The sequence below is a fragment of the Nonomuraea sp. ZG12 genome, assembly GCF_052068115.1.
Lineage (GTDB): Bacteria > Actinomycetota > Actinomycetes > Streptosporangiales > Streptosporangiaceae > Nonomuraea.
Genome location: NZ_JBQHCW010000009.1, coordinates 1 through 227969 on the forward strand (window position 1 = coordinate 1; position 227969 = coordinate 227969).

The following is a 227969-nucleotide window of genomic DNA, read 5'->3' on the forward strand; positions in this document are numbered from 1 at the left end:
TCGCCGCTGTCGCCGCAGGGGCCCCCGCTGGGGGTGCGGCCCTGGCGGATCGCCGCCGGGATCTGCCTCGGCGCGGCCTGTGCGGTGAAATGGTCGGGGATCTTCTTCCTGATCGCCTTCGCGGTCATGAGCCTGATGTGGGACATGGGCGCCCGCCGTGCCATCGGCCTGCGCGAGCCGTACAAGGCGACGTTCGCGCGGGACGTGCCCTCCTGGCTGGCCGCGGTCGCCGCCGTGCCCGCCATCGCCTACGTGCTGACCTGGACCGGCTGGTTCGTCACCGCCAACGGCTGGGGGCGCAACTGGGACCAGGCCACCTCCTCGGGGCCGGCCTTCTTCGTGGTCGACTCGGTGCGGTCGTGGCTGAAGTACCACTTCGAGGTGCTGGGCTTCCACAGCGGACTGGACGACTACCACCAGAACATGTCCGACCCGTGGACGTGGCCGGTCCTGTTCCGGCCGGTGTCGTTCCACTACCCGGCCGGGCTCCCGCCGTCGGCGTGCGGGGCCGACAGCTGCTCACAGGCCGTGCTGGGGGTCGGCACCCCGGCGCTCTGGTACGGCGCCCTCCTGGCTCTGCTGGGCCTCGTCGTCTGGTACGTCGCCCGCCGGGACTGGCGGGCAGGGGCCGTGCTGCTCACCTACGCCGCGGGCTGGCTGCCCTGGGTCTACTACGCGACCGCGCAGAACCGGACGATGTACCTGTTCTACATGATCCCTCTGGTGCCGTTCATGGTGCTGGCCCTCACCCTGGTCGCCGGTCTGGCGCTGGGCAAGGCCGACGCCGAGCCGGCCAGGCGGGCGGCCGGGGCCGCCGCCGTGGGGGCGTTCGCGCTGATCGTACTGATCAACTTCTGGTGGTTGTATCCGGTTCTGTCGGCCGAGACGATCCCGCACCCGGACTGGTGGGCACGGATGCTGATGGACTCGTGGGTAGCGCCCGCACCGAAGTGACGCCCCTGCGCAGCGTGATCGCGGCCGCGATGCAGGCCAGCGGCACGGCCGGCAGCACGTAGCGGTAGTCGAACTCCGCCGTCGCGGCCGGCGCGAGCAGCAGCCCGAACGCGCCCAGCCACGGCAGCAGCACCGGGCCGCCGAACGAGCGCCAGCGCACCACGATCCCGTACAGGCCGACCAGCATGATGCCGCCCAGCATGATGCCGCGCAGGTAGAACACCTTCTGGTAGCCGGACATGATGTCCGCCCACGGCGAGACGATCCTGGTCTCCGGCGGGCCGGCCTCGTAGGCGAACGCGTCGGTGTCGGTCCGGCCCTGGTAGGAGGGCCAGTTGGGCAGCCGCTTGGGATTGCCGGTGCTGTCCAGCTCGTAGTACGGCTTGAACTCGTACATGTTGTACGTCGCGGCGTCGGGGAAGCGCGGCCGGCCCCAGTGGAAGGCGCGCAGGAAGTCGCGGGCCACGACCTGCAGATAGTCGCCGGGCTGCGACACGATCGCGCGGATGGCGAACGCGCTGGCCGCGTCGTTGGTGATGTCGGTGAACTTCTTGCCGCTGCCCCACCGGTGCAGCACCTCGCCGGTGCCCTGGCCGTCGCCGCTGCCCTGGCCCCACAGGTACCACTGGGCATAGTCCTTGCGCTGGTGCACCGGGTCGTTGATGCACAGCAGGACGAGCTCGACCTCTTTGTACTTGTCGATGTCCATCTTGTCGCAGTCGGCGAAGATGGCCGTGCGCATGTAGAGGATGAGCCCGTCGCTGTTGGTCATCGCGAACTTGCCGAAGCTCGCCGCGAACCAGCTCATGTACGCCACCACCGGGATCGCGCACGCGGTCACCACGGCCACCACCGGCTTCCACCCGGTCCGCTTGATGAGCAGGTAGACCACCACGAGCGCGAGAATCGGCAGGCCGATCGAGCGGGTGAGCCAGGTGAGCGCCAGCAGCAGGCCGACGACCGCGCCGACCTTCCACGACATCCGCCGGTGCCACAGCACCAGCGTGATCACGCCCACGACCAGCAGCGTGAACATGGCGTCGGACATGATCAGCTGTTCGAGCTGGATCTGGTAGGCGTCGAACAGCACCGGCGCGGCGGCCAGCGTGGCGCCCCACTTCGGCAGCGCGAACTTGCGGCGCAGCAGAGCGTAGATCAGCACCGCCGTGGCCAGCCCCATCAGATGCTGCGTCAATGTGACCAGAGTGAGACTGTGGAACGGCTTGAGCAGCAGCAGCCAGAACCCGTAACCGTCGGGCCGGATCGGGTGTGGCCTGGGGTGCAACGCCACCGAGATGTACTCGTAGGAGTCGTTGAACCACATCGCCGGGCCGTAGCCGAGCATGGTGACGATCCGCAGCAGTCCGCCCAGGGCGAAGGCTGCGGCGAACACCCGATGCCGGCGCAGGAAAGACCGTGCACGAGCTATCCGACCAGGGGCGGAGTAGTCCACAGGGGTAATCTCCGCGACGCTCACCATGCTGTAAAGAATGCCAGTCGTTTCCTGGACTTGCCCCGACCATTCCTGGGCACAGGGCATGATGGTGTGCTGGAAGAGCCTTAAATGAAGGGTTGAGACGTGGAACTGACGGTGGTCATGCCCTGCCTCAACGAGGCGGAGACCGTGGAAGTCTGTGTGCGCAAGGCACTGGCGTGCATGGCGGAGCACGGTATCGAGGGCGAAGTCCTGATCGCCGACAACGGCAGCACGGACGGCTCGCAGCAGCTCGCCCGTGAGGCGGGGGCCCGCGTGGTCCACGTCGACGAAAAGGGCTACGGCAATGCTCTGATGGGTGGCATCCGGGCCGCTCGCGGCACCTACGTCATCATGGGCGACGCCGACGACTCCTACGATTTCACCTCGTTGATGCCTTTTGTGGAGCAGCTCCGTGATGGAGCCGACCTGGTGATGGGCAATCGGTTCAAGGGCGGCATCGCGCCCGGCGCCATGCCCCCGCTCCACCGCTATCTCGGAAACCCGGTGCTGTCGTTCGTCGGCCGGCTGTTCTTCCCGTCGGCCATCGGCGACTTCCACTGCGGACTGCGCGGGTTCCGCCGCGACTCGATCCTCAACTTGCAGCTCCAGACGGGCGGCATGGAGTTCGCGAGCGAGATGGTGGTCCGTTCCACGCTGTCCGGCCTGGACGTGCGCGAGGTGCCGACCACGCTCTCGCCCGACGGCCGCTCCCGCCCGCCGCACCTGCGCTCCTGGCGTGACGGCTGGCGTCACCTGCGCTTCCTGCTTCTCTACAGCCCCAAGTGGCTCTTCTTCATCCCGGGTGTCCTGCTGATGGTGGTGGGCCTGGTCGCGGGCACCGCCCTGACCTTCGGCCCGGTCGAGATCGGCGAGCTGGCCTTCGACGTCGACACGCTGGTCGGCGCGTCGGCCGCGGTGGTGATCGGCTTCCAGGCCGCACTGTTCGCGCTGTTCACGAAGGTGTACGCGGCCGAGGAGGGCTTTCTGCCCGAGTCGCCACGGGTGCGCAAGCTCATCGACATCGTCTCGCTGGAGAAGGGCCTGGTGGTGGGCGGCCTGCTGGCGCTGGCCGGCCTGGTCGGCCTGGTGATGTCGCTCGTGCACTGGCAGGTCCGCAGCTTCGGCGCGCTGGACCCGCGCGAGTCGCTGCGCCTGGTCGTGCCGTCGGCCACGGCGCTCATCATGAGCTTCCAGACGATCTTCGCGTCGCTGTTCATCAGCATCCTGGGCATCCGGCGCACCCGCGAGTCCTCCATCGACGTGGCGGCCAAGGCGGCGGAGGAGGCGGCCGAGGCCATCTCCCGCGAGGAAACCTCGGCGGGCTCGCGCTAGCGGTTCCGTTCGAGACGTGGGGCGGCGGCCCGTAGGCTTGGACTCATGTCCCAGCACATTCTGACCGCCGTCGCGTGGCCCTACGCCAACGGCCCCCGCCACATCGGGCACGTCTCCGGGTTCGGCGTGCCCTCTGACATCTTCAGCCGCTACCAGCGGATGGCGGGTAACAAGGTGCTGATGGTCTCCGGCACCGACGAGCACGGCACACCCATCCAGGTGCAGGCCGACAACGAAGGCGTCACAGCCAAGGAGCTGGCCGACCGCTACAACCGGGTGATCGCCGAAGATCTCACCGGGCTGGGGCTGTCCTACGACCTGTTCACCCGCACCACCACCAAGAACCACTACGCGATCGCGCAGGAGATCTTCAAGGGTCTCTACGACAACGGCTATATCTTCCCCAAGATCACCATGGGCGCCATCTCCCCGTCCAACGGGCGGACCCTGCCCGACCGCTACATCGAGGGCACCTGCCCCATCTGCGGCTACGACGGGGCGCGCGGCGACCAGTGCGACAACTGCGGCAACCAGCTCGACCCGATCCAGCTGATCAACCCGGTGAGCCGGGTCAACGGCGAGACGCCGATCTTCGCGGAGACCGAGCACTTCATGCTCGATCTGCCCGCCTTCGCCGAGGTGCTGGGCTCCTACCTGCAGTCCAAGCAGGGCGAGTGGCGGCCCAACGTGCTCAAGTTCGCCCTCAACCTGCTGGGCGACCTGCAGCCGCGGGCGATCAGCCGCGACCTCGACTGGGGCGTGCCGATCCCGCTCGACGGCTGGCGCGACCAGCCCAACAAGCGGCTGTACGTGTGGTTCGACGCCGTGGTGGGCTACCTGTCGGCCTCCATCGAGTGGGCCAGGCGCTCCGGCGACCCCGAGGCCTGGCGTCAGTGGTGGCAGAATCCCGACGCCCGCGGCTACTACTTCATGGGCAAGGACAACATCGTCTTCCACGCCGAGATCTGGCCGGCGATGCTGTCCGGCTACAACGGCGTGGGCGCCAGGGGCGGCTCACCCGGCTCCCTGGGCGCGCTCGACCTGCCGTCCGAGGTGGTCTCCAGCGAGTTCCTGACGATGGAGGGCAAGAAGTTCTCCTCCTCCCGCCAGGTCGTCATCTACGTGCGCGACTTCCTGGCCCGCTACGACGCCGACGCGCTGCGCTACTACATCGCCGTGGCCGGCCCTGAAAACCAGGACACCGACTTCACCTGGCAGGAGTTCGTCAACCGCAACAACGGCGAGCTCGTCGCCGCCTGGGGCAACCTGGTCAACCGGTCGGTCTCCATGGCGGCCAAGAACTTCGGCTCGATCCCCGAGGCGGGCGAGCTCTCCGACGCCGACCGGGCGCTGCTGGAGCGCTCGCGCAACGCCTTCGGCCCCGTCGGCGCGGAGCTGCGCCGCTCCCGGTTCAAGAACGCCATCACCGAGGCGCTCGACGTGGTCCGCGAGGCCAACAAGTATCTGGCCGAGCAGGAGCCGTGGAAGCTCAAGGACGACACGGCCCGGCAGAAGTCCATCCTGCACGTCGCCCTCCAGGTGGTGGACGACGCCAAGACCATGCTGACGCCGTTCCTGCCGGGCTCCTCCAACAAGGTCTACGCCATGCTCGGCGGCCAGGGCGTCTGGTCCGGCATGCCGGAGATGCGTGACGTGGACGAGGACGGTGGCGAGCCGTACCCGGTGATCACCGGCGACTACGACGGGGCGGCCCGCTGGGAGCACCAGCCGATCAAGCCGGGCACCCCGCTCGCGCCGCCCGTGCCGCTGTTCAAGAAGCTCGACCCCAAGGTCGTCAACGAGGAGCTCTCCCGCCTGGGCGAGTGAAGTCGTAGTCGGTGAGGGAGACGGCCTCGGCCGTCTTCCGCACCGACCTGGCCATCATCTTCTTCCACGGCAGGTACGGCAGGACCTTGTAGTTCTTGTCCATGACCCAGGCCATGAACCGGCTCTCCGGCACCATCCACTTGCTCGCCCCCTGCCCCATCTTCTGGCAGCCGTCGGCGTAGTCGCGCATCACCCGCTCGTAGCGGGCGAACGCCGCCCGATGGTCGCCGCCGGCGGCCGCGAGCTCGCCAGCCAGCACGTACGCTCCGACGATCGCCAGCCCGGTGCCCATGCCCGACAGCGGCGACGGGCACCAGGCGGCGTCGCCGAGCAGCGCCACCCGCCCGCGTGACCAGCGGTCCATGCGGATCTGGCTGATGGAGTCGAAGTAGAAGTCCGGTGCCCGCCCCATCTCGCCGAGCAGCCGCGGCGCCTCCCAGCCGACGCCCGCGAACGCCTCGCTCAGCAGTCGCCGCTGCTGGGCGACGTCGCGCCGGTCGTAGTCCAGCGGCGGCGAGGCGAACCAGAACACGGCCCTGGCCTCGGCGTTGTCCCTGGCGCTGTAGGAGCTGACCATCTTGCCGGGCGTGCTGTACGTCAGGCCGCTGTGGTCGAGCCCGAGGTGGTTGGCCGTGGTGAAGACGGCGCAGTACAGGCCCAGATGGTGGTTGTAGTCCTCCTCCGGGCCGAAGGCCAGCGCGCGCACGTTGGAGTGCACCCCGTCGGCGCCGATCACCAGGTCGAAGTGGCGCGTCGGGGCCTGTTCGAAGGTGACCTCCACCTTGTCGCCCTCCTCGGTGAGCGAGGTGATGCAGTCGCCGAAGACGTAGGTGACGCCGTCACCGGTGGCCTCGTACAGGATGCGGGCCAGATCGCCGCGCAGGATCTCCACATCCCCGGCGAACAGGTCCTCGGGCATGGCCGTCAGCTTCTTGCCCGCCTCGTTGACGCTCCACAGGGCGCCCATGTGGGTCTGCTCGCGCTCGACGTCGGCCAGGACGCCCATCCTGCGCAGCACGGTCAGGTGCGCCTCGCCGCGGAAGTCGACGGCGTAGCCTCCGTCACGCAGCTCGGGCGCCCGCTCGACGATCGTGATGGTGTGGCCGGACTGACGCAGCCAGTGGGCCAGGGCCGGGCCGGCGACGCTCGCGCCGGAAATCAGGATGTCCATGCCCGAGAGCGTGCTCGGCCCCGCTCACCGTGACCTCACCTACCGCTCACCGGTGAGCATCTCCATCGAGCGCCGCGGTGAGGCGTCGACGACCGCGGCGGAGACGCCGACCAGCCGGCAGACCTCCTCGTACTCCAGCTGCGCCCCCTCCTCCCGGGCCCGCGCGAACCCCTGCTCCCCGAGCACTTCCCGCGCCGCCGCACCCGTCCGCGTGTTCTCGGGCACGTCCACGCCGCGCATGGCGGCCGCCGCCCCGAGCAGGCGGGCAGCCCGCTGCGCGGCGGCGTGACCGGCGGCGCGGAGCTCCAGGGCGGCCAGGGCCTCGATCGCGCCGGCGCAGTCCGGTAGCGCGCCTATGGCGACCGCCACCTCCACCGCATGCACGTAGGCCGTCCGGGCGGCGTCGACGTCGCCGTCGGCCTCGGCCAGCCCGCCCATCCCCACCAGCAGCCGGGTCCTGCTGCCCACGCTCTTCAGCCAGTGCGGGTCCGTCAGCCGCAACGCCTGCTCGTACAGCCCGCGCGCCCCCGTCAGGTCGCCCTCCCTGAACGCCGCGTCACCGAGCCCGCGCAGCGCCGAGGCCACGTACGTCGGCAGGCCCGCCCGCCGGGCCAGCTCCGCCGCGCGCTCGTAGTCGGCTCTGGCCCTGGCCAGATCGTGGTCGATGCGCTGATCGCCCCGGTTGCAGAGCAGATCGGCCAGTGCCTCGGTCGCGCCGAGCTGCTCGGCGAGCGCCAGCGCCTCCTCGGTGTGGGCCAGCGCGGTCCTCTCGTCGCCCCGGATGCCCGCGAGCCAGGCGAGCGCGTCGAAGACGTTCGCCGCCCCCCAACGGTCGCCCAGCCCCCGGAACCCGTCCAGCGCCGCCACCAGCCCCTCCTCGGCGGCGGCGAAGTCACCGGCGGCCATCTGCGGGTAGGCCCAGATCAGGCCGGAGACCGCCCGCTCCCACGGGTCCGGGCTGCCGGCCGCTCGCCCGATCACCGTCAGAGCGGCTCGGGCGTCGCTCGACCCGGCCGTGATCATCGGCCACAGGAACGTGATCAGCGGCCGCCGCCGCGAACCCGATCCGCTCACGACCATCGCCCGTGCGGCGGAAAGGTAGCGCTCCCACGAGAGAGCCTCGCCGGTGCCGCCGGCCGCCGCAGCCAGCAGGCAGAGCACGTAGTCGTCGCCGAGCGCCGGGTCGGGCTCGGGACCGGCCGCCTCCAGCAGGGCGAGCGCGGGGGCGGCGCCGATGCCACGCATGCCGCGCATCCACAGGTAGGACGACTGGGCCGCGAGCAGTCGCATGCCGAGCTCGACGGCGCCGGATTCGGCGGACCAGCGCAGTGCGGCCTGCAGATTGTCATGCTCGGCCGTCAGCTTCTCCAGCCAGTCGAGCTGCTCGGACCGGCGCAGGTGCGGGTCGGCCTCCTCGGCCAGGGCCAGGAAAAGCTCCGCGTGGGCACGCCGGACGGCGGGAGCCTCGGCGCCGAGCCGTTCGGCGCAGAATGCGCGGATGGTGTCGAGCATCCGGTAGCGGCCACCGGCCGCCTCGACGAATGACTTGTCGGCGAGCGAGTCGAGCACATCCTCGGCATCGTGCGGCGACCGCGCGCACACCTGGGCCACGGCCGCGGCGGTCGCTCCGCCGGAGAAGACCGTCAGGCGCTCGGCCATCTCCTGCTCGGCCTCCGTCAGCAGGTCCCAGCTCCAGGCCACCACGGCGCGCAGCGTCTGGTGGCGGGCGTCGGCCGTGCGGCTGCCACGCGCCAGCAACCGGAAGCGGTCTTGGCCGGCGAGGCGTTCGGCGATCTGCGCCGCCTCGTGGGTGCGCGTCCGGGCGGCGGCCAGTTCGATCGCCAGCGGCAACCCGTCGAGCGCGCCGCAGATCCGTTCGACGGCCTCGTCCGGGGTGAACCCCGGCCGGACCGCCGCCGCCCGCTCGCTGAAGAGCCGTACGGCGTCCTCGGGGGCGAGCGGACGTACGGGCCACAGGTGTTCGGCCGTGACGCCCAGAGGCTCCCGGCTCGTCGCCAGGATCCGCATCCCGGGGCAGGCGGTGAGCAGCCGCTCGGCCAGCACCGCCGCATCGGTCACGAGATGTTCGCAGTTGTCCAGGACGAGCAGCAGCGGGCGCTCTCCCACGGCGGCGATCAATCGCGCCATCGTGGCGGGCTCGCCGCCGGGCGGAACCGCGCCCGCCGTGCCCGTGCCCGCGACCGTGCCCGCGCCGGTGCCGGTGCCTGTGCCTGTGCCCGCGACCGTGCCTGTGCCCGCGACCGCCGGGCCGCTCAGGAGGCCGCTCTCGCGTACGCCGAGCGCGGCGAGCACGATCCGAGGGATGCCGGCGCCGTCCGGGAGCGCGGACAGCTCGGCCAGGCAGGCGTCCGGATGCGACCGGGCGGCCTCCACCGCCAGCCTGGTCTTGCCCGCGCCACCCGGCCCCAGCAGCGTCACCAGTCGCGCCGAGCCGAGCAGCCCGCGTACGCCCGCCACGTCCGCGTCCCGGCCCACGAAGCTGGTCAGCCTGGCGGGCAGGCCGGGGCCCGGGGTGTCACCGCGGAGCAGGTCGCGGTGCAGCTCCGCCAGCTCGGGTGCGGGGTCGGCGCCGAGCTCCTCGGCCAGCAGCCGCCTGGTCCGTTCGAACACCACCAGCGCCTCGGCCTGCCTGCCGTCGGCGTGCAGCGCCCGCATGAGCTGGCCGCGCGGCCGTTCGCGCAGCGGGTGGTGCTCGATCAGCTCCCTCAGCTCGGGGATGGCCGCGCGGTGCGCGCCCCGACGCAGGTCGGCCTCGATCCGGTCCTCGATCGCGGCCAGGCGCCGCTCCTCGAAAGGCACGGCGTGCGCGGGGCCGAGGTCGGCGACCGCCCGGCCATGCCACAGCGACAGCGACTCGCGCAGCAGCGCGGCGGCTCCGGCCGGGTCGCCGCCGGCGAGCGCCTGCCGACCGGCCTCGGCCAGCCGCAGGAACCGGTGCGCGTCCACGTCGTCGGGCTCCACGGCCAGCCGGTAGCCCGAAGCGGCCAGTTCGACCCGGACGCCGTCGCGGCGCAGCCTGGACACCTGAGACTGCAGGGCATGACGGGCGTCGCTGGGCGGCTGCTCGCCGTACAGGATGTCGATCAGCCGGTCGCGGCCGACGATCTCGCCGGGGCTGAGGAGCAGGCACGCCACGAGCGCTCGCCTGGCCTGGCCGCCGAGGGGCACTTCGGAGCCGTCCGCGCGCCAGGCGCGGGTGCTGCCCAGGATGGCGAAGCGCATGGACGCTACTTTAGATCGCGTGAGTACGATTCCCGCCGCGCCGGAGCCGCTGTCCGCGCAGGTGTTCGACAGTCACTGCCATCTCGACATCATGGTGGGCGACCGGCAGGCGTCCTCCGGCGATCCGGTGGCGCAGGCCGCCCAGGCCGCCTCGGCAAGTGTGCGGAGCATCCTGGACGACGCGCGGGCCGTGGGGGTGACGGGCCTGGTGACGATCGGCTACGACCTGCCGTCCTCGCGCTGGAACGCCGCCGTGGCGGCCGGGCACGAGGACGTGCACGCGGGGGTGGCCGTTCATCCGAACGAGTCGCACGCCGCCACACCGGAGGCGCTGGCCGAGATCGAGGCGCTGGCCGGGCGGCCCGAGGTGCGGGCGGTGGGGGAGACCGGGCTCGACTACTTCCGCGACTGGGCGACCAGGGACGAGCAGCACGCGAGCTTCCGGGCGCACATCGAGATCGCCAAGCGCACCGGCAGGGCGCTGGTCATCCACGACCGCGACGCGCATGACGACGTGCTGAAGGTGCTCGCGTCCGAGGGGGCGCCGCCGGTGGTGGTGTTCCACAGCTTCTCCGGCGACGCCGAAATGGCCAAAAAGTGTGTCGAGGCCGGATATTTCATGTCATTTTCCGGGCCGGTGACGTACAAGAACGCCGGTTATCTGCGTGATGCCGCGCGCGTCGCGCCCGTGGAGCTGATGCTGGTCGAGACCGACGCCCCCTACCTGCCGCCGGTGCCGCACCGCGGCAAGCCCAACGCGCCCTACCTCATCCCGCTCACCCTGCGCTGCCTGGCCGAGGTCAAGAATGTTCAACCGGATGAGCTGTGCGAGGCCATCAGCGCCAACGGAGTCACCGTCTTCGGCGAGTGGTGACCATCTTTCGGTGAAGTGACGCGGGCGGCCGGACGGCCGTCACTAGCGTCGGGCGCCTCATGTATTCCGGAGGTCGCCCGTGCGAGGAAAACGGCGTGCGCCGCGTCCCAAGATCCCCTGGCGTTCGCCGTGGACGCCGGTGATCTGCGTGGCGGGTCTGCTGTCCGTGACCGCCATCGCGGTCATCGGCAGCCTGGCCAAGGACGTGCTGCTGGTGGTCGACGGCAAGCCGATGGCGGTCCGCAGCTTCGCCGCGTCCGTGAGCGAGCTGCTCGGCGACCAGGGCGTGCCGGTCGGCGACCGCGATCTCGTCCGGCCGGCCGCGCAGGCGAGGATCGTCGACGGCGCCCGCATCGAGGTGCGCCACGCCCGCCCCATCAGGCTGACCGTCGACGGCCGCACCACCAACCGGCTGGTCACCGCCACCACCGTGCGCGACGCGCTGGCCGAGCTCGACCTCGCCCGGGCCGGCAAGCTGTCCGCGCCCAGGCACCGGCACGTACCGCTGTCGGGCATGTCGCTCACCGTCTACACCAGACGCACCGTGTACGTCTTCGCCGACGGCACCCGGCGCCGGACCACCACGACCGGCCGCACGGTTCGTCAGGTGCTCAAGCAGAGCGGCATCCCCCTCGAACCCGGCCATCTCGTACGCCCCGCGCCGGACACCTTCCCCGCCGAGGGCACCCTCATCACCGTCCTGCCTCCGCGCACCGAGCCGATCGAGCCGGCCGTCATGCAGCTGAACTGGGCGGCCCTGGCCCGGTGCGAGTCCGGCGGCGACCCGGTCGCCTACAACCCGAGCGGGCCCTACTACGGGCTCTACCAGTTCAGCCTGCCGATGTGGCAGCTCGTGGGCGGCACCGGCATGCCCCAGGCCTGGCCCGTGGAGGAGCAGACGTACCGGGCGCAACTCCTCTATCAGCGGGTCGACGGCAAGTGGAAGGGGCAGTGGCCCAACTGCGGCGCGCACCTGTTCGGCTCGTCAACCGGCCAGTGACACGCCGAAGTCGACCCCCTTCGTCGGCTGCACCGCCTCCAGCCCGTCGGAGTTGCGCGCCGCCACCGACACCTTGCCGTACGGGAGCCCGTCCGGCTGGCCCACGAACAGCTTGTTGCCGCTGAAGGCCAGCGCATGGCCGAACAGCCCGTCGGCAGGGGCGAACCGCCTGGAGTCCTTGCCGTCCGCGGCCGTGATGATCCGTACGCTGCCGCCGTAGGGTGCGCCGATGGCCAGCCTGCCGTCCGCCGAGGCCGCCAGCGAGAAGCCGAACGCCTCCTGGCCCGGTTGCCGCACCCGCGTGGTCGGGGCCAGCTTGTCGTCGTAGAGCTGGACGTACCCGGGGCCCGGAGCGCCCACCGCGGGGCCCACGCCGTCCACCCAGGCCACCGCGTAGCCGTACCTGTCGTCGGAGGCGTCCGTAGGCGAGTCCAGCTTGACGCTCACCAGCTCCTCCGCCAGCACGTCCGCCACGACCACCACCGAGCCCGAGTCCACCTTGCCGGAGTCCACCTGCTGACCCGCGCCGTCGTCGTTCTCGTACGGCACGCCGACGACCAGGCCGTTGCCCTGCCCGATGGCCAGCGACCAGCCGAACTGGTCGCCCACCTCGCTGTTGCCCCGCACGTCCGTGGACCCCTGGCTGATCCTGATCAGCTCGCCGCTGCCCCGGCGCACATAGACCGCGCCCGCGTCGGCGATCTGCCCGTCATCCTCATACGGTGCGCTGATCGCCACCAGGTCCCCCCGAGCGGCCATCGACCAGCCCAGGCGCGCGCCGCGCTGAGGATCGGGAGCGACGATCCGCTGCGTCGGCGGCGGCGCCGCGCCGCCGAAGATCACGTACGCCGCCCCGGCGTCCTCGCGTCCGTCCACATCGGTGTACGGCGCGCCCACGACCAGGTCGGCGCAGACGTCGCCGTTGACCTTCGCCAGCCGCACCGACCAGCCGAAGCCGTCGCCCTCCGAGAGCTCGGGCGCGGGCACCGGGACCACCTTCCCGCCGGACAGCACATGCACGGCACCCCGCTGCCCCTCCGCGAACGGGTCGCCCACGGCCACGTCGTCCACGCCATCGCCGTCGAAGTCGCTCGCCCCGGCGCAGGCCGCGCCGCTGGCGGTGGCGGTGGCAGTGGCGGCGGCCTGCGGGGCGAGCCAGGCGGCGGCCACGAGTAAGAGCACCGACAGTACCTTCACAGCTTGACCTCGATCTGCTTGCCGTCATTCAGCATGGTCGCCGACAGCTGCACGGGCCGGCGGTAGAGCGGCACGTCGAACACGAAGACCCCGTCGATCCGGTCACCCGGCGCGATCGCCGCGACCGGCTGCGGGCCGTCCAGCGGGTCGTGACGGGCGCCCCGGTCGTCGAGCAGGCTGACGACGGGGTCGCCGATCTCCCGGAGCTTGCCGCCCGGGTTGACCATGCTCCAGCGCACGACGCAGAGCTGGCCCTGGGTCTGGGTCTTGTCCTGGAACTGCTTGAGCCCGCACTCGGGGGCGCCCGGCACGATCACCATCGGGTCGTCGAAGGCCGCGCCGAGCGCGAACCGGCGGCCGACGTCGTTCGGCCGGCCGTCCGCGGCCTGGGAGGCGGTCGCGGTGACGCCCGAGCCGCCGACGTTGCGGCTGGACGTCACGATCAGGATCGCTCCCGTCACGGTGATGGCCAGCAGCGCCGCCGCGGCCGCGATCAGCCAGCGGGTGCCGCGCGGGCGCTGATAGGCGGGATCGGTGCTCGTGTCCGAGCCCGCGTCGGGCGGCGGGATCGTGGGCGTGGGCCGTAACTCCTGCGGGGTGACGCTCGCCTGCCAGCTCGCCAGCTCCTCGCGGGCCGCCGCCTCCTCCCGCCGGGCCAGCTCCGCCACCGACACCTGCTGCTGCTCTTCCTTCTGGGGTCGCTCCTCGGGTTGCTCCGGGCTCTGCTGCTCGATCCGGGTGGCGTCACGCGGTGGCGGCGTCGCGAACGTGGCCGTGATGTCCGGCTTGTCGACGACGTTCTGTGGCGGCTCCCAGTCGGTGAGCAGCTCGTCGGCCACCAGGGTCGGGGGATTATCCGTCACGGGCACGGGCTTCACGCCGCCGCCGACCAGCGCCAGCAGCAACTCCTGCGCCGTGGGCCGCTCGCCCGGCTCCATCGCGGTCGCGCGCCGTACCAGCTCGTCGAGAGGCGCGGGCAGCGCGCCCAGCTCCGGCGGCGTGTGCAGCACCCGGGTGGCCAGCGTGATGGGGTCGCCACGGCCGAAAGGGTGCCGGCCGTTGCCCGCGTAGGCGATCAGGCAGCCCCAGGCGAAGATGTCGGCCGCCGGGGTGACCATCTCGCCGCGTACCTGCTCGGGGGCCCACCAGCCGGGACTGCCGAGCAGCTCACCCGACAGCGTGAAGCCCGTCTCCCTGTCGAGTGCCCTGGCGATGCCGAAGTCGATCACGCGCGGCCCGGACAGCGACAGGATGACGTTGGCCGGCTTGAGATCGCGGTGCACCAGCTCGGCGACGTGGATCGCGGCCAGCGCGGCCGCCACGCCCAGCGCCACTCCGTGCAGCGGCCCCGGATCCAGCGAGCCGTACTTCGTGATCTGGTCCGACAGCGGCGTGCCGGCGATGTACTCGGTGACCATGTACGGCCGGCCGTCGCCGGTGTTGCCGTTGTCCAGCACCTGCGCCGTGCAGAATGACGCCACGCGGCGCGCGTTCTCCACCTCGGCGTGAAACCTGACCGCGAACCCCTCCTGATTCGCGAACTCCGCCTTGACCACCTTGACCGCGACGAATCTCCCCGTCGGCGCCCGAGCGAGGAACACAGTGCCCATACCGCCCTCGCCCAGCCGCCCGAGCAGCCGGTACGGGCCGATCTCGCGTAAGTCCGTCGGGCGTAGCGGGGCAGCGCCCGTTGGCTCCATGAGGGTCGTCCCTTCTTCGTCCACCCATCCTCCCCTCATCCCGTCCCCGTCCGCCATCACAGGTTGTTCGATGCGGGAGACTGGTTGGATGATGAGGCTTCTGGGCCCTGCAGAAATACGTATTTTGGCGGACAAGCTAGATCTGCGCCCGACTAAAAAGCTAGGCCAGAATTTCGTGATCGACGCGGGGACCGTCCGGCGCATCGTCCGCGTGGCCGGGGTGGAGCCCGACGACGTGGTCATCGAAGTGGGGCCGGGCCTGGGCTCCCTCACGCTCGCGCTGCTGCCGGAGGCCCGGCATGTGGTGGCCGTCGAGATCGATCCGGTGCTCGCCGGGCAGCTTCCCCTGACCGTCGCCGAGCGTGGCCTCGCCGAGAAGCTCACCGTCGTGGCCGCCGACGCGATGAAGATCACCGCCGCCGACCTCAGGGGGTTCGCGCCCACCGCCCTGGTGGCCAACCTGCCCTACAACGTCGCGGTGCCCGTGGTGTTGCACGTGCTGGAGGTGCTGCCGTCGCTGCGCAAGGGGCTGATCATGGTGCAGGCCGAGGTGGCCGACCGGCTGGCCGCCGCGCCCGGGTCCAAGGTGTACGGCATCCCGTCGGTCAAGGCCGCCTGGTACGCCGACGTACGCCGGGCCGGCCCGGTCGGGCGCACGGTCTTCTGGCCGGCGCCGAACGTCGACTCGGGCCTGGTCTCCCTCACCCGCCGGGAGCCGCCGTCGACCACGGCCAGTCGCGAGGAGGTGTTCGCGGTGGTGGACGGGGCCTTCGCGCAGCGGCGCAAGACGCTGCGGGCCGCGCTGGCCGGCTGGGCGGGGAGCCCGGCGCAGGCCGAGACGGCGCTGAGGGCGGCGGGGGTGGATCCGTCGGCCCGGGGTGAGCAGCTCGACGTGCACGCCTTCGCCAGGATCGCCGAACAGAAGCCGTAGTCCTTCTGTCCACAGGTGTGCGCGGGTGTGGGGCGTTCATCCCCAGAACCGCGTTCGGCCCGATGGCGGCTCGAACATGTGAGCGATCCTGGGGCCTCCTTACAACGCAGGAGGCTGACCATGACCGCACACATCTGCTTCAGGTGGCTCGCGCTCAGTGGCGGGCTCGCCGTCATCCTCGGCACCCTCACGGGCACGGCCATCGCCACCGTGTCGGAGGACCCGGGCGCTTCATGCTCCACACTCGTTCCGGACTGCTCGCCTGTCGTCAAGATCGAGCGTGACGCCCGCACCAGGGGCGGCATCGCGGCCGCCGCCGCCCTCAAACAGCTGGGCACCCGGTTCTCCTGGGGTGGCGGCTCCTCCTCAGGGCCCACCAGAGGCATCGGCGTGGGGGCGCTGACCATCGGCTTCGACTGCAGTGGCCTGACCATGTACGCCTGGTCCCGAGCGGGCGTCCGGCTCGGCCACTACACCGGGGCCCAGTTCCGTCAGGGCCGCCGGGTGCCGCTGGGCGACCTGCGCACCGGTGACCTGCTCTTCTTCGGTGGCGGCTCCGGCGACCCGACCCACGTGGGCCTCTACCTCCAGGGCGGGCTGATGATCCACGCCCCCAAGACCGGCGACGTGGTCAGGACCACCCAGTTCCTCGGCTCCCCGTACTATCGCGTCGTCTTCCGTGGCGCGGTCCGTCCGGGCTGACGTGCCGGGCTGACCTGCCTTCTACTTTGTCGCGCGCCCGTCCTTGGCACAGACCTCGACCAGCGCCGCGACCAGGGGCGCCAGCAGCTCCTGGTCCTCAGGCCTGGACGGCTCATACTCCGTGATCCCGAGCCCGGCCACCCCGAACCGCTCGGTCACGGCCGTGACCAGGGTGAGGAGCTGGTCAGGGTGCAACCCGTCAGGACTAGGCGACCCCACGGAGGCGAAGACCCCCGGATCCAGCACGTCAAGATCGATGTGTACGTACACGACCGGGTCATCCGTCCCCCCGGCCGCGGCGATCGCGTCGGTCAGCGCGACCGGATCGGCCGCCCGCACGTGCCGCACACCCGCGCTCCCCATGAACGCCGCCTCGGCCGGGTCCAGGTCACGGACCCCGGCGAGCACGACGCGCCGCGGATCCACCGCCGGCGCGGCCACCAGGCCACGCGGCCCTTCACCGGTCAGCGCACGCAGCACCATCCCGTGAAACGCCCCCGAAGGAGAGGACTCAGGAGTGTTGAGGTCCCCATGAGCGTCGAACCAGACCACCACCAGCCGATCCCCATACCGCCGCCGCGCAGCGGCCACCGGCTCCAACTCGACCCCGCAGTCACCGCCGACGACCACCAGAAACCCACCGTCACCCCCGGCCGCCACCTGGTGTCCGCCGTTGATTTGGGCAACGGCCTCGCGAACCCGCACGGCCGTGCTCACCAGGTCGTCCTCGACCTCCACGAGCACCCGCTCATCGGCGGGCACCATGGCGGCCAGCAGCCGCGCCCCTTCCCGCAGCCGCTCGGCCGTCGGCGCACCCGACCCCCGCCACTGCGGCACCTGTACAACCGTCACCCTGGTCAACGCATCTCCCTCACAGGCAGCCTGCCAAATCTCCATGCTGTCCTGCCGACCGGTCCAGCGTCCAACCGATTCCCTCGGTCAAGGCCGACGCGCAAGCTCTCGGTGGCCGGCGAGGTGTCGGCGCGAGGCGCATGGGGCCCGACCGTGCCCCGCTAGGATTGACTGTCCTTACCCGCGCCGGCGACGAGAGTGGCAGAAGATCGATGAGTTCGGTGACCGTACGGGTGCCCGCGAAGGTCAACGTGCAGCTGTCCGTAGGCCCTCTCAGGGAGGACGGCTACCACGACCTGGTCAACGTCTTCCACGCCGTGTCGATCTTCGATGACGTGGTGGCGCGGAAGTCCGACTCCATCACCGTGGCCGTGACGGGCGAGTGGACCGACCAGGTGCCCGTGGACGACACCAACCTGGCGATCCAGGCGGCCCGTGCCCTCGCCAAGCACGCCGACGTCGGCTACGGCGCCGACCTGGTCATCCACAAGTCGATCCCGGTGGCGGGAGGCATGGCGGGAGGCAGCGCCGACGCCGCGGCCGCTCTGGTGGCCTGCAACGAGCTCTGGGGCCTCGGCCTGCCCATCGACCCCCTCATGCGCATCGCCGCCGACCTGGGCAGCGACGTGCCGTTCCTCCTGATGGGCGGCACCGCCCTGGGCACCGGCAGAGGCGAGCTGCTCACCGAGCTCCCCACCACAGGCGCCTTCCACTGGACCTTCGCCACCGCCGACGGCGGCCTCTCCACCCCCAGCGTCTACGCCGAATGCGACCGCCTCCGCGCAGCCGCCCCCTCTACCGGAGGGGCTGGCACCAGCGGGGCCGGCTTCTCGGTCGGTGGGTTCTTCTCGGCTGAGCCTGACCCCGGTCTGCTGGCCGCTTTGCGCGCCGGTGATCCTCACGCCCTGGGCCGGCACCTGTCCAACGACCTTCAGCCCGCCGCTCTGTCCCTTCGCCCCGGGTTGGCCGCCACCCTGGAGGCGGGTCGCCGTCTGGGTGCTCTGGGCGCGCTCGTCTCGGGCTCCGGCCCCACCTGCGCCTTCCTGGCCGAAGACGCCGCCCACGCCGCTCGCCTGGCCCAGGCACTCCCCGGGCGGGCCCCCATCCGCAGCACGATCACGGCCCACGGCCCGACTCCCGGCACCACCGTCCTCTGACCTCCGCCGTGCGCATGGCCGCGGCACGCGAACCGCCGCGGCGGTCGTCTTGCCGACGCCGCCTTCGCGGAGGATGCGCTCACCGTGAGCCGATACCCTGGGGACACAATGAACCTGGTCAATCTCGAGTCCGTCTCCCATGCCTACGGCCCCAAGCCCCTCCTCAGCGACCTGTCCCTCGGGGTCGAGGCCGGGGAGCGCATCGGCGTCGTCGGCCGCAACGGCGGAGGTAAGAGCACGCTGCTGAGCGTGATCGCCGGTGACGTGCGGCCCGACAGCGGCAGGGTGACGCACACGCGGGGCCTGCGGGTCGGCGTGCTGGCGCAGCGGGACCTGCTCGACCCCTCGCAGACCGTGCGCGAGATCGTGCTGGGCGAGCTGGCGGAGCACGAGTGGGCGGGGGATCAGCGGGTTCGGGAGATCCTCGGCAACCTGATCGGCGATCTGGAGCTCGACGCCAAGGCCGGCGAGCTGTCCGGTGGCGAGCGCAGGCGGACGGCGCTGGCTCAGCTGCTGATCGCCGAGCATGACCTGATCATGCTGGACGAGCCCACGAACCACCTCGACATCGAGGCCATCGCCTGGCTGGCCGCCCACCTGGCCGGTCGCAGGAGCGCGCTGGTGGTGGTGACGCACGACCGGTGGTTCCTGGACGCGGTCTCCACGCGGACGTGGGAGGTCGTGGACGGCCGGGTCGAGCGGTATGAGGGCGGATATGCCGCCTATGTGCTCGCCAAGGCCGAGCGGGCGCGCATCGCCCAGTCCGCCGAGGAACGCCGCCAGAACCTCATGCGCAAGGAGATCGCCTGGCTCCGCCGTGGCCCGCCGGCCCGCACGTCGAAGCCCAAGTTCCGGGTGGACGCCGCCCAGGCGCTGATCGCGAACGAGCCGCCGCCGCGCGAGAGCGTCGAGCTGCTCAAGTTCGCCGCCGCACGGCTCGGCAAGACCGTGTACGACCTCGAAGACGTCACGCTCCACGCCGGGGGCCCCGATGCCGGGCCGCTGGTGCTCGACGACTGCACCTGGCAGTTCGGGCCGGGCGACCGGGTCGGGCTCATCGGCGTCAACGGGTCCGGCAAGTCGTCGGTGCTGCGGCTGCTCGCCGACACGGTCAAGCCCGACTCCGGGCGGGTCGTCCGAGGCAAGACCGTACGGCTCGCGCACCTGTCGCAGGAGCTCACCGAGCTCGACCCGGCCCGCAGGGTGCTGGAGACCGTCGAAGAGGTCCGCAAGTACATCCAGGTCGGCAAGAAGGAGTGGACGGCCTCCCAGCTCCTCGAACGGCTCGGCTTCAAGGGCGAGGCGCAGTGGAAGGTCGTCGGCGACCTGTCCGGCGGCGAGCGGCGGCGGCTGCAGTTGCTCAAGCTGCTCATGGACGACCCGAATGTGCTGCTACTCGACGAGCCGACCAACGACCTCGACATCGAGACGCTGAACGAGCTGGAGGACCTGCTCGACGCCTGGCCCGGCACGCTCATCCTGGTCACCCACGACCGCTACTTCCTGGAGCGCGTCACCGACCGCTGCGTGGCGCTGCTGGGTGACGGCAAGCTGTCGTTCCTGCCCGGCGGGGTCGACGAATACCTTGAGCGCCGGGCCTCGGGCTCGGCCCTCACGGCCCGCGTGGCCGAAGCCGCCGCCACCCCCGCCACCCGGTCCGCCCCCACGGTTCCCGATGCTGACCAGGGGCTCTCCGCCAAGGAGGAGCGCGAGCTGCGTAAGGAACTCAACCGCCTGGAGCGTCAGCTGGACAAGCTCGGCGACCAGGAGGCCAAGCTGCACGCGCAGATGGCGGAGGCGGCCAGCGACTACGCCAAGCTCGGCTCCCTGGACGACCGGCTGCGCGACATCCTCGCCCAGAAGGAGACCGTCGAGGCCGAGTGGCTGGAGCTGGCAGACCGCCTCGGCGACTGATCTCGACTCCTGACTCCGCCGGATGCCGGATCAGGCAAGGTGCGCACCACATCGGTGTGCGCGCCGGGGGCAGGAGCACTCATCGGCGCATGCCTTCTGTCCTGTCTGGGGGCGGGTCGCCCTGGGAAGTGCCAGTATGGCCGTTGTGGCGATCTTCGTGGATGAGGCAGGGCCTCTGGATGCCCCGGCGGTGGTGCTGCTCCACGGGGTGGGCACCAGTGGCTGGATGTGGACCAAGCAGGTGCGCGTGCTGGCCGAGAGCTTACGCGTGCTCGTGCCGGACCTGCCCGGTCATGGGCGGAGCAACGCCCTGGACTGGGTCTCGATCGCCGACACCGCGGAGCAGGTGGCCGAGGTCATCGCCTCTCGTGCGACCGGCGGCAGGGCGCACGTCGTGGGCTTGTCACTCGGCGGCTACGTGGCCGTGCACCTGGCCGCGAGCGCCGGGCACGTGGTGACGACCGCCACGGTGAGCGGGGTGAACGTGCTGCCGTTCCCGCATCCGGGCAGGCTGCGGCTCATGGGCGCGCTGATGGCTCCGGTGATGAGATGGGGGCCGGTGCTGCGCGCCAACGCCCGCGCGCTGAACATCCCCGCCGAAGACGTGGGCGGCTATCAGGAGGCGGCGCGGGCGACCAGCCGCCAGGCCTTCCGCCGGGTCAACGAGGAGGCTCTCGCCTTCCGACTTCCGTCCGAGGCGGGCACCAGCCGATGCCCGGTGCTGGCGGTGGCCGGGGGAAATGAGCACGACCTCACCAAACGCTCACTGCCGGAGCTGGCCGCGGGCTTCCCGGAGGGGGAGGCGCGTCTGGTGCCCGGGGTGGGGCATGCCTGGAACGGGGAGAATCCCGACCTTTTCACGGCCATGATCATGGCCAGGGTCATGGGCACCCCGCTCCCTGCGGGCCTGTCAGGTGTCGAAGGGGGCCAGCAGGGTTCGTAGCAGGGCGGCGAGGGTGTGCTGGTCGTCGGGGGTCAGGCTGCCGAGCAGGTCGTGTTCGCGCCTGAGCAGGTCGGAGAAGGCAGAGTCGACGCGGGTCAGCCCGGTCTCGGTCAGGGTGACGAGCACGCCGCGGCGGTCCTCGGGGTCGGGGCGGCGGCGGACGAGTCCGGCCTGGGCGAGGCGGTCGATGCGGTTGGTCATGGTGCCGGAGGTGACGAGCGTGGCACGAAGCAGCGCTCCGGGGCTCAGTTCGTACGGCTTGCCGGCCCGGCGCAGGGCGGTCAGCACGTCGAACTCCCAGGGCTCCAGGTCGTGCTCGGCGAAGGCGGCCCGTCTGGCGCGGTCGAGGTGCTTGGCCAGCCTGGAGACCCGCGAGAGCACCTGGAGCGGCTCGACGTCGAGGTCGGGGCGCTCCGCCCGCCATGCGGCGACGAGCCGGTCGACCTCGTCCTGCGGATCGTGCGTCATGCGAACGAGTGTACTGTCTTGACATCGAGATAAATATCTCGATACGAATTATCTTTATGTCAAGAGATATCTGGGACCCCGAGACGTACGGCAGGTATGCCGGCGAGCGGTCACGGCCGTTCTTCGAGCTGATGGCCAGAGTGGCGGCGGATGATCCTGATTATGTCGTGGACGCGGGCTGCGGGAACGGCCAACTCACCAGTGAGTTGGCCCGGCGCTGGCCCAGGGCCACCGTGGAGGGGTTCGACTCGTCGCCGGCCATGATCACCAAGGCGCGTGAGCTGGACGGCGCGCCCAGGTTCACCGTCGCCGACGTCATGACCTGGCATCCCGACCGGCCCGTCGACGTGATCGTCTCCAACGCCGTCCTGCAGTGGGTGCCCGAGCACCGCCACGTCATCGAGCGCTGGATCACCGCGCTGAGCCCGCAGGGCTGGCTGGCCTTCCAGGTGCCGGGCAATCACGCCGCCCCCAGCCACGCGATCATCCGCGAGCTGTGCGCCTCGCCGGCCTGGTCCGACAGGCTCGGCGACTACGACAGGGGAGATCCCGTCGGCACCGCCGTCGATTATCTGGACCTGCTGAGCGGCTGCCCCCGGGTGGACACCTGGGAGACGACGTACGTCCACGTCCTCCACGCGCCCAAGGGCGAGAACCCGGTGCTCAACTGGGTCTCCGGCACCGCCCTGCGGCCCATCCTGGACCGCCTGCGGCCGGACGAGGCCAAGCGGTTCACCGCCGAGCTGGCCGAACGGTTCGAGGAGGCCTATCCGGCACGGGACTTCGGCACCCCCTTCCCGTTCCGGCGGATCTTCGTGGTGGTGCAGAAATGATCATCGGGCTGCACCACGTCCAGCTTGCCGCGCCGGCCGGCAGCGAGCCGGAGCTCAGGGCGTTCTACGCGGGCGTGCTCGGCCTGGAGGAGGTGGCCAAGCCGGCGGAGCTTGCCAAGCGCGGCGGCGCCTGGTTCCGGGGGCAGGGGGTGGAGGTGCATCTCGGCATCGAGGACGACTTCCGGCCGGCGGCGAAGGCGCACCCGGCGTTCCTGGTCGACGACCTGGACGCGCTGGTCGCCAAGCTGCCCGGCGCGGTGCCGGGCGCGGCGTTCGGGGGGTTTCGCCGGGTCCACGTCTCGGATCCGGTCGGGAACAGGATCGAGCTGATGCAGCGCGCGTGATGTTCACCTTCGGGTGACATCATGGTCGAAAGCGGACTTTCTTATGAGGTGTCGTGGGCATTGAGATCGAGGACAAGTTCGACGTTCCGCCTGACTTCGAGGTGCCGGATCTGACCGGTCTCGCCGAGGCCACCGGTCCGAAGTCCTTCCAGCTCGTCGCCCTTTACTACGACACACCGGATCTCAGGCTGGCGGCCAGGGGCGTGACGCTCAGGCGCAGGCGCGGCGGCTCCGACCCCGGCTGGCACCTGAAGCTGCCCCAGGCCAGGGGCGTTCGGCAGGAGATCACGCATCCGCTCACCCGTACCAAAGCCGTGCCGGACGAACTGGCGGAGCTGGTCCGCGCCTACACGCGCGGCGCGGAGCTGGGGGTGGTCGCCGAGCTCGCCACCCGGCGCAGCGTGACCGTCCTGAGCGACGGCGACAAGCGGCTCGTCGAGATCGCCGACGACCGGGTCAAGGGCACGTCCTTCCTCGGCGACGAGCCGTTGGTGGTCCGCTGGCGCGAGGTCGAGGCGGAGCTGCTCGACGGCGACGAGCGGCTGCTGGCGAAGGTCGGCAAGCGGCTCAGGAAGGCCGGCGCGACGCCGTCCGCGGCGGCCAGCAAGCTCGCCAAGCTCCTGGAGCCGCCCGCCACCCCCCGCGCGGCCCTGGACGCGGACACCGCCGGCCACACCGTGCTCGGCTACCTGTCCGGGCAGGTGACCGCCCTGCTCTCGCAGGACCCCCGGGTACGGCGGGCCGAAGAGGGCGGCGTGCACCGGATGCGGGTCGCCGCGCGCAGGCTGCGCAGCGCGCTCAAGGCGTTCAAGTCCGTCGTGCCCGACACCGGCGAGCTCCAGGAGGAGCTCCAGTGGTTCGGCACCGTGCTCGGCGAGGTGCGCGACCTGGAGGTCATCAGGGCCAGGTACGGCGACGAACTGGCCGCGCTGCCACCCGAGCTCGTGATCGGGCCCATCCGGACCCGGCTCTGCGACGACCTGGCCGAACGCGAGCGGGAAGGCTACGACCGGATCAGGGACGAGCTCAGCGGCGACCGCTACTACGCCCTGCTGCACGCCCTCGACGCGCTGGTGGCCGAGCCGAAGCTGGGCAAGGCGGCTGCCGGGCCGGCCGCGGACACGCTCAGGGACGTCGCGGCGGCCAACTGGGCGCGCGTCACCAAGGCCTACGACACCGCCCAGGCCATCGCCGACCCCGAGCAGCGCGAGATCGCCATGCACGACGTGCGTAAGGCGGCCAAGCGCGCCCGCTACACCGCGGAAGCGCTCAAACCGACCCTGGGCAAGCCCATGTCCAGGCTCGCCAAGCTGGCGGAGGCCGTACAGGAAGTGCTGGGGACGCACCAGGACGGGGTGGTCGCGCAGGAGCGGCTGCTCGCGGAGGCCGGCAGAGCCCGTGAGGCGGGCGAGGACACGTTCACGTACGGGGTGCTCGTCGGTCTTGAGCGCGCGACGGCGGAGCGCGCGCACGAGGAGTTCCCCGGGGTCTGGGCGGAGACCTGTGAGGCGGTCCGGAGCCTCCTCTGAGCGTCCCCGGAACGCCTCACGCGTCGTGACGCCTCACGCGTCGTGCCGCTCGGCGCCGATCACCTGCCCGTCCAGCCGGTGCAGGACGGTGAAGCCGCCCTTGGGCAGGTGCTCCTCCTCGCCGCCGAGCGCGGCGAGGAGGGACGGCAGCACCTTGCCGTGGCTGCACACCACGGCGGGCGCGGTGAGCTCGCCGACCAGGGCGGACGTCTTGGGCGGATCCCAGGTCTCCTCGCTGAGCAGCGGCTCCGGTGTGATGTCCGCGCTGTACGGTTCCAGCGTCTGAACGCATCGGAGGCTGGGGGAGCTCAGCAGGATCTCGGGCCCGTAGGCGGGGAGCACCGTGGCCAGGACCGCCGCCTGGGCCTGCCCCTCCGGATCGAGCGGGCGCCGGGCGTCCTCGCCCTGCCAGGTCTGCCGGGAGCCGGCCGAGCCATGCCGGACCAGGACGAGCGGGACGGTGGACAGAGGCGCGGCGGTGAGCGTGCCGAGCAGGTCCACGTCCCAGGCATAGCTGAGCAGCTCCCGTGCCCGGTCGAGAGACACCCAGCGCAGCTCGTCCACCTCGTCGCCGGGCACGAACCCGCCGTCGCCGGTCACCCGAGCCGCCCAGTAGTCGACCCTCTTGAGCAGGCCCTGGAGCGGGTAATGGACGGTCGGCAGGGGGCGGCCGAGCACGACGGTGAGCCCGGTCTCCTCGCGCACCTCGCGGAGCGCGGCGGCGATCACGTGCTCACCGGCTTCGAGCTTGCCCTTGGGGAAGGTCCAGTCGTCGTAGCGGGGGCGGTGGATGACGGCCACCTCCGGCCCGCTCTCCTCACCCCGCCACACCACGGCTCCTGCGGCGCGTAGCGGGTCAGTCGTCAACGGTCCTCCAGCGGCGGGTCGCGATGAAGTGGCTCTGCAGGTCATCGCCCTGACTGCGGCTCCAGGTGCCGTCCGAGTCCAGCGACCAGGCGGTCGTGGTGTCGGCCATGGCGTGGTCCATCAGGTCGATCAGGTACGCCTTGTGCTGCGTGCTGGTCACCTTGACCAGGGCCTCCACCCGGCGGTCGAGGTTGCGGCGCATCAGGTCCGCGCTGCCGATCCACACCTCGGGCCGCCTGCCCAGGCCGAACTCGTACACCCGCGAGTGCTCCAGGAAACGGCCGAGGACGGACCGCACCCGGATGGTCTCCGACAGGCCCGGGATGCCGGGGCGCAGCGTGCACACGCCCCGCACCCACAGGTCGACCGGCACGCCCGCCTGGGACGCCCGGTAGAGGGCGTCGATGAGCGGCTCGTCCACCAGCGAGTTCGTCTTGATCCGGATGCGGGCCGGGCGTCCCGCCAGCTGGTGGGTGATCTCCCGGTCGATCCGGGCCAGCAGCCCGCCGCGCAGCGAGTGCGGCGCGACCAGCAGCCTGCGGTAGGCCGAGTGGTTGGAGTAGCCGGTCAGGTGGATGAACAGGTCCGTGACGTCCTCGCCGACCAGCGGGTCCGCGGTGAGCAGGCCGAAGTCCTCGTACTGCCTGGCCGTCTTGGGGTTGTAGTTGCCGGTGCCGATGTGGCAGTAGCGGCGCAGCTCGCCGGAGGACTCCTGGCGGACGACCAGGGCGAGCTTGCAGTGGGTCTTGAGGCCGACCACGCCGTAGACGACGTGGCAGCCGGCCCGCTCCAGCTTGCGGGCCCAGGAGATGTTCGCGTGCTCGTCGAAGCGGGCCTTGATCTCCACGACGACCACGACCTGCTTGCCCGCCTCGGCCGCGTCGATGAGCGCGTCCACGATGGGGGAGTCGCCGCTGGTGCGGTAGAGGGTCTGCTTGATCGCCAGCACCTTCGGGTCGGCGGAGGCCACCTCGATAAAGCGCTGCACGCTGGTGGAGAAGGAGTCGTAGGGGTGGTGCAGCAGCACGTCACGCTCGCGCAGCATGGCGAACAGGTCGTCCTCGGCGCTGATGGCCTCGGCGGGGACGAACGGGCGGTAGCTGAGCTCGCCGCGGTCGAGGTCGGCGATGGCGTGCAGCCCGGTCAGGTCCAGCGGGCCGGTGATGCGGTAGATCTCGTGCGGGGCCAGCTCCAGCTCTTCCACCAGCAGGTCGAGCACCTCGCGGGAGATGGTGTCCTCCACCTCCAGCCGGACGGGCGGCCCGAACCGGCGCCGCCGCAGCTCCTTCTCCAGGGCCTGCATGAGGTTCTCGGTGACGTCCTCGTCGACTTCGAGATCCTCGTTCCTGGTCACCCGGAAGACATGGTGCTGAACGATCTCCATGCCCTTGAAGAGCTGGCCCAGATGGGCCGCGATGACGTCCTCCAGCGGTACGAACCGGTCCTGGGAGGCGGCCACGAAGCGGGGCAGCTGGGAGGGCACCTTGACCCTGGCGAAAACCGTGTGATCGTTGGCCGGGTTACGCACCACGACCGCCAGATTCAAACTCAATCCAGATATGTACGGAAACGGGTGGGCGGGGTCGACGGCCAACGGTGTCAGGACGGGCCTGATCCGCTCCCTGAACAGCTTGCGCAGCACCGTGCGCTCCTCGCGCCCCAGCTCGTCCCAGCGGACGACCTCGATGCCCTCAGCCGCGAGCTTGGGCCTGATCTGCTCGTGGAAGGCAGAGGCGTGCCGTTTGGCCAGCTTGTCGGCGACGGTGGCGATCCTGGCGAGCTCCTCGCTCGGCTTCAGCCCGCTCTTGGTCCGGAGCAGCAGGCCGGTCGCCATCCGGCGTTTGAGGCCGGCGACCCGGACCCGGAAGAACTCGTCCAGATTGCTGGCGAAGATGGCGAGGAAACGCACTCGCTCCAGCAGCGGCAGTGCGGGGTCTTCGGCCAGTTCCAGCACCCGCTCGTTGAACTGCAGCCAGCTCTCTTCGCGGTTGAGGAATCTGTCCTGAGGCAAGGCTAGATCGTTACCGGTTTGCAGCGGCTCAGCGGACATAAAGGAAATATGCCCCATTTGGTTGAACAGAACGTTAACAGGACCGCAACGACTTATTCCGGCTGATCCGGTTGCGCGAGCAGAGCGGCTCTCTCGACCAGCCGAGCCTCCCGCTGGCGCAGCTTCTCCTCGCGCTCGCGAGCCTTCTCGGCCTCCTTCAAGAGCCTCTCACGCTCCTTCTCGGCCTCCTTCAGCAGTCTCTCCCGCTCCTTCAGCTCGCGCACCCTGGCCTTCTCCGCCTCGCGCAGCTCCCGCTGGCGGACCTTCTCGGCCTCCTTGAGCTCCCGCTCGCGCGCCTTGTCCAGCTCGCGCAGCTCCTTGTCGCTGGCGCGCGGTCCGGGCACCTTGGCCGCGACCTGGTCGCGCGTCGCCGCGGTCATCGCCGGCTGCGGGTTGAGGCCGGTCAAGCCGTTCCAGGCCAGGTTCACCACGTGCGCCGCCACCTCCTCGCGGCCCGGTTTGCGCACGTCCAGCCACCACTGACCGGTCAGGGCCACCATGCCGACCAGCATCTGGGCGTACATGGGCGCGAGGTCGGGAGAGTAGCCGCGGGCCGCGAACTCGTCGGCCAGCACGTCCTCCACCTGGCTGGCGATCTCGCTGATCAGGCTCGCGAACGTGCCGGTGCCCGAGGCGGCGTGCGAGTCGCGGACCAGGATGCGGAAGCCCTCGCTGCTCTCCTCGATGTACCGCAGCAGGGCCAGCGCGGCGCGTTCGAGCTTGACCAGCGAGTGGCTCGCGGTCAGCGCCTCGGTGATCATGCCGAGCAGCTTCTGCATCTCACGGTCGACGACGACGGCGTACACGCCTTCTTTTCCGCCGAAGTGCTCGTACACCACCGGCTTGGAGACGTGCGCGGTGGCCGCGATCTCCTCGATCGAGGTCCCGTCGAACCCCTTCTGCGCGAAAAGCGTCCGGCTGATCAGTATCAGCTGCTCTCTTCGTTCTTTTCCGGTCATACGCCTGCGAGATCGGGATTCGGTCACGGTTTCCATAATGGCGGTGCCTGACGAACCGCCGGGCCCCGATGGAGCGGTGTCAGGCAATCCGCTTCGCCGCCAGCCGCTCGGGATTCGGCCAGCGTACGTTGTACACCCAGCCCAGCCTCTCGAAGATCCGGATCAGGCCGGCGCTCAGGTCGATCTGGCCCTTGAGCACGCCGTGCCTGGCGCAGCTGGGGTCGGAGTGGTGCAGGTTGTGCCAGGACTCGCCGAAGGACGGGATCGCCAGCCACCACACGTTGCGGGACTTGTCACGTACCTGGAAGGCCTCGTCGCCGAACACGTGGCAGATCGAGTTGATCGACCAGGTGACGTGGTGCAGCAGCCCGATGCGGACCAGCGTGCCCCAGAACAGCGCGGTCAGCGCGCCCTGCCAGGACCAGGTGAGGAGCCCGCCGAGGATGCCGGGCAGCAGGAGGGAGACGAGGGCCAGCGCGCCGAAAGCCTTGTGCAGCTTCATCACGTCGGGGTCGCGGCACAGGTCCGGGGCGTACTTCTCGCGGTTGGTGCGCTCGGCGTCGAACAGCCAGCCCATGTGCGCGTAGAGCAGGCCCTTGGTCATCGACTTGAAGCCGGGGCCGAAGCGCCACGGCGAGTGCGGGTCGCCCTCCTTGTCGGAGAACTTGTGGTGCTTGCGGTGGGTGGCGACCCAGTCGAGCACGGACATCTCCAGCGAGAGGCTGCCCGCGATGCCCAGGGCGATCTTCAGGGGCCGCTTGGCCTTGAACGAGCCGTGGGTGAAGTAGCGGTGCAGGCCGACGGTGACGCCGAGGCCGGACACCACGTAGAAGACACCGGCGATGACGACGTCCGTCCAGCCGAGCAGTCCCCACCCCCAGGCCATCGGGACGGCGGCCAGGATCGCGACGATGGGCAGCCCGACGACCAGGGCGAAGGAGACGAGCTCGGCCTTGGTGCGTGGTTCTGGTTCGACATCGGGCTTCGGTCCGGGTGTCGGACGGTCGGCGATAACGGTCATGGGCTGCCTCTCACGAGCTGTCTGGGAACTATGTCCGTCCTACGTCACCGTAACTTACGCCATCGTAGGTAAGGAAGACCTAAGACGTGACGGAGTCCCGACGGGTATGCGTTGATTCCATGCCTTGCGGCGTTTCGGGCGGTCTGTTATAAGCGCCCACCGCTCCAACGTGCCCGTCAACCGGCGATCTAGTCCGCCCGAGTGAGATCGGAGGGCGATATTCGGGCGCGCACGCCTGTGCGGGGTCGGTATCGTAGGACCGTGTCGGATGCCACGGTGTCCGCCTGATTCCCGGATCGTCTAATCGGCAGGACAAGTGGTTTTGGTCCACTTTGTAGGGGTTCGAGTCCTCTTCCGGGAGCTTTTCGGCTCGCCCTCCCGAAAGCCCCCCTGGAAGAGAGCTCAGGGCGGCCAGGTATCCTCACGGTGTCGGGAGGGTTGCGGTGCGATAGCCCGCATATGACCCTGAGACCGTCCAGCCACAGGGAGCCTCAGTCCGTGAGTGTGCCGCGCCCGGCCGCCGTCATCGTCCTCGCCGCCGGCGAGGGCACCCGGATGAAGAGCCAGACCCCGAAAGTCCTGCATGAGTTGTGCGGCCGAGCCTTGGTCGACCACATGCTCTCCGCCGCCAGGGACCTCGGTCCCGAGCGGCTCATCGTCGTCATCGGCCACGCGCTGGAGCGAGTCGGTGCCCACCTGGCCGAGACCAGCCCGGACGCGCGCGCCGTCGTCCAGCACGAGCAGCGCGGCACCGGTCACGCGGTCCGCACCGTGCTGGAGGAGACCGGCACCATCACCGGCACCGTCCTGGTCACCTACGGAGACGTGCCGCTGCTGCGCACCGAGACCATGGCCGAGCTGCTCCAGCGGCACGAGTCCGACGGCAACGCGGTCACCGTGCTCACGGCCGAGGTGCCCGACCCCACCGGCTACGGGCGCATCATCCGCGACGACGGCGGAGCCGTGCTGGAGATCGTCGAGGACAAGGACGCCAGCCCCGGCCAGCGGGCCGTCAAGGAGATGAACTCCGGCATCTACGCCTTCGACGGCGAACTCCTGGCCGACGCCGTCAAGCGCGTCTCCAGCGACAACGCCCAGGGCGAGGAGTACCTCACCGACGTGCTGTCGATCCTGCGCGGCGACGGCCACCGCGTCGGCGCGCACGTCGCCGGCGACTACGCCGAGGTCGAGGGCGTCAACGACCGGGTCCAGCTGGCCTTCGCCCGCAAGGTGCTCAACCAGCGGCTGCTGGAGCGGCACATGCGCGGCGGGGTCACCGTCGTCGACCCCGGCAGCACCTGGATCGACGTGGGCGTGCGGATCGAGCCCGACGCCGTCATCCACCCCGGCACGCAGCTGCACGGCCGCACCGTGGTCGAGGCCGGCGCCGAGATCGGCCCCGCCACCACGCTGACCGACACCCTCGTCGGCGCGGGCGCCGTGGTGCGCAACGCCGTCGCCGACGGCGCCGAGATCGGCCCGCAGGCCAGCGTCGGCCCGTACGCCTACCTGCGCCCCGGCACCGTCCTCGGCCGCAGCGCCAAGGCCGGCACCTTCGTCGAGATGAAGAACTCCCAGGTCGGCGAGCGCTCCAAGGTGCCCCACCTGACCTACGCGGGAGACGCCACGATCGGCGACGACGTCAACATCGGCGCCGCCGTGGTCTTCGTCAACTACGACGGAGTCACCAAGAGTCGCACCACGGTCGGCGACGGCGCGTTCGTCGGCTGCGACACCATGCTCATCGCCCCGGTGACGATCGGAGACGGCGCCTACACGGCCGCCGGCTCCGTCATCGACGGCGATGTGCCGCCCGGCGCCATCGGGGTGGCCAGAGCGCGTCAGCGCAACATCGAAAAGTGGGTCTTGCGCAGGCGCGCGGGCACCAAATCAGCCGCGGCCGCCGAGCGGGCGCTGGCTGAGCAAGAACAGCGGGAGAGTGGCACATGACCGAGCTTGCCGAGGTCATCGGTACAGACAGCGGGTCCGTGGAGGACGTCTCATGACAAGCCTCAAGCAACCGGGTGAGAAAGCTCTCATGCTCTTCTCCGGCCGGGCCTATCCCGAGCTGGCCGAGGAGGTCGCCGAGCACCTCGGCGTCTCCCTGACCCCCACCAAACTGATCGACTTCGCCAACGGCGAGATCTACGCCCGCTACCTCGAATCCGTCCGCGGTTGCGACGCCTTCGTGCTCCAGAGCCACACCGGTCCGATCAACCAGTGGATCATGGAACAGCTCATCATGGTCGACGCGCTCAAGCGGGCCTCCGCCAAGCGCATCACCGTGGTCATGCCGTTCTTCGGCTACGCCAGGCAGGACAAGAAGGGCCGCGGCCGCGAGCCGATCACGGCCAGGCTGATGGCCGACCTGTTCAAGACCGCGGGCGCCGACCGGCTCATGTCGATCGACCTGCACACCTCGCAGATCCAGGGTTTCTTCGACGGACCGGTCGACCACCTGTTCGCCATGCCGGTGCTGGAGAACTATCTGAAGAACCGGCTCGACCTGGCCAACACCACCATCGTCTCGCCCGACACCGGCCGGGTGCGCCTGTCGGAGCGCTGGGCCGACACGCTCGGCACCCCGCTGGCCTTCATCCACAAGAGGCGCGACCTCGACGTGGCCAACTCCGTGAAGGTCAACGAGGTCGTCGGCAAGGTACGCGGCCGCACCTGCGTGCTGATCGACGACATGATCGACACGGCCGGCACCATCTGCAAGGCCGCCGACGCCCTCTACGACCAGGGCGCCACCAACGTGATCACGGCCGCCACGCACGCGGTGTTCTCCGACCCGGCGGTCGACCGGCTGAAGAACTCCCGGATCTCCGAGGTCATCGTCACCAACACGCTGCCGTTGCCGGAGGAGAGCCGCTTCGACAAGCTGACCGTGCTGTCGATCGCGCCGCTCATCGCCCGGGCCATCACCGAGGTGTTCACCGACGGCTCCGTCACCAGCATGTTCGAGGGTGACACCTGAGCTGCGCCGGCGCTGTAGACTGGCACGGTTGCGCTCGTAACGCCTTCCGCTAGGGCGGGTGAGGGGGAGCGCAAAATCCGATCTTCCGCATCCCTAGGAGATGTCGTGTCCGAAGTACGTATCACCGCTGAGTCGCGCACCGTGTTCGGCAAGGGCGCAGCCCGCAAGATCCGCCGCTCCGACAAGGTGCCCGCCGTCCTCTACGGGCACGGCACCGACACCAAGCACCTGACCCTGCCGGGTCACGAGGTCCTCCTCGCGCTGCGCACGCCCAACGTGCTGATCCGCCTGGCCGGTGACGGCATCGACGAGCTGGCGCTGCCCAAGGGCGTCCAGCGCGACCCGATCAGGGGCTTCATCGAGCACGTCGACCTGCTCCTGGTCCGGCGCGGCGAGAAGGTCACCGTCGAGATCCCGGTCACCACGGTCGGCGACGTCAACTCCGAGGGCCTGCTCGACCAGCAGCTCGTGTCCGTCTCCGTGGAGACCGAGGCCACGCACATCCCGACCGGCATCGAGGTCGACGTCGACGGGCTGACCGTCGGCACCGTCATCACCGCCGCCCAGCTTCCCCTCCCGGAGGGCACCACCCTCGCCGCCGACGCGGAGGCCGTGATCCTCCAGGTCATCGGCAAGCCGACCGAGGCTCCGGCCGAGGGCGAAGAGGGCGCCGAGAACGGCGCCGCCGAGGCCGCCGAGTAAATCGTCGCGATCACGGGACAGCCGGCGCCGTCGGCTGTCCCGTTCCGCGCTTGAGGGGAGCACATGGACCGCTGGCTGATCGCCGGGCTCGGCAACCCGGGGCCCGATTACGCGGGTAACAGGCACAATGCGGGCTTCATGGTGCTCGACGAGCTGGCCGCCAGGGCGAGCGGGCGGTTCAAGGCGCACCGCAGCCGCTCGGAGGTGCTCGAGACCCGGGCCGCCGTGCTCGCCAAGCCGCTGACGTTCATGAACCTGTCCGGCGGGCCGGTCAAGGCCCTCGCCGACTTCTACAAGATCGGCCCCGAGCGGCTGATCGTGGTCCACGACGAGCTCGACGTCCCCTACGGCGCGCTGCGCGCCAAGCTGGGCGGCGGCGACAACGGCCACAACGGGCTCAAGTCGATCACCAAGGTGCTCGGCACCCGCGACTACCTGCGCGTCCGCTTCGGCATCGGCAGGCCGCCCGGCCGGATGGATCCCGCCTCCTTCGTCCTGAAGGACTTCGCCACCGCCGAGCGTAAAGACCTGGCGTTCCTGGTCGACCGGGCCGCCGACGTGGTCGAATCGCTGATGGAACGCGGCCTCGAAGCCACTCAGAACGACTTCCATCGCGCCGATCTGAACATTTCCGGCCCTCCACGCTGACCTCCGCATAGGGCCGTTCGCGGGTTCCCTGTCGTCGCCGACCGCTACGATTTGGTGACTGTCTGTTCGCGATCGGTCACTCGGAGGCGTGTGTGCACGACGGACCTCACGGTGAGGCGCTGCTGGCCCTCGTCGGATCCGGTCCCGAGGTGGCCTGGCGCGTCGGCCCGCGCGTGCCCTGCTGGGTGCGCGCCTACAAGATCCAGGCCCTGGCGGCCGACCTGCTCGCCGCGAGCGCGGGCTCGGCCGCCGCGTTCGTGTTCAGGTTCGGCGAGGTCACCGCACACGCCGCCCCCTATCTGGTGGCGAGCGCGGTGCTGCCCCTGGTGTGGATCTGCGCGGTCGCGCTCAACAGGGCCTACGAGCCCCGGCTGATCGGCGTCGGTTCGGAGGAGTTCCGCCGGATCGTGCAGTGCGGCGTCGCGCTGACCGCCGCGCTCGCCATCGGCTCCTACGTGACCAAGACCGACATCGCCCGCGGCTACGTGGTGCTCGCCCTGCCGCAGGTCACGCTCCTCACCCTGGTGCTCAGACACTGCCTGCGCCGCTCGTTGCACCGGCGCCGGGCGCGCGGCGCGTGCATGCGCAAGGTCGTGGCGGTCGGCCACGCCGCCTCGGTGGATGAGCTCGTCCGGCTCTTCCGCAGGGAGCGCCATCACGGCATGGAGGTCGTGGCGGCCTGCCTGCCCGACGAGGCTCCCCAGGGCAGCGTGGCCGGGGTGCCCGTCTTCGGCCACTTCAGCGACGTGCCCCTGGTCGTCGACCAGGTCCGGGCCGACACCGTGGCCGTGCTCGCCTGCCCAGAGATGGACGGCCTGGCGCTGCGCCGGCTGGCCTGGCGGCTGGAGGCCACGCATACCGAGCTGGTGGTGGCGCCCGCGCTGATGGACGTCGCCGGGCCGCGCACCACCATCAGGCCTGCCGCCGGGCTGCCGCTGCTGCATGTCGAGCACCCCGAGCTGACGGGCGCCCGCCAGCTCGTCAAGAACGTCTTCGACCGGCTGGTCGCGCTCTCCTTGCTGGTGCTGCTGTCCCCGCTGCTGACCGCGCTGGCCATCGCCGTCCGCGCGACCAGCCCGGGGCCCGCGCTGTTCAGGCAGACCAGGGTCGGCAGAGACGGCGAGCTTTTCACCATTGTGAAATTCCGCACTATGCGGCGCGGCTCCGAACGCCAGAAGATCACCCTCGTCAGCGACCGCGACGGGCCCCTGTTCAAGATCCGCAACGACCCGCGTGTGACCCCGCTCGGCGCGTTCATGCGCCGTCACTCACTCGACGAGCTGCCTCAGCTCATCAACGTCACCCTCGGCCACATGTCGCTGGTCGGGCCGCGCCCGCCGCTGCCCGAAGAGGTCGCCCGCTACGGCGACGACGTGCGCCGGCGGCTCCTCGTCCGGCCCGGCCTGACCGGTCTGTGGCAGGTGAACGGCAGGTCGGATCTGTCCTGGGAGGAATCCGTCCGGCTGGACCTGCGTTACGTGGAGAACTGGACCCTCATGCTGGACCTGCAGATCCTGTGGAAGACTTGGTCGGCCGTCGCCCGCGGGCAAGGAGCTTATTGATGACGATTCGTGACGACCACGCCCTGGCTGCCGACCTGGCCACCGAGGCGGGGGAGCACCTGCTGCAGGTCCGCCGGCGGGAGGGTTTCGCCGACCCGGCCGTCCTGCGATCCGCCGGCGACCGTGCCGCGCACGTACTGCTGATGGAGTCGCTCGCCAGGCTGAGGCCCTCCGACAGCGTGCTGTCGGAGGAGGCCACCCGCGAGGAGCGGATGGATCCGCGCCGGCAGAGCGCGGATCGGGTGTGGATCGTCGACCCGCTCGACGGCACCCGTGAGTTCTCCGAGGAGGGCAGGTCCGACTGGGCCGTCCACGTGGCGCTGTGGGAGCGGGGAGTGCTCGCCGCCGGGGCCGTGGCGCTGCCCGCGCAGGGGCGCACGCTGACCACCGCCGAGCCGCCCAAGCTGCCCGCCTACGACGGAGGCAGGTTCCGCATCGCGGTGAGCCGCACCCGGCCGCCGGAGTTCGTGCAGAAGCTCGCCTATCTGGTCGGCGCCGATCTGGTGCCGATCGGATCGGCGGGCGCCAAGATCTCCGCGGTGCTGACCGGAGAGGTCGAGGCGTACGTGCACGCAGGCGGTCAGTACGAGTGGGATTCGGCCGCACCGGTCGCCGTGGCCCTCGCCGCGGGCGCCCACGCCAGCCGGATCGACGGCGCGAAGCTGGCCTACAACCAAGTCGACCCCTCACTACCAGATATTCTGGTTTCCCTACCGGACTTGGCGTCAACTCTGCTCGCCGGGATCCGGGACCTGCATCGATAACCGCCGGAGGAGAGCCCTCATGCTCCAGCGCGACTACACCACGTCGCAGCTCGACGTCCTCGAAGCCGAGGCCATCCACATCATGCGCGAGGTGGCGGCCGAGTTCGAGCGTCCCTGTCTGCTCTTCTCCGGCGGTAAGGATTCCATCGTCATGCTCCGCATCGCGGAGAAGGCGTTCTGGCCCGCCGCCATCCCGTTCCCGCTCATGCACGTCGACACCGGGCACAACTTCGACGAGGTCATCGAGTTCCGCGACCGCCGCAGCACCGAGCTCGGCGCCCGCCTGATCGTGGCCAGCGTACAGAGCTCCATCGACGCCGGCCGCGTGGTGGAGCAGACCGGCCGCCGGGCCTCACGCAACCGCCTGCAGACGACCACGCTGCTCGACGCCATCGAGGAGCACGAGTTCGACGCGGTCTTCGGCGGCGCCAGGCGTGACGAGGAGAAGGCCAGGGCGAAGGAGCGGGTGTTCTCCTTCCGCGACGACTTCGGCCAGTGGGACCCGAAGAACCAGCGCCCCGAGCTGTGGAACCTCTACAACGCGCGGATCAGCAAGGGCGAGCACATCCGGGTCTTCCCGCTGTCCAACTGGACCGAGCTGGACATCTGGGACTACATCCGGCGGGAGGGCATCGAGATCCCCTCCATCTACTTCGCCCACACCCGCAAGGTCTTCGAGCGTGACGGCATGCTGCTGCCCGACGCCGACATCGTGCAGCGGGGCGACGACGAGCCGCTGTTCGAGTCCGTGGTGCGTTATCGCACGGTGGGTGACATGACCTGCACCGGAGCCGTGCAGTCCAATGCCGCGACGGTCGAGGAGATCATCGAGGAGATCGCGGCGACCCGGATCACCGAGCGCGGGGCCACCAGGGCCGACGACCGCGCCTCGGAGGCCGCCATGGAGGATCGCAAGCGGGAAGGCTACTTCTAAACCGATGGACATTCTGCGTTTCGCCACGGCGGGAAGCGTCGACGACGGCAAGTCCACCCTCATCGGGCGGCTCCTGTTCGACTCCAAGGCGATCTTCGAAGACCAGCTGGAGGCCGTCGAGCGCACCTCGCGCGACCGCGGCACCGAGTACACCGACCTGTCGCTGCTCACCGACGGCCTGCGGGCCGAGCGGGAGCAGGGCATCACCATCGACGTCGCCTACCGCTACTTCGCGACGCCGCGCCGCAAGTTCATCATCGCGGACACCCCCGGGCACATCCAGTACACCCGCAACATGGTCACCGGCGCCTCCACCGCCGACCTGGCCATCATCCTCATCGACGCGCGCAAGGGCGTGCTGGAGCAGTCACGCCGGCACGCCTTCCTCACCTCACTCCTGCGCGTCCCCCACCTGGTGCTGGCCGTCAACAAGATGGACCTGGTGGACTACTCCGAGGAGCGCTTCGACGAGATCCGCGAGGAGTTCACCGCTTTCGCGTCCAAGCTGAACGTGTCCGACCTCACGTTCATCCCCATCTCCGCGCTCAACGGCGACAACGTGGTGTCCCGCTCCGAGAACACCCCCTGGTACCAAGGCACCTCGCTGCTCCACCACCTGGAGAACGTGCACATCGCCTCCGACCGCAACCTGGTCGACGTGCGCTTCCCCGTCCAGTACGTCATCCGCCCCCAGCGGGCCACCGACCACGCCTTCCACGACTACCGCGGCTATGCCGGCCAGGTCGCGGGCGGGGTGCTCAAGCCGGGTGACGAGGTGGTGCACCTCCCGTCCGGGCTGACGACCAGGATCGCCTCCATCGACACCTTCGACGGGCCGGTGGAGGAGGCGTTCCCGCCCATGTCGGTGACGCTCCGGTTCGAGGACGACCTCGACATCTCCCGGGGCGACATGATCGCCCGGCCCAACAACCAGCCGCAGGTCGTCCAGGATGTGGAGGCGATGGTCTGCTGGATGGCCGACGGCGTGAAGCTCACGCCCCGCTCCAAGCTGACCATCAAGCACACCACCCGCACGGCCCGGGCCCTGGTCCGCGACCTGCAGTACCGCCTCGACGTCAACACCCTGCACCGGGACGAGGAGGCGACCTCGCTCGGCCTCAACGAGATCGGCCGCGTCACGCTCCGGATCACCCAGCCGCTGTTCGTGGACGACTACGGGCGTAACCGGATGACGGGCGGCTTCATCCTGGTGGACGAGTCCACCAACGGGACCGTGGGCGCCGGCATGATCATGGACGTCCGCTGACCTTCCGGTGCCGGGTGCGTGGGCCGGGCCCGACGGGCTTTGGCCGGGTGGGCCGGGCCTGACGGGTTCGTGGCTGCGGATTCGTACCGAACGTCTGTGCTGGTCGGTCCGGCCGATGTGCTCTGATGAGCACGTCGGCCGGACCTTTTTCGATTCCCGCGCCCGGCCTTCCTCCGCCGCGGAGGCAGTACGGGCGGGTGCGGTTTCCCGGCACGTGGCGTAACGCGGGTCTGAAGGTAGATCTCTTGGCGGTTCGGTGACCATGTTATTACTCTCCGCGCTAGCATCTCCACGTTCCGTGTTCGCGACGTGAGGGTTCACGCTTGTGACCGATCGTTCGACCGCTCCCCGTGTGATCTTCCTGGGCGGCCTCGGCCGTAGCGGCACCACTCTGCTCGAACGGCTTCTCGGCCAGTTGCCCGAGGTCGCACCCCTCGGTGAGGTGGTGCACCTGTGGGAGCGCGGCGTCCTGGCCGACGAGCCGTGCGGCTGCGGCCGGCCGTTCACGACGTGCCCGTTCTGGCGCGGCGTCGGTGAGCGCGCCTTCGGCGGGTGGACGTCCATGCTGGCCGAGCGTGTCATGGCGCTACGCCATCGGGTCGACCGCACGCGCCGGTTGGCGCGCATCGCCCACGAGGACCTGCCGGAGTACGTACGCGCCTACCGCCGTGTCTACCAGGCGGCGGCCGACGCGGCCCAGGCCCGGACGGTGATCGACTCCAGCAAGCACGCCTCGCTCGCCTACTGCCTGCTGGAGGCGGGGGTGAACGTGCACATCGTGCAGGTGGTCCGCGAGCCCCGGGCCGTCGCCCACTCCTGGCGCAGGACCGTGGCCCGCCCCGAGGACGGCAGGCCGATGACCCGCTGGGGCCCCGCCCGCACCGCCGTGCACTGGACGGCCCAGAACCTGGCCCTGGAGCTGCTGGCCGTCCGCGGCGCCCCCGTCACCCGCGTCCGCTACGAGGACCTGCTGACCACGCCGCACGACACGCTGACGAACCTGGCTCAGGACCTCGGCTTCACGGCCCCGCGCCTGCCGTTCCTGCAGGGCACGACGGCCTACCTGACCACGGCGCACACCGCCTCGGGCAACCCGATGCGCTTCACCGCCGGGGCCGTCGAGCTGGCCAGGGACGACTCCTGGCTGCGCGGCCTGCCCCGGCACCACCGCGGCCTGGTGGCGGCCCTCACCTGGCCGCTCAGAGCCCGGTACGGCTACGGAAGGGACACCGCGTGACGCCTGCCTCGGTGGGCGTGGTGATCCCCACCCGCGGCGACCGCCCCACCCACCTGCGCGCAGCCGTCGAAGCGGTCCTCACCCAGGACTACGCAGGCACCGTGACCGTAGCGGTGGTCGTCGACGGCGGTGACCACCGTGCCGTCGCCGACAGCCTTCACCCCATCCCTGTCGGCGCCGTTCCCCGGCCGTCGGCTGACGGTGGGGACCGGCGTGTGGTCGCCGACCGTGCGCCGGGTGTGCGCGTGCTGTCCAATCGGCTCACGCCGGGGTTGCCGGGGGCCCGTAACACCGGTATCGCCGCCTGTGACACCGACCTGGTCGCCTTCTGTGACGACGATGACGTGTGGCTGCCCGGCAAGCTCGCCGCTCAGACGCGGCTGCTCGCCGACGGGGACGCCGAGTTCGCCAGCTGCGGCATCGAGGTCGAGTACGGGGGGCGGCGGGTGCCGAGGCTGGCCGGGACCCGACGGGTCACCGCCGCTGACCTGGTGCGCTCGCGCATGGTGATGGTGCACTCGTCGACGTTCCTGTTCAGACGTGGCACGGTCTGGGTGGACGAGAGCGCCCCCAGCGGCCAGAACGAGGACTGGGACCTCGCGCTCCGCGCCGCCAAGCGACACCCGATCGCCAACGCCGACGAGCCGTTCGTCCGGGTCCGGTGGGGCGCGTCCCACTACGTCGCCCGATGGGCGGACCGTATCGCCGGGCTTGAGTGGATGCTCGCCCGGCACCCCGAACTGGCCGTGGATCCGCGCGGCGCGGCACGGATCTACGGTCAGCTCGCCTTCGGCCACGCCGCCCTGGGGCACCGCCGTGACGCGGGCCGCTGGGCCGCCCGCACCTTCGCCGCCCGCCTCGGCGAGCCCCGCGCGCCCATTGCCCTGGCCGTGGCGGCGGGCCTGATCCCCGCCTCCACCGTCCTGGCCCTGCTCCACCAGCGCGGGCACGGCATCTGATGACCGTGGCTCGCACGAACACCCTCACCGAACACCCGTCCGGCGAGGCGGACGGCGAGGGCGACTGCAGGGCGGACGGTGGGGTGGGTTGTAGGGCGGCGCGGGTGGTGGTCGGGGGGGTCGGGTTTGATCCGGTGACTGAGGGTGAGGTGGCCGGGTGGGTGGAGGGCGAGCTGGCCGCCGGTAGGGGTGGGCACATCGTGACCCCGAACGTGGACATCTGCCGGGCCGTGGCCGGTGACGCCGCGCTGCGGGAGCTGGTGAACGGGGCTGAGGTGGTGGTCGCTGACGGGATGCCGCTGGTGTGGGCGTCACGGCTGCTGGGGACGCCGGTGCCCGAGCGGGTCACGGGGGCGGACCTGATCTGGTCGCTGAGTGATCGGGCCGCTCGGTGCGGGTGGCCCGTCTATCTGCTCGGCGGCCCGCCCGGTGTCGCGGCGGCGGCCGCCGCCGAGCTGGCGAGCCGCCATCCAGGGCTGCGGGTCTGCGGGGTGGACGCGCCGCCGTACGGGTTCGACGCGACCGCGCGAGGCAGGCGGCGGGCGCGGCGGAAGGTCGTGGAGGCGCGGCCTAGCCTGGTGTTCGTGGGGCTCGGGTTCCCCCGGCAGGATCTGCTCATCGGCGAGCTGCGCCGGGAGCTGCCCGGCGCCTGGTTCGTGGGGTGCGGGGCGGCGATCGGGTTCGCCGCCGGCACGGTGTCACGGGCGCCCGGGTGGATGCGCGGGGCGGGGCTGGAGTGGCTGTTCCGGCTGGCCTGTGAGCCCTGCCGGCTGGCCAGACGCTATCTGGTGGACGGCGTGCCCTTCGCGCTGCGCCTGCTGCTCTCCTCGGCGGTCACCCGCCTGCGCCTCAGCGGGGCGGCGGGTCGGCGGTCAGCGCTCTGATCCTGTCGATCTCGTCCTGGGTGAGGCCCCTGGCGCCCGCTTGCAGGGCCGCCCGCGAGTTCATCGGCCGGTAGCCGGTGCGTGACAGTCCTGACCAGGCGAATCCCCGGTCCCGGCCGCCGGGGGCGGTGCACGCCTCCATGACGCGCTCCTCGGCGGCCGGGGTCCAGGTCAGACCGGCGTACTCGTACAGGCGCTTGAAGCCCGTCCGGGGGTCGGCGGCGAGGTCGTCGTAGGACGTGACCAGGATGCCGGCGGTGCGGGCGAGGATCTCCCGCGTCACCCGCCACAGCGCCGCCGCCTTGGCGACCCGGTCCTGGGAGCCGACCAGGACGCGCAGCCGCAGCACCTGAGGATGGTCGCGGACGAGCAGGGGCTGTTCGAGGAGCTCGTGGAAGTAGACCGTCCAGCCGAGGCGCTGCCAGCTCGCCACGAACGACACCGGGTCGCGGACGAGGGCGATCACCCTGCATCCCAGCCGCTCGGCGAACCAGCCCGCCGACAGCACCGCGAACGGGTCGTCCAGCAGCGCCCGCCGCCCCGCGAGGCGGCCCAGCGTGAAGGCCCCGCCGTAACGGAGCATCCGCGCCAGGTCGTACGGGGAGCGGTTGGCCCGCAGCTCGGCCGCCCAGCGGTAGCGCAGCGCGACGGTGTCGCGGAAGGCGGGCAGCCAGGTGGGGGAGTTGTCGTCGCAGATGTACTGGAAGCGGTGGCGTACCTGGGCGCGCAGGACGCCGGGGCAGCGGCCGGGCGGGTGCTGCGGGTTGAGCGGCTCGTTGACGTAGACGAGCTCGCCACCGGCGGCCAGCATCTTGCCCACCCAGCTCGTGCCGCTCCTCGGCAGCCCGGTCACCAGCACCGGGGGACGGCCGTTCATGCCGTTCATGCTGTGGCCCAGGTGCGCAGGCGCAGCGCCGACAGGCTGTGGCGGCCGAAGGGGCGCAGGCCGTAGCGGCGGTGGAGCTGCCAGAGCGGCAGCGCGTTCTTGACCAGCACGCCGGCGGACCAGCCGAGCGCCGCGCCCAGCGCGCCGTGGGCCGGGACCAGCGCCAAGTCCAGCAGGACCGTGCAGGTGCAGGCCGCGACGAGGTTGCGCAGGCTGGCCGTGGTGTGGCCGGCGGCGGTCAGCACGACGTCGACCATGCCGGACGCGGTGGCCGCCATCATCGTGGCTGCCAGGACCAGCGCCACGGGCACCGCCGCGCCGTAGTCGTCGCCGAAGAGCCGCAGCAGCCAGGGGGCGGTCAGCGCGTAGGCGAGCCAGACGGGCCAGGTCAGCAGCACCAGCCACATGGTGGTCGCCTGATAGAGCTCCCTGGCCCCGGCCAGGTCGCCGTCGGCGAGCGTTCTGACCAGGCGTGGTTGTACGGCCTGCGCCAGGCCCTGGTTGGCGAGCTGGCCCACGATCTTGAAGCGGGTGGCGGCGGTGTAGACGGCCGCCTGCACCGGGCCGGCGAGCAGGGCGACGATCACGATGTCGAACCGCTGGAACACCGCCTGGATCGCCGCCGCCACCGACCTCGGGGCGGTGTGCCGCCACAGGTCCCGGCCGGCGCCGGGCAGGCAGGGCGTGCGGGGCGCGCGACCGCGCAGGGCCAGCGCCGCCAGCACGAGCACGGGCAGGTACGGCAGCGCCCACGCGACAGGCAGCGCCCACGCGGCGGCGACGGCCGGACCCGGGAGCCAGGGCGACGTGCCCGCCAGCGCCACGGCGCCCACCAGGACGAGCTGGCCGACCGGGAGCAGCACCCCGTCGAGCAGCACCGTGGGCCGCAGGGCGCCGAAGCCCCGGCCGGCGGCGAGCAGCACGTCGGCCACGGCCATGACCGGCAGGGCCAGGGCCACGGGGCCGAGCCATGGGTACAGCAGCACGCCGACGATCGTCGCGGCCCCCGTGACCGGCACCAGCGCCGCACGGATATATCCCGAAATGCCGTGATATTCGTGGGCGCTGGCTCGGGCGATGAAGTACACCAGCCCGTTGCCCGCGTCCAGCTTCACGATCCCGGCGGCCATCAGCACCAGCGCGGTCACCGTGAAGAACGCGCCCGCCTGCCCGGCAGGGAAGGCCCTGGTGACGACCACGACGAGAGCGAACTGGGCCAGCGCGGCCACCACCGCCCCCGTCAGCCCGGCGACCCCACCCCGAGCCACCCGCCCGAGCGCCACCCGCCGCTGGGTCAGCTCCGCCATGAGGGCTCACCGCCCAGCCAGCCCACCAGGCGGGTGTCGTACGCCTCGAAGTGGTCGCGCAGACTCCGACGGAGAGAGTCCGGCAGGGGCCTGGGCAGCGGCCGGCCGTTGTGCCGTTCGAACGCCGGCTCGCCCAGCGGGGGCACCCCCAGGAAGTCCAGCACCCGGTCGTAGGCCTGCCGGGGCTCGGCGAAGAAGCGGTGACTGTCGAGGACCAGGATCCGCTCCCGCCCGAACAGCGGCTCCAGCCGGTCGAGCTGCTCGGCGTAGCGCCCGCGCGCCAGGTAGCCGTGGTGCCGGTGGGAGTGGTGCGCGGCGTGCGCCCGGGCCCGCAGGCTCTCCTCGGCCCCCGCGAGCCGTCCGGCCTCCAGCTCCAGCGCGTGCTCGAAGTCGGACTCCGTCTCGAAGCCTCTGGCCAGCTCGTGGGCGTGCGCGGAGCGGGCCCGCTCGACCGGGTCGCGCACCAGCACGATCAGCTTCACCCCCGGCAGGTCGGTGGCGATCCGCTCCCCGGCCAGCGGATGGAACAGGTAGTACGGCGCGGACTCGAACGCCTGTGGCGCGCTGCCGTGCCGCCGGGCGAGCAGCGCCGCGCCCACCCGGAGCGGGAAGTGCGCCCGGTACCAGGCGGGCCCTCGCCAGTAGGCGGCGTCGAAGTAGTGGACCCCCTTGTGCAGCACCGGTTTGAGCAGCAGGGGGTGCTGCGCGAGCGCCCGGTAGAGCGAGGTGGTGCCGCACCGCTGTGCCCCGGCGATCAGGAACGACGGCAGGATCCGCGCCCCGGAGGTGATCCGCCCGGTGGTGCGCGACACGGACAGCGCCGATCGCTTCATGGCCTTCACGTCAGCGACTCCTGGTGGTCGACGACCGGGCTGAGCCAGCGGCTCGGCGGGCCGAGGGGTTCGTGGCCGTCGGCGGCGTGCCGGTCGGCCAGCGCGATGAGGTAGTGCAGCGCGGTCTGCCTGGCCTGCGCGGCCGACAGCCCGAGCGGCGCGAGGGTCCGCACGGCCTGGGCGAGGCAGGCGCGCGCGGCGGTCGGCGGGTCCATGCGGCGCAGCGCCCGCTGGAAGAAGTGGTGCACCGCGTCGAACCCGTAGGGGACGCCGGTCGCGTAGCGTTCCCAGTCCCATACGAACAGCCGCCCGTCGGCGGACGGCGAGACGTTCCACGGGGACAGGTCGCCGTGCCAGGCCGCGCCGTCGGGGCCGCCCGTGGCCGCGATCTCCTTGACTGCCCTGACCAGCAGCGGGCCGGGCACCCGGCGGCGGCGGACGGGCAGCGGCGACAGTGCGAGCAGGCCGAGGCCGCGCCAGTCGCCGTGGTGGAGCACGGTGGGTGTGACGACGGTCTTGAGCGGTCGTCCGGCCAGTTCGCGCAGCGCGGCGGCCTCGTTGTCGATCAGCGTGCGGGCCCGGTCGGTGTCGCCCACCTTGACGAAGGCCAGGCGGGCGCCGTCGCTGTGCACCTCCAGGACGGGCTTGCGGTTGGCCCGGCGCGCCGGGCGCACGCGCACGACGGTCTCCACCGGCACGCCGAAGACCTCGCCCAGATGGGCCGAGATCGACCCGTCGATGGGCAGCAGGATGCGCGGCCCGGCCAGCCGATGCCACCAGCGGCGCGGCGCCAGCCGGCGAGGCAGCCGCGCGTGCGGGAGCAGCGTGTGGGCGCGTGGATCGCCCTGGCCGGGATAGAGGAGCCGGAGCGTGTCGCCGAGGTAGCTGAGCCTGATGTCGGTGTCGGTCATGCGGGATTTCTCCACAGGAGCGCGAAGGAGATGAAGTAGAGGCTGAGCGGCGTGACCAGGCCGTCGTAGACGAACATGTAGAGCAGCACCAGGCCCATCACCAGCACTCCGGCGAGCCCGATCGGGGTCCTGTCGGTCCAGTGGCGGCGGATCGCGCCGACGAAGAAGGCCACGTAGAGCGCCGCCCCCACGAAGCCCTGCGTGATGAGCATCAGCCAGAGCTGGCCGTCGCCGCCCAGCGGAGGATGGCCGCAGCCGGGGCACCAGCCGGTCTTGCCGGTGGTGATCGTGCGGTGGTTGCCCGTGGCGTTGCGGGTGTTGCCGAAGCCGATGACGGGCGAGTGGGTCGCGGCCTCGATCGTGGCCGACACGGTGAAGGCCCGGATGCCGTTGGAGTGGGGGCTGTCCAGCCGCTGCACGACGAGCGGGGCGAGCGGGCTGAGCGCGAACACCAGCGCCCCCGTCGCCGCCGCCGCGCAGAGGGTGATCCTGGTCCTGCCGCCCACCCGGACGATCAGGTAGCCGACGGCCAGCCCGAGGCCGATCCACAGGCCCCGGTTGAGCGAGTAGGCGATCGGGACGGCCGCGAGGGCGATCACCACCACGGCCAGCGCCTTACGGCCGCGAGAGCCGTACACCCACCAGCCGACCACGAACCAGACGAGCAGCACCGACACGTTGCTGCCCCACGCGTTGGCCCACTCGAACGGCGCCTCCGGCCGGGGCGAGGCGTAGCCGAGCACCTTCTGGGTCTGCGCGGCGGTGGGGTGGATCAGGTTCTGGACGAACGAGTTGTCGGCCAGCCAGCCGGGCAGGACCAGCTCCACCGGCGAGGTGAAGGAGAAGCCGGGAGCCAGCACGCCGAGCAGCCCGCCCGCCACGGTGGTGATGAACAGCACGCCGAGCATCCGTACGAGCCGGAGCTGCGGCAACTCGCGCTCGGTGAGGTTGCCGAGATAGAGGACCATGATCAGCAGCGACAGGTAGAGCGTCAGGCGCATGGAGTAGCCGACGAGCCGGCCCAGGCCGAGCTCGCCGTAGGTGCCGGGCGGCATCTCCCCCAGCATCAGCCCGCTCACCAGGTAGCCGGCGAGCAGCAGCAGCCACAGCCCGAACCCGCGCGGCACCCGGACCGGCCGGCGCCGCCACAGGATGATCCCCATGGGCACGGCCAGCACGACCACCGACAGTCCGCCGAAACCGAGCGCCCACCAGACGGGATAACCGAGCAGCAGCGCGGCGATGGGCCACGCGGGCCCTGTCACGCCTGCTTGCCCGGCGGCTGCTGGAGCGCGTGCAGGGGCGTGGTCTCGGCACCCGCGGGCGGCTCGGGCTCGCCGCCGGCGACCAGCTTGCCCAGCGACGTGTGCTGGGGGGCGTACGGGGCGGGCGTCAGGTCCGTGGTGATCACCGCGCCGATGATCGGCACGTTGTGCCGGCTGAGATGCCGTACGGTGGCCGCGACCTGGACGGAGGTCGCCCGGCCCAGCCCGATCAGCAGCAGGGCCGCGTCGGCCCTGGCCAGGTCGCTCACGTCCGCGCCGCTCAGCACCGACAACGGCGCGCTGGTGGCCAGCGGGGCGGCCACCCGGGAGGAGCCGAGCTCGGCCGGGACGGACCTGACCAGCAGTCGCTTGCCCGGGCAGGCGGCGAGCACGGCGGAGGCCAGGTCGTGCAGCGCGGCGGGGTCGCGCGGGTGTGACAGGTCGGCCAGGGCGGGCAGCCCGGTGAGCCGCTCGACGTCGGCGGCGCTGCGCAGCCGGGTGTCGAGCCGGTCGCGCAGCGCCGCGGCGGCGGCCCCCAGCAGCAGGCCCGCCATGAGCCCGGAGCCGAGGCACAGCGGCAGGGTGGGGGAGCTCGGCGTGGGCGGCGCGACGGCCGGGCTGATGACCGATCCGGGTGTCACGGCGAGAGTCCTGAGCGCGTCGTACTTGAGCGTGAGGCTGTTGGCCTGCCGGTTGAGCACGCCCTGCCGGTGGGTGGCGAGCGTGTGCGCGGCGGTGCCCCTGGTCAGCCCGCCGAGCTGTTTGATCACCGCGCTGAGCGAGGTGTTGACGTGCTTGAGCTTGGCCAGCAGGAGCTTCTGCTGGGCGAGGATGGCGGCCTGCGCGCTCTCGGTGCGGTGGGCGAGGTAGGCCTCGGCGTAGGCCCGCGAGCCGGCGGCGGCGGCGGCCGGGTCGGCGGCGCTGTAGGAGATCGACAGGACGGACGAGTTGGGCGGGACCGTCACCTGGGCGGGCTCCAGGGCGGTGGCGCGCACCGCCTGGGCGGCCTTGGCCGCCACGACGGAGGACAGGGCGATCTGCGCCTCGGTGTCGAGGTTGAGGGGCTCGCGCTGGCGGGTGGTCACCTGGTTGACCTGCTCGGTGGTGCCCACGGGCGTGACGAGGACCTGGGTGGTCGCGGTGTAGGCGGGAGGGACGATCCGCAGCAGGGCCAGCCCCGTCGTTCCCCCGGCCAGCACGCAGCCGAGCAGGAGCAGCCAGCGCCTGCGGAGCAGCGAGAGATGCTCTCCCAGGTCGGTGCCGGAGCGGTGGGCCGGGCGATCCGGCGACAGGCTCATGGAGGCGGGTCTCCCTGCAGTGAGTTGCGCGTTGTCGCCCTTCGGCGACTCTGCGTAACGTGCCGAGGTGTGCGCCCACTATAGGCGGGCCAGATATTACCCAGCCAGATTACCCAAGATTTTCTCTTGTACGACCAGCGAATCGTACCGCTATAAAGCGAGAAATCGGGATTTATCGGTGAGCCAGATACCCCTCTGGCCTGCCCTGACTGCTACTCCGGCTGAAGTTCCCGCAAGGGCGTGGCATGGTTCAGGTTGATAGGGCGGGGGTCGCCCAATGAGAGGGTTGAAAGTTATGGCGCGCTGGAATTATTCGTATAGAGCGGTAAATGGTAATTTGAAGGCTAATGTCGCCAAAGGTGTGGTCGGCAAGAGTGTCATCCCGGCCTTGGTCGTCCTGCTGGCCGCGTGCTCGGGCGCCGAGCCGCGCGTGCCGGACGCCGGCGCTCGGAGCGCGACGGCGGGGAGTGGCAGTCCGGCGGCGGCGAGCGCGCCCGCCTGCGCCGTCACCGGCAAGCTCATCCCCTCGTGCGGCGCGTGGTGGGGCATCGCCCCGGAGATCTTCACGGGCGCCCGCCTGGAGGAGGCGCTGCACAGCGCCGAGTCGCGCATGGGAGCGACGGCCGACCTGGTCCACGTCTACCACCGGGGCAAGGAGCTGTTCCCGACCGAGCAGGAGATCCGGCTCGCCCGGGACCCCGCCAGGCCCCGCCTGCTGCTGATCAACTGGAAGCCGTCGCTCGGTCACACCTGGGCCGAGATCGCCGAGGGGGCCATCGACGCCAGGATCGACCGCCTGGCCAACCATCTCCGGCGGACCTTCCCTGAGGAGTTCTTCCTCACCATCCACCACGAGCCGGAGAACGACGTGGACACGGCGGCGGCGTCCGGCATGGGAGCCGATGACTACGCGGCCATGTTCCGGCACGTCGTGCTGCGGCTGCGCGACCGGGGCGTGAAGAACGCGGTGACCGTGATGACCTACATGGGCGCGCCCAACTGGGCCGCCAAGTCCTGGTTCGAGGAGCTCTACCCGGGCGACGACGTGGTCGACTGGGTGGCGATGGACCCCTACGCCGACAGCCGGGTGCACGACTTCGGCAGCCTGGTCAACAAGACTCGCGAGGACTTCGACGAGTGGCCCGGGTTCTATCGCTGGATGCAGTGGCGCTTTCCCGGCAAACCGGTCATGGTCGCGGAGTGGGGGGTGTTCGAGCGGGCGGACGACCCGGCGTTCAAGCGCGCGTTCTTCGAGTCCGTACGCAGCCAGGTCCGGCGCTATCCGCAGATCAAGGCGCTGGTCTACTTCGACTCACCGAGCGCGCCGAGGGGCGACACCCGCTTCGACACCGACCCCACGGCGGACCGGGCGTTCACCGAGCTCGCGCGAGATCAGCACTTTCGAGCGACGCGCGTGCCCCGGCCCTGACCCGCAGGCGCCAGCCGACGACCATGGCCAGCGCGGTCGCCGCCACTACGGCCAGGGTGACCAGGTCGGCCACGCCGAGCAGCTTGAGCGCCGAGGCCAGCAGCACGACGGCGAGCATCGCCCTGATGAGGCCGCCGGGAGCCCGGGAGGAGACACGGGCGCCCAGATAGACGCCGGGGATCGAGCCGATCAGCAGTGAGAGCGTGAGATCGAACCGGAAGTCGCCGAACAGCAGGTGCCCCACCGCCGCCGAGACCACCAGCGGCACGGCCTGGACCAGGTCGGTGCCGACGAGCTGGTTGGCCTTGAGCGCCGGATAGAGGGCGATCAGGGCCACGATGATCAGAGAACCCGAGCCCACGGAGGACACGCCCACCACCAGACCGCCTACCGTACCGACCAGTAGGGTCGGGATTGGGCGTACGACGATCTCCCGTGCCTCCGCCGAGCCGCCCCTGTCGCCCAGCCACGCCTTGATCCCCAGGCCCGCGACGGCCAGCAGCAGCGCGACGCCGAGCGCGTACTTCACCCCGTCGCCGACCGCGAACGCGCGCGCCAGGAACACCCCGCAGAACGCCGCCGGGACCGACCCCGCGCAGAGCCAGCCGACCAGGCGCATGTTCACGGTGCCCCGGCGCAGGTGGACCATGCCGCCCACCGGCTTCATCACGGCCGAGGCCACCAGGTCGCTGGAGACGGCGGCCAGCGGCGGCACGTTGAAGAACAGCATCATCATCGGCGTCATCAGCGCGCCGCCGCCCATGCCGGTGAGCCCGACGACGATGGCCACCAGGAACGAGCCGAGGATCAGGGGGAGATCGATCACCGGATCCACCGTCCGTTGCGCAGGGTGCCCAGCACCTGTTCGACCGCCGCCTCGACGGAGATGTGCGTGGTGTCGACGACCAGGTCGGCGTCGTCCGGCTCCTCGTAGGGATCGGAGATGCCGGTGAACTCGGGGATGAGGCCCGCGCGGGCCTTGGCGTACAGGCCCTTGCGGTCGCGGCGCTCGCACTCCTCCAGCGGGGTGGCGACGTGCACGAGCAGGAAGTCGGCGCCGACCGACTCGACCATCTCGCGCACCTCCTCGCGGGTGGCGGCATAGGGGGCGATGGGGGCGCAGATGGCCAGGCCCCCGTGGCGGGCGGCCTCGGCGGCGACGAAGCCGATGCGGCGGATGTTGAGGTCGCGGTCGGCCTTGGAGAACGTCAGGCCCTTGGAGAGCAGGTGGCGCACCACGTCGCCGTCGAGGTAGGTGACCGTGCGGGTGCCGAGCTCCAGCAGGGCGTCACGCAGGCCGCGGGCGATCGTGGACTTGCCCGATCCGGACAGCCCGGTGAAGAACACCACCAGGCCGCGGCGGTGCGGCGGGCCGGGGATCTTCACCGGCTCGGGCCCGGCCAGGTGCTCGGTGGCGCCGTAGGAGAAGGCGATGTGCTCGCGCAGCTCCAGGTCGATCTCCGGCTCCTCGCGCGGCGCGAGCGGCACCGGGACGACGATCGTGGTCTCGGGCAGCTGGTCCCTGGCCTTCAGCGCGGCCCTGACCACGGCCGGACCGGCCTCGCCGTACGACAGCGGGAGCAGCAGGATCACCGCGTCGAGCTCCTTGGCGGTGGCGAGGATCTCGCTCAGGTCGTCGAGCGGGCCCCGCATGGTGACCGCGAGGGCCGGACGCCCGCCGAGCTCCACGCGGACCTCGTCAGGGGTGCGGCGCAGCCGGGCGAACGGGCCGTGCTCGGCCGCGCCCAGCCCGCGCACCGGCCCGGCGGCCGGGCCGTCCGCCGGATGCTCGGTCACGGTGAGCACGGCGAGCGGGACGCCCTCGGGGTCGAGCAGCGTGACCTCGTCGCCGGGAGCGACGTCGCCGGGCAGGTGGATGGTGATGGGGGCCGGCCATGGAGTGCCGTCGGCGAGTGTGCCGCGCTCGTGCACCAGATGGACGTCGTCGTGGCCGAGGAACCCGGTCAACGGCTGGAACGCCCCGGAGAGCAGCAGCTCCAGGTCGGCCAGCTCACGCGCGTCGGGGGTCCACTCCACGTCATTCATCCCAACTATTCCGATTACATTGGTAGGAAACAATCCTAGCCACTGTGACCGGCGTGTCGCTAGATGAGCCGGGCGAAGTGGTATTGCGGTTTTCTGATGACCATGGTGATCTCATCGTGCGTGGCAGGGTAGCGCCCCCGGCTCAGCTTGGCAGCCAGGCTCACGACCGCGCTGCCCACCCGGCCCATGGCGGGCCCGCTCGTCGCCGTCTCCTCGTCCATGACCAGCAGGCCACGGGTCAGGCAGAAGGCGTGCATGTCGTCGGCCGAGGTCAGCGGCTCGTAGACGGCGGGCAGCGGCCCCGGGGTCCCCGCCGCCACCAGGCGCCGCCAGACCAGCCGGCGCGCCCATGACGGGATCATCCTGTCCAGGACTCCGTAGGCGGAGTCGCGGTCGCGCATCCGCAGCAGCACCAGGCCTCCGGGCCGCAGTGACTGCAGGAGCCGGTCCAGCACCAGCTCCGCGTGCTCGATCCGCTCCAGCAGGAAGGACAGCTGGATCACGTCGAACGACCTGGGCGGCAGCGGCGCGGAGCGCAGGTCGCCCAGCGCCCAGGTGACCAGGTCGGCCCGCTCCTCCACCACTCTCCTGATCGCCGGCCGATCCTCATCGACCCCCGACGCCCGCGTCTCGATCCGCTCCAGGGTCAGTGGCTCGTCGTGCGCACACCCGGCGACCAGCACATCCAGCCGCCGGCCGAGCTGCCCCGCCCACTGCTCCCGGATGCGCTGATCGAACAGATCGCCCCTTGGGACTACCGATCGCACCTCAGACATGTGACCCACAGTAATCAATAAATGGCCGAGAGTGATGCACATCCCCCCTGGTAGCGTCCGGAACCGTGATGCGGGTGTACGTGGGGAACGCGGTCACGGACGGGGCCGGCGACGACGGATGGCTGCTGGGCCACTTCAAACCCGGCGGCGACGTCCGGCACAGCGACGACGTCGAGATCAAGTGGGGGACGCACGCGGCGGGCGAGGAGCGGGCGCGCTGGGTGAGCGGTGAGCGGCGCACCGCGTAGGGGGCGCGGGGGCATGGCGGCGGGCAAGTAGGCTGGTACGCAACACCCCCGCGCTGGCTTGGCCGGGGGTCGTCGTGTTGCCATCTGGGGCCTATCTGATGAGTCTTTCCGGACTGCTCGACCTTCTCACCGCTGATCCGAAGCTGACCGCAGCCCTGGAGCAGGGCGGCGACGTCTCCCTGGTCGCGCCCGCCTCCCTGAGGCCGTTCGGCGTGGCCGCGCTGGCCGGACACGACCAGCGGACCGTGCTGGCCGTCACCGCGACGGGCCGGGAGGCCGAAGACCTGGCCGCCGCGTTGACGAGCCTCATGGAGCCGAGTTCGGTGGCCGTCTTCCCGGCCTGGGAGACGCTGCCGCACGAGCGGCTCTCGCCCCGTTCCGACACGGTGGGGCAGCGGCTGGCCGTGCTGCGGCGGCTCGCGCACCCGGTCAAGGGTGACACCGCCGCCGGCCCGCTCAACGTGATCGTCACGCCGGTCAGGGCCCTGCTGCAGCCGATCGTGCGAGGGCTGGGCGACCTGGAGCCGATGCGGCTCAAGGCCGGCGACGACGCCGATCTGGACGAGGTGGTCGCCAACCTCGTCGGCAACGGCTACCACCGGGTCGACATGGTGGAGAAGCGCGGCGAGGTCGCGGTGCGCGGCGGGCTGCTCGACGTGTTCCCGCCGACCGAGGAGCACCCGCTGCGGCTGGAGTTCTGGGGCGACACGGTCGAGGAGATCCGCTGGTTCAAGGTGGCCGACCAGCGCTCGCTGGAGGCGGCGGAGGACGGCCTGTTCGCGCCGCCCTGCCGTGAGCTGCTGCTGACCGAGGAGGTCCAGGGCCGGGCCCGGGAGCTGGCCGAGCGCCACCCCGCGCTGGCCGAGGTGCTCGACCGGCTCGCCGAAGGCATCCCGGTCGAGGGCATGGAGGCGTTCGCGCCGGTCCTGTGCGGTGAGATGGACCTGCTGATCGACCACCTGCCCGCGAGGGCGGCCGTGTTCGTCTGCGACCCCGAGCGGATCAGGGGCCGGGCCGAGGAGCTGGTGCGCACCTCGCAGGAGTTCCTGGAGGCGTCCTGGATCACCGCCGCGGCCGGCGGCGAGGCGCCGATCGACCTGGGCGCGGCCGCGTTCCGCACGCTGGAGGAGATCCGCGACCACGCGGACTCGCTGGGGCAGCCGTGGTGGTCGATGGCCCCGTTCGGCAGCGGGATCGAGCTGGCCGCGCACGACTCCGAGGCCTACCGGGGAGACACCCGGAAGGCGCTCGACGACATCAAGGGCTGGCTCGCCGAGGACAAGGCGGTCGTGCTGCTCAGCGAGGGGCACGGCCCGGCCGAGCGGATGGTCGAGCTGCTCAAGGGCGTCGACGTTCCCGCACGTCTAGAGAAATATCTGGACAAGGCGCCCGAGCCGAAGGTCGTGCACGTCACCACCGGGCTCATCGAGCACGGCTTCATCACCCCCGGCCTGGCTGTGCTCACCCACCTCGACCTGGTCGGCCAGAAGGCGTCCACCAAGGACATGCGCCGCCTGCCGTCGCGCCGCCGCAACATGGTCGACCCGCTGCAGCTCAAGGTCGGCGACAACGTCGTGCACGAGCAGCACGGCGTCGGCCGCTACATCGAGATGGTGCAGCGCACCGTCCAGGGCGCCACCCGCGAGTACCTGGTCATCGAGTACGCCAAGGGCGACCGGCTGTACGTGCCCACCGACCAGCTCGACGAGGTCACCCGCTACGTCGGCGGCGAGGCGCCCACGCTCAACCGGATGGGCGGCGGCGACTGGGCCAAGGCCAAGTCGCGGGCCAAGAAGGCGGTCAAGGAGATCGCCGGCGAGCTCATCCGCCTCTACTCCGCGCGCATGGCCTCACCCGGCCACGCCTTCGCCCCCGACTCGCCGTGGCAGCGCGAGATGGAGGACGCCTTCCCCTACGCCGAGACGGGCGACCAGCTGGAGGCCATCGACGAGGTCAAGCGCGACATGGAGCGCGGCATCCCGATGGACCGGCTGATCTGCGGCGACGTCGGCTACGGCAAGACCGAGATCGCGGTACGGGCGGCGTTCAAGGCCGTGCAGGACGGCAAGCAGGTGGCCGTGCTGGTGCCGACCACGCTGCTGGTGCAGCAGCACCTGTCCACCTTCGCCGAGCGGTTCTCCAGCTTCCCCGTCTCGGTCCACCCGGTGTCGCGCTTCCAGACCGACGGCGAGATCAAGGGCACCCTCGAAGGGCTCCGCACCGGCGCCGTGGACCTGGTGATCGGCACCCACCGGCTGCTCAGCCCCGAGGTCAGGTTCAAGGACCTGGGCCTGATCATCATCGACGAGGAGCAGCGCTTCGGCGTCGAGCACAAAGAGGCCATGAAGCACCTGCGCACCCAGGTCGACGTGCTGGCCATGTCCGCCACGCCGATCCCGCGCACGCTGGAGATGGGGCTCACCGGCATCCGTGAGATGTCGACGATCCTCACCCCACCGGAGGAACGCCACCCCATCCTCACCTTCGTCGGGCCGTACGACGAGAAGCAGATCGCGGCCGCCATCAGGCGCGAGCTGATGCGCGACGGCCAGACCTTCTTCGTGCACAACCGGGTGGCCTCGATCAACCGGGTCGCCGCCCGGCTGCGGGAGCTCGTCCCGGAGGCCCGGGTGGCGGTCGCGCACGGGCAGATGAACGAGCACCAGCTCGAAAAGATCATGGTCGGGTTCTGGGAGCGCGAGTACGACCTGCTGGTCTGCACCACGATCGTGGAGTCGGGCCTCGACGTGCCCAACGCCAACACGCTGATCGTCGACCGGGCCGACAGCTACGGCCTGTCGCAGCTCCACCAGATCAGAGGCCGGGTCGGGCGGGGCAGGGAGCGGGGCTACGCCTACTTCCTCTACCCACCGGAGAAGCCGCTCACCGAGACCGCGCACGAGCGGCTGGCCACGATCGCCCAGCACACCGAGATGGGCGCGGGCATGTACGTCGCGATGAAGGACCTGGAGATCCGCGGCGCCGGCAACGTGCTGGGCGCCGAGCAGTCGGGCTTCATCGCGGGCGTCGGCTTCGACCTGTACGTGCGGCTCATGTCCGAGGCGGTCCAGGAGCAGAAGGCCAAGCTGTCGGGCGAGCCCGTGCAGGCGGAGCAGCACGACGTCAAGGTCGAGCTGCCGATCAACGCGCACATCCCGCACGACTACGTGACGTCCGAGCGGCTGCGGCTGGAGGCGTACAAACGCATCGCCGCGATCTCCACCGACGGCCACATCGGCGAGGTCCGCGACGAGCTGACCGACCGCTACGGCAAGCCGCCCGTCGAGGTGGAGAATCTGCTGGAGGTGGCCCGGTTCCGGATCATGGCCAGGCGGGCCGGGTTGACGGACGTCACCCTGCAGGGACAGAACATCAAGTTCGGTCCCGCGAGCCTGCGGGAGTCGCAGCAGGTCCGGCTGGACCGGCTCTACAAGAAGGCCATCTACAAGCAGGCGGCGCAGACGCTGCTGGTGCCGGTGCCCAAGACCAAGCCCCTGGGCGGCCGGCCTCTGCGGGACCTGGAGTTGCTCAAATGGTGCGGTGATCTGGTTGAGGCGATGTTCCTCGAGCCCGCACGGGTAAGCTAGCGGCGGTTTTTGGCGGAAAGGGAAGCATGTGAAGTCGATTCGAGTGGCTCTGGCCGCTACAGCGGCGGGGGCCAGCCTCTTCGCGCTGACGGCCTGCGGGACGACGGTCGAGGCCGGTGCCGCGGCGGTCGTCGGGGACCAGCGGATCTCCTCCCAGGATCTCAAGCGCAACGTTCAGGAGTTCGAGGCCGCACTGAGGAAGGCCCAGATCGACCCGGGCCAGCTCGGCGTGCCGATCTCCCAGTTCGTCCTGTTCCGGATGACGAACCAGCTCCGCTACCAGCAGATCGCCGACAAGCACGGCGTCACGGTCAGCGAGACGGAGATCGACCAGGCGCTGAAGCAGCCGGGCCAGCAGCAGACGCCCGAGATGAACCTGCTGACCAAGGGCGTCTCGCCGGCCAACCCGCGCGCCTACCTGCGTGCCGAGCTCGGCGCCGCCAAGGTGATCGAGAAGTGGGGCGGCACCCAGAGCCAGGACGCCGCGGCGAAGTGGAACGAGGAGTACAACGCGGTCAAGCCCGTCTTCAGCCCCCGCTACGGCTCCTTCACGCCGGATCAGGGCTTCGTCGACCCGGGCCGGTTCGGCACGCCCGCGCAGCCGCCGCAGCAACAGCAACAGCAACAGCAACAGCAGTAGGGCCGGGCATGCCGCTCGTCGTCGTCACCACCTCGCCGCGCATCGCGCCGGGCCTGCTGAGCCACCAGGCCTGGCAGGCGTTGCGGTCCGGCCAGGTGCTGACCGGCTCACCGGCCCACCCGCAGCTGCCCTACCTGGCGGAGGCGGGCGTCGAGGTCGCCGTCGTGACCCCGGACGCGGCGGAGCTGGCCGGGCGGGCGGTGCGCGAGACCGTGGTCTGGCTCGCCGACGGCGACGACGAGGACTTCATGCGCGCGCTCGGCCACGCCGCGGTCGCGCTGGAGGAGCCGCCGCTGATCGAGGTGGTGCCCGGCTCCTACGACCTGCCGGGCGCCCGGGTGCTGGACCTGGTCGCTGTCATGGACCGGCTGCGCACCGAATGCCCCTGGGACCGCAAGCAGACGCATGAGTCGCTCGTGCCGTACCTGCTCGAAGAGGCCTACGAGGTGCTGGAGACCATCGAGGACGGCGACTATCCGGCGCTCCGCGAGGAGCTCGGTGACCTGCTGCTCCAGGTGGTGTTCCACGCCCGGGTGGCCGACGGCTTCGACATGGACGACGTGGCCGCCGGGATCGTCGAGAAGCTGGTGCGCCGCCACCCCCACGTGTTCGGCTCGGTCCGGGCGGAGACGGCCGACGAGGTGAACGACAACTGGGAGACGATCAAGGCGGCCGAGCGGGCGTCCAAGGGCAGCCGGTCGCTGCTCGACGGCGTGCCGATGGGACAGCCGGCGCTGTCGCTGGCCGCCCAGCTCGTACGACGCGCCGAACGGGCGGGCGTGCCCGCCGGGCTCGCGTCAGCGGTCGGCCAGGGGATCGCCCGAGAGCTGTTCGACCTGGTCCGCCGCGCCCAGGAGGCAGGGCTGGACGCCGAGGCGGAGCTGCGCGCGGCCGCCCGCTCCTACCGCGATCGGGTACACGCCTGGGAGTCCCGGCAGTCTCCTCAGTAGCGCCACGCATCCCGAAATGCCAGGATTTACCCGTTACGGGGGAGGTCTCTGATGTCTCGGTTACGCCAGCTGCAGCACGGCGAGCTGCGCGAGGTCGCGGGCTACCGCCTCCTGCGTGGCCTGGGAGACGGCGGGCAGGGATCGGTCTACCTCGGCGAGGACCACGGCGGCCGGCAGGTCGCGATCAAGATCCTGCACGCCAGGCTGCTCGGCGACCGGCGGGCGACGCGCAGGTTCCTCCAGGAATGCGAGCTGGCCGAGAAGGTCGCCGCCTTCTGCACGGCCAGGGTGATCGGCTCCGGCCTCGTGGCCGGCCGGCCGTACATCGTGAGCGAGTACGTCCCCGGGCCCTCGCTGCAGGAGTCGGTGGTCAGGGAAGGCGCCAGGACGGGCGGCGCGCTGGAACGGCTGGCCGTCGGCACCGCAGCCGCGCTGAACGCCATCCACCGCGCGGGCATCGTGCACCGCGACTTCAAGCCGGCCAACATCCTGCTGGGCCCCGACGGGCCGAGGGTGATCGACTTCGGCATCGCCAAGGCCATGGAGGCGGGCACCACCGCCAGCAGCGTGGTGGGCACCCCCGGCTACATGTCGCCCGAGCAGATCGCCGGTGAGCCGGCCAGCGCGGCCTCCGACATGTTCAGCTGGGCCTCCACCGTGGCGTACGCGGCCACGGGCCGGGCCCTGTTCGCGGGCGAGTCGATTCCGGCGGTCATGCACCGCATCCTGACCGAGGAGCCGGACCTGCCGGACGTGGCCGAGCCGCTCCGCTCGTTGCTGGCCGGCTGCTTGGACAAGCGGCCCGCCGCCCGGCCGACGGCCTCCGACGTCCTGCACGCGCTCATGGAGGGCGACGAGGGCCTGCGCCGGTACGGCGGCGGGTCCACCGGCGCGGCGAGCCGGCGTCCCGGCCGGGCGGTCACCGGAACCCGCCGGACGGCGACGGGCGGCCGAGCCGAGGCCCGGCCGATGAGAGCACGCCCGTCCGTACGGCGTCGGCCCGCGACCGGCGACGAGCCCGAATCCCCGCGGCGTCGGCCCGTGACGGGTGACGTGCCCGAGTCCCCGCGACGTCGGCCCGTGACCGGCGACGTGCCCGGGTCCGTGCGGGCGCAGGTCGAGCACGACGGCCGGCACAGCGGGGAGCTGCGCCGGGGCGTCGCCAGGCCCGCTTCCCCGGTGCGCCGGAGGCGGGCCAAGGCGGCGGGGGCCGTGGCCGTCACGCTGGTCGGCGGCATCACGCTGGGCCTGCTGTGGCGCGGCTCGGACAGTCCGCCCGCCGGCACTTCCGTGACGAGCGAGCCCGCCGTGGCCGAGCAGCTCGGCAGGCCCTTCGGGCTCGGCAAGCTCGTCGACGCGCTGGCGGTCGGCGTGCTTGACGGCAGGACCGTGGTGGCCGCCGCCGCTCCGCAGGCGCGTAACGTCCAGCTCTGGGACCCCGCCACGGGCGAGCGGCTGGCCGTCTCCCCGTCGTCGGACGCCGCCTCGGGCGTCACAGCGCTGGAGTTCGTCCAGGTCGACGGGGTGCCCTCGGTCGCCTGGTCCAGCAAGAACGGATTCGTTTCGCACTGGGCGCCCGGCTCTCCGGTCGTGACGGCCAAGGTGTGCGGCAGCGACGCCGTGATGGCCGCCGTGCCGCGCAAGGAGGATCCGGTCGTCGCCGTCGGCTGCCCCAACGGCCGCCTCCAAGGCTGGGACCTGCGTACCGGAAAGAAGACCGGTCCGTTCCACGCCTCGAAGGAGCCTGTCTCCCAGCTCGCCTGGACCGGGGAGGACGGCCTGGTGGCCTTCAGCTCTCGGTGGAACGGGCTGCGGCTGGCCAACCTGTGGGGCGGCGCTCAAGGCATGTCGCCCCAGGCGGCGGGCGAGGTGACTGGCGGGGAGATGGGCGAGGTGCTGGCGATCGCCGCCGCACCGGGGCAGCCGGTGGCCGTCGGCGTCCGTGGCCGGGGCGCCGACCTCCACGACCACCGCACCGGCCGGCGCAGGTGCGCCGTCGCCGCGCCGGACGGCGCGGAGCTGACCAGGCTGGCCATCACCGGGGCGGGCGGCCGTGGCCTGCTGTACGGAAGCGGCGGCGCCGTGCTGCACGTGTGGGAGACGGGCTCCTGCGCGCGGCTGGCCTCCGTGCCCGTGCCGGACCAGGTCACCGCCCTGGCCGTAGGGGAGATCGGCGGTCGCCAGGCGGTGGTGGCGGCCACCGGGGGCATGATGCGCGTGTGGACCGTGCGGGGTGGACGGTGAGCGTACCGATAGGCTCTGAACGCATATTGCCTTTCGAATTAGGAGCGCATCCCGTGGCTACCATCGAGGTCGTTTACGCTCGCGAGATCCTCGACTCCCGGGGCAACCCCACGGTTGAGGTCGAGGTGATTCTCGACGACGGCAGCACCGGCCGTGCGGCGGTGCCCAGTGGCGCGTCCACCGGCCAGTTCGAGGCCGTCGAACTGCGTGACGGCGACGCGCGCTACGGCGGCAAGGGCGTGCAGAAGGCCGTGCTGGCCGTCACCGACGAGATCTTCGACGAGGTGCACGGCGTCGAGGCCGAGGACCAGCGCATCGTCGACCAGATCATGATCGACCTGGACCGGACGCCCAACAAGGCCAAGCTCGGCGCCAACGCCATCCTGGGCGTCTCGCTGGCCGTGGCCAAGGCCGCCGCCGACAGCGCCGACCTGCCGCTCTTCCGTTACGTCGGCGGTCCCAACGCCCACGTGCTGCCCGTGCCGATGATGAACATCCTCAACGGCGGCGCGCACGCCGACACCAACGTCGACATCCAGGAGTTCATGATCGCGCCGATCGGGGCGGAGACGTTCCGCGAGGCCGTGCGCATGGGCACCGAGGTCTACCACGCGCTCAAGGGCGTGCTGAAGGAGAAGGGCTACGCCACCGGCCTGGGCGACGAGGGCGGCTTCGCCCCCAACCTGCCCTCCAACCGCGACGCGCTCGACCTGATCCTGGTCGCCATCGAGCGGGCCGGCTACACCCCCGGCACCGACATCGGCCTGGCGCTGGACGTGGCCGCCTCCGAGTTCCACAAGGACGGCGTCTACACCATCGACGGCAAGGGCCTGTCGGCCCAGGAGCTCATCGCCTTCTACGCCGACCTCGTCGACAACTACCCGCTGGTCTCCATCGAGGACCCGCTGGACGAGAACGACTGGGAGGGCTGGCACGCGATCACCGAGGCGCTGGGCAGCAAGGTCCAGCTCGTCGGCGACGACCTGTTCGTGACCAACCCGGAGCGGCTGGCGCGCGGCATCAAGGAGGGCACCGCCAACTCCCTGCTGGTCAAGGTCAACCAGATCGGCACGCTGTCGGAGACGCTCGACGCGGTCGCCCTGGCCCACCGCAGCGGCTACACCTGCATGATGAGCCACCGCTCCGGCGAGACCGAGGACACGACGATCGCCGACCTGGCCGTCGCGGTCAACTGCGGTCAGATCAAGACCGGCGCCCCGGCCCGGTCCGACCGGGTGGCGAAGTACAACCAGCTGCTGCGCATCGAGGAAATCCTCGACGACGCCGCACGCTACGCGGGTCGCGGGGCTTTCCCGCGTTTCCAGCGCTAGTTTCGGGTACGGCTCGCGGCGGGGCGACATGCCCGGCCGCGAGCCGCGCCGGAGCCGTACGACGGATTGGGGGTGCTCAGCATGGCGAAGAGACCGCAGCTGACCGGCAGGGCCGCCATCCTCGCGATCGTGGTGTGCGCGATCGCGATGAGTCTCGCCTACCCCGTGCGCGAGTACATCGCCCAGCGCCGCAACATCGCCGAGCTCCGCGAGGAGAAGGCCAGGGTTCAGGCGGAGCGGCAGAAGCTGGTCGCCGAGAGCGAGCAGATCCGCGATCCCAACTGGATCAAGCGCACGGCCAAGGAGCGGCTCCACTACTGCGGGCCGGGCGAGAAGTGCTACGTGGTGATGGACGCCGCGCCGGGCAAGGATCAGACGGCCGTGAAGCAGGCCGCCGCGCTCCCGCCGTGGTATCAGACGCTGTGGGAGTCGGTCGAGGCGGCCGACACCGGCAAGGGACGCAGAGCGGGAGCAGGGGAGAAGGCAGGCGTTGGAGAGCAGTGACGTGGAGGCGGTCCAGCGGCAGCTCGGGCGGCCGCCGAGAGGGCTACGCGGTGTGGCCCACCGCTGTCCGTGCGGCAATCCGGACGTGGTGGAGACCGCGCCGCGGCTGGCGGACGGCTCGCCCTTCCCGACCCTCTACTACCTGACCTGCCCCAAGGCGGCCTCCGCGATCGGCACCCTGGAGGGCTCGGGGCTGATGCGGGAGATGCAGGCCAGGCTGGCCACCGATGCCGAGCTGGCGGCGGCCTACGACGCCGCGCACCACGACTACGTCGCCAGGCGCGACAAGATCGCGGAGGAGGAGGGCCTGGAGCCGCTCCCGCGTGACATGCAGAGCACCGGCGGCATGCCGAAGCGGGTCAAGTGCCTGCACGCGCTCGTCGCGCACGAGCTGGCGGTGCCGGGCGCCAATCCGTTCGGCAGGGAGGCGCTGGACGCCCTCCCGGACTGGTGGAGTGACGGACCATGCGCGTAGCGGCCATCGACTGCGGCACCAATTCGGTGCGCCTGCTCGTCGCCGACGTCGACGACGACACGCTGACCGAGGTCGAGCGGCGGATGGAGATCGTCCGGTTGGGCCAGGGGGTCGACGAGACCGGCCGGCTGGCGCCTGAGGCGCTGGCGCGGACGTTCGGCGCGATGCGCGGCTACCGCAAGCTGATCGACCAGCACGGCGTGACGGCCACCCGGGTGGTCGCCACCAGCGCCACCCGCGACGCGGCCAACCGGCAGGAGTTCGCCGACGGGGTGCGGGAGATCTTCGGGGTCGAGCCGGAGGTGGTCTCGGGAGCGGAGGAGGCCGAGCTGTCGTTCACCGGCGCGACCAGGGGGCTGGTGCGGTTGTCGCCGGAGACGGAGGTGCCGCAGGGGCCGCTGCCCCCCTACCTCGTGGTGGACATCGGCGGCGGCTCGACCGAGTTCGTGGTCGGCTCCGCGCACGCCGAGGCGGCCGTCTCGGTCGACATCGGGTGTGTCCGGCTGACCGAGCGGCATCTGCGCGCGGCCGGGGATCCGCCTTCGGCGGTGGCGCTGGAGGCCGTGGTGGCCGACATCGAGGCGGCGCTCGACCGGGTGGAGGCGGAGGTTCCGGTACGGCGGGCGCGTACGCTGGTGGGGCTGGCCGGTTCGGTGACGACGGTCGCGGGCATCGCGCTCGACCTTCCCGCGTACGATCCGGAGCGCATTCATCACTCTCGGATATCCGCCGGGCAGGTGCATGAGGTGACGCGCAGGCTGCTGTCGATGACCCATGGTGAGCGCGCGGCCGTTCCGGTGATGCATCCCGGACGAATTGACGTGATCGGAGTCGGTTCCCTGATTCTGGACCGTCTTGTGCGGCGCTTCGGGTTTCCGCAGGTCGTCGTCAGCGAGCACGACATTCTTGATGGAATTGCCTGGTCCATAACTTAACGTTGCGACCAGATTGGGACATATCCCCATTGGGTGTCCTGTTGAGCGCGCAATCCTTTTTGTGCTTTAGTGATCGCGTGCATTGCGGGGGCTTTGCCATATTGTCGGACACGGGTGCTGTCGACGTGGCAACCGTTCCCGGGTGCGTCCTCCCCTCACGGAATGGAGCACTCCTGTCATGAAGTCCTCTGCGTTAGCGCGGAAGGCGGCGGCGTTCGGCGCCTCCACCGCCATGATGGCCGGTCTGGTGGCCGGGCTGGCGGCCAGTCCCGCCCAGGCGGCCACCTCCGGCTCGGCGGCCACGGCCGCCGCCGCCAAGGCCAAGGTGTCGGTCTCGAAGCCCAAGGTGTCGACCGGCGACTACCAGGGCTCCTGCCCGGTCGACGTGAAGTTCTCGTCGACGGTCAAGGTCAAGCCCGGCAAGAAGCGGACCACGCTCGCTTACCGCTGGCTCCACGCCGACGGGTCCAAGAGCAAGGTCAAGACCGTCACCGTCAAGGGCACCCGTACCAAGTCCGTCACGGTGAGCGAGAAGGCCACCTTCAAGGGCGACCTCAAGGGCTGGCAGGCCCTGCAGGTGCTGAGCCCGCGCAAGGTGACCTCCCAGAAGAGCTACTTCTCGGTGTCCTGTCTCAAGCTGGACGCCAAGAAGCCCGAGGCGCGGGTCTCGGTCCGGGCCTGGGCGAGCCCGTCTCGCTACGTGGGCGCCTGCACGCCCGGCACCAAGATCGACATTGTTGGCAAGATCAGGGTCGACCGTCCGTCGTGGGTCCGCTACCGCTGGGTCGTCAACGGCGACGTCGTGGACTACGGCAAGGTCAGGGTGTGGGACTCCCGCACCGTCAGCGTCGGCGTCTCGCCCCGCCACAGCCAGCACGGCTCGGCGGTCCTCGAGGTGCTCAGCCCCGACCGCACCACCTCCAACCGGGCCCACTACAAGGTCTGGTGCAAGGACTACACCCCGCGTCCCGTCCCGTCCGTGAAGGTCTTCGCCACTGGCATGTCGGCCTCGACGGACAAGGACTGCAAGGTCAGCGCGAGCGCTTCGATCCGCTCCACCGGCTCCGCCCGCGTCCAGTGGACCTGGTCGCTGAACGGCCGGACCGTCTCCAGCGGTCAGGGCTACTTCCACGGCCGTGACTCCAAGAGCGTCTCACTGCCTGCCCAGGCGCTGAGTGGCTCGGCGAAGGACGGTGGCAGAGTCGTGCTGTCGGTCCAGGGCCCGAACAACAGCGACTCGACCGGGGCGGTCTACGCCGCGTGCGCCAAGCCGGAGCCGGCCGTCACGGCGACTCCGGTTCCCACGGTGAAGCCGACTGCCACGGCGACCCCGGTCCCGTCGGCGAGCCCGGTTCCTTCCGAGGTTCCCAGCAACAAGTAGCCGAGACGGGGCTGATCGACGGCTAGGCCGGCGTCGGTCCGCCTCGGTGAGGTGAGCGGTTTCTCGACCGGGTGGCGCCCTCATGCGCCACCCGGTCTTCCGTGTCCGGCCTTCGCCCGGGAGAGCACCCGCGGTTCATGAGCGGGACTGCGGTTCACGGGTGGGCTCGGTGGTCGGGCACCATCGGTGTCATGAGTTTCGTACCGCCCGGCACCGGCTGGCCCGACGATCCGGCGACCGCCGACACCCCGGTCGCGCACGACCCCGCCGACGTGCGCGGGCTCGCGGCCACGAGTGACACCCTCGCGGAGCTCACCGCCAGGCAGTCGGTCTGCCGGGCCTGCCCGCGCCTGGTGACCTGGCGCGAGGACGTGGCGGCGGCCAAGCGGCGGGCGTTCGCCGGGGAGACCTACTGGGGGCGGCCCGTCGCCGGGTGGGGCGACGAGCGTCCAAGGGTCCTGATCGTGGGGCTGGCCCCGGCCGCGCACGGCGGCAACAGGACCGGCCGGATCTTCACCGGCGACCGCAGCGGTGACTGGCTGTTCGCCTCGCTGTACCGCACCGGTCTGGCCACGCAGGAGACCAGCACGCACGCCGGTGACGGGCAGCGTCTGATCGGCGCCCGGATGCTGGCGTCGGTGCGCTGCGCGCCGCCCGAGAACAAACCGCTCCCGCAGGAGAAGGCGGCCTGCCTGCCGTGGATGGCGCGGGAGATCGCGCTGGTCGCGCCGACCGTCCGGGTGATCGTGGCGCTGGGCGGCTACGCCTGGCAGGCGATGTGGCCGGCGCTCAAGGACGCCGGTTACGTCCTGCCGCGTAGCCGGCCGCCGTTCGGGCACGGGGTAGAGGTCCCGGTGCGGCACGGTGACGCGGGTGACGCGGTGGTCACGCTGCTGAGCTGCTATCACCCCAGCCAGCAGAACACCTTCACCGGCAGGGTCACCGGCGCGATGCTTGACGATGTCTTCACCAGAGCGGGGGAGCTGGCAGTGTGACGCGTTGCACCATCCGGGCATTGGCCTTTTGCGCGACGGAGACGTACGCTGCTTGTGAAAGCTTTCACAAAGTCTTTCCACGAGGGATGGGGCCTCAGGATGAGTAAGCACGTTCTGATCGTCGGCGGCGGTTACGTCGGCCTCTACACAGCACTGCGCCTGCAGCGGAAGCTCGCCAGCGAGCTGCGCGGCGGCGAGGTGCGGATCACGATCATCGATCCCCAGTCCTACATGACCTACCAGCCGTTCCTGCCGGAGGCCGCCGCGGGCAACCTCTCGCCCCGGCACCTGGTCGCGCCGCTACGGCGGATCCTGCCCAAGGTGCGGATTCTGAACGGCCGGGTCACCAAGGTGAACCACTCGGGGCACACCGTCACCTTCCAGCCCGCCGAGGGCGCGCCGCGTGACGTCTCCTACGACGTGATCGTCATGGCGGCCGGCTCGATCTCGCGCACCCTGCCGATCCCCGGTCTCACCGACATCGGCATCGGCTTCAAGACCGTGGGCGAGGCCATCGCGCTGCGCAACCGCGTGCTGCACCTGCTGGACGTGGCCGAGTCGACCGACGACCTGGAGCTGCGCCGCAGGGCGCTGACCTTCGTCGTGGTCGGCGCGGGCTTCGCCGGGGTGGAGGCGCTGGCCGAGCTGGAGGACATGGCCAAGCACTCCACGCGCTACTACCGCAACCTCACGCCGGCCGACATCCGCTGGGTGCTGGTCGAGGCCACCGACCGGGTGCTGCCCGAGGTCGGGCCGGAAATGGGCAAGTGGACGCTGGAGCAGCTGCGCGAGCGCGGCATCGACGTGAAGCTGGAGACCCGGCTGGAGTCCTGCGAGGGCGGCCACGTGGTGCTCTCCGACGGCTCGAAGTTCGAGGCCGAGACGCTGGTGTGGACCGCGGGCGTCAAGCCCAGCCCGGTCGTCGCCGAAAGCGACCTGCCGCTCGACGAGCGCGGCCGGCTCAAGGCCACGACGAAGCTCACTCTCGCAGGCACCCGGGACGCCTTCGCCGCCGGTGACGCGGCCGGGGTGCCCGACGTGACCAACCCGGGCCAGTACTGCGCGCCCAACGCCCAGCACGCGGTCCGCCAGGCCAAGGTGCTGGCCGACAACATCGTCCGGTACCTGCGCGGGCAGGAATTGGTCGATTACCGGCACAAGTATGTCGGATCGGTCGCCGGTCTCGGCCTGCACCAAGGCGTCGCCAACGTCTACGGCGTCAAGCTTCGCGGATTCCCTGCGTGGTTCATGCACCGCACCTACCATCTGTCGCGGGTGCCGACGCTGAACCGCAAGGTCCGCGTCGTCGTCGACTGGACCCTGGCCCTGTTCTTCAAGCGGGAGACGATCTCGCTCGGAGAGATGGAGCATCCACGCGAGGGATTCAGGGCCGCGGTCAAGACGATGCGCCGCTAGCCCTTCGCGCGCAGCGCCCCGGCGATCACTCGCGCCGGGGCGCTTTCGGCACCCACCGAACTGATCGGAAGGGGATTCACGGGTGGGGCTATCAGCGGTGACCGTGCTAGGCGTGGACAGGCCAGGCGTGATCGCCGCGGTCACCGGTTCGCTCGCCGACTGCGGGGCCAACATCCAGGACTCGACGATGACGTTGCTCGGCGGCCATGTGGCGATGATGCTGCTGGTCTCGGGCGACCTGAGCCCCGATGAGCTGATGAAACAGCTCTCCGTGCCCGATCTGGTGGTGACGGCCTCCGCCGTGGAGGCGTACCGCTACTTCCGCGGCCAGAGCGACGGCCTCGGCTACGTGCTGACCGTCCACGGCCCCGACCGGCCCGGCATCATCTCCGGGATCAGCGCCGTGCTCGCCGCCGACGGCGGCAACATCACGGGGATGAGCACCCGGCTCACCGGCCGCCTGTACGTCCTCATCGCCGACGTCGAGCTGCCCGAGAACGTGGACGTGGCCGCGCTCATGCGCAGGCTGGCGGCCGTCGGCGCCGGGCTCGACTCCGAGATCACCTTCCGCCCGGTCGAGCCCGACCTGCTCTGAGCCCCCTGGCGGACCCTGCCGGCCGCCTTCGAAACCGTCCAGGAGATCAACGTCAGGAGATCGACGTGCCCGAACGCTCAAGCCCCCGCCCGGTGAACGGGCCGCGAGGGAAGGCGCGTCAGGTGCTCGGCGCGCCCGACCCCATCCTGTCCTCCCCGGCCGAGCAGGTGGACCCGACGGCCCCCGAGGTGGTGGCCGCGGCGGCCGACCTGCTGGCCACCCTCCGCGAGGAGCCCGCCAGAACCGGCCTGGCGGCCCCCCAGATCGGGCTGAGCTGGCGTCTGATCGCCTTTGACGCCGGTCGCCACCCCAGGAGTCGGTCCTGGGCCGGAGAGCTCGTGGTGGTCAATCCTCGCCTCACGGAGGCCTCGCGCTGGGACTGCGGGCGCGAGGGGTGCACGTCCGTGGCGGGCCTCATGGGCGATGTACGCCGAGCGTCCCGTATCACGGTAGATGGGCGTTTGCCAGGAACCGGGAAGCCCGTCACCATCGAAGCCGATGCTTTCGAAGCTCGGTGCATTCAGCACCAACTGGACCATCTGGACGGCGTACTCTTCCTGGACAGAGTGTCAGGAGCCCTCTCACTTCATCGCAGACTTCACACTTGTGACGCCTGATACGAAGTTGTGCTCCTCGGAAGCATGGTCCGTTTCGTATGATTGCGGCGCCCCCGTAGCCCAATGGCAGAGGCAAACCCCTTAAAAGGGTTGCGGTGCGGGTTCGAATCCCGCCGGGGGCACCGACCATCTACCATCGGAAATGCTTCCGAATTCGCTCCGTTGACCTTGGGAACTTCCCGGCGGGCGCGTTCGTTGACCACCTGCTTGGAGTCTCGAAACCACATAGATCATGAGTGCGAGTTGACCTAGGTGCCGTCCGGTCCCATAGGCTCGGCGCACAGGAGGCAGCGATGCAGAGTAGAAACCCCGTTTTCAGTAGGTCACGGCAGTCGGCGGGCTGGGGCGCCCCGGCTCCGAGCCCCGACCAGCTGCAGAACATGTACGACGCCCCTTCCTACGCCCCGCCGACCCAGCCCGCCTTCCGGGCCATGACGCTGGACGACGTCGTCGTCCGCAGCTTCATGACGCTGGGCACCCTGGTCGTGGCGGCGGCCGCGGCCTGGTATCTCGACGTGTCCCCCGGAGTGGCCATCGGCGCCGCCATCGTGGCGCTGGTCCTCGGCCTGATCGTGTCGTTCACGCAGAGCAGCAACCCGGCGCTCATCCTGGGTTACGCCGCCTTCGAGGGCGTCTTCCTGGGCACCATCAGCAGCCTGTTCGAGGGACAGATCAGCGGCATCGTGATCCAGGCGGTCCTCGGCACCGCCATGGCGTTCGGCGGCGTGCTGGCCGTCTACACACTACGGATCGTCCGGGTCACCCCGAAGATGGTCAGGTACGTCATCGCGGCGGCCGTCGCGGCGCTCGGCCTGATCCTCGTCAACCTGGTGGCCGGCTTCTTCGTCCCCGGTGGGCTCGGCCTGCGCGACGGGGGCACGCTCGCCATCGTGTTCAGCGCCGCCATGATCCTGCTCGGCTGCTTCTTCCTGCTCCTCGACTTCGACTCGATCGAGCAGGGCGTCAAGCAGGGCGCTCCGGCCAAGTTCGCCTGGCAGTGCGCCTTCGGGCTCACGCTGAGCCTGGTCTGGATCTACCTTGAGGTGCTCCGCCTGCTCAGCTACTTCTCCAGTAGCGACTGATCCCGCGTCTCGACGAGAGGGCCCCGCCACCGTTGGCGGGGCCCTCTCTTTGTGCTATAGGAAATCTACCCGCATAACGAAACGATCACAGGTTGGGGTCTTGCCATTCGGCAAGCGGTGTTGCAGGGTCAAGCAAAGGACCTTAATCCGTGGAGGTGCCCATGTCCTTGAACCACTCACCGGAGACGCAGACGAAGCTCATCGCAAGGGTCCCGACCATAACGGGACGCGAACTCCCCGAGTGGTTCCTAGCCATCGACAACGGCCCATCCTTCCTGAGGTGCGACGAGCGGGCCAACTGGCTCGCCGACGAGCATGGGCTGACCCACGGCTACGCCGCCGCGATCGTGCACGAACACGAGCGGTTCCGCCGTAACCGCATGGGCTTCATCTAAGCCCATCGCTGACCCGCGCCCGTGCCGTCCGGCACGGGCGCGCAGCCATGACCGCAGCCATGACCGCAGCCATGACCGCTCCCACGGCGCGCGTACCCGCGCACACGGATCCGTACGCGCGATCATAGGCTCATGGACCTAGACAAGGCGCGGGACTTCCTCGCCCGCCACCATCGCGCCATCCTGCTGACCGAGCACCCCGACGGCCGTCCCCAGATGTCGCCGGTGCTGGTGGGCGTCGACGACGAGGGCCGCATCATCGTCAGCACCAGGGAGACGGCGACCAAGACCCACAACGCCCGCGGCAACCCCCAGGTGGCCGTCTGCGCCTTCACCGACGGCTTCTTCGGCGAGTGGATCCAGGTGGAGGGCACCGCGGAGGTCGTCTCGCTGCCGGACGCCATGGACGACCTGATCGAGTACTACCGCAGGATCTCCGGCGAGCATCCGGACTGGGACGACTACCGGGCCGCGATGGTCCGCGAGCGCCGCGTCGTCCTCCGCATCACGCCACACCGCGCCGGCCCCGACCGCCACGGCTGACCGGTCGCTGCCCACGGCCGGCCGGTCGCCCACGGTCAGGGGCACGGTCGCGGCGGCGGAGCCGGCCGGGCCCATCGTGCGGCCCGGCCGGTGCGCCGGTCAGCTCAGGCGCTCCAGGATCATCGCCATGCCCTGGCCACCGCCCACGCACATCGTCTCCAGGCCGATGCTCTTGTCGTGGTGGCGCAGGCTGTTGATCAGGGTCGAGGTGATGCGGGCGCCCGTCATGCCGAACGGGTGGCCGACCGCGATGGCGCCGCCGTTGACGTTCAGCCGGTCGAGGTCGATGCCGAGGTCCTGGTAGGACGGGATGACCTGGGCGGCGAACGCCTCGTTGATCTCCACCAGGTCGATGTCCTCGATCGCCATCCCGGCGCGGGACAGCGCCTGCCTGGTCGCGCCGACCGGGCCGAGGCCCATGATCTCGGGCGACAGGCCGGTGACGCCGGTCGAGACGATCCGGGCCAGCGGGGTGATGCCCAGCTCCGCGGCCTTGACGTCGCTCATGATGACCACCGCGGCGGCGCCGTCGTTGAGCGGGCAGCAGTTGCCCGCCGTCACGGTGCCGTCGGGGCGGAAGACCGGCTTGAGCGTGGACACCTTCTCGTAGGTGGTGCCGGCGCGCGGCCCGTCGTCCTTGCTGACCACGGTGCCGTCGGGCAGCGTGACGGGCGTGATGTCCTTCTGCCAGAAGCCGTCGGCCAGCGCCTTCTCGGCCAGGTTCTGCGAGCGTACGCCGAACTCGTCCTGCTCCTCGCGGCTGACGCCCTTGATCTGGGCGAGGTTCTCGGCCGTCTGGCCCATCGCGATGTAGATGTCGGGCACCACGTCGTCCTCGCGCGGGTCGTGCCAGCTCTGACCGCCCTGCCCGGCCGCCTTGGTCCTGCCCCGGGCCTCGTCGAAGATCGGGTTCATGGTGTCGGGCCAGCTGTCGGAGCTGCCCTTGGCCAGCCGGGACACCGTCTCCACCCCGGCCGACACGAACACGTCGCCCTCGCCCGCCTTGATCGCGTGGAACGCCATCCTGGTGGTCTGCAGCGACGAGGAGCAGTAGCGGGTGATCGTGGTGCCGGGCACGTCGTCCAGGCCCAGCATCACCGCCACCACGCGGGCCATGTTGAAGCCCTGCTCACCGCCGGGCAGGCCGCAGCCCAGCATGAGATCGTCGATCGTGTGCGGATCGAGCTGGGGCACCTTGGCCAGCGCCGCCTGGATCATCTGCACGGTCAGGTCGTCGGGGCGGATCTCCTTGAGCGATCCCTTGCCTGCCCGCCCGATGGGCGAGCGGGCGGTTGCGACGATGACTGCCTCGGGCATGGCCCCTCCTTTGTCAGCACAGGACTAGAACTATATTCCAATATCCCTTCTGTCATCACGCCCGCCCCCCACTGTTTTCCGGTACGGCGACGCTAGCCGTACATGCCCGGAGCGGTGGCGGTGCGGTCGTTGGTGGCGTGCACCGCGCCCTTCTCGTCGCGCCACAGCCGCCAGCCGTGCTGGCTGCCGGTGAACCAGGACGGCGGGGTGGCGGCCTCGGCGATCCGCTTGCCGGTGGCGAGGTCGTACTCGCACAGGGCGGCGGTGGAGTAGAAGCCGGGGGCCTGGCCCCGGAGCGGGAGAGGCTTGGGGTCGGTCACGCAGAAGGACCAGCCCCGCTGCTCCTCGACCGGCACCGGCTTGCCGGTGACGAGGTCGAAGGCGCTGCCCTTGTGGTCGTGCTTGAGGAAGCCGAGCTTGTCCATGCGGTTGGGGAAGGCGAGCCACCAGCCGGAGCCGGGGACGTCGGCGGCGGTGATCTGGCCGACGACGCGGCCGGTCTCGGAGTCGAGCCTGGCGAAGCCGCCGTAGGCGCCCTGCTGGTCGACCGGGCGGACGACGGGGGCGAAGCCGGGGCTGCCGCTGGGGTAGACGCGGACCACGGAAGGGCGCATCCAGTTGATCGTGCCGTCGCCGATCTTGACGGAGAACAGGCCGAAGGTGGAGACGTTCTTGGTCTTCGGGTTGGTGTAGGGGGCGACGTAGCCGATGAGGTTGTCGCCGGTGGCGCCGAAGGCCCAGCCGCCGGACATGTCGATCCCGGGGCCGAGCGCCTGCTCGATGGGCTGCTGCCACTGGAGCTTGCCGGTCTTGAGGTCGTAGGACTCGATCATCGGGTTCTTGGCCAGGCGCAGCATCAGGACCCGGTCGCGGTCGGACCACTCGACCTCGGCGATGCCGGGCAGCTTCCACTTGAGCTTGCCGGTGTCGGGGTCGAGCACGACGACGCGGGCGCCCGCCGTGGCGGTGTGCTCCGACAGGCAGACGTACGGGCCGCAGCGTTGCGGGCCGAAGGTCGAGTGGATCGGCCTGGTCCACTTCTGCTTGCCGGTGCGGGCCTCGCGGGCGACGAGGGTGGCGTTCCAGCGGCCCTTCTTGGCCGGGTCGAGGGCGACGATCGTCGCTCCCTTGGCCGTCTCCACCAGGGCGGGGGCCGAGACGCCCATCCCGGGGAGGCGGCCGGCCATGGTGGCGGGGTGGGCCCAGAGCTTCTTGCCGTCGGCAAGGTCGAGCGAGACGGTCTCCAGCGCGCCGTCGGGCTTCATGGCGGTGGTGGTCACCACCCCGCCGGCCGCAGCCATCCGGCTGACGGCGTTGATCTCGGTGTTGTGCCAGGTCGGATAGGTGGCGGTGGCTGCATCGCTGTTGGAACAGCCGGCCAGGGCCAAGGTCCCGGCGAGTGCGAGAGCCGGTTTCGCGAGAGGCCGGAGCACGGGCAATTCACTCCAAACTGGGGAACACGAGTGACGGCTCCAGCGCGGAGGGTGACCGGTTTCAGGCGTCGTTGAGCCCCTCCCCAAGACGCCGGCGGAACAGCGCCGCCCACTTGCCGTGGGTGCCGCTGGTCCGCCCGGCGACCCGGGTCGCGGACACCTCGGTGCCGGGCTCCTCCGCGGCCGTGGCCGCCGCAAGGTAGATCGGTTGCAGTCCTTCGCCGCGCGCGGGTCGCGGCTCGGGCCACAACCCCAACGCAGCGCACACCGAAGGTAGCACCGCGTAAGCGGCCTGTGCGTAACCTCGGTCAGATGGATGGAAACGATCCGGTCCGAACATTTCGCCCGGGTTTGTGTGGAATTCCGGTCCCAGGAGGTTGGCGAACGCCACCGTACGGCCACCCGCGTCCACCACCGCGACCGTCTGCGCGGCGGCGATCTGGCGGCTCCAGCGCCGGGCCACCCAGCGCAGCGGCTGGGCGAGCGGCCGGACCGTGCCGAGGTCGGGGCAGGTGCCGACGATCACCTCGGCGCCCACGTCACGCAGCCGCCGCACCGCCTTGATCAGGTGCCGCACGGAGGTGGCGGGCGAGGTCGCGGTGATCACGTCGTTGGCGCCGACGAAGAGCACCGCCACATCCGGCTCCATCGCCAGAGCGGCGTCCACCTGCTCGTCCAGTTCGGCGGAGGCCGCCCCCGACTTGCCCACGACGCACAGCAGCACAGGGCGCTCGGCGACCGAGGCCAGCCCGTTGGCGAGCATGACCGCCGGTGTCTTGACGGGATCTGTCATGCCGAGCCCTATAGAGGTGGAATCGCCCAGCATGGCCAGTTTGATCGGCGGGCCGGGGTAGTCGCCGTAGACCCCGTCGGCGGGTGGGCCGTCCATGCCGTGCGGGCGTCCGATGGTCTTCCTCGCCAGCAGGCTCTCGGCGATCAGGAGTCCGTAGGCGGTGGCGCCGAGCGCCGTCAGGCCACCGCCTCCCAGCGCGGCGGCCGTGGCGATGCGTCGTGCCGCGCGTGCCGTGCCCGCTGCCCAGACCACGTGTGCCTCCCTGGCCGAACTCGGCGGTAGCGTTTGCATGAAACTAGCCGAGGGCCTGCCACCTGCACGGGATCTCGGCCTCGGACCTGCTGACCAAGCTTTGGCAAAGAAGGTGACACCTCGGTGCGCGTTTATGATTCCCTGGTCGAGCTGATGGGCAACACCCCACTCGTCCGGTTGCACAAGGTTTCGGCGGGAATGCCGGCCCAGGTGCTCGCCAAAGTCGAGTACTTCAACCCCGGTGGGTCGGTCAAGGACCGCATCGCCGTCCGCATGATCGACGCCGCCGAGGCCTCGGGCGAGCTGCGGCCCGGCGGCGTCATCGTCGAGCCGACGTCCGGCAACACCGGCGTCGGCCTGGCCATCGTGGCCCAGCAGAGGGGCTACCGGTGCCTGTTCGTGGTGCCGGACAAGGTCGCCCAGGACAAGATCTCGGTGCTGCGCGCGTACGGCGCGGAGGTCGTGGTCTGCCCCAGCGCCGTCGCGCCCGAGCATCCGGAGTCCTACTACTCGGTCTCCGACCGGCTGGCCCGCGAGATCCCCGACGCCTGGAAGCCGGACCAGTACTCCAACGTCAACAACCCCGACTCCCACTACCACTCCACCGGCCCGGAGATCTGGGAGCAGACCGAGGGCAGGATCACCCACTTCGTCGCGGGCATCGGCACCGGGGGCACGATCAGCGGCACCGGCCGCTACCTCAAGGAGGTCTCCGGCGGCAGCGTGAAGATCATCGGCGCTGACCCGGTAGGGTCCGTCTACTCCGGCGGCTCCGGCAGGCCGTACCTGGTGGAAGGGGTGGGCGAGGACATCTGGCCGGCCACCTACGACACCAAGATCTGCGACGAGATCATCGCGGTGTCCGACAAGGACTCCTTCAACATGACCCGCAAGCTGGCCCGTGAGGAGGCGCTGCTGGTCGGCGGCTCCTGCGGGATGGCCGTGGTCGCGGCGCTCCAGGTGGCGGCCACGGCGGGGCCGGACGACGTGGTCGTGGTGCTGCTGCCCGACGGCGGCCGCGGCTACCTGTCCAAGATCTTCAACGACGACTGGATGGCCGACTATGGCTTCCTGACCACCACCTCGGAGGAGGGCCTGGTGCGCGACGTGCTGGCCCGCAAGGGGGCGAGCCTGCCCAACTTCGTGCACGCGCACCCGCACGAGTCGGTGGGCACGGCCATCGCCACCATGCGCGAATACTCCGTGTCCCAGCTTCCGGTGATGAACGAGGAGCCGCCGGTGATGGCGGCCGAGGTGGTCGGCTCGATCGTCGAGCGCGACCTCCTCGACGCGCTCTACCACGGCAAGCTGACCTCCGACGACCTGGTCTCGCAGCACATGTCCGCGCCGCTGCCCATGATCGGCAGTGGCGAGCCGGTGTCGATGGCGGTCGAGGCGCTGAAGTCGGCGGACGCCGCGGTGGTGCTCGAAGAGGGCAAGCCCGCCGGCCTCCTCACCCGCCAGGACCTGCTCACCTTCCTGGCCAACCACTGATTCGGAGCGGCGCGCCGCTGCTCGACCGGCGTCCCCTTCGGTGCAGAGGTCACCGTGCCGACATCAGGTCCGCGGTGATGGGCACCTCGGGCAGGCCGGTGTTGGTGACCAAGGCGAGCTCTTGCCCGCGGCTGGTCGGCTGCCATTGGCCGCCGACCAGGGGGACGAGCGCGATGTTGGGGGTGGGGCCGCTCGTCCAGTCCAGCGACCCCGCCATGGTGGCGATGCGGGTGCTGCTGATCGCCTGGGCGATGGCGCAGCGGTCGGTGGGGTCGGCAGCGCGGGTCAGGGCATGGTGGGCGACCTCGATGAGGGCGTGGGCCAGGCCCAGGGGCTGCAGCCACGGGTTGCCCGTGACTTGCTGGTATGCCGTGGCCAGGTCGGCGGCCGTGGTGCCGTCCAGGCTGGAGCGGTAGGGGTGGTGCGGCGTCCAGTAGACCAGGGTGCCCACTCGCGCCTGAGCCAGTTCCTCGCTCCCGGCAGCACCCGTGTGGGGGTAGGCCAGCCACCGCGAGCAGGTGATCAGGCGCGGGTGCAGCCCGGAACGGTGGGCCTGGCGGTGGAACAGCGTCAGGTCAGCGGCGGTGGCGGCGCTGGTGACGATGTCGGCGCCGTGCCGGCGCAGCTGGTCGACATGGTCACTCAGATCGATGGCGGGCTCCCGGTAGCCGCCGGGGTCGATCAAAGTGTGGCCGCGCTTCCTGGCCACGGGCGCGAAACCGTCACGGTCGTGGCGCAGCAGACGGCCTTGTAGGTCGTCGTTCCACAGGCATCCCACCGTCTGCGTCGCACCCAGGCGCTCCCACATCTCGGCGAACACGGTGGCGATGTCGTCCAGGCCCCAGGCGAAGTGGTAGGTCCATGCGAATCGTTGGTGCTCCTCGGCGCCGGGCCGGTGGACGTAGGCCTGCCAGGGGAAGGTGGTCGACACGCAAGGCACCTGGAGCTCCTCGCAAGCGTCGACCACTGCGGGCAGCACCTGGGTGCCCGCCATGGTGATCACGATGTGCGCCTGTTCGTCGGTGGCCAGTTCCCGTACGGCCTGGCGGGCGCGGACGGGGTCCGATCGGCTGTCGCGGATCGCGATGCGCAAGGGGTGGCGGCGGCTCCCGTTGCGCAGGTGGGTCAGTCGTGGCGCCAGCCATGGGAGCAGAAATGACAGCGGATCTCCGAGCCGGGCCAGTCGCCCGGTCAGGGGGATCACGGCGCCTATGCACAACTGCGGATCTGCCATCATCACCTCGGTCTGCGGTCGTCGGGGCAGGGGTGTGGGGGCCTGGGCGGGCAGGCCCCCGGGCGGATGCCCGGTCGTTACCCGTGCACGGTCACGCAGGTGGTGCGGCTCATGATGGAGATCGTCTCGTTCCCGCAGTTGTTGCTGTGGCCGGAGGCGTTGCGGGCGAACAGGAGGTTGGACAGGATGCCGCCGCTGGGGCCGGCGACGTCGCCGCCCTTGCCGGGGTTGTGGTGGTCCTTGGCGATACAGGTGCGCTCTTTGAGCAGGGAGAGCTTGCCCGTGCCGCAGAGGTTCGCGTGGCCGGAGGAGTTCCGTCCGGAGATGTTGGACAGCAGGCCGCCCGGGCCTGCGTCGCGGTCGCCCGTGGCGGCGCCGGCGGCGCCGATCCCGGCCGGCGCGGCCATGATGCCCGCCACGGCTGCTGCCACTACGAAGATTTTCCGTACTGTCTGCATGGTTCCCGTCTCACTTGTGCGGAAGGTTGTGCTGCCTGGTCGCATCCTGCGATCGGGCAGCACTGAGAGTAATGGAATCATCGCGTTCGGTTATAGAAATCTTCAAACGCCATGGTTCTGAGCGGCTGCGCCGGCCGGGCGGGGGTCAGTGGAGAGGGAACTCGGCGCGGATCTCCCAGGCGCCCTCGGGGGTGAGGCCGGCGTCGAGGTGGCCGCCGAGCGCCTCGACCCGCTCCGCCATGCCCACGAGACCGAAGCCGCCGCCGAGACGGGAGACCCTGGGGTCCGAGGCCGAGTCGTAGTTGCGCACCCGCAGCACCACGACGGCGTCGTACCGCCGCAGGTCGGCCTCGACCCAGGCGGCCCGCGGCGCGTGCTTGCGGACGTTGGTGAGCGCCTCCAGCAGCACCCGGTGCAGGGTCGTCAGCACCTCGGGGGCCAGCGTGCGATCGTCGATGCCCTGGCCGATCTCGAACGCCACCTTCGGACCCTCCGCCGAGAAGCGGTCGGTGAGCAGCCGCAGGTCCGCGAGCGAGGTGCCGGGACTACGGGACGCCTCGTCGGCTCTCAGCACGGTGACCATCCGGCGCATCGAGGTGAGCGCCTCGCCGCCGGCCGTGGCGATGGCGTCGAGGGCCGGCACCACGGCCGCCGGGCTGGTCTCGGCGACCGTACGGGCGGCCTGGGCCTGTACGACGATGCCGGTGATGTGGTGGGCGACCAAGTCGTGCAGCTCCCTGGCCAGCTCCAGCCGTTCGGCGCGTCGTACGGAATGGACGGCCTCTTTACGGCGCTCCTGCTGGAAGCGCAGGTAGCCGCCGACGCCGGCGACCGTCGACCAGGCGGCGAACAGCAGGAACGCGAAGGCGAGGGCCTCGACGCTCGAGCTGCGGCCGAAGGCCTCGGTCATGAGCACGATCAGGCCGGCGCCGGTCAGGATCGCCGCCGTGCGGACCGGCTCCACGTGCCTGATCACGCCGAGGGAGAGGACGAGCAGCGCCCCCGTCTCCGCCGCGCCGGGCATGCCTGTGGTGCCCGAGAATCCCATGATCAACGAGGTGAGCATGGAGAGGCCGAACATGATGCCCAAGGTCTCCACCCGGAAGCGGCGGCGCAGGGCCACGGCCGCGATCCCGGCGACTCCGCAGCAGAACACCAGGATCTGGAGCCCCGCGGAGGTGATGGCGACGGCCAGGTCGGCCAGGAGCATGAGGCCGAGCCAGCCGAACATGGCGATCTCGCTCAGCCGGCGGATCCAGTAGACGACGCGTTTGGATTCCCGCACGGTCCGAGCCTAGGCCGCAAGTCGTAGAGGTCGTATCGACCATTCGGCCGAGCACGGGGGACAGGGACCGGCTCTTCAGCCGAGGCGGGGACAGGGGGTGGGGAGCGATTCTGGATGAGCCGGAAGGGGGCGACCATGGTGGTCATCGGATTCGTACTACTGGGTGTCGGGCTGGTCATCGGGGTGCTGCTGGCACTGACCGACCCGGTGCTGCTGTCGCGCATCAACGGGGAGCCCGCTGAGGGGGCCAGCGGGCGGCACATCAGGGTGCGCGAGGCGGAGATCGTACGGCTGCCGCGCAGCAGGGCCGATGACCGCCGGGAGCCCACGGCCGCCTGAGACCGGCTCGCGCGGTATGGCGCGCGAGCCGCAGGGCATCGCGGGGGTGATGCCCCGGCGCGGCCCGCGCTCTGTTGGGGAACGGAGCGCGGGCCGCGTCCGTTACGGTGGCGGTATGACCAACGGTTTCGAAACCCTGGCGATCCACGCAGGTCAGGAGCCTGATCCTGTGACCGGCGCGGTCGTGCCGCCGATATACGCGACCTCCACCTACAAGCAGGACGGTGTGGGCGGCCTGCGTTCCGGATACGAATACAGCCGCTCGGCCAATCCCACGAGGACGGCGCTCGAAGAGGCGCTGGCGGCGGTGGAGGGCGGGGCGCGCGGGCTGGCGTTCGCCTCCGGGCTCGCCGCCGAGGACACCCTGCTCCGCACGGTGTGCAAGCCACAAGACCACGTCGTCATCCCGAACGACGCCTACGGCGGCACCTATCGGCTGTTCGCCAAGGTGCACGAGCGCTGGGGCCTGCACTACGATCCGGTGCCGCTCGGCGACCTGGACGCGGTGGCGTCGGCGCTGACGCAGAAGACGAAGGTCATCTGGGTGGAGACGCCCACCAACCCGCTGCTCGGCATCGCCGACATCGCGGCGCTGGCCCGGCTCGCCCATGACAACGGCTCGCTGCTCGTCGTCGACAACACCTTCGCCTCGCCGTACCTCCAGCAGCCGCTGGCGCTCGGTGCGGACGTCGTCGTGCACTCGACCACCAAGTACGTCGGCGGCCACTCCGACGTGGTCGGCGGCGCTCTCGTCGCGGCCGACCGGGGGCTCGGCGACGAGCTCGCCTACCACCAGAACGCGATGGGCGCGGTCGCGGGGCCGTTCGACGCGTGGCTGACGCTGCGCGGGCTCAAGACGCTCGGCGTGCGCATGGACCGCCACTGCGACAACGCCGAGCGAGTCGTCGACCTGCTGCTCGCGCACCCGAAGGTGACCCAGGTGCTCTACCCGGGGCTCGGCGAGCACCCCGGTCACGAGGTGGCCGCCAAGCAGATGAAGAGGTTCGGCGGCATGGTGTCGTTCCGGGTGGCCGGCGGCGAGGCCGAGGCGGTCGAGGTGTGCAACCGCACCGAGCTGTTCACGCTCGGCGAGTCGCTCGGCGGCGTCGAGTCGCTCATCGAGCATCCGGGCAGGATGACGCACGCCTCCGTGGCCGGCTCGCCGCTGGAGGTTCCCGGCGACCTGGTGCGCCTGTCGGTCGGCATCGAGACGATCGACGACCTGCTCGCCGACCTGACACGGGCGCTCGGCTAGCCGGGCACCACCATCAGGAAGAGGATCACCAGCCAGATCACCGCGAGCAGGCCGCTGATGGCGGCGATCCGGCCGTTCTGCACCTTCGCGTCGTCGTCCTTCTCCTCGCTCTGGAGGGCCTGGACGGCGCCGCGCAGGTCGCGGTCGATGATGAAGAGCAGCACGATGCCGACGATGAACAGCGTCATCGACGCCGTCATGTACCACTCGCCGAGCACCCCGCCGCCCAGCACCACGCCGAGCACCACCCCGAACACGAAGACGCCCAGCGCCGCGACGCTGTAGATCCGGGTCGTGCGCTGGATGTTGCGGAGCACGGGCAGGTTGTTGTCGCGGATGGCGCGCGGCGCTGCCATGGTGGCGGCGGTCAGCGGCCCGATGGTGAAGACCGCGAAGCCGATGTGCAGCCAGAGAAACAGGGACGACATGCGGGAGAGACTAGTCCCCGGCGATCTCGGCCGGGGACTCGACACTCTCTTTGCTTTCGGCGGAGCAGCGCATGATCAGTTCGTTGCTGACGATGGCGATGATCATCAGCGTGATGAGAATGACGGCGATCATTAGCACCCCCTCTTTCCCCGTAGCGGGCGGAAATACCGCCCGTAATGACTAGACGCTTGGGCGTCGGCACGAGTTCGGCCCAGGTATCGTTGTGCACCGCTGGATTTTCCTTACCTTCTGGGCACAAGGGGGTGCCGTCCGTGACCATCAGGCACGTCGAGCCGTATTCCGATGAGTGGCTGCAGCAGCCGGTCTGCTATGTGCGGCTAGTCGTCGAGCTGCTCGGAGCCGAGGTCGCCGACTGGTGGGAGGGCCCCTGCGATCCGCGCGAGGCGACCGTTCGCCTGGCGGACGGGGCCGCGCTGGTGTGGGACGAGGAGAGCGGCTGGCGGCTGGGCCGCTTCGTCTCCGGCGGTCCCGGCGAGCGCACCGAGCTGACCGGGTCCCGCTATCTGGGCGGCGGGCTGCTGCCCAGGCCGGAGCGGGTGCCCGCGGCGCTGGCCGACGCCCGCGCGGGCATCGGCGCCTGCAGCGCGTGGCGTCCCTGCTACCGCTCCCACCGCAACTGCCACGACGGCTTCGACCTCGCGCTCGATTTCTACACGCGCCTCATCGACGCCTGACCGCGCGGGCCGGGCCGTCAGCGTGCCCGGCGCACGCGCAGGAAGTCGCTCACCACGTATTCGCCCAGCCGGTCGGCGTCGGGCGAGAAGACGCGCCCGCCGTTGCGCCGGGCGACCTCGTCGACGAACTCCTTGAGCCGGTCGTCGCCCGCCAGCATGAAGACGTTGAGCGTGGCGCGGCGGCGGGTCATCTTGTCCACCTCGGCCAGCGTCAGCTCCAGCGTCTCCGACGACGGCGGCCACTCGAAGGCCGAGCGGCCGTTGCGCATCAGGTGGGCGGTGGGCTCGCCGTCGGTGACGACGAGGACCACCGGCTCGAAGTCGGGGTGGCGATCCAGGTGACGTCCCGCGATCAGCAGCGCGTGGTGCAGGTTGGTGCCCTGCACCATGTCCCAGTCGAGGCCGGCGAGCTCGTCCGGCTGCAGGACCCGCGCGTAGTTGGAGAAGCCGATGATCTGTACGGCGTCCTGCGGGAATTTGGCGGCCACCAGCGCCTGCAGGGCCAGCGCCGTCTGCTTGGCCGCGGCCCAGGTGCCCCGCAGGGCCATCGAGTAGGACAGGTCGACCAGCAGGCAGATGGCCGCGGCGCTGCGCCGCTCGGTCTCGGCCACCTCGAAGTCGTCGACGGACAGACGCACGGACGTGCCGGCACCGGAACCGGTGCGCAGGCCGCCGCCGCGCACGCCGTTGACCAGGGTGCGGACCACGTCGATCGGCTGCTCGTCGCCGAACCGCCAGGGGCGTGACGAGCCGGTGAGCTCGCCCGCCGAGCCCGCGTCGTGCTGGTCGTGGTCGCCCCGCCGCCCGGCGTCGAGCGAGGAGAACACCCGGCGCAGCGCGGTCTCGCCGAGCCGCCGCACGGCCTTGGGGGTGAGCTCCAGCTTGCCGCGGCGGCGCAGGAGGTAGCCCTGCTCCTCCAGCTCCCGCTCGATCCGCTTCAGGCCTTCGAGGTCGTCGACGGCCGAGCGGCCGAGGGCACGGCGGACCGCGGCCTCGTCGATGTCGTCCAGCCTGGCCCCAGGGTAGTCCTGGCGCAGGGCGGTCTCCAGCTGGGCGAGGTCGGCCAGCTCCTCCAGGGCGGTGACGGCGTCGCCCATACCGAGCGGCTCCTCGCCGGTCATCCGCTCGCCGGCGTCCCAGGCGAGGTCGGGGCGGCGGGCGGCGAGGGCCTCGCCGAGGCGGCGCATCTGGTCCGACAGCCCGGACTGGTCGAGGGTCTCGTCGATCAGGTTGCCGAGCTCCTCGCGCTGGCGCGGGGTCATCGAGGCGAGCATGCGCTGGGTGGCGGCGGCGCGGCGGGCGAGGGCGTCGACGAGCTCGTCGAGGTTCCGGGGCTTCTCCGGGAACATGTCGCCATATTTCGCCATGAAGTCGTCGAAGTCGGCCTGCTGGTGCTCGCCTCGGGCGTCCTTGTCCAGCATGTCGTTCAAGTCCGACATCATCTGGCGGACCCGCTCCATCGCCTCCGGGTCAGGATTCGCCAGCGCGTCGCGCAGCCCCTTGAACTGGCTGTCGAGCACCTCCCGCCGCAGCAGGTCGCGCAGCTCCTGGAAGGTCTGCCTGGCGGCGGCAGAGCGCCACTCGTAGGGCGTCAGTGCCTGGATGGCGCCGGCGGTGTCGTCGGGCAGGGTGTCGAGCTCGGCCTCACGCAGCCGGGCGTCGTCGGAGGGGTCAGGGAACAGCTCGGCGCGCTCCTGCCCGATCGCCTTGTCCAGCAGCGCCCGTGCGCGCTCCAGGGTGCCGTCGAGCCGGCCGCTCTCCCGCAGCTCCCGGCGGCGTCGGCGTACCTCTCTGAGCATGTCGTCGAGGCCCCGGCGGTCCCGCGCGCCCGGCAGCCCGCGCTTGAGCAGGTCGCGCAGGGCGTGCACGGGCGTGGAGCCGGACAGGATGGCGTCGCCCATCTCGTCGAGAGCCGCACGCACGTCGTACGGCGGGGCGAGGGGGTCAGGGCCGTCGTGGAACTCGCCATAGCGGTAGGCCGTCACGGACCCACGCTAACCCCAGATGCTCCCCTTTGCGGACCATGAGCCCGTACGTGTGGGTCCGCCTGTGGTGAACAGCGCCGAGGCGGCCCCGCCGGCGAAGCCGGGCGAGACCGCCCCGACGGTCAGGTCCGGTAGACGGCGACGCCGTCGAGGTCGTCCTTCGACAGCCGGCGCATCAGGTAGAGGCCCTCCAGGGTGAACTCCAGCGCCGCCGCCGCGTGTCCCGGAGACTCCTCGCCGGCGCCCATGCCCAGCGCGGTCATGATCTTGGCGAGGCCGTTGACCGGGCCGATCCGGTGCAGCAGCTCGCCCGCGCCGATCAGCTCGCCCGACTCCACCTGGTTGCCCTCGGCGAACTTGTCGGTGAGCGGCGACAGGTCCAAGCCGCCCAGCCGGCTCCTGAACGTCTCGGCCGTGGCCCGGCGCAGCAGGTGGGCCAGGATCTCGGTCTCCCTGCCCTCCTCGCTGACCTCGAACTCGACCTTGCCGCGCAGGCTGTGCACGACCGGGGCCAGGTCGCACACCCGGGTCACCGCCTGCTCCTCGCCGGCGATCGCGGCCCTGCGCACGGCGGAGGCCGAGGCGGTCTCGGCGGCCGCGATCGAGAAGCGCGCCGACACGCCGGAGCGGGCGTCGACGGCCGTGGACTCGCGGACCAGCCGGGTGAACCTGGCGATCGCCTCGATGAGGTGCTCGGGGATGTCGGCCCCGATGTCCGGCACGGTCTCCTGCCGGATGAGCGTGAGCTCGTCCTCGATCGTGAGCGGGTAGTGGGTGCGGACCTCGGCGCCGAAGCGGTCCTTCAGCGGGGTGATGATCCGGCCCCTGTTGGTGTAGTCCTCAGGGTTGGCGCTGGCGATGAGCAGGATGTCGAGCGGCAGCCGCAGGTTGTAGCCGCGCACCTGGATGTCGCGCTCCTCCAGCACGTTGAGCAGCGAGACCTGGATGCGCTCGGCCAGGTCGGGCAGCTCGTTGACGGAGAAGACGCCGCGGTTGGTGCGCGGGACCAGGCCGTAGTGCACGGTCTCGGGGTCACCGAGCCGCCGCCCCTCGGCGATCTTGATCGGGTCGATGTCGCCGATCAGGTCGCCCACCGAGGTGTCGGGGGTGGCGAGCTTCTCGCCGTAACGCTCGTCACGGTGCTTCCACGCCACGGGGAGCTCGTCGCCCAGCTCGTCCGCCAGCGCGCGGCAGCGACCGCAGACAGGGGAGTAGGGATGGTCGTTGATCTCGCATCCCTCCACGACGGGGGTCCACTCGTCGAGGAGGCCGGTGACCGTGCGGATGAGCCGGGTCTTTCCCTGGCCCCGCTCACCGAGCAGGACCAGGTCATGCCCGGCGATCAGGGCCCGTTCGAGATGGGGCAGGACGGAGTCGTCGAAGCCCACGATGCCTGGGAAACGGGGCTCGCCCGCTCGGAGTTTGGCCAGCAGGTTTTCGCGGACCTCGGCTTTGACGGTGCGATGAACGTGGCCGCTCTCTCGCAACTCGCGAAGAATACGAGGCTGATGCACGGGATCGAGACTACGTCCCTCAGAGATGATGCGGGGAGAGTTTCGCATCTGGCGGAGATTTCGGATCTTGACTATTAGGTGACGGTTCGTGTGCGTGCTTGTCCTTTTAAGGGGGAGAATCGGGCCTAGGGGACTTGGACCTGCTGAGGGAGGCGAGAGGCGTGGCACTGATGACGAGCCGCTTCGCTGACGGCCTCGCCGTGGATTCCGATCTGGTGACGGCCGCGGAGAAGGCCGTCGGCCAAGCCCTGGCGAGACTCAACGGGCAAGCCGACCTGGTCTGTTTCTTCATCTGCGGCGAGGACCCAGAGGACGTGGCCAGGGCGGGCGAGCGCGCCATGCGGCTCGCGCCGGAAGCGCAGGTGATCGGCTGCAGCGCCACCGGGGTGATCGGCGACGGGCAGGGCGTGGAGCTGACACCCGCCGTGAGCGCCTGGGCGGCGACCCTCGACGGGGCGGAGATCACCACCTTCGCGCTGGAGACGCTGACCGCCGAGGACAAGTTCGTGGTGGTCGGGCTGCCCGAGCGCGGCGCCGACGACCATGTGGCGATCATCCTCGCCGACCCCTACTCCTTCCCGACGGACGCCTTCGTCGAACGGTCCGTGGAGGTGCTCGGCGACCTGCCGCTGATCGGCGGCCTGGCCAACGGGCTCCAGGGCCGCGGGTCGGTCCGGCTGTTCGCCGACGGCGAGGTCTACACCGAAGGCGCGATCGGCGTGCTGATCAGCGGAGCCGTACGGGTCAGCACCGTGGTCAGCCAGGGCTGCCGCCCGATCGGCCCCAGCATGGTCGTCACCCGCTGCGAGGAGAACCTGCTGCTGGAGCTGGCCGGGCAGCCCGCCCTCTCCCGCCTTGAGGACATCGTCAGCGACCTCGACGAGGACGACCGCGAGCTGGTGGCCGCCGGACTGCAGATCGGCGTGGCCATGGACGAGTACGCCGAACGCCACGAACGCGGCGACTTCCTGATCAGAGGTGTGATCGGCATCGACCCCGAACGCGAGGCCGTGGCCATCGGCGACATCGTGGACATCGGCCGCACCGTGCGCTTCCAGGTGCGCGACGCCGCCACCGCCGACGAGGACCTCTACGACCTGCTCGACGCGCACCGCGAGGAGCTCGGCAGGGTCGACGGCGCGCTGCTGTTCTCCTGCAACGGCCGTGGCTCGGCGATGTTCGGCACCGCCGACCACGACCCCGTCGCCCTGCGCGACACGCTCGGCCCCATCGGCATGGCCGGGTTCTTCGCCGCAGGCGAGGTAGGGCCGGTCGCGGGCCACAACCACGTGCACGGCTTCACCGCCTCCGTGCTCGTCTTCTCCTCCTCCGGATCGGCAGGCGGCGCGTGATCCTCGCGATCGACGTGGGCGGCACCAAGATGGCGGCCGCCCTCGTCGGCCCCGACGGCACACCACGACGGATCACGCGCGTCGCCACCCCGCAGCACGCGGACGGGCAGACACTGTGGAAGACGCTCACGGACCTGATCGAGCCGCTCTCCGGCGAGGTGGACGGGGTGGGGGTCGGCTGCGGCGGCCCGATGACCTGGCCGGACGGTGAGGTGTCACCGCTCAACATCCCCGGCTGGCGCGGCTTCCCGCTGCGCGCCAGGCTCGCGGCCCGCTTTCCCGGCCTTCCGGTACGGATACACAACGACGCGATCTGCGTGGCCGTGGCCGAGCACTGGCAGGGCGCGGGCCGTGGCAGCGCCGACATGCTCGGCATGGTGGTGTCGACCGGGGTGGGCGGCGGGCTCATCCTCGGCGGACGCCTGATCAACGGCGGCACCGGCAACTCCGGGCACATCGGGCACGTCGTGGTGGAGCCCGAGGGCGGGCCGCGGTGCGGGTGCGGCGGCCACGGCTGCCTGGAGGCGGTCGCCAGAGGCCCCGCCCTCACCGAGTGGGCCCTGTCCCAGGGCTGGACCCCGGCTACCCCCACCGGCGCGGACACGCCGGGTCCGGGGCTCGCCGATCCTTGTGTGACGGGTCCGGGGATGGCCAATCTGGGGGCCGCCGGGGTGGGGGTCGCCGGAGTGCTGGGGGTGGAGACGTACCGGGAGGATCGGGCGGTCACCGGGCGCGCGCTGGCGGCGGACGCTCGGGCAGGTGACGAGGTGGCCGTGGCCGCGATGCGGCGGGCCGGACGCGCGCTGGGTATCGCGATCGCGTCCGCCACCCATCTGTGCGACCTGGACCTGGTGACCATCGGCGGCGGCCTGTCGCAGGCGGGTGAGCCGCTGTTCGGGCCGCTGGAGGAGGCGCTGCGCGAGCACGCCCGCATGGACTTCGCCCGCCGGGTCCGGGTGGTGCCCGCTGCCTTGGGCCAGGAGGCGGGGCTGGTCGGCGCGGCCGCGTTGATCCTGGCCGCGGAGCGCTACTAGGAGGCCACCGCCACGCTGCTCGGGATGATGTTCCTGCCTTTGACCAGCAGCCACAGCATGAGGACCACTTCGCCGACGAAGGTGAACACGGCGGCATCGGGCGTGTGACCGAGCACCGCGCCGAAGCTGTCCACGAGGTATCCGAGCCCCGCGATCCCGAGCAGGACGCCCACCACCCTGGCCCACCGGTAGGCCAGGTAGCCGAGGAGCAGCAGGTGAAGGCCGAAGAAGGTGAGCCCGGCGTGCCAGAGGTCGTGAAAGCCGTTGATCTTCAGTAGTGCCTCGGCGTGGAACTGCTCCGGTGTGTACGCGCCTGCGGGCCAGGGATCGCCGGCCAGGGGCAGCGCGCCGGCGAGTTGGCCGATGGCGACCAGGAACACTCCCGCGTACGCCAGTCTCAGCCACGCCGCGAGAGTGGCGACACCTTCGTGGACCGGCTTGAAGAAGTCCAGGAGAGCCTTGGCGACGATCACGTCGAGGATCGCCACCAGAGTCAGCCCGAGCACGGCGTAGCGGAACAGCCCCTCTGAGTCGCGGATGGCTTGCGCGGTTCGCTCCGCGTCGCCCTCGGTGACCACGTTCTCCAGGACGCCGAAGTTGGCCAGCCCGCCCAGGACGGCCATCGCGAAGAGGGATAACCCCGCGACCATGGCAGGCCCGCGCATCGTTCCGGACGAGTTCATTTCCCCTCCTGGGGCTCGAACACGAGTCAGGTAAAGAATCTTTGACATCGTCAATGTAACAAAAGACGGACATCATGTCTATGATTCTTTACATCAGGAGGGGCGGCGCCCTGCTGCCGGGGGCTTGCAAGGTCAGAGGGTGGGACGCTTCGGCTGGAAGAGCCAGGCGTCGAAGAGAGCGTCGAGCTGCTTGCCCGACATGCGCTCGGCCAGCGCGACGAACTGCTCCGTCGTGACGGAGCCGTACTGGTGCTCGCTGGTCCAGGTCTTGAGCAGCTCGAAGAACGTCTCGTCGCCGATGGCCCCGCGCAGCGCGTGCAGCGTCATCGCGCCACGGCTGTAGACCGACTCGTTGAACAGGTCGTCGGCCCTGGCGCGGCCGGGCGGGTAGGCCCAGATGGAGTCGTTCGCCGGGCGCTCGTAGAAGGACTTGAAGGAGGCGTCGGCGGTGCCGGTGCCCTTGTGTTCGGCCCAGAGCCACTCGGCGTAGGTGGCGAAGCCCTCGTTGAGCCACAGGTCCTTCCAGCGCTTGATGCTCAGGCTGTTGCCGAACCACTGGTGGGCCAGCTCGTGGGCGATGATGTCCGCGCCGGGCTCGAAGCCGCCGTAGAGAGGCTTGGTCTGGTTCTCCAGCGCGTAGCCGGCCGAGAAGTCGTCGACCACGCCGCCCGTGGAGGAGAACGGGTAGCGGCCGAACACGGTGCCCCAATGGTCGGTGATCTCGGCGGAGAGCTTGTAGAGCTTGTCCAGCGAGCCGGCGAACTTGGGGTCGACCGCCGCCAGGTTGCGGATGCCGCCCGGCGTCGTGCCCTGCCGGAGCTGGAACTTGCCGACCGTGGCCGTCGCCAGGTAGGTGGTCATCGGGTGCGCCTCGCGCCAGGTGAAGGTGGTCTTGCCGCCCGAGGTGCGCGGCTTGCCGGTGAGCTCGCCGTTGGCCAGCGCGGTCACGCCCTTGGGCACGGTGATCTCGAAGTCGAAGGTGGCCTTGTCGGCGGGGTGGTCGTTGCCGGGGAACCAGGTCCTGGCGCCGTTGGGCTCGCAGGCCACGAACGCGCCGTCGGGGGTCGGGATGAAGCCGTACCGGCCGAGGTTGGAAGAGTCCACGACCGGCTGCGGGACGCCCGCGTAGGCCACCTTGACGGTGAAGGCCGACCCCTGCCGCAGCGGCGCGGCGGGGGCGACGGTCAGCTCGTGGCCCGCGCGGGAGAACGTGGCGGCGGCCCCGTCGACGGAGACCTCGCTCACCTTGAAGCCCTTGAGGTCCAGGTTGAACCGGGTCAGCGATTGCTTGGCCGTGGCCTGGATCGTCGCCACGCCGTCGAGCCGCCGGCCCGCCGGGGTGTAGCCGAGCTTGAGCGCGTAATGGGAGACGTCGTAGCCGCCGTTGCCGTCGAGGGGGAAGTCGGCGTCGCCGATCCCCGGCGCGCCGGCCTGGGCGGAGAGTCGCTCGGCCGGGCGGGCCGCCCCGTCGGACGGCCCGCAGGCGAGCGCGCCCATCAGGGTGGCCAGGAGAACGGCGGCCTGCCGCTTGGTGGACCTCATCTGCGCTACGTCCCCCTTCGATGCGTGACCACCAGACTACGCTGAGTCAGGCACCGCTGGAGACGCCTCGCGTCAGAGGTTTCCCCTGCGCTCCTGCTCGCGCTCGATGGCCTCGAAGAGCGCCTTGAAGTTGCCCTTGCCGAACCCCAGCGAGCCGTGCCGCTCGATGAGCTCGAAGAAGACCGTCGGCCGGTCCTGCACCGGCTTGGTGAAGATCTGCAGCAGGTAGCCGTCCTCGTCCCTGTCGACCAGGATCTTGCGCTTCTTCAGCTCCTCGATCGGCGCCCGCACCTCGCCGATGCGGCCGCGCAGCTCGGGGTCGTCGTAGTAGGAGTCGGGCGTGTCGAGGAACTCCATCCCGGCCGCGCGCATGTGGTCGACCGTGGTCAGGATGTCGTTGGTGGCCAGCGCGATGTGCTGCACGCCGGGCCCGCCGTAGAACTCCAGATACTCGTCGATCTGCGACTTCTTGCGGCTGACCGCCGGCTCGTTCAGCGGGAACTTGACCTTGCGCGAGCCGTCCGCGACGACCTTGGACATCAGCGCCGAATACTCCGTGGCGATGTCGTCGCCGACGAACTCCGCCATGTTCGTGAAGCCCATGACCTTCCGGTAGAACTCCACCCATTCGTCCATCTTGCCGAGCTCGACGTTGCCCACACAGTGGTCGACGGCCTGGAACAGCCGCCCGGTCCTGGTGGCGGGCGGCGCGACGAGCGGCGTGGCGGGCTGGTATCCCGGCAGGTACACGCCGCCGTAATTGGCCCTGTCCACGAGTGTGTGCCGCGTCTCGCCGTAGGTGGCGATCGCCGCGAGCACGACCTTGCCGCGCTCGTCCTCCATCGTGTACGGCTCCGCCAGGCCGCGCGCGCCGTGGGCCACGGCGTGCCGATAGGCCGCCTCCACGTCCGGGACCTCCAGGGCCAGGTCGATCACTCCGTCGCCGTGCTCGGCCACGTGCCCGGCCAGGTCGGTGCCGGGCCTGATCGAGGACCGGAGCTCGAACCTGGCGCTGCCCGAGGTGAGCACGTAGGCCACCTCGTCGCGGCTGCCGTTCTCCGGCCCGCGATAGGCCACCAGCTTCATGCCGAAAGCCGTCGAGTAGTAGTGGGCTGCCTGCTTGGCGTTGCCGACGGCGAACACCACGGCATCCATCCCGTTGACCGGAAAGACATCGCTCATAGAGCTAACTCTCGATAGAGATGGACGAGTTGTGCAAGAGTTGCTTAAAACAGTGGACAATATGCCCACTGCTGGACGGCATCCACCGGAGAACCTGTACACCATGACGATCGATGAGCTGGACGCCCGGTTGATCGCGTTGCTGTCCGCCGAGCCGAGGCTCGGCGTGCTGGAGTGCTCGCGCAGGCTCGGCGTCGCCCGCGGGACCGTCCAGGCCCGGCTGGACAGGCTGGCCGCCCGAGGCGTCATCACCGGGTTCGGCCCCGACATCTCGACCGAGGCGCTCGGCTACGACGTCACCGCCTTCGTCCTGATGGAGATCCGCCAGGTCGCCGGGCACGACCCGGTCGCCGACCGGCTGGCGCTCATCCCCGAGGTGCTGGAGGTGCACACCATCACCGGCGGCAGCGACCTGCTGTGCCGGGTGGTGGCCCGGACCAACGCCGATCTGCAGCGGGTCATCGACGAGATCGTGGACGTCCAAGGCGTGCTCAGAACGTCGTCGATCATCGCTCTGGACACCCCGGTTCCGTACCGAGTCCTCCCGTTGGTCGCCGATGTCCCTCGCCGGGCGGCGCGCGAGCCGTAGCATCGGCGGAGGGACGATGCACCGTTATCGATCGTTTACCCTTGTGACCTTCGCCCAGGTGACGGGGGGATCGACGGACGTGATCGGGGGGTGACGGCATGCGGAAGCGGCGATGGCTCCGTATCTCACTGATTGTCGGTGGCTCGGGGTTCCTCGTGCTGGCCGCGCTTTTCGGCATCGCGTGGGCGATGACCCCCATCCCGGACAGCACCCAGAAGGACGCCACGGCGCAGGGCTCGGTCATCTACTACCGCGACGGCAAGAGCGTCATCGCCCGGCAGGGCGTCGACCGCCGCACCGTGGAGCTGGCCAAGGTGCCCGAGCACGTGCGCGACGCCGTGATCGCGGCCGAGAACCGCTCGTTCTACGAGGACGGCGGCGTCTCGGCCAAGGGCACCACGCGCGCCCTGTGGTCGACGCTCACCGGCCAGCAGCTCCAGGGCGGCTCCACCATCACCCAGCAGCTGGTGCGCAACTACTACAGCGGCCTGAGCCAGGAACGGTCCATCACCCGCAAATTCAAAGAGATCATGATCTCGATCAAGGTCGACCAGTCCAAGTCCAAGGACTGGGTGCTGGAGCAGTATCTCAACACCATCTACTTCGGCCGCGGCGCCAACGGCGTCCAGGCCGCGGCCCAGGCCTACTTCGGCAAGGACGTCGACGAGCTCGGCGTCGCCCAGGGCGCCTACCTCGCCGCGGTCATCCAGCAGCCCAGCCGCTTCGCCGACCCCAAGGGCGCCGACCTCGACGCCGCCGAGGTCCGCTGGCGGTCGGTCGTCCAGGCCATGGCCGAGACCGGCGCGCTCACCGCCGAGGAGGCCGCCGAGCAGAAGTTCCCCAAGCTGACCGCGCCGAAGAAGCCGTTCCAGCTCAAGGGGCAGGCGCAGTACATGCTGGAGCAGGTGACCTCGGAGCTCAACCGGCGCGGCTACTCCGACGAGGACATCAACGGCGGCGGCCTCAAGATCGTCACCACCTTCGACAAGAAGCTCATGGAGGCGGCCGAGCGCGCCGTCAAGGAGACGCTGCCGGACTCCACGCCCAAGAAGGTGCGCACCGGCCTGGCCGCGGTCGACCCGGCCACCGGCGAGATCGTCGCCTTCTACGGCGGCAGCCCCGACCAGACGAAGTACGACAACGCCTTCTCCGCCAAGGTGATGGCCGGCTCCACCTTCAAGCCCTACACGCTGGCCGCCGCGCTGGACAACGGCTTCGAGCTGTCCACCAGGGTCAACGGCAACTCCCCGATGCGGGTGGCCTCCGCCCCCGACACCCCCATCCCCAACGACAGCGGCCGCTCCTACGGGCAGATCAACCTGGTGAGCGCCACCCAGAACTCCGTCAACACCGCCTTCGTGGACCTCGCCCAGAAGGTGGGCACGGACAAGGTCGCCGCCACCGCCACCGCCATGGGCATCCCGGCCCAGCAGCTCGGCCCGCACGTCGAGGCCGCCACCTTCCCGCTCGGCGTGGCCTCCGTGAGCGCCGTGCAGAACGCGTCCGGCTTCTCCACCCTCGCCAACGGCGGCGTCCACATGGAGGCGCACGTGGTCAAGCGCGTCACTGGCGCCGACGGCAAGAAGGACACGATCAAGCCGGTGGCCACCGAGGCCGTCAGCAAGCAGGCGGCGGCGGACGCCACCTACGCGATGCGGCAGGTCGTGCAGTACGGCACCGGCACGGCGGCACGGCTCTACGACCGTCCCGTGGCGGGCAAGACGGGCACCACGGACGACTCCCGGTCGGTCTGGTTCAACGGCTTCACCCCGCAGCTGGCCGTCGCGGTGGACATGTTCCGCTCCGACAACAAGCCGGTCAGCGTCCCCGGCTACGGCGTGCAGTTCGGCGGTCAGCTGCCGGCGCAGATCTGGCGGGCGTTCATGACCGAGGCCATGCGGGACAAGCCCGTCGAGGACTTCCCCGAGCCGTCCAGCCTCGGCTACACGCCGGACTACTCCGCGCCGGAGCGCGACTACGACGAGCGCCCCACCACCACCCCCACCCGGCAGCCGGAGCAGTGGGACGACGTCCCGGAGAACGAGGTCACCGAGCCGCCCCTCGTCGACGACGCGCCGATCGAGGAGGGCCCCGTCGAGGAGGAGCAGGGACCTCCCGAGCGGGACACGGACCAGCCGGCCGTGCCGGACCTCCAGCCCTCCGGCCGCCCCGACGACGGCGAAGCCGACCCGGCCGACCTCGGCTGACCCACCCCGCCGCCCGGCAGCGCCGCCCCCCGGCCACGCGGTCGCGCCGCCACCCGGCCGCGTAGATCTGACGATCAGGCGGCCGGGGCGCGGTGGGGCTAGCGGTCGGCCAGTTGGGCCCGTAGGTCTTCGGGGGTGGTGACGGGCAGCCGGCAGGTGAAGCCGCGGCACACGTAGGCCGCCGGCGCGCCGGCGATCAGCTGCCGCCCTTCCAGCAGCGGCACCCCGCCGTCCGCGACCTCGCCGTCCGTGCTCTCGGCGGCCGGCGTCGCGGGGCCGCCCAGGGCGATCACCAGGCCGGGCACGTCGGCGAGGTAGGCCTCCCGATGCAGGATCTCGGTACGCGGGTCGCCGGGCGGCCCGACGACCGCCACCTCGACCGGCCCGTCGAGCGCCGCCCGCGCCACCGCGAGCCCCCAGCCGGCGAACCGGGCGTGCTTGGCCGCCAGCACCGAGACCGTGCCGAGGGCCGCGTGCGCGGCCTCCCGGTGCCTGCTGGAGCCGGTCAGGGCGGCGTACGACAGCAGCGCCCCCGCCGCGGCGTACTGCCCAGAGGGCGTGGCGTTGTCAGTGGGGTCCTGCGGCCGCTGGAACAGCCGCTCGGCGTCGTCCGCGGTGTCGTAGAAGCCGCCCGTCCCGTCGGCGAACCGGTCGAGCAGGGTGTCGAGCAGCGTGCCCGCCAGCCGGAACCAGCGCGTCTGCCCGGTCGCCCCGTAGAGGGCGATCAGCCCCTCGGCCAGGTTGGCGTAGTCCTCCAGCACTCCGGCGTTCGTGCCCGCCCGGCCGTCGCGGGAGGTCCGCAGCAGCCTGCCGTCGGCCACGTGCACCCGTTCGAGCAGGGTCGCGGCGGCCTCGGCGGCCTTCACCAGGTCGGGCCGGTCGAGCGCCATGCCGGTCTCGGCCAGGGCCGCGATGGCGAGCCCGGTCCAGCCGGCCACCACCTTGTCGTCCCGTCCTGGACGTACGCGCTCCTCCCGGGCGGCGAGCAGCCGCTCGCGCACGCTCGCCAGCCGGGCGGGGTCGGCGGGGTCCTGCGGGAGTTGCAGGACGGACGTGCCGTGCTCGAACGTGCCGGTCACGTCGAACACCTCGGCCGCCCACGCCCCGTCGTCGTCGCCGAGCACCTCGCGCAGTTGCTCGGGCGTCCAGACGTAGAAGCGGCCCTCTTCGCCCTCGCTGTCGGCGTCCAGGGCGGAGGCGAAGCCGCCCTCGGTGGTGCGCAGCTCGCGCAGCAGCCAGTCGGCGGTCTCCAGCGCCACCCGACGGGCCAGCGGGCCGCCGCCGGCCCGCCACCAGTGGGTGTAGACCCGCAGCAGCAGCGCGTTGTCGTACAGCATCTTCTCGAAGTGCGGCACCACCCAGCCGGCGTCCACGCTGTAGCGGGCGAAGCCGCCGCCGAGCTGGTCGTAGATGCCGCCGCGCGCCATCGCGGCGAGCGTCGTGCCGCTCATCTCGCGCTCACCGGAGCGCAGCAGGAACTCCAGCACCATCGACGGCGGGAACTTCGGCGCGCCGCCGAAGCCGCCGCGCACCGGATCGAACGACTCGCGCAGGTTGCGTACGGCCGTCTCCAGCGTCTCGTCGGTGGGCAGCGGCCCGCTGGGCAGGGAGGCGCTGGAGTTGAGCACCTCCACCACCTTCGAGCCCTGCTCCAGCACGGTCGCCCGGTCGTTGGCCCACGCGCCGGACAGGCCCTGCAGCAGCCGCTGGAACTGGGGGCGCGGGAAGTAGGTGCCGCAGTAGAACGGATGTCCCTCGGGTGTGGCGAACACGGTCATCGGCCAGCCGCCCTGCTGGGTCATGGCCTGGGTGGCGCTCATGTAGACGGCGTCGACGTCGGGGCGTTCCTCGCGGTCCACCTTGATGTTGACGAAGTTGTCGTTCATCAGCCGGGCGGTGCCGGGATCCTCGAAGCTCTCGTGCGCCATGACGTGGCACCAGTGACACGCCGAGTAGCCGACGCTGATCAGCAGCGGCACGTCGCGGCGCCGGGCCTCGGCGAACGCCTCCTCGCCCCACGGGTGCCAGTCGACGGGATTGCCCGCGTGTTGCAGCAGGTAGGGGCTCGTCGCGTCCTGCAACCGGTTCATTACTTCACTTTAGACGGTCGCTCCGGTGACGATCGGGGTGACCTGGTGTTCTCCGGGCGGCTGTGTGCGCGGGGGAGCGGGGGCGTAGTTTACGGATCGTGGACCTCGACTACGTCTGTGCGCACGCCGGCCGTCCTGCAGCCGCTCTCACTCGCAGGGACGTCGCACGCGCGCTGCTCACCGTGCCCTCCGGGGTGGCGCTCGTGGCGCTGCCCGACCTGCGGCGGGAGCTTCTGGCCGCCGGCAACCCGCTGTCGCCGCCGTTCTGGGAGTCGGCCAGGACGACGCTCGGCTCGATCGAGTCGGGGGCCGCCACCGTCGGCGACGTGCAGCGCTGGGTCGAGTCGACGGGGAGCGAGCCGATCCTGATGACGCCGAGCTATTTCGTGTGGGCGGAGGAGAACGAGCGCGGGCCGGTGACGGAGGAGATGTTCGACCTGCTCGTCGCCTACCTGGAGGAGCGGATGCGCTCGGGGGAGATCGACCCGGACGCGCTGGCGACCGGCGACCACCGGGCCCGCCGCGCCTACGAGGAGCTGCAGGAGCGCTGGCTCAGCACGCCGCTGCCCGACGGGCGGGTGCCGGGCTTCGTGGTCAGCGACGAGCAGGACGAGGAGCTTCATGCCGCGGTGGGCGAGGAGGAGGCGCTGGCGCTGTCGGAGCTGCACCGGATCATGGGCGAGCTGGACAAGCAGCCGGATCTGCCCGTGGCGGACCTCGCGCGGGCCGGCACCCGGCTGCGGGGGCTGCTCGACCGTCCCGGCTATCCGGCCAACGTGTTGCGCGCCTGCGCGGGGTTGGAGGACCGGCCGCTGCCCGACGACGACACGGAGCTGTGGCTGGCGGTCGCGGCGGGGATCGCGGGGCCGCTCTCCGACCTGCCGGAGGAGGCGGACCTGCTGGAGGAGTTCGTGGACCTCGATCGTGAGCTCAGCGACGAGGACACGGTGCTGGCCAACCTGTTCGCCATCCAGTACGCCGACTGGCTGGCGGCGGTCACCGCCCTGGTCAGGCTGGGGCCGGGCGTCCTCGCCTCACCCGAGCGGATCGCCCGGCTGATCTCGGAGTCCGAGGACATCGACGCCTACGACGAGGGCCCGGACGACCTCGGCGCGACCGAGGTGCTGTTCGGCCCGGTGGTGAGCCTGTGGGGGCACCTCGGCATCGTCGACGAGGACGGCGTGCTCACTCCGCTGGGCTGGTGGGGCCTGCCCAAGGCGCTGGAGCGCGCCTGGTCACCCGTCGACTAGATCCTGGTATTCGGGGTGGCGCTCGATGTAGGTCACCACGTAGGGGCACAGGGGCACGACCCGCAGTCCGGCGTCGCGGCTCGCCTCCAGGGCGTGCTTGACCAGCCTGCCGGCCAGCCCCTTGCCCCCGTGCTCCGGCTGGACCTCGGTGTGCGTGAGCACGATCTTCGCGCCCCGCAGGCGGTAGTCGGCGAACCCGGCGACCTGTCCGTCCACGAGAACCTCGAACCGGCTCTTCGCCGGGTCGTCGACCACTTCGATCGTCGGCATCTACTCGGATTTCTTGTCGAGGTCGGCCTCGTGCGGCACTTCGATCCTGGCGATCTGCTTGTTCATGGACTTGACCAGAACGTACAGGGCCAGGCCGATGAGGGCGACGACGGTGAAGCCGAGGATGCCCGGGCTGATATCACCTGCTGCTAGAACGTGCACACGTCCAGTCTGCCACCTGGGTGCCGTGCTCGGTTCGGCGGCTCAGTGGCTCGGCGGAGAGGTGGCTCAGTGGCAGGCCGGTGAGCTCTCCTCGGCGTGGATCCCGGCGAACAGGTCGTCCTCCGGCAGCTCGGTGTCGACCAGCGAGCGCGCCAGGTGGTAGTCCTCGGTCGGCCAGACCTCCTCCTGCACCTCACGCGGGCACTGGAAGAACCAGCCGTCGGGGTCCACCTGGGTGGCGTGCGCGAGCAGCGCCTCGTCGCGGATCCGGAAGTATTCGGCGCAGCGCACCTGGGTGGTCACGTGCCACTTGGTGGGCCGGTCCTCCCACCGGGAGATCCAGTCGGCGTACGGTGAGCCGAGGCCGCGCGCGGTCATCGCCTCGTGCAGCGCCTCGAACCGGTCCTTGCTGAAGCCCATGTGGTAGTAGAGCTTCAGCGGCTGCCACGGGTCGCCGGTGCCGGGGTAGCGGTCAGGGTCGCCCGCCGCCTCGAACGCCTCCACCGAGACCTTGTTGGTCATGATGTGGTCGGGGTGCGGGTAGCCGCCGTCGTCGTCGTAGGTGATGATCACATGCGGCCTGAACTCGCGCACCGCGGCGACCAGCGGAGCCGAGGCGTCCTCCAGCCTCTGCACGGCGAAGCAGCCTTCGGGCAGCTCCTCCTCCTCGTTCTCCGGCAGCCCCGAGTCGACGAATCCCATGAAACGCTGCTCAACGCCGAGGATCTCGCGGGCCCGGGCCATCTCGGCTCTGCGCACCTCGGCGATGTTCGCCACGATCTCGGGACGGTCCATTTTGGGGTTCAGCACGGAACCACGCTCACCGCCCGTGAGCGTACAGACCAGCACGTCCACGCCTTCACGGACGTAACGTGCCATCGTCGCAGCGCCCTTGCTCGACTCGTCGTCGGGGTGGGCGTGGACGGCCATCAGCCTCAGCGGTGCACTCACGGGCTCGATGTCTCCTCAGTAGGGACCGATCACTTGCCCAGAGAGGTTAGTTTCTGCTGGGCGGTCGCGAGGGCGTGGCCCCCGCAGGCGACAATTGTCTCGGATAACGCTCAGGGAGTGCAGGGAGATTCCGCCATGGCCACCAGAGATGTCGAGAACGGGCCCGTTCTCGGCACACCCGACGACTTCCCCGACCGTCCAGAACGCGGCGGGCGGCTCGTCGTGCACGTCGTGATCGGCGTGCTCGTGGCCATCATCGCAGGTGGATGGGGTTATGTGATGTGGTCGATGACCGGCAGCAACACCGGCGCGGTGGCGCAGGTGGTGTCCTTCGACGTCGACCCGGCCCAAGCCGAGATCACCTTCACCGTCAGCAAGCCCTCCGACAGGGCGGCGGTCTGCCGGATCAGGGCCACGGACGTGGACCACGCAGAAGTGGGCAGCAAGGAAGTAAGAATTCCCGCTGGTGAGGGTAGTAAGCAGCTCAAGGAACGCCTGGACACCAGTGTCCAGGCCACTTCCGTGCACGTGCAGTACTGCAATCTCGTATAGTGAGACATTTGGGGAAGCGTTCGCGCGGTTGGCTTGTTAGTCTTTCGCGATTCAACCGCATGCAACCTTCAGTGATCTCAGGGCCCCCTAGCTAGCAAGGAGAACCCGTGGCCGACTCTCGCGATGAGAACGTCACATGGCTGACGCAGGAGGCGTACGACCGCCTGAAGGCCGAGTACGAATATCTCTCGGGGCCCGGGCGCGTCGACATCGCCAAGAAGATCGAGGCCGCCCGCGAAGAGGGTGACCTCAAGGAGAACGGCGGCTACCACGCGGCCAAGGACGAACAGGGCAAGATGGAGGCGCGGATCTTCCACCTCCGGCAGATCCTGGACAGCGCGCAGGTGGGTGAGGCCCCCAAGACCGAGGGGGTGGTGGGCCCCGGCATGACGGTGACCATCCGCTTCACCGGTGACGACGACGAGGTGACGTTCCTGCTCGCCTCCCGTGAGGAGAGCGGCTCCCCGATCGACGTCTACTCGCCACGGTCCCCGCTCGGCGCGGCGATCAACGGCAAGAAGATCGGTGAGAAGGCGACGTACAGCATGCCGAACGGTCGTCAGAACACCGTCGAGATCCTCGAGGCTGTGCCGTACATCGGCAACTGACCCCCGAAGAACAGCTCCGCCGGGCCCACGCTGGCCCGGCGGAGTTCGCTCGTTCCTCGGGGATCGGCCAGGACCTCAGCTTCCTGGTGAGCACGAGGCGGCGGCGTGACACCCGCAAGCTGATCCCGTTCATCGTGGTGGCGCTGGTCGCCGTGCTGACGGCCGACGTGCTGCTGCTCGCCGAGATCAGGCAGCCGGCCGAGCCGGTCGTCACGGAGGCCGTACGGGTCCGCCCGGCTCCGAAGCAGAGCCTGATGGCGCAGTCGGAGACGGTGCAGCCGGTGAAGCCGCTCGCGGGCCTGCACAAGCCCAATCTCTTCGTGGTGACGCGCAAGCCGCTCACCCAGGCGCACTTACAGAAGGTCGCCCGGCTGCCGGGGGTGCGCGCGCTGGAGCTGGCCGACGCCGCCAGCGTCACGCTCGACGGCAAGCGGGTGCAGACCCTCGCCGTCGACCCCTCCTCTTTCCGCGCCTACACGCCCAAGGTGACGGCCGCCTCGGACGCGCTGTGGTCCAACGTGGCGGCGGGTGACGTGGCCGTGTCGTTCGTGCTGGGCAACGACGGCGGGCTGACGCTGCATCGGAAGGTGAGCGGGCCGGCCGGGCCGCTGCGGATCGGCGCCTACGCCACGACCGGCTTCGGCGGGGTGGACGCGGTCGTGTCCAAGCGGACCGGCCGCACGCTGGGCCTCCCGCGTGACAACGCGCTGATCATCAGCGCCCCGAAGGCCGACTCGGCCAGGCTCCGCGACAAGCTGGAGAAGCTGCTGCCGAAGGGCACCCAGACGGCCATGGTCAACCCGGTGCTGCCCGTACGGCAGACCAGGCAGCGCAACTGGCCGACCGGGTCGTTCATGTCGGGTGAGCAGCTCACGGCCGCCCTGGAGGCCGCCGCCTCCAAGCTCGGCACACCGTACGTGTGGGGCGCCGAGGGGCCGACCACCTTCGACTGCTCGGGGCTCGTCCAGTGGGCCTACGGTCAGGCGGGGGTACGCATGCCGCGCGTGACGCACCAGCAGTGGGTGACGGGCCCGCAGGTGCCGCTCAGGGATGCGCAGCCGGGTGACCTGCTGTTCTGGCGCAACGACCCCACCAATCCCGCCTACATCTCGCATGTGGCGATCTACTGGGGCAACGGCAAGATGCTGCACGCCCCCCGCACGGGGGACGTGGTCAAGATCGCCCCGGTGAACACCCGCAACCTGGCCGGTGTGGTCAGGGTGAGCCCGCAGGCCGCCACCCAGGTTCGCTGAGCCTTCTGGTTCCGTACGAGACCGCCTCGTTCTGGTGCGTGCTATTTTCCGGCAACTATGTAATGTTGATTACATGGCAAGCGATGACATGACAGCGCAGATGCGCGGCTGGTTCACCGGGCGGCTCCCGCAAGGCTGGTTCACCGGCCCGCCCCAGGTCACCAGGGACCGCGAGGAGATCGCGGTCGTCGGCACGCTGCCGGATCCCCCGGCGGGCGTGGAGGAGGCCGAGCGAGGGGCCCTCATCGACGGGCTGATCGGCCGGTTCAGGGAGGAGACGCGGGAGAGGCGCATCGAGATCGCCAAGGAGGCCGAGCGGAAGTTCCGGCAGAAGGTCTCCTGGGGTGTCACCTGTGGTGGCGAGACTGTGATGTTCACCACACTCTCCGTGCCCGTCATGACCAGGTTGCGGCAGTCCGAGCGACAGGTCCTCGACACGCTCGTGGCCGCCGGGGTGGCCCGCAGTCGCAGCGACGCCCTCGCCTGGTGCGTCCGCCTGGTCGGCCGCAACACCGACACCTGGCTGGGGGAATTGCGCGACGCCCTGCAGCATGTGGACCGGGTCAGGTCCGCGGGGCCCGACGTCAATTCGTGAGCGGATTGGACTAAACCATTCGGCACATTGGTTTAGACCATTTCGATTGGCCTAAACCAGTGCGCCGGCGACTTTCTTTTAAAACGTGTCCCGGTGGGTAGGTTCCTCCAATCGTCAAGGCCGCTGCCTGCGACGACAGCCGAGTCAGAGGTCTATGCCAATTGGCTTTCCGGTGTCGTCGTCGTTAATGATGAGCGGGCCCTGAGAGAGTGGAGGAGCCGCAGCCGTGTCTGTTTCCGTGGAAGTTCCCACGCCTACCGCCAATGCCGAATTGGCCGCGTGGGTGAAAGAGATAGCCGCCCTTACCGAGCCGGACCGGATCGAGTGGTGCGACGGCTCGGAGGAGGAGTGGACGCGCCTGACCAACCTCCTGGTCGACCAGGGCACGTTCACCCGGCTGGCCAAGCGGCCCAACAGCTTCTACGCGACCTCCGACCCGAGCGACGTGGCCCGGGTCGAGGACCGCACCTTCATCTGCTCCGAGCGAGAGCAGGACGCCGGGCCGACCAACAACTGGATCGCGCCGGCCGAGATGCGCAGGACTTTCGGCGAGGTGTTCAAGGGCAGCATGCGCGGCCGCACGATGTACGTCGTGCCGTTCTGCATGGGGCCGCTCGGCGGCGACATCTCCCAGCTCGGCGTCGAGATCACCGACTCGCCGTACGTCGTGGTCTCGATGCGGGTCATGACCAGGATGGGCGATCGGGCGCTGCGCCTGATCGAGGAGCGCGGCGAGTTCGTCAGGGCCGTCCACAGCGTCGGCGCGCCGCTGGAGCCCGGCCAGCAGGACGTCCCGTGGCCGTGCAACTCCACCAAGTACATCAGCCACTTCCCCGAGACCCGCGAGATCTGGTCCTACGGCTCCGGCTACGGCGGCAACGCCCTGCTCGGCAAGAAGTGCTACGCGCTGCGCATCGCCAGCGTGATGGCGCGTGACCAGGGCTGGCTGGCCGAGCACATGCTCATCCTCAAGCTGACGCCGCCCTCCGGGGAGCACCGCTACGTCGCGGCCGCCTTCCCCAGCGCATGCGGCAAGACCAACCTCGCCATGCTCCAGCCGACCATCCCCGGCTGGAAGGTCGAGACGGTCGGCGACGACATCGCCTGGATGCGCTTCGGCGACGACGGCCGGCTCTACGCCATCAACCCCGAGGCCGGCTTCTTCGGCGTCGCGCCCGGCACCGGCGAGACCACCAACGCCAACGCGGTCAAGACGCTCTGGGGCAACAGCATCTTCACCAACGTCGCGCTCACCGACGACGGCGACGTGTGGTGGGAGGGCCTGACAGACAAGCCGCCGGCGCACCTGACCGACTGGAAGGGCCGCTCCTGGACCCCGGACAGCGACGAGCCAGCCGCCCATCCGAACTCCCGCTTCACCACGCCCGCCTCCCAGTGCCCGATCATCGCCCCCGAATGGCAGGACCCCAAGGGCGTGCCGATCTCGGCGATCCTGTTCGGCGGCCGCCGCGCCACCGCGGTACCGCTCGTCACGGAGTCGCTGAGCTGGGAGCACGGCGTCTTCCTCGGCGCGAACATCGCCTCGGAGAAGACCGCGGCGGCCGAGGGCAAGGTCGGTGAGCTGCGCCACGACCCGTTCGCGATGCTGCCGTTCTGCGGCTACAACATGGGCGACTACTTCGCCCACTGGCTGGACATCGGCCGCCGCCAGGGCGCGAAGCTGCCGCGCATCTACTACGTGAACTGGTTCCGCAAGAACGCCGACGGAAAGTTCATCTGGCCGGGCTTCGGCGAGAACAGCCGCGTGCTCAAGTGGATCGTGGACCGCCTCAACGGCGAGGCCAAGGCCGTGCCGACCCCGATCGGGCTGGTGCCGGACTCGCTCGACACCGAGGGGCTCGACCTGCCCGAAGAGGACCTGCGCACGCTGCTGAGCGTCGACCGCGAGGTGTGGCGCGAGGAGGCGGCGCTGATCCCGGCCCACTTCGACACGTTCGGCAAGCAGCTGCCCAAGGAGCTGTGGGAGGAGTACAACGCCCTGGTGGACCGCCTCGGCTGACCTTGTGCGACGCGGCTGGCCCGGCTAGCTTGGCGGCCCCGCAGTGCTGCCGAGGGAGCCGGGACGGACACGGGATGGACAACGTCTTACTGATCGCGGCCATCGGCGTGGTGGGGCTCGTCCTCGCCGCCGACCGAGCCGCCCAGCGTGCCGCCGACAGGGCCCGGGGCAGGGCGGGGGCGGGGTCTGGCGGCTCCGGCGCCGACCTGTCCCCCTATGAGCTGGCGTACCTCTCCGGCGGGCCGCGACGCGCGCTCAACGCGGCGCTGGCCGTCCTCGCGACGGCCGGCGCCGTCCGCGTCTCACGGGGCGCGCGCGTGACGATCGTGTACGCCGCCCGCCCGTCGCCGGTGCCGATCGAGCAGGCGGTGCTGGACGTCCTCGGCGCGCGGCCGGGCGGCTGCACGGCAGGTGAGCTGCGGCACGCGCTGGCGGAGCACCCGGCGCTCGCCGAGCTGGCCGGCGGTCTCACCCGCCGGGGCCTGCTGCTGCCCGAGGGGGCGGTGGCCGACGCCGCGAACGGCCGCCTGAGATGGCTCATGGCGGCCGTGGCGGCGGGGTTCGTCTTCGAGGTGACCGCGATCGTGCTGGCGGTGGCCGGCGTGGCGGGCAAGGAGGGGAAGTTCCTGGGGGCGCTGCTGTTCGGCGCGTTCGGGGTGTTCGTGGGCCTCTCGTCGATCTACAAGGAGCGCCGCAAGCAGCGTGACCGGGTCAGCAAGGAGGGGCGCCAGGTGCTGCTGTCGGCGCTGCGCCGCCATCCGCGCGGCTTCCGCGACCCGGCCTCGCTCAGCCTGGCCGTCGGCGTCCCCGTGGCGCTGTACGGCCTGGGCGAGGTGGACGATCGGATCATCGGCGAGGAGTTGTCGGCCGGGAGCCCGGGCGGCGACATCGCCGGATCCTGCGGGACCTACGCGGACCCCTCCTCGGGCTTCGGTTCCTCAGGCTTCGGCTCCTCGGGTTCCGGGGATGGCGGCGGGGGCGGTTTCGGGGGCGGCGACTTCGGCGGCGGCGGATCGTCCGGCTGCGGCGGAGGCGGCGGGTCAGGTGGTTGAGACCTTCAGGCGGGAACCTTTCCGCCGCTCGCGGGCGTCTACTGGGTACCTGCAGAGGAGGCGGCCATGGGGGTCCTTGTAACGCTCATCCTGGTCTGTGCCGTATTGATCGCAGCCGTCATCGCGACCACCATGTCGCTGAAGAGCCGATACGCCCGCCTGCGCCGGGCCGTGGACGCGGGAACGCGTGAGCTCGGCGCCTACGAGGTCGCCTATCTCGCCGGCGGCGCGCTGCGGGCGGTCAACACCGCCATCGCCGTGCTGACCCGGGCGGGGCTGCTCCGCGTCTCCAGAGGAGGCCTCCTGCACCCCGTCGCGGGGGCGGCTCGTCCCGGCGACGACCTCGAACGGGCCGTCCTGGCGGCGGCGGGCAGCGGGGCCTCGGCCCACGAGGTCCGCCACGAGGTCGGCAAGGGCCAGGAGATGACCGCCATCCAGCACCAGCTGATCGCCCTGGGCCTGATCGCGCCCGAGGAGGCGGCCGGGACGGTCCGCTCGCGGCTCAGGCGCCTGGCGCTGCTGTCGGCGCTGTGCCTGATCCTCGTGCCGGTGACCCTGCTCTGCGTGCTGTTCCTGCCCGAGGCGGACACCATGGCAGGGGCCCTGCTGGCCGTGGGCGCGATAGCGCTGGTGGTGTCCGGGATCTCCGGGCTGAGCACCTATGTCCGGCTGCGGCGGGCGCTGCGGAGCCTGGTCACCTACGCGGGCCAAGAACGGCTGAGCAGGGCCAAGAGCACGCACCGGCCGGGCGCCCCGGCGGCGACGGTGTCGGACATCTCCATGCCGGTCGCCCTGTACGGCCTGAGCGCGATGGGCGACCCCGAGACCGAGGCCGAGCTCAACGCCCGCGACAACGCGGTGCCGCCCGGCGGCAGCTGCGCGGGGGGAACCTGCGGCGGCTCCCACGACACCAGCCAGAGCTTCGGCGGCGGCGACTTCGCCGGCTCCAGCGGCACGAGCTCCAGCGGCGGGAGCGGCAGCCACAGCGCCTCCAGCAGCTCCTGTGGCGGTGGCAGCAGCTCGTGCGGTGGTGGCGGCGGCTGTGGCGGTGGGTGCGGTGGCGGCTGACCAGCCACGGGAGCATGCGGTGGCGGCTGACCGATCCCCGGAGCATGCGGAGTCGGCTGATCGTCGACCGGAGCACGCGGCGAGTGGGAGGCGGGGTCCGATGGGGCGGCTGGGGCTGGGCATCGGGTGGCGCGCGGAGATCGATCTCACCGTGGAGAGGCTGGCCGGCGTCGAGTTCGTCGAGGTCATCGCCGAGAACATCCGTCCCGCCTCCCTCCCCGCGTCGCTGCGGCTGCTGCGCGAACGCGGCCTCCCCGTGATCCCGCACGGCGTGAGCCTCGGCGTCGGCGGCGCCGAACCACCGTCCGCCGCCACCCTCGCCCACCTGGCCGCCTGCGCCCAGGCGCTGGACGCCCCGCTGGTCAGCGAGCACCTCGCGTTCGTCCGGGCGGGCGGCGTCGAGGCCGGTCACCTGCTGCCCGTGCCCCGCACCCGCGACGCCCTGAAGGTCGTCGCGCAGAACGTGCGCCAGGCCCAGGACGCGCTGCCGGTCCCGCTCGCCCTGGAGAACGTGGCCGCCCTCTTCGGCTGGCCAGAGGACGAGCTCACCGACGCCCAGTTCCTCGGCGAGCTGGTCGAGCTCACCGGCGTGCACCTGCTCATCGACGTCGCCAACCTCTACACCAACCAGGTGAACCTCGGGCTGTCGGCCGTCCAGGCGCTGGACGACCTGCCGCTGTCGCAGCTCGCGTACGTGCACGTCGCCGGTGGGGAGGAGCACGGCGGCGTCTGGCACGACACGCACACCGCCTCGGTGCCCGAGCCCGTCCTCGACATCCTCCGGGAGCTCTGCGCCCGCACCCACCCGCCGGGCGTCCTGCTGGAGTGGGACGACCACTACCCCAGCGACGAGACCCTCGCCGCCGAACTCTCCCGCATCCGAGCCGCCACGACCACCCCCGCCACATGACCCCCGACCCACCCCCAGCCCCGCCCCCGAGCGCACCAACCGCACAGTCCCCGAGCTTGTCCGACGGGCAGCCCCCGGGTGGTCCTGCTGAGCGGGGCCGGAGGCGGTCGGCTGGGCAGGAGCCGCGGGTGGCCGGTGACCGGGATCCCGGTGGGGAGGATGGGGAGGGTCGGCGGAGGTTGGCCGAGGCGCAGGCGCGGGTGGTCGCGGCGTTGGTCAGCGGTGCGGAGCCGCCGGAGGGGTTCGACGCCGCGCGGTTGAGGGTGCAGGCGGGCAGCCTGGTGGCCAAGCGCCGCAGTGTCGTGGCCAGGCTGCGCCCGGACGCGGCCCGGGCGGCGGGGAAGGATCTGGCCGCCGACTTCGCCGCCTACGCCCGCTCCCGTACGGTGCCGCCGCCCGGTTATCGCGCGGACGCCGACGATTTCGCGGCCTGGCTCCGCGCCCAGGGGAAGATGCCCGCGGAGCCTGCTCCGACCACCCCGCCCGCCGGGCTCGCTGAGGCTGCGGAGCCGGGCAGGTCGTCCTGGTGGGTCAGGTTGTGGCGGCGTTCTCCCTGATCAGGCGGCGCTCTTCCGGTCAGGTGCCCTCTTCCCCGTCGGCAGGCGGATTTCCTCCGGGGCAGACCCTCCCCGGAGGAGGGCTACGCTGTCGAATACGCACCATTCCGCTCGTGCCCCAGTGGGCACGGGTGGCGAGTGGCGGCTGCCCGGAGGTCTGTGAAAGACCTGCGGGGCGGGCGGGCAGGGCAGGTGAGTGGTGCTCGTGCCGGCGGCGTTCGGCTGGGTTCGTGCATGGGCTCATGGACGGCTTCGGGCGGGTCGGAAAGCCGTCTGGAGCCCGTGGATGGGCACGGGCACGGGCGAAACGCGGTGATAATTGCCTGTTGGGTCGTCCGACCTGAGGTACTGCAGCGCTGGGGAGGGACTCCGTGGGCCTGCGCGATGTGGTCTACCGGGTGTACGAACGCCGGCTGGAGGCCAAGCTGTCGAAAGACAGCGTGCCCCGGCACGTCGGGGTCATCATCGACGGCAATCGCCGCTGGGCGCGCGCCATGGGGATGCGGGACGTCGCGACGGGACACCGTAAGGGCGCCGACAAGATTGCCGAGCTGCTCACCTGGTGTCGTGAGACCGGTGTCGAGGTCGTCACGGTCTGGATGCTGTCGAACGACAACCTCAACCGGCCCAGCGAGGAGCTCGAGCCGCTGCTGGGCATCATCGAGGACGTCACGCAGGAGCTCGTGGAGCTGGGGTGGCGGATCAGTCCGGTCGGAGCGCTCGACCTGCTCCCGGACAGGACGGCTAATGTCCTAAAAAATGCGAAAGAAGTAACATCACACCGTCCGGGCCTGATTGTGAACGTTGCAGTTGGGTATGGAGGAAGGCGTGAGATTGCCGATGCGGTGCGCTCACTCCTCCAGGAGCATGCGAGCAGGGGCGCGAGCATCGAGGACCTCGTCGAGGTGCTCGATGTCGAACATATCGCGGAGCATCTCTACACTCGCGGCCAGCCCGACCCGGATCTTCTCATCCGGACCTCGGGCGAACAGCGTCTGTCGGGCTTCATGTTGTGGCAGAGCGCTCACTCAGAGTTCTACTTCCACGAGGCTTACTGGCCCGACTTCCGCAGGGTGGATTTCCTGCGGGCGCTGCGTGATTACGCTGCGAGACACCGACGTTACGGTTCCTGACGGGACATCTGGGTATCCAGAACGTAACGTTGGAAGTGTCCGGTCGCAGACCGAACACTCCGGAGAGGTCCCGCCTTTGCACCAACATCTGCCGAGGGGGGCCGGAACCCGGCACCGCCGGCATGTCGCGGTGGGAGACCCGGGTCCGGTCCGATTCCCGCCTCGTCTGCAGGGCGCCCGACCGCTAGGGCGCCCGGGGGAGAACGTGTGGCAGTGTCCTCGAGCAACCCTTCGACCAACCCCGCCAAGCGCACTTACGTGCTGGACACCTCGGTCCTGCTAGCCGATCCGGCGGCAATGACCCGCTTCGCGGAGCACGATGTCGTTCTGCCGATCGTCGTGATCACGGAGCTGGAGGGAAAGCGGCACCATCCCGAGCTGGGCTATTTCGCCAGAAAGGCCCTGCGCTACTTCGACGACCTGCGCGTTGAGTACGGCAGGCTGGACGAGCCCATGCCGACAGGGGACGGCACGATCAGGGTTGAGCTCAATCACAGCGATCCGTCCATCTTGCCCGTGGGGTTCCGCCTGGGCGACAACGACACGCGCATCCTCACCGTGGCCCGTTCGCTGGCCGCGGAGGGGTGTGACGTCGTGCTCGTCTCCAAGGACCTGCCCATGCGGGTCAAGGCGGCCTCGATCGGCCTGTCGGCGGAGGAGTACCGCGCCGAGTTGGTGGTCGAGTCCGGCTGGACGGGGATGGCGGAGGTCCAGGTGACCGCGGAGGGCGTCGAGGCGCTCTTCGAGCACGGCACGGCCGACCTGGAGGAGGCCAGGGAACTGCCCACGCACACCGGCCTGCGGCTGCTGTCGGCGAAGGGATCGGCGCTCGGGCGGGTGCAGCCGGACAAGTCGGTGCGGCTGGTGCGCGGTGACCGTGAGGTGTTCGGGCTGCACGGCCGCTCCGCCGAGCAGCGCATCGCGCTGGACCTGCTCATGGACCCGGAGATCGGCATCGTCTCACTCGGCGGCAGGGCGGGCACGGGCAAGTCCGCCCTGGCCCTCTGCGCGGGGCTGGAGGCGGTCCTGGAGCGCCGCCAGCACCGCAAGGTGGTCGTCTTCCGCCCGCTGTACGCCGTCGGCGGTCAGGAGCTCGGCTACCTGCCCGGCGGCGAGGGCGAGAAGATGGGCCCGTGGGCGCAGGCGGTCTACGACACCCTGGGCGCGGTCACCACGCCGGAGGTGATCGACGAGGTGCTCGATCGCGGCATGCTGGAGGTGCTGCCGCTGACGCACATCCGCGGCCGGTCGCTGCACGACGCCTTCGTCATCGTGGACGAGGCCCAGTCGCTGGAGCGCGGGGTGCTGCTGACCGTGCTCAGCCGCATCGGCGCCAACTCACGGGTGGTGCTCACCCACGACATCGCCCAGCGTGACAACCTGCGGGTCGGGCGGCACGACGGCGTGGTGGCCGTGGTGGAGAAGCTGAAGGGGCATCCGCTGTTCGCGCACGTCACGCTGACCAGGTCCGAGCGCTCGCCGATCGCCGCGCTGGTGACGGAGATGCTGGAAGACCTGTCCATCTAGCTCATTTGAACTCGCCGCACGTGCGCCGTCCCTCCGTGGTGGTGGAGGGGCGGTCCACGTACTGGCGGATGATCTTGACTTCCTCGACCGTCGTATCCTGCAGGGCGGTGCACACGATCTGCGCCTTGCCGAGCTCGGTCAGCGTGCCCTCGCCCTTGATGAACACGGTCAGCGTCGAGGTCCGCGGCAGCTTGACCTCGTCGCGCTGGACGGGGTTGAGCGAGTCCTCGATGCCCTCGAAGACGAAGCCGCGCAGGGCGGTGTCCCGGTCGCCGAGCGGCTGGGTCGAGGCGTCGAACAGGGCGGTGAGGAGGCTGCTCACCGAGTCGGAGTCCACGTCGGCGGGCTCCAGCGTGAGCTCGCCGTCCTTGAGCAGGTAGATGGTCTTGGACGGTGGCGGGACCCGGACGACGGGCGGGCCGCCCCGGTCGATCACGTCGGTGGGGGAGATGCCGCAGGCCGCCGTCAGGAGCAGCGCGACCGCCGCGAGCGCGTGCCGCCTGCTCATGGGTGCGGGAGCCAGACCGTGAAGAGCGTGCCGGGATTCTGCGCCCGTACGGAGATCGTGCCGCCGTGCAGGTGCACGTTGGCGCGCGCGATGGCCAGGCCCAGGCCGCTGCCCTGGCTGCGGGAGCGGCCCGCGCCCGCCTTGTAGAAGCGGTCGAAGACGTGCGGCATCGCCGCCGCCGGGATGCCCTGGCCGTGGTCGCGCACCTTCACCTCCAGGCCGTTCTGCGTGGCTCTCGCGCTGACCTCCACCGGGGGCGCGCCGTGCTTGAGCGCGTTGCCGACCAGGTTGGCCACGATGACGTCGAACCTGCTCAGGTCGAGGGTGACGGTCAGGCTCCGGGAGGAGGTCACCTCGACCTGCTCGCTCCAGCCTCGCACTTCCAGGCAGTCGTGGATGGCGTCGGACACGTTCACCGGCTCCAGGTTGAGGGTGGCCGTGCCCGCGTCGAAGCGGCTGACCTCGATGAGGTGCTCGACCAGTTCGCGCAGCCGCTCGATCTCGCGCAGCACCAGCCGCACCGCCTCGGCGGGCGCCGTCGGCAGCCGGCTGGCCTCCTCGGAGAGCATGTCGGCCACGGCCGTCATCGCGGTGAGCGGCGTGCGCAGCTCGTGCGAGACGTCGGCGACGAACCTGCGCGACATCGCCTCCAGCGAGCGCAGCTCCGCCACGCTCAGCTCCAGCGCCGCCGCCGCGTCGTTGAACCTGGAGGTCAGCTCGGCGAGCTCGTCCTGTCCGTGTACGGGCAGGCGCGTGTCCAGGCGGCCCTGGCCGAGCGCCTGAGCCGCCGCGCTGAGCCTCCGTACGGGCAGCAGCACCTGTCTGGCCGACAGTACGGCCACCACCAGGGCGATGAGCACGATGGCGGCGCCGCCCTGGGCCAGGGTGGCGCGCAGCGTGGCCAGCTGGCTCTCGTCGTCGCGCAGCGGGAAGAAGACGAACGCCCGTAGCCCGGTCGCCTCGGGCGCCTTGGCGGTCGCGCGGTGGACCTCCGCGCCGACGATCAGCCAGAGCTCGCCGCGCAGCGTCTTGCGCTGGATGACGATGTTCTGCTTGGAGCGGCCGTGCAGCTCGTTGGGCACGTCGTTCATGGTCATCGGGCCGTCGGTGTGCGTCAGGTCGCCGTACTCCAGCACGACGCTGCGGCCGGGGCCGTCGAGTGCCTGGGACAGGTTGGACAGCTCTCTGGTGCCGGGCTCGGCCTCGCCCGGCCTGAGCCTGCCGATGGGGAAGCTGATCTGGTTGAGCTGCCTGGTCACCAGGTCGACGGAGGAGTCCTCGGCCCGCTTGAGCAACGCCGTCTTGGCCAGCTCGAACCCGATGGTCGCGACGAGGACGGACGCGGTGACGGCCACCAGGGTGAAGGTGATGACCAGGCGCGCCCGGAACCCGGTGGGCGGCCGGATCACGGAGGACTGAACCGGTAGCCGAAACCGCGCACGGTGTGGATGAACACCGGCTCCGCCGGCCTCGGCTCGATCTTCGCCCTGACCCGCTGCACGCAGGCGTCGACCAGACGGGAGTCCGCGACGTGCGTGTGGTCCCAGACCGCGCGCAGCAGGTAGCGCCGGTTGAGCACCTGGCCGGGATGGCGTACCAGCTCCAGCAGCAGGCGCAGCTCGGTGGGCGTCAGGTGGATCTCCTTGCTGGCCAGCATGACCTTGAGCGCGCCTCTGTCGATCATGAGGTCGCCGAACGAGATGCGGTCGGAGGTGGCGGATTCGGCCCGGCGCAGTACGGCGCGGATGCGGGCGTCCAGCACCCGCGGCTCGACCGGTTTGACCACGTAGTCGTCGGCGCCCGCCTCCAGGCCGACCACCACGTCCAGGTCGTCGCCCCGCGCGGTGAGCAGGATCACCGGGAGCTGGTCGAGTTTGCGGATGCGCCGGCACACCTCGACGCCGTCGATGCCGGGCAGCATGACGTCGAGGATGACGATCTCGGGGCGGCGGGAGCGTATGTGGTCCAGAGCCTCCTCACCCGTCGCGTAGGCCGTGACGGAGTGCCCCTGCCTGGTCAGCGCCAGCTCCAGAGCTGTGCGCACAGAGGGGTCGTCTTCAACGAGAAGGATGCCTGCCACGGGCACATTATTAGTCCATGTCGCGTATATCCGGGTTGTGTCACGAAACCGTGACGTGCCGGGGATGTGGCTCTGAAGTCCCTGCGGCAGGCTGGTTACGGTCCTCCCTTCGGTTACGGGAGCCCGAAGGGCGGACCATGCCACTGTGACCAAAATCACAACCATCAGGAAAGTTCGGGCTAACCTGCAGGTTAGCCAACAGATGGCAAAGTAAATCCCGCGTTTCGGTTGCGGAGTACCCCCCAAGGCAGGGCAAGCTCATGGACCGTGAGCCCAGGTCCGAAGTTGAGTGAGCGCCCAGCGCGCAGCGCCTCCCGCCCGGCACGCCGGCGCTCGCGGCTGACCCCGAAGCGGATAGCGATCATCGTCCTGTCCGTCGTGGTCGTCTTCGGCGGTGGCGGATACGTCGCCTACCGCGCGGTCCAGAACGCCAACGCCCCGCAGACCGACGCGTTCTCGCTGGAGGATCTCGGTGCGTTCGCCAGTGGCGACCTCAGCGCGCCCGACCCCGAGACCGACGCGCTCAAGGAGGCGGCCACGCAGGCGTACAAGGCCGCCGAGCTCAAGGCCGCACGCGAGGGCAAGGACGCGCTCGACGTGATCGAGATCAAGAAGAAGGCGCCGGGCGGCGACGGTTTCCCGCCCGCCAACTTCCCGCCGGGCAGCGACCCGTCCCCCGGCACCAACAAGGCCACGGCCAAGAGCATGCTCGCCTCGGCCGGGTTCGGCCAGGACCAGTGGGGCTGCCTTGAGTCACTCTGGATGAAGGAGAGCGGCTGGAACGAGCGGGCGATGAACCGCTACTCCGGCGCCTACGGCATCCCCCAGTCCCTGCCCGGCACCAAGATGGCCAGCGCGGGCGCCGACTGGCAGACCAACGCCGCCACCCAGATCAAGTGGGGTCTCGGCTACATCAAGGGCCGCTACGGCACTCCCTGCGCCGCTTGGGGGCACTCCCAGGCCAAGGGATGGTACTAGCGGGTCAGCTTTCCTTCTGTAATCGGCAAGCCGTCGCGACCGCCCATGTATGACCGCGCACGCTGGCGGCATGGGTGTGAAGGTCAGTGTGATCGTCAATGTCCACAACCCGGGGGATCGCGCCGATGCGTGCATCCGCTCCACGCTGGAGCAGACCCTGCCGGCGGACGACTATGAAGTGATCTTCGTCGACGACGGGTCCACGGACGGGATCGCGGAACGGCTCGACACCGTGGGCGCCGTCCGCCGCAACGTTCGGGTGCTGCACCTGCCGCACACAGGATCACCGATGCGCGGGCGCAACGTCGGCCTGGCGTCCGCCCGGGGCGACTACGTCTACCTGCTCGACCAGTACGACAGGCTGGAGCGCGACGCGCTGGAGCGGATGCACGAGCGGGCCGCGGAGACCGACGCCGACGTGCTCGTCGGCCGCCTGGTGCGCGACGGCGGCGCGCCGATGACCGCGTTCGACCGCAGCAAGGCCCGCGCCGACATCCTGCGCGACCGGCTGCTCACCCTGCTCACGCCGCACAAGCTCTACCGCCGCGCCTTCCTGGAGGAGCACGAGCTCGGCTTCGCCGTGCCGGGCGGGCCCATCGCCGAGCAGGACTTCGTGATGCGGGCCTACCTGCAGGCCAAGGTCATCGCCGTGCTGGCCGAGCACGTCTGCTGCCACCTCGGCGAGCGCACCGTCATCGAGGAGAACCCGCGCACCACCGTCCGGGAGCTGCGGGCGCTGCTCGGCCACATCGACACCTATGTCGGGGAGGGCCGCCAGCGCGACCGCATGTACGCCCACTGGTTCCGCACCGCCGTGCTGCGCCCCTTCCTCACGGCCGCGTTCGCCAGCTCCTCCACCGACAGGGGCGCGTACTTCCGCATGATCCAGGACCTGGTCGGCGAGCGTTTCCCCGACCGGCTCGACCGCTACCTGCCCGTCCAGCTCAGGGCCATCGCCGCGCTGATCCGCGCCGGGCGGCTGGACCAGCTCGTCATGCTGGCCAACTCCTCACGCCGGGCGGGGCTGCGCGCCGACCTGACCGAGGTCCGCTGGGACGCGCACGTCCTGGTGCTCGGGCTGGCCGTCGAGGTGCTGGCCGGGGATGGCAGGCCCGACAGGTTCCGCACGGACGGCGACCGCCTGTTCTGGAGGCCGCCGCGGGCCATCGACGCCAAGCTGCTGCCGGACCACGTCACCGACGTCACCGAGGCCGTCGAACGCGCCCGCATCGAGGTCTACGTACGGCACGCGGAGACCGGGGACGTGCACTTCCTCCCGGTGGCCTACCAGGTCGAACGGGTGCCGGAGGGACGCCGGCACGCCCGCGTGCGGATCACCGGGGAGGCCAGGGTCGACGTGATCGCCGCCGCCCAGGGCGAGCCGCTCAGGCCCGGCCAGTGGGAGGTGCACGTACGCATGTTCGGCGGGGCCTACCAGGCCAGGAGCCGGGTGCGGCGCACGGACGGGCCGCTCAACTGCCTCGGCGTGCTCGCCCAGCGGCCCAGGATGCGGCTGGTGGTGCCGTGCTGGACCGACGACGGCCGGCTCGGCCTGGCCGTCGAGCCGCGCTCGTTCACCGAGTCGATCGCCCTGGTGTCCCCGGGGGTGCGGGCCAAGCTGGTCGACGAGCACCTGTTCGTGGTGCTGCCCGTGCCGTACGTGCCGCCGAGCGGCGGGCCGCCGCTGGAGCTGGTGCTGCGCGGCGCCGGCCGGCGGCCCCGCGAGGTGTCGGCGCCCGCGCTGGTCGAGGCCGGTGTGCCCGGCAAGATCGCGGGTCAGCTGGTGGCCAAGGTTCCGGTCAAGCGGCGGATGCCGGGCCGCGACGCCCTCGGCCCCGGCGCCTGGCTGCCGTCGCTGCGCAGCACGGAGGAGGAGATCGGGCTGCGCTTCGCGCTGGAGATGCGCAGAGGGAAGGTCGAGGTGTGTCCCAGTACGGCGGTCACCCCGCAGCGGCGCTCGCCCATGGGCCGCGACACCGCGCTGCACCGCCTGGGCCGCCGCCTGCCCGGCGCGCGGCACCTGGTCAGGCTGGCCCGCGCGGGCAGGCATCGCTACCTCAAGGACTGACCATGCCTCCCTCAACGCCGGCCATGGTGCCGTCACCCACAGGCTAAGCGGAGGTTGTGTGGCCGAGCCGGTGCAGGCGGAGGGCGAGCTGGATCTCCAGCGCCCGCTCCGGCTCCTGCCAGCCGTCGCCGAGCAGCCTGCCGATCCTGTCGAACCGCTGGGTGACGGTGTTCACGTGGATGTGCATGAGCTCGGCCGTGCGTGACGGCGACCCTCCGCTGCCGAAGTAGGCGGCGAGCGTCCCGGTCAGCGCGGTGCCCCGGCGGGCGTCGTAGTCGATGACCGGGCCGAGCACCGAGCCGACGAAGCCCCGCACGTCGCGGCCGTCGCCGATGAGCAGCCCGACGAAGCCCAGCTCGGCGGCGCTCGCGCCGTCGCCCGCCCGGCCGAGCGCGATGAGCGCCTCCGCGCAGCGCCGCGCCTCCTGATAGGCGGCGGCGACGGGCACGTCACCGGCCGGCGCCGCGCCCGCCGTCGCGGGGGAGTGCAGGGACGCGCTCAGCTCGGCGGCCAGGCGCTGGGCGAGCGGGCCCGCGTCCGCGCCCGGCAGCAGCAGCACCACCTCGCCGGCCCGGCCGGCGGCCAGCCCTTGCCTGATGGTCGCCTCCGACGAGGCCCAGAACGCGGCCCGTTCGCGCTGCGCGTCGTGCTTGACCACCACCACGACGTGCGGCGCCGACAGGTCGACGCCCAGCCTGCGGGCGCGTTCGTCCAGGCCGGGCGAGCCTGGGTGGGAGATCAGGTCGTCGAGCAGCTCGCCGCGCACCCGTCCCTCGGCCTCCGCGACGCTCCTGCGGAACAGCAGCAGCAGCGCGCACACCAGCGCGGCCCGCTCCAGGATGCGCTCGTCGGCGTCGTCGCTGCGCAGGACCAGCGTGCAGAGCGGCTCCCCGCCGACGTCCACCGACGCGATCCGCAGATCGCCTTTGCGCACCGTACGGCCCAGCGCCCGGGACGCCTGCGCGGCCTCGGCGACGCCGGCGTCGAGTTCCCCGGCGTCGCCGGTGAGCGGCCGGCCGAGGGCGTCGAGCACGGCCAGCGACCCGCCGAGCACGTCCGTCACGACGGCGGCCACGTCCTCGATGCCGCCGCCGCGCAGCACCAGCGAGGTCATCCGGTCGTGGGCCGTCGCCGCCCGCTCCACGGCCTCGGCGTGCCGGCCGGCGGCGCGGTGCGCCTCGGAGAGCTCCTCCAGCGCGTTCCTGGTCTCCTGCAGCAGCCTGGCGTTGTCGAGCGCCACGGCCGCGTGCGCCGCCAGGCTCGCCAGCAGCGACACCTCCTCCTGCCCGAACGGCCTGGCGGTGCGGTTGGCCGCGAACAGCACGCCGATCACCCGCCGGCCCAGCCGCAGCGGCACGCCGAGGATCGCGACCAGGCCCTCCTCGATGACGGCCTCGTCGATGTCGCCCTCGCGGCGGAAGCGCGCGTCGTCGAAGTACTCGGCCGTCGTGTACGGCACCCCGGTCTGCGCGACCAGCCCGCCGAGGCCCGCGCCCATGGCGAGCCTGAGCGCCCCGAACTTGGCCGAGATCGAGCCGTCGGTCACCCGCATGTAGGTGTCGCCGCGTTCGGGGTCGTGCAGCGTGAGGTAGGCCGCGTCGGCGGCGAGCAGCCGCCTGGCCCGGTGCACGATGGCCTCCAGCACCGCGTCCACGTCCCGCAGCGCCGACAGGTCGCCGACCGTGTCGTAGAGGGCGGACAACTCGGCCTCGCGCCTGGCCCTGCGCCTCAGCAGCGCCCGCACCTTGAGCGCCTCGACCTTGGCGCGTTCGAGCTGCTCGACGGTCGCCGGATCGGCTCCGGCGGCCCTGGCCTCGATGATCGGGCCCTCGAACTCGACCGCCGAGGCCTGTCTGGCCAGCAGTTCAAGAAAGCGTGTGCTCATGGCCTCCACTTCGCCGACCCTATGCCCTCGCCGGTTCGGGACACATGGGCGCAGCCGACATGACCGGGCGGTCGGTCATGTGTGCGTGCCGTCCGGAGGGGGAATCTCCCTGACGCTGATACCGTATGAGGCATGACCGCGTATCCGTGCATGTGGTGGCCCGCCGACTAGGCGGACCCACCAGCGCATACGCATCCTGGCCGCCTCGACGAGGCGGCCGCCGGCATCAGCAGGGACGCCCGTCGAGCACTCGACACACGAAAGGGCGTCACATGACCGGCACGACCACCTGGGCCACCCTGCTCGCCACCCTCCTCGACCGCGAGCCCCTCACCTCCGTCCAGGCGGCCTGGGCCATGTCCCAGATCATGTCGGGCACCGCGACGGACGCCCAGATCGCCGCCTTCGCCATCGCGCTGCGCGCCAAGGGCGAGACCGTCGCCGAGGTCGCGGGCCTGGCCGACGGCCTGCTCGCCGGCACCTCCGCGATCAGGATCCCGGGCGACACCGTGGACCTCGTCGGCACCGGCGGAGACCGCGCGAACACGGTGAACATCTCCACCATGGCCGCCATCGTCGCCGCCGCGGCCGGCGCCAAGGTCGTCAAGCACGGCGGCCGGGCCTCCTCCTCCACCACCGGCGCCGCCGACGTCCTGGAGGAGCTGGGCGTCGCCATCGACCTGCCCCCGGCAGCCGTCGCCCGGGTCGCCGAGGAGGTGGGCATCACCTTCTGCTTCGCCCCCACCTTCCACCCGGCGCTCAAGCACGCCTCCCGCGCCCGGCGCCAGCTCGGCATCCCCACCGTCTTCAACTTCCTGGCCCCGCTCACCAACCCGGCGCTCCCCGCCGCCCAGGCGGTCGGCGTCTACCACGAGACCATGGCGGAGGTGATCGCCGGAGTCCTGGCCGAACGCGGCGCCTCCTCCCTGGTCTTCCGCGGCGACGACGGCCTGGACGAGCTCACCACCTCGGGCCCGTCCACGGTCTACGTCGTACGCCGCGGCACGGCCACCCGCACCCGCCTCGACCCGGCCGACCTCGACATCCCCTACTGCGACCCGGCCGACCTGCGCGGCGGCGACGCCCCCCACAACGCCGCCGTGGCCCGCGCCGTCCTGTCCGGCGAGACCGGCCCGATCAGGGACATCGTGCTGCTCAACGCCGCCGCCGCCCTGGTGGCCGCCAACGGCGCACCGCCCGCCGACGAGCTCACCCCCGCCCTGGCCCAGGCCTGCAAGCAGGCGACGGAGGCCGTCGACACCGGCGCCGCCACGGCACTGCTGGCGCGCTGGATCACCGCCACCCAGCGCGCCGGCACGAAGAAGGCATGACCAGGGCTCAGCTGGGGCGGGTCATCGGCAGGACGTCCAGCAGGGCGTCCAGCTGTTCCTCGGTGAGGGTGCCCTTGCTGACGTGACCGCGTTCGATGACCACCTCGCGGATGGTCTTGCGCTCGGCGAGGGCCTGCTTGGCGATCTTGGCGGCCTCCTCGTATCCGACGTGCCGGTTGAGCGGGGTCACGATGGACGGGGAGGATTCGGCGTACTCGCGCATCCGGTCCTTGTTCGCCGTGATGCCGATCACGCAGCGGTCGGCGAGCAGGCGGGAGACGTTCGCCAGCAGGCGGATGGACTCCAGGATGTTGCGGGCGATGATCGGCAGCTGGACGTTCAGCTCGAAGCTGCCCGAGGCGCCGGCGAACGTGATGGCGGCGTCGTTGCCGATCACCTGGGCCGCGACCATGGCGGTGGCTTCGGGGATGACCGGGTTGACCTTGCCGGGCATGATGGACGAGCCCGGCTGCAGGTCGGGCAGGTTGATCTCGCCGAGGCCCGCCGTGGGGCCCGACCCCATCCAGCGCAGATCGTTGGCGATCTTGTTGAGGGAGACGGCCACCACCTTGAGCTGACCGGAGAGCTCGACGATGGAGTCCTGGGCGCTCTGGGCCTCGAAGTGGTCCATCGCCTCCCGGAAGCCGATGCCGGTGGCCTCCCGCAGCTTGGCGATCGCGAGTTCGGCGAAGCCGGGCGGGGTGTTGATGCCGGTGCCGACCGCCGTCCCGCCCAGGGGAAGCTCAAGGACGTGCCCGAGCGCGGACTTGACCCGCACCGAGCCGTGCTCCACCTGCGTGGCGTAGCCGCCGAACTCCTGGCCGAGCGTCACCGGTGTGGCGTCCATCAGGTGGGTCCTGCCGGACTTCACCATCTCCTGGAACTGCAGCTCTTTGGTACGCAGCGCCGTCGCCAGGTGCTCCAGCGAGGGCAGCAGGTGGTAGCTCACCTCGGTCGCCGCCGCCACGTGGATCGAGGTGGGGAAGACGTCGTTGGACGACTGGGAGGCGTTCACGTGGTCGTTCGGGTGCACCGGGCGGCCCAGCCGCTCCTCGGCCAGGGACGCGATGACCTCGTTGGCGTTCATGTTGGAGGACGTGCCTGAGCCGGTCTGGAACACGTCGACGGGGAAGTGGGCGTCATGCTCGTTCTCGGCCACGTCGGCCGCCGCCTGGGCGATGGCCTCGGCCAGATCCTTGTCGAGCACCCCCAGCTCGCCGTTGGCCTCCGCGGCCACCGCCTTGACCAGGCCGAGCGCGGCGATGTGGGACGGCTCCAGCGGTCGCCCCGAGACCGGGAAGTTCTCCACCGCTCGCTGGGTCTGCGCACGCCACCTGGCGCCGGCCGGGACGCGCACCTCGCCCATCGAGTCATGCTCTATGCGGAACTCGCTCATGCCTCCCAGTCTGGCTCACGCATCGCCGATCAGCCGGGAGCGGCCCCGCGTTGAGCTGTCAGCTTGAGACTTGAGAACTGTCAGCTTGAGAGGAGCGCCACGATCAGGATGGCGATCACCACGGCGGCCGAGGCGGCCACGGCCATGAGGATCAGCATCCCGTTGCGGCTGCCGTTCGACTGCTGCTCGGGCTGGCTCGCGATGGAGAACAGATCGGTGCCCAGGCCCTGCGAGTCGGGCCGCTCAGGCGGCGGGCCCAGCGGCGGCTGCTGTCCCTGCGGGAAGGGCTGCTGTCCGCCCTGGTAGGGCATCGAGCCGGGCTGGCGGCCTTGCTGCCCGGGGTGCTGGGCGGGCGGATAGACCTGCAGGCCGGGGGAGCCGTTCTGCGGCCTGGACGGGTGGACGCGGGTGGCCGACATGGCGCTGTCGTCACCCGGCCGCTGCGGGGGCGGGCCCTGCGGCGGGGCGCCCTGCTGGGGGGCGTCGTGGGGAGGCGTCTGGGGGAGCGGGGACTTCGGGCGCATCAGGCTGACGGTTCGTTCGGGGTCCACGGGCTGCTGGCGCGGTGCGGGGCCCGTACCTTGGACCGGCGGCCCTGACGGCCCCTGCTGCGGCCACCCGGGCGGCTGCTGGCCGGGCGCACCGGCAGCACCGGCAGCACCGGCCTGTCCCGGCGCACCGACGGGAGGGCGGCCCTGTCCCGGCGCGCCGGCTGCGGGACGACCACCTTGCCCCGGAGCACCGCCAGGAGGACCCCCAGCCTGTCCCGGAGCGCCGGCAGGAGGAGCTCCGGCCTGTCCCGGAGCGCCGAGGGGAGGCGGGCCTCCGGCCCGTCCGGGGGCGTCGGCCGGCGGGCGGCCCTGTCCGGCGGCGCCGGGAGAACCCCCCGGCTGCCCTGGTCCGCCCGTCGGCCGGCCCGGCGCGCCGGGGGCGGCTACCGGAGGGTTGGCGGGCGGCTTCGGCATAAGGCTCTCCTGGTCGGTCAAGGCCTCAGCCGTGATCACCGGCATCTCGCTGGTAGGCGTGTCCGCGACCATCCTGAGCATGGTCTCCGCCTTGGCGGCGTTGAGCCGCTTCTTGTAGTTCTTGTTCAGCAGTCCGTCGAGCACCGGCCGCAACTGGCCCGCCTGGGTGGGCACGTCGGCGCTCTCACTCAGCAGCGCCGCGAGGGTCTCGGCGATCGTGGAGCGCTCGTAGGCGGGCCGCCCCTCGACGGCGAAGTAGAGGGTGGCCCCGAGGGACCAGATGTCGGACTCGGGCCCGGTGTACTCGCCCCTGGCCCGCTCGGGGGCGGTGTAGCCGGGGGAGCCGATGACCATGCCGGTCTTGGTGAGCCGGGGATCGCCCTCGGCCTTGGCGATGCCGAAGTCGGTGAGCACCACCCGGCCGGTCTCGGTGATGAGCACGTTGCCGGGTTTGACGTCACGGTGGGTGATGCCCTGGGCGTGCGCGGCGCGCAGCGCGCCGAGCAGGTCGACGCCGATCTCCGCCACCAGCCGAGGCGGCAGCGGGCCCTCCTCGTCGATCACCTGCTCCAGCGAGCGGGCCTCGATGAGCTCCATGATGATCCATGGGCTGTTGTCCTGGATGAGCACGTCGTGGATGGCGGCGACGGCGGCGTGGCTGATGCGCGCGGCGAGGCGTCCTTCGCGGACCATGCGTTCGCGCAGCTCAGCGCGCTGCTGCTCGGTCAGCCCGGGGTCCTGGCGGATTTCCTTGACCGCCACCTCGCGCCCGAGGGCGCGGTCGCGGGCTCGCCACACGGTGCCCATGGTGCCCCGGCCCAGGGGCGAGATGAGCTCGTAGCGCTCCGCTAGCAGGCGTGTCTGGTGTTCCGGCATGAGAAGAAGATATCGATTCTCGGTTGGGAAGTGCTTTACCCTCGCTTGCGAAGTTCTCTTGGCCAGAACCGCCGAGGAAGGAACAACTTTATCACCGTCGCTTTCAAACGGGCATAAGCGGACGGAGCCGGTCGAGATTCGCCTCGTTTCCGGTGGACGCCCTCACCCGGCCTGCGCTCCTGCCGCTGCACGGGCATGCTGAGCGCCGCCGCGGTGGCCTCGGCCCGGTGCAGCCCTCGATGCGAGGGCCTGCGTGGGAAAGACGGCCCCCCGAGCGCCACCGCCGGGCGCTCCGGCCGGCGCGGCGTCAGCGGCTCCTCCGCCGAGCCGCCCGCGGCCACCCGGGCGAGCATCAGTGAGGCGCGCACGGAGTCGAGCCGGGTCTGCGGGTCGATGCGCAGCAGGGCGTCCAGCACCGGAGCGATGGGCCCCGCCTTGGTCATCGGGATCGGCTCGCCGCTGGTCAACGCCGCGAGCGCGGCCGCCGCCGTACGACGTCCGTGCAGGCCTCTGCCCTCGACGGCGGTGTAGAGGGTCGCGCCGAGCGACCAGAGGTCGCCGGCGGGGCTGGCCTTCGAGCCGAGCACCCGCTCTGGAGCGATGTAACCGGCGGACCCCAGCACGATGCCCGCCTGAGTGATGGAGACGTCACCTTCGAGCGCGGCGAGGCCGAAGTCGGTGAGGACCGCGCGGTCCTCGGTCACCAGCACATTGCTGGGCTTGACATCGCGGTGCAGGATGCCCTTGGCGTGGACGGCGCGCAGCGCGCCCAGGATCTGGCGGCCGATCTCCGCGGCCCGGCGCGGGTGGAGCGGTCCCTCCTCCTGGATGAGCTGCTCCAGGGACTTGGCGCGGAGCAGCTCCATCACGATCCACGGCCGGTCGTCCTCGGTGACCACGTCGAAGACGGTGATCACGGAGGGGTGCGCGACCATCGCGGTCGCCCTGCCCTCCCGCTCGGTGCGGGCACACAACTCAGCGCGCAGCTCCTCGTCGAGGACGGTCGGCAGCCGGACCTCCTTGACGGCCACCTCTCGGTTGAGCAGCTCGTCATGTGCCCGCCAAACGGTGCCCATGCCGCCGCGTCCGACCGGCTCCACCAGCCGGTAGCGCGCGGCGAGAAGGTAACCGGAGGGCGCACGCATGCCTGGCAGCTTACCTATTCGTGTAAACCGACCAGTAGAGGCAGGGCCGATAATTTGTTGCGAATCGAAGTCAACTGGTCTGACTTCTCACGTCAGCGATCCCAGGGTGACATGTCATGGCGCAGCGTGGTCGTGAGCCACCGTACCCCTACGGCCGGAAAGTCGAGCGCCGGCTTGCAGAAAGGAACTCTGATGGCCGTCAGCAAGTTGTAAGGCTGTGGTAAGAGAGCGAAGGCATGGTGGATCCATCGGGAAGGAATCCTCATGAAGTGGCCGAAAGTGTCGGTGTCGGTCGTCAGAATGAGGACATAACCCGAGGTCGGACAGCAACGGAATACGTCAAGGACGTGATGAAGATGCGCCAGATCCAGGTTCGCCGCCGGTCCCGCAGGCCGCGCGCGACCATGCTGGACCTTCGCACGCCGTCAGGGCGCCAGCTGCCCTACTAAGATCAATTCCAGGAGCGCCATCTGAGAGGTGCACGATGTGCAGTCACCACCCCGAATGTCCCAGTGCCGACTCGCTCGACCGTGAGGCCGCGCACGTGATCCGCGCCCACCCCGACCAGGGCTGGAGCCTGCTGTGCAACGGCGTGGTCCTGTTCGAGGACACCGGTCTGCTCCTTCCCGACGGCCGCATCGTCGCGCCGCACCGGGTGTCGGTGGCCGCCTGAGCGGCCGGGCCACCGCGCCCGGCGCCGAGGCGGACCGCCCGGCGGGCGATCCTGCCCGGCGCCCCACGGCGTCCGGCGGTCAGCGCCGCCCGATCGACAGCACCGGCCCGGTGCTGTCGGTGAAGAAGTCCTCACCCTTGTCGTCGACGACGATGAACGCGGGGAAGTCGACCACCTCGATCTTCCACACCGCCTCCATCCCCAGCTCGGGGTATTCGAGCACCTCGACCTTCTTGATGCAGTCCTGCGCCAGCCGGGCCGCCGGGCCGCCGATGGACCCCAGGTAGAAGCCGCCGTGCTGCCGGCAGGCGTCGGTGACCTGCTGGGACCTGTTGCCCTTGGCCAGCATCACCTTGGAGCCGCCGGCCGCCTGGAAGCGCTCGACGTAGGAGTCCATCCGGCCCGCGGTCGTCGGCCCGAACGAGCCGGAGGCGTAGCCCTCGGGTGTCTTGGCCGGGCCCGCGTAGTAGACGGCGTGGTCCTTGAGGTACTGCGGCATCTCGCCGCCGGCGTCGAGCAGCTCGCCGATCTTGGCGTGCGCGATGTCACGCGCCACCACCAGCGGCCCGGTCAGCGACAGCCGTGTCTTGACCGGATACTTCGACAGCTCGGCGAGGATCTCCGGCATCGGCCGGTTGAGGTCGATGGAGACGACGTCGTCCGACAGGTGCTCGTCGGTGGTCTCGGGCAGGAAGCGCGCCGGGTCGGTCTCCAGCTTCTCCAGGAAGACGCCCTCCGGCGTGATCTTGGCGAGCGCCTGGCGGTCGGCCGAGCAGGAGACGGCGATGGCCACCGGGCAGGAGGCGCCGTGCCGGGGCAGCCGGATGACGCGCACGTCGTGGCAGAAGTACTTGCCGCCGAACTGTGCGCCGATGCCGAGCTTCTGCGTCAGCTCGAAGACCTTGGCCTCCAGCTCCACGTCACGGAAGCCGTGCCCGGACGCCGAGCCCTCGGTGGGGATCGAGTCGAGGTAGCGGGCGCTGGCGTACTTGGCCGTCTTGAGCGCGTACTCCGCCGACGTGCCGCCCACGACCACGGCGAGATGGTACGGCGGGCAGGCGGCGGTGCCGAGCGAGCGGATCTTCTCCTCCAGGAAGGCCATCATCCGCTTCTCGTTGAGCACGGCCTTGGTCTCCTGGTACAGGAACGACTTGTTGGCCGAGCCGCCGCCCTTGGCCATGAAGAGCAGTTTGTACTCGTCCGGGTGACCGTGCGGGTCCTCGGCGTACAGCTCGATCTGGGCGGGGAGGTTGCTGCCGGTGTTCTTCTCCTCCCACATGGTCAGCGGGGCCATCTGCGAGTAGCGCAGGTTGAGCTTGGTGTAGGCGTCGTAGACGCCGCGTGAGACGTGCTCCGCGTCGCGGCCGTCGGTGAGCACGTGCCGGCCGCGCTTGCCCATGACGATCGCGGTGCCGGTGTCCTGGCACATGGGCAGCACGCCGCCCGCCGAGATGGAGGCGTTCTTGAGCAGGTCGAGGGCGACGAACCGGTCGTTGCCGCTGGACTCGGGGTCATCGATGATCTTGCGGAGCTGGGCCAGGTGTGACGGGCGCAGGAAGTGGGAGATGTCGTGGATCGCGGCCTCGGTGAGCTGCCGCAGCGCCTCCGGCTCCACCTCCAGGAAGGTGCGCCCCGCCGCTTCGACCGTCCGCACCCCCTCCGCTGTGATCAACCGATATTCCGTGTCATCGGCGCCCAAGGGCAGCAGGTCGGTGTAGTCGAAGTCGGCCATAGTCATCCTTTCGATCGCGAGGAAACCCTACGCTCCCGGCGCGGCTCTCCCGCCGTGGGGGATGATTTTTTACGGCCAGGCCCGGGAAGGCCCGGAGCCCGCGCGCTGAGCCCCACGAGGATGCCGGCGATCACCAGGCCGGCGCCCAGCAGGTCGTAGGCGGACGGGATGGCGAGGCCGAGGACCAGGCCGGTGACGATGGCGCCGACCGGGATGAGCCCGGCGAACAGGCCCGCGCGGCCGGGGCCGAGCTTCGGCAGCGAGGTGTACCAGAGCAGGAACGCCCCCACGGTCACCACGACCGCGAGATAGGCGAAGCCCAGCGACTCCGCGAGCGTCGGCACCCGCAGCATGCCGGCGCCCTCCCGGGCCAGTCCGACGGCGGCCAGGATGGGCGCGGCCAGGACGGTGGAGTAGGTGGACACCCTGATCGCGCCCAGCTTGGGCAGCAGGGGGAGGGCCATGAGGGAGAAGGAGATCTCGCCGACGAACGCGCCGAGCGCCCACAGCAGGCCGGCCAGGTTGCCGCTGCCCAGCCCGGCGGCCAGCGTCGCGCCCGCGACCACCACGGTGGCGCCGGCGAGCAGGCGGGGCGCCGGGCGACCGCCCGCCAGGGCCAGGGCGAGCGGGACGGCGCCGAGCACGGTGCCCACCAGCGCCGGGCCGGAGGCGCGGGCGGACTCGACCACGCAGACGTTGAAGATGGCCAGGCCGGTCAGGGCGAGGCCGCCGAGCAGCAGCCACTCGCGCGGTGTCAGGCGGACGAACCGCAGCCCGAGCGCCCTGGTCACGGCGAGCAGGACGACGGCGGCCAGCAGGTAGCGCACCGCCTGGCCGCCGTACACGGGATAGTCCTTGACCAGGGCGGACACCCCGGCCAGCGTCCCGACGCTGAACATGGCGGTGGCGGCTCCGGCGACTCCGTTTCTCATGTGTCGGATGCTAGGGAGACAATGGTCCCCCTAAACAGTCCAATGGCCGACGATGAAAAAGGACCAATGTGGCCGACCTCCATATAGCGATAAATCGCGAAAAAGGTGGGATGGCCGGACAGGTCGCGTCCGAGCTGCGCGCCTCCATCCGGCAGGGCCGGCTGGCCCCCGGCACCCGCCTGCCCGCCAGCCGTGACCTCGCCGCCGACCTCCAGGTCTCCCGAGGCGTGGTGGTGGAGGCGTACGAGCAGCTGGTCGCCGAGGGCTTCCTCATCTCCCGCGTGGGCTCCGGGACCCAGGTGGCCCCCGTCACCGCCCCGCGCTCCCGGCCGCCGGCGACCGGCGAGGAGCCGCGCGCCCCCTTCTACGGGCACCGGGCCACCTCGCCCGACCTCGGCCACTTCCCGAGGCAGCGCTGGCTGGCCTCGGTCAAGCACGTCCTGACCACCATGCCGGGCGACGCCCTCGACTACGGCGACCCCGGCGGTGTGCCGGAGCTGCGCGAGGAGCTGGCCGGATACCTCAGGCGGGTGCGGGCGGCCGACGTCCGGCCGGAGAACGTGGTGATCGTCGGTGGCGTCGCCCAGGGCCTCAGCCTGATACTGCGGGTGCTGGCCCGTGACCGGCGGGTGCGGCTGGCCGTGGAGGACCCCACGAGCCACCGCCAGGAGCCCCTGCTCCGCCGGGCGGGCGCGGACCTGTTCCCGGTCCCCGTGGACGGCCAGGGGCTGGACGTGGCGAAGCTGCCGCCGGCCGACGCGGTCCTGCTCACCCCGGCCCACCAGTACCCGACGGGCGTGGTGCTGTCACCTGCTCGCCGGGCCGCGCTCATGGAATGGGTCCGGCAGGGCGACCGGACGATCCTGGAGGACGACTACGACGCCGAGTTCCGCTTCGACCGCGACCCGGTCGGCTGCCTGCAGGGGCTGGCGCCGGACCGAGTGATCCTTTCCGGCAGCGTCAGCAAGGCGCTCGCCCCCGGCCTCCGGCTGGGCTGGGTGGTCGCTCCCGCGTCCCTGGCCGAGGACGTCCGGCGGGCGCGGGGCGAGCTGGACCTGGGCTCCCCGGTGGTCGAGCAGTACGCGCTGGCCCACTTCCTGCGCACCGGCGGCTACGACAAGCACCTGCGGCGCATGCGCAGGGAGTATCACCGGCGCCGGGACGCGCTGGTCGGGGCGCTGGCCGAGCTGCTGCCCGAGGTCCGGGTGCGCGGCATCGAGGCGGGGCTGCACGTCTACCTCGATCTGCCGGACGGCTGGGACGAGGGCCGGACGGCGGCGGCCGCCGTGGAGCTGGGCCTGTCCGCCGAGCCCGTCGGCATCATGCGCTCGGCCGCCGGACCGCCCGCCGTCGTGGTCGGCTTCGCCCGGTTGCCCGCACGCAAGGCTGCGGAAGCCGTAAAAGGCTTAAAAGACAGAATGTCTGGACAAAATATGCTTTAAAGGCTTTGGAGGAGTCATGCGTGTGGGGTTGATGGGTCTGGGCCGGATCGGCGCGTTCCACGCCGCGACGCTGGCCGCGCATCCGCTGGTGGACGAGCTGATCGTGGCCGATCCGGTGCGCACCTCGCCGCACGGCCGTCCCGGTGATCCCTTCCAGGCGGACGCCGTGGTGATCGCCACCCCGACCAGCACCCACGCCGAGCTCCTCGTCGAGGCGTGCCGGCGCGGCATCCCGGCCTTCTGCGAGAAGCCGGTGGCCGGCGGCGTCAAGGAGACGATCGAGGTGCTGGAGGCCGCACGGGACAACCGGGTGCAGATCGGCTTCCAGCGCCGGTTCGACGCCGGTTACGTGGCCGCCGCCGAGGCCCTGCGCGCCGGTGAGCTGGGAGAGCTGCACCGGGTGCACCTGATCACCGCCGACCCGTCGCCGCCGCCCGCCGCCTACATCCCGCTGTCCGGCGGCATCTTCCGCGACTGCCACATCCACGACTTCGACATCCTGCGCTGGGTGACGGGCCGCGAGGTGGTCTCCGTCTACGCGACCGGCGCGAACCGGGGCGCCGCCTTCTTCGGCGAGGCCGGCGACGTCGACACGAGCGCCGCGCTGCTGACGCTCGACGACGGCACGCTCGCCACCGTGCAGGGCTCGCGTTACAACGGCGCGGGGTACGACGTCCGCATGGAACTGGCGGGCACCAAGGCCACCAGGGCCGTCGGCCTCGGCCCGCGCGCCCCGCTGTCCACGACCGAGGGCCTGCAGCCGCCCGGGGAGCCGTGGCCGGACTTCGTCGCCCGGTTCGCCGACGCGTACGCGGCCGAGCTCGACGCCTTCCTGCGCGGCGCGGACGGCCTGTGCTCGATCGAGGACGCGCTGGCCGCGCTCTACGTCGCCGAGGCGGCCGAGCTGTCACGCCGCGAGGGTCGCCCCGTGCAGGTCGCGGAGGTCCGGGACACCGAGACCTGACCGCCGCGCGGCGATCGCCCTGGGGCGACTACGTCCGGGTCTTGAGCGCGGGCTCGAAGCCCCTGGCCAGCATCACGATCGCGGCGGCCAGCACCAGTGGCGCGACGAAACCGATCCGCATGTCACCGACGTCGGCGAGCGCGCCCACCAGGCCGGAGCCGACGATGAAGCCGACGTAGTTGAACAGGTTGACCCTGGCGATGGCCACGCCGGTGCCCGCCGGATCCAGCCGTCCGGCCGCGGAGAACGACTGCGGCGCCACCACCGCCAGGCCCACGCCGGTCAGCCCGAACGCCACGATGGCCAGCGGCTGGCTGGGGGCCGCGACGATGCCGAGGAAGCCGAGCGTGGCGATGGCGCCGCCGAGCCGGACGACGGTGGCCGGGCCGTACCTCCTGACCGCCACGTCCCCGCCGAGCCGGACGAGCAGCGTCGTCGCCTGGTAGGCGGCGTAGGCCAGCGGGATCACCCGGGCGTCCGCCGCCAGGACGTCCTGCATGAAGACCGTGCTGAAGTTGGAGACCGCCGCGTCCCCGACGTACAGGAAGCCCATCGCCAGGCAGAGCGGGATGATCGGCCGCCAGGGGAACCGGCCGATGGCGGCTCCGGCCTGGGTCTCGGCCTTCTCCTCCGCCGTCGTGCACAGCTGCGGCCCGGCGTACAGGGAGCCCGCCACGGCCACGGCCATCGGGATCGCCATGACGGCCTCCAGCGGCAGGCCGTCACCGACGGCCGCCACCCAGAGTGCCCCGGCCAGGCTGAACACGCTCCACAGGCAGTGGAAGCCGTTCAGCACCGCCCGTCCGTACCTGCGCTCGACCGCTACGCCCTGCATGTTCATGCCCGCGTCCACCGCGCCGACGCCCAGCCCGAACAGCAGCAGCGCCGGCACGAGTGACAGCACGTTCGGGGCCAGACCGGCGAGCACGACGGCGACGGCCACCGTGGGCTGGGCCAGCCGCAGCAGCGTCTTGCTGCCCAGGCGGGCGGCGAACGAGCCGGCGGCCACGCTGCCGACCCCGGCGAAGACCGGCACGATGAGCAGGAGCGCGGTGAGCGCTCCGGTGCTGATCTGGTGTTTGTCCTGGAGGTGGGCGACCTGGGTGAGGAGTGTGGCGAAGGACAGTCCCTGCACCGCGAAGACGACGAACGTCGCATGGCGGGCCTGGCGATCACGCGTGGACGGCACAGTGGCCTCCCTGACCGGGGGGAAATCAAACGTGAGGCGGGGTCAGGTTAACTGGCTGTCGAGCGCTCCACCAGTGGTTGGCCGTTCTCGGCCGGTACGCGTGCCCCGGCGAGCCGCTGCCCCGCGGCCCACACGCCGAGCGCCGTCAGCGCCGCCACCTCGATCACCGCCAGGCCGCGCTCGACCAGGCCGATCGGCATCACCCGCCACCACGGCAGCCCGCTCTGCGCGCCGATCGCCATCACCGCGGCCATGCTCAGCACGAACAGCACCGAGAGCAGCCCGAAGACGAAGGCCGTCAGCGACGCCGCACCCCGCTCCGCGCGCCGCCACGGCCTGGCGATGATCAGCGCGGCCAGCGGGAGGCTGAGGAAGGCGACGACGCTGCCGGCCCGGTGGATGCTGCCGCTGAGGCTGGGCCCCACGGACCAGTCATGCTTGGGGAAACAGGCGATCACGAGCAGCCCGGCGCTCCACGCCATCAGCGCCAGTGTGCCGGCGGTCCCCGCCATCCGCCTGCGCGCCAGCGAGACGCCGATGGCCGCCGACCCGGCCGCGAGCAGGGCGATGCCCAACCCGAAGACCCACCCGTACTCCCGCAGGCCGTGCTCGCTGATGGTGCGCCGCAGCGGGTCCAGCTCGCCCAGGGCGGCCAGGTCCAGTCCGAGGATCAAGGTGGCGCCGGCGCCCACTCCGCCCAGACCCCAACGTGCCGCCCGATGCACGACCACCCCTCTCTTTGTCGGCTTCAACAGCCGGAAACCCCGACGGATTCCGGCTTTCGGTAAACGAGGCATGGTGTCTTGTAAAATCGGCTGATGGCAGGCAGACCGCGGAGCGAGGTGGCCAGGCAGGCGATCCTGCGGGCCGCGCTGGAGCTGTGCGAGCGCGACGGGTACGCCTCCGTCACGCTCAAGGGCATCGCCGAGGCGGCGGGCACCGGGCGCCAGACGCTCTACCGATGGTGGCAGACCAAGGCCGAGCTGCTGCTCGAAGCCCTGACCGAGGTGGTCGGCCGGCGGCTGCCGATGCCGCCGGAGAGCGGCGACCCGCAGCGGGACCTGGTGGTCTTCCTGAGCGAGACGTTCGCGGTCGCCCACGGCCTCGCCGGGCGGGTGGTCGTCGGGCTCATGGCCGACGCCCAGAGCGATCCGCGCTTCGCCGCCGAGCTGGACGCCAAGCTCATCGGCCCACGCCGCCGCGCCCTGCGCGTCGTACTCGAACGTGGTGCGCTGCCCGCCGGCGTGGACCCCGAGCTCGCGGTGGACATCGCCTTCGGCGTCATGTGGTACCGCCTGCTCAACCGCCACGCCGAGGTCGACGAGAAGCTGGCCGAGGACGTCGCCGCCCTCGTCGCCCGGATCCGATGATGTGCCTCTTCAGGGGGAGCGCTCCGGATTCTGGCGGGATATGGTCTGAACTGTGAACGAACGCCCTGGATCCTGGTTGCCACGCCTGCAGGAAGTCGGGGAACGGCTGGCGGAGGAGTGGGCCTCGGCCCGCCGCGGCGCTCCGGACGAAACCTCACCCCAGCCGCACGAACTGCGCGCCTCCGACGCCGACCGCGAACGCGTCGCCCAGGTGCTCCAGGACGCCCACGCCGACGGCCGCCTCATGCTGGACGAGCTCGAAGAACGGCTCACGACGGTGTACGCCGCCCGCACGCTCGGCGACCTCGCCCAGGTGACCGCCGACCTGCTGCCACCCGAGGAGCAGCCGCTCAACCTGGACGGCAGGCCGGTCTCGGCGATCTTCAAGAAGGAGCAGCGCGGCGGTCGCTGGGTGGTGCCGGCCGAGCTGAGCGTGACCGCCATGTTCGGCACCACCAAGCTCGACCTGCGCGACGCGATCCTGCAGAACCGGCGCATCGTCATCAACGCCACCCTGGTCTTCGGCGGGCTGGAGATCCACGTCCCCGAGGGGCTCGAGGTCATCCGCGTCACCAAGGAGAAGACCGTCCGCCTCACCAAGCGGCCGAGCGAGCCGGACTCGCCCGTGGTCGAGGTGCGCACCAGCAACTTCCTCGGCGAGGTCAAGGTCAAGGAGCCGCCCCGCCGCAAGCGCCGCCGCTGACCCTCAGCCGCCGCTGACTCCGAGCCGGGCGGTGATCCTCAGCCGGGCGGTCCTCAGCCGGCGGTGTCGAAGTTGATCGCGCTGTAGGCGCGCAGCTTCCACAGCTGGTGCTCGCTCTCGACCTTGCGGATCGTTCCAGACCGCCCGCGCATCACCAGCGACTGCGTCATCGCCACGCCACCCCGGTAGCGGACGCCGTCCATCAGCTCGCCCTGGGTGATGCCCGTCGCCGCGAAGAACACGTCGTCGGACCTGACCAGGTCGTCCGTGGTCAGCACCTGGTCCAGGTCATGCCCGGCCGCGATGGCCTTCTGGCGCTCGGCCTCGTCCAGCGGCCACAGCTTGCCCTGGATGACGCCGCCCAGGCACTTGAGCGCGCAGGCCGCGATGATGCCCTCAGGCGTGCCGCCGATGCCGAGCATCAGGTCGATGCCGGTGCCGCCGCGCGCCGCCATGATGGCGCCCGCCACGTCGCCGTCGGTGATGAACTTGATCCGCGCGCCGCTCTCCCTGATCTCCTTGACCAGCCGCTCGTGCCTCGGCCGGTCGAGCACGACCACCGTGACGTCGGAGGGCGAGCAGTGCTTGGCCTTGGCGACGGCGGCGATGTTCGCCTTGACGGGCGCCTCGATGTCCACCACGTCGGCCGCTTCCGGCCCGGTGACCAGCTTCTCCATGTAGAACACCGCCGACGGGTCGTACATCGACCCGCGCTCGCTCAACGCGATCACCGAGACCGCGTCGGGCATGCCGAGGGCGGTCAGCCGGGTGCCGTCGATCGGGTCCACCGCCACGTCGCACTCGGGGCCGCTGCCGTCGCCGACCCGCTCCCCGTTGTAGAGCATCGGGGCGTGGTCCTTCTCGCCCTCCCCGATGACCACCACACCGTTCATGGACACGGTGTTGATCAACTGGCGCATCGCGTTCACGGCCGCGCCGTCGGCGCCGTTCTTGTCGCCCCGCCCCACCCAGCGGGCCGCCGCCATGGCCGCCGCCTCCGTGACCCGTACGAGCTCAAGGGCGAGGTTTCGGTCGGGGGCGCGCTCGCCCGTGGCCAGCGCGGCAGGTACGGACGTCTGATCGGACATGATGAGAGGCCTCCTAGGAACGACTACCTCGATCGTAGTTGTCCCTGTATCCCCGGTCAGCGGAGGATAATGTGCCACCCATGAGCAGCGATGTGGAACAGCCGGTGGCAGCGCGTACATCCGAGCGCGGAGCGGCCACCCGCACGGCGCTCCTCAAGGCCGCCAGGGACGTCTTCGTCGTCAGGGGATTCGCCGAGGCGGGCGTGACGGAGGTGGTGGCCAAGGCCGACGCCAGCGTCGGCAGCCTCTACCACCACTTCGCGGGCAAGGCCGACCTCTACCTCACCCTGTTCGAGGAGTTCCAGGCCCGGCAGACGCAGCGTACCAAGCAGGCCGCCCGCGAGGCCCGCGGCTCCGGCGAGACCGACCCCATGCGGGTCTTCATCAGCGCGGCCCGCGCGTACCTCGAAGGCTGCCTCGCCGAACGCGAGCTCGCCGCGCTGTTCCTGCGCGGCGACGGCCCGCCCGGCTTCGAGGTGGTCATGCGCGACCGCCTGCGCACCTGGGCCCGACGCAACGCCACGCTCTTCGACGACGGCGAGAACGCCCTGGTCGTGGTCGTCACCGGCGCCCTGGCCGCCGCCGTCACCGAGATCGTCCAATCGGGCGACCGGGAACTGGCCGAGGACGTGCTCGCCATCATCGGGCAGATCCGGCCCGCCGCTTCGGCGACCGGCCCCTCCAGCGGGTAACCTCGCCAACTGTGCGACGGTTCACCGAAGGTTTCTACGGCTACGCGGTAGCCCTGTTCGTCTGTCTCGGGGCGGCCGGGCTCTTCCTGCTCGTGACGCCGCAGAGCAGCGGGGAGCACATCCCCAAGCTGGACTACTCCATCACGGTCGCCAACTTCAGCCGTAAGGTGCCGTACCAGGTGTGGGCTCCCACCAAGGACCCCGAGGGCTGGGTCCCCAACAGCAACAAGATCGCCACCGGGGAGAACGGCGCCCAGGTCCTCCACCTCGGCTACGCCACCGGCGAGCGGGAGCACGCCATGATCATCCAGAGCGACGAGAAGCCCCCTGCCGGGTTCGCCAACCGCATGGCCAACTCCGACAAGATCGTCGGCACCGAGCAGATCAACGGCCGGTCCTGGGAACGGCGCTTCCGCGAGGACAAGAACCAGCGCACCCTGGTCCTCCCGCTGCCGGACGTGACCGTGGTGGTCACGGGCACGGCCGACTGGCCAGAGCTCACCGAGATCGCCACCCTCCTTCAACAGCGTCCTAAGCCGACCGACTGACCCACTGCTCTGACCCGCTGCGCTCTTGTCTGCTCGGTGAGGCGGGACGCAGTTGTCGGTGGCTGACCCTAGGGTGGGCGGGTGGCAGACGAGAAGGCACCCTCATACGAGCAGGCCCGCGAGGAGTTGACCGAGGTGGTGCGCCGCCTGGAGACCGGCGGCCTCACCCTGGAGCAGTCCATCGAGCTCTGGGAGCGGGGAGAGAAGCTGGCCGCCATCTGCGAGGAGTGGTTGCAGGGCGCCAGGGTCAAGCTGGCGGCCGCGATGGCCCGCAGATCCGACCCGACCGCCGCCTCACCGGACGACGCCCCCTTCTAGCGTGGTGACGCTCCAACTCGGAAACTTTTAGCGTGGTGACGATCCAACCCTGACACCGAGACGCACCTGCCCTGGCGTCGTGACGCTCAAGCTCCGGCCGTGTGGCGCATCGGATTGCGCTCTGTGGCGCCGCAGACGTAACTCTGTGGCGCAGCAGGCCTAGCTCTCTGTGACGCCAGGAGCGGCAGGCGCGTGGTCGGGCTTGGGGCGGTGGGGCCGTGATCAGGCGCGGTGCAGGGCCACGACGGGGATGCGGCGCGTGGTCTTGGCCTCGTACTCGGCGAATCCCGGCGCGATCTCCACCATGCGCGCATAGAGCTGGTCGCGCTCCTCACCCTCGATGAAGTCGGCCTTCACCTCGAACGTCTCCGTGCCGATCTCGGCGGTGGCCTGGGGCGTGGCACGCAGGTTGTGATACCACGCGGGGTGCTGGTCGGCACCGGCGTTGGAGGCGATGACGATGTAGCGGTCGCCGTCCTCCATGTACATCACCGGGCTGGTGCTGCGTTTGCCGCTCTTGGCGCCGGTCGTGGTGAGCAGGACCAGGGTCGCTCCCTGGAAGGGGCCACCGACCACGCCGGCGTTGGCACGGAACTCTTCGATGATCTGCTTGTTGAAGTCGTTCGGCATAGCGATCTCCCTAAGCGGACGGTTCTCCGTATAACCGCGGAGACTAACCGGAGATTCCTCCGGTTGCAACGGAGCTATGCTCGCCCTGTGTCCCACCAGTTGCCGATCGTCGGGCAGCCGCAACCTGAGCGCGCCGACGCGGCCCGCAACAGACAGAAGATCATCCAGGTGGCCGCGCGCATGATCGAGACCAGCGGGGCCGACCAACTGTCGCTCGACGAGGTGGCCCGCGAGGCCTGCGTGGGTGTGGGCACCGTCTACCGCCGCTTCGGCGACCGCGCCGGGCTGGTGTACGCGCTGATCGACGAGCGCGAACGGCGCTTCCAGGAGGCCTTCCTGAGCGGCCCACCGCCGCTCGGCCCCGGTGCGGACCCCGCCGAGCGCGTCGCGGCCTTCCTGCCCGCGCTCATCGATCGTGTCGTCGACCAGCAGGACCTGCTCTTACTGCTGGAGATCGGCTCGCCGAAGGCCAAGTTCCGGGGCCCGTACAGGCTCTACCACACCCACCTGGCCGGCCTCCTGGCCCAGACCCGCCCCCCGGCCGACCCCCACTTCCTGGCCGACGCCCTGCTCGCCCCCCTCAACGCGCACCTGATCAGCTACCAGCGCAAAGAACGCGGCCTGAGCGTCGATGCCATCAAGACAGGCGCCAAAACCCTGGCCCAAGCCCTCACCCAGCCAAGAACCTGAAGCCCTCACCCAGCCAAGAACCTGAAGCGCTCACACGGCCAGGGGCCTGAAGCGCTTGCGCGGTCAAGCGGATGGGGCGCTTGCGCGGTGGAGAGGGCGCTTGCGTCGCCAGGAGGCTGAAGGCTTGCGGCCAGAGGGCTGAAGCGGATGCGCGGTCAAGGGGTGTTCGCGCAGCCTGGGGATGGGACGGCCGCGCTGGAGGAGTGCGGGCGTTCACGTCTGAAGGCGCTGGCCAAGGCGGAGGAGCGGTCCTGCGGTCAGGGCATCTTGGAGGAGCTGTCCGGTTTCTTGCGGGTTTTGCCCGGCTTTCCGGACTTGTCCACGGCTGACTGATCGTCAGCGCGTTGCTCCTCGCCCTGTTGCTGCTCAGCCTGACGCTCCTCGGCTTGCGGTGCCTCGGCCCGTTGGTCCTCCACCGACGGTGGGGCCTCGGCCGGCCTGTTCTTGGCCGGCTTGGTCTGGACCGGTGTGTCCGCGGTCGGCTTGGTTGCGGTTGGTTCGTCCCTGGTTGGCTCGTCCCCGGTTGGCGTGGTCTTGGTTGGTTCGTTGGTGGTTGGTTCGGTGCGGACGGTTAGGCGGTCGTCGGGGAGGCGGAGGGTGAGGAGCGTGCCCGGTGGGACGTCCTTGGCGCGGCGGACCACCTCGCCCGAGGGATGCTGGACGATGGCGTAGCCGCGCTCCAGCGTGGCCGCCGGGGACAGGGCGACGAGCCGGCCGCGGATGTGGGTGAGGTCGTCGCCGGCCCGGTCGAGCGAGCTCGTCAGCGACCGCCGGGCGCGCTCGCGCAGGGCGTCGACCTGCTCGGCCCGGCGTTCGAGCTCCCGCACCGGGTCGGCCAGCGACGGGCGCGAGCGGACCGAGGTGAGCCATGACATCTCGCGGTCGAGCCAGCCGCTCACCACCCTGCGCCCTCTGTCGCGAAGCTGGCGGACCAGCGAGAGCTGCTCGCCGACGTCGGGGACGACCTTCTTGGCGGCGTCCGTGGGAGTCGAGGCGCGCACGTCGGCCACCAGGTCGAGCAGCGGGCTGTCCTGCTCGTGACCGATCGCGCTCACCACGGGGGTGCGGCAGGCGGCCACGGATCGTACGAGCGTCTCGTCGGAGAACGGCAGCAGGTCCTCCAGGGAGCCGCCGCCACGGGCCACGACGATGACCTCGACGTCTGCGTCCGCGTCGAGCTTGGCCAGCGCCTCGGTGGCCTCTCCCACCGCGTAGGGGCCCTGGACGGCCACCTCCTCGACCTTGAACCGCACGGCGGGCCAGCGGCGCCTGGCATTCTCCAGCACGTCGCGCTCCGCGGCCGAGTCGCGGCCGCAGATCAGCCCCACCGTGCCGGGCAGGAACGGCAGCCGCCGCTTCCTGTCAGCGTTGAACAGGCCCTCGGCCGCCAGCAACTGGCGCAGCCGCTCCAGCCGGGCCAGCAGCTCGCCCACGCCGACGGGGCGGATCTCCAGAGCGGTGAACGCGAACGAACCTCTGTTGACCCAGAAGTCCGGTTTGACGTGCACCACCACCCTGGCGCCGTCGGCGGGGCGCGGCATGGTGGCCTCATAGACGCCGCGCGGAGCGGTGACCCGGGCCGACACATTGGCCACTGGGTCGCGCAGCGTCAGGAAGACCGTGCCACCGCGCGCGCTCAGGTCCGTGATCTGGCCTTCGACCCAGACGGTCCCGAGTTTGCCGATCCAGCCGCCCACCATCTGCAAGACGGTGCGGATCGGCAGCGGAGACTCGGGTGAGGTCTTCGAGGTCATGGCGGAAGACTACGGTGCCGCGGTGACTATTCTCCGGCCTGCAGCTTGGCCAGGCGGTTCTCGTACATCCGCACGACCTCGGGGCGGGCCTTGGTGGCCTGCTCGAAGGTGAGGCACGCGCTGATCTGCTCGGCCGACTTGCCGCGCATCCTGGCGCGCAGCGAGGCGACGGTCAGTTCCGAGTAACCCGGCAGCGGCTCGGCCAGGCCGGTCACCGCGGCGGGGGCGGTGTCGCCTTCGGCGGCGGGCACGGCTTCGGCGGCCTCGGCCAGCTTGTCACCCTCCACGACGGGCTTCGGCTTGGCAGCCCTGGGCTTGGTCGCCCTCGCCTTGGCAGCCTTCGGCTTCGCCTCAGCGACCGGAGCCGACGCCGTCTCGGCAGCCGTGTCCACAGCGGGCTTGTCCTCAGCGACGGGCTTCGCCTCAGCGACGGGCTCCGCCTCAGAGGCAGGCTTCGTCTCAGCGGCCGGCTTCGCGTTGGCCTCGACGGTCGGCTTGGCCTCGACGGTCGGCTTCGGCGCGGCGGCCGGCTGGGGCTCGGTGGTGACAGGCTCGGTGACGGCCGGCTTGGCAGCGGTAGCGGCAGCGGGCTCAGGAGCGGCCACGGGCTCCGTGGACGCCGCGGGAGGCTCGGGAGCGGCCACCGGGGCGGACGTCGCGGCCGCAGGCTCGGGAGCCGCCGTCGGCGCGGACGAGGCCGCGGTGGGCTCGGAGGCGACGCCGGGAGCGGCGGGAGCGGCGGGAGCGCTGGTCGCGCTGGGCGCGGGCTCGGCGACCGCCGGGGACGGCTTGGCCGGGGACGTGCCGCTCTCCGGCTCCGCCTCCGTCTTCGTGGCGGGGCTGAAGATGACCGGGTCCGGCTTGGTCTTGGCGGTGCCGTTCGGCTCGGCCGCGCCGGGGCGAGGCGCGAAGATCACCGGCTCCCTGCGCGCCGGCTTCTCCTCCTCGGCGGACGCGGCGACCTCGGCGGCCGGCGCGGACTCGTGCTCCTCCTTCTTCTCCTCCTTCGCGCCCAACCCCTTGATCGACTTCTTCACGCGGTCGACCAGCCCGAGCGCGTGGCCCGCGGCGCTGAGCGTGCCCTGGACGACAAGGAGCGGCAGATCCTTCGCTTTCTTGTCGGTGACGGTCTTGGTGATGTTGCGTATCACGTCGCTGAGGGACATGTACGTCTCCCTGGGAGGTCTGTATCGGACGGCCAGCATGGCAAACGGCGGGCAAGCACGCACGCACGGGCCCGTTGGCCGCTCTCACGTAGCATAAGAAGTATGGAGCCCCAGACCCCTACTTCCCGCCGAGTCCTCGTAGCCAAGCCCCGCGGCTACTGTGCCGGAGTCGATCGAGCCGTCGTAGCGGTCGAGAAGGCTTTGGAGCAGTACGGCGCGCCCATCTACGTGCGCAAGCAGATCGTCCACAACACGCACGTGGTCAAGACGCTCGAGGCCAAGGGCGCCATCTTCGTCGAGGAGACGGAGGAGGTGCCCGAGGGAGAGATCGTGGTCTTCTCCGCGCACGGCGTCTCGCCCGCCGTGCACAGTGAGGCCGAACAGCGCAAGCTGCGCACCATCGACGCCACTTGCCCGCTGGTGACCAAGGTACACAACGAGGCGAAGAGATTCGCCGGCCAGGACTACGGCATCCTGCTCATCGGCCACGAAGGGCACGAGGAGGTCGAGGGCACCGCCGGCGAGGCGCCGGAGCACATCCAGCTCGTCGACGGCCTCGGCTCGGTGGACGGCATCCAGGTGAAGGACCCGGAGAAGCTGGTGTGGCTGTCGCAGACCACGCTGTCGGTGGACGAGACCGTCGAGACGGTGGCCCGGCTCAAGGAGCGTTTCCCGACGCTGATCGACCCGCCCAGCGACGACATCTGCTACGCCACCCAGAACCGGCAGGTCGCCGTCAAGGAGATCGCGGCGCAGTGCCAGCTCATGATCGTGGTCGGCTCCGAGAACTCCTCCAACTCCAAGCGGCTGGTGGAGGTGGCCAAGGACCACGGGGCCGACGCCTCCTACCTGGTCGACAACGCCACGTTCATCCGGGACGAGTGGCTCGACGACGTCACCACGGTCGGCGTGACCAGCGGCGCCTCGGTGCCTGAGGAGCTGGTGGATCAGGTGCTGGCCCGGCTGGCCCAGCACGGCTTCGGTGACGTGGAGGAGGTCGAGTCGGTGCGGGAGAGCATGCGCTTCTCCCTGCCGCACGAGCTCCGCAAGGACCTGCGGGCGTCGTAGCGCCTGAGCGGCCCGGGTGGTCAGTCCTCGGTGCGCGGGGTGCCGTACACCTTGGGCTCGAAGTAGCCCTCAGGCTCGGGGACGAACGACTGGCGCGGGCGCGGCGTTTCCGCGCCCGCCCGCAGCTCGTCGCGTAGTTCGCGGACGTTGTCGCGCAGCCCGCGGCCCCAGGCGACGCCGAGCACGATGGCCGATCCGGCGAACAGCCAGGGCGCGCCGTGCGACAGCGAGCCGTACAGGCCGAGTGCCAGCGACTGGATGATGCCGACCGAGCTGAGCGCCCGGCCGAGCTCCACGAAGAGCGTCGCGACGAAGAACACCAGCGGCGGCGTGACCACCAGCGACAGCAGCTCGCGCGGGTTGACCAGGATCACGCCGAGCAGGCACGCGGACACGAACGCCAGCCCGATCAGCGGCTGCAGGTCGAACAGGGCCGCCAGGACGTAGCCGGCGAGGGTGGCGAGCAGGATGAGCGCGATGGCGCCACGGGCGGTCAGCCTGACGGCCGATCGCTTGCCTTTCCCGGTCATTGGCCCCGCCCCCCTTACTGCGACCCGTTGGCCAACTTACCGTTCGCGTGCGAAATGAGAGACGTGGTTTCCAGCAGTTCGGGAGAGGACAGGGGCCTGGGCAGGCTCTCGACCATCTCGGGGGGGTCGAGCTCGCCGTCCACCACGCCCAGGTCGCGCAGCTTGCGCGCGCTGACCAGGACGCGGCTCTCAAGAGAGCCGACCGACTTGTTGTACGCCTCCACGGTACGCGTGAGCGCCCTGCCGAGCGACTCCACGTTCCTGCCCAGCGACGACAGTCTTTCGTACAGCTCCTTGCCCAGCTCGAACACCGCCCTGGCGTTCTCGCTGAGCGCGGCCTGCTGCCAGGCGTAGTGGGCGGTGCGCAGCATCGTGATCAGCGTGGTGGGGGTGGCGATGTGCACCCGCCGCGTCATGGCGTACTCCAGCAGGCTCGGATCCCGCTCCAGCGCGGGCGCGAGGAACGCCTCCCCGGGGATGAACAGCACCACGAACTCCGGCGACGGGTTGAACCCCTGCCAGTAGGCCTTGGCGGCGAGCCGGTCGACGTGCTCGCGCACGTGCCTGGCGTGCGCGTCGAGCCGTACCGAGGCGAGGGACTCGTCGGCGGCCTCCGCGGCCTCCAGGTAGGCGGCCAGCGAGACCTTGGAGTCGACCACGATGTTCTTGCCGCCGGCCAGCCGCACCACCATGTCGGGCCGCTGGGCGCCCTCGGTCACCTGCTCGTCGAAGTCGCAGTGACGCTGCATCCCGGCGATCTCGGCGACCCGGCGCAGCTGCATCTCGCCCCAGCGCCCGCGCGCCTCGGGCCGCTGCAGCGCGCGTACCAGCGCCATGGTCTGCGACCGCAGTTGCTCGTGGCTGTGCCGGACGAAATCCATCTCCCTGGCCAGCTCGGCGCGGGCGGCGCGCTGACCGGACTCGGTGTCGCGCAGCTGCGCCTCCACCCGCGCCAGCGCGTCCTTCAGCGGCTCGACCAGGTGCTCGACGGCCTGCCTGCGCTGCTCCAGGTCGCCGCTGGCCTCGGCGCGGCTGGCCGACAGCCGGGTCTCGGCCAGCTCCAGGAAGCGCACGTTGTTGACGTCGAGCGCCCGGGTGGACAGGGCCTGGAAGCGCTCGGCGAGCTGCTCCTCGACGTAGACGAGCTTCTCGGCGGAGGACCTGGCCCTGGCGTCGGCCTCGGCCACTCGCACCGCCGCTCTCGTCCTGGCCAGCAGGAACCCGATGGCAGCGCCGGCCAGCAGGCCGATGAGCAGGCCGATGAGGAGGGAGACGACGTCCATTCGATCGATGATCGCAGCACATCGGGCCGGGATCTCAGCCCGACACGCCTGGGCCCGTCGCGGCCATAACCGGCTGCCTCGCCGGAGCAAGTAAACTCGCTGGGCGTGAGCCTCTCCATCGGCATCGTCGGCCTGCCCAACGTCGGTAAGTCCACGCTGTTCAACGCGCTGACCAAGACCGGCAACGCCCTCGCGGCCAACTACCCGTTCGCCACCATCGAGCCCAACGTGGGCATCGTGGGGGTGCCGGACGAGCGCCTGCCCAAGCTGGCCGAGATCTTCGACTCGGCCAAGATCCTGCCCGCCAAGGTGGAGTTCGTCGACATCGCGGGCCTGGTCAAGGGCGCTTCCGAGGGGCAGGGCAGAGGCAACCAGTTCCTCGCCAACATCCGCGACACCGACGCGATCTGCCAGGTGATCCGGGTCTTCAACGACCCCGACGTCACGCACGTCGACGGCGACATCTCGCCCAAGCGCGACATCGAGACGATCAACACCGAGTTGATCATGGCGGACCTGCAGACGGTCGAGAAGGCCATCCCGCGCCTGCAGAAGGAGTCGCGCCACAACAAGGACAAGAAGGCCGCCCTGGAGGCCGCCGAGGCCGCGCTCGCGGTCCTGGAGACCGGCAAGACCGTCTTCGAGGCCGGGCTGGACGGCGCCGAGCTGCGCGAGCTCCACCTGCTGACGGCCAAGCCGTTCCTGTACGTCTTCAACCTCGACGCCGACGAGCTGACCGACGACGACCTCCGGGCCCAGCTGTCCGCCCTGGTCGCGCCCGCCGAGGCCGTCTTCCTCGACGCCAAGATCGAGTCGGAGCTGGTGGAGCTCGACGACGAGGAGGCGCTGGAGCTGCTGCAGTCGGTCGGCCAGCAGGAGTCCGGCCTCTCGCAGCTGGCCAGGGTCGGCTTCGAGACGCTCGGCCTGCAGACCTACCTGACGGCCGGGCCCAAGGAGAGCAGGGCCTGGACGATCCCCAAGGGCGCCACCGCGCCGGAGGCGGCCGGCGTGATCCACACCGACTTCCAGCGCGGCTTCATCAAGGCCGAGGTCGTCTCCTTCGAGGACCTGGTCGAGGTCGGCTCGATCGCCAACGCCCGCTCCGCCGGCAAGGCCCGGATCGAGGGCAAGGACTATGTCATGCGCGACGGCGACGTGGTCGAGTTCCGCTTCAACGTCTGACCGAGCTCCTGTGCGCGGATAACGCTTTGAAACGGCCCTCGCCGGTCGCCTAGCGTGGGCGGCGTGCCCGATCCGATCTTCGGCGACCCCCGGCTGGCCCGGATCTACGATCCGCTCGATCCCGACCGGGGCGACCTCGACCTCTACGCCGCCATGGTGGACGAGTTCGGCGCGCGCCGGGTCCTGGACGTGGGCTGCGGCACCGGCTCGCTGGCGTGCCTGCTGGCGCGGCGCGGGGTCGAGGTGACCGGGGTGGACCCGGCCGGGGCCTCGCTCGACGTCGCGCGGGGCAAACCGGGCGCGGACCGGGTGCGGTGGATCCTGGGCGACGCCACGACGCTGCCGCCCCTCCAGGTCGATCTGGTCACCATGACCGGCAACGTGGCGCAGGTGTTCCTCACCGACGAGGACTGGGCCGCCACCCTGGCCGGGGTCCGGGCCGCCCTGCGACCGGCGGGCGTGCTGGTCTTCGAGACCCGTGACCCGGCCCGCCGGGCCTGGGAGGAGTGGGACCGGGCACGCACCCACGCCGTCACCGACGTGCACGGCGTCGGGGTCGTAGAGTCGTGGTGTGACGTGCTGGAGGTGTCCGGTCCGCTGGTCACCTTCCGGCACACGTACGTCTTCGCGTCGGACGGCGCCGTCCTCACGTCCGACTCCACGCTGCGGTTCCGGAGCCGCGGGGAGGTCGAGCGGTCGCTGAGCCGGGCCGGGTTCGGCTGCCGCGAGGTCCGCGACGCGCCCGACCGGCCGGGGCGTGAGCTCGTCTTCGTCGCCGGCGAACTTGATTGAGGGACAACTGCGGCGTCAACCACTTGGGCCGCCCGCGCGTCGAATCCACACGGCGTTCACGCTGACTCGGGAGGCCCCTCATGAGACGCATCATCCGGAAACAACGCCCAGCGCCCAAGCTCACGGGCATCAGCCTGGAGGAGGAGCTCGCCCTGCTGAGGGTCGAGCTCATGTACGGCCTGCGCGTCAACCGCGAGGCCTACCTGCGCAGGAAGGTCGACGAGCGGGAGGAGCTGGCCACCCAGCTGCGCGCCCGCGACGCCACGAGCATGCTCGCGGAGCTGCGCGGGTCGCTGGAACGGGCGGTGCAGCCCACGGTGGTGGACCTGCACGCGCGCAGGCAGCCGGTCGGCAACCAGGACCCCGAGCCCGCCTGACGACGACCCCCGGATACGGACGCGCCGGCTGCCCGGTATCGGGCAGCCGGCCGTTCCTGTTTTTCGGTACGTCTCCGCAGGTCAACGGCACCCGGCGCGATGAGGACAGGATTTCGTGGCTGCCGGGCTATGCGAATTTAGGTCTCTGGCCTGGTCAAATGCCCATTCGACAGGGAACCCTCACAAGTTGGCACTCCGATGCGTCCCATGCGCACTCGGTTTGCTACCGGACGGCGATGCCTGCAGCATGGGCATGGCTTTCCTGGAACAATGGCGGAGACCGGATAAGGTGACTGCTTCACCACGGATGATGGGGATCGGCAACGGACGACACCGCGCCAGCCGGGGCGATTGGCGCGAGCGGAGGCGTGATGGCTCGTAGGTCAACCGTCCAGCACGGTCCTCGGATCGCTGGCGACCCCGAGCTTTCCGTACGCTCAGACACAGCCGCCTTCGACGCGCCGCCTCCGCGCAGGCCGCGACGTGGCGGTTGGTCGGGCGGCGGCGGGCGTTGGCTGGTGTGGACCGGCCGCATCATTCTCTGGGCGCTTATCGTGGTTATCGTGGTTAATGGGATCCGTGCACCTTTTGAGCGGTTTACCGGGCAGAACACCGCCGCTCCGAATGAGACCGTGCAGCCGGAGAGTGACTTCCCGACTGATCGTGGCATGGCATTCGCCGCCCAGTTCGCCGGCGTTTACCTGAATTTCAGTCCCGAGGACGCCGTGAGCAGGTCCGGCAAGCTGGCCGCGTTCCTGGCCGACGGCATGGATCAGCAGCTGGGCTGGGACGGCAACGGCAAGCTGGGCGCCGTCGCCATCCAGCCGTACGACATCGAGGTCACCGACGACGCCAACGCCGTCGTCACGGTCGCCTTCCAGACGGGCAGCCGCAGGCTGCACCTGTCCGTGCCCATCTACTACTCGAGTGACGGCAGCAGGTTCGTCGTCTCGGGCTGGCCCGCGATCCTGCCCGCGCCGGGGCCCGCCGACCTGCCGCAGGTGGCGCAGGCGGAGAGCGACGACGCGGCGGCGACCGAGCTCAAGCCGCAGCTCGAAGGCTTCTTCCGCAACTACGCCTCGGGCAACGGCGCGGAGTTGCAGCGCTACGTCACGGCCGGCACGAGCCTGCCGAGCTTCGCCGGTGCCTTCTCCTTCGCGGAGCTCAAGAGTGTCGTGGTGCCCGTGGGGGGTGCCACCCGAGAGATCCAGGCGGTCGTGGTGTGGGTCCTGCCTGACGGCGCGGCCGCGACCACCGACCCCATCGCCACCGACGCGAGCGCGGGAGCGGGCCGCCTCCAGCAGGCCTATCGCCTCACGGTCGTGAAGCAGGGCGACAAATGGTACGTCGACGACATCCGCGGCGCCGGTCGGGCCGTTGGATAGACGCACGACCGCGCTGCTGATCGGCACCCCCGGGAGGACACGAAGTGATTTTGAAAACGATAGTGCTCAACCTGATCGAACTGACGCCGACACCCGCACCCACAGGCGTCAACACCGAAGGACTCGCCGACTTCCTGCGCGCGTTCTTCGCGCCGCTCTTCCTTGTGGTCGTCTCCGTGGTCGCGCTGTTCTTCCTCTTCACCCGCGAGATCACGAGGTTCGTGCAGTTCCTCATCCTGGCCGTGGCCATCGGCGTGATCTTCTACGTGCCCAACATCATCGAGGTGACCGCCAAGGCGATCGCGGGAGCCCTGGGCATCCAGTAAAGGGTTGAGACCGCTCCTTGGCGGTCATGAACGAGCGGGTGGAGAGGAGGACCGCGTGGACCTGCCTACGTATACGAACATCTGGCGCATCGAGAAGCGGCTCTACAAGCTGTACGACCTACGGCTCCCCATGCCGCTGCCCATCGTCTGGATCGGCGTGTTCGTCGGCGTCTTCGTGCCGTGGTCGCTCCTGCTCTGGCTGGTCGGCGTGCCGGTGGAGATGCCCTGGCACGTCCTCTACCTCGTGCCCCCCGGGATCGTGACGTGGCTGTCGACCCGCCCCGTCATCGAGGGCAAGCGGCTCACCGAGCTGCTCGAATCCCAGCTCCGCTACCTCGGGCAGCCGCGCGCCTGGTACCGCCTCGCGCCCGGGGCCGAGCCCGAGACGATCAGCTTCTCCGGCCGGGTCTGGCGCGCCTCGCCGGCCCGGGTCCGCGTCAAGTCGACGCGCAAGGCCCGCCAGGCCCAGCGCAAGCGCTCGGCCCAGCGCATCGCCGGCCCGCGCCAGGTCCGCCCCGCCGTGGCGGCCGCCGCCGTCGCCGCCGCACAGGCCCCGCTCGCCGAGTCGCCGTCCCCCAGCGCGGGCTGGGGCTCCCGGACCCGCCCCGGCGCCGCCCCCGCCCTCGGCACCACCGCCCTCGCCCTCCCGCCGTCGCGCCAGGACCACGAGCCCGTACGCGACCCCCGCGCCGAGACGAGAGACCCGGCGGAAACATCGGCCGCCCCGAGAACCACGACCGTTCCGAAGACCGGCCAGGACACCCCGGCCCGAGCGCGGACCCCCCGAGACCCGCAGAGCACCGCAAGGGACCCGCAGGGCGCGGTGAGGGGCTCTCAGGGCGCTGTGCGTGGTTCGCGGGGTGCCGGGCGGGATGCGCAGGGCGGGGTGCGGGACGGGAGAGACACGTCGGCCGCTCTCCGTCTGGTGCGCGACACCCCGGAAGGCGCATCCACCGGCCGCGGCGACGGAGAAGCGGGGCGCGATGACGTCCGCACCGTGGGCACCGCCGGCACCGTCGGCACCGGCAGCGCCGCCCGAACCGCTCGCGGCGATGCCTCCAACGGTCCGCATGACGGTGTGCATGACGGCCCGCGCACCGGGCGTGACGCTCGCGGTGACGCGCGGGCTGAGCTCGATGCGGTCGAAGGCGCCGTACAGGATGACCTTGACGACGCCCGGCACGAGGCGGCGGCGGGCGGCGTCGCTGAGAGGGCGGGCGAGCGGGCCTCCGGTCAGGCCTCAGGGAGCGAGGCGGGCGGGCGGAGTTCGCGTCCGGGTGAGTCGGGTGAGCGTGCAGGGGGGCGGACCTCGCGGCAGGCCGCGGCGGGTAAGCCGATGGACACGGAGGCGCTGCGGCGGTTGCGGAAGCTAGCCGCCAGCGCCGACGCGCCGTCAGAGGCTTCGGCCCTGCCGGGCGGCGAGGACGAGCGGACCGCGGACGAGCACGGCCGGGACGACGAAGTCGCCAGGAACCAGCACCGGAAGGGGCAGCCGCCGAGGCTGGGGCCCGCTCTGCTGCTGCCGGACGCCCAGCGGGGCTGGTCGCCGCTGAACCCCGACTCGACGCCGGTGAAGCTGTCCCGCCCGTTGCGAGGCAAGGGGCCGGACCCGGAGCTGCCCGCGTTGCCGGTCCACCATGACGACGCGGTTCCCTCGGTGTCCGTTCGACCCGAGCGGGTGGATCCCGCTCAGCACGACGATCTCACCCGTCCCGAGCAGGCCGACGAAGAGCTCCAGGCCCCCACCGGCTCCTCACCTCGGGACGACGAGGGGCCCACCCCTGAGAGGGACGTTTCCGAGCGCCCCCAGGGCGTCGAGGAAGGGCCTGTAGGCGCCCCAGAGGGCGAGGAAGCCCCGTCCCCGTCGTCGACAGCCCCGGAGGTCCCGTCCGAGGCGCTGCGGCCACTGGAGAGCCTGCCGCCCACGCCCCACCACTCGTCCTCCGTAGAGGCTCAGCGGTCTGAGAGCGCGGAGTCCGAGCCGTCCGAGCGTGTTGGAGCCGAGCGGTCTGCGGAGGAGCGCCGGCAGTCCCCCGCGCGCCGCCCATCTCCGCAGCGGCTGCGCTCGGTCGAGCCTCTGGAGCCGGTCCAGGACCGGGAGTCCGAGGAGGACGGTCAGTCCGCCGAGCGTCAGCAGCGTGTGAGGCAGGAGCAAGAACAGGAGCAGGAGCGGTCCGTGGTGGGGCTGGAGGCGCGTGAGGGGGGTGCCTCGGGGGCGGCGATGGAGCAGGAGCGGTTGCGGTTCGTGGGGCGGCCGCAGGCGCCGGAGCGGCGGGATGTCGCGACCGGGCCGCCCGTGCCGGTGCCGAGGACCGAGGAGCGGGAGCCGCGGGTACGGCGTGTGGAGTCCGTCGTGGGGCGCGACTCCGGCGGCTGGCGGCGGATCGCTCAGGTGGTGGTCGGCGGCAACGGGGTGCGGACCGACGGCTCGGAGATCGACGAGGCCAGGGCCAGGGGCGTGTTCGGCGGCAGCCGCAGGATCGTGGTGCTGGGATGTACGGGCGGCGCGGGCCAGAGCACGACGGCATTGATGCTCGGCCACACGCTGGCCCGCTACCGCGACGACCGGGTGGTGGCGGTGGACGCCGCGACCGGCGGCGGGAGCCTGACCAGCAGGATCGAGCAGGAGACGCCGGAGACGCTGACGTCGCTGCTCGCGGGGCTGCACGGGGTGAGCGGCTATCTGACGATGCGCGGCTTCACCACCCGTACGGCGTCCGGGCTTGAGGTGGTCGGGGCCGACAGCGACGCGGAGGCCGAGCAGCGGCTGGCCGATCGCAACCTCTTCTCCGACCACCGGCTGGGCGAGGCGCTGAGCCTGCTCGACCGGCACTACAAGCTGACCGTCATCGACCCGGCGGCCTCGCTGGCGGCGCGCGTGCTGCCGTACGCCGACCAGCTCGTCCTGGTGCTCCCCGCGAGCGAGGAGGCCCCGGAGGCCGTGGCGATGACGTACGAGTGGCTGGACGGCCACGGCTGCGCGGACCTGAGGCGGCGGGCGGTCATGGTGGTCAACGGGGTGAGCAGGCGTTCGATGGCGGATGTGGAGCAGGCGGAGGCGGTGGCCAGCGGCAGGTGCCGGGCCATCGTCCGGGTCCCCTGGGAGGACGGGCTGGCGCCGGGCGGCGACGAGGTCGTCGATCCGGGGCAGCTGCGCGCGGCCGGGCGGCGGGCGTACCTCGCCCTCGCCGGGGTCGTGGTGGCGGGCTTCGCGGCACAGCGGATCCGACCGAGCGAAGAGGAGTTGGCGAGTGACCCCCCGGGCACGAGAATCGGTGAGCGATAAGTGAACATGCGAGCAGGTATGGCCAGTTCATGCGCCGAGGGGGCGGCATGAGCAGGGCGTCCCGAGCGCATCAGCGCCTGGCGGTCCGCTACTTCGACGACCGCATCCTGCTCACAGACTCCTCCGCATGGGCGTACTTCCGTCTCCCCACGGTCAGCTACGAGTTCGTCACGCCGGAGGAGCGGGAGTCGCTGGCCACCAACATCACGATCGCGCTGGCGGCGATCAGGATGCCGGACGCCGAGGTCCATCTGCGGGTGGCGCATCGCGCCTATCCGGCGGCCGAGTGGGCGATGGCGCTCAACTCCACCTCCGACGAGGGGCCGGGCTGGCGCGACTACCTGGAGGAGATGTACCGGCACGTCTGGGCGAAGGACTTCTGGTCCAAGGAGGTCTATCTCGGCGTACGGCTCGGTCCCCGGGGCAAGCAGCTCGGCAGCGGGGTGCTCTCGCAGCTGTTCGGCTTCTACCAGCGGACGGAGAAGGCGCTCGGCCTCGACGACGACCACGTGCCCGACGGTGAGATCCGCCGATGGACCGAGCAGGCCGAACGGCTGGGCCGGGCCCTCGCCTCCAGCGCCCTGTACGCCCGTCACGCCACCTCGGTCGAGGTGGCGTGGTTGTTCCAGCACGCGGCGGCGGGGGCGCTGGCGGACGCGCCGCCGTCGGCCAGCCCGAAGCGGCGCTGGGGCAAGGGCGAGATCGAGTCGCTGGTGGAAGGCGAGATCCACAACGGCAGGTCGCTGCTGCGCATCGTGCAGCCGCAGGGTGACTCTTATGTGGCGCATCTGTCGTTCGCCCGGTTCCCCGACATCATGCCGTTCCCGGACGGCGAGCCGTGGATGCACTTCTCCGACCAGTTGCCCTTTCCGGTGGAGATCTCCTCGCGGATGCGGCTGATCCCTCCGGTCAAGGCGTCCAGGGATGTGGCGCGCAAGCTGGCGCACGCCCGCGACATGGACATCCACATCCGGGAGGCCGGCGCGGAGGCGCCGCTGGCGCTGGCCGAGCAGATCGACGCGGCCCGCATGCTGGAGCACGGCATCACCAAGGAGCGACTGCCCTTCGTGTACGGATGGCACCGGCTGATCGTGTCGGCCCCGTCCGAGGACATCTGCGTGCAGCGGGTGGAGGCGGTCGTCGAGCACTACCGCGACATGGGCATCGACGTCGTCAACTCCACGGGCGACCAGTTCTCGCTGTTCTGCGAGGCGCTGCCGGGGGAGAAGGTAGGCGTCAACGCCTACGCCCAGCGCCAGCCGCTGCGGACGATCGCGGGCGGCATGGCGACGGCCACCGTGGACCTCGGCGACCGGTTGGAGGACGCCGGTGAGGGCTGGCTGGGCCCGTACATCGGCGAGACCGTCGGCAGGGCGCGCAGCATCGTGCACTTCGACCCGCTGCTCGCGGCCAGCCGCAACCGCCCGACCGCCATCGCGATCACCGGCGAGCCGGGCGGCGGCAAGACGACGCTCGCGCTGCTGATGATCTACCAGATGGCCCTGCGCGGGGTCACCGTCGCGGTGATCGACCCCAAGGGCGACGCCGAGTCGCTCGTGCAGTTGCTGCAGAAGCGCGAGCGCAAGGCGCGGATCATCCCGCTCGGCTCGGCCGCGCCGGGGCTGCTGGACCCGTTCTCGTTCGGCGACGACATCGCGGCCAAGAAGACGATGGCCACCGAGACGCTGCGGTTGCTGCTGCCGAGGATGTCGGAGGAGCGCGAGTCGGCGATGATCCAGGCGGTGGCGGCGGTGTCGAACGCGCCCGACCCCTCGCTCGGCAAGGTCGTCGACTACCTGGAGCAGACCGAGGACGCCGCGTCGAAGAACCTGGGCGCGGTGCTGCGCTCGATGTCGGAGATGCACCTGGCCCGGCTCTGCTTCGACCCCTCCGGCGGCGACCAGATCGACTCGGAGGGGTGGACCACCGTGTTCACCCTGGGCGGTCTGACGCTGCCCGACGTGGCCACCACCAGGGACGACTACTCCTACGAGCAGCGCCTGTCGGTGGCGCTGCTCTATCTGGTCTCCCAGTTCGCCCGGCGGCTGATGAACGGGCTGGACCGGCGCGCGCCCAAGGCGATCTTCCTCGACGAGGCGTGGGCGATCACGTCCACGCCCGAGGGCGCCAAGCTGGTGCCCGAGGTCAGCCGGATGGGCCGCTCCCGCAACACCGCACTCGTCCTGGTGTCGCAGAACGCCGGCGACCTGCTCAACGAACAGGTGACCAACTGCCTGTCCTCCGTTTTCGCCTTCCGGTCCACCGAACGCGTGGAGGTCGACCACGTCATGTCACTGCTCGGGGTGGAAGCATCTGAGGAGCACAAGGCCGTCTTGCGCTCACTCGGCAACGGTGAGTGCATTTTTCGTGATCTGGACGGCAGGGCAGGGCGGATCGGGGTGGATCTGATCTCCGAGGACCTGCTCCGCTGGCTCGACACGAACCCGACACACGACAAACCCGACGGCAACGGGCATGATCTTCAAGGGGGAGTGGTCCGGGCGCAGGAGGTGCGGTCATGAGGATCCGACTATCCAGACGGTTGACGCTTGCCCTGGTGGTGCTCCTGGGCATCCTGGTGGTGCCGCTCGTCGTGGGCAGCATGTCGCCCGCCGCGGCGGCGCCCTGTGACCTTTCGGGCGAGCTCGCCCCCGAGGTGATCGGCAGCGGCACCGACGGCCTGATGGCGGCGCCGGTGCCGGAGGGCGGCGTACAGCCACCCACCACCAACTACGGCCAGTTCGGCATGAGCGGCCAGTTCTGGCACACCCACGAGCTCGGCTGCTCCGACATCGCCGCGGTCCTCGGCAACTCCTGGGCCAACACGATCTTCCTGTGGGCCAAGGCGGTCGACCGGCTGACGATCACCACCTATCAGGCGGCGGCCACCGAGGGACCGCTCCAGTCGATCAAGGACGTCGTCGACGACATCGTCACGAACCTGGCGCAGGCCATGTACTGGCCCTACCTGCAGCCCATCGTGATCCTCGGCGCGATCTGGCTGGCCTGGTACGGCCTGATCCGCAAGCGGGCCACCACCACCGCCGAAGGCGTGATCTGGATGGTGCTCGCGGTCACGGTGGCGACCTGGTTCCTCAGCCGGCCGCAGGACTTCACCGGGCTCGGCAAGATCGTCACCGACAAGACCGGCGAAGTGGTCAACTCCGCGTTCTCCGGGCTGCCCGGCGCGGGCGGCGCCTCCTGCCTGCCGCCGCCCGGTGACGCCAGCCCCGCCGTCAAGGCCGGCGGGTTCGGCCAGAACGGCACGCCGGGCGTCGACCAGAACGCCGACGCCCTGTGGTCCACGCTGGTGTGCAAGCCCTGGCTGATGGGCCAGTTCGGCACCGCCGACCCCAACCAGCCCATCGTCCGCGACTTCGGCCGCGTCATGCTGGAGACCCAGTCCATACCGGCGGCCACAGCGGCCAACCCCGCGCCGGACAGGGCCGCCCACCAGGCGAAGTACATCGAGATCGCCGACAAGCTGAAGAACGACTCGCGCTACTTCATCTTCTCCGGCCGGGACTGGACGAGCCGGCTCGGCGTGGCCATCGGCGCGCTCATCGCCGCCCTGGTGGCGGGGGTGCTCATCTTCCTGGTGGCGGTCTCGCTGCTGGTGCTCAAGGTGGGCTTCCTGCTGTTGCTGATACTCGGGCCGGTGTTCCTGCTGATCGGCGTCCATCCGGGCAGCGGGCGGATCATCGCCATGCGCTGGGTGGAGATGCTGATCGGCACCCTGCTCAGGCAGGCCGTGCTCGCGCTCGTGCTCAGCGTGCTCGTGTACGGCTACGCGCTGATCATCTCCACGGCGATGCCCTGGGGGTTGCAGATCCTGTTCATGGCGTTGCTGACGATCGCGGTGTTCTTCTACCGGCGGCCGTTCCAGCATCTGTTCGCCTCGATGGGCGGTCACACGCTGACCACCCGCATGCTCGGCGAGGCGGCGAGTTCGCCGGTGCTGGAACGGGCCTCGAACGTGCTGCCGCCGGTCGCCTCGGCCAGGATCGGACGCTGGGGCGCGCGTAAGGCCGAGCCCCTCATCCACGCGGCCACCGGCGGCGTGGCGGGCGGGGTGGCCTCCGCCGTCGCGCAGGGCCGGGCCAGGGGCGAGGAGTCGGAGGGCGCGGCGACGCCGTCGGGTGTCCGGGTGCCCGCGCCTTTGGACACGGACCAGCAGGGCGGCAGGGGGCCCGGCAGGCAGGGACCGGCGCCGCGCCAGGGTGACGCGCCGCCGCTCAACCTGGGCGGCACGCCCACCCGCACCCGTGGCGCCTCGCCCGGCGCGGGCCCGCGCGGCACGGGAGGCGGCACGGGTGGCGGCTCTGCCGCGTCCGGCGGCAGCTCGGGTGGCTCGGGTGGCGGCTGGTTCGGCGGCCGTTCCGGTGGTGGCTGGGCGCCTCGCGGCGGCTCCGGGGGCTCTGGCGGCTCGCGGAGCTCGGGTGGCTCCGGCGGCTCCCGGTCGGGTGGCTCGCGGTCGGGCGGCTCCCGCTTCGGCGGGTCCGGCGGCTCGGGCGGTTCACGGTCGGGCGGGTCAGGTGGCTCGGGCGGCTCCCGGTCGGGCGGGTCCCGTTTCAGCGGGTCCGGTGGCTCGCGCCGCTCCCGCTGGAGCGACTCCCGGTCGAACGGCTCGTCCAACGGCTCCTCGGGCGGCGGCATCTTCGGCCGCAACCCTGACGGGCGGGTCTTCGGCGGTGGGTCCGGCGGGTCCGGCGGCGGGATGTTCGGCGGCTCCTCCGGCTCCGACAGGCGTTCGGAGCCGCCACCGCTGTGGGGCAGCTCCCGTAAGGACGAGCCCCCGGTGCCGTTCTGGCTCAACCCGTCCAATCCCGACAAGGACTGATCATGGCCCAGCCCGGTGACAGGCGAGGGGTGGCCTTCGCCGCCGTCGTGGTGATCATCGCCGCTGTGGGGCTCTACCTGGCGCTGTGGCCGGATCCTGAGGAGCCGGTCGCGGAACAGGCGCCTGCCGGCGTCACCACGAGCTCGCCCGTCGTCGAGAGCACACCGCTGGCCACCGCCAGCGACGCGCCCTTCGACGTCTACTCGTACTTGCCGATGTCGAAGGAGCAGCTCGCCGCCGCCGCCGACCTGGCGGAGCGGTTCACCGTCGAGTACGGCACGTTCCGCCACGACGAGGACCCGGCGGCCTACGCGGCGCGGGTGAAGCAGTACACCACGGCCGAGCTGGGCGACATCCTCGCCAGGACCCTGACCTCGCCCGGCACGGTGGAGCGCAACCGCGCCGACGAGGTGGTCTCCACAGCGACGGCCGCGCTCAAGGAGATCCGGCAGGTCGACAAGACCTCCGTCGTGTTCGTGGTGGCCGGCACGCAGCAACTCGCCACGAAGAGCGGCACCAAGCAGCTGGCGGAGGAGTACGCGGTCACGGTCAGCCAGCTCGGCTCCGACTGGCGGGTCTTCGAGCTGCGGCCCGCCGGCGAAGGTCAGGACGGAGACCCCGAAGGGTGAACGTCTCCCGCCCTCGTGTCCTCCTGGCGGTCGTGGTCGCCGGGATGCTGCTGCTGGCCCTGGTGATCATGTCGCCGATGATGATGACGTCGATCCCGTCCTTCATCGGCAACGGCGGCGAGCAGCCCGACTGCACCGACGACGGCACGCGGGTGCAGGAGGCCTCCGACTCGGCCGCCGCCGACATCCCGGCCGAGTACCTGGAGCTCTACCGGAAGCACGGCGAGAAGGTCGGCGTCCAGTGGAGCGTCCTGGCCGCCGTCGGCAAGCGTGAGACGAACCACGGCCGCTCCGACCTGCCGGGCGTGAAGAGCGGCACCAACTACGCGGGCGCGGCCGGCCCGATGCAGTTCCTGATCAGCACGTGGGGCGGCAAGGCCAGGATCCCGATGTCGTCGCAGTTCAACGGCTACGCCTCCGACGGCGACGGGGACGGCGTCGGCGACGTCTACAACCCCGCCGACGCGATCCTCGGCGCCGCCAAGATGCTCAAGCGCAACGGCGCCCCCGAGAACGTGCGGGGCGCGCTGTTCGTCTACAACCGCGCCTGGTGGTACGTGGACCAGGTCCAGGAGATCGCCAGGGGGTACGCCAAGTCCGGCGAGGTCGAGGTGCCGCCGGAGGCGGACGACGCCTGTGACGACCCGCTGGTCGAGGCCGCGCCCAGCGACGTGGTCGCGAAGATCCTGGCGTACGCGCTGGACCAGCGTGGCAAGCCGTACGTGTGGGGCGGGACCGGGCCGGACTCGTTCGACTGCTCGGGCATCGTGTTCGCCGCCTACCGGGCCGCGGGGCTGTCGATCCCGCGCACCACGTTCACGCAGTGGCCGTTCGGGGTGAAGATCGAGCAGGGCAGCGAGCAGCCGGGGGACTTAGTGTTCTTCGACGCGGGGCCCGGCACCTCGCCGAACAATCCGGGACATGTGGGGATGGTCGTGTCGAAGGGGAAGATGGTGGAGGCGCGCTGCCGCCTGTGCGGGCCGATCAAGGTGACGGCCTACGACAACCGGGACAAGATCGTGGGCTTCACCCGGCCGCTGCGGAACCCTGACGTGATCGCCCAGTTGGAGAGGCTGGAGAACGCCTGATGACGGTGATCGTGGTCGCCGCGGTGATCCTCGACCCGGGCGGCCGGGTGCTCGCCGCGCAGCGTGCCGACCCGCCTGAGCTGGCCGGGGGATGGGAGTTCCCCGGCGGGAAGGTCGATCCGGGGGAGAGCGAGATCGAGGCCCTGGTGCGCGAGTGCCGGGAGGAGCTCGGGGTCGAGGTCGGCGTCGGGGAGCGCGTCGGTGGGGACTGGCCGCTGAGCGAGGGGTACGTGCTGCGCGTCTGGTTCGCCACGGTGACGTCGGGGACCCCGGAGGCGAAGGAGCACCTGGCGCTGCGGTGGCTGGAGCCGGGCGGATACTACGACGTGGAGTGGCTGGGGGCCGACCTGCCGGTCATGGAGGCCGTGGAGAAACTGCTGTCGCAGGGGTTGAATGGTTGCTCTGTGTGACATAAGTATTACTGGTAGTAATCGTCGCATCGGGGGAGGCGGCTTCAATGAATCGGGGCTGGATCGTGGGCGGAGCCCTGGTTCTGGTGGCGGCGCCGGCGGTGCCCGCGGCGGCGGCCGGGGTGACCATGGTGCTCGACCGGGTGGACGACTCCGCCGGACTGCGCACCGGGGTCAGCGCGGGGGACGTGCTGCGGTACCGGGTGCGCTTCGACGGGACGGCGCCTGACGCCCGGCTGGCCGTGGCCACCACCCCCGTCCATGCCCTCACCACCCTGACCTGCTCGTCGCCGTCCCGTGTGAAGCAACCGGCCAACGGGACCGACCCGCAGACCCTGACCACGCGGCAGCCGCTCGCCTCGCAGGGACCGCCTGCGGCTGAGCCGCTCGTTTCACAGGGTGCGGCTGAGCCGACGGCGTCGGAGGGGGCGGTCGAGCGTGATGGCTCGGCGTCCGTGATGCCCTCTTCGGGGCTCGGCGCGGATGCTGCTCCGGCCTCCGGTGAAGGGATCTCAGCCGGCTCGTCCGACGGCGTCTCCGCTGCCAGTGCGCTCGCCGCGCGGACGCTCGCTGACATGGAGACCTCGGGGTCGAGTACGGCGGTCGTGGCCGGAGCGCGGGCGTGCGTCCTGGGCGAGCTCTCCGGCAGACGGGCCGTGGACGTGGTGCTCACCGTCCCGGAGGGGGCGGGCGAAGTGGCGCTCGCGGCCGTGGCCAGGGTCCGCCTGGGGGGTGGGAAAGGCCTGACGACCATGACGGAGGCCACCGGCGTACCGGTGCGGGGCGCAGAGCCGGACGACGCGCCCGCCTTCGGCGGGGAGGCGGTGCGCGTCGACCCCGAAGCCAGGGCCGACAAGCGCCAGACCGTACGGCAACGCGAGGCGAAGACGGTCACGAGGGCTCGACGGCAGACCCGCGAGCCGGGGACGGCGGAGGCCCCCCAACAGCCCGAGGTGCCAGGGTCGACCGAGGTCGCCGAGCAGCCGTGGACGTCGGCCACGGCCGAGGGCTCCACGAACCAGGGGGAGCCGGGCCAGGCCGGGATCGTCCGGCAGTCGGGAAAGCCGGGCAGGGCCGGAATCGCCGGGCCGTCGGGAAAGCCGGGCAGGGCCGGGATTGCCGGGAAGCCGGGTAGGGCCGGGGTCGTCGGGCAGCAGGGGAAGCCGGGCAGGGCTGAGGGCGTGGGAGAGCTCAAGAAGGCTGACGTACCGCAAGGCAGGGAAGTCGGCGCGCCTGAGGGCGTGCGGCCTGGTCTGGAGGCTGGGGGTGTGCGGCCTGGTCTGGAGGCTGGGGGTGTGCGGCCTGGTCTGGAGGCTGGGGGTGTGCGGCCTGGTCTGGAGGCTGAGGGCGTGCGGCCTGGTCTGGGGGCAGAGGGCGTGGAGGTTGGCGGGGGCGTGGGGCGGGGTGGTGTGCCGGTCGGTGGCACCGAGGTGGGGGTGGGTGGGGGTCTCTGGCGGGAACCTGCTCTCCGAGCCGCGCCTGAGGGGAAAGGGGAGAACGCGGCGGAGTTGCCTCCGGCGGCCCTTCCCACCGCGTCCGCGTCGCCGTCAGTCACCGGCGTGTCAATGGATGCCCCGGGGGCGCCGCTGCCCCGGGCGGTGGCCGCGCCGCAGGTGCGGTTGCAGGCCGCGGAAGTGGTGAATCCGCTGGCCGGAGGTCGTGGGCTGTCGGCGGCGGCGGGAGGGATCGCGGTGTTGATGGCAGGGCTGTGGGCAATCAGCAAGGCGCATCGGGGACGTACAAGGAGAAAGGTGTTGTAAATCGGTCTTTACTGTTGCATTTACCCGACTAGTATTCCCTTGACCATAGTTGCGGGATTGCGCGGAGGGCACTGGTGGCACGTACCGGAGCGACGGCCGTGTCCGCGGTGCTGCTCGCACTGACGTTGACCGGTGTGGGCGCCAGCCCCTTCGTCGGCTACGGCGCGAGCGCCTCGGCCATCGCCTACGATCCGGATCCGGTACCGCCGTGTGACGCCGGCGAGGACTGCCCGCCCGAGACCACTGTCACGGTCACCACCACCCTGCCGACCCCCAGCTCCGAGGCCGAGGCGCCGGAGACGACGATCACCAAGACCGTCACGGCGAATCCGACGCCGAAGTCGACCCCGACTCCCAAGCCGACGAAGACCACGAAGGCGCCGGAGCCGACGCCGGTCACGCAGACCACCGCGCCGCCGCCGGCGACCCTGCCGTCGCAGACCGTTGACGTGCCGAGCGTCTCGGCGACGCCCCAGGAAACCGACGTCGTGCTGCCTCCGGTGACCGGCACGACGGAGGCCCCGACCTCGCCGCCCCCGACCGAGGGCCAGTCGGCCGAGACGGACGAGATCCCGCTCGAGATGCGCAACGCGGCGCCGGAGTTCGACCAGCGGAGCCTGACCCAGCAGCTCAGCATCCCCGCGCTGGTCCTGGTGCTGCTCGTGCTGTTCGCGGTGCTCATCTTCGAGGGGCGGCTGCGCCGCATGGCCCACGCCGCGGCGGTCCGCAAGGCCGGACCCATGGCAGGAGCCATGGCCGGTCACCCTGGCCATCCCGACCCGCACGGCTATCCGGCGGGCCCCGGCTACGCCACGGCCGCCATGCCCGCCCCCGGCTATCCGGGTGGCACGGCGTACGCGCCGATCATCAGTTTCGTCCCGGTGCAGACCTATCCGGGCGGTCAGGTGCAGTACGGCGCGGTCTATCAGGATCCGAACGCCTACACCCAGCCCGGCTACGTTCCCGAGCAGCCGTCCGCGGCTCAGCCGGAGCCCGTGGTGCTGCAGCCGGACCAGTTCGACTCCTTCAGCCACCAGCCGGAGCCCGAAAGGGAGATGTACCGGCCGCCCCACGGGGACACACCGCTGGAGACGCCGCTGGAGACGCCGCCGGAGACCGAGGTGTACCGGTCGCCGTTCGAGCCGGTGATCCCGCCGGAGGCGCCGCCCACCGACATCCCGCCCGGCGGCGCGAAGCCGTACGAGGACTCCCCGGAGCGGCCGCTGCCCTCGGCCTCGGCCGCCGAGCCGGGCGACTCCGAGCCGTGGGGCGGCGTGTTCCCGCTGCCCGGCCACAGCCCGGCGCCCGAAAGGGCGGACACCCCGTGGCCGGCCGAGCCGCCGACCGAGACGCCCGCCGAGACGACGGTCGTCCAGCCGCTGCCTCCGGCGGGCAAGCCCAAGCGCGGGATCGGCCGGCGCCGGAAGTAACTGTTGAGAAACATCGGAAGGAAACCCGATGTCAGTGGGTGTGGTCGGCTCTGACCTGGAGGCCGAGACGGCGTAGCGCCCGCAGGAAGAGCGCCACCGAGCAGGTGAAGGCGAGCACGCTGATGGCCGCGACGGCGATGGGGCGAACGAGTAGATAGGTGCCGAGCGTCACGGACAGCAACAGCCAGATGCTCAAGGTGGCGTTCGCCAGGAGGACCAGCGCCCACAGCAGGGTGAGCTGGACGAAGCAACGGCGGATGCGCGCATGCGCCATGACGGCCCGGGGCAGTCGGACGTACTCGCCGATCAGCTTGCCGACCAACGGGCGGCGCAACCGGACCGAGGCCAGGAACACCATGCTGAAGCAGATGGTGCCCAGCTCGGGTTGCAGGAAGTAGACGAGCGCGCTTCCGCTCCACGCCGCCAGCGCGGCGCGGACGGTGATCGCGACCGTGGCCAGCATCATGCTCGCGGAAAGGGGACGGCCGCACAGTCGCCGCAAGGCCAGGTTGCCGTAGGCCCAGGCGAGCACTGCGGCCAGGGCGCCGTTCAGGCCGAAGGCGGCCAACGCGGCATAGAACAGCGCGAGCGGGATGATCACCGCCTCCAGCAGGCGGGGTATGGCCTGCCTGGCCAGCGACATCAGGCCAGGAAGGGCCACCACCATCGGGCCCGGTCCCGGGTCGGCGGGAACGGCCTCGGGCAAGGACACGCTGATGCTGGCGCTGGCACGAACGGTGACCACGACATCCTCCAAAGACCCGAAGACGCCTTGGCTGACGTGTGCTGCGAGCAGGCAGGCGGCCGAGCATCCATCGCGGCTCACCGCCTCAGGCCGGCAGCCGGACACCCCTCAGTCAACGCCCATCGCCACGCTACGGATACGGGCGAAGTCAGCAAGGCTCATCGTTGCCGCCGATCACCAAGCTCCGCTGGGCAGCGTCACCGGATCCAGCGCCGGAGAAGAGGCCGATGGCGAGGCCGCGGATGGACGCCGACCGCAGATGTGGTGCCGGCGAAGGCCGGGGCGCGGGCGCTGTTGCGCCGCTCGAAGGCGGGTGTACTGGTCGTCGACTTGGTCGAGGCCGGTGGAGTCGTCTCTAGCCGGGCTCTGTCTTACGCCAGCGTGCCTCGAAGCAGGAGTAACACCCGAAGGTGACCAGGCCGAGCGCGACGGCGACCAGCAGCCAGGGGCCCAGGGGCGTCAGCGTGAACTTGCGCAGCGCCCCGTCCAGGCCCTGCGCCTCATTCGAGTCGAAGGTGGCGGCGGTGATGACGAGGAACATGCCGAGGACGGCGAACACGCTCCCGCGCGCGAAGATGCCCACGACCCCCAAGACCTTGACGGTCCTACGGGTGCGCACGCCCATGTGGTTCATGTGCAGGTTGTCGGTGAACTTCCCGCGGACGGCTTCCACGATCATGCTGATACCCACCGCTACGACGCCGAGGCCGATGAGCAGGACCAGCCATCGGCCACCGGTATGGCTCATCAGCGTGGCGGTGATGTCCTGGGACTGGTCGTCGCCCTTATGCCGGCTTCCGACGTCGAGTAGGAAGGTGACGGTGGCGATGCACAGCGCGATGTGGACGATGGCCCGCCCCAGTGATGCCAGCCGCTTGACGGCCGTACCTCCGTTCGGGCTGGCCTGCCCATAGATCCCCTCGGCCAGCCGCCACAACGCCAGCCCGGCGAAACCGACCGCGACCAGCCATAAGGCGATGAACCCGCCGGGATAGGCGACGACGGCGTGCATCGCTCCTGAGGCGTCAGCCGCCTCACCACCGATGCCCACGCCGATCTGTACCGCCAGCACGCCGATCAGCAGATAGGTGACACCACAGGCCACGAACCCTGCCCGGGCCAGCCATTCCAGCCCGCGGCTTGAGGCCGCCTGGCGGCCCACGGACTTGACGCCGCTCTTCACCGTCATCACAGACCTCCAGATGGTTTCCCGCGGATGTCAACATCGAGTCACCGTTGCCGGGAGTCGTCCTGAGATGCTGATTGCTCCTCGCGGCCTTCGGCCGATGGGGGGTGGTGCTCGTCGCCGTCGTTGAGGAGTTCCTCGAACAGGACGCGGTAGTGCACCATGGCTTGCCGCAGGTCTTCGGTGGAGGCCGCGTCCAGGGCGGCGCGTACGCTGATCTCGCGGGCTTGGCGGTAGTGGTGCAGGGTACGGCCGTGCACCACCGAGAGGTCGGCGAGTTGCTGGTCGAAGTCTTCGGTGGGGTATCCGCGTTCGGCCATGGCGGCCGTGACCAGTTGGTCGGTCTCCCTGACCGCGCGGGCCGGCGTGTCGACGAACTGCTCCTGGAGGGTGACCCAGTGCGCGATGTAGGCCTGGCGGGATTCGGGGGTGAGGGGTTTGATGTCGAGGGTGGAGACTCGCTGTTGGCGGTCTCGGAGTTCCTGTTCGGCTTGGCCACGGGTGTCGCGTTCGTCCATGGTGCGGTCGTATTCGGGGCCGAAGCGGCGGCGAAGCTGTCGCCTGCGTTGTTGCTGTTGCAGGACGACGAAGCCGATGGCCAGGATCACGATCACCGCCACGGCGATGGCCACGACTGTCGTCATTGCGGACATGTCTGCCTCCGTGAGGTAGCGAGCTCGGGTCGATTCTTGACGGGTCGGATGGAGGGAATCTCAGACCGGGAAGCCTGCCGGGGAGAGACACGCCAGGTGTTCGCGGCCTCGTCCGGGCTGACGTCGCCGCTTCACCTGGTGGTGTAGCCGGGCGGGTCCAGCAGGGGCGGCGGCGGGCCGTCATCGATGACGTCTTGGCGGCTGCGGACGGTCGACTGGCTCCAGCGTGATCTGCTGCGCAGCACCAGGGTCAGCAGCCCGCCGGTGCCGCCGAGCATCAAGATGATGCCGATGACGCGCAGGTCGACGTCACCGGCTGGGCCGGTGCTCAGCACGAAGGTGAAGATGGCGCCGACGATGATGACCACGATCGCGGCGGTGGCGGCCATCAGCGGTCATCCCCGCGTCCGCGTGGGCATGTGCCGGGCGGAGTCATCGACGGCCGACCCGGCTGCCTGAGCGGCGGCTGGTGATCATGTTGTAGCCGATCAGCAGGACTGCCGCGCCGAGGATGGCGCAGACCCAGGTGGACAGGTTGAAGAAGCCCTGGATGCCCTTGACGTGGAAGACCTCGGTGGCGATGAAGCCACCCAGCAGTGCCCCGGCGACGCCGAGGATGAAGGTGATGATCAGGCCTTGCCGATCTCTGCCGGGGACCAGCATTCTGGCCACCACCCCGGCGACCAGCCCGAGAATGATCCAGGCGATGATGCCCATGACGGAACTCCTATGGTGGTGAATCGCTGTCTGCGAGGGACCGGTCTTGCGGACCGTTCAAGGCAGAGGGCCGGGCGCCACGGACGTGGCGGCGCGGCGGTCAAACCGGTTCACCTTGACCTAACACCCCTGCTTGCTCCGCGGAAACAGGCGATCGAGGAAGGGGCGATCACTAGAACCGATTACCGGAACGGGCCGCCAGGACGCGCAGGTTCAGGGGTGCATCCGTTCGGTTCTGCGGGTCAGAGGGTGTCGTCTCCCTGGCTGATGGCCGTTGGAGCGTCTGCGGGCGATGCCGGTTCCCTGGGGTGTAGCCAGCCGAGTCGTCCGGCGAGTTGCCTGGCGCTGCCGATGACGGCTTGGAGGTGGGGTGGGGGGGTGGCCTCACGCCACAGCAGCGACCATGGGAAGTGGGTGACGGGCTCGGTCAGGGGGCGCCAGGTGGTGCCGGTCCGGTTGGAGGCGCGGGCGGAGGAAGGCACGCAGTGCACGCAGCGGTGCTGCAGGACGAGGTCACCGGCGGCCCGGGTGCTCTCGACGGTCCCTTCGTAGATGGTGGGTGCGAAGCCGACGCCGCGGCACAGCTCGATGACGAACTGGTTCAGCTCCGGGGTCTGGCTCTCCTCGCCGAGCAGCAGCAGTTCGTCGGCGAGGGCGGCGACCGGGACGACGGCTTGGGCGGCGAGGTGGTGGTCGTCGGGGATCAGGACGCCGAGCGGGTCGAGCCTGATCAGTTCGGAGGCGATCTCGGGCGGGGTCTGGGAGGCGCGGCCGATGCCGATGTCCAGCCGCCCATCGGCCAGCTGCCGGTACTGCTCGCGGGTGCCGGCTTCGACTTGGTGGATGGTCAGATCCGGGTGGCCGGCCTGGAGTTCGCGCAGGATCTGCGGCATGGAGTCGTAGGCGGCGTCGATGATACCCACGCGCAGCGTCGGGGTGGAGGCGGCGGCGTTGCGCGCGGCCTGGGTGGCCCTGCCGACCTGGTCGAGGATCTGGCGCGCCTCGATGAGGAACACGGTGCCTGCGGGGGTCAGGTCGACGTGGTGGGTGCTGCGGTCCAACAGTCGCACGCCCAGCTCGCGCTCCAACCGCTGCACCTGCTGACTCAGCGCCGACTGGACGATGTGCTCGCGGGCGGCGGCCCGGCCGAAATGTAGCTCCTCGGCCAGGGTGACGAAGTAGCGCAGCTGGCGTAACTCCATGCTCACCACCCCTTCCCGGCCAGCCAACCCCGAGATGGACCGTCTTTCGCCACTGTAGAGCCTCCGGACGAGCCTGGTTCTACTTGCTCGGCTGGGGTGTCTGGCAGGCGATCTTCGGGTTCATACCGAGGTAGTTCAACGGGCCGGCCAGGATCGTCACGCCGATGGTGGCCACCTGGTTGCAGCCCTCGACCTGTCCTGAGTAGTAACCGCGCTGGCCTGCCGCGACAGCCCCGGCGATCAGCCACACGATCAGCACTAACGATGCGATACGCATCAAATCCTACCTCTGTATACATCAACTGCGCGGGAGTGTCGGAGACGATGGGCGGCAGCGGCGAGGCGAGGGCATCGCGAAGGCCGACAGCATCAAGGCGGGCCGGCTCGCTGCCTTCACCCCTGCTCGGGCGGCGGGGGTGAAGGCATGACTCAGCGCTTGAAGGCGTCCTTTGCCTTCTCGCCGGCCCGCTTCAGGTTGCCCATGACCTGATCGGTCTTGCCCGCGGCCTGCAGGCGCTGGTTACCGGTGGCCAGGCCAAGGCGCTGCCTGGCCCAGCCCATGATGACCTGTGCCTTGTTTCTGATCTTTCTACTCAGACTCATCGTGATGTCCCTTCACCGCGCTGCTTGTGGTCATCGCCCGGGAGATCCATTGATTCGGTCTCACCATCAGCCATGACCAGGTGCGGGCGGGCGTCGGCCGCGATCAGGCGGCTTGGAGTTCAAGTCTCCTCCCCAGTCTGAAGTGGGGAAACAGGCAATGATCAGTCCGGTTATCACCGGAATCGATAACCAGGGCCGGCCGGGAGGATGCCGTTCACACCGTTCGTTCGTCGATGTAGCACCAGCGCCAGGGCGTCTCGGGCGGCAGCGTAGCGGCCACCGGGTGGTCGGTCTCCCGGTAGTGCTCCCGGGCGTGAGCGCCCGGTGAGTCGTCGGAGCAGGCCACCCACCCGCACGTCTGGCAGACCAGCAGCCGCGTCCAGGTCAGGCCAAGAGCCAAACACTCTGCGCATCGCGGTAACCCATGCTTGGTCAGCGGGGGTATGTCGCGGTGCTCGCAGGGCGGCGCCTGACCGTTCAGCCTGGCGCGTGCGCTCACTTTCATGCGATCTGTGTCCAGGGTCATGCAGACCCTCCTAGGGCGACAGCGGCGCGAGGTGCGCCGACTGATCGCCTTCACTAAACCCGATGAGGCCTACCAGCGGAAACGTCCAATCACAGCAAGCCCCATCACCACATGCGATCGCCAGTTCGTGGTTGACCTGGGCGGCGGTGGGAATCGGGGGTGGTCGGTGATGTCGCAGTCAGGCCAAGGCCGCGCGGGCCCAGCTGAGCGCGGCCGCGGGATCCAGCCGGTGGGGGATGCGATCGGCAGGCGCGTAGCTGAGCCATTGGTCGATGAGCCGGCCGAGCGGTTCGGGCACGGCCGGGATGAGGCGGTCGGCGCGCTCGGGCCGGGTCCCGGCCTGCATCAGGCGGTGCACCCGGAGAAGGTCGGTGTCGCCGTCGGCGCAGGCTTCGGTCTCGCGTCGCAGCGGTGCCATTCCGGTCAGCAGCCAGTAGGCCAGGGCGCCGACCCCGTACAGGTCGGACAGGCTGCTGGGGGCGGTGGTGTCGCCGAGTTGCTCGGGGCTGGCGAACCACTTGGTGCCCCCGGGCAGGACCGTCGAGACGCTGTGCCCGGCCTGGTGCAGCTGCGACATTCCCCAGTCGATGATCCGGATGTTGGCGGGGCCGTCCAGCACGATGTTCTGCGGCTTGATGTCGAGATGGATGATGCCGCTCACGGCGGCTGCCTGCAGACCGGCCAGCACCTGGTCCAGCACCTGCAGGCTCCACTTCAGCGGGACGCCGCCACTGGGCCGGTTCCGCAGTTGGAGGTTGAGGCTGCCGGGCCGGTAGTGGGGAGAGATCAGGTAGGCCGCCTGCGATCTGAGGTCCTGGCCGGAGTCGATGATCTGCCCGAGGTGCGGGCCGGTCAGACACATCGCCCGCATCTCCCGCAGGAATGAGCGGAACCGCTGGGGGTCGCTGCCGGCCTGGTGGAACACCTTGGCCACGACGCTGGTGGCGGGGTCGGTGGGATCGTAGGCCTTGTACAGCGTGGCCGTACCGCTGGAGTCGGCGTTCAGCGGGGCGTAGAGCCGCCAACGGCCGTTGAGAACCATGATCGGGACATGGCCGTGACCGTCAGCGGGGCCGGATGGCTCCGTGCGCAGACCTGCTTGGGACAGGTGCGCGGTCCGCGCCAGGTCCCGCCTGGCCGAGGCGAGGATCCCCTCGGCTTCGAGACGGGCCTGGGCCAGGATCGCGGCGGCCTCGGCCCGGGTTTCCTGCAACACCTGGCAACGCAGCAGGTCCAGCTCGACTGCCGGCGGGCCGGCAATCGCGGCCGCCGGGCGCCCGGTCTGCCTGCCGACCCTCAGGACGGGCATCGGCGCACCGGATCTCAGCACGCTGCCGTGGGGCAGAAAGCGACCTTGCCCGCGCCGTTCCCGTACGGGTGGCGCGGGCTGGGGTCGGGCCGGTGATGCGCGGCCCCCCTGGTCGGTAGGTGCACGACGGTGGCGGCGGCCGGGGTGAGCCACAGACCTGCCCCTGAATGGGGGTGCGGGGTGGTCATGGGTTCTCCGATCGGAGCACATCTTGATCAGGACATCGTGGCGATGGGGTTCGGAGTGGGTTGAGTGGCCATGGAGGCGGGGCACGCCTGCGCTTGAAGGCGAAGGCCGGGCGTCTCATGCCAGCCGATGAGCTCGAGCAGGCGCCGCACCTGCGCCGGCGCTGAGCGAATGGTCAAGACGTGGCCGCCGTGCAGATCGGCGGCCGCGGTGACCAGGGCGCGCAGCCCGCCGACGTCGATGAACGTCAGGCCACTCAGATCCAGACAGAAGCTGCCGCGGCCGGCCATCGAGGCCAGCGCCCGGACAAGGGTGGGCAGGGTGGAGCGGTCGAGCTCGCCCTCGATCCGCAGCCCCTGCGCATCGACAAGCGGGGAGACGCGCAGCAGGTGATCGGCGGACGTGCCGGAGGTGAGCGCGATCTCGGGACGTTCGACCATGAGGTCGAGGGCCAGACCAGGAGTGCCGGCCGTGTCCGTGGTGTTCATGCCGACTCCTTCACAGGGTGCGAGACAAGATGGCCGCCGGGGTGATGCGGCATGAACACATTGCTCTGATGCAGCGTGAGCAATGCAGCGAGGTTCGGTGCCGTGACCTGATCATCCGACAGGCTCGCCACGGCGGAAACCGCCGATCCGAGTCAGGCTTATCACCGAAGGCGATCAGCAGCCGGTTTGCCAACGCGGTGGGTGGCCTGAAGCACGTTCCGGGCGGCTGCAGGCCCTCCGATGACGATTCGCAAGCAACGCGCAGGCGGTGCTGACGGCATGCACACAATCACGCAACGTCGCTGGATCACTGGTGATCGGAACCGCTGACTCTCATCCCAGGCACAGCCGAACCGCAATCTTCGGCTGATCACCTACCTGTCGCGCCGTATGCAACACTGAGCGTGAAGTCCAGCAGAGGGCTTCGTCTCAAGATCCACCTGAGGCGTGCTCTGTCTGGGCTTTTCTCTTGGACACGGCCGCCTGCAACGCACCTCGGAAGCAGGAAACATGGCTGTCCTGGACATCCCGCTAAACGAGATGACCGCCGAAGAGCTCCTGATCGAAATGGTCCGGCCGCAAACCTCAGAACTGCACAAGGCACGGCTCCGCGAACGGCTGGTGGAGACGCACGCCTGGATGGCCAAGGCCCTCGCCCGCCGCTACCGGTACCGGGGGGAACCCGCCGAAGACCTCCTGCAGGCCGCCTACGTCGGCCTGGTCAAGGCCATCAACGGCTTCGACGCCGACCTCGGCTACAACTTCCGCCGCTACGCGAGTGTCACCATGGCCGGTGAGGTCAAACGCCACTTCCGGGACCTGACCTGGGCCGTCAGGGTCCCTCGCGTCCACCAGGAACGCCGCTCGCAGCTCACCAAACTCACGGCCGACCTCAGCCAGGCCCTGGGCCGTTCACCGACCGTCGCCGAACTGGCGGCCAAGATGGCCATCTCCGAAGAAGACGTCCTGCTCACCATGGACGCCTCCAACGCCTACAGCGCCCTGTCGCTGGATGCCCCGATCAACGACGGCGATTCCGCCACCTACGGCGACTTCCTGACCCAGAGCGACACCACCCTGGACACCCTCATCGCCATGCAGTCCCTCAAGCCGCACATCGAAGCACTACTGCCACGCGAAAAACACATCCTGCTGCTGCGCTTCCACGGCGACCGCACCCAAGCTCAGATCGCCGCCGAATTGGGCATCTCCCAGATGCACGTCTCCCGCCTCCTGCGCAACGTCTTCAGCCGGCTACGCAACGTACTCACCGACTAGCCGACAGCCCGCGGCCATCCCGGACGTGTGCCGCCCAGTCCGCTGCAACCAGGTCTCCCCCGGGACACCCGACGTGGCGGGACCCAGGGGCCCCGCCACGTCACCTCACGTCACCGGCTACTTCGAGCGCTTGAAGATCTTGTTGCCCAGCCACACCAGCGGGTCGTACTTGGTGTCGACCACGCGCTCCTTCATCGGGATGATCGCGTTGTCGGTGATCTTGATGTGTTCGGGGCAGACCTCGGTGCAGCACTTGGTGATGTTGCAGTAGCCGAGGCCGTGCTCCTCCTGGGCCGTCTCCTTGCGGTCCGGCACCACGTCGTACGGGTGCATGTCCAGCTCGGCGATCCGGATGAGGAAGCGCGGCCCGGAGAAGGCCGGCTTGTTCTCCTCGTGGTCACGGATGACGTGGCAGACGTTGTTGCACATGAAACATTCGATGCACTTGCGGAACTCCTGGCCCCGCTGCACGTCGACCTGCTGCATCCGATACTCGCCCGGCCGGACCCCCTCCGGAGGCGTGAAGGAGGGGACCTCCCTGGCCTTCTCGTAGTTGTAGGAGACGTCGGTGACGAGGTCCTTGATGACGGGGAACGTCCGCATCGGCGTGACGGTGATCGTCTCGTCCTCGCTGAACGTGGACATCCGCGTCATACAGCCCAGCCGGGGCTTGCCGTTGATCTCCATGGAGCAGGAGCCGCACTTGCCGGCCTTGCAGTTCCAGCGGACCGCGAGGTCGGGTGCCTGGGTGGCCTGGAGGCGGTGGATGATGTCGAGGACGACCTCGCCCTCGTTCACCTCGATGGTGAAGTCCTCGAGTTGGCCCTCGCCGCCTTCTCCGCGCCAGACTTTGAACTTTGCCTTGTAGCTCATGACTTCGCGATCCTGTCGAACTCGGCCATCTCTTCGTCGGTGAGGTACTTGGACAGCTCGTCCCGGTCGAAGAGGGTGATCAGGTCGTCCCGCATCGCGGGCTGATCCTGCTCCTCGATCGTGATCGACGCGCCGTCGTCGGTGGAGCAGGCGAGCAGCTTGCGCCGCCACTCGGGCCGCATGCCGGGGAAGTCGTCGCGGGTGTGCCCGCCCCGGCTCTCCTGGCGCAGCAGCGCGGCGCGGGCCACGCACTCCGACACCAGGACCATGTTGCGCAGGTCGAGGGCGAGGTGCCAGCCGGGGTTGTAGATGCGGGTCCCGGCCGCGCCGACGAGCTGGACGCGCTCCTTGAGCTTCTCCACGACCTCCAGTGCCTCGGACACCTCCTCGGCCTTGCGGATGATGCCGACGAGCTCGTTCATCGTCCGCTGGAGCTCCTGATGCACTTCGTACGGGTTCTCGCCGGAGCGGTGCAGGGGCGCCTCGGCCTCCTCGCGGGCGGCGTCCACCTGGGACTGATCCACCTTGGGCCGGGCCGCGAGCCCGTCGAGGTAGGCCGCCGCGCCCGCGCCCGCCCGCCGGCCGAAGACCAGCAGGTCCGACAGCGAGTTGCCGCCCAGCCGGTTGGAGCCGTGCATGCCGCCGGAGACCTCGCCCGCCGCGAACAGGCCGGGCACGGAGGCCGCGCCGGAGTCGGCGTCCACCTCGACGCCGCCCATGATGTAGTGGCAGGTCGGGCCCACCTGCATGGGCTCGGCGGTGATGTCGACGTCGGCCAGCTCCTTGAACTGGTGGTGCATCGACGGGAGCCGCCTCTTGATCTCCTCGGCGGGCAGCCGGGTGGAGACGTCGAGGTAGACGCCGCCCTGAGGTGAGCCACGGCCGGCCTTCACCTCGGCGTTGATGGCGCGCGCCACCTCGTCACGCGGCAGCAGCTCCGGAGGGCGGCGGTTGTTGGCCTGGTCGGTGTACCAGCGGTCGCCCTCCTCCTCGCTGGTGGCGTACTTGTCCTTGAAGACGTCCGGGACGTACTTGAACATGAACCGCTCGCCCTCGGAGTTGCGCAGCACACCGCCGTCGCCGCGCACCGACTCGGTGACGAGGATGCCGCGCACCGAGGGCGGCCAGACCATCCCGGTCGGGTGGAACTGGATGAACTCCATGTTGATCAGGTTCGCGCCGGCCAGCAGGGCCAGGGCGTGGCCGTCACCGGTGTACTCCCAGGAGTTGGAGGTGACGACGTAGGACTTGCCGATGCCGCCGGTGGCCAGGACCACGGCCGGGGCGTCGAAGAGGACGAAGTTGCCGGTCTCGCGCCAGTAGCCGAAGCCGCCGGAGATCCGGTCGCCGTCCTTGAGCAGGCGGGTGATCGTACATTCCTGGAAGACCTTGATGTAGGCCTCGTAGTCGCCGTGCGTCTCGTAGTCCTCCTGCTGCAGCGCGACCACGCGCTGCTGGAGGGTACGGATCAGCTCCAGGCCGGTGCGGTCGCCCACGTGCGCCAGGCGGGGATACTCGTGGCCGCCGAAGTTGCGCTGGCTGATCTTGCCGTCCTTGGTGCGGTCGAACAGCGCGCCCCAGGCCTCAAGCTCCCAGACCCGGTCAGGGGCCTCCTTGGCGTGCAGCTCGGCCATCCGCCAGTTGTTGAGGAACTTGCCGCCCCGCATGGTGTCACGGAAGTGCACCATCCAGTTGTCGTCGGAGTTGACGTTGCCCATCGCGGCCGCGGCGCCGCCCTCGGCCATGACCGTGTGGGCCTTGCCGAACAGCGACTTGCAGACGATCGCGGTGCGCTTGCCCTGCTGGCGCGCCTCGATGGCCGCCCGCAGCCCGGCGCCTCCTGCGCCGATGACGATGACGTCGTATTCGTGACGCTCGATTTCCACTGAAAGATCCTTACGCGAACGGGAAGGCGATGATGCCCTTGGCCACCAGGCGGACGTAGAAGTCGGCGCCCATGACGGAGAACATCGAGGCCCATGCCAACTGCTGGTGCCGGGCGTTGAGCTTGGAGACGAACGTCCAGGCCCGGTAGCGGACGGGATGGCGGGAGAAGTGGTTGAGCCGGCCCGCGGTGATGTGGCGGCAGGAGTGGCAGCCGAACGTGTAGCCGAGGATCAGGACGGCGTTGAGCACCAGGATCCAGGTGCCGAGGCCGACCGGCTTGTGGATGAGCGCGAGGATCGCGTCATAGGTGAGCACGCCGCCGATGAGGACCGCGAAGTAGAAGAAGTAGCGGTGCACGTTCTGGACGATCAGCGGGAAGCGCGTCTCACCGGTGTACTTGCCGTGCGGCTCCTGCACCGCGCACGCGGCCGGCGACAGCCAGAAGGAGCGGTAGTACGACTTGCGGTAGTAGTAACACGTCAGCCGGAACCCGCCCGGCAGGCCGAGGATCAGCAGCCCCGGCGGCAGGGTGTACCAGTCACCGAACGGCGCCCAGCCCAGGAACCTGGCCCCCTCGGGGCACGAGGTCGCCAGGCACGGGGACGAGAACGGTGCGATGTACGGGTCGACGAAGTAGCTGGTGTCGAGGATCGCCCACACACCGTAGACAAGGAATGAACTGAGCCCGAGGAACGTCAGCAGCGGAGCGAGCCACCATCGGTCGGTGCGCAGCGTGCGCACCTTGACTTGGGCACGCTGCCTTCTCACTGGAGCTGCATCGGGCGTCGTCTGGGTCATCGCGGACCTCTCCACCTCCCGCGGACCCCGCACGCCTGGGATCCGGGTTCGTTCGTTGTGGCGCGTATGCGGTCGGGCTGAGCCGTACCGGCGCGCGTTGGTGTGGGATACGTTACGACGACCGCATGTGGATTTGTGAGGAGCATCACTCACTTTTTCAATGACCCGCTGTGATTCCTGTCACGTACCCCCGTCAGGGGTACTGCCCAGGTGGGGCAACTTCACCACAGTCACGAAAAAGTTATCGATTTGGCGGACAACCCTTATGAACTGCGCAAAGTCCACCGGCTTGGAGACATACGCGTTCGCGTGCAACCGGTAACTGTGCAGGATGTCCTCTTCGGCCTCAGAGGTCGTCAGGATCACCACCGGAATCATCCGCAGATCGCTGTCGGCCTTGATCTCGCCGAGCACCTCCAGGCCGCTCTTCCTGGGCAGGTTGAGGTCCAGCAGGATGAGATCGGGCCGCGGCACGCCGCCGTAGCCCTCCTCGCGCCGCAGGAACGCCATCGCCTGCTCGCCGTCGGTGACCACGTGCAGGCGGTTGCGCACCTTGTTGAGCTCGAACGCTTCCCTGGTGAGCAGGATGTCGCCCTGATCGTCCTCCACGAGGAGCACTTCGATGGGTCGCCAGTCAGTCATGGTCGCCCTCTCCGGCGGCGGGTAGCGTCCAGCGGAATGTGGTGCCCTGGTCCTCACCGCTCGCGTCGAGCCAGAGCTGCCCGCCGTGAAACTCCACGATCTTGCGGCAGAGGGCGAGCCCGATCCCGGTGCCGGGGTAGACGTCGCGCGGGTGCAGCCGCTGGAAGATGAGGAAGATCCGCTCGGCGAACCGGGGCGCGACTCCGATCCCGTTGTCGGAGCAGCTGAACTCCCACATGTCACCGGACCTGGTGACGCCGATGTGGACACGGGGCGGCGACTCGGAGCGGAACTTGACGGCGTTCTCGATCAGGTTCTGGAAGAGCTGGGTGATCTGGGTGCGGTTGCCCAGCACCGTGGGCAGCTCGTCCGCGGTGACGGTGGCCTCGGCGTCCTCGATCGCCGCCGACAGGTTCTCCAGCGCCGCGTTCAGCGCCTGCCGGGTCGCCACGGCGCCGCGCCCGTTGGTGACCCGGCCGACCCTGGAGAAGTCGAGCAGGTTGTTGATCAGGAGTTGCATCCGCTTGGCGCCGTCGACCGCGTAGTGGATGTACTGCTTGGCGCGGTCGTCGAGCTGGTCGCCGTAGCGCTGTTCGAGCATCTGGGTGAAGCTGGCGACCTTGCGCAGCGGCTCCTGCAGGTCGTGGCTGGCCACGTACGCGAACTGCTCCAGGTCCCCGTTGGAGCGCCGCAGCTCATCGGCCTGGTCCGAGGCGGTGCGCCAGGCCGACAGGATGCGCCTGCGCATGGAGTCGACATGGCTCGACAGCTCCGCGAGCTCCGCGGGTCGCTCGACGCCCAGCCTGTGGTCGAAGTCGCCGCCCGCGACGGTGCGCACCTGGTCGGTGAGCTGGGCGATGGGCTTGAGCACGGCGAAGTACACGATGAACCCCAACCCCAGGCCCGCGGCCAGGAGCACCAGGAACAGCACCCACAGCGCCACGTTCAGCAGGCCGATCTGCTCGGCGACCTCGGGCTTGGGGTTCATGGCACGGGCGTCGGCGATCATCTTCATGATGACCGCCGCCCCGGCCAGGAACGCCGCCGTGGTCACCGCGGCGGCGAAGACGAACCAGCGGGCGACCGGCAGCTTGCCGATCCCGGTGGCCGGCTTGGGCGGAGGCAGGGGATGAATGCTCATGTGACGCTCCTGCTGACGAGCATCGCGGCGAGGTCGTCGCTGAGCGTGCCCACATGCCTGATGAGCCGGTCGAGGTCGATGGTCCCGTGCTGCCTGACGAGGTCCACCAGCCCGTCGACGCCCAGCAGCTGCCTGTCTTCGCCGACCGCCGCCTCGATCAGGCCGTCGGTGTAGAGCATCATCGACCACCGCTCGCCCAGCGGCACGTCGATGACCGACCACTCGATGTCGGGGAAGATGCCGAGCGGCGGCCCGGACGGCCCGCCGCCGAGCACCTCGACGACGCCGTCGCGCACCAGCACCGGAGGCGGGTGGCCGACCACCCGCATCCTGGCGTGGCTCAGGTCCGGCGTGATCGTCGCCATGCACAGCGTGGTGAAGATCTCCGGCGCCTTGCGCTCGGCCCGCAGCAGTGTGTCCATCGTGCGCAGCAGCAGGTCACCGCTCTGTCCGGCGAGCACCAGCGTGCGCCAGGCGATGCGCAGCGCCACCCCGAGCGCGGCCTCGTCGGGGCCGTGCCCGCACACGTCGCCCACCACGATGTGCACGAAGCCGTCGGGAGTCTGCACGGTGTCCAGGAAGTCACCGGCGAGCCGGGAGCCCTGCGTCCCCGGCAGGTAGCGCGTGACGTGCTCCAGCTTCTTGGTGCGCAGCAGGGGAACGGGCAGCAGGCCGTTCTCCAGGCGGGCGTTCTCCTTGGCCGTCAGCTCGGCCTCGACCAGCCTGATCTGCGCCAGGTCCGCCCGCTTGCGCTCCATCGCGTAACGGATCGCCCTGGCCAGCAGGCGCGCGTCGACGTCCTGCTTCACCAGGTAGTCCTGGGCTCCCGCCTGCACGGCCGCCACCCCGACGTGCACGTCGCGCAGACCGGTGAGGACGAGCACCGCCGCGTGCGGGGCCATCCGCAGCACCTGCTCCAGCGCCTCCAGGCCGGTGGCGTCGGGCAGCGAGAGGTCGACCAGCACGCACTGGATCTTCGAGGTCAGCTCGGCCCTGGTCTCCGCCAGGCTGCGCACCCAGGTGATCCTCGGCGGCGCCTCGGCCTGCCTGAGCAGCTCCTCGACGAGGAACGCGTCCCCGTCATCGTCCTCTATGAGGAGCAGCGTCAGCGTTTCGGAGAGAGTTGCCGTCACACACGCCTCTTCGGGAAGTGGGGCCGTCGGTGCTCATTCTGCGATGAGTTCCACCCCTTGTGGAAGGGTGCCGTCCTGTCCGGCTTCGAGGACGAAGGCGAGCAGAGTAGCGCGGAACGCCTGCGCCGCGCGGGTCGGCTCCACATCCTTGCGGTGCGCCAGCGCGATCGTCCTGGACAGTCCCGGCGGCGCCAGCGGCGTGCCCGCCACCCCCGGCCGCCCGTCCAGCACCATCGACGGCACCACGGCCACGCCCAGCCCGGCCTCGACGAACCGCAGCACCGCGTCCATCTCGCCACCCTCGATGGCGAACCTCGGCTCGAACCCGGCCTGCCGGCAGGCCGCCAGCGTCGCCTCCCGCAGGTCGTAGCCGCGCCGGAACATCACCAGCGGCCGGCCGCGCAGGTCGTCGATGCGCAGGTACGGCTTGCGTATCTGATCGTGCGCCGGCGAGACCACCACGAGGTTCTCGCGCAGGATGTCCTCGGTCACCAGGGAGGGATCGTCATGCTGCAACGGCATGATGATCAGCGACAGGTCCAGCTGGCCGCGAGCCAGCGCCCGCACCAGGTCACGCGAGCCGCCCTCCTCCACCAGCAGGCCGATGCCCGGGTAGGCGTCGTGGAAGCGGGCCAGCACGTCGGCCATCAGCCCGGCGCACAGCGACGGCGTCGCCCCCAGCCGGACCCGGCCCCGGCGCAGGCCGGCGAGCTCGGCGACCTCCTGCCTGGCGGTGTCGGCGTCGGCCAGCATGCGGCGGGCGAGCGGGAGCAGCGCCTCGCCCGCCGGGGTCAGCGTGACGTTGCCCCGGGCGCGCGAGAACAGCGGAGCGCCGAGCTCGGTCTCCAGAGCCTTGATCTGCTTGCTCAACGACGGCTGCGCGACCCGCATCCGCTGGGCCGCGTGGGTGAAATGCCTGCTCTCCGCCACCGCGACGAAGTACGCCAACTGCTGCAGCTGCATGTGATTTTCCTCGCACCGGCTGACTCGGATGTCCTTATGTCGGCCGTACAAACCAGACATCATAGCCGGAGGCTATGGAAACCAGGCCCGCGATGACTTGGACGAACCGTTGCTGGGTACCTAGCGTCGGAAGATGTGACAGCCACGATAGAGCGCGGCGCCGCTACTGCGCCGATCCCCCCCAAGCCCGCTGACAAGCCAACGCGCGGTAAGCCACGTGGGTTCCTGGCCTCGTCCAACGGCAAGAAGGTCGTCATGGCCGTCACCGGGGCCGTGATGGTGCTCTTCCTCGTCGCCCACATGCTGGGCAACCTCAAGATCTTCATCAGCAGGGACTCGTTCAACGACTACGCGGCCGCCCTGCGCACCCTGCTGGAGCCGCTCGCGCCGTACCGGACGCTGCTGACGATCGTGGAGGTCGTGCTCGCCGTCTCGGTCATCCTGCACATCTGGGCCGCCGTCTCCCTGTCGCGCCGCGCCCACGCCGCGCGGCCGGTGAAGTACGCGGCGAAGAAGTCGCAGGCCGGCGGCTACTCCACGCACATCATGCGGTACGGCGGCGTCACGATCGTGCTGTTCCTCGTCTGGCACCTGCTCGACCTGACCTTCGGCGTGGTCAACCCGAAGGGCCCCGTCTCCACCCCGGCCGACCGGATGATCGCCGGGTTCGACCCGTCGCGGTGGTGGATGACGCTGATCTACCTCGTGGCCGTGGTCATGGTCGGCCTGCACCTGCGGCACGGCATCTGGAGCGCCTTCCAGACGCTCGGCTGGGCCAACCGCAACCGCTACAAGGCACTGCGCACGGGCGCCGCGCTGGTCTCCGCCGTACTCGTCCTCGGCTTCCTCGCCCCGCCCCTCGCCATCACGTTCGGAGTGATCAAGTGAAGTACACCGAGGGCTCGCCGATCCAGGACACCAGGGCTCCCGAAGGTCCGATCGAGGACCGCTGGGAGAAGCGGAAGTTCGCCGCCAAGCTGGTCAACCCGGCCAACAAGCGCAAGCTCAACGTGATCGTGGTCGGCACCGGCCTGGCCGGCGGGTCCGCCGCCGCGACGCTGGGCGAGCTGGGCTACAACGTCAAGTCGTTCTGCTACCAGGACACGCCCCGTCGCGCGCACTCCATCGCCGCCCAGGGCGGGATCAACGCGGCCAAGAACTACCGCGGCGACGGCGACTCGGTCTACCGCCTGTTCTACGACACGGTGAAGGGCGGCGACTTCCGCTCCCGCGAGTCGAACGTCTACCGGCTGGCCCAGGTCTCGGTGAACATCATCGACCAGGCCGTCGCCCAGGGCGTGCCGTTCGCCCGCGAGTACGGCGGGCTGCTCGACACCCGCTCCTTCGGCGGCGCCCAGGTCTCCCGTACGTTCTACGCCCGCGGCCAGACGGGCCAGCAGCTGCTGCTCGGCGCCTACCAGGCACTGGAGCGGCAGGTCGCGGCCGGCACCGTGGAGATGTTCACCCGGCACGAGATGCTCGACCTGATCGTCGCCGACGGCCGGGCGCGCGGCGTCATCGTGCGCGACATGGTGACCGGCGAGATCGAGCGGCACGTCGCCGACGCCGTGGTGCTCGCCACCGGCGGCTACGGCAACGTGTTCTTCCTGTCCACGAACGCCAAGGGGTGCAACACCACGGCGATCTGGCGGGCGCACGAGCGGGGCGCGTACTTCGCCAACCCCTGCTACACCCAGATCCACCCCACCTGCATCCCGGTCTCCGGCGAGTACCAGTCGAAGCTGACGCTGATGTCGGAGTCGCTGCGCAACGACGGCCGCGTCTGGGTGCCGCTGCGCAAGGGCGACGACCGCGTCCCCGGCGACATCCCGGACGACGAGCGCGACTACTACCTGGAGCGGATCTACCCCGCCTTCGGCAACCTCGTCCCCCGGGACATCGCCTCCCGCGCCGCCAAGAACGTCTGCGACGAGGGCCGTGGCGTCGGTCCCGGCGGGCTCGGCGTCTACCTCGACTTCCGCGACGCGATCGGCCGGCTCGGCCGCGACGCCGTGGAGAAGAAGTACGGCAACCTCTTCGAGATGTACGAGCGCATCACCGGCGAGAACCCGTACGAGCAGCCGATGCGCATCTACCCGGCCGTCCACTACACGATGGGCGGCCTGTGGGTCGACTACGACCTGCAGTCCACGATCCCCGGCCTGTTCGTGGTCGGCGAGGCCAACTTCTCCGACCACGGGGCCAACCGGCTCGGCGCGTCCGCGCTGATGCAGGGCCTGGCCGACGGCTACTTCGTGCTGCCGACCACGCTCGGCGACTATCTGGCGGCCGGGCCGTTCGGCGAGGTCGACGAGGAGGCGGTCGCCGAGGCCGAGGCCAAGGTGACGTCCAGGATCGAGCGGCTGCTCGCCGTCAACGGCACCCGCACCCCGGACTCCTTCCACCGGGAGCTGGGCAGGCTCATGTGGGACTACTGCGGCATGGAGCGCACCGAGGAGTCGCTGCGCAAGGCGCTGGAGCGCATCCCCGAGCTGCGTGCCGAGTTCTGGGCGAACGTCAAGGTCTCCGGCACCAACGAGGAGCTGAACCAGGTGCTGGAGAAGGCCGGCCGGGTGGCCGACTTCTTCGACCTCGCCGAGCTCATGTGCCTGGACGCCCTGGTGCGCTCGGAGTCGTGCGGCGGCCACTTCCGCGCCGAGTCGCAGGACGCCGACGGCGAGGCCCTGCGCGACGACGAGCACTTCGCGCACGTGTCGGCCTGGGAGCACTCGCCCACGGGTGAGCCGGTGCTGCACAAGGAACCGCTCGAGTACGACTACGTCAAGATGAGCCAGCGGAGTTACAAGTGAACCTGACCCTCAAGGTCTGGCGTCAGAGCGGCCCCTCCGACTCCGGACGGATGGTGAAATACCGGGTCGAAGAAGTGTCTCCGGACATGTCCTTCCTGGAGATGCTCGACGTCCTGAACGAACGCCTCATCCTCGAAGGCGACGACCCGATCGCCTTCGACCACGACTGCCGCGAAGGCATCTGCGGCATGTGCGGCATGGTCATCAACGGCGTCGCCCACGGCGAGCAGGTGGCCACCACCACCTGCCAGCTCCACATGCGCCACTTCGAGGACGGCGCCACCATCACCATCGAGCCGTGGCGGGCCGCGCCGTTCCCGGTGGTGAAGGACCTGGTCGTGGACCGCAGCGCGTTCGATCGCATCATCCAGGCGGGCGGCTTCGTGTCCGTCCCGGCCGGATCGGCGCCCGACGCGCACAGCCTCCCCGTCCGCAAGGAGGACGCCGACTCGGCCTTCGACGCGGCCACCTGCATCGGCTGCGGCGCCTGCGTGGCGGCCTGCCCCAACGGCTCGGCCTCCCTCTTCACCGCCGCCAAGATCACCCACCTGAGCCTGCTGCCCCAGGGCCAGCCGGAGCGCCTCTCGCGCGCCAAGGCCATGGTGGACCAGATGGACGCCGAAGGCTTCGGCGGCTGCACCAACACCGGCGAGTGCACGGCCGTCTGCCCCAAGGGCATCCCGCTGGACACCATCGCCCAGATGAACAGCGACTACCTCAAGGCCAACGCCAAGTAGGCCTTTCTTCAAGAGAGCCGTACGGAAGCCGTACGGCTCTCTTTCGTTTCTCCTTCCGCATCGCGACGCCTGGGAGATGGGCGCAACCTTTCGTCCGGTGGGTCGCGTTGATACGGGTGAGAGGAGATCACCTTGGATCGTCACGACGACTTCCGCGAGTTCGTGCTCGCCCGCCAGCAGTCGCTGATACGGACGGCGTACTTGCTCACGGGAGACGCGCACCTCGCCGAGGACCTGCTGCAGAGCGTCCTGATCAAGGTCGCGGGCCAGTGGTCAAAGCTGTCCGGCGGCCATCCCGAGGCGTACACCCGCAAGGCGCTCGTCAACCAGTACATCTCATGGGGGCGACGGCGGCGGCTGGAGGTGCCGAGCGCCGATCTGCCGGAGCGTGGCGCCTCCCATGATGACGCCGCGCTCCAGCGGATCGTGTTACGCCAGGCTCTGGCCAAGCTGGCGCCCAAGCAGCGGGCCGTGATCGTGCTGCGGTTCTGGGAGGACCTGACCGAAGCGCAGACCGCCGAGGCGCTCGGCTGCGCGCCCGGCACCGTCAAGAGCCAGGCGCATCGCGCGCTGGCCCGCCTGCGGGCGCTCGCGCCCGAGCTGGCATACCTGCTGAACGACCTGGAGATCGAGGAGGTGGCCCGATGACGAGGCTGCATGAGGCGCTGGACGGCATCGCCGCAGAGGCACCTCTGGTGGACCTGGCCGACGTGGCCGTGGCGGGCCTCCGGCGCCGGCGGGCCAGCGCCGTGCTGGCCGCCGTCGCGACGGTCGCGGTGGTGGCCGCGGCGAGCGCCGCCGTGGCGTTGCCGTGGCAGCGAGCCGACCGCACGGCCACGCCACAGCGGGTGGACACCATTGCCGACCTGCCGGACGGGGCGGTGGGGCCGATCGCGTACGCGTTCCAGACGCCCTGTAAGACCCAGAGCAACCCGTTCCGCGTCGACTGCAGCCCGGTCGAGTGGCGGGTGGTCACCCGGAGCGGCAAGACCTACCGGGTGCCGCAGGCGCTGGTCAGCACCACCAAGGACCACAGCGTGCCCATGGCGGTCAGCCGGGACGGGCGCATGATTGTCTACTACAGTCGCCAGGCCCAGGCGCACGTGGTCCGCGATCTGGTGGGCGGCACGCAGGTGATCTCGCCTGTCGCCGTGAAGGAGGAGCGGATCGGCATCGGCTCCATGCTGGCGCTCTCCGACGACGGCCGTTACGTGATCTTCGATCCGCGTGAGGGGACCAAGGATCCCGGGCTGCTGATCGACGTCCGTACCGGCAAGAGCAGGCCGGTGGACGGCAAGTACGAGGTGGTCAGCATCAGGGGCGGCATCGCCGCGCTGGTCCGTTACATCAAGACCGACCTGTGGCGGATGCCGGTCACCGGCGGCGGCCGGCCGGTGCGCTTCGACGGGAAGTTCATCATGTTCAGCGAGATCGCCCCGGATGGCCGCACGGTGGCCGCCTTCGAGTTCCCGGACCAGACCAAGCGCAAACTCACTGTGCTGGACGCCAAGACCGGACGAACCTTGCGGAAGGTGTCCATCCGCGGGCTGCCCGGAGGTCGTAACAGCGCTGTGGCCGGCACTGCTCTATGGACCAGCGGATCCAAGGTCGAGGTCGTCTACCAGCACCGGGACGACACCCGCACGTACGCGGTCGACGTCAACACCGGCCAGGCACGCCAGGTGGCCAGCTACCCGGGAATGGGGAAGGCACAGCGGCTGGCTCTGCCCGGGGTCGCGAGCCAGTGAGCGCGGGCGGCCGGCGGCGAAAGGGCCGCTCAGCTGACCCGCGTGTACGGCCCGTCCGACGGTTTCATATGCCTGCCGGATGGCTAGAGTGATCGGCTTCTGGCCGTAGGGGAGCAGCCGATGTGCTCCCCGGCGTTCACTTTCCGGGAGGCCCGGTCATGAGAGCCGCCACGCCGTCCAGGATGCGCGCAAGGCCGAACGCGTAGTCGAACCGCCGCTCCTCCTCGGGAGTGCCCGCCGGGTAGTCGAACGCCCCCGCGTCGATCGCCGTACGCAGTGCGGGGAAGCGTCGTTCGTCGGCGAGTGCGCCCAGCAGGGTGCTGTAGGCGGCGATCGACTCGCCCGAAGCGGCCTGGCCGAGGTCGGCGGTCAGCCGGGCGGCGGTGTGCATGTAGTTGGCCACCAGGAGCACCACGCCGACCTTGTCGCTTTCGGTGAGCCCGGTGCCGCGCAGCGTGGCGAGGGCGCGGTCGGTCCAGGCGAGCTGGTTGGGTGTGATCGGAGGCCCGGTGATGGGCAGGTGCACGATCCAGGTGTGGGCCCGCAGCATCACCCACTGGGCCTGGCACCAGCGCTCCAGCCCGAGCCGCCAGTCGTCGCCGGGTTGGGCCGGGCCGGCCATCTCGGCCGGCAGTGCCGCGACCGCGTTCAGCATGAGGAGCAGCAGCTCGTTCTTGCTCTTGACGTGCCGGTAGAGCGACATCGTGGTGAAGCCGAGCCGCTCGGCGACCCTGGCCATCGAGACGGCGTCGAGGCCGCCGGCGTCGGCCAGCTCCACCGCCGCCCGCACGATGCGGGACAGGCTCAACCCCATCTTGGGCTCCGGCTGTTCGAGCCGTTTCCAGAGCAGGTCGAGCCCGTCGGGCAGCTTGTCGTCCATCGTTCCTGCCTTCGTTCGAGCTTGCGCCGAGCAGAAGTATATGTCATAAACTTTGTGTATGACATATACAGCGGTGATCGCCGGTGGCGGGATCTCGGGGTCGCTGAGCGCGATCGCCCTGCACAAAGCGGGCATCAGATCCGTCGTCTACGAGGCGTACGACCGGGGTGCGGACCACGTCGGGGCCTTCCTGACCCTGGCGGTGAACGCGCTCGACGCCTTACGTGCGCTCGATCTCGATCTTGACGGGGTGGGCTTCGACACGCCGAGGATCACCATGACCAGCGGTTCCGGTAGAAGACTCGGCGAGCTGCCCTACGGCACGGCCGGATCGAGCGGCCCCAAGAGCCGGACCGTGAAACGTGCCGACCTCTATCGGGCGCTGCGCGACGAGGCCGTCCGCCGCGGCGTGCGGATCGAGTACGGCAAGCGGCTCGTCGATGCGGAGGCCACCGGTGACGGGGTCCTGGCGAGGTTCGCCGACGGCGGCACGGCCCGGGGTGACCTGCTCATCGGCGCGGACGGCCTGCGCTCGCGCACCCGCGAGATCATCGATCCGCGCGCTCCGGCCGCGCGGTACGCGGGCTTGCTCAATACGGGCGGCTACGCGCACGGCGTCTCCACCGGGAGCGAACCGGGCACGATGCACGCGATCTTCGGAAAACGCTGCTTCTTCGTCTACACCGTGGATCCGTACGGAGAGGTGTGGTGGATGGCGCAGCCCGCGCGGGCCGACGAGCCCGCACCGGGCGAGCTGGCCGCGATCACTCCGGAGGAGTGGCGCGCCCGCCTGATCGACCTGTTCCGCTACGACCGCGGACCGGCGGTGGACCTCATCACCGCGACCGGCGAGATCTTCACCGGCTGGAACACCTACGACCTCCCCACCGTGCCGAGTTGGCACCGCGACCGGATGATCGTCATCGGCGACGCCGCCCACGCGACCTCCTCGTCGATCGGGCAGGGGGCCGCCATGGCCATCGAGGACACCGTGGTGCTGGCCAAATGCCTGCGCGACGGCCCCGGCGTCGACGCCGCCTTCGCCACCTACGAACGGCAGCGGCGCCGGCGCGTGGAACGCGTCGTCGAGCAGGGCAAACGCACCGGCGACTGGAAGGCGCTCGGACCGCTCACCAGGGGCGTACGCGATCTGATCATGGGCCTGGCCATGAAGCGCATGGCCCGCACCGGCGACGACCCGAGCGGCTGGATCTACGACCACCACCTCGACTGGGACACACCGATCGCCACCTGACCATGATGCTCCCGCCCCGCCCACGGGCCCGGAGAAATGTCGGAGGCCGCCCGTACAGTGCTGGAGCATGGAGCATGTGACATCGAAGGATGGCACGACACTCGCGTACGAGCGCCATGGCCACGGACCGGCCGTCGTGCTGGTGTCCGGCGGGCTCGACGACGGCGCGGAGAACGCGCCGCTCGCCGGGGAACTGGCCGGGAGCTTCACCGTCTACACCTACGCGCGGCGTGGCCGAGGTGGCAGCGGCGACACCCTGCCGTACAGCGTGGCGCGCGAGATCGAGGATCTCGACACGCTGATCGGCGCGGCCGGCGGAACGGCCTGCCTGTACGGGGTCTCGTCGGGTGGTGCTCTCGTCCTGGAGGCCGCGGCGGCAGGGCTGGCGGTCGACAGGCTGGCGGTCTACGAGGTGCCCTACAGCGTGGGCGAGGAGGCGGTGCGGGACTGGCGGGACTATGTGCAGCGGCTCGACGCGGCGCTCGTGCGCGGGGATCGCGGGGAGGCGCTCGCGTGCTTCATGCGGTTGGCGGGCTCGTCGGAGGACGACATCGCGGCGGCGCGGAGCGCACCGGTGTGGGGCGATCTGCAAGCACTGGCGCACACCCTGGCCTATGACGCGGCCTGCCTGGCGGATGGCCGTCCGCCTGCGCGACTCTCGCGGATCAACCGGCCGACCCTGGTGATCACCGGCGGGGTGAGCCCGGACTCGCAGGCCGGCATGGAAGGGCTGGCAAGCGACTTCTTCGTGCTCGCCGCCGAGGCCGTGGCCGCCCGTGTCCCGCATGCCGAGCGGCTCACGGCGGACGGGTCGGGACACATGGCCGACCCCAAGGTGCTGGCCCGTATGCTCGAGCGATTCTTCATCGCATAGTCAGGAGACAACAGTATGGCGATCCGTGTCGATTTGACCTTCGACTGCGCTGATCCGGTGCGGCTGGCGGAGTTCTGGAAGCTCGCCCTGGGCTACGAGGACGAGCCCCCGCCGGCGCCGTACGCGACCCGGGAGGAGTGGCTGGAGCAGTTCGACCTTCCCGAGGATGACGGCGACGGGGCCTGGCTGCATGACCCGACCGGCGCCGGGCCCCGGCTGTCCCTGCTGGAGGTGCCCGAGCCGAAGACGGCGAAGAACCGGTTGCACATGGACGTGCGGGTGGCCGGTGACGGCACGGCGGAGGAGAAGTGGGCCAGGATCACGGCGAAGGTCGCGATCCTGACGGATGCCGGGGCCTCGGTGCTGTGGGAGGACCCCGGCCACCATGTGACCATGGCCGACCCCGAGGGCAACGAATTCTGCGTCTGCTGAGCGAAGGGGAGCTGCGGAGCTAAATCTGTATGCTTCGAAACATACAAAAGAGGTGACGCCATGGAGACGTCATCGCCCTGGACAAGAGGGCCGGGCAGGCGGTGATCGGCCTCATCGGCGACTTTGGCGATCTTCTCCCTTGAAGGTTTTCATCCTGAGCTGATCGCCACGGCACAGCGCAGGGGCGATGTCGATCTGGAGACGATGTTCGGTCTCAAGGAGCCGGTGGCCGGTGGCTCAGGGCTTGCCGGAGAGCCAGAGGACTGACGCGGTGAGGGCGGCGAGCGTGCCCGCGATCCCCATGACGGCCGCCACGGAGATGTGGTCGACGACGACGCCTCCGGCCAGCGCGCCGAGGGACAGCGTCGCCTGGAACGACGAGGTGAACAGGATCGAGGCCGCCTCCGGCGCGTGCCGAGCCGACCTGGCGAACCAGGTCTGCGAACAGACCGGCACCGCGCCGTACGCGAGGCCCCAGACGGCCAGCAGCGTCAACGCGCCCGCCGGGGCGCCCCCGGCCACAGGGAGCAGGGCGGTGGCGGTGGCCAGGAGAGCGGCGGCGGTCACGGACGTGGCGCGCGGGTGGCGGGACAGCGCCGCGCCCGCCAGGAAATTGCCGGCGATCCCCGCGACTCCGTACACAGCAGATAGGTGGTGACCGAGCCCGCGCTCACCTGCGTGACCTGCAGCAGGAAGGGGGTGACGTACGTGTACGCGCCGAAGTGGGCGAGCACGATGAGGATCGTCGCGAGCAGCGCCAGCCGGATGCCGCCGTCGCCGAGGAGACCGCGCAGCACGGCCAGACGGGTGGGCCGCCCGGCCGGCAGCGGTGGCAGCAGCACCAGGAGCGCGACGAGGACTCCCAGGCTCAGCAGGCCCATGACCACGAACGCCGTCCGCCACCCGGCCAGATGCCCGATCAGCGTGCCCGCCGGTACACCCAGCACCGACCCAGGGGGACGGCGGCGAAGATCACCGCGGTGGCCGTGCCCGCCTGCTCACGCCGGACCAGTCGTACGGCCAGACCCGCCCCGATGGACCAGAAACCGCCGATGGTGAAGCCGACCAGCGCCCGGGAGACCATCATCACCCAGTAGGCCGGGGCTGCGGCGGCCAGGAAGTTCGCCACCGCCAGCAGCAGGATCAGCGCGCAGAGCATGAACCGCCGGTCGAGCCGCGCGGTCGCGACGGTGAGGGACGGCGCGGCGACGGCGGCCAGCAGCCCGGGCAGCGTCATGGTCAGGCCGGCCGTGCCGGCCGAGATTCCGAATGTGGCCGCGATGGGCGTCAGCAGCCCGATGGGCAGGATCTCCGTGGTGACGATGGCGAAGATGCCCGTCATCACCGAGACGACGGCAAGCCAGCTCGTCAGCGGCGAGCGAGATGGTCGAGCAGGGGCTTCCAGCACCGGTACGTCCCTTTGGTCGGCGATTCGCTGTCGCAAGCAGTGCAGCAGCCGGGGGCGGCGGGAGCTGGCGGGATTCCGACCTGAGCGATAACGCCTGACGATAGCTTCAGCTATCATAGTTGTAACTATAATTAATGGAGGTCAAGTGATCCAGAAGCCTGAGCGGTTGTTCGGGCGGGAGCCGGAGTGGGCAGAGCTGGTCGACTTCGCGACGGCTCCGGTCGTGGGCGCGACGCTCGGGCTCGTCTATGGCCGTCGTCGCCAGGGCAAGACGCTCATGCTGGAGTTGCTGGCACGTGAGACCGGCGGCATGCTCTTCGCCGCCACGCAGCAGACCGAGGAGCAGAACCTCGCCGACCTGGGAGCCGCCTACGCCGAGCATCGGGGGCTACGGCAGCCGGTCGTCTTCACCAGTTGGCGGGACGGCCTCGATGAGTTGCTGCGCCTCGGGGAGGAGCGGTCGGTGCCCGTGATCATCGATGAGTTCCCCTACCTGGTGTCCGCGACGCCCGGCCTGCCGTCCTATCTTCAGCAGGCGCTCAGCCCGCTCGGGCATGCCAAGGAGCACACCAGGACGCGACTCATCCTGTGCGGCAGCGCTCTCACCACGATGGCCCAGTTGCTCGGCGGCGGTGCCCCGCTGCGTGGGCGGGCGGTGCTGGAGTTGGTGGTCAGGCCGTTCGGCTTCCGGGAGGCGAGCGCGTTTTGGGGGCTGGACCACGATCCTGAGCTGGCATTCCGGGCGAACGCCCTGGTCGGCGGGACTCCCGCGTACCTGGAGATGTGCGGCGGGTCAGGGCCGGCCGACCGTGGCGAGTTCGACCGGTGGGTGGCGCGACGTCTGCTCAACCCGGCCTCGGCGATGTTCCGGGAGGGCGGGCTCCTGCTTCGCGAGGAGCCGTCGATCACCGATCCCAGCTCGTACGCGGCCACGTTGACGGCCATCAGCGCCGGAAACCATCGACGCTCCGAGATCGCCGCCGCGCTGGGACGTCCCGCCTCGGCCATGGCGCATCTGCTGTCGGGGCTGACCGGCATCGGGCTCGTCGAGCAGGTGGACGACGCGCTGCGGGACAAGCGGAGCGTGTTCAGGATCGCCGAGCCGGTCGTCCGCCTGCATCAGCTGATCATGCAGCGGTACGAGCCGCAGTTGGTGACTGGTCGGGCCGAGCGGGTCTGGCAGGCGAACGCCGACACCGTGGCATCGAAGATCTACGGGCCGCACTTCGAGGATCTCGCCCGGCAGTGGTGCTTCGAGCACGCGTCCCCGGAGACCCTCGGCGGGATCGCCACGGCCGTCCGCCCCAGCGAGATCGCCTGCCGACAGCACCGCCGGGGACACGAGCTCGATCTGGTGATCACCGAGAAGAGCTCGTTCGCCGCCGGCCGGATCATCGCGATCGGCGAGGCCAAGTCCACCACAGCAGCCATGGACCTACCGCAGCTTCAGCGGCTGGAACACCTGCGGGCACTGCTCCCCGACGCCCGCGTCGAAGCGCCGCCCCGACTGCTGCTGTTCGCCCGGTCCGGCTTCACCGCCGAGCTGGCTCGCGTCGCGGACGGGCGCGCCGACGTCGAGCTCGTGGATCTGCCCCGCATGTACGGCGGCGAATAGGCGTTACGGGGTCCAGGTCGCGGTGTCGTCGATGCGGCGGCGCCACAGCTTCTCGCCCTCGCCGCCCGGCTCCCAGCGGGCGCTGAAGTCGAGCAGGTCGCGGCAGCGGGCCAGCATGAAGGCGTGCCGATCCGCCCACGGCGGCACGGCGGCGGCGTAGGCGTCGAAGAAGTGGCGCAGGAGCGGCACGTGCTCCGGATGGTGGGCGCGGACGATCCACTCACACCAGGCCAGATCCTCCACCGGGCGCCCCGGGTGGGCCCACTCCCAGTCGAGGATGGCGGCGGTCTCGAACGTCACCGGGTCGAACAGCATGTTCTGCGGGCCGTAGTCGCCGTGCACGATGCCCAGCCGGTGCAGGCGGGCCAGGGTGCGGCCGCACTCGGCGAGAACCTCGGCCGCCCGGCCGTCGTCGAGCAGGTCCTGTCCGTGTGCGCCCGGCACGAAGCGCATGCTCACGCTCGTGTCGGTGACCGAATGCACCCGAGGCACGGGCAGCCGCCCCCGCAGCCGCCGCAGGAACCTGGCCTCCGTCCTGAGCCGGACCCCGGCGTCAGGGCCCTGGTAACACTTGACGACCAGAGCGCCGTCTCCGACCGTGCTGTTGGTGTACCCGTGCTCCACAGGCAACGATTGTGGCCTACTCCTGGGGCAGGTGTGAGATGCCGCGCCCGGCTCGTCCACATGTTGTACGCGGCGTCATATCGATCATATTTTCGGTCACTTCGCGCAACGGTGCAGCTGGAAAATCGTTTGTGTGACCAGCGATCTTTTGGAAATCTTGACGGGCTATGCGTCCCCTTCCCGAAGCCGATCCTGGCATGCCCGACATTCGCAGCCCGCTCCGCTACCTGTGGTGGAACGCGCGCAGGCAGAGCCGTTCCCTGGTGGTCGGCATCGCCTTCGCCACCCTGTGGTGGCTGGTTCAGGCGCTGGTGCCGGCCGTGCTCGGCAAGGGGGTCGACGCCGTCAGGGCGCAGGACACCCGCGCCCTGCTCATCTGGTCGGCGGCCCTGCTCGGCCTCGGCCTGGTGCAGGCGTTCAGCGGCATCATGCGACACCGCTTCGCCGTCTTCAACTGGCTGTCGGCCGCCTACCGCACCGTCCAGCTGACCGCCAGGCACGCCGCCCTGCTCGGCGCCACCCTGTCCAAGCGGCTGTCGACCGGCGAGGTCGTCAGCGTCGGAAACTCCGACATCGCCCACATCGGCCACTCGATGGACATCCTGCTGCGCGGCACCGGCGCGATCGTGGCCATCGTCACGGTCACCGTGATCCTCCTGTCCACCTCGCTGCCGCTCGGCCTGCTCGTGCTGTTCGGCGTGCCGCTCATGGCCCTGGCCGTCGGCCCGATGCTCAGGCCGCTGCACCGACGGCAGAAGCGGCACCGTGACCTGACCGGAGATCTGTCCACCCGCTCGGCCGACATCGTGGCGGGCCTGCGGGTGCTCCGCGGCATCGGCGGCGAGCAGGTGTTCGCCGGCCGCTACCGCGAGGAGTCCCAGCTCGTCCGGCACGCCGGCGTCAGCGTCGCCAGGGTCGAGTCGCTGCTCGAAGGCGCCCAGATCGTGCTGCCCGGCCTGCTCGTCGCGCTCGTCACCGGCCTCGGCGCGTCGTTCGCCGTCGCCGACGAGATCACCCCCGGCCAGCTCGTCTCCTTCTACACCTACGCGGTCTTCCTGATCGGGCCGATGCGCACGGTCACCGAGGCCGCCGACAGGCTGACCAAGGGACACGTCGCCGCGCGCCGCGTGGTGCGGATCCTGGCCATCGAACCGGAGATGACCGGCGGCGCCGACGCCGGCACGGGCGGTGTCCTGCGCGACTCCTACAGTGGCGTGACCGTACAGCCCGGCAGGCTGACCGCGCTGGCGGCCGGCTCGCCCGAGGACGCCATCGTGATCGCCGACCGGCTCGGCCGCTACAGCGACGGCGACGTCACCTTCGGGGCCGCCGACCTGGCCACGCTGCCCATCCACGAGGTCCGCGCACGCATCCTGGTCGCCGACAACGGCGCCCGCCTGTTCACCGGCCGGCTCCGCGACGAGCTCGACGTGCGCGGCACCGCCTCCGACGAGCAACTCGAGCAAGCGTTGTACGCGGCCTGCGCGGAGGACATCGTCGAGGCGCTGCCCGGCGGGCTCGACGCCCAGGTGGCGGAGGCGGGGCGGGAGTTCTCCGGCGGCCAGCAGCAGCGGCTCCGGCTGGCCAGGGCGCTGCTCGCCGACCCCGAGGTGCTCATCCTGGTGGAGCCGACCAGCGCCGTCGACGCCCACAGCGAGGTCCGCATCGCCGAGCGGCTGGCCAAGGCCCGCGCCGGCAGGACCACGCTGATCTGCACGACCAGCCCGCTGGTGCTCGACCGCACCGACCAGGTGATCTACGTACGGGACGGCAGAGTGCACGCCGAAGGCGTCCACCGCGACCTGCTGGACACCTCGCCCGACTACGCCGCGACCGTGACCAGAGGGGAGGACTGACGAGATGGCACGCGAGATCCTGCCCGTCGCCGATCAGAAACAGGTGCGCGCCTACGCCCGGCGGCTCACCCTGAGATACCCGCGCGAGCTCGGCGTCGCCCTGGGCCTGCACGGGCTCGCGGCCGCCGCCGGGCTCGCCGTACCGTGGCAGCTGGGCGGTCTGGTGCAGGACGTCCAGGACGGCGTCCAGGTGAACCCCTGGCTCGTCGCCGCGGGCATCGGCGCCTTCCTGCTGCTCCAGGGCCTGCTCGTGCGCTACGCGGTGCTCGCCTCGGCAAAACTGGGCGAGAAGGTGCTGGCCCGGCTGCGCGAGGAGTTCGTCGACCGGGTGCTCGCCCTGCCGCTGTCCACCGTCGAGCGCGCGGGCGCCGGCGACCTGCTCACCAGGACCTCCCGCGACGTCGACGCCCTGTCCAGAACGGTCCGGCACGCGGTCCCGGAGACCTTGATCGCGGTGGTCACGTTCACGATCACCGTCGGCGCGCTGGTGCTGGTCGGGCCGCTGCTCATGCTGCCCGTGCTGATCGCCTCGCCGCTGCTGTTCGTCAGCACCCGCTGGTATCTCAAGCGGGCCCGCGACGGCTATCTGCGCGAGAACGCCGCCTACGCCGAGATGACCGAAGGCCTGGCCGAGACGGTCGAGGGCGCCAGGGCCATCGAGGCCCTCGGCCTGCACCAGCGGCGGCAGGAGCGCACCGACCGCGACATCGCCGGCTCCTTCGCCGCCGAGCGCTACACGCTGCGGCTGCGTACCGTCTGGTTCCCCACGATCGAGCTCGGCTACGTGATCCCGGTCGTCTCGACGCTGCTGGTCGGCGGCCTCTTCCATGCTCGTGGCCAGGTCACCCTGGACCAGGTCGTCACCGCCACCCTGTTCGCCCAGCAGCTCATCGACCCGCTCGACCGCTTTCTCATGTGGATCGACGAATTGCAGGTCGGCGGCGCGGCCATGTCCCGCCTCCTCGGCGTCGCCAACGTGTCCGACGACCGCACGCCCACCGACGACCGCCCGGCCGGCGAGCTGCTGCAGGCCGACGAGGTCCGCTACGCCTATCGTGCGGGCCGCGACGTGCTCCACGGCGTGTCGCTCACGGTCCGGCCCGGCGAGCGGCTGGCCATGGTCGGCCCGTCGGGCGCCGGCAAGTCCACCCTGGGCAGGCTCCTGGCGGGCATCCACGGCCCGCGCACCGGCGCGGTGTCCGTGGGCGGCGTCCCCCTCGTGGATCTGCCTTTGGACGACCTGCGCGGGCACGTCGCGCTGGTCACCCAGGAGCACCACATCTTCAAGGGCAGCCTGCGCGACAACCTGCTGATCGCCCGCCCGGACGCCGACGACTCCGCCGTCCGCGCCGCCCTCACGGCGGTGGACGCCCTCGACTGGGTGCTCGCCCTGCCGGACGGCCTGGACACGGAGGTCGGCTCCGGTGGCGTGACCATCCCGCCCGCGCACGCCCAGCAGCTCGCCCTGGCCCGCCTCGTCCTGGCGGACCCGCACACGCTGGTCCTGGACGAGGCCACCTCGCTGATCGACCCGCGAGCGGCCAGACACCTCGAACGATCACTCGCCGCCGTGCTGGACGGCCGTACCGTCATCGCCATCGCTCACCGCCTCTACACGGCCCACGACGCCGACCGGGTCGCCGTGGTGGAGGACGGCCGCATCAGCGAACTCGGCTCCCACGACGAACTGGTGGCCGCCGGCGGCTCCTACGCCGCCCTGTGGGCCAGCTGGCACGGCACCCCGTCGGCGGATCAACGCCAGAGCCAGGTCGTACGGCCGGCCAGGTGACAAGCGCCAGGGCTTGCAGGTATGCCGCTGGGGTCTGTCAAATAGTTGGGTCTGTCCACATAACCATACGGTCCTGGGAGTGGCTCAGCACTTGGTGCCGCGTGGTGGCATGGTCTCGTCGGTGAGATAGCGGTTGATGTGGTCGCGGGCGCAGGGGTTGGTGCCGTAGAGGGTGTGGCCGGGGCCGTCGTGGGTGATGGTGGCACTGCCGGGCACCTGGGAGACGACTCGGCCGACCGCGTCGGACTCGCCCCACGCGCCCGCGCCCAGCAGCGGCGGGAGGGTCTTGGGCAGAGGAGCGGGCGGGTTGGTGACCGGTGCCGGCCAGCCGACGCAGGCGAGCGTCCCGGTGGCGAGGGAGTTGGCGGTGCCCGCGTTGGGGGCGACGCGGCGCAGGCGGGCGATGGTGGCGTTGAGGTCCGTGCGGGTGGCGGGGCGGGGCCAGTCGACGCATTCGGTGACGCCGGTGGACTGGTCGGGGTAGCGGTGGCCGCGCTCGGGGACGAAGGCGGAAGCGTCGCCACCGTGGGCCGCCCGGATCGCCTTGGCCAGCTTGGGCCAGGCGGGCTTGCCCTGCCGGGCGGAGCTGACCGCGAAGGACCGCAGGTCCCGGCCCGTGTAGGCGACGCCGTCCTTGGCCGGGATCGGGGTGCGGTCGGCTCGGGCGAGCAGGGCGCGCCACGTGCGTGGGACGTCGCGGCAGTCGCCGGCCTTGCACCAGGTGAAGAAGCGGGTCAGGAACTCCTCGTTGCTCTTGGCCATCTCCTCCAGCTCGCGTGCCCAGTCGGCGGAGCTGTGGCTCCAGGTGCCGTCGAGGACCATCGTGCGGACCTGGCCGGGGAACAGGCGGGCGTAGGCCTGGCCGAAGAAGCCGGCATAGGAGGCGCCGTAGTAGTTGAGCTCGGCGGCGCCCAGCGCCTTGCGGATGGCCTCCATGTCGCGGGCGTGGTCGGCTGAGCTCATGTTGGCGAACAGCTCGGGGTCGCTCTGGCGGCAGTGCTCGGCGATGCCCCTGTTGGTGTCGGACAGGCGGGCGAAGTCGGCGTCGTCCTCGGGGAACTCGGCGATCGGATAGCGCGACCAGAGGCAGGGCAGGCCGGTGCTGAGGCCGCCGAACTGCTTGCCGTAACCGCGGGTGTCCCAGGTGACGACGTCCATGTGCGCGCGCAGCTCGGCCCACTGGTCGGGGAAACGCTGGGTGTAGCCGATGCCGGGGGCGCCGGGGCCGCCGTAGGCCACCAGGGCCGACCCCTTGGCGGCGCCGGTGGCCTTGAGGCGGCCCAGCTTGAGCGTGATCTTGCGGCCGTCGGGCTTGCGCCAGTCGACCGGCACCTGCAGATCGGCGCACAGCATGTCGATCTTGTCGTCGGGACAGGCGCTCCAGGCCAGGGCGTCGGCCTGCCGCGCCCGGTCGGCAGAGCCTTGCCGCACCTGGTCGGCAGAGCTCTGTCGCACTTGGTCGGCGGAGTGCTGTGCGTGAAGACCGCCCGAGCCGATGAGGGCCAGGGCGATCACGATTGACTTCAGCATGCCGGTCACGATCCCGGAACCGGCACCCCGCACACATCAGCCCACGGTCTGGTTCCGCGGCCCCCGAATCAGCCCACGGTCTGTCATCCCAGCACGTGCAGCGCCTTCTTGAGGAACTCCACCTGCAGCAGCATCAGGTTCTCCGCCACCACCTCCTGCGGCGTCATGTGGGTGACGCCCGACAGCGGCAGCACGCTGTGCTGACGGCCCGCCGCGAGGAGCGCCGACGACAGCCGCAGCGTGTGGGCGGCGACCACGTTGTCGTCGGCCAGTCCGTGGATGAGCAGCAGCGGCCGGTCGAGCTTGGCGGCGTCGCCGAACAGTGAGGAGTTGTCGTAGACCTCGGGCTGCTCGTCGGGGTGGCCCAGGTAGCGCTCGGTGTAGCAGGTGTCGTACAGCCGCCAGTCGGTCACCGGAGCCCCCGCCACGGCCGCGTGGAACACCTCGGGCCTGCGCAGCACCGCCAGCGCCGCCAGGAAGCCGCCGAACGACCAGCCGCGGATCGCCACCTTGGTCAGGTCGAGGTCGTCGGGATACTGCTCGGCCACCCCGTGCAGGGCGTCCACCTGGTCCTCCAGCGCGGGTGTGGCCAGGTCGCCGAGCACCGCCCGCTCGAAGTCGGGACCGCGCCCGGGGGTGCCGCGCCCGTCCGCCACGATCACGGCGAAGCCCTGCTCGGCGAACCACTGGCTCTCCAGGTAGCCGCCGCGCCGGTTGAGGACGCGCTGCGCGTGCGGGCCGCCGTACGGATCCATCAGGACCGGGAGCGGGCGCGAGCCCGGCTCGTGCCACGAGGGCAGCACCACGGCGGTGGACAGCTCGCGGCGGCCGGAACGGCCGAGTGAGACGCGCAGGTCGAGGCCGGGGTGCTCGGCGTAGGAGGGGATCGGGATCGCCATGCCGTCGCGGCGCACCACCGTGGTGGAGACGCCTTCGACGTCGAGGCTCTGCTCGCTCAGCACGCCCACGCCGCCGGCCATCCGCCCGGTGAACACGCCGGACCTGGTGGAGACCGGCAGCAGCGAGTGGCCGTCCCAGGTCCACAGCTGGATCTCGGTGGGGTCGCCGCTCGCGCTGAACAGCACGCTGTCGTGGTCGACGTCGAGCACGGCGCGCACCTGCAGCGTGGGCGGGGTGACGGCACGGTCGCCGACGAACAGGCGGTGGCCGCCGTCGGCGGTGGCCACCCAGACCAGCGAGCCGTCGTCGAGGTGGGCGGGCACACCGCTCACGATGTCGACCCACGCGGGGTCGGTGTCCTCGCGCACCAGGCCGGCGCTCCCGGTCGCCGGATCCACCGTGAGCAGGTGCATCGTCTTCTGGTCGCGTGACAGCGTCACGATCGACAGCGCGTGGGAGTCCCAGGACGCGGCCGCGAGATATTCGTGCTCGTACGGCACCGCGACCCGGGACCCGTCGAGACCCAGGACGAACAGCTCGGTGACGGCGTTGGGCGTGCCGGCCGCGGGATAGCGCTGGGCCGCGGGCTCGCGGTCGGGGTTGGCCGGGTCGGCGACGTACCAGGTCTGGACGGGCGTGTCGTCGGCGCGCTCGACCAGCAGCGCGTCACTCGACGGCGACCACCAGTGGCCGCGCATCCGGTCCATCTCCTCGGCCGCGATGAACTCCGCCAGCCCGTAGGTGACGGCCGGGGACTCGGGCGTGGCCAGCGTCCGGTCCTCGCCGGAGGCCAGGTCGAGCACGTGCAGCGCGCCGCCGGTGACATAGGCGACACGTCGCCCGTCGGGGGAGATGCGAGGGTCGATGACGGCGCCGGAGGTCTCCAGCCTGCGCGTCCGGCCGTCAGGCAGCTCGGTGACGTAGAGGCCGCCGGCCAGGGCGAAGGCGGCCCTGGTCACCGAGGAGTCGGTGGAGTAGGCGACCACGCCGCCCGCCTGCTCACGGCTGCGCTCCCGCCGGGCGCGCTCCTCCGGCGGGAGGTCGCGGTCGTCGGCGTCGAGCGTGCGCGGGTCGACGACGAGCCGCTCGACGTGCGTCTCGGTGTCGAGCTCCCACAGGCAGGTGACCGGGTCGGTGCCCGAGCGGGTGCGCAGGAACAGCACCTTTCCGCCGTCGGGTGAGATCGTGAAGCCCCTGGGCACCCCGAGGGTGAACCGGCGGGTCCGGGCAGACAGGCGCGGGAAGCTCTGACTCATGGGCCCAATCCTGCCAGCAGCCAGGCGTTGGTTACGCTCGGGACCATGATTGACCGACGGCTGCTGCTCGTGCACGCCCACCCGGATGACGAGTCGATCGGCACCGGGGCGACCATGGCGCGCTACGTCGCCGAGGGCGCCCATGTCACCCTCGTGACCTGCACCCTGGGCGAGGAGGGGGAGATCATCCCGCCGGAGCTCGCCCACCTGGCCGCCGACCGGGACGACACGCTCGGCCGGCACCGGATCGGGGAGCTGGCCGCGGCCTGCGCGGCGCTCGGCGTCGAGGACCACCGCCTGCTCGGCGGGCAGGGGCGCTGGCGCGACTCGGGCATGATGGGCGCCGCCTCCAACGACAGGCCCGAGGCGTTCTGGCAGGCCGACCTGGACGAGGCGGCCGGCGAGCTGGTCAAGGTGATCCGCGAGGTGCGGCCCCAGGTGCTGGTCACCTACGACGACAACGGCCACTACGGCCATCCCGACCACATCCAGGCCCATCGGGTCTCCCGGCGGGCGGCCGAGCTGGCCGCGGACGCGGGTTTCGGCGAGGGCGATCCGTGGCTGATCGCGAAGTTCTACCACACGGCCAGCGCCAGGTCCGTGATGCGGCGTACGAACGAGGCGCTCAGCGAGGCCGGCACCGGCTTCATCGTGGAGAGCGTGGACGAGATGCCGTTCGGCAGCCCCGACGAGGTGATCACCACCGAGATCGACGCGCGCCCGTGGATCGGCCACAAGGTGGCGGCCATGCGCGCGCACGCGACGCAGATCACCGTGCGGGAGCCGTGGTTCGCGCTGTCGAACGACATCGGCCAGGAGATGCTGGGAGTGGAGCATTTCGTCCTGGCCAGCGGGCTGCGCGGGCCGGCCGTGCCGGGGCCGCCGGTGGAGGCGGGAGGGCTCGGTGAGCCGTACGACCGCGAGAACGATCTGTTCGCCGGGATCCACTAATCTCGTTCGACATGGAGCAACGCAGCCAGGCCGAGTCGGCCTTGGCAGGAGCCGCCTACGGCATGCTCTTCGTGCTGGGCGTCGTCATGGGCGTCGTGGGCGGGTTCACCCACGGCGGTGAGATCTGGCCGGCCGGGCCGGTTCCCGTCACGGCGATCATCTGGCTGCTCGCCCTGTTCGGCGTCTGCCTGGGCGCCGGCAGGATGATGCGCTCGCGCCTCGGCGCGGGCGTGATCGCGGTGGGGTGGCTGCTGGTGTCGATGGCGTTCTCGTTCGAACTCGGCGCCGGCGACCTGGTCATCTCGGGCAACACCGCAGGGTACGTGTACCTCTACGGCGGGATCTGCGCCCTGATCGTGGCCTTCTGGCTGTCGCCCTCATCGGGTCGTTCGTGGTTGTTGCACGGGCACCCGGAGAGCAGCCAGTTATAGGAGCATAAAGTAATCTTCGTGCACCATGGATCCATAGAGCGGCACGTAAATCGGCAAACCTACCGTAAGGTCGTCGGGCGATTCGCCACAGGCGTGGCGATCGTCACGACTCGCATCGGCGGCGTCGACCACGCCATGACGGTCAACTCGTTCACCTCCGTGTCGCTGGATCCCCTGCTCGTGCTCTTCTGCGCGGAGAAGGTGGCCCGCTTCCACGACGCCGTGCTGGAGACCGGGGTGTGGGGGGTGTCGGTGCTGCCCGATTCCATGCGGGACGCCTCGCAGTTCTTCGCGCACCGGGGGCGGCCGCTGATCGGGCAGCTCACCAGGTGGCCGCACCACCGGGGCGAGTCGGGGGTGGCGCTCTTCGACGCCGCGCTGGCGACGGTGGAATGCGACACGCACGCGGTCCATCCGGGCGGTGACCATTCGATCATCGTGGGAGCCGTGACAGCCCTGGGGACGCCCGCCGAGGGGGCGCCGCTGATCTATCACGAGGGGGAGTACAAAAGGCTGTGAAGCGGCGCTATCGGGTGCGTCGGGTGGTCAACTACGTCAACCTCGCCACCCCGCTCGGCCTGCTGCTCTGCGTCGTGGGCGGCGCCACCAGGCGGCCGGGGCCCGACGGGCTGGTGCTCGCCTGCGGTTACCGCTTCCGCTTCCCGATCGCCGGCGCGTTCACCGTCGGCAACGTGGTGCTGACCAGGCGCGATGCGCTCGACGAGCGGCTGCTCCTGCACGAGGGCCGGCACGCGACCCAGTGGGCGTGCTGCGCGGGCCTGCCTTTTCTGCCCCTGTACCTCCTGGCGATGCTGGTCTCGGTGGTGGTCTGCGGCGACCAGGCTTCGTACAACCCCTTCGAGCGCCTGGCGAACCTGGAGGACGGCGGATACCCGCGTGCGCCCCTGCGCCGGCGCGGACGCGCAGGTGAGCGTCGCTCAACGTGAGTGATCCACCGCGCGGGGCAGTGGCAGCCCATGACGCAGCAGATCACTCATGTTCCGCATCGGCCGGCACATTACCGGGACCGGCTCACCGAATCCCTCCCGGAGTTCCGCGAGTTGCTCAGCATCATGTGGCACACCACGTTCCCCCCGGACCTGCGTGACGCCGATCGCATCCCCGTCGCCGCCGGGCCCGCCACGGCCGTCACGGGCGAGTCGACGGTCACCTGGGTCGGCCACGCGACGTTCGTGCTGCGGATCGGCGGGCGCACGATCCTGACCGACCCCGTCTGGTCGCGCCGGCTCCCCGGGGTGCGATCGCGGCTGACGGCGCCGGGTGTCGCCTGGGAGGAGTTGCCGGAGATCGACGCCGTGGTGATCAGCCACAACCACTATGACCATCTGGACTGGCCGACCGTGCGCAGGCTGCCGAGGGACACGCCGGTCCTGGTGCCGGCGAACCTGGGGTCCTGGTTCACACGGCGCGGATTCACCGAGGTCGTCGAGCTGGACTGGTGGGAGTCCGCGCGGGTCGGAGGCGTGCGCTTCGACTTCGTGCCCGCGCATCACTGGAGCAGGCGAACGCTCTGGGACACCTGCAGGACCCTGTGGGGCGGCTGGGTGATCGACGGCTCGGTCTACTTCGCGGGCGACACCGGCTATGGCGAACGGCTGGCCCAGATCGGTGAGCGGTACCCGGGGCTGGACCTGGCGCTGATGCCGATCGGCGCCTACCAGCCGCCGTGGGCCATGGAGCCCGCTCACGTCAATCCGGCTCAGGCGGTCCAGGGCTGCCTGGACGTGGGCGCGCGGCGGATGGCCACCATGCACTGGGGCACGTTCGTGCTGTCGGGCGAGCCGCTGCTGGAGCCGCTGGAGTGGACCCGGTCGGAGTGGGCGGCACGCGGCCTGCCCCGCGAGGACCTGTGGGATCTGGCGGTGGGGGAGACCCGGTCGTTCGCGGCCTGAAATCCTGTATTTCCAATTTGTTACGGCCTGAGGCATTGACGCGCCCCGCGCCGAGGGCCGATCATCTCAGCACGCGATGTCAACGTTGACATATGTCAACGTTGACACATCATCCCCCCAGGTGAGAGGCGCATTTAGCCACTCATCTGAGACCGCGTGACTCAGGAGAAGACCCCATGCACAGGATCATGCGTCGCTTAGCGGCCCTGTTCGCGCTCGCCACCCTGGCCGCGCTGACCACCTCATCGCCCGGTCACGCGGGCGAGACGGCCGACTATCCAGAGTTCCCCTACCAGCCGACCTCCTACGGCGAGCCGCAGCGGGGCCAGTTCCACTTCAGCTCGCAGAGCGGCTGGATGAACGATCCGAACGGCCTGCTCCACTACAAGGGCACTTACCACTTCTTCTACCAGCACAACCCGCACGGCCTGGAATGGGACACCATGCACTGGGGCCATGCCACCAGCACCGACATGGTGCACTGGACGCAGAAGCCCATCGCCCTGGAGCCGGGGGTCCACCCCGGTGACCTCTTCTCCGGCGCGGGCGTCGTCGACCACGCCAACACCTCCGGGCTGCGCTCCGGCGAGGAGGCCCCGTTCGTGGTCTTCTCCGGCACCAACGGCGTCACGGTCTTCTACAGCACCGACGCCGGTCGTACCTTCAAGTCCTACGACAACGGCCGCAAGGTCGTCACCATGCCCGGCACCAGCCGCGACCCCAAGGTGCTGTGGCACGAGGCCACCAAGCAGTGGGTGATGCTGGTCTGGTCCGACGAGGGCGGCAACGGCGCCAACTTCTACACCTCGCCGAACCTGCTCGACTGGACCTTCCAGAGCAGGTTCAAGGCGGACTGGTTCTTCGAGTGCCCGGACCTGTTCGCGCTGCCGGTCGACGGTGACAAGCGAAAGATGAAGTGGGTGCTCACCGACGCGAGCGCCGAGTACGTCGTCGGCGAGTTCGACGGCAGGACGTTCAGCACCGACTGGACGCGGCCGCAGCGGATGGACGCGGGCCGCACCAACGTCGGCGGCTCCTTCTACGCCGCGCAGGTCTTCAACGACATGCCCGACGACCGGGTCGTGCAGATGGCCTGGATGGGCGAGAACCGGGGCGCCACCTGGACGGGCAACGCGAGCTTCCCCTCGGTGCTCGGCCTGCGCGGCACCCCGGACGGCCCGCGCGTCACCCGCACGCCCATCGAGGAGGTCGAGAAGCTGCGCGACGGCACCTTCTCGCTGCGCAACGAGATGCTCCGGCCGGAGACCGCCGGGCGGTTGCTCCGCGACCAGTCAGTCGACACCTACGAGGTGGAGGCCGAGTTCGACCTCCGGGGCTCCACCGCCACCCGGTTCGGGCTGCGGCTCGACGTGCGGCCGAACGGGGTCGCGGGCAAGGAGGTCCTGTACGACGCCAAGGCCCGCACGCTGAACGGCGCCGCGCTGGAGCCGGTGCGTGACCGGGTCAAGATGCGGATGCTGGTGGACCGCGCGCAACTGGAGGTGTTCGGTAACGACGGCCGGCTCTCCATCACCGAGGGCGTCAACTTCGACCCCCGGCCGGACAGCCGGGGCGTGTCGCTGCACACCGACGGCCGGATCAGGCTGGTCTCCCTCACGATCCACGACCTGGCCTCCACCTGGGGCCTGGGCGAGCCGACCCTGAACCACGACCTGCCGGGCCAGTGGCGGACGGTGGGCGGCTCCTGGACGGACGTCGCGTGGGGCAAGCAGGCCGTGGCGGGCGGGGACGCCTTCTACCTCAGCGACCACACCGGCGCCGACTTCACCTACGAAGGAGACGTGCGGCTGGTCTCGGGCGTGGCCGCCGCGCTGACCTTCAGGGCCGACCCGCTGGCGAAGCAGCACTACACGATGAACATCGACAGCAATGCGGGCGTGGTGAAGCTGTGGCGGCCGGGCCGTGACATCGCCACCTACAAGACGCCGATCACCCTCGGCCAGACGTACCACCTCAAGGTGGTGGCCAAGGGGGACAATCTCAAGGTGTACCTCGGTGACGGCGCGAAACCGGTGATCGACGCGACCGACGGCGAGTTCGCCAGTGGTCACTTCGGGCTGAACGTCTACAACGGCACCGCCCAGTACCAGAACATCCGGGTCAGCTGACCGTGACGGGCCCGGAGCCGCCGGCTCCGGGCCCGAGGGTCAGGGCGTGAGGCGCAGGACGTGCACGGCGGCCTTCTTGACCGAGTCCGTCTCCGAGTACATCGGCAGCAGCTCACCCCTGGCCCAGCGCGGCGCCTGGTCCCAGTAGTTGGCGTGGAAGGCGTGACCGGAGGCGCCCGTCAGGTTGATCCACTGCGACTTGTCCAGGTCGGCCAGGTCCACGATCATCCGCATCGAGGGCACCGTGGTGATCGCGTAGTCCTGCCGCACGTCCCAGCCGGTGGCGTTGACCGCGTCCTTGCCGCCCGCCACCGGGAGCGGGCCCCGGTTGAACAGCGCCTCGATCGGCGCGATCCCCGACGTGCCGAGCGAACCGTGGGTGAGGGTGAGCCGGTGCAGATCGCCCCACCGCCACGCCTTGACGTCCGTGCCCAGCAGGTCGGAGACCTCCTGGTAGGCCGAGGCCATGGCCTGGCGCAGGATGTCGTCGCGGCCCTCCTTGACCCCCTCGGTGGCGATGTCGTCCCAGAAGGGGTCGTCCGGGGTGTCGAGCAGCCGCCCCACCACCTCGTACCAGCGGTCGCCGCCGCCCGGCCAGGCACGCTCGGGCAGGTCGTCGTGGAAGGTCAGCCGCAGCAGGTGCCGCCAGATCGCGTTGAAGTAAGCCGCCGGGGCCGAGCCGACCCCCTGGGAGCCGTCCCAGCCGTCGAGCAGCCGCCTGGCCTCGGCGCTCGGGCCGGCCAGGCCCACCTCCATCAGCATCGGGACCAGCCTGGCCGCGAAGCCGTTGTGGGTGTCCTGCTGGATCCGCGACATGGCGGCGGCGTCCACCTTGCCCTTGCCGATCTCCTCCTTGAGCCGGTCCAGGATGCGCTGGGAGCGGTAGCCGTACGCCCAGTCCTTCGTCAGCAGCGGCTCGTAGCGCCGGGGGTCGATGACGGCGTTGTTGGCGGTGACGACGAAGCCCTCGGCCGGGTCGCGCACCGACGGGAGCTGGTCGTACGGGATGGGGGCGGTCTTCCAGTCGTACTCGCCCGTCCAGCCGGGGACGGGCACGGTGCCGTCGCCCCTGGTCCGTACGGGGATGCGGCCGGGGGCCTGATAGCCGATGGTGCCGGTGACGTCGGCGTAGACCAGGTTCTGGGCCGGCACCTCGAACAGGGCGGCGGCGGCGCGGAACTCGTGCCAGTCGCTCGCCTCGTTCAGCGCGAAGATCGCGTCGGCGGTCCTGCCGGGCATCAGCGCCGTCCAGGACAGGGCCACGGCGTTCGCCTCGCCGGTCTTGTCCAGGCCCTCCTGGACACCGCCGATCACGCCGTTCACCAGCGGCCCGTGCCGCGTGCTGCGCACGGCGAGCGAGACGGTCTTGCCGCCCGCCACCTTGATCAGCTCCTCGCGGGACTCCAGCTTGACCTGTTCGCCCTGGTAGAGGTAGGTGTCGCCGTCCACCTGCTCCAGGAACAGGTCGGCCACGTCGGGGCCCAGGTTGGTGAATCCCCAGGCGATCTCGTCCGTGTGGCCGATGATCACGCCGGGGACGCCCGAAAAGGAGAAACCGGTCACGTCGTACGCGCACGCCTCGGTCACCTTCCGGCAGTGCAGCCCGACCTGGTACCAGACGGACGGCATCGACGCGGACAGGTGCGGGTCGTTGGCCAGCAGCGGCCTGCCGCTGGCCGTGTGCTCGCCCGCCACCACCCACGAGTTGGAGCCGAGACCGTCGCGGTCGACACCGCCCAGGGTGCCGGGCACGGCGGCGAGCGTCGCGGCGGCCTGGGTGAGCACGCGCGCGCCGGCGCGGGGCTCGTCCTTCTTCTTCCGCCGTCCCGGCTCGGCCGCCTGGTCGAAGCGCTCCTGGTCGATCGTGCCCTGCGTGACGATCGGGTCGTGCTCGTCGTACGGATACTCCGGGTAGAGCTGGTCCACCCGCTCGGCCGGCAGCTTGGTGCGGGCGAGCGCGCGGTCGATCTCGTTGTCCAGGTTGGAGCGCAGGTCCCAGGCCATGGCCTTGAGCCAGGACAGGGAGTCGAGCGCGGTCCAGGGCTCCGGCGTGTAGCCGCCGTTGGTCACCTTGAGCACGGAGTACTCGAAGCTGCGGTCGGAGGCGTTGGGGTTGGCCGCCAGCCAGGCGTTGACGCCCTTGGCGTAGGCGTCGAGGTAGCGCTTGGTGGCGTCGGTCAGGTCGGGTAACTCCTGCTCGGCGACCCGGCGCCAGCCCATCGTCCTGATGGCCTTGTCGTTGTCGAGCGTCGCCTGGCCGAACAGCTCCGACAGCCGCCCGGCGGTCAGGTGCCGCCGGAAGTCCATCTCCCAGAACCGGTCCTGCGCGTGCACGAAGGCCTGGGCCATGAACAGGTCTTCGGAGGTGTCAGCGTAGACGTGCGGAATTCCCGCTTTATCACGATAAATCTCCACATTCCCGGATAAACCGGGGAGTCGCAGGCTGCCCTCCAGCTGCGGGAACGACCGCCTGACCGTATAGGCGACCACCGCCGAGAGAACGAGCATCAGCACCAGGAGGACGGTCAGAATCCGCAGGAACCAGCGCAACGGCCAGGGCATCCATGCATACGGTCTCAACCTCACGAATACCTCCAACTTCCCAGGCTGGACCTAAGTCTGACAGCCCTAGATCACTCCTCCTGCCGCCGTCACAGCCGGTTCCGTCCCCGGTACGGCAGGGGTTCTCGCAACCCCGTTGCAACCCAAGATCTGCCTATCGTGCGTACGGCGCGTATCCGTCCACACCCCCGCACCAGGACGGCGCCACCGGGCGGACGGCCCCTGCCATGCCGTCCGCCCACCTTCTTCGGACGATCATGAACACAACTATAAATGATCATGAACGGGCGCGCGGCAGCCGTACGACGCTCAGCGGGCGGCGGCGGTCCCGATCAGGACCAGGTCTGGCCGTCCGGGGCGTCCGAGATCCTGACGCCGAGCGCGGCGAGCTCGTCGCTCAGCCGGTCGGCGGCGGTCCAGTCCTCGGCCTCCCGCGCGCGGGAGCGCTGCCGCAGCAGCTCGGCCGCGCCGGGCGGCAGCGCGGCCGGCGCCCTGCCGATCTCGATGGACAGGTCGAGGGCGAGGACCTGGTCGAGATGCAGGAACGACTCGAACTTGGCCCCCGGCGCCACGGACTCGTCGCCTTCGAGGTCGAGCAGGACGCGCAGCGCGGTCGGGGTGTCGAGGTCGTCGTCGAAGGCGGCCTCGACGCGCTCGACATAGGAGGCGGCCATCGGGGCGCTGGGCGACTCCGACCACTCGGCGACCCGGGAGCGCCAGCGGCGCAGGGTGCGGTCGGCGGCGCGCAGGCCGTCCCAGGTGAGGTTCATCTGGTGGCGGTAGGGGTGCTCCATGAACGCCAGGCGCACGGCCAGCGGGTCGAGCCCGGCCTCGGCCACGTCGGAGAGCCGCACGAGGTTGCCGGTGGACTTGGCCATCTTGCGGCCGTCGAAGATCAGATGTTCGCCGTGCACCCAGTGCTGGACGACCTCGTGCCCGGCCGCCGCGTCGGACTGGGCGCGCTCGTTCTCGTGGTGCGGGAAGCGCAGGTCGGCGCCGCCGGTGTGCAGGTCGATGTGCTCGCCGAGGAAGCTCAGCGCCATGGCCGAGCACTCGACGTGCCAGCCGGGAAAGCCCCGGCCCCAAGGGGTTTCCCAGGTCAGCTCACCCTCGGAGGGTTGCCACAGCGCCCAGTCGGCGTGGAAGCGCTTGCGCGGATCGGCGGCCCCGATGCCGCGCGCGGGCTTCAGCATGTCGACCCTGTTGCCGGAGATCTCCCCGTAGGAGGGGAAGGACTGGGCGGCGAAGAAGACCGAGCCGTCGGGGACGGTGTAGGCGTGCTCCCGCTCGATCAGCTTGGCGATGAGCTCGACCATCTGGTCGATCGTCTCGCTGGCGCGCGGGGTGTGCTCGGCCGGCCGCAGGTTGAGCGCCTCCGTGTCAGCCCGGAAGGCGGCCTCGTAGTCGCGGGTCAGCTCGGCGGTCGGGCGTCCCTCGGCCCGCGCCCGCAGGCGGACCTTGTCCTCGCCGCTTTCGGCGAGATGGCCCACGTCGGTGATGTTCTGGCAGACGACCACGCGTACGCGCTGCCGCTCCAGGACTCTGCGGATCAGGTCGGACAGCAGGTAGGAGCGCAGGTTGCCGACATGCGGGCGCCGGTGAACCGTCGGCCCGCAGGTGTACATCCGCACGGCACGAGCGGGCTTGATGGACTCGACCTGCCTGGCGCGCGTGTCGTGAATCCGCAGCATCCTTCGAGCCTATCCGGAGTCAGCCTCCCAGGTAGCCGAGGATGTCGCGGTCGCCGCGCTCGCGCAGCCGGGCGAAGACCTCCTCGCGGATGGCCGTCTCCGGCAGCCCGATGCGGGCGCCGATGAGCCGCAGCCCCTCCGCCTCCGACGTCACGGGGGCGGTGTAGCCGATGAGGTAGAGCGCCCGGTTCAGCGGCGGCATCCCGGCGGGGGCGCCCGGGAGGTAGCGGGTCAGCAGCTCGCCGCCGTCCGACACAGTGAGGAAGACGTGGTCCCCCTCGGCGGCCTTGAAGTCGGCGAGCACGTTGCGGATCGAGCCCATCGTCGGCTGGTTGTGCCAGCTGATCACCACGTCGCCGGACGGCGTCGCGGCGGTGAGCTGCCCGCCTGGGGCCATCCCGAGATAGGCGGCGAACCCGGTGGGCAGCGGGGAGCCGGAGCCGCGCAGGTGCTCGGCGTTGACGTCCACCCGGTGCCACCAGCGCCCGTCCCGGCTGCGGAAGCTGCGGCGGGTCTCCGACACGTCCTTGCGCGGCTGGTACGGCTCGGCCTCGCCGGTAGGGGAGGTGCCCGCCACCCGGATCCACCCACGCTGGGTCCGCTCGAACCCGGGCCCGCCCGAGTAGGCGCGCACCGAGCTCTCGCTCACGTCGTAGCGCGAGGTGAGGCTGGCCACGATGGTGCTGACCGAGGCCTCGCCGCCGGCCCGCTCGATCTCCCTGGCGATCATCTCCCTGATCCCCAGGTACTCGTCACCGCCCCAGCGGGTCAGGCCGTACTTGTTCCGGTCGACGCGGCGGAAGCGGTCGTCGGCGGTGAGCTGGTTGCGGATGCCGACCAGGCTGTAGTCCTCGCCGATGCTCTCCTGGATCTCCTCCGGGGCCATCGGCCGCTTGGCCACGGCCAGCACGGCCTCGGCCTTCTCGTTGATGCTGCGCGGCCACGGCACCACGTGCTCGTCCAGCACCCGCAGCTGGGGCACGGCCAGGATCCACCGCTCGGCCACGTCCTCGCGGACGCCGAGCTGGGCGACCATGCTCACGGCCTCGGCCAGCGGGCGCGGCCCGTCGGTGAACAGCTGGCGGGTCTTCTCCCGCAGCTCGTCGGCGCCGCCCGCGACCAGCCAGCCGTCGGCCTGCTCGTAGCCGGTAAGCAGGGTGCGCACGAAACGCCAGGCGGGGATGCCCAGCGCGTGAAGATCACCACGATGCCAGGGCACGGCCGCCGCGAGGTCGTCGGCCGGCACCGCGGAGCCGAGCCTGCCGCGCAGCCAGGTGACGTGCGCGACGAGCGCGACCGCCTCGGGGCCGCCCAGCCAGGCCTCGACGTGGTCGCGCAGGTCCCGCTCGATCTGCCTGATGCGCTCCCTGGTCACCGAGAAGCGCTGGGCCAGCTCGTCGAGCGTGACCCGGTTGACCGCGTACAACCTGTCCCTGGCGATCGCCCGCTGCCGCTCGTCCAGCGTGGCGAACAGGGCGTCGATCGCCTCGGGCAGCGGCCGGTCCGGCCGGGCGGGCGTGGGCACGGCGGCGGAGGCGGGCTCCAGCAGCCGGTCGAAGACGCCGCCGAAGAGCTTCTGTACGACGTCCTTGCCGAGCATCTCCGGCGTCCGCTCGGCCTCGGCGGGGTCGGAGAAGCGCAGCAGCGGCAGAATGTCGCCCAGCAGCAGGTGTCCCCAATGGGCCACGGCGAGGTCGGCCAGCCGGCCCGCCACCGTCTGCGTTCCGACGACGGCGCACACGCGGTCGAGCGGAATCGCCTGCCACCAAGCCTCGGGCAGCTGGGGCTCGTCCGCGATCGGCGCTATCTGGCCAGGTGAGGTCCAGCGCAGGGGTGGCGCGATGTCGCTCAGACTGAGGTTCATTGGGGTCCAACCGGCAATGGGTAGATATCCGCAGTTCAGACTATGTGATCAGAAGGACAAAAATGGGCTTCCTCTCCCTGAATGGGATATATAGAGCATGGAACGGGCCCGCGTACAGGCCACGAACAGCATGCTTCGCTCACGCTGCAGAGCCCGCGCGCGTGCGCCGGGATCATCGGGAGGCTGCTCCGGCACGACCCCCTCGGACACCCCTATCAGCGCCACCCGGTCGAATTCCAGCCCCTTGAGATTCTGGAACGTCGACACCCGCACCGGCGCGTCCCCCAGCACCCGCCGGGCCTCGCGCACCAGCCGCGGATCACGCGCCCCCACGGCGATCCGATCCGCGGGCACGCCCGCCTCCAGCCAGGAGGCGACGGTGATCGCCAGCCCGGCGAGCTCCGCCTCGCGCGTGTCGTACGCCCGCATGACCGGCCGCTCCCCGGCGTGCGCGCCACGGAAGCCGTACATCGACGACATGCCCTTGACCAGCCCGTCGGCGGGCCCGCCACCGCGCACCCTGACCGCGAACGTCACCAGCTCCCGCGACAGCCGATGGGACAGCTTGAGCGTGTGCTGCACGGCGGGGATGCCCACCGCGCTGAGCGCCACATGCGTGTCGGTGACCCGCTGGTGCGGGTCCCCGACGATGAACAGGTCGTCGTACGTGCGCGGCACCGCCGCCCGCAGCAGCCGCCACTGCGCCGGGCTGACGTCCTGCGCCTCGTCCACCACTATGTGACGGTACGGTTTACGCCCCGGTTCCACGTCGTCGAGCAGGTCGCCCGTGGTCCTCGACAGCAGCATGAGGGCCTCGTCGACGATCTCGTCCATGCTCCGCGCGCCCGGCCCGACCAGCGCCGGACGCCGCCCCTCCGACTGGGCCACGATGCGCATCGCCAGGCGTTCGGGATTGTCCACCTCGACCCGCTTGCGCACCACGTCGTCGGGGATGAGCAGGTCCAGCCTGGACGACAGCTCCTCGGCCAGCCCCTGCGAGAACGTCGCCAGCAGCACCGGCCCGCGGCCGCGCGCGGCCAGGTGGGCGGCCCGGTGCAGGGCCACCAGCGTCTTGCCGGTCCCCGCGCCGCCGATCACCAGCACGGGATGCTCGTAACGCGCGGCCCTGGCCAGGCGGTGCTGCGGCGGATGCAGGTAGGTGCACCAGTCGGGCGCTGTCAGCGCCTGCTCCAGCTCGACCTTGTCGGCGGTGAACACCGCCCGGTCCGGGCTGCGCAGCAGCGCCGCGTGCAGATCGTCGGGATCGACCGGATCCTCGCCGTAGCCCCCAGAGCCGCCGTAGCCGCCAGAGCCGCGAGAGTCGCCGGCTCCGCCTGGCCCGCCCGAGCCGCCGTCCTCGGCGGATCCGCCGGTGGATCCCGGCACGGCCCGGCAGCCGTCCAGCTCCCGCCACGCCTCCGCGAGGGTGCCGCCCCTGGCCAGCACCGCGAGCGGAAGGTGCTGCGTCGGCGGCAGCAGCGGCGCGAGCGCCTCCACGTCGGCCTCGGTGGTGATGAGCCGCACCAGGGGCAGCGCGCGCACGTCGATGCCGAGCGCGATCAGGTCGCCGTCGCAGATCGGCTCGAACAGCCGTGAGACGCCGGCCGACCGGCGCAGCGCGGGCTCCACCCGCTCCAGCGCCTCGGCGTCCCACTCCTCGACGACGCCGATCACCGGGTTGATCCCGTAGCGATGCCGGGTGGCGTACGCCCAGGCCTCCGGCTCGGGCAGCACGGTGAGCAGCCAGTAGACGTCCTTCTGGCGCACCACCACGCCGCGCACGCCCTCGGCCAGCCGCAGGGTCGCCACCCGCGCGTCCCGGCCGCCCCTGACCCGCTCCGGGTGCGGGGCACCTGCCACGTTCAGCAGGAAACGCCGCAGCGCGACCACGGCGTCCCTGCGCACCGGCGGGGCCAGTGCGCTGAGCTCCCTGGGGAACGCGGGGCCGATCGCGAGCCGCGGCACGGCTCTCAGTCCAGCAGGGCGAGCAGGTCGCGGTCCCCGCGCTCGCGGAGCCTGGTGAGCAGGTCGGGCAGGCCCACCGGGCCGGTCATTCCTATCCTCGTGGCGATCACTCTGGCGGCCTGGTCGCGGGTTCCGCCCGGAGCCGTGTAGCCGACCAGGCGCAGCGCCTTGGTGATCTTCTCGGCGCTCTGCGCGGCCACCGGCAGGTGCCTGGCCCGCAGCACGCCCTCGTCCGACAGCGTGAGGAACAGGTGGCCGCCTTCCTTCGCCCCGACGTCGGCCAGCAGCCGCTCGATCGACTCCAGAACCGGCCTGCCGTGCCACGTCATGGTCAGCTCCCCGGCGGCGCTCCTGACCGTCCTGCTCTCCCCGGGCGACAGCCCCAGGTAGGCGGCGAACCCGGTCGGCAGCGCGCACTCGCTCCCGGACAGCTGCTCGGCCGTCACGTCGATGCGCAGCCACCACCGCCCGTCCGGCTGGCGGAAGCACCGCCTGGTCTGGGAGACGTCCTTCAACGGCTGGTACGGCTTGCCGGAGTGCTCGTCCGAGGCCCCGTTGCCCTCGCCCGGCACGGCCACCGGCGCGAACGCCTGGAACTGCGACGGCACGGGATCCGGCGGCACGAACCCGGGCGGCAGCGGCGCCGCCTGTCCGGGCATCGGGCCCAGCGGCAGGGCGGCGGCCTGGGCGAAGACGGGCGGTCCCGCGTCCTCACCCGACTCGAACGACTCCTGCGGGGGGACGTGCGGTCCCGGCGGCAGGGTCGCGAGCACGAACTGCCAGGCGGGCACCTCCAGCGCGCGGATCTCCTTGACGTGCCAGTCCGCGGCGCCGATCAGCCGCTCCTTGGGCGCGGTCGTGCCGATCGTCTTGCGCAGCTCGTCCAGATGCGCCCGGTACGGGGCGGCCTCGTCGCTGGCCAGCCAGTTGTCCAGCTTGGCCCACAGCCGCGCCTCCGTGGCGGAGATCTCGGCGGGGGGCACGGCGAACAGCTTGGCGAGCTGGTCCACGGCCGACGGCTGGTCGGTGAAGACCCGGTTCTGCGCCACGGCCCAACTCTTGTCGTCGAGCCCCGCGAACGCGGCCTCGATGAGCTCGGGCAACTCATCCACCTCAGCCTGCTCGGCCTGCGGCTCAGCGTCCTTCACGCCCGGCTGCCCGTCGTCCTGCTGCCCGGCGTCCTGGGGCCTGGCCTCCCGGAGCTCAGCCTCCTCCTCGGCCTGCGAACGGGCCTTTGGCTCGGCCTCACGCTCGGCCCCCGACTGGGCCGCCTCCTCGGCGGCGGGCTCCGGAGCGGGCTCGTCAGCGGCGTCCAGCACCGGCTCCGCCTCATCGCCTACCTCGGCGTCGGCCTCGTCACCCGCCTCGGCGTCGCTCTCTGCCTCTACCTTTACCTCTACCTCGGCCCCTGCCTCGGCGTCGGCCTTGGCCTCGCGGTCGGCGGTCTCGTCGATCGGCTCGTCGTCGGCATCGAGCACCGCCGGACCGGCGTCCTGCCCGGCCCTGGCCGCCGACGGCTCCGCCTCTTCGAGGGGATCTTCGAGGGCCTGTTCGGCATGCTGCGCCGCCTGCGACTCCTCTTCGGACTCCTCGTCCAGAGTGTCCTCGCCGCGTTCGTCAGACGTCCCCTCAGCCTCGTGCGCGTACGCCTCGTGCGCGCGCGCGACGGCGGCCACCGACTCGGAGAGCACGACCTCAGGCTTGACGACCTCAGGCTCGGCCTCGGGGGCGACGGCCGCCGCCGCCGAGGCGAGCAGAGCCGGCGCGGCGGCCTGCTCGGGCGGGATGGGCGGCTCGGCGAGGAGGGGCGCCGGGTGGGCGGAGGTGGGCGCGAGCCGCACCAGAGCCGCCGAGAACAGCGTGCTCAGCACCGGGCGGGCCTGGACGAACGGCTGGTCGACCAGCTCCCTACTGGTCAGCGCCAGCAGGCCGGGCCACGAGCCCGCACGGTCGAGCGCGATCGCCACGTGCGGATCGTCCGCCTCGTCGGGATCGAGCATGTGCAGGGCCGGGAGCACGTCGCCCACGGCGGCGGCGGGCCAGTGCTCGAGCGCGATCTCGGTGAGCAGCCCGCCGAGCGCCTCGGGCCCGATGGCCGCCAGCACGCGCGGCATGGGCAGGCTCCGCCACCAGGCATCCGGCAGGTCGGGCTGCCCGGTGAGCAGCGTGATCGTGGACGCGTCGCTCCACCTCAACGGTGGTACGAGGTCGCTCAGGCAGAAGTTCATCCCGTTCCGTTCACCAGCCCCTCACGCCGCCGTTTCGTCGCGGGCTCTTCACCGTCGAGTAGCGATGCCATCATCTCGCGCCTACGAACAGACCATAGTCCGGCAAAACAGCCCTACGCATCATGCACTACGCATCAACGTCGAACGGCGGCAAACCGCAGACGCACGTAGTCGGCCATCCAGCCCGTCTCGCGGCGCAACGCCGGCGCGGCCAACTCGTTCACCCGCTGGAGCAGGGGCTCGACGAGATCCGGCGGCAGCCCGTCGAGAGCCGAGGCGGCGAACACCCGCACCCAGTCGGCGGCCCCGCCCGGACACTCGTCGAGCGGCGTGGGCCGGTCGAAGTACTCCAGCAGCCGCACCACGAAACCCTCCCGCTCAAGAATGCGGGCGTAGTCGGCGGGCGTGGGGAAGTACCACGGCAGATCGGGCTCACGCAGGCCGTACTCCCGCCAGGCCGTGAGCATCGCGGTGGTCAGCTCGGCGCAGTTGCCCGCCCCGCCCATCTCCGCGACGAAGCGCCCGCCCGGCGCGAGCGCCTCGCGCACGCTGCCGACGACCGCCGCGGGGTCGCGGCTCATCCAGTGCAGCGCCGCGTTGGAGAAGACCGCGTCGTAGGGCCGGGCCACGGTGAAGTCGTGCCCGTCGCCGACGATGAAGTTGATGCCCGGATACTGCGCCAGGGCCTTTTCGATCATCCCCGCGGAGCCGTCGATGCCCAGCACCTCGGCGCCGCGGAAGGCGATCTGCGCGGTGAGCACGCCGGTGCCGCACCCGAGGTCGAGCACGCGTTCGCCGGGCTGCGGGTCGAGCAGGTCGACCAGCGGCGCGCCCTGGGTGGAGACGTAGCCGAAGCTGCTGTCGTAGGCGCGACTGTTCCACCGCTCCAAGCTCGGTGTGTCATATCGCAAGACGGATCAGCTCTCATTCGTCAGACATCGGGCCCCCGTGGCCGTGCTGTCGATTCACTTTAGAGCCAGATTGTCTCTGCGACATATCAAGTCACATCGGTCTCACCCCACGCTTCGCGCCCACTCCTTCTTCAGGTAGGACTTACCCGCGTCGGTCTGCGGGATCGTCAGCAGCACGGGAGCCCCGGGGGCGACGGGCAGCTTGGCCGCCTGCTCGGTGTCGAGCGTGCCGCGCATGAGCATGGCCTCGGCGCGCGCCGGCCGGGCGTACCCCTTCTGGAGCAGGTTCTGGCCCTCGTCGGAGAAGAGGAACTCCTGCCAGAGCCGGGCGGCGGCCGGATGCGGCGCGTCCTTGTTGATCGCCTGCACGTGGTAGGAGCCGAGCGGCGCGTCGCGCGGGATCGTCACCTTCCAGGAGTCGGCGTCCTGGGCGCTGCGGGCGGCGTTGAGATGGTCCCAGCTGACGATCACGTTGGCGTGGGCGGGCTCGGTCAGCTGCCCGGCCTTCTTCAGTTTGGCGAACAGCTCCACCCCGCGCCGGGGCTGCGGGACCCCGCTCTGCAGGGAGGCGGCCATCACGCCCTTGAAGGCCGCCGCCGAGCGCAGCGGGTCGCCGTCCAGCGCGACCTTGTAGCCGGGCTTGGCGAGATCGGCGAAGGAGACGGGCGCGGGCACGGCGCGGGGGTCGTACCCGATGGACATGTAGCCGCCGTAGGCGGCGTACCAGGCGCCGGCGGGGTCCTTGATGTGGTCCGGCAGGTCCTGCCAGCCCTGCACCCTGTACGGCGCGAACCTGCCGGCGGCGGACACCGCCACGTCCAGAGTCAGGTCGAACACGTCCGGCTTGAGCTGGGCGGCGGCGTCGACCGAGCGGCGGCTGCTCGCCTGGGGCTCCAGCTCCTTCACCTCGATGCCGTACGTGTCGGAGAAGGTGTCGATGATCTCCCCGTAGTTCACCCAGTCGCGGGGCAGCGCGACCACGGTCAGCGTGCCCTCCTGCTTGGCGGCCTGGGCGAGCCGCTCCATGGTCCCGAACCCCTCCTTCATGGAGGCGGCCTTGACGTTGACGGGCTTGCCGGGCTGGGCCGGCGTCGCGGGCGACGCGCCGCATCCGGCGCTGACGAGGATGGCAGTTACGGCTGCGCAGGTACGTACGGTCACACCATGAATACTCGCTGTTACATTCGCCCAGGTCGAGGAGGCGCGGCGGGAACGACGCGCCCGGCCACCAGCGACTCTTCGGAGATCTCCATCACGGTGCCGTCGCGCTTGCGGATCCGCAGCACGCCGCCCTCCCACGATTCGAGCGTGCCCACGACGTCGCTGAAGCCTCCGGGGACCCTCCTGCGCGTGGTGATCCGGGCTCCGACGTCGGCGGCTGAGATAGTGATGACGAGGCGAGCGGCCACGAGTTTGCCACCCTCCGTTCCAGCCAGTTGGTCAGCACGGCAATACTAGGGCTTAGCAAACCGCGGTCAGAGTCATGCCCATGTGCGGAATGGTGCGGAGAAGAAGGAGCTCGAGGTGACCTACGTCATCGCGCAGCCTTGCGTGGACGTCCTGGACAAGGCGTGCATCGAGGAATGCCCCGTCGATTGCATCTACGAGGGCGAGCGCATGCTTTACATCCACCCCGACGAGTGCGTGGACTGCGGCGCGTGTGAGCCTGTGTGCCCGGTCGAGGCGATTTTCTACGAGGACGACCTTCCTGAGCAGTGGAAGGACTTCTACAAGGCCAACGTGGACTTCTTCGAGGACCTGGGCTCGCCCGGGGGCGCCTCGAAGGTCGGCAAGATCGAGAAGGACCACCCGGTCGTGGCGGCCCTGCCGCCGCAGGCCGAGGCGTAGCCGGCCGCCTGTCGTCGCGGCCCACCCGCGGGCCGTTCGCCCGCGGGTCGGCCTCCCGTCCCCGGACCGGGGCGGCGTCACCGTGTCGTGCGGGCCGTTCGCCTGCGCGCGTGGTAAGCCGGTTCCACCTGCGGCGTGCGCCGACCGAAACCCTGGAGAACCATGAACAAACTGCCTGACTTCCCCTGGGATCGGCTGGAGCCGTACAAGGAACGCGCCCGCGCCCACCCCGACGGGATCGTGGACCTTTCGGTCGGCACCCCCGTCGACCCGGTGCCGCAGCTGATCCAGGACGCGCTGGTGGGGGCGGCCAACAGCCCCGGCTACCCCCTCACACACGGCACCAAGGCGCTGCGCGAGGCCGCCGCCGGCTGGCTGCGCCGCAGGCAGGGCGTCATCGTCGACCAGCAGGACGTGCTGCCGGTGATCGGCTCCAAGGAGTTCGTCGCCTGGCTGCCCACCTATCTCGGCGCCAAGCGGGTCGTCTTCCCCGAGCTGGCCTACCCCACCTACGACGTGGGCGCCCGCCTGGCCGGAGCCGCCGCGACGGCCGCCGACGGCCTGCTCGCGCTCGGCCCGCAGCACGTCGACCTCGTTTGGGTCAACTCTCCCGGCAACCCCACCGGCAAGGTGCTGCCCGCCGAGCACCTGCGCAAGGTCGTCTCCTGGGCGCGTGAGCGCGGCGCGGTCGTCGCCTCCGACGAGTGCTACATCGAGCTCGGCTGGGAGGAGCGGCCCATCTCGATCCTGCACCCCGACGTCTGCGAGGGCTCGCACGACAACCTGCTGGCGCTGCACTCGCTGTCCAAGCGCTCCAACCTGGCCGGCTACCGCGCCGGGTTCGTGACCGGCGATCCCGTCCTGGTCAAGCGGCTGCTGGAGACCCGTAAGCACGCCGGCATGCTGATGCCCGGCCCGGTGCAGGCCGCGATGACGGCGGCGCTGGGCGACGACCGGCACGCCGACGAGCAGCGCGAGGTCTACGCCGCCCGCCGCGCCGCGCTGCGGCCCGTGCTGGAGGCGGCGGGCTGGCGTATCGACCATTCGGCCGCGGGCCTGTATCTCTGGGCGTCCAACGGGCAGAGCGCGTGGGACCAGGTAAGCCGGCTTTCCGAAATCGGGATTTTGGTCGCACCCGGTGATTTCTATGGATCAGCAGGTGGACGGCACATCCGCGTCGCGCTGACGGCGACCGACGAACGCGTCGGTGCGGCAGTGCGCCGCCTCCAGTAGTATCGCCCCTCAAGCGCCCCTCCATCGGGGAGGTCGGGGGTCGCTTGCAGGACAAATAGATAACGGGCGTTTGCCCAGGCTAACCGCGAGTGGAGCGAGCCGAACGATGAGCATGACCTCCATGGTCGTTCTCGGGCTGAGCATCGCCACCGTCCTCCTCCTCTTGGGGGCCTTCCTGGCCACCTTGCGACAGGACAGGAAGGGCCGCACGCCCGAGCAGCCGCTGGAGGTCGCTCCCGCCGAGCCACCGTTGGCTGCGCCGGTCAGCGTGCCGGGGCATGCCGGTGCCGACTACGTCGATCCGCGCACCATCAAGGTGGGCGACAAGATCGGCGTGCACGGGTCGCAGGCCCGCGTGCTCGGCGCCGTGCACATCTCCTGGCAGGGGCAGGAGTGGGTCGAATACCGGCTGCGCGACAGCGTCCGGCGGGTGCAGTGGCTGTCGGTGGAGTTGCGCAGGGGTATGAACCCCGGCGACCCGACCCACCTTGAGGTGCTGCTGTGGACCGGCGTGCCCACCGAGGGCATGATCCCGGCACGGAGCATGCTGATCATGGAGGGCGTCGAGTTCTTCCCGCTGGAGCGGGGCACCGCCGCGTTCCGGTCCGAAGGCAGCACCGGCATCCCCGACAGGGGCCTGCTCGACTTCGCCGACTACCGCGCCGGCGACGGGCGGTTGTTGTCCTTCGAACGCATCCAGGGCGCCTCCTGGACGGCCAGCTACGCCCAGCCCCTGGCGCCCGGCTCGATCACCATCGTCAGCCGCGCCTCCTGACCTGTCAGGCCAGCTCGACCTTCCTGGCGCCCGCCTTGCCGCCCTGCTGCCAGTCCTTCTGGCGCATGTCGTTGGTCCAGGTGGCGCCGCTGTAGGTGACCCGGCGCAGGTCGTACTTCTGTGCGTGGGCCACCGACCAGGCGGCCACCAGCCAGCCGCGCCGCGCGCTGGTGATGGACGTGCTGCCGAGCGCCCGGGTGAGCTGGCGGCGGGCCTCGCCCGCGCGCGGGCGAGGCGTGGCGCTCTGCCCGGCCTCCGGCGGATACCAGCAGTGCAGGGCCCGGGGGGCGCGCCCGGTGAACGCCTGGGCGAGGATCTTGGCCTCCTCCTCGTGCGGCGCGTAGGCCTCACCGGCGGCCGAGCGCTGCACCGCCTGGGCGGCCTCGGCCAGCGGCATCTTGCGGTAGCCCTTGACCTTCACCAGCGCGGCGAAGAACTTGTTGGTGGCGTAGACGGGGTCCAGGAGCTGCTTCTTCTTCCCCCAGCCCTGGGACTCGCGCTGCTGGAACACGCCGACCGAGTCGCGGTCGCCGTAGCCGACGTTGTAGAGCTTCGACTCCTGCAGCGCCGTCGCGTAGGCGATCACCACGGCGCGCTCGGGCAGCTTGCGCCGGGCCGCGACCGCCGCGATCGTGGCGGAGATCTGCGCCTGCTCGATGTCCAGGTCCCGGTCCCCCAGGGGGGTGCGCACGGTGCAGAAGGCCTCGGGCACGACCATCGGGTCGGCGCGTTTGAGCAGTTGGTAGAGGCCGAAGGTGATCGCCACCGCGAGGACGACGACGACCACCGCGATGGTGATGACTCCCCGGGAGAAGCGCAGGTGCACGCTGAGAAACCTACCCGGCCAGATAGGCTCCGTGCCCATGAAGGACGTGAGCACTCTGTCACCGGTACCCGCGGTGATAGACGCGTTGTGGGAGCGCCGCGCCGAGCTGTCACCGGCGGACCACGAGGCGCGCGCCGCCGTGGCCGGCGCCGTCGACCTGCTCGACCAGGGCAGGGCGCGGGCCGCCTGGCCGTCCGGCGACACGGTCGTCGTGGACGAGCGGGCCAAGCGGGCCATCCTGCTGAGCTTCAGGGTGCTCGGGCTGACCAGGTCGCAGGTGGGCGACTTCCACCACCACGACCGGCTGCCGCTCAAGAACACCCTGGACGGCGTGCGCGTGGTGCCCGGCGCCATCGCGCGCTGGGGCTCCTACCTGGCGCCGGGCGTGGTGCTGATGCCGTCCTTCACCAACATCGGCGCGTACGTCGACAGCGGCACCATGGTCGACACCTGGGCCACCGTCGGCTCCTGCGCGCAGATCGGCAAGAACGTCCACCTGTCCGGCGGCGTGGGCATCGGTGGCGTGCTGGAGCCGCCGAACGCGGCCCCGGTGATCGTCGAGGACGAGGCGCTGATCGGCAGCCGCGCCATGATCGTGGAGGGCGCCCGGGTGGGCCGCGGGGCGGTCGTCGGAGCCGGCACGATCCTGTCCGCCTCCATGCCGGTGATCGACGTGACCACCGGCGAGGAGCTGAGCCGCGGCCGGATCCCCGACTGGTGCGTCGCGGTGGGCGGCACCCGCCAGAAGGACTTCCCCGGCGGCACGTTCGGCCTGCCCTGCGTGCTGGTGCTCAAGCGCCTGGAGCCGGGGCAGCGGCACGACAAGGCAGCGCTCAACGAGGCGCTGCGCGAACACGGAGTGAACACCTGATGCTGGATCTCACGCAGGACGTGCGCACCCTGACCGCGGCCATCGTCGACATCGAGTCGGTGAGCGGTGCCGAGCAGGCGCTGGCCGACCAGGTGGAGCGGGCGCTGATCACCCTGCCGCACCTGAAGGTGGACAGATCGGGGCAGACCATCGTCGCCCGCACCGAGCTCGGCCGGGATGAGCGGGTGCTGATCGCCGGCCACCTCGACACCGTCCCCGTCGCCGCCAACCTGCCCAGCCGTGTCGAAGGCGACCTCCTCTACGGCTGCGGCACCTCCGACATGAAGGCCGGGGTGGCGGTCGCGCTGAAGCTGGCCGCCACGGTGCCCGTCCCCAACCGCGACGTCACGTACGTCTTCTACGACTGCGAGGAGATCGAGGCCGACCGCAACGGCCTCACCAGGCTCACCCGCGACCACGCCGACTGGCTGACCGCCGACTTCGCGGTGCTGATGGAGCCCACCGACGGGGTGATCGAGGGCGGCTGCCAGGGGACCGTGCGCGCCGAGATCGTAGTGACCGGCAAGCGGGCGCACAGCGCCAGGTCGTGGTTCGGGGTCAACGCCATCCACGGCATCGAGCCGGTGCTGGCCAGGCTCAACGCCTACCAGGAGCGGCTGCCGGTCGTCGACGGGCTGGAGTACCACGAGGGGCTCAACGCGGTCGGCGTGCGCGGCGGCGTCGCCGGCAACGTGATCCCGGACGAGTGCGTGGTCACGGTCAACTACCGCTTCGCCCCGGACCTGACGGTCGAGCAGGCCCAGGAGCACGTGCGGGAGGTCTTCGACGGCTACGAGGTCCGCTTCGTGGACGCGGCGCCCGGCGCGCGGCCGGGGCTCACCCACCCGGTGGCCGCCGCGTTCACCGCCGCAGTCGGCGGCACACCCCGGGCCAAGCTGGGCTGGACGGACGTGGCCCGCTTCTCGGCGCTGGGCGTTCCTGCCGTCAACTACGGCCCCGGCGACCCCAACCTGGCCCACCAGCAGGGCGAATACGTGTCACTGGCGAAGATCGCAGACAGCGAGCGGGCGATGCTCGCCTGGCTCGCGTCGTGACGGGACCCCGGACAACGTGAAAGTGGCTCTCCTCGCCGGCCATTTGGCGGGGAGAGCCACTTTCAGTCCCGAGCAGCACCCTCGCCGGTTAGACGCAGGCTCCGCGAAATTCGGTTCCAGGTTTCACGGGAAGTTTTTCAAGATTCTTCTGAGCGGCCTCCGCGACCGGCCCTGAGCCAGGTAGAGCTGGGTACCAGCAGGCCAGAGCGGCCATGGGAAAGCATGTGGAAGGGCTAGCGTGACCAACATGAAAGCAACACGCCGCGAAAGGCGCCGGGGACAGGCCGTGCTCCGGGGCAGCATGGTGGACGACAGCACGCACGACCAGCGTCTGCTGGCCCGGCAGGGGCCGGCCGACTGGGTGCACATGGACCCGTGGCGGGTGCTGCGCATCCAGTCGGAGTTCGTGGAGGGCTTCGGCCAGCTCGCCGAGCTGCCCCGCGCCGTCACCGTGTTCGGCTCCGCCAGGACCCCCGGCGACTCGCCCGACTACACGCTGGGCCGTGAGCTCGGCACCGCCCTGGCCCGCAGCGGCTATGCCGTGATCACCGGCGGCGGCCCGGGCGTCATGGAGGCGGCCAACCGCGGCGCCACCGAGGTCGAGGGCGGCGTCTCGGTCGGGCTCGGCATCGAGCTCCCCTTCGAGCAGCGCATGAACGACTACGTGGACCTCGGCATCGAGTTCCGCTACTTCTTCGTACGCAAGACCATGTTCGTCAAGTACTCCTGCGGCTTCATCGCGCTGCCCGGCGGCTTCGGCACGCTCGACGAGCTGTTCGAGGCGCTGACCCTGGTGCAGACCGGCAAGGTCACCTCCTTCCCCGTCGTGCTGATGGGCACGGAGTTCTGGGGCGGCATGATGGACTGGATCAAGGGCAGCCTGCTCGGCTCCGGCAAGATCGCACCCCAGGACCTCGACCTGATCACCGTCACCGACGACGTGGACGAGGCCGTGCGCCTCATCATGGACGCCGACCGGGCCAGGTCCGAGGTGGACGGGGAGGAGGAGCGGGCCGTCGGGGCCCAGGTGGCCGAGCCGCAATAACCCGGCCAATAAGCTGGCTCGTCGTGAACATCTGCGTCTACTGCTCCTCCAGCCAGCACATCGACGACAAGTACCTCGACCTGGCCGCCGAGGTCGGTGCCGAGCTCGCCCGGCGTGGCCACACGCTGGTGAGCGGCGGCGCCACCGTCTCCTGCATGGGCGCCGTCACCACGGCCGCGCGGGCCGCCGGCGGCCACACGGTCGGGGTGATCCCCCAGGTGCTCGTGGACATCGAGGTGGCCGACAGGGACTCCGGCGAGCTGATCGTCACGGCCGACATGCGCGAGCGCAAAGGCGTCATGGACGCCCGCTCCGACGCCTTCCTCGTGCTGCCGGGCGGCATCGGCACCCTGGAGGAGCTGTTCGAGATCTGGACGGCCAGGGTGCTCGGCATCCATGACCGCCCCCTGGTGATCCTCGACCCCTGGGGCCTCTACCAGCCGCTCCGAGACCTGGTAACCGGCATGTACGACCAGGGTTTCACCCGGGCGAACGTCTTCGACGCCATCTCCTGGACCACCACCGTCGAGCAGGCCTTCGCCCATCTGGAAGGCCGTCCCCAGCCGGTGCGGCCCAGCGTCGAGGAGCTGGGGGAGGCGGCGGGCTGAAGAGTCCCGTCCGGCACCGGGCGCGGCAAGTGCGGGACTCGTGCCCTGGTGGTATGAGTACGATGCCAATGTGCTGGTCATACTCGCCATCGCCGCGCTCGCCATCCTGGTCTGCGTGGTGCTGGTCTCCCTGGGCAAGGGCGGTGAGCTGACCGAGTTCCCGCCGGACGTGCCGCCACTCAACCTGCCCGAAGCCGGGCAGCTGACGGCTGTCGACTTCATGGCGCTCGAGCTGCCGGTCAACCTCGTCGGCTATCACACGCAGTCGGTCGACGAGACGCTGCGCCGAGCCGCCACCGCGATCAGCGCCCGCGACACCAGGATCGCGGTTCTGGAGCAGCGCGTCTCCGAGCTGCTGTCGCGCCGGCTGTACGCCCGCCAGGAGGCCTACGCGGCCCCCGGCGGCGGCCCGCGCACCGACCACGAGCCCGAGGCGCCCGCCACGCCGCGAGATCTGCCGGAGGAGGGCGACTCGCCGTCCGAGTCCGGTGACCACCTGCCGCAGGCGGTGAACGGCAATCCGGACCACGCTCCCGTCAGGTGGGGTGATCGGGAGGCGGCCGAGGCACCTGAGGTAACCGAGGCGGCTGAGGCGGCTCCTGAGGAGGCCGCCGCGGACGCTGACGGCGGCTCGCAGACGGGCACGCAGATGAGCACGAAGACGGGCGCGGAGACGGGCGCGACGGGCTCCGAGCAGGCGGCCGGGCAGGAGGCCGAGCCCGCTAGTGCCATGCTCGGCAAGGCCTCGGACGAGCGCCCGTGAACGAGATCATCCGATGCGCCTGGGCGGGCATGACGGACCCGCTCTACCTCGCCTACCACGACGAGGAGTGGGGCCGGCCGGTCCGAGGCGACGACAAGGTCTTCGAGCGGGTGACGCTGGAGGCGTTCCAATCGGGGCTGTCGTGGCTGACGATCCTCCGCAAGCGCGACAACTTCCGCGCCGCGTTCGACGGCTTCTCCATCGCGAAGGTGGCCGCCTACACCGAGCAGGACGTCGAGCGGCTGCTCGGCGACGCCGGCATCGTGCGCAACCGGGCCAAGGTGCGAGCGGCGATCGTCAACGCCAGGGCCGCCCTGGAGGTCCCCGCCGGCCTGTCGGACCTCGTCTGGCGCTACGCCGACCCGTCGCTCCCGGCGCCCAGGTCCATGGCCGACGTCCCGGCCGTCACACCGGCCTCCAAGGCGCTGGCCAAGGAGCTGAAGAAGCACGGCTTCACCTTCGTCGGCCCCACCACCGCCTACGCCCTGATGCAGGCCATCGGCCTGGTCAACGACCACATCGAGGGCTGCCTAGCCCGCGTCACCCCCCGGCTCAGCGACCGGTGAAGACCGGGCGTTCCTTGGCGAGGAAGGACTTCGTCGCGCTCTGGTGATCCCTGGTGGCGACGCACTCGTCCTGCAGGTCGGCCTCCAGGGCCAGCGCCTCCGGCAACGTGTGCGTCGCCGCGTACGCCAGCGCCCGCTTGGTGGCGGCGAAGGCCCTCGTCGGCCCGCCGGCGAGCCGCCGGGCGAGCTCCCCGGCGGTCTTGAGCACCTCGTCGGCGGGCACCATCCGGGTGACCAGGCCGAGCTCCAGCGCGCGCGTCGCGTCGACGGGCTCGCCGAGCAGCATCAGCTCGCTCGCGCGGCCGAAACCGACCAGGCGCTGCAGCGTCCAGGAGGCGCCGGAGTCAGGGGCCAGCCCGATGCCGGAGAAGGCCAGCGCGAACTTGGCCTTCTCCGAGGCGACCCGCAGGTCACAGGCGAAGGCGAGCGAGGCGCCCGCGCCGGCCGCCACCCCGTTGACCGCGGCCACGACGGGTTTGTCCATGGTGGTGAGCAGCTCGACGATCGGGTTGTAGTGCTCGCGCACGGTGTCGGCCAGGCCGCGGCCCGCCTCCAGGTTGGCCGCGTGCTCGTGCAGGTCCTGGCCCGCGCAGAAGGCCCGGCCCGAGCCGGTGAGCAGGACGGCGCGCACCTCCTGGTCGCCCGCCGCCCGCCGCAGCGCCTCCAGCAGCGCGGTCTTGACCTCGGCCGTCAGCGAGTTCATCGCGTCGGGGCGGTCGAGCGTGACGGTGGCGACGGCTTCGGTCATCTCGTAGCGAATCAATGCAGCTCCCTGTCGACGAACGCGGCGGCTGCGGGCAGCAGCCTGGCGGCCTCATGCTCGAAGAAGGCCCGCGCCTTCTCGCCCGGCCAACCGGCCGGCAGCAGCTCGGGTGGCAGGCCGGGGTCGCGGAACAGGAAATTTCGCCATCCGTGGACGAGTTTGCTCCTGGTCGCGAACACCCGGTCGGCCGATGCCCTCTCCGGCAGGGCGCTGACCAGCGTGACAGCCTCGGCGTGCCAGCTCTCGTACGCCTCGCCGATGGCGGTCAGATCCCACGCCCGCGCGACCAGTTCGCGCGGGTCGCCGTCGAGCGTCGCGTCGAATCTGTCGGCGCGCACGCCCTCGCCGTCGAGCAGGTTGTCCAGCTCGACGGCGGATCGGGGGCCGATCCAGGTCGTCTCCGACAGCGCGGCGTACCCGAGGAAGGTGAGGTCGGCCCTGATCCGTTCGCGGCGCGTACGCGCCTTGATCGGACCGAAGACGATCACATGCCAGTGGCCGTGCCAGGTCAGTGTTCCGGCTCGGTAAATTCTTAGCGCCGCCTCATCCAGCCGCCTGACGCACTTCGGGGTGAGCCCGTAGCCCGCACCCTGAGGAAGTCTCAGCGGCTGCAGCCATCCCTGCCGGACCATGCGGGAAACGGCCGTACGCACGGCCGGAGCGGCTATTTCCAGCGGATTCATCAACCGGACGAGCGCGGCCACGGACGCCTGCCCACCGCGCGAGCGCAGGTGGTCCCCATAGAGGTCGAACAGAGCGGCGCGTGCGTGCACGAAGTCCAGTTTGGACCCCTTCGCCACCTTGGACAACGCATTCTGGGAGGAGATCGTTACCCATGAGGGCTCTCGATGCGGGAGAATAGGACATCACAGAAGACGTGAATGCGCCGACCTCCCCCATGGAGGCCGGAAATCGCGGGCCGCGGGAGCCCAAGGCAGGAAGGGATGCACGCATGGCGGCGATGAAGCCGCGGACCGGCGATGGTCCGCTCGAGGTCACCAAGGAAGGGCGCGGCATTGTCATGCGAGTCCCCCTGGAGGGTGGCGGACGGCTCGTCGTGGAGATTTCCGCCGACGAAGCGAAGGCGCTCGGCGAGGCGTTGAAGAACGTCGTCGGCTGAGAGCTCCCGAGACAACTTTTCCGGCCCCACGACCCTGGCGTACCTGGCGCCAGGGTCGCTGACGTTGAAGGAGTGACAGTGCCCATTGAGACCGCCGCGTTGGTGGTCGCCGACGTTCCCGCCGACGCCGACCTGCTCGCCGTTCCTTACTCCTCGGAGCTGAATCCCGCGCTCGCGGTCGACCTGCACGTGCCTGTCGCCGACCTGCTCGCTCATTACGAGGCCAAGGGTGAGGCGGGCGAGATCGTCGAAGTCCCGGTGGCGCGGGAAGGCGGTGTCGGCCGGGTGCTGTTCTACGGCGTGGGCGACGGCTCCCCCCGGGCCTTGCGCAGGGCGGCGGCCGCGGTCAGCCGCCGGGCGCGCGGCAGGGAGGGGATCGCCGTGGTGGTGCCGGACGGCGACGTCACGGTGTTCGCCGAGGCCGCGCTGCTCGCCTGCTACTTCTTCAAGATCGGCACACCCGGCAAGAAGCCCGTGGCCGCGATCACCTTCGTCGGCGCCGACGAGCAAGGCGTACGACGCGGCCGGATCGTGGCGCGGGCGGTCGCGCTCGCCCGTGACCTGGCCAACACGCCGGCGTCGGTCAAGACCCCCGCCTGGCTCGCCGACCGCGCGGTCGAGCAGGCCGTCGAGCAGGGCGGCGGGCAGGGCGTCACCGCTCGGGTGTGGGACGAGGAGCAGCTCAAGGCCGGCGGGTTCGGCGGGCTCGTCGCCGTCGGCATGGGCTCGGCCAACCCGCCCCGGCTCATCCAGCTCTCCTACACGCCCGCCGAGCCGGCCACCCGGCATGTCGTGCTCGTGGGCAAGGGCATCACGTTCGACTCCGGCGGCCTGTCGCTGAAGCCGACGGCGAACATGAAGACCCAGAAGACCGACATGGCCGGCGGCGCCGCCGTCATCGCCGTCCTCGGCGCGCTGGCCGAGCTCGGCGCACCCGTCCGGGTCACCGGCCTCATCGCCTCGGCCGAGAACATGCCGTCCGGCACCGCCCAGCGCCCCAGCGACGTGATCACGCAGTACGGCGGCCGCACGGTCGAGGTGCTCAACACCGACGCCGAGGGGCGGCTGGTGCTGGCCGACGCGCTCGCCTACGCCGACGCCGAGCTCGACCCCGACGTGGTCGTCGACATCGCCACCCTCACCGGCGCGATCACGGTGGCGCTCGGACGCGACGTCGGCGCCGTCTACTCCACCGACGACGACCTCGCCAAGCAGCTCGTGGACGCCGGTCAGTCGAGCGACGACAAGCTGTGGCGGATGCCGCTGATCGAGGACTACGCCGCCGGGCTGCGCTCCTCCATCGCGGACCTGTCCAACGTCGAGATCGGCTCCACCTACGGGGGCGGCTCCATCACGGCGGCGCTGTTCCTGCGCGAGTTCGCGGGCAAGAGGTCCTGGGCGCACCTGGACATCGCGGGCGTGGGGCGCAGCACGGTGGACGAGGGCGTCCTGGCCAAGGGCGCCACCGGGTTCGGCGTGCGGGTGCTCCTGGAGTGGCTGACCAAGCCGTAGCCGAGCCGTAGCCGAGCGTACGGCCCGCTATTCGGGGCTATTCGGCGATCTTGACCGCGGCGAGCAGACCGTCGCCCAGCGGCATCAGCAGCGAGCGCAGGCGGTCGTCCGCCTGCACGAGCTTGCCCAGCTCGCGCAGCGACACCGTGTCAGGGTCACGCTGCGCGGGATCGGCCACCCGGTTGTGCCACAGCACGTTGTCGAAGGCCACGATCCCGCCCACCCGCAGCAGGCGTACGGACTCCGCCAGGTAGTCGGCGTACTCCTGCTTGGCGGCGTCGGCGAAGACCAGGTCGTAGCCGCCGTCGGAGAGCCGCGGCAGCACGTCGAGCGCCCGGCCCGCGATCAGCCGCACCCGCCCGCCCGCGAACCCGGCCTCCGCGAACGCCTGACGGGCCAGCCGCTGGTGCTCCGGCTCCACGTCGACGCTCGTCAGCGTGCCGTCGGCGCGCATGCCGCGCAGCAGCCACAGGCCCGAGACGCCGCAGCCGGTGCCGACCTCGACGACCGACTTGGCGTTGAGCGCGGTGGCGAGGAAACAGAGCGCCGCTCCGCCACCGGGAAGGATGGGCGGAGCCCCCATTTCCAGCCCGCGCTGCCGCGCCGCGTGCAGGATCTCATCCTCATGATGGAACTGCTCCGCATAGGCCAGAGTGGCCTCTACCGGACTGGTCATCGGCCTCCTCCCCCCACTTTCGTGCGATTGGTCACCGATCGCAGCCTAGGGGAGACACGCCGGGACGGGAACTCAGGAGGGCCTCGAGGCGTTGCAGGTTTAAACGGGCTTTGCCGGTCTGGAAGGCAGCCAGTGCGCACGGAGGGACAAAACCAGGCACTATGGCGGTAGCGGTGGTCCCAGAGAGAGGAGTGCTGGTGGACGAAAGTGACCACCAGGCTGATACTCCGATGTCAAATGCGCCCGAGTCCGGCGCGATGTCAAACGTGCCAGAGTCTGGTGTGAGTTCAAGCGCGCCCGAACCCGACTGGACTCCTCCGTCGTGGGACGAGGTGGTGCGGAACCATTCCGCACGCGTCTATCGCCTGGCCTACCGTCTGACGGGCAATGTTCACGATGCCGAGGACCTCACTCAGGAGGTCTTCGTCCGGGTCTTCCGATCGCTGTCGAGCTACACGCCCGGCACGTTCGAAGGCTGGCTGCACCGGATCACGACCAACCTGTTCCTCGACATGGCGCGGCGCAAGCAGCGCATCAGGTTCGAGGGGCTCGCCGACGACGCCGCCGAGCGGCTTCGCGGTCGTGAGCCGTCACCGGCGCAGGCATTCGACGACGCACACCTCGAGCCGGACATTCAGGCCGCGCTCGACGCGCTCACCCCGGAGTTCCGGGCGGCGATCGTGCTGTGCGACATCGAAGGCCTGTCGTACGAGGAGATCGCGGCCACGCTCAGCGTCAAGCTGGGGACGGTCCGGAGCCGTATACATCGTGGCCGGGCGCAGTTGCGCGAGGCGCTCGAGCATCGGGCTCCCCGTAATTCCCAACTCCCCCCGACCTTCACCCGTGGGGAGGAAGTCTGACATGGCTCATCTTGGTGAACGTGTATCCGCGCTCGTGGACGGCGAGCTCAATCACGCCGAGCGCGAACGCGCCCTTGCCCATCTGACGTTCTGCGCCGACTGCAGGCGGGAGGTGGACTTGACGCGGGCGCTCAAGTCGCGCCTGCGCTCGATGGACCATCCGCCGATGCCGGCCGATCTCACGATGTCGCTCCTGCGCATGTCCGAGCCCGGCGGGCCGTTGCCGCCCCGGGAGCGGCCTTTCCCTACCCGGACGTTCGGCGGCGTGCCGATCCCTGGGCCGCACAGCATCGCCCCTTTGGACAACCGCCCGGGAAGGGGCGCCCATGGTGGCGCTTCTTCGGGTCCGGGCCGCGGCGGTAGAAGCCGCCGCACCACCTACGTGGCGGTCAGCGTGGTGTCCGCGGCCGTCGCGCTCGGCACGTTCTTCGCCGTGTCCGGCGCCGGGCAGCAGGGCACCCCGCCGGCGGTCGAGCTGGTCAAGCGGGTGCAGCAGCCGCCCTCGGTGACGCCGACAGCCCCGCCGTCCACCGCCACACCCTGAAAGCCCGGCCCTGCTGGGATACTCGTGATGGCGTAGTCCGTGGTGTGGGGGGCATACGATCTGGGATCGGGATTTGTCAGAGAATTTACTGACAACTGCTTTACGACTCTCGTATGCCGATCGCGCCATGATTGCGGTGTCCGAGCAAGGAGTGGTGAGAACTAGATGACCGACGAGACGCGCCCCACCGAAGGACGCACGCCGTCGGACAGCTCCGGGCCACAGGGAAGGCCGGAGTTCCTGCCGGCAGGTGGGCAGCCGGAGCAGTCCGGCGACCCCTCCGGCAACCCGTGGGGCGACCCCTCGGGCAGCGGCAACTCCTACGACGACAACGCGTTCGGCGCCCGCCGTGGCGACACCCGCGCGTACGACGGCCCCGCCTTCGGGGAGAACCCGTCCTTCAGCGGCGACAACCCGTTCGCCAGACCCCCCGGCAACGACGGCCCGTCCTTCCGGCCCAGCGGTGAGAGCCCCGCCTTCCAGTCACCGGGTGGTGAAGGCCCGGCTTTCCGGCCCGGCGGTGGTGAAAGGTCCCCGTTCCAGCGGCCCGGTGGCGACGACTCCGCCTTTCAGCGGCCCGGCGGTGACGACTCCGCCTTCGGTGGCCCCGGTCCCTCCTTCGGCAACCCCAGCGGGGAAGGCCCCGGTTTCGGCAATCCGAGCGGCGAGACCCAGACGTTCGGCGATCCGCGGGGTGACGGTTTCGGCAACCCCGGAGGCTCGAACTACGGCACCTCGGAGTGGCCGTTCTTCGGCAACCAGGGCCGCGGCAGCATCCCGCCGCCACCGCCGAACGCCCTCGGCATGGGGCCCGCCTGGGCGCCACCGCCTCCGGGCGGCTCGCCGGGCGGCGCCACGGCCGCGGGCAGGCGCGGTCCCAGCACCGCGTTCCTCGTCGTGCTCGCCACGGTCATCGCGCTCACCGCGTCCCTGCTCGGCAGCGCGGGGACGTACCTGCTGACCAGGCCGAGCGGCGGCACCGACCCCAGCTACAGCCTTCCCCAGGCGCCGACCGGCGCCACCAACCGGGCGCCCGACTCCGTCGCCGGTGTCGCGTCCCGGGTGCTGCCCAGCGTGGTCTCCCTCGAAGTCGGCAACGGCGGCAACACCGAGGGCGCGAGCGGCTCAGGCTTCCTGATCAAGGACGGGTACGTGGTGACCAACAACCACGTGGTCGCCCTGGCCGCCAAGGATGGCGTCATCAAGATCATGTTCAACAACCGCAAGACCACGACCGCCCGCATCGTCGGCCGTGACCCAGGCTCCGACCTGGCCGTGGTCAAGCCCGAGGAGACCTTCGGCACCCCGGAGGCCACGCTCGGCAACTCCGACCAGGTCGTCGTCGGCGACCCGGTGATCGCGATCGGCTCGCCGCTGGGCCTGACGGGCACGGTCACCACCGGCATCGTCAGCTCGATGAACCGCCCGGTCATCGCGGGTGACGAGAGCGGCGCCAGCGGCGAGGAGCCCGCCTACATCAGCGCCATCCAGACCGACGCGGCCATCAACCCCGGCAACTCGGGCGGCCCGCTGGTCAACGGCAACGGCGAGGTCATCGGCGTCAACTCCGCCATCGCCACCCTGAGCCGCTCCATGACCAACCAGAGCGGCAGCATCGGCCTCGGCTTCGCCATCCCGGTCAACCAGGCCCGCCGCGTGGCGCAG

General features: G+C 70.7%; 208 protein-coding genes, 2 tRNA genes and 3 pseudogenes (1 of these 213 running past the window's edge). 122 read left to right on the forward strand and 91 right to left on the reverse strand.

The genetic code is table 11. The annotated features are described in order from the left end of the window. Positions 1–954, forward strand: a pseudogene (locus ACTMTF_RS24500) (phospholipid carrier-dependent glycosyltransferase); the annotation flags it as partial. Here the strand turns inward: ACTMTF_RS24500 and ACTMTF_RS24505 are convergent. Beyond that, the gene (locus ACTMTF_RS24505; protein WP_441112781.1) at positions 848–2434 is read right to left on the reverse strand and encodes a hypothetical protein; all 1587 of its coding nucleotides are present in this window, start codon (positions 2432–2434) and stop codon (positions 848–850) included. The pseudogene ACTMTF_RS24500 and the gene ACTMTF_RS24505 overlap by 107 nt on opposite strands. A 99-nt stretch (positions 2435–2533) precedes the next feature. Here ACTMTF_RS24505 and ACTMTF_RS24510 point away from each other — a divergent pair, with 99 nt between their 5' ends. Further along, complete coding sequence (locus ACTMTF_RS24510) at positions 2534–3763, forward strand: glycosyltransferase (RefSeq protein ID WP_441112782.1); 1230 nt, start codon at positions 2534–2536, stop codon at positions 3761–3763. A gap of 45 nt (positions 3764–3808) precedes the next feature. Beyond that, positions 3809–5590: a methionine--tRNA ligase gene (metG, locus tag ACTMTF_RS24515; protein WP_441112783.1), complete on the forward strand. Its 1782-nt coding sequence runs from the start codon at positions 3809–3811 to the stop codon at positions 5588–5590. Here the strand turns inward: metG and ACTMTF_RS24520 are convergent. Both ACTMTF_RS24520 and ACTMTF_RS24525 read right to left on the reverse strand, forming a co-directional pair. After that, positions 5559–6761, reverse strand: a complete 1203-nt coding sequence (locus ACTMTF_RS24520) for an FAD-dependent monooxygenase (protein ID WP_441112784.1) — start codon at positions 6759–6761, stop codon at positions 5559–5561. The two genes, metG and ACTMTF_RS24520, sit on opposite strands and share 32 nt — an antisense overlap. A 39-nt stretch (positions 6762–6800) precedes the next feature. Then, entirely contained in the window at positions 6801–10004 is a 3204-nt protein-coding gene (locus tag ACTMTF_RS24525; protein WP_441112785.1) for a BTAD domain-containing putative transcriptional regulator, read from the reverse strand. Here ACTMTF_RS24525 and ACTMTF_RS24530 point away from each other — a divergent pair. Together ACTMTF_RS24530 and ACTMTF_RS24535 are read left to right on the forward strand one after the other, a co-directional pair. Then, positions 9991–10878, forward strand: coding sequence for a TatD family hydrolase (locus tag ACTMTF_RS24530; RefSeq protein ID WP_441112786.1), 888 nt, complete (start codon positions 9991–9993; stop codon positions 10876–10878). The two genes, ACTMTF_RS24525 and ACTMTF_RS24530, sit on opposite strands and share 14 nt — an antisense overlap. Before the next feature lie 79 nt (positions 10879–10957). After that, a complete protein-coding gene (locus ACTMTF_RS24535) occupies positions 10958–11878 on the forward strand; it encodes a ubiquitin-like domain-containing protein (RefSeq protein ID WP_441112787.1) in 921 nt (306 codons plus the stop codon). On the opposite strand, the gene ACTMTF_RS24540 is transcribed toward ACTMTF_RS24535, so the two are convergent. Together ACTMTF_RS24540 and ACTMTF_RS24545 are read right to left on the reverse strand one after the other, a co-directional pair. Then, the gene (locus ACTMTF_RS24540; RefSeq protein ID WP_441112788.1) at positions 11864–13060 is read right to left on the reverse strand and encodes a hypothetical protein; all 1197 of its coding nucleotides are present in this window, start codon (positions 13058–13060) and stop codon (positions 11864–11866) included. The genes ACTMTF_RS24535 and ACTMTF_RS24540 overlap by 15 nt on opposite strands. Before the next feature lie 11 nt (positions 13061–13071). After that, positions 13072–14775 (reverse strand): serine/threonine-protein kinase, encoded by a 1704-nt coding sequence (locus tag ACTMTF_RS24545; RefSeq protein ID WP_441112789.1) that lies wholly within the window; start codon positions 14773–14775, stop codon positions 13072–13074. Between the two features lie 91 nt (positions 14776–14866). Between ACTMTF_RS24545 and rsmA the strand changes: the two genes are divergently transcribed. Both rsmA and ACTMTF_RS24555 read left to right on the forward strand, forming a co-directional pair. Further along, positions 14867–15706, forward strand: coding sequence for a 16S rRNA (adenine(1518)-N(6)/adenine(1519)-N(6))-dimethyltransferase RsmA (rsmA, locus tag ACTMTF_RS24550; RefSeq protein WP_441113006.1), 840 nt, complete (start codon positions 14867–14869; stop codon positions 15704–15706). Positions 15707–15826: 120 nt separating this feature from the next. Further along, positions 15827–16408 (forward strand): C40 family peptidase, encoded by a 582-nt coding sequence (locus ACTMTF_RS24555; protein WP_441112790.1) that lies wholly within the window; start codon positions 15827–15829, stop codon positions 16406–16408. A gap of 21 nt (positions 16409–16429) precedes the next feature. Here the strand turns inward: ACTMTF_RS24555 and ACTMTF_RS24560 are convergent, their stop codons facing one another. Further along, positions 16430–17260 (reverse strand): arginase family protein, encoded by an 831-nt coding sequence (locus ACTMTF_RS24560; RefSeq protein WP_441112791.1) that lies wholly within the window; start codon positions 17258–17260, stop codon positions 16430–16432. A gap of 212 nt (positions 17261–17472) precedes the next feature. Between ACTMTF_RS24560 and ACTMTF_RS24565 the strand changes: the two genes are divergently transcribed. From ACTMTF_RS24565 to ACTMTF_RS24575, 3 genes are all read left to right on the forward strand, one after another. Continuing rightward, a complete protein-coding gene (locus ACTMTF_RS24565) occupies positions 17473–18417 on the forward strand; it encodes a 4-(cytidine 5'-diphospho)-2-C-methyl-D-erythritol kinase (protein WP_441112792.1) in 945 nt (314 codons plus the stop codon). A gap of 108 nt (positions 18418–18525) precedes the next feature. Further along, a complete protein-coding gene (locus ACTMTF_RS24570; protein ID WP_441112793.1) occupies positions 18526–20331 on the forward strand; it encodes an ABC-F family ATP-binding cassette domain-containing protein in 1806 nt (601 codons plus the stop codon). Positions 20332–20467: 136 nt separating this feature from the next. Beyond that, a complete protein-coding gene (locus ACTMTF_RS24575) occupies positions 20468–21274 on the forward strand; it encodes an alpha/beta fold hydrolase (protein WP_441112794.1) in 807 nt (268 codons plus the stop codon). Here the strand turns inward: ACTMTF_RS24575 and ACTMTF_RS24580 are convergent. Continuing rightward, complete coding sequence (locus ACTMTF_RS24580; RefSeq protein ID WP_397012058.1) at positions 21242–21742, reverse strand: MarR family winged helix-turn-helix transcriptional regulator; 501 nt, start codon at positions 21740–21742, stop codon at positions 21242–21244. The two genes, ACTMTF_RS24575 and ACTMTF_RS24580, sit on opposite strands and share 33 nt — an antisense overlap. A 56-nt stretch (positions 21743–21798) precedes the next feature. On the opposite strand from ACTMTF_RS24580, the gene ACTMTF_RS24585 reads away from it, so the two are divergent. Genes ACTMTF_RS24585 through ACTMTF_RS24595 form a run of 3 tightly spaced genes read left to right on the forward strand, consistent with a single transcriptional unit; the run spans position 21799 to position 24448 of the window. Beyond that, a complete protein-coding gene (locus ACTMTF_RS24585; RefSeq protein WP_441112795.1) occupies positions 21799–22575 on the forward strand; it encodes a methyltransferase domain-containing protein in 777 nt (258 codons plus the stop codon). After that, positions 22572–22919 (forward strand): VOC family protein, encoded by a 348-nt coding sequence (locus ACTMTF_RS24590; RefSeq protein WP_441112796.1) that lies wholly within the window; start codon positions 22572–22574, stop codon positions 22917–22919. Before ACTMTF_RS24585 ends, ACTMTF_RS24590 begins: the two co-directional genes overlap by 4 nt. Positions 22920–22972: 53 nt before the next feature. Beyond that, entirely contained in the window at positions 22973–24448 is a 1476-nt protein-coding gene (locus ACTMTF_RS24595; protein WP_441112797.1) for a CYTH and CHAD domain-containing protein, read from the forward strand. A 33-nt stretch (positions 24449–24481) separates the two neighbouring features. Here ACTMTF_RS24595 and ACTMTF_RS24600 read toward each other — a convergent pair whose 3' ends face one another. From ACTMTF_RS24600 to ACTMTF_RS24615, 4 genes are all read right to left on the reverse strand, one after another. After that, positions 24482–25315, reverse strand: a complete 834-nt coding sequence (locus tag ACTMTF_RS24600) for an NUDIX hydrolase (RefSeq protein ID WP_441112798.1) — start codon at positions 25313–25315, stop codon at positions 24482–24484. Further along, a complete protein-coding gene (locus tag ACTMTF_RS24605) occupies positions 25305–27365 on the reverse strand; it encodes an RNA degradosome polyphosphate kinase (RefSeq protein WP_441112799.1) in 2061 nt (686 codons plus the stop codon). The genes ACTMTF_RS24600 and ACTMTF_RS24605 overlap by 11 nt, the downstream gene beginning before the upstream one ends. Before the next feature lie 53 nt (positions 27366–27418). Continuing rightward, on the reverse strand, positions 27419–28324 hold the full coding sequence (locus ACTMTF_RS24610) for a TetR family transcriptional regulator (protein ID WP_441112800.1): 906 nt from the start codon (positions 28322–28324) through the stop codon (positions 27419–27421). 79 nt (positions 28325–28403) lie between these two features. Next, a complete protein-coding gene (locus tag ACTMTF_RS24615; RefSeq protein ID WP_441112801.1) occupies positions 28404–29345 on the reverse strand; it encodes an acyl-CoA desaturase in 942 nt (313 codons plus the stop codon). Between the two features lie 289 nt (positions 29346–29634). Here ACTMTF_RS24615 and ACTMTF_RS24620 point away from each other — a divergent pair. The 12 genes from ACTMTF_RS24620 (at position 29635) to ACTMTF_RS24675 (ending at position 41282) form a co-directional block, all read left to right on the forward strand. Continuing rightward, a tRNA-Gln gene (locus ACTMTF_RS24620) sits at positions 29635–29706 on the forward strand. Positions 29707–29843: 137 nt separating this feature from the next. Further along, positions 29844–31295: a bifunctional UDP-N-acetylglucosamine diphosphorylase/glucosamine-1-phosphate N-acetyltransferase GlmU gene (gene glmU / locus ACTMTF_RS24625; protein WP_397012042.1), complete on the forward strand. Its 1452-nt coding sequence runs from the start codon at positions 29844–29846 to the stop codon at positions 31293–31295. A 52-nt stretch (positions 31296–31347) separates the two neighbouring features. After that, a complete protein-coding gene (locus ACTMTF_RS24630; RefSeq protein ID WP_397012040.1) occupies positions 31348–32325 on the forward strand; it encodes a ribose-phosphate diphosphokinase in 978 nt (325 codons plus the stop codon). Between the two features lie 105 nt (positions 32326–32430). Then, positions 32431–33027 (forward strand): 50S ribosomal protein L25/general stress protein Ctc, encoded by a 597-nt coding sequence (locus ACTMTF_RS24635; protein WP_441112802.1) that lies wholly within the window; start codon positions 32431–32433, stop codon positions 33025–33027. A gap of 63 nt (positions 33028–33090) precedes the next feature. Then, positions 33091–33675 carry an aminoacyl-tRNA hydrolase gene (gene pth / locus ACTMTF_RS24640; RefSeq protein ID WP_441112803.1) on the forward strand — a complete coding sequence of 195 codons (585 nt, stop codon included), beginning with the start codon at positions 33091–33093 and terminating at the stop codon, positions 33673–33675. 149 nt (positions 33676–33824) lie between these two features. Beyond that, on the forward strand, positions 33825–35237 hold the full coding sequence (locus ACTMTF_RS24645; RefSeq protein ID WP_441113007.1) for a sugar transferase: 1413 nt from the start codon (positions 33825–33827) through the stop codon (positions 35235–35237). After that, positions 35237–36001: a 3'(2'),5'-bisphosphate nucleotidase CysQ gene (locus ACTMTF_RS24650; protein WP_441112804.1), complete on the forward strand. Its 765-nt coding sequence runs from the start codon at positions 35237–35239 to the stop codon at positions 35999–36001. The genes ACTMTF_RS24645 and ACTMTF_RS24650 overlap by 1 nt, the downstream gene beginning before the upstream one ends. Positions 36002–36020: 19 nt before the next feature. Next, positions 36021–36935 carry a sulfate adenylyltransferase subunit CysD gene (cysD, locus tag ACTMTF_RS24655; protein WP_441112805.1) on the forward strand — a complete coding sequence of 305 codons (915 nt, stop codon included), beginning with the start codon at positions 36021–36023 and terminating at the stop codon, positions 36933–36935. A gap of 4 nt (positions 36936–36939) precedes the next feature. Then, positions 36940–38202 carry a sulfate adenylyltransferase subunit CysN gene (cysN, locus tag ACTMTF_RS24660; protein ID WP_441112806.1) on the forward strand — a complete coding sequence of 421 codons (1263 nt, stop codon included), beginning with the start codon at positions 36940–36942 and terminating at the stop codon, positions 38200–38202. 325 nt (positions 38203–38527) lie between these two features. Then, positions 38528–39439, forward strand: a complete 912-nt coding sequence (locus ACTMTF_RS24665; protein ID WP_441112807.1) for a sulfotransferase — start codon at positions 38528–38530, stop codon at positions 39437–39439. Next, positions 39436–40398: a glycosyltransferase family 2 protein gene (locus tag ACTMTF_RS24670; RefSeq protein WP_441112808.1), complete on the forward strand. Its 963-nt coding sequence runs from the start codon at positions 39436–39438 to the stop codon at positions 40396–40398. The genes ACTMTF_RS24665 and ACTMTF_RS24670 overlap by 4 nt, the downstream gene beginning before the upstream one ends. Positions 40399–40532: 134 nt before the next feature. Continuing rightward, on the forward strand, positions 40533–41282 hold the full coding sequence (locus tag ACTMTF_RS24675; protein ID WP_441112809.1) for a WecB/TagA/CpsF family glycosyltransferase: 750 nt from the start codon (positions 40533–40535) through the stop codon (positions 41280–41282). On the opposite strand, the gene ACTMTF_RS24680 is transcribed toward ACTMTF_RS24675, so the two are convergent. Genes ACTMTF_RS24680 through ACTMTF_RS24705 form a run of 6 tightly spaced genes read right to left on the reverse strand, consistent with a single transcriptional unit; the run spans position 41248 to position 47782 of the window. After that, a complete protein-coding gene (locus tag ACTMTF_RS24680) occupies positions 41248–42159 on the reverse strand; it encodes a sulfotransferase (protein WP_441112810.1) in 912 nt (303 codons plus the stop codon). The genes ACTMTF_RS24675 and ACTMTF_RS24680 overlap by 35 nt on opposite strands. Before the next feature lie 5 nt (positions 42160–42164). Further along, positions 42165–43475 carry a lipopolysaccharide biosynthesis protein gene (locus ACTMTF_RS24685; protein ID WP_441112811.1) on the reverse strand — a complete coding sequence of 437 codons (1311 nt, stop codon included), beginning with the start codon at positions 43473–43475 and terminating at the stop codon, positions 42165–42167. Continuing rightward, positions 43463–44308 carry a sulfotransferase domain-containing protein gene (locus ACTMTF_RS24690; RefSeq protein ID WP_441113008.1) on the reverse strand — a complete coding sequence of 282 codons (846 nt, stop codon included), beginning with the start codon at positions 44306–44308 and terminating at the stop codon, positions 43463–43465. Before ACTMTF_RS24690 ends, ACTMTF_RS24685 begins: the two co-directional genes overlap by 13 nt. A 5-nt stretch (positions 44309–44313) precedes the next feature. Continuing rightward, positions 44314–45219 carry a hypothetical protein gene (locus ACTMTF_RS24695; protein WP_441112812.1) on the reverse strand — a complete coding sequence of 302 codons (906 nt, stop codon included), beginning with the start codon at positions 45217–45219 and terminating at the stop codon, positions 44314–44316. Further along, complete coding sequence (locus ACTMTF_RS24700) at positions 45216–46484, reverse strand: hypothetical protein (protein WP_441112813.1); 1269 nt, start codon at positions 46482–46484, stop codon at positions 45216–45218. The genes ACTMTF_RS24695 and ACTMTF_RS24700 overlap by 4 nt, the downstream gene beginning before the upstream one ends. Next, on the reverse strand, positions 46481–47782 hold the full coding sequence (locus ACTMTF_RS24705; protein ID WP_441112814.1) for a Wzz/FepE/Etk N-terminal domain-containing protein: 1302 nt from the start codon (positions 47780–47782) through the stop codon (positions 46481–46483). Before ACTMTF_RS24705 ends, ACTMTF_RS24700 begins: the two co-directional genes overlap by 4 nt. 361 nt (positions 47783–48143) lie before the next feature. Between ACTMTF_RS24705 and ACTMTF_RS24710 the strand changes: the two genes are divergently transcribed. Next, positions 48144–49211 carry a glycoside hydrolase family 26 protein gene (locus tag ACTMTF_RS24710; protein ID WP_441112815.1) on the forward strand — a complete coding sequence of 356 codons (1068 nt, stop codon included), beginning with the start codon at positions 48144–48146 and terminating at the stop codon, positions 49209–49211. Here the strand turns inward: ACTMTF_RS24710 and ACTMTF_RS24715 are convergent. Genes ACTMTF_RS24715 through ACTMTF_RS24725 form a run of 3 tightly spaced genes read right to left on the reverse strand, consistent with a single transcriptional unit; the run spans position 49156 to position 52033 of the window. Then, complete coding sequence (locus ACTMTF_RS24715) at positions 49156–50037, reverse strand: sulfite exporter TauE/SafE family protein (RefSeq protein WP_441112816.1); 882 nt, start codon at positions 50035–50037, stop codon at positions 49156–49158. The genes ACTMTF_RS24710 and ACTMTF_RS24715 overlap by 56 nt on opposite strands. Continuing rightward, positions 50034–51257 (reverse strand): adenylyl-sulfate kinase, encoded by a 1224-nt coding sequence (gene cysC / locus ACTMTF_RS24720; protein WP_441112817.1) that lies wholly within the window; start codon positions 51255–51257, stop codon positions 50034–50036. The genes ACTMTF_RS24715 and cysC overlap by 4 nt, the downstream gene beginning before the upstream one ends. Positions 51258–51316: 59 nt before the next feature. Next, on the reverse strand, positions 51317–52033 hold the full coding sequence (locus tag ACTMTF_RS24725; protein WP_441112818.1) for a class I SAM-dependent methyltransferase: 717 nt from the start codon (positions 52031–52033) through the stop codon (positions 51317–51319). 65 nt (positions 52034–52098) lie between these two features. On the opposite strand from ACTMTF_RS24725, the gene ACTMTF_RS24730 reads away from it, so the two are divergent. The 18 genes from ACTMTF_RS24730 (at position 52099) to ACTMTF_RS24815 (ending at position 69971) form a co-directional block, all read left to right on the forward strand. Continuing rightward, entirely contained in the window at positions 52099–52281 is a 183-nt protein-coding gene (locus ACTMTF_RS24730) for a hypothetical protein (RefSeq protein ID WP_441112819.1), read from the forward strand. 98 nt (positions 52282–52379) lie between these two features. After that, positions 52380–55868: a transcription-repair coupling factor gene (gene mfd, locus ACTMTF_RS24735; RefSeq protein WP_441112820.1), complete on the forward strand. Its 3489-nt coding sequence runs from the start codon at positions 52380–52382 to the stop codon at positions 55866–55868. Positions 55869–55896: 28 nt separating this feature from the next. Further along, a complete protein-coding gene (locus ACTMTF_RS24740; RefSeq protein ID WP_441112821.1) occupies positions 55897–56508 on the forward strand; it encodes a SurA N-terminal domain-containing protein in 612 nt (203 codons plus the stop codon). Between the two features lie 8 nt (positions 56509–56516). Continuing rightward, positions 56517–57458 carry a MazG family protein gene (locus ACTMTF_RS24745; protein ID WP_441112822.1) on the forward strand — a complete coding sequence of 314 codons (942 nt, stop codon included), beginning with the start codon at positions 56517–56519 and terminating at the stop codon, positions 57456–57458. 51 nt (positions 57459–57509) lie between these two features. Further along, positions 57510–59702 carry a WD40 repeat domain-containing serine/threonine protein kinase gene (locus tag ACTMTF_RS24750; protein WP_441112823.1) on the forward strand — a complete coding sequence of 731 codons (2193 nt, stop codon included), beginning with the start codon at positions 57510–57512 and terminating at the stop codon, positions 59700–59702. 53 nt (positions 59703–59755) lie between these two features. Next, a complete protein-coding gene (eno, locus tag ACTMTF_RS24755; RefSeq protein ID WP_397011996.1) occupies positions 59756–61033 on the forward strand; it encodes a phosphopyruvate hydratase in 1278 nt (425 codons plus the stop codon). 81 nt (positions 61034–61114) lie between these two features. Continuing rightward, positions 61115–61537: a septum formation initiator family protein gene (locus ACTMTF_RS24760; protein WP_397011994.1), complete on the forward strand. Its 423-nt coding sequence runs from the start codon at positions 61115–61117 to the stop codon at positions 61535–61537. After that, complete coding sequence (locus ACTMTF_RS24765) at positions 61524–62012, forward strand: DUF501 domain-containing protein (protein ID WP_397011992.1); 489 nt, start codon at positions 61524–61526, stop codon at positions 62010–62012. Before ACTMTF_RS24760 ends, ACTMTF_RS24765 begins: the two co-directional genes overlap by 14 nt. After that, the gene (locus ACTMTF_RS24770) at positions 62003–62947 is read left to right on the forward strand and encodes a Ppx/GppA phosphatase family protein (RefSeq protein WP_397011990.1); all 945 of its coding nucleotides are present in this window, start codon (positions 62003–62005) and stop codon (positions 62945–62947) included. Before ACTMTF_RS24765 ends, ACTMTF_RS24770 begins: the two co-directional genes overlap by 10 nt. Before the next feature lie 178 nt (positions 62948–63125). After that, on the forward strand, positions 63126–64328 hold the full coding sequence (locus tag ACTMTF_RS24775; protein ID WP_441112824.1) for a hypothetical protein: 1203 nt from the start codon (positions 63126–63128) through the stop codon (positions 64326–64328). Between the two features lie 191 nt (positions 64329–64519). Beyond that, entirely contained in the window at positions 64520–65323 is an 804-nt protein-coding gene (locus tag ACTMTF_RS24780) for a uracil-DNA glycosylase (protein WP_441112825.1), read from the forward strand. 99 nt (positions 65324–65422) lie between these two features. Next, entirely contained in the window at positions 65423–66739 is a 1317-nt protein-coding gene (locus tag ACTMTF_RS24785) for an NAD(P)/FAD-dependent oxidoreductase (RefSeq protein WP_441112826.1), read from the forward strand. 112 nt (positions 66740–66851) lie between these two features. After that, complete coding sequence (locus ACTMTF_RS24790; protein ID WP_397011982.1) at positions 66852–67334, forward strand: glycine cleavage system protein R; 483 nt, start codon at positions 66852–66854, stop codon at positions 67332–67334. A 122-nt stretch (positions 67335–67456) separates the two neighbouring features. Beyond that, the gene (locus ACTMTF_RS24795) at positions 67457–67951 is read left to right on the forward strand and encodes a peptide deformylase (protein WP_441113009.1); all 495 of its coding nucleotides are present in this window, start codon (positions 67457–67459) and stop codon (positions 67949–67951) included. Between the two features lie 49 nt (positions 67952–68000). Further along, a tRNA-Leu gene (locus ACTMTF_RS24800) sits at positions 68001–68073 on the forward strand. A 171-nt stretch (positions 68074–68244) separates the two neighbouring features. Further along, positions 68245–69033, forward strand: coding sequence for a Bax inhibitor-1/YccA family protein (locus ACTMTF_RS24805; RefSeq protein ID WP_441112827.1), 789 nt, complete (start codon positions 68245–68247; stop codon positions 69031–69033). Between the two features lie 161 nt (positions 69034–69194). Further along, on the forward strand, positions 69195–69428 hold the full coding sequence (locus tag ACTMTF_RS24810) for a DUF4287 domain-containing protein (protein ID WP_336207979.1): 234 nt from the start codon (positions 69195–69197) through the stop codon (positions 69426–69428). A gap of 132 nt (positions 69429–69560) precedes the next feature. Then, the gene (locus tag ACTMTF_RS24815) at positions 69561–69971 is read left to right on the forward strand and encodes a PPOX class F420-dependent oxidoreductase (protein ID WP_441112828.1); all 411 of its coding nucleotides are present in this window, start codon (positions 69561–69563) and stop codon (positions 69969–69971) included. A gap of 99 nt (positions 69972–70070) precedes the next feature. Here the strand turns inward: ACTMTF_RS24815 and ACTMTF_RS24820 are convergent, their stop codons facing one another. The 3 genes from ACTMTF_RS24820 to ACTMTF_RS24830 form a co-directional block, all read right to left on the reverse strand. Further along, a complete protein-coding gene (locus ACTMTF_RS24820) occupies positions 70071–71288 on the reverse strand; it encodes an acetyl-CoA C-acetyltransferase (protein WP_441112829.1) in 1218 nt (405 codons plus the stop codon). A gap of 92 nt (positions 71289–71380) precedes the next feature. Then, positions 71381–72721 (reverse strand): outer membrane protein assembly factor BamB family protein, encoded by a 1341-nt coding sequence (locus ACTMTF_RS24825; protein WP_441112830.1) that lies wholly within the window; start codon positions 72719–72721, stop codon positions 71381–71383. Between the two features lie 61 nt (positions 72722–72782). After that, positions 72783–73766: an SGNH/GDSL hydrolase family protein gene (locus ACTMTF_RS24830; protein WP_441112831.1), complete on the reverse strand. Its 984-nt coding sequence runs from the start codon at positions 73764–73766 to the stop codon at positions 72783–72785. A 123-nt stretch (positions 73767–73889) separates the two neighbouring features. On the opposite strand from ACTMTF_RS24830, the gene ACTMTF_RS24835 reads away from it, so the two are divergent. Further along, the gene (locus ACTMTF_RS24835) at positions 73890–75260 is read left to right on the forward strand and encodes a cystathionine beta-synthase (protein ID WP_441112832.1); all 1371 of its coding nucleotides are present in this window, start codon (positions 73890–73892) and stop codon (positions 75258–75260) included. A 49-nt stretch (positions 75261–75309) separates the two neighbouring features. Here the strand turns inward: ACTMTF_RS24835 and ACTMTF_RS24840 are convergent, their stop codons facing one another. The 3 genes from ACTMTF_RS24840 to ACTMTF_RS24850 all read right to left on the reverse strand — a co-directional run bounded on the left by ACTMTF_RS24840 (position 75310) and on the right by ACTMTF_RS24850 (position 78237). Continuing rightward, positions 75310–76464, reverse strand: coding sequence for an ABC transporter substrate-binding protein (locus ACTMTF_RS24840; protein ID WP_441112833.1), 1155 nt, complete (start codon positions 76462–76464; stop codon positions 75310–75312). Between the two features lie 107 nt (positions 76465–76571). Next, positions 76572–76925, reverse strand: coding sequence for a hypothetical protein (locus ACTMTF_RS24845; protein ID WP_441112834.1), 354 nt, complete (start codon positions 76923–76925; stop codon positions 76572–76574). Between the two features lie 172 nt (positions 76926–77097). After that, positions 77098–78237 (reverse strand): sensor histidine kinase, encoded by a 1140-nt coding sequence (locus tag ACTMTF_RS24850; protein WP_441112835.1) that lies wholly within the window; start codon positions 78235–78237, stop codon positions 77098–77100. A gap of 135 nt (positions 78238–78372) precedes the next feature. On the opposite strand from ACTMTF_RS24850, the gene ACTMTF_RS24855 reads away from it, so the two are divergent. Next, complete coding sequence (locus tag ACTMTF_RS24855; RefSeq protein ID WP_441112836.1) at positions 78373–78576, forward strand: hypothetical protein; 204 nt, start codon at positions 78373–78375, stop codon at positions 78574–78576. 115 nt (positions 78577–78691) lie between these two features. Further along, on the forward strand, positions 78692–79831 hold the full coding sequence (locus tag ACTMTF_RS24860) for a cystathionine gamma-synthase (RefSeq protein WP_441112837.1): 1140 nt from the start codon (positions 78692–78694) through the stop codon (positions 79829–79831). On the opposite strand, the gene ACTMTF_RS24865 is transcribed toward ACTMTF_RS24860, so the two are convergent. Both ACTMTF_RS24865 and ACTMTF_RS24870 read right to left on the reverse strand, forming a co-directional pair. After that, complete coding sequence (locus ACTMTF_RS24865; RefSeq protein WP_397011949.1) at positions 79828–80259, reverse strand: hypothetical protein; 432 nt, start codon at positions 80257–80259, stop codon at positions 79828–79830. The two genes, ACTMTF_RS24860 and ACTMTF_RS24865, sit on opposite strands and share 4 nt — an antisense overlap. Before the next feature lie 10 nt (positions 80260–80269). Next, positions 80270–80392: a hypothetical protein gene (locus ACTMTF_RS24870; protein WP_441112838.1), complete on the reverse strand. Its 123-nt coding sequence runs from the start codon at positions 80390–80392 to the stop codon at positions 80270–80272. A gap of 140 nt (positions 80393–80532) precedes the next feature. On the opposite strand from ACTMTF_RS24870, the gene ACTMTF_RS24875 reads away from it, so the two are divergent. Beyond that, a complete protein-coding gene (locus tag ACTMTF_RS24875) occupies positions 80533–80955 on the forward strand; it encodes a DUF6292 family protein (protein WP_441112839.1) in 423 nt (140 codons plus the stop codon). Between the two features lie 17 nt (positions 80956–80972). Here ACTMTF_RS24875 and ACTMTF_RS24880 read toward each other — a convergent pair whose 3' ends face one another. Both ACTMTF_RS24880 and ACTMTF_RS24885 read right to left on the reverse strand, forming a co-directional pair. Next, positions 80973–82940, reverse strand: coding sequence for a vWA domain-containing protein (locus tag ACTMTF_RS24880; RefSeq protein WP_441112840.1), 1968 nt, complete (start codon positions 82938–82940; stop codon positions 80973–80975). A 122-nt stretch (positions 82941–83062) separates the two neighbouring features. Beyond that, positions 83063–84502 carry a sigma 54-interacting transcriptional regulator gene (locus ACTMTF_RS24885; RefSeq protein ID WP_397011941.1) on the reverse strand — a complete coding sequence of 480 codons (1440 nt, stop codon included), beginning with the start codon at positions 84500–84502 and terminating at the stop codon, positions 83063–83065. Between the two features lie 122 nt (positions 84503–84624). Between ACTMTF_RS24885 and ACTMTF_RS24890 the strand changes: the two genes are divergently transcribed. Together ACTMTF_RS24890 and ACTMTF_RS24895 are read left to right on the forward strand one after the other, a co-directional pair. Then, positions 84625–85806, forward strand: a complete 1182-nt coding sequence (locus ACTMTF_RS24890; protein ID WP_397012231.1) for an FIST signal transduction protein — start codon at positions 84625–84627, stop codon at positions 85804–85806. Continuing rightward, entirely contained in the window at positions 85803–86840 is a 1038-nt protein-coding gene (locus ACTMTF_RS24895) for an ROK family protein (protein ID WP_441112841.1), read from the forward strand. The genes ACTMTF_RS24890 and ACTMTF_RS24895 overlap by 4 nt, the downstream gene beginning before the upstream one ends. Here the strand turns inward: ACTMTF_RS24895 and ACTMTF_RS24900 are convergent. The 3 genes from ACTMTF_RS24900 to hppD form a co-directional block, all read right to left on the reverse strand. Beyond that, positions 86837–87523 carry a DUF4386 domain-containing protein gene (locus ACTMTF_RS24900; protein ID WP_441112842.1) on the reverse strand — a complete coding sequence of 229 codons (687 nt, stop codon included), beginning with the start codon at positions 87521–87523 and terminating at the stop codon, positions 86837–86839. The two genes, ACTMTF_RS24895 and ACTMTF_RS24900, sit on opposite strands and share 4 nt — an antisense overlap. 132 nt (positions 87524–87655) lie before the next feature. After that, positions 87656–89065, reverse strand: a complete 1410-nt coding sequence (locus ACTMTF_RS24905) for a M1 family metallopeptidase (protein ID WP_441112843.1) — start codon at positions 89063–89065, stop codon at positions 87656–87658. A gap of 72 nt (positions 89066–89137) precedes the next feature. Beyond that, a complete protein-coding gene (hppD, locus tag ACTMTF_RS24910; RefSeq protein ID WP_441112844.1) occupies positions 89138–90247 on the reverse strand; it encodes a 4-hydroxyphenylpyruvate dioxygenase in 1110 nt (369 codons plus the stop codon). A gap of 103 nt (positions 90248–90350) precedes the next feature. Here hppD and ACTMTF_RS24915 point away from each other — a divergent pair, with 103 nt between their 5' ends. Both ACTMTF_RS24915 and ACTMTF_RS24920 read left to right on the forward strand, forming a co-directional pair. Then, the gene (locus ACTMTF_RS24915) at positions 90351–90836 is read left to right on the forward strand and encodes an Lrp/AsnC family transcriptional regulator (protein ID WP_397011931.1); all 486 of its coding nucleotides are present in this window, start codon (positions 90351–90353) and stop codon (positions 90834–90836) included. Between the two features lie 98 nt (positions 90837–90934). Further along, complete coding sequence (locus ACTMTF_RS24920) at positions 90935–93043, forward strand: transglycosylase domain-containing protein (RefSeq protein WP_441112845.1); 2109 nt, start codon at positions 90935–90937, stop codon at positions 93041–93043. Positions 93044–93141: 98 nt separating this feature from the next. On the opposite strand, the gene ACTMTF_RS24925 is transcribed toward ACTMTF_RS24920, so the two are convergent. Next, entirely contained in the window at positions 93142–95133 is a 1992-nt protein-coding gene (locus ACTMTF_RS24925) for a thioredoxin domain-containing protein (RefSeq protein WP_441112846.1), read from the reverse strand. Between the two features lie 98 nt (positions 95134–95231). Between ACTMTF_RS24925 and ACTMTF_RS24930 the strand changes: the two genes are divergently transcribed. Then, the gene (locus ACTMTF_RS24930) at positions 95232–96383 is read left to right on the forward strand and encodes a hypothetical protein (RefSeq protein WP_441112847.1); all 1152 of its coding nucleotides are present in this window, start codon (positions 95232–95234) and stop codon (positions 96381–96383) included. On the opposite strand, the gene ACTMTF_RS24935 is transcribed toward ACTMTF_RS24930, so the two are convergent. The 3 genes from ACTMTF_RS24935 to mca form a co-directional block, all read right to left on the reverse strand. Beyond that, a complete protein-coding gene (locus ACTMTF_RS24935; RefSeq protein ID WP_397011924.1) occupies positions 96369–96653 on the reverse strand; it encodes a GNAT family N-acetyltransferase in 285 nt (94 codons plus the stop codon). The genes ACTMTF_RS24930 and ACTMTF_RS24935 overlap by 15 nt on opposite strands. Continuing rightward, a complete protein-coding gene (locus tag ACTMTF_RS24940) occupies positions 96654–96815 on the reverse strand; it encodes a hypothetical protein (RefSeq protein ID WP_397011922.1) in 162 nt (53 codons plus the stop codon). Between the two features lie 66 nt (positions 96816–96881). Then, positions 96882–97766 (reverse strand): mycothiol conjugate amidase Mca, encoded by an 885-nt coding sequence (mca, locus tag ACTMTF_RS24945; RefSeq protein ID WP_441112848.1) that lies wholly within the window; start codon positions 97764–97766, stop codon positions 96882–96884. Between the two features lie 135 nt (positions 97767–97901). On the opposite strand from mca, the gene ACTMTF_RS24950 reads away from it, so the two are divergent. The 11 genes from ACTMTF_RS24950 to ACTMTF_RS25000 all read left to right on the forward strand — a co-directional run bounded on the left by ACTMTF_RS24950 (position 97902) and on the right by ACTMTF_RS25000 (position 109041). Then, entirely contained in the window at positions 97902–98318 is a 417-nt protein-coding gene (locus ACTMTF_RS24950; RefSeq protein ID WP_441112849.1) for a DUF4307 domain-containing protein, read from the forward strand. A gap of 107 nt (positions 98319–98425) precedes the next feature. Then, positions 98426–98926: a transcription elongation factor GreA gene (greA, locus tag ACTMTF_RS24955; RefSeq protein ID WP_397011916.1), complete on the forward strand. Its 501-nt coding sequence runs from the start codon at positions 98426–98428 to the stop codon at positions 98924–98926. A gap of 86 nt (positions 98927–99012) precedes the next feature. Beyond that, the gene (locus ACTMTF_RS24960) at positions 99013–100179 is read left to right on the forward strand and encodes a C40 family peptidase (protein ID WP_441112850.1); all 1167 of its coding nucleotides are present in this window, start codon (positions 99013–99015) and stop codon (positions 100177–100179) included. Positions 100180–100252: 73 nt separating this feature from the next. After that, positions 100253–100774, forward strand: a complete 522-nt coding sequence (locus ACTMTF_RS24965) for a hypothetical protein (RefSeq protein WP_397011912.1) — start codon at positions 100253–100255, stop codon at positions 100772–100774. 226 nt (positions 100775–101000) lie between these two features. Continuing rightward, positions 101001–102794, forward strand: coding sequence for a phosphoenolpyruvate carboxykinase (GTP) (locus ACTMTF_RS24970; RefSeq protein ID WP_441112851.1), 1794 nt, complete (start codon positions 101001–101003; stop codon positions 102792–102794). A 74-nt stretch (positions 102795–102868) separates the two neighbouring features. Further along, positions 102869–103846 (forward strand): TIGR04222 domain-containing membrane protein, encoded by a 978-nt coding sequence (locus tag ACTMTF_RS24975; protein WP_441112852.1) that lies wholly within the window; start codon positions 102869–102871, stop codon positions 103844–103846. A 66-nt stretch (positions 103847–103912) separates the two neighbouring features. Continuing rightward, positions 103913–104914: a TIGR04222 domain-containing membrane protein gene (locus ACTMTF_RS24980; RefSeq protein WP_441112853.1), complete on the forward strand. Its 1002-nt coding sequence runs from the start codon at positions 103913–103915 to the stop codon at positions 104912–104914. Between the two features lie 100 nt (positions 104915–105014). Next, positions 105015–105824, forward strand: a complete 810-nt coding sequence (locus ACTMTF_RS24985) for a DUF692 domain-containing protein (protein ID WP_441112854.1) — start codon at positions 105015–105017, stop codon at positions 105822–105824. 128 nt (positions 105825–105952) lie between these two features. Beyond that, the gene (locus ACTMTF_RS24990) at positions 105953–106381 is read left to right on the forward strand and encodes a hypothetical protein (RefSeq protein WP_441112855.1); all 429 of its coding nucleotides are present in this window, start codon (positions 105953–105955) and stop codon (positions 106379–106381) included. 371 nt (positions 106382–106752) lie between these two features. After that, positions 106753–107514, forward strand: a complete 762-nt coding sequence (locus tag ACTMTF_RS24995; RefSeq protein ID WP_397011900.1) for an isoprenyl transferase — start codon at positions 106753–106755, stop codon at positions 107512–107514. Between the two features lie 207 nt (positions 107515–107721). Continuing rightward, the gene (locus ACTMTF_RS25000) at positions 107722–109041 is read left to right on the forward strand and encodes a PhoH family protein (protein WP_441112856.1); all 1320 of its coding nucleotides are present in this window, start codon (positions 107722–107724) and stop codon (positions 109039–109041) included. Position 109042: 1 nt separating this feature from the next. Here the strand turns inward: ACTMTF_RS25000 and ACTMTF_RS25005 are convergent, their stop codons facing one another. From ACTMTF_RS25005 to ACTMTF_RS25015, 3 genes are read right to left on the reverse strand one after another with little or no spacing between them, the layout of a single operon-like run. Then, the gene (locus tag ACTMTF_RS25005) at positions 109043–109549 is read right to left on the reverse strand and encodes a hypothetical protein (RefSeq protein ID WP_441112857.1); all 507 of its coding nucleotides are present in this window, start codon (positions 109547–109549) and stop codon (positions 109043–109045) included. Continuing rightward, a complete protein-coding gene (locus ACTMTF_RS25010) occupies positions 109546–110958 on the reverse strand; it encodes an ATP-binding protein (RefSeq protein ID WP_441112858.1) in 1413 nt (470 codons plus the stop codon). Before ACTMTF_RS25010 ends, ACTMTF_RS25005 begins: the two co-directional genes overlap by 4 nt. After that, positions 110955–111629 carry a response regulator gene (locus ACTMTF_RS25015; RefSeq protein WP_397011892.1) on the reverse strand — a complete coding sequence of 225 codons (675 nt, stop codon included), beginning with the start codon at positions 111627–111629 and terminating at the stop codon, positions 110955–110957. The genes ACTMTF_RS25010 and ACTMTF_RS25015 overlap by 4 nt, the downstream gene beginning before the upstream one ends. A gap of 285 nt (positions 111630–111914) precedes the next feature. Here ACTMTF_RS25015 and ACTMTF_RS25020 point away from each other — a divergent pair, with 285 nt between their 5' ends. Continuing rightward, on the forward strand, positions 111915–112607 hold the full coding sequence (locus ACTMTF_RS25020) for a lytic transglycosylase domain-containing protein (RefSeq protein WP_441112859.1): 693 nt from the start codon (positions 111915–111917) through the stop codon (positions 112605–112607). A 70-nt stretch (positions 112608–112677) separates the two neighbouring features. Next, a complete protein-coding gene (locus tag ACTMTF_RS25025) occupies positions 112678–114675 on the forward strand; it encodes a glycosyltransferase family 2 protein (protein WP_441112860.1) in 1998 nt (665 codons plus the stop codon). Positions 114676–114718: 43 nt separating this feature from the next. On the opposite strand, the gene ACTMTF_RS25030 is transcribed toward ACTMTF_RS25025, so the two are convergent. Further along, a complete protein-coding gene (locus tag ACTMTF_RS25030) occupies positions 114719–116560 on the reverse strand; it encodes a helix-turn-helix domain-containing protein (RefSeq protein WP_441112861.1) in 1842 nt (613 codons plus the stop codon). Positions 116561–116832: 272 nt separating this feature from the next. Here ACTMTF_RS25030 and trpD point away from each other — a divergent pair, with 272 nt between their 5' ends. Further along, a complete protein-coding gene (gene trpD, locus ACTMTF_RS25035; protein WP_441112862.1) occupies positions 116833–117891 on the forward strand; it encodes an anthranilate phosphoribosyltransferase in 1059 nt (352 codons plus the stop codon). Positions 117892–117898: 7 nt separating this feature from the next. Here trpD and ACTMTF_RS25040 read toward each other — a convergent pair whose 3' ends face one another. The 3 genes from ACTMTF_RS25040 to ACTMTF_RS25050 form a co-directional block, all read right to left on the reverse strand. Then, positions 117899–119287, reverse strand: coding sequence for a class II fumarate hydratase (locus ACTMTF_RS25040; RefSeq protein WP_441112863.1), 1389 nt, complete (start codon positions 119285–119287; stop codon positions 117899–117901). A gap of 80 nt (positions 119288–119367) precedes the next feature. Beyond that, positions 119368–121128: a protein kinase domain-containing protein gene (locus ACTMTF_RS25045; RefSeq protein ID WP_441112864.1), complete on the reverse strand. Its 1761-nt coding sequence runs from the start codon at positions 121126–121128 to the stop codon at positions 119368–119370. 35 nt (positions 121129–121163) lie between these two features. Then, entirely contained in the window at positions 121164–122273 is a 1110-nt protein-coding gene (locus ACTMTF_RS25050; RefSeq protein WP_397011878.1) for a serine/threonine-protein kinase, read from the reverse strand. 484 nt (positions 122274–122757) lie between these two features. Between ACTMTF_RS25050 and ACTMTF_RS25055 the strand changes: the two genes are divergently transcribed. After that, on the forward strand, positions 122758–122946 hold the full coding sequence (locus tag ACTMTF_RS25055; protein WP_397011876.1) for a DUF5999 family protein: 189 nt from the start codon (positions 122758–122760) through the stop codon (positions 122944–122946). A gap of 79 nt (positions 122947–123025) precedes the next feature. On the opposite strand, the gene ACTMTF_RS25060 is transcribed toward ACTMTF_RS25055, so the two are convergent. Beyond that, positions 123026–124678: a fumarate hydratase gene (locus ACTMTF_RS25060; protein WP_441112865.1), complete on the reverse strand. Its 1653-nt coding sequence runs from the start codon at positions 124676–124678 to the stop codon at positions 123026–123028. A gap of 2 nt (positions 124679–124680) precedes the next feature. Next, positions 124681–125610 carry a DMT family transporter gene (locus tag ACTMTF_RS25065; RefSeq protein WP_441112866.1) on the reverse strand — a complete coding sequence of 310 codons (930 nt, stop codon included), beginning with the start codon at positions 125608–125610 and terminating at the stop codon, positions 124681–124683. Positions 125611–125720: 110 nt separating this feature from the next. Between ACTMTF_RS25065 and pdxR the strand changes: the two genes are divergently transcribed. Together pdxR and ACTMTF_RS25075 are read left to right on the forward strand one after the other, a co-directional pair. Next, positions 125721–127052 carry a MocR-like pyridoxine biosynthesis transcription factor PdxR gene (gene pdxR / locus ACTMTF_RS25070; RefSeq protein WP_441112867.1) on the forward strand — a complete coding sequence of 444 codons (1332 nt, stop codon included), beginning with the start codon at positions 125721–125723 and terminating at the stop codon, positions 127050–127052. Between the two features lie 16 nt (positions 127053–127068). Next, the gene (locus ACTMTF_RS25075; RefSeq protein WP_441112868.1) at positions 127069–128016 is read left to right on the forward strand and encodes a Gfo/Idh/MocA family protein; all 948 of its coding nucleotides are present in this window, start codon (positions 127069–127071) and stop codon (positions 128014–128016) included. Positions 128017–128044: 28 nt separating this feature from the next. Here ACTMTF_RS25075 and ACTMTF_RS25080 read toward each other — a convergent pair whose 3' ends face one another. Both ACTMTF_RS25080 and ACTMTF_RS25085 read right to left on the reverse strand, forming a co-directional pair. Then, positions 128045–129205 (reverse strand): MFS transporter, encoded by a 1161-nt coding sequence (locus ACTMTF_RS25080; RefSeq protein ID WP_441112869.1) that lies wholly within the window; start codon positions 129203–129205, stop codon positions 128045–128047. 47 nt (positions 129206–129252) lie between these two features. Beyond that, positions 129253–129930 carry a DUF998 domain-containing protein gene (locus tag ACTMTF_RS25085; protein WP_441112870.1) on the reverse strand — a complete coding sequence of 226 codons (678 nt, stop codon included), beginning with the start codon at positions 129928–129930 and terminating at the stop codon, positions 129253–129255. Between the two features lie 93 nt (positions 129931–130023). Between ACTMTF_RS25085 and ACTMTF_RS25090 the strand changes: the two genes are divergently transcribed. Together ACTMTF_RS25090 and ACTMTF_RS25095 are read left to right on the forward strand one after the other, a co-directional pair. Continuing rightward, positions 130024–130575, forward strand: a complete 552-nt coding sequence (locus ACTMTF_RS25090) for a TetR/AcrR family transcriptional regulator (RefSeq protein WP_441112871.1) — start codon at positions 130024–130026, stop codon at positions 130573–130575. Between the two features lie 52 nt (positions 130576–130627). Beyond that, on the forward strand, positions 130628–131278 hold the full coding sequence (locus tag ACTMTF_RS25095) for a DUF1707 SHOCT-like domain-containing protein (RefSeq protein ID WP_441112872.1): 651 nt from the start codon (positions 130628–130630) through the stop codon (positions 131276–131278). 53 nt (positions 131279–131331) lie between these two features. Here ACTMTF_RS25095 and glpX read toward each other — a convergent pair whose 3' ends face one another. Continuing rightward, a complete protein-coding gene (glpX, locus tag ACTMTF_RS25100) occupies positions 131332–132366 on the reverse strand; it encodes a class II fructose-bisphosphatase (RefSeq protein WP_397011858.1) in 1035 nt (344 codons plus the stop codon). A gap of 80 nt (positions 132367–132446) precedes the next feature. Here glpX and ACTMTF_RS25105 point away from each other — a divergent pair, with 80 nt between their 5' ends. The 3 genes from ACTMTF_RS25105 to ACTMTF_RS25115 all read left to right on the forward strand — a co-directional run bounded on the left by ACTMTF_RS25105 (position 132447) and on the right by ACTMTF_RS25115 (position 133924). Then, the gene (locus ACTMTF_RS25105; protein WP_441112873.1) at positions 132447–133058 is read left to right on the forward strand and encodes a TetR/AcrR family transcriptional regulator; all 612 of its coding nucleotides are present in this window, start codon (positions 132447–132449) and stop codon (positions 133056–133058) included. Between the two features lie 11 nt (positions 133059–133069). After that, positions 133070–133606: a DUF4245 domain-containing protein gene (locus tag ACTMTF_RS25110; RefSeq protein ID WP_441112874.1), complete on the forward strand. Its 537-nt coding sequence runs from the start codon at positions 133070–133072 to the stop codon at positions 133604–133606. A gap of 81 nt (positions 133607–133687) precedes the next feature. Then, positions 133688–133924 (forward strand): exodeoxyribonuclease VII small subunit, encoded by a 237-nt coding sequence (locus ACTMTF_RS25115; RefSeq protein ID WP_189141880.1) that lies wholly within the window; start codon positions 133688–133690, stop codon positions 133922–133924. 222 nt (positions 133925–134146) lie between these two features. On the opposite strand, the gene ACTMTF_RS25120 is transcribed toward ACTMTF_RS25115, so the two are convergent. After that, positions 134147–134554, reverse strand: a complete 408-nt coding sequence (locus ACTMTF_RS25120; RefSeq protein WP_441112875.1) for a nitroreductase family deazaflavin-dependent oxidoreductase — start codon at positions 134552–134554, stop codon at positions 134147–134149. An 87-nt stretch (positions 134555–134641) separates the two neighbouring features. Between ACTMTF_RS25120 and ACTMTF_RS25125 the strand changes: the two genes are divergently transcribed. Further along, on the forward strand, positions 134642–135244 hold the full coding sequence (locus ACTMTF_RS25125; RefSeq protein ID WP_441112876.1) for a TetR/AcrR family transcriptional regulator: 603 nt from the start codon (positions 134642–134644) through the stop codon (positions 135242–135244). Positions 135245–135798: 554 nt separating this feature from the next. Here the strand turns inward: ACTMTF_RS25125 and xseA are convergent. Continuing rightward, positions 135799–136998: pseudogene (xseA, locus tag ACTMTF_RS25130) on the reverse strand (exodeoxyribonuclease VII large subunit); the annotation flags it as partial. Positions 136999–137024: 26 nt separating this feature from the next. After that, a complete protein-coding gene (locus ACTMTF_RS25135) occupies positions 137025–138164 on the reverse strand; it encodes a hypothetical protein (RefSeq protein ID WP_441112877.1) in 1140 nt (379 codons plus the stop codon). A gap of 102 nt (positions 138165–138266) precedes the next feature. Between ACTMTF_RS25135 and ACTMTF_RS25140 the strand changes: the two genes are divergently transcribed. Next, complete coding sequence (locus tag ACTMTF_RS25140; RefSeq protein ID WP_441112878.1) at positions 138267–139232, forward strand: 4-hydroxy-3-methylbut-2-enyl diphosphate reductase; 966 nt, start codon at positions 138267–138269, stop codon at positions 139230–139232. Positions 139233–139252: 20 nt separating this feature from the next. Here the strand turns inward: ACTMTF_RS25140 and ACTMTF_RS25145 are convergent, their stop codons facing one another. Both ACTMTF_RS25145 and ACTMTF_RS25150 read right to left on the reverse strand, forming a co-directional pair. After that, positions 139253–139762 carry a DUF6542 domain-containing protein gene (locus tag ACTMTF_RS25145; protein WP_441112879.1) on the reverse strand — a complete coding sequence of 170 codons (510 nt, stop codon included), beginning with the start codon at positions 139760–139762 and terminating at the stop codon, positions 139253–139255. Between the two features lie 14 nt (positions 139763–139776). After that, on the reverse strand, positions 139777–141045 hold the full coding sequence (locus ACTMTF_RS25150) for a DNA recombination protein RmuC (RefSeq protein WP_397011842.1): 1269 nt from the start codon (positions 141043–141045) through the stop codon (positions 139777–139779). 105 nt (positions 141046–141150) lie between these two features. Between ACTMTF_RS25150 and ychF the strand changes: the two genes are divergently transcribed. From ychF to ACTMTF_RS25215, 13 genes are all read left to right on the forward strand, one after another. Then, positions 141151–142227 carry a redox-regulated ATPase YchF gene (ychF, locus tag ACTMTF_RS25155; protein ID WP_397011840.1) on the forward strand — a complete coding sequence of 359 codons (1077 nt, stop codon included), beginning with the start codon at positions 141151–141153 and terminating at the stop codon, positions 142225–142227. Positions 142228–142290: 63 nt separating this feature from the next. Next, positions 142291–143019, forward strand: coding sequence for a class I SAM-dependent methyltransferase (locus ACTMTF_RS25160; protein WP_441112880.1), 729 nt, complete (start codon positions 142291–142293; stop codon positions 143017–143019). Positions 143020–143099: 80 nt separating this feature from the next. Continuing rightward, positions 143100–143396 carry a hypothetical protein gene (locus tag ACTMTF_RS25165; protein ID WP_441112881.1) on the forward strand — a complete coding sequence of 99 codons (297 nt, stop codon included), beginning with the start codon at positions 143100–143102 and terminating at the stop codon, positions 143394–143396. Between the two features lie 668 nt (positions 143397–144064). Next, entirely contained in the window at positions 144065–144781 is a 717-nt protein-coding gene (locus ACTMTF_RS25170; protein WP_397011834.1) for a conjugal transfer protein, read from the forward strand. Positions 144782–144840: 59 nt separating this feature from the next. Then, on the forward strand, positions 144841–145107 hold the full coding sequence (locus ACTMTF_RS25175) for a hypothetical protein (protein WP_225277783.1): 267 nt from the start codon (positions 144841–144843) through the stop codon (positions 145105–145107). Positions 145108–145162: 55 nt separating this feature from the next. Continuing rightward, the gene (locus ACTMTF_RS25180; protein WP_441112882.1) at positions 145163–148393 is read left to right on the forward strand and encodes a TcpE family conjugal transfer membrane protein; all 3231 of its coding nucleotides are present in this window, start codon (positions 145163–145165) and stop codon (positions 148391–148393) included. Positions 148394–148440: 47 nt separating this feature from the next. Then, positions 148441–150915, forward strand: a complete 2475-nt coding sequence (locus ACTMTF_RS25185) for an ATP-binding protein (protein ID WP_441112883.1) — start codon at positions 148441–148443, stop codon at positions 150913–150915. Beyond that, positions 150912–153233 (forward strand): type IV secretion system protein, encoded by a 2322-nt coding sequence (locus ACTMTF_RS25190; protein WP_441112884.1) that lies wholly within the window; start codon positions 150912–150914, stop codon positions 153231–153233. Before ACTMTF_RS25185 ends, ACTMTF_RS25190 begins: the two co-directional genes overlap by 4 nt. Before the next feature lie 2 nt (positions 153234–153235). Continuing rightward, the gene (locus ACTMTF_RS25195; protein WP_397011826.1) at positions 153236–153862 is read left to right on the forward strand and encodes a hypothetical protein; all 627 of its coding nucleotides are present in this window, start codon (positions 153236–153238) and stop codon (positions 153860–153862) included. Next, positions 153859–154950: a C40 family peptidase gene (locus ACTMTF_RS25200; protein ID WP_441112885.1), complete on the forward strand. Its 1092-nt coding sequence runs from the start codon at positions 153859–153861 to the stop codon at positions 154948–154950. Before ACTMTF_RS25195 ends, ACTMTF_RS25200 begins: the two co-directional genes overlap by 4 nt. Continuing rightward, positions 154950–155360 carry a (deoxy)nucleoside triphosphate pyrophosphohydrolase gene (locus tag ACTMTF_RS25205; protein ID WP_441112886.1) on the forward strand — a complete coding sequence of 137 codons (411 nt, stop codon included), beginning with the start codon at positions 154950–154952 and terminating at the stop codon, positions 155358–155360. Before ACTMTF_RS25200 ends, ACTMTF_RS25205 begins: the two co-directional genes overlap by 1 nt. Positions 155361–155407: 47 nt before the next feature. Beyond that, a complete protein-coding gene (locus ACTMTF_RS25210; protein WP_441112887.1) occupies positions 155408–157120 on the forward strand; it encodes a collagen-like triple helix repeat-containing protein in 1713 nt (570 codons plus the stop codon). 74 nt (positions 157121–157194) lie between these two features. Beyond that, positions 157195–158550 carry a hypothetical protein gene (locus ACTMTF_RS25215; protein ID WP_441112888.1) on the forward strand — a complete coding sequence of 452 codons (1356 nt, stop codon included), beginning with the start codon at positions 157195–157197 and terminating at the stop codon, positions 158548–158550. A 31-nt stretch (positions 158551–158581) separates the two neighbouring features. Here ACTMTF_RS25215 and ACTMTF_RS25220 read toward each other — a convergent pair whose 3' ends face one another. The 12 genes from ACTMTF_RS25220 to ACTMTF_RS25275 form a co-directional block, all read right to left on the reverse strand. Then, positions 158582–159295 carry a VC0807 family protein gene (locus ACTMTF_RS25220; RefSeq protein ID WP_441112889.1) on the reverse strand — a complete coding sequence of 238 codons (714 nt, stop codon included), beginning with the start codon at positions 159293–159295 and terminating at the stop codon, positions 158582–158584. 355 nt (positions 159296–159650) lie between these two features. After that, positions 159651–160484: a DUF1206 domain-containing protein gene (locus ACTMTF_RS25225; protein ID WP_441112890.1), complete on the reverse strand. Its 834-nt coding sequence runs from the start codon at positions 160482–160484 to the stop codon at positions 159651–159653. 41 nt (positions 160485–160525) lie between these two features. Continuing rightward, on the reverse strand, positions 160526–161134 hold the full coding sequence (locus ACTMTF_RS25230; RefSeq protein WP_441112891.1) for a hypothetical protein: 609 nt from the start codon (positions 161132–161134) through the stop codon (positions 160526–160528). Between the two features lie 131 nt (positions 161135–161265). Continuing rightward, on the reverse strand, positions 161266–161523 hold the full coding sequence (locus ACTMTF_RS25235; RefSeq protein ID WP_441112892.1) for a hypothetical protein: 258 nt from the start codon (positions 161521–161523) through the stop codon (positions 161266–161268). Positions 161524–161566: 43 nt separating this feature from the next. After that, a complete protein-coding gene (locus tag ACTMTF_RS25240) occupies positions 161567–161851 on the reverse strand; it encodes a GlsB/YeaQ/YmgE family stress response membrane protein (protein ID WP_441112893.1) in 285 nt (94 codons plus the stop codon). 242 nt (positions 161852–162093) lie between these two features. After that, positions 162094–163053 (reverse strand): LysR family transcriptional regulator, encoded by a 960-nt coding sequence (locus ACTMTF_RS25245; RefSeq protein WP_441112894.1) that lies wholly within the window; start codon positions 163051–163053, stop codon positions 162094–162096. A 79-nt stretch (positions 163054–163132) separates the two neighbouring features. Further along, on the reverse strand, positions 163133–163330 hold the full coding sequence (locus tag ACTMTF_RS25250; RefSeq protein ID WP_441112895.1) for a hypothetical protein: 198 nt from the start codon (positions 163328–163330) through the stop codon (positions 163133–163135). Between the two features lie 152 nt (positions 163331–163482). Then, positions 163483–163656: a CsbD family protein gene (locus tag ACTMTF_RS25255; protein ID WP_441112896.1), complete on the reverse strand. Its 174-nt coding sequence runs from the start codon at positions 163654–163656 to the stop codon at positions 163483–163485. Positions 163657–163870: 214 nt separating this feature from the next. Then, complete coding sequence (locus tag ACTMTF_RS25260) at positions 163871–164056, reverse strand: UBP-type zinc finger domain-containing protein (RefSeq protein ID WP_441112897.1); 186 nt, start codon at positions 164054–164056, stop codon at positions 163871–163873. A 304-nt stretch (positions 164057–164360) separates the two neighbouring features. Next, positions 164361–165491 carry a protein kinase domain-containing protein gene (locus tag ACTMTF_RS25265; protein ID WP_441112898.1) on the reverse strand — a complete coding sequence of 377 codons (1131 nt, stop codon included), beginning with the start codon at positions 165489–165491 and terminating at the stop codon, positions 164361–164363. A gap of 14 nt (positions 165492–165505) precedes the next feature. Then, positions 165506–165679 carry a hypothetical protein gene (locus ACTMTF_RS25270; RefSeq protein ID WP_441112899.1) on the reverse strand — a complete coding sequence of 58 codons (174 nt, stop codon included), beginning with the start codon at positions 165677–165679 and terminating at the stop codon, positions 165506–165508. 27 nt (positions 165680–165706) lie between these two features. Continuing rightward, on the reverse strand, positions 165707–166165 hold the full coding sequence (locus tag ACTMTF_RS25275) for an STAS domain-containing protein (RefSeq protein ID WP_441112900.1): 459 nt from the start codon (positions 166163–166165) through the stop codon (positions 165707–165709). Between the two features lie 510 nt (positions 166166–166675). Between ACTMTF_RS25275 and ACTMTF_RS25280 the strand changes: the two genes are divergently transcribed. After that, on the forward strand, positions 166676–167443 hold the full coding sequence (locus tag ACTMTF_RS25280; RefSeq protein WP_441112901.1) for a SigB/SigF/SigG family RNA polymerase sigma factor: 768 nt from the start codon (positions 166676–166678) through the stop codon (positions 167441–167443). 117 nt (positions 167444–167560) lie between these two features. Here the strand turns inward: ACTMTF_RS25280 and ACTMTF_RS25285 are convergent, their stop codons facing one another. The 7 genes from ACTMTF_RS25285 to ACTMTF_RS25315 all read right to left on the reverse strand — a co-directional run bounded on the left by ACTMTF_RS25285 (position 167561) and on the right by ACTMTF_RS25315 (position 174880). Then, positions 167561–168316, reverse strand: coding sequence for a succinate dehydrogenase/fumarate reductase iron-sulfur subunit (locus ACTMTF_RS25285; RefSeq protein WP_397011816.1), 756 nt, complete (start codon positions 168314–168316; stop codon positions 167561–167563). Then, complete coding sequence (locus tag ACTMTF_RS25290; protein ID WP_441112902.1) at positions 168313–170202, reverse strand: fumarate reductase/succinate dehydrogenase flavoprotein subunit; 1890 nt, start codon at positions 170200–170202, stop codon at positions 168313–168315. The genes ACTMTF_RS25285 and ACTMTF_RS25290 overlap by 4 nt, the downstream gene beginning before the upstream one ends. A gap of 10 nt (positions 170203–170212) precedes the next feature. Beyond that, positions 170213–171001 (reverse strand): hypothetical protein, encoded by a 789-nt coding sequence (locus ACTMTF_RS25295; protein WP_397011812.1) that lies wholly within the window; start codon positions 170999–171001, stop codon positions 170213–170215. A gap of 180 nt (positions 171002–171181) precedes the next feature. Continuing rightward, positions 171182–171643 carry a response regulator gene (locus tag ACTMTF_RS25300; protein ID WP_441112903.1) on the reverse strand — a complete coding sequence of 154 codons (462 nt, stop codon included), beginning with the start codon at positions 171641–171643 and terminating at the stop codon, positions 171182–171184. Continuing rightward, positions 171636–172784 (reverse strand): sensor histidine kinase, encoded by a 1149-nt coding sequence (locus tag ACTMTF_RS25305; RefSeq protein WP_441112904.1) that lies wholly within the window; start codon positions 172782–172784, stop codon positions 171636–171638. The genes ACTMTF_RS25300 and ACTMTF_RS25305 overlap by 8 nt, the downstream gene beginning before the upstream one ends. Beyond that, entirely contained in the window at positions 172781–173917 is a 1137-nt protein-coding gene (locus ACTMTF_RS25310; RefSeq protein WP_397011806.1) for a PP2C family protein-serine/threonine phosphatase, read from the reverse strand. The genes ACTMTF_RS25305 and ACTMTF_RS25310 overlap by 4 nt, the downstream gene beginning before the upstream one ends. Before the next feature lie 33 nt (positions 173918–173950). Next, positions 173951–174880 carry a LysR family transcriptional regulator gene (locus ACTMTF_RS25315; protein WP_397011804.1) on the reverse strand — a complete coding sequence of 310 codons (930 nt, stop codon included), beginning with the start codon at positions 174878–174880 and terminating at the stop codon, positions 173951–173953. A gap of 135 nt (positions 174881–175015) precedes the next feature. Here ACTMTF_RS25315 and ACTMTF_RS25320 point away from each other — a divergent pair, with 135 nt between their 5' ends. The 5 genes from ACTMTF_RS25320 (at position 175016) to ACTMTF_RS25340 (ending at position 180175) form a co-directional block, all read left to right on the forward strand. Then, positions 175016–175768 (forward strand): succinate dehydrogenase cytochrome b subunit, encoded by a 753-nt coding sequence (locus ACTMTF_RS25320; RefSeq protein WP_441112905.1) that lies wholly within the window; start codon positions 175016–175018, stop codon positions 175766–175768. Then, positions 175765–177690, forward strand: coding sequence for a fumarate reductase/succinate dehydrogenase flavoprotein subunit (locus tag ACTMTF_RS25325; protein WP_397011800.1), 1926 nt, complete (start codon positions 175765–175767; stop codon positions 177688–177690). The genes ACTMTF_RS25320 and ACTMTF_RS25325 overlap by 4 nt, the downstream gene beginning before the upstream one ends. Next, the gene (locus ACTMTF_RS25330; protein ID WP_189141852.1) at positions 177687–178427 is read left to right on the forward strand and encodes a succinate dehydrogenase/fumarate reductase iron-sulfur subunit; all 741 of its coding nucleotides are present in this window, start codon (positions 177687–177689) and stop codon (positions 178425–178427) included. The genes ACTMTF_RS25325 and ACTMTF_RS25330 overlap by 4 nt, the downstream gene beginning before the upstream one ends. A gap of 132 nt (positions 178428–178559) precedes the next feature. Further along, complete coding sequence (locus ACTMTF_RS25335) at positions 178560–179075, forward strand: SigE family RNA polymerase sigma factor (RefSeq protein WP_441112906.1); 516 nt, start codon at positions 178560–178562, stop codon at positions 179073–179075. After that, a complete protein-coding gene (locus tag ACTMTF_RS25340; RefSeq protein WP_441112907.1) occupies positions 179072–180175 on the forward strand; it encodes a hypothetical protein in 1104 nt (367 codons plus the stop codon). The genes ACTMTF_RS25335 and ACTMTF_RS25340 overlap by 4 nt, the downstream gene beginning before the upstream one ends. A gap of 136 nt (positions 180176–180311) precedes the next feature. On the opposite strand, the gene ACTMTF_RS25345 is transcribed toward ACTMTF_RS25340, so the two are convergent. Then, entirely contained in the window at positions 180312–181055 is a 744-nt protein-coding gene (locus tag ACTMTF_RS25345) for a TetR/AcrR family transcriptional regulator (RefSeq protein ID WP_441112908.1), read from the reverse strand. Between the two features lie 58 nt (positions 181056–181113). On the opposite strand from ACTMTF_RS25345, the gene ACTMTF_RS25350 reads away from it, so the two are divergent. The 3 genes from ACTMTF_RS25350 (at position 181114) to ACTMTF_RS25360 (ending at position 183616) form a co-directional block, all read left to right on the forward strand. Next, positions 181114–182310 carry an FAD-dependent oxidoreductase gene (locus tag ACTMTF_RS25350; protein ID WP_441112909.1) on the forward strand — a complete coding sequence of 399 codons (1197 nt, stop codon included), beginning with the start codon at positions 181114–181116 and terminating at the stop codon, positions 182308–182310. Positions 182311–182377: 67 nt separating this feature from the next. Then, entirely contained in the window at positions 182378–183184 is an 807-nt protein-coding gene (locus tag ACTMTF_RS25355) for an alpha/beta fold hydrolase (protein ID WP_441112910.1), read from the forward strand. Positions 183185–183199: 15 nt separating this feature from the next. Beyond that, positions 183200–183616 (forward strand): VOC family protein, encoded by a 417-nt coding sequence (locus ACTMTF_RS25360; RefSeq protein WP_441112911.1) that lies wholly within the window; start codon positions 183200–183202, stop codon positions 183614–183616. Between the two features lie 237 nt (positions 183617–183853). Here ACTMTF_RS25360 and ACTMTF_RS25365 read toward each other — a convergent pair whose 3' ends face one another. Next, entirely contained in the window at positions 183854–184258 is a 405-nt protein-coding gene (locus ACTMTF_RS25365) for a hypothetical protein (RefSeq protein WP_441113013.1), read from the reverse strand. Then, positions 184180–185141 (reverse strand): annotated as a pseudogene (locus ACTMTF_RS25370) (MFS transporter). The gene ACTMTF_RS25365 and the pseudogene ACTMTF_RS25370 overlap by 79 nt, the downstream one beginning before the upstream one ends. Positions 185142–185169: 28 nt before the next feature. On the opposite strand from ACTMTF_RS25370, the gene ACTMTF_RS25375 reads away from it, so the two are divergent. After that, positions 185170–186639: an AAA family ATPase gene (locus ACTMTF_RS25375; RefSeq protein ID WP_441112912.1), complete on the forward strand. Its 1470-nt coding sequence runs from the start codon at positions 185170–185172 to the stop codon at positions 186637–186639. 3 nt (positions 186640–186642) lie between these two features. Here the strand turns inward: ACTMTF_RS25375 and ACTMTF_RS25380 are convergent, their stop codons facing one another. Beyond that, complete coding sequence (locus ACTMTF_RS25380; RefSeq protein WP_397011780.1) at positions 186643–187263, reverse strand: phosphotransferase; 621 nt, start codon at positions 187261–187263, stop codon at positions 186643–186645. 197 nt (positions 187264–187460) lie between these two features. On the opposite strand from ACTMTF_RS25380, the gene ACTMTF_RS25385 reads away from it, so the two are divergent. Together ACTMTF_RS25385 and ACTMTF_RS25390 are read left to right on the forward strand one after the other, a co-directional pair. Then, positions 187461–189119, forward strand: coding sequence for an ABC transporter transmembrane domain-containing protein (locus ACTMTF_RS25385; RefSeq protein ID WP_441112913.1), 1659 nt, complete (start codon positions 187461–187463; stop codon positions 189117–189119). 4 nt (positions 189120–189123) lie between these two features. Continuing rightward, positions 189124–190908, forward strand: coding sequence for an ABC transporter ATP-binding protein (locus ACTMTF_RS25390; RefSeq protein ID WP_441112914.1), 1785 nt, complete (start codon positions 189124–189126; stop codon positions 190906–190908). Between the two features lie 84 nt (positions 190909–190992). On the opposite strand, the gene ACTMTF_RS25395 is transcribed toward ACTMTF_RS25390, so the two are convergent. Together ACTMTF_RS25395 and ACTMTF_RS25400 are read right to left on the reverse strand one after the other, a co-directional pair. After that, positions 190993–192438 carry an alpha/beta fold hydrolase gene (locus ACTMTF_RS25395; protein WP_441112915.1) on the reverse strand — a complete coding sequence of 482 codons (1446 nt, stop codon included), beginning with the start codon at positions 192436–192438 and terminating at the stop codon, positions 190993–190995. A gap of 83 nt (positions 192439–192521) precedes the next feature. Beyond that, positions 192522–194594, reverse strand: coding sequence for a prolyl oligopeptidase family serine peptidase (locus tag ACTMTF_RS25400; protein WP_441112916.1), 2073 nt, complete (start codon positions 194592–194594; stop codon positions 192522–192524). A 45-nt stretch (positions 194595–194639) separates the two neighbouring features. Here ACTMTF_RS25400 and mshB point away from each other — a divergent pair, with 45 nt between their 5' ends. The 6 genes from mshB (at position 194640) to ACTMTF_RS25430 (ending at position 200018) form a co-directional block, all read left to right on the forward strand. Next, positions 194640–195545, forward strand: coding sequence for an N-acetyl-1-D-myo-inositol-2-amino-2-deoxy-alpha-D-glucopyranoside deacetylase (mshB, locus tag ACTMTF_RS25405; protein ID WP_441112917.1), 906 nt, complete (start codon positions 194640–194642; stop codon positions 195543–195545). Positions 195546–195556: 11 nt separating this feature from the next. Beyond that, the gene (locus ACTMTF_RS25410; protein ID WP_441112918.1) at positions 195557–195976 is read left to right on the forward strand and encodes a DUF6113 family protein; all 420 of its coding nucleotides are present in this window, start codon (positions 195557–195559) and stop codon (positions 195974–195976) included. 18 nt (positions 195977–195994) lie between these two features. After that, the gene (locus ACTMTF_RS25415) at positions 195995–196495 is read left to right on the forward strand and encodes a flavin reductase family protein (RefSeq protein ID WP_441112919.1); all 501 of its coding nucleotides are present in this window, start codon (positions 195995–195997) and stop codon (positions 196493–196495) included. Beyond that, entirely contained in the window at positions 196492–196923 is a 432-nt protein-coding gene (locus ACTMTF_RS25420) for a hypothetical protein (protein WP_441112920.1), read from the forward strand. Before ACTMTF_RS25415 ends, ACTMTF_RS25420 begins: the two co-directional genes overlap by 4 nt. Positions 196924–196953: 30 nt before the next feature. Next, entirely contained in the window at positions 196954–197889 is a 936-nt protein-coding gene (locus ACTMTF_RS25425) for an MBL fold metallo-hydrolase (protein WP_441112921.1), read from the forward strand. 188 nt (positions 197890–198077) lie between these two features. Further along, positions 198078–200018 carry a GH32 C-terminal domain-containing protein gene (locus ACTMTF_RS25430; RefSeq protein WP_441112922.1) on the forward strand — a complete coding sequence of 647 codons (1941 nt, stop codon included), beginning with the start codon at positions 198078–198080 and terminating at the stop codon, positions 200016–200018. A gap of 39 nt (positions 200019–200057) precedes the next feature. On the opposite strand, the gene ACTMTF_RS25435 is transcribed toward ACTMTF_RS25430, so the two are convergent. From ACTMTF_RS25435 to ACTMTF_RS25470, 8 genes are all read right to left on the reverse strand, one after another. Next, complete coding sequence (locus ACTMTF_RS25435; RefSeq protein WP_441112923.1) at positions 200058–202580, reverse strand: penicillin acylase family protein; 2523 nt, start codon at positions 202578–202580, stop codon at positions 200058–200060. 332 nt (positions 202581–202912) lie between these two features. Beyond that, positions 202913–204271 carry a cysteine--tRNA ligase gene (cysS, locus tag ACTMTF_RS25440; protein WP_441112924.1) on the reverse strand — a complete coding sequence of 453 codons (1359 nt, stop codon included), beginning with the start codon at positions 204269–204271 and terminating at the stop codon, positions 202913–202915. A gap of 19 nt (positions 204272–204290) precedes the next feature. After that, on the reverse strand, positions 204291–206135 hold the full coding sequence (locus tag ACTMTF_RS25445; protein ID WP_441112925.1) for a sigma factor-like helix-turn-helix DNA-binding protein: 1845 nt from the start codon (positions 206133–206135) through the stop codon (positions 204291–204293). A gap of 48 nt (positions 206136–206183) precedes the next feature. Continuing rightward, the gene (locus ACTMTF_RS25450) at positions 206184–208100 is read right to left on the reverse strand and encodes a UvrD-helicase domain-containing protein (protein ID WP_441112926.1); all 1917 of its coding nucleotides are present in this window, start codon (positions 208098–208100) and stop codon (positions 206184–206186) included. A 5-nt stretch (positions 208101–208105) separates the two neighbouring features. Beyond that, positions 208106–210328: a hypothetical protein gene (locus tag ACTMTF_RS25455; protein ID WP_441112927.1), complete on the reverse strand. Its 2223-nt coding sequence runs from the start codon at positions 210326–210328 to the stop codon at positions 208106–208108. Between the two features lie 134 nt (positions 210329–210462). Then, positions 210463–211239: a class I SAM-dependent methyltransferase gene (locus ACTMTF_RS25460; RefSeq protein WP_397011740.1), complete on the reverse strand. Its 777-nt coding sequence runs from the start codon at positions 211237–211239 to the stop codon at positions 210463–210465. A 102-nt stretch (positions 211240–211341) separates the two neighbouring features. Further along, complete coding sequence (locus tag ACTMTF_RS25465) at positions 211342–212400, reverse strand: ABC transporter substrate-binding protein (protein WP_441112928.1); 1059 nt, start codon at positions 212398–212400, stop codon at positions 211342–211344. A 17-nt stretch (positions 212401–212417) separates the two neighbouring features. Further along, entirely contained in the window at positions 212418–212648 is a 231-nt protein-coding gene (locus tag ACTMTF_RS25470) for a putative acetyltransferase (protein ID WP_441112929.1), read from the reverse strand. 115 nt (positions 212649–212763) lie between these two features. On the opposite strand from ACTMTF_RS25470, the gene fdxA reads away from it, so the two are divergent. The 3 genes from fdxA to ACTMTF_RS25485 all read left to right on the forward strand — a co-directional run bounded on the left by fdxA (position 212764) and on the right by ACTMTF_RS25485 (position 215095). Beyond that, entirely contained in the window at positions 212764–213087 is a 324-nt protein-coding gene (gene fdxA / locus ACTMTF_RS25475; RefSeq protein WP_397011734.1) for a ferredoxin, read from the forward strand. 162 nt (positions 213088–213249) lie between these two features. Then, complete coding sequence (dapC, locus tag ACTMTF_RS25480) at positions 213250–214320, forward strand: succinyldiaminopimelate transaminase (RefSeq protein ID WP_441112930.1); 1071 nt, start codon at positions 213250–213252, stop codon at positions 214318–214320. 106 nt (positions 214321–214426) lie between these two features. Then, the gene (locus ACTMTF_RS25485; protein ID WP_441112931.1) at positions 214427–215095 is read left to right on the forward strand and encodes a DUF4178 domain-containing protein; all 669 of its coding nucleotides are present in this window, start codon (positions 214427–214429) and stop codon (positions 215093–215095) included. A gap of 4 nt (positions 215096–215099) precedes the next feature. Here the strand turns inward: ACTMTF_RS25485 and ACTMTF_RS25490 are convergent, their stop codons facing one another. Further along, positions 215100–215921, reverse strand: a complete 822-nt coding sequence (locus tag ACTMTF_RS25490; RefSeq protein WP_441112932.1) for a hypothetical protein — start codon at positions 215919–215921, stop codon at positions 215100–215102. A gap of 37 nt (positions 215922–215958) precedes the next feature. Here ACTMTF_RS25490 and ACTMTF_RS25495 point away from each other — a divergent pair, with 37 nt between their 5' ends. From ACTMTF_RS25495 to ACTMTF_RS25520, 6 genes are all read left to right on the forward strand, one after another. After that, positions 215959–216792: a 2,3,4,5-tetrahydropyridine-2,6-dicarboxylate N-succinyltransferase gene (locus ACTMTF_RS25495; RefSeq protein WP_441112933.1), complete on the forward strand. Its 834-nt coding sequence runs from the start codon at positions 215959–215961 to the stop codon at positions 216790–216792. Continuing rightward, the gene (gene dapE / locus ACTMTF_RS25500; protein WP_441112934.1) at positions 216792–217847 is read left to right on the forward strand and encodes a succinyl-diaminopimelate desuccinylase; all 1056 of its coding nucleotides are present in this window, start codon (positions 216792–216794) and stop codon (positions 217845–217847) included. The genes ACTMTF_RS25495 and dapE overlap by 1 nt, the downstream gene beginning before the upstream one ends. A gap of 247 nt (positions 217848–218094) precedes the next feature. Beyond that, positions 218095–218892 (forward strand): TIGR00730 family Rossman fold protein, encoded by a 798-nt coding sequence (locus tag ACTMTF_RS25505; protein ID WP_441112935.1) that lies wholly within the window; start codon positions 218095–218097, stop codon positions 218890–218892. Positions 218893–218915: 23 nt separating this feature from the next. Next, the gene (locus tag ACTMTF_RS25510; RefSeq protein ID WP_441112936.1) at positions 218916–219500 is read left to right on the forward strand and encodes a TIGR00730 family Rossman fold protein; all 585 of its coding nucleotides are present in this window, start codon (positions 218916–218918) and stop codon (positions 219498–219500) included. A 70-nt stretch (positions 219501–219570) separates the two neighbouring features. Continuing rightward, positions 219571–220263, forward strand: coding sequence for a hypothetical protein (locus ACTMTF_RS25515; RefSeq protein WP_441112937.1), 693 nt, complete (start codon positions 219571–219573; stop codon positions 220261–220263). Beyond that, positions 220260–220829: a DNA-3-methyladenine glycosylase I gene (locus tag ACTMTF_RS25520; RefSeq protein ID WP_441112938.1), complete on the forward strand. Its 570-nt coding sequence runs from the start codon at positions 220260–220262 to the stop codon at positions 220827–220829. The genes ACTMTF_RS25515 and ACTMTF_RS25520 overlap by 4 nt, the downstream gene beginning before the upstream one ends. Here ACTMTF_RS25520 and ACTMTF_RS25525 read toward each other — a convergent pair. Then, a complete protein-coding gene (locus ACTMTF_RS25525; RefSeq protein WP_441113010.1) occupies positions 220816–221577 on the reverse strand; it encodes an enoyl-CoA hydratase-related protein in 762 nt (253 codons plus the stop codon). The two genes, ACTMTF_RS25520 and ACTMTF_RS25525, sit on opposite strands and share 14 nt — an antisense overlap. Positions 221578–221588: 11 nt before the next feature. Next, complete coding sequence (locus tag ACTMTF_RS25530) at positions 221589–222365, reverse strand: PaaX family transcriptional regulator (protein ID WP_441112939.1); 777 nt, start codon at positions 222363–222365, stop codon at positions 221589–221591. A gap of 179 nt (positions 222366–222544) precedes the next feature. Between ACTMTF_RS25530 and ACTMTF_RS25535 the strand changes: the two genes are divergently transcribed. Both ACTMTF_RS25535 and ACTMTF_RS25540 read left to right on the forward strand, forming a co-directional pair. Next, positions 222545–222712, forward strand: a complete 168-nt coding sequence (locus tag ACTMTF_RS25535; protein WP_020545024.1) for a DUF3117 domain-containing protein — start codon at positions 222545–222547, stop codon at positions 222710–222712. A gap of 78 nt (positions 222713–222790) precedes the next feature. Then, the gene (locus tag ACTMTF_RS25540) at positions 222791–224224 is read left to right on the forward strand and encodes a leucyl aminopeptidase (RefSeq protein ID WP_441112940.1); all 1434 of its coding nucleotides are present in this window, start codon (positions 222791–222793) and stop codon (positions 224222–224224) included. Positions 224225–224261: 37 nt separating this feature from the next. Here ACTMTF_RS25540 and ACTMTF_RS25545 read toward each other — a convergent pair whose 3' ends face one another. Continuing rightward, positions 224262–224900, reverse strand: a complete 639-nt coding sequence (locus tag ACTMTF_RS25545; protein WP_397011710.1) for an O-methyltransferase — start codon at positions 224898–224900, stop codon at positions 224262–224264. A 161-nt stretch (positions 224901–225061) separates the two neighbouring features. Between ACTMTF_RS25545 and sigE the strand changes: the two genes are divergently transcribed. From sigE to ACTMTF_RS25560, 3 genes are all read left to right on the forward strand, one after another. Continuing rightward, positions 225062–225760, forward strand: coding sequence for an RNA polymerase sigma factor SigE (sigE, locus tag ACTMTF_RS25550; RefSeq protein WP_441112941.1), 699 nt, complete (start codon positions 225062–225064; stop codon positions 225758–225760). 1 nt (position 225761) lies between these two features. Beyond that, a complete protein-coding gene (locus ACTMTF_RS25555; RefSeq protein ID WP_441112942.1) occupies positions 225762–226304 on the forward strand; it encodes an anti-sigma factor family protein in 543 nt (180 codons plus the stop codon). A gap of 165 nt (positions 226305–226469) precedes the next feature. Further along, positions 226470–227969 carry the 5' portion of a trypsin-like peptidase domain-containing protein gene (locus tag ACTMTF_RS25560; RefSeq protein WP_441112943.1) on the forward strand. 336 nt of this gene lie beyond the right edge of the window, so only the first 1500 of its 1836 coding nucleotides appear in the window; it begins with the start codon at positions 226470–226472; its stop codon lies off the right edge, out of view.

Excerpts from the sequence above, each read along its gene's own strand:
- ACTMTF_RS25225 (WP_441112890.1), bottom strand. The coding sequence starts at position 160,484 with ATGACGGTGAAGAGCGGCGTCAAGTCCGTGGGCCGCCAGGCGGCCTCA.
- ACTMTF_RS24505 (WP_441112781.1), bottom strand. The coding sequence starts at position 2,434 with ATGGTGAGCGTCGCGGAGATTACCCCTGTGGACTACTCCGCCCCTGGT.
- mshB (WP_441112917.1), top strand. The coding sequence starts at position 194,640 with ATGATTGACCGACGGCTGCTGCTCGTGCACGCCCACCCGGATGACGAG.
- ACTMTF_RS24575 (WP_441112794.1), top strand. The coding sequence starts at position 20,468 with ATGGCCGTTGTGGCGATCTTCGTGGATGAGGCAGGGCCTCTGGATGCC.
- ACTMTF_RS25060 (WP_441112865.1), bottom strand. The coding sequence starts at position 124,678 with ATGGCCGACTTCGACTACACCGACCTGCTGCCCTTGGGCGCCGATGAC.
- ACTMTF_RS25555 (WP_441112942.1), top strand. The coding sequence starts at position 225,762 with ATGGCTCATCTTGGTGAACGTGTATCCGCGCTCGTGGACGGCGAGCTC.
- ACTMTF_RS24555 (WP_441112790.1), top strand. The coding sequence starts at position 15,827 with ATGACCGCACACATCTGCTTCAGGTGGCTCGCGCTCAGTGGCGGGCTC.
- ACTMTF_RS24855 (WP_441112836.1), top strand. The coding sequence starts at position 78,373 with ATGGTGGTCATCGGATTCGTACTACTGGGTGTCGGGCTGGTCATCGGG.
- ACTMTF_RS25255 (WP_441112896.1), bottom strand. The coding sequence starts at position 163,656 with ATGAGTCTGAGTAGAAAGATCAGAAACAAGGCACAGGTCATCATGGGC.
- ACTMTF_RS24890 (WP_397012231.1), top strand. The coding sequence starts at position 84,625 with ATGACGAGCCGCTTCGCTGACGGCCTCGCCGTGGATTCCGATCTGGTG.
- ACTMTF_RS25270 (WP_441112899.1), bottom strand. The coding sequence starts at position 165,679 with ATGACCACCCCGCACCCCCATTCAGGGGCAGGTCTGTGGCTCACCCCG.
- ACTMTF_RS25170 (WP_397011834.1), top strand. The coding sequence starts at position 144,065 with ATGGCATTCGCCGCCCAGTTCGCCGGCGTTTACCTGAATTTCAGTCCC.
- ACTMTF_RS24725 (WP_441112818.1), bottom strand. The coding sequence starts at position 52,033 with ATGTCTGAGGTGCGATCGGTAGTCCCAAGGGGCGATCTGTTCGATCAG.
- ACTMTF_RS25135 (WP_441112877.1), bottom strand. The coding sequence starts at position 138,164 with ATGTCCCTCAGCGACGTGATACGCAACATCACCAAGACCGTCACCGAC.
- ACTMTF_RS24925 (WP_441112846.1), bottom strand. The coding sequence starts at position 95,133 with ATGAACCGGTTGCAGGACGCGACGAGCCCCTACCTGCTGCAACACGCG.
- ACTMTF_RS25275 (WP_441112900.1), bottom strand. The coding sequence starts at position 166,165 with ATGAACACCACGGACACGGCCGGCACTCCTGGTCTGGCCCTCGACCTC.
- ACTMTF_RS24760 (WP_397011994.1), top strand. The coding sequence starts at position 61,115 with ATGGCGAAGAGACCGCAGCTGACCGGCAGGGCCGCCATCCTCGCGATC.
- ACTMTF_RS24775 (WP_441112824.1), top strand. The coding sequence starts at position 63,126 with ATGAAGTCCTCTGCGTTAGCGCGGAAGGCGGCGGCGTTCGGCGCCTCC.
- ACTMTF_RS24570 (WP_441112793.1), top strand. The coding sequence starts at position 18,526 with ATGAACCTGGTCAATCTCGAGTCCGTCTCCCATGCCTACGGCCCCAAG.
- ACTMTF_RS25390 (WP_441112914.1), top strand. The coding sequence starts at position 189,124 with ATGGCACGCGAGATCCTGCCCGTCGCCGATCAGAAACAGGTGCGCGCC.
- ACTMTF_RS24525 (WP_441112785.1), bottom strand. The coding sequence starts at position 10,004 with ATGCGCTTCGCCATCCTGGGCAGCACCCGCGCCTGGCGCGCGGACGGC.
- ACTMTF_RS25295 (WP_397011812.1), bottom strand. The coding sequence starts at position 171,001 with ATGACCCAGACGACGCCCGATGCAGCTCCAGTGAGAAGGCAGCGTGCC.
- mfd (WP_441112820.1), top strand. The coding sequence starts at position 52,380 with ATGAGTCTTTCCGGACTGCTCGACCTTCTCACCGCTGATCCGAAGCTG.
- ACTMTF_RS24520 (WP_441112784.1), bottom strand. The coding sequence starts at position 6,761 with ATGGACATCCTGATTTCCGGCGCGAGCGTCGCCGGCCCGGCCCTGGCC.
- ACTMTF_RS25265 (WP_441112898.1), bottom strand. The coding sequence starts at position 165,491 with ATGCCCGTCCTGAGGGTCGGCAGGCAGACCGGGCGCCCGGCGGCCGCG.
- dapC (WP_441112930.1), top strand. The coding sequence starts at position 213,250 with ATGAACAAACTGCCTGACTTCCCCTGGGATCGGCTGGAGCCGTACAAG.
- ACTMTF_RS25235 (WP_441112892.1), bottom strand. The coding sequence starts at position 161,523 with ATGGCCGCCACCGCCGCGATCGTGGTCATCATCGTCGGCGCCATCTTC.
- ACTMTF_RS24950 (WP_441112849.1), top strand. The coding sequence starts at position 97,902 with ATGGCCACCAGAGATGTCGAGAACGGGCCCGTTCTCGGCACACCCGAC.
- ACTMTF_RS25485 (WP_441112931.1), top strand. The coding sequence starts at position 214,427 with ATGAGCATGACCTCCATGGTCGTTCTCGGGCTGAGCATCGCCACCGTC.
- ACTMTF_RS24650 (WP_441112804.1), top strand. The coding sequence starts at position 35,237 with ATGACGATTCGTGACGACCACGCCCTGGCTGCCGACCTGGCCACCGAG.
- trpD (WP_441112862.1), top strand. The coding sequence starts at position 116,833 with ATGACCGGCACGACCACCTGGGCCACCCTGCTCGCCACCCTCCTCGAC.
- ACTMTF_RS25205 (WP_441112886.1), top strand. The coding sequence starts at position 154,950 with ATGACGGTGATCGTGGTCGCCGCGGTGATCCTCGACCCGGGCGGCCGG.
- ACTMTF_RS24810 (WP_336207979.1), top strand. The coding sequence starts at position 69,195 with ATGTCCTTGAACCACTCACCGGAGACGCAGACGAAGCTCATCGCAAGG.
- ACTMTF_RS24985 (WP_441112854.1), top strand. The coding sequence starts at position 105,015 with ATGGGGCGGCTGGGGCTGGGCATCGGGTGGCGCGCGGAGATCGATCTC.
- ACTMTF_RS24585 (WP_441112795.1), top strand. The coding sequence starts at position 21,799 with ATGTCAAGAGATATCTGGGACCCCGAGACGTACGGCAGGTATGCCGGC.
- ACTMTF_RS25445 (WP_441112925.1), bottom strand. The coding sequence starts at position 206,135 with ATGAACCTCAGTCTGAGCGACATCGCGCCACCCCTGCGCTGGACCTCA.
- ACTMTF_RS25185 (WP_441112883.1), top strand. The coding sequence starts at position 148,441 with ATGAGCAGGGCGTCCCGAGCGCATCAGCGCCTGGCGGTCCGCTACTTC.
- rsmA (WP_441113006.1), top strand. The coding sequence starts at position 14,867 with ATGAGGCTTCTGGGCCCTGCAGAAATACGTATTTTGGCGGACAAGCTA.
- ACTMTF_RS24920 (WP_441112845.1), top strand. The coding sequence starts at position 90,935 with ATGCGGAAGCGGCGATGGCTCCGTATCTCACTGATTGTCGGTGGCTCG.
- ACTMTF_RS25190 (WP_441112884.1), top strand. The coding sequence starts at position 150,912 with ATGAGGATCCGACTATCCAGACGGTTGACGCTTGCCCTGGTGGTGCTC.
- ACTMTF_RS24745 (WP_441112822.1), top strand. The coding sequence starts at position 56,517 with ATGCCGCTCGTCGTCGTCACCACCTCGCCGCGCATCGCGCCGGGCCTG.
- ACTMTF_RS25240 (WP_441112893.1), bottom strand. The coding sequence starts at position 161,851 with ATGGGCATCATCGCCTGGATCATTCTCGGGCTGGTCGCCGGGGTGGTG.
- ACTMTF_RS25005 (WP_441112857.1), bottom strand. The coding sequence starts at position 109,549 with ATGAGCAGGCGGCACGCGCTCGCGGCGGTCGCGCTGCTCCTGACGGCG.
- ACTMTF_RS25410 (WP_441112918.1), top strand. The coding sequence starts at position 195,557 with ATGGAGCAACGCAGCCAGGCCGAGTCGGCCTTGGCAGGAGCCGCCTAC.
- ACTMTF_RS24980 (WP_441112853.1), top strand. The coding sequence starts at position 103,913 with ATGGGGGTCCTTGTAACGCTCATCCTGGTCTGTGCCGTATTGATCGCA.
- ACTMTF_RS25195 (WP_397011826.1), top strand. The coding sequence starts at position 153,236 with ATGGCCCAGCCCGGTGACAGGCGAGGGGTGGCCTTCGCCGCCGTCGTG.
- pdxR (WP_441112867.1), top strand. The coding sequence starts at position 125,721 with ATGGCCGGACAGGTCGCGTCCGAGCTGCGCGCCTCCATCCGGCAGGGC.
- ACTMTF_RS24610 (WP_441112800.1), bottom strand. The coding sequence starts at position 28,324 with ATGACCGGAAAAGAACGAAGAGAGCAGCTGATACTGATCAGCCGGACG.
- ACTMTF_RS24705 (WP_441112814.1), bottom strand. The coding sequence starts at position 47,782 with ATGAGCCTGTCGCCGGATCGCCCGGCCCACCGCTCCGGCACCGACCTG.
- ACTMTF_RS24565 (WP_441112792.1), top strand. The coding sequence starts at position 17,473 with ATGAGTTCGGTGACCGTACGGGTGCCCGCGAAGGTCAACGTGCAGCTG.
- ACTMTF_RS25245 (WP_441112894.1), bottom strand. The coding sequence starts at position 163,053 with ATGGAGTTACGCCAGCTGCGCTACTTCGTCACCCTGGCCGAGGAGCTA.
- metG (WP_441112783.1), top strand. The coding sequence starts at position 3,809 with ATGTCCCAGCACATTCTGACCGCCGTCGCGTGGCCCTACGCCAACGGC.
- ACTMTF_RS24820 (WP_441112829.1), bottom strand. The coding sequence starts at position 71,288 with ATGCCCGAGGCAGTCATCGTCGCAACCGCCCGCTCGCCCATCGGGCGG.
- ACTMTF_RS25305 (WP_441112904.1), bottom strand. The coding sequence starts at position 172,784 with ATGAGCATTCATCCCCTGCCTCCGCCCAAGCCGGCCACCGGGATCGGC.
- ACTMTF_RS24685 (WP_441112811.1), bottom strand. The coding sequence starts at position 43,475 with ATGGCGGAGCTGACCCAGCGGCGGGTGGCGCTCGGGCGGGTGGCTCGG.
- ACTMTF_RS25075 (WP_441112868.1), top strand. The coding sequence starts at position 127,069 with ATGCGTGTGGGGTTGATGGGTCTGGGCCGGATCGGCGCGTTCCACGCC.
- ACTMTF_RS25280 (WP_441112901.1), top strand. The coding sequence starts at position 166,676 with ATGGCTGTCCTGGACATCCCGCTAAACGAGATGACCGCCGAAGAGCTC.
- ACTMTF_RS24805 (WP_441112827.1), top strand. The coding sequence starts at position 68,245 with ATGCAGAGTAGAAACCCCGTTTTCAGTAGGTCACGGCAGTCGGCGGGC.
- ACTMTF_RS24975 (WP_441112852.1), top strand. The coding sequence starts at position 102,869 with ATGGACAACGTCTTACTGATCGCGGCCATCGGCGTGGTGGGGCTCGTC.
- glpX (WP_397011858.1), bottom strand. The coding sequence starts at position 132,366 with ATGTCCGATCAGACGTCCGTACCTGCCGCGCTGGCCACGGGCGAGCGC.
- ACTMTF_RS24680 (WP_441112810.1), bottom strand. The coding sequence starts at position 42,159 with ATGAACGGCCGTCCCCCGGTGCTGGTGACCGGGCTGCCGAGGAGCGGC.
- ACTMTF_RS24780 (WP_441112825.1), top strand. The coding sequence starts at position 64,520 with ATGAGTTTCGTACCGCCCGGCACCGGCTGGCCCGACGATCCGGCGACC.
- ACTMTF_RS25525 (WP_441113010.1), bottom strand. The coding sequence starts at position 221,577 with ATGACCGAAGCCGTCGCCACCGTCACGCTCGACCGCCCCGACGCGATG.
- ACTMTF_RS25120 (WP_441112875.1), bottom strand. The coding sequence starts at position 134,554 with ATGCCGAACGACTTCAACAAGCAGATCATCGAAGAGTTCCGTGCCAAC.
- ACTMTF_RS25545 (WP_397011710.1), bottom strand. The coding sequence starts at position 224,900 with ATGACCAGTCCGGTAGAGGCCACTCTGGCCTATGCGGAGCAGTTCCAT.
- ACTMTF_RS25505 (WP_441112935.1), top strand. The coding sequence starts at position 218,095 with ATGAAAGCAACACGCCGCGAAAGGCGCCGGGGACAGGCCGTGCTCCGG.
- ACTMTF_RS24915 (WP_397011931.1), top strand. The coding sequence starts at position 90,351 with ATGACGATCGATGAGCTGGACGCCCGGTTGATCGCGTTGCTGTCCGCC.
- ACTMTF_RS25165 (WP_441112881.1), top strand. The coding sequence starts at position 143,100 with ATGAGACGCATCATCCGGAAACAACGCCCAGCGCCCAAGCTCACGGGC.
- ACTMTF_RS25455 (WP_441112927.1), bottom strand. The coding sequence starts at position 210,328 with ATGAACTTCTGCCTGAGCGACCTCGTACCACCGTTGAGGTGGAGCGAC.
- ACTMTF_RS25285 (WP_397011816.1), bottom strand. The coding sequence starts at position 168,316 with ATGAGCTACAAGGCAAAGTTCAAAGTCTGGCGCGGAGAAGGCGGCGAG.
- ACTMTF_RS25030 (WP_441112861.1), bottom strand. The coding sequence starts at position 116,560 with ATGAGCACACGCTTTCTTGAACTGCTGGCCAGACAGGCCTCGGCGGTC.
- ACTMTF_RS24885 (WP_397011941.1), bottom strand. The coding sequence starts at position 84,502 with ATGCGAAACTCTCCCCGCATCATCTCTGAGGGACGTAGTCTCGATCCC.
- ACTMTF_RS24770 (WP_397011990.1), top strand. The coding sequence starts at position 62,003 with ATGCGCGTAGCGGCCATCGACTGCGGCACCAATTCGGTGCGCCTGCTC.
- ACTMTF_RS24860 (WP_441112837.1), top strand. The coding sequence starts at position 78,692 with ATGACCAACGGTTTCGAAACCCTGGCGATCCACGCAGGTCAGGAGCCT.
- ACTMTF_RS24545 (WP_441112789.1), bottom strand. The coding sequence starts at position 14,775 with ATGGAGCCAACGGGCGCTGCCCCGCTACGCCCGACGGACTTACGCGAG.
- ACTMTF_RS25315 (WP_397011804.1), bottom strand. The coding sequence starts at position 174,880 with ATGCAGCTGCAGCAGTTGGCGTACTTCGTCGCGGTGGCGGAGAGCAGG.
- ACTMTF_RS24690 (WP_441113008.1), bottom strand. The coding sequence starts at position 44,308 with ATGAAGCGATCGGCGCTGTCCGTGTCGCGCACCACCGGGCGGATCACC.
- ACTMTF_RS24865 (WP_397011949.1), bottom strand. The coding sequence starts at position 80,259 with ATGTCGTCCCTGTTTCTCTGGCTGCACATCGGCTTCGCGGTCTTCACC.
- ACTMTF_RS24695 (WP_441112812.1), bottom strand. The coding sequence starts at position 45,219 with ATGACCGACACCGACATCAGGCTCAGCTACCTCGGCGACACGCTCCGG.
- ACTMTF_RS24590 (WP_441112796.1), top strand. The coding sequence starts at position 22,572 with ATGATCATCGGGCTGCACCACGTCCAGCTTGCCGCGCCGGCCGGCAGC.
- ACTMTF_RS25350 (WP_441112909.1), top strand. The coding sequence starts at position 181,114 with ATGACATATACAGCGGTGATCGCCGGTGGCGGGATCTCGGGGTCGCTG.
- ACTMTF_RS25045 (WP_441112864.1), bottom strand. The coding sequence starts at position 121,128 with ATGCCGGAACACCAGACACGCCTGCTAGCGGAGCGCTACGAGCTCATC.
- ACTMTF_RS24580 (WP_397012058.1), bottom strand. The coding sequence starts at position 21,742 with ATGACGCACGATCCGCAGGACGAGGTCGACCGGCTCGTCGCCGCATGG.
- cysN (WP_441112806.1), top strand. The coding sequence starts at position 36,940 with ATGGACATTCTGCGTTTCGCCACGGCGGGAAGCGTCGACGACGGCAAG.
- ACTMTF_RS24870 (WP_441112838.1), bottom strand. The coding sequence starts at position 80,392 with ATGATCGCCGTCATTCTCATCACGCTGATGATCATCGCCATCGTCAGC.
- ACTMTF_RS24815 (WP_441112828.1), top strand. The coding sequence starts at position 69,561 with ATGGACCTAGACAAGGCGCGGGACTTCCTCGCCCGCCACCATCGCGCC.
- ACTMTF_RS25360 (WP_441112911.1), top strand. The coding sequence starts at position 183,200 with ATGGCGATCCGTGTCGATTTGACCTTCGACTGCGCTGATCCGGTGCGG.
- ACTMTF_RS25040 (WP_441112863.1), bottom strand. The coding sequence starts at position 119,287 with ATGAGCGAGTTCCGCATAGAGCATGACTCGATGGGCGAGGTGCGCGTC.
- dapE (WP_441112934.1), top strand. The coding sequence starts at position 216,792 with ATGCTGGATCTCACGCAGGACGTGCGCACCCTGACCGCGGCCATCGTC.
- ACTMTF_RS25355 (WP_441112910.1), top strand. The coding sequence starts at position 182,378 with ATGGAGCATGTGACATCGAAGGATGGCACGACACTCGCGTACGAGCGC.
- ACTMTF_RS24965 (WP_397011912.1), top strand. The coding sequence starts at position 100,253 with ATGGCAAGCGATGACATGACAGCGCAGATGCGCGGCTGGTTCACCGGG.
- hppD (WP_441112844.1), bottom strand. The coding sequence starts at position 90,247 with ATGAGCGATGTCTTTCCGGTCAACGGGATGGATGCCGTGGTGTTCGCC.
- cysC (WP_441112817.1), bottom strand. The coding sequence starts at position 51,257 with ATGAATGACGTGGAGTGGACCCCCGACGCGCGTGAGCTGGCCGACCTG.
- ACTMTF_RS25210 (WP_441112887.1), top strand. The coding sequence starts at position 155,408 with ATGAATCGGGGCTGGATCGTGGGCGGAGCCCTGGTTCTGGTGGCGGCG.
- ACTMTF_RS25300 (WP_441112903.1), bottom strand. The coding sequence starts at position 171,643 with ATGACTGACTGGCGACCCATCGAAGTGCTCCTCGTGGAGGACGATCAG.
- ACTMTF_RS24530 (WP_441112786.1), top strand. The coding sequence starts at position 9,991 with ATGGCGAAGCGCATGGACGCTACTTTAGATCGCGTGAGTACGATTCCC.
- ACTMTF_RS25230 (WP_441112891.1), bottom strand. The coding sequence starts at position 161,134 with ATGTCCGCAATGACGACAGTCGTGGCCATCGCCGTGGCGGTGATCGTG.
- ACTMTF_RS25025 (WP_441112860.1), top strand. The coding sequence starts at position 112,678 with ATGGGTGTGAAGGTCAGTGTGATCGTCAATGTCCACAACCCGGGGGAT.
- cysS (WP_441112924.1), bottom strand. The coding sequence starts at position 204,271 with ATGCTGCGGATTCACGACACGCGCGCCAGGCAGGTCGAGTCCATCAAG.
- ACTMTF_RS24935 (WP_397011924.1), bottom strand. The coding sequence starts at position 96,653 with ATGCCGACGATCGAAGTGGTCGACGACCCGGCGAAGAGCCGGTTCGAG.
- ACTMTF_RS25430 (WP_441112922.1), top strand. The coding sequence starts at position 198,078 with ATGCGTCGCTTAGCGGCCCTGTTCGCGCTCGCCACCCTGGCCGCGCTG.
- ACTMTF_RS25250 (WP_441112895.1), bottom strand. The coding sequence starts at position 163,330 with ATGCGTATCGCATCGTTAGTGCTGATCGTGTGGCTGATCGCCGGGGCT.
- ACTMTF_RS24615 (WP_441112801.1), bottom strand. The coding sequence starts at position 29,345 with ATGACCGTTATCGCCGACCGTCCGACACCCGGACCGAAGCCCGATGTC.
- ACTMTF_RS24900 (WP_441112842.1), bottom strand. The coding sequence starts at position 87,523 with ATGAACTCGTCCGGAACGATGCGCGGGCCTGCCATGGTCGCGGGGTTA.
- ACTMTF_RS25105 (WP_441112873.1), top strand. The coding sequence starts at position 132,447 with ATGAGCAGCGATGTGGAACAGCCGGTGGCAGCGCGTACATCCGAGCGC.
- ACTMTF_RS25055 (WP_397011876.1), top strand. The coding sequence starts at position 122,758 with ATGTGCAGTCACCACCCCGAATGTCCCAGTGCCGACTCGCTCGACCGT.
- ACTMTF_RS25340 (WP_441112907.1), top strand. The coding sequence starts at position 179,072 with ATGACGAGGCTGCATGAGGCGCTGGACGGCATCGCCGCAGAGGCACCT.
- ACTMTF_RS24630 (WP_397012040.1), top strand. The coding sequence starts at position 31,348 with ATGACAAGCCTCAAGCAACCGGGTGAGAAAGCTCTCATGCTCTTCTCC.
- ACTMTF_RS25435 (WP_441112923.1), bottom strand. The coding sequence starts at position 202,580 with ATGCCCTGGCCGTTGCGCTGGTTCCTGCGGATTCTGACCGTCCTCCTG.
- ACTMTF_RS25150 (WP_397011842.1), bottom strand. The coding sequence starts at position 141,045 with ATGGACGTCGTCTCCCTCCTCATCGGCCTGCTCATCGGCCTGCTGGCC.
- ACTMTF_RS25050 (WP_397011878.1), bottom strand. The coding sequence starts at position 122,273 with ATGCGTGCGCCCTCCGGTTACCTTCTCGCCGCGCGCTACCGGCTGGTG.
- ACTMTF_RS25140 (WP_441112878.1), top strand. The coding sequence starts at position 138,267 with ATGGAGCCCCAGACCCCTACTTCCCGCCGAGTCCTCGTAGCCAAGCCC.
- ACTMTF_RS25145 (WP_441112879.1), bottom strand. The coding sequence starts at position 139,762 with ATGACCGGGAAAGGCAAGCGATCGGCCGTCAGGCTGACCGCCCGTGGC.
- ACTMTF_RS25090 (WP_441112871.1), top strand. The coding sequence starts at position 130,024 with ATGGCAGGCAGACCGCGGAGCGAGGTGGCCAGGCAGGCGATCCTGCGG.
- pth (WP_441112803.1), top strand. The coding sequence starts at position 33,091 with ATGGACCGCTGGCTGATCGCCGGGCTCGGCAACCCGGGGCCCGATTAC.
- ACTMTF_RS25395 (WP_441112915.1), bottom strand. The coding sequence starts at position 192,438 with ATGCTGAAGTCAATCGTGATCGCCCTGGCCCTCATCGGCTCGGGCGGT.
- ACTMTF_RS25385 (WP_441112913.1), top strand. The coding sequence starts at position 187,461 with ATGCCCGACATTCGCAGCCCGCTCCGCTACCTGTGGTGGAACGCGCGC.
- ACTMTF_RS24750 (WP_441112823.1), top strand. The coding sequence starts at position 57,510 with ATGTCTCGGTTACGCCAGCTGCAGCACGGCGAGCTGCGCGAGGTCGCG.
- cysD (WP_441112805.1), top strand. The coding sequence starts at position 36,021 with ATGCTCCAGCGCGACTACACCACGTCGCAGCTCGACGTCCTCGAAGCC.
- ACTMTF_RS24785 (WP_441112826.1), top strand. The coding sequence starts at position 65,423 with ATGAGTAAGCACGTTCTGATCGTCGGCGGCGGTTACGTCGGCCTCTAC.
- ACTMTF_RS24605 (WP_441112799.1), bottom strand. The coding sequence starts at position 27,365 with ATGTCCGCTGAGCCGCTGCAAACCGGTAACGATCTAGCCTTGCCTCAG.
- ACTMTF_RS25400 (WP_441112916.1), bottom strand. The coding sequence starts at position 194,594 with ATGAGTCAGAGCTTCCCGCGCCTGTCTGCCCGGACCCGCCGGTTCACC.
- ACTMTF_RS25495 (WP_441112933.1), top strand. The coding sequence starts at position 215,959 with ATGAAGGACGTGAGCACTCTGTCACCGGTACCCGCGGTGATAGACGCG.
- ACTMTF_RS25425 (WP_441112921.1), top strand. The coding sequence starts at position 196,954 with ATGACGCAGCAGATCACTCATGTTCCGCATCGGCCGGCACATTACCGG.
- ACTMTF_RS24905 (WP_441112843.1), bottom strand. The coding sequence starts at position 89,065 with ATGAGGTCCACCAAGCGGCAGGCCGCCGTTCTCCTGGCCACCCTGATG.
- ACTMTF_RS25065 (WP_441112866.1), bottom strand. The coding sequence starts at position 125,610 with ATGAGAAACGGAGTCGCCGGAGCCGCCACCGCCATGTTCAGCGTCGGG.
- ACTMTF_RS25535 (WP_020545024.1), top strand. The coding sequence starts at position 222,545 with ATGGCGGCGATGAAGCCGCGGACCGGCGATGGTCCGCTCGAGGTCACC.
- sigE (WP_441112941.1), top strand. The coding sequence starts at position 225,062 with ATGGCGGTAGCGGTGGTCCCAGAGAGAGGAGTGCTGGTGGACGAAAGT.
- ACTMTF_RS25345 (WP_441112908.1), bottom strand. The coding sequence starts at position 181,055 with ATGGACGACAAGCTGCCCGACGGGCTCGACCTGCTCTGGAAACGGCTC.